This window comes from Candidatus Chlorohelix sp. (assembly GCF_037138995.1).
In the GTDB taxonomy this organism is placed as follows: Bacteria; Chloroflexota; Chloroflexia; order Chloroheliales; family Chloroheliaceae; genus Chlorohelix.
In genome coordinates this window covers 1-230,686 of sequence record NZ_JBAXHI010000002.1, presented here as the reverse complement: position 1 = coordinate 230,686, position 230,686 = coordinate 1, and the positions used below count along the sequence as shown (strand labels likewise).

The following is a 230,686-nucleotide window of genomic DNA, read 5'->3' as shown; positions in this document are numbered from 1 at the left end:
CCCCCGATGGCAAAACCCTCGCTTCCGGTTCAAAAGACTTCAGCGTGCGCTTGTGGAGCGCGGATGGCAAGCCCATAGCAACTATGCAAGGACATACCAATACGGTGGTGCTGGTCACATGGTCGCCCAATGGCAAAACCCTTGCTTCCGGTTCATGGGATAAAACTGTCCGTTTGTGGAGCAGCGATGCCAAGCCGATAGCCACCCTGAGCGGACATACCAGCGAGGTAAGTATGGTAGCGTGGTCTCCAGATGGTAAAGTGGTAGCGTCCGCCTCAAAAGACAAAACTGTGCGTCTGTGGAGCGCCGAAGGAAAAGCTATTGCTACCCTCACCGGGCATAGCGATGAGGTTTATACGTTGGCATGGTCGCCCGATAGCAAATATCTTGCTTCCAGTTCAGGCGATAAGTCAATCCGGTTGTGGAATGAGGACGGAAAATATTTGCTCAGCTTTAGCGGGCATCAAGGACCGGTCTATACGTTGGCGTGGTCGCCCGATAGCAAATATCTTGCTTCCGGTTCTGGCGATAAAACCGCCCGTATCTGGAATCTCGAAGGCAAAGAACTGGCGGTTTTAAGCGGACATACCGATTTGATTAGTACCGTTGTCTGGTCGCCCGATGGCAAATCTTTGGTTACATGTTCTTACGATAAAACCGCCCGTATCTGGAAAATTTAATCGCCCAAACTTTTGAAACATATTGACGTAATATTAATCTAAAGGCGTGGCAGACTTTGAAGCTGAAAGTAGAAAATAGGAAGTAAACTGAGGCAAGTAGTATGTCAGCAGGGGAAATAAAGCAAATCGGGCAATATGAGATAAAAGGAGCGTTGGGCAAAGGCGGTATGGCTACGGTTTATCGCGCCTATCAGCCTAGCCTTGCTCGTGAAGTAGCCATTAAAGTTATGTCAAGTCAATTTTCCAGCGATACCACCTTTCAGGAACGCTTTCGCCGGGAAGCACGCGCCATCGGTATGCTACACCATCCCAATATTCTAGCGGTATATGATTTTGGGCAAGAAGGCGCAACCCTTTATCTCGTCACTGAACTGATGGAAGGCAAAACCCTACGCGAACGCATGGGGAATCCAATTGACCTAAAAGTAACCAACCGCATTATTACCCAAATCGCCGATGCGCTGGATTATGCTCACTCACACGGTTTTGTACATCGCGATGTGAAGCCCTCCAACATTCTGCTAGGGGATAACAACCGCGCAGTGCTAAGCGATTTTGGCATCGTTAAACTGATGGAAGATACTTCTACCCTGACCGGAACGGGCATGAGCATCGGTACGCCCGATTATATGAGTCCTGAGCAGGGTTCGGGAGAACCGCTAGATGGGCGCAGCGACCAATATTCGTTGGGTGTTATCCTATATGAAATGCTGACCGGCAAACCGCCCTTTCACGGTGATACGCCGCTCAACGTTTTGATGGCGCATATCAACCGCCCCATCCCAGACCCGCGCCAACTAAACCCGAACCTATCGCCCCAAATAGTGGAAATATTGGGCAAAGCGCTTGCCAAAAAGAAGGAAGGGCGTTTTCAAACTACCCTAGACTTTGCCAGAGCCTTTGAACAAGCGATAAATGCGCCCGTAGTAAGCACAGGGATGCCCACTATAGTATCTCCGCAGATGTATATACCACCGACGACTCCGGCTATCCCGCAATCGGCGCAAACCGAAATCGCGCCATTTGCGCTTCCAACCCAACAAGGCGGCTATTACCATCCCAACATTCCCCCTGCCTCTACCGAGATGCGCCCCTTTAACGCCCCTCCGGTAAATTACCCAACGCTGCCGATAAACATTACCGGACAGCAACCAGCCGCCCCTCCTAAAAAATCAAATGGCTTGTTGGTGATGCTGGGAATTATCGGCACTCTGGCAGTGGCGGCAGTAATAGCGCTGGTAGCACTGGTAGCAATAGGCGGTAATAAACCAAGCCCTACGCCCGTTGCCAATATTACTACCACCGCTACTGCTACGGCAGCAACCACAACAGCGAATGTTACGACAGTCGTAACCACTAGCACTTCAACTACGACAGCAGTCACTACTCCCATCACTTCTGCCGATGCTGCTACTGTGCAAGTGCAGAATCTCATCGGGAAACTTTACGCAGGGCAAGCAGATTTTAAGACTACTGCCGATGGTTTACGCAAAGTAATTACCCAATATCCAAATAGTTGGCTGGCTTACCGTGAACTGGGCATTACGCTCTACTTGTGGAACATCGAAGGGGGCGAGGTGGATGCCCTGCAAAAAGCCATCAGCTTGAATGAAAAAGATGCTCGCAGCCATGCTTATCTGGCAATGGTTTATCACGATGGCTACACCTACGATAAATCTCTGGCAGAAGCTACCCGCGCCCTTGAGCTTGCCCCCAATGATGGGGATGTACGCGCTGCCTATTCTATGACCCTTTCGGCAGCAGGGAGTGACGACCAGCGCGTTAAAACTGAGGCGCAAAAAGCTCTCGATTTAGATAAAGAGGGATTATGGCCCCGCTGGGCTTCCTTTCTGGCTAATCAAGGCACTATAGAAGCGTTGTCACATATTGATTTCCTGATAAAAAAATTCCCCAATATGGCAACCTTCTACAGCGCCAAAGGCGGCAGTTATTCTGACCAGAACGACTATGTAAATGCCGAGAAATGGTATCAACAAGCGTTGGCGATTGAACCCCGCTATCCTTACGCCCTCACCGGGTTAGGCTGGATTTATTATGACCAAAATAAACTGGATGATGCAGTCAAATATTTCAAGTCTGCGCTAGATACTAACGATAGCTACGATAGCAGCCACACCGGACTTGCCTATATCTTCAACGCTAAAGGCGATTACAATCAAGCGATTGACCATCTCAAACGCGCTATCCAGATAAATTCACGTTCGGCTACCGCATATAACGGAATGGCTTATTCCTATCTGCTCAAGGGGGATAGCTCGACTGATACTACTATCCGCACCCAATATTACAATCTCGCAATTGATAATACCGATAACGCTTTGAAATACCTGCCTACCTATACCGATGCTTTTTACAACAAGGGACGCGCCTATTATTCGCTGGCGCGTTACAAGGATGCGGAACCTTTGTTGCTAAAAGCGGTGGAAAATGCGCCGAATAGCACGCTATACCGCATTACATTGGCTTACAACTATTTTGCACAGGCTAAATATGCCGAATCAAAGGTACAAGCGCAGGAAATACTCAAGAATAATCCCAATTACACCAAAGCTACCCAGCTTCTGGATGATATTAAAAAAGCAACCGGTTCTTAGTAAAGGAGCTAAAATGTCAACCAGTTTTTTAATTGTACAACGTGGAGAAGAAATCGGGCAGCGCATAAACCTAGATGAGGCGCGAATCACTTTCGGGCGCAATAATGACAATGCCATTATTCTGAATGACCCGCTGGTATCGCGTTACCATGCTATGATTTCTATCAGTGTGAATGGGCAACTTACTATCGCCGACTTGGGAAGCACCAATGGGGTTATGGTTAATGATAAGCTGATAGAAGCGGGGATATCTGTAACCCTCAAGCATCGCGACCTTATAATAATCGGCAAAAGTATCTTCTGCCTACAAATCAGACCGGAAGGCTATCGCGCCAGCCCTCCCCCCAGTCGCAAGGATGCTCAGGCTACCCTATATTTGCAGCAGATAGCGTTGTTTTCTTAAACGGCTAATTCCCCTCTAGCTCCTGTAGGAGGGGGATTTTTTACAGGTGTAGTGCTTGCCTCAAAGCCTCCATAAATGCCTCTACATCTTCCGGGGTGTTATAAGCCTGTACTGAAATCCTGAAAAATGCTTCTTTCCAACTCTGCTAAAGATACCTTTTGAAAGCTTCACACGCAAATCTTTCTGCTACAAATTTGACAGGTAGTAAGTGTGTAGCTATACTCAAGCCATGAGGAGGATACTCAAAGCTTGAGTTTATTTTTGGAGGAAAATCTATGCGCCTTTCGTTTAAGTTTGTTCAAAAAACAAGTGGTATTCTCGTTTTAATACTGCTTTCTATCCTGATAGCAGCATGCGGAGATAGCTCCGCCACTCCTATAGCAACAACTGTACCAGCAACAACGAAAACCGCCCTTACTACTGCCGCCGCGACAACTACAGTAGCTAATAGTACCACTACGACTGCTGCCGGAGAAATAATAGTATTTGCCGCTTCCAGCCTAACAGACCCGTATAACGAGATTAAAACCGAACTGGAAAATTCCAATCCCGGTTTGAAAATTACTTACAACTTTGGCGCATCCAACACGCTACGTACTCAGTTGGAACAAGGCGCAAAAGCGGATATTTTCGCCTCTGCCAATCAAGCTGAAGTAGATAAAGCCTTTGATTCAGGGTTAACGCTTAACAAAGGGACTATCTTTGCGAAAAACAGGCTGGTAGTTATACTCCCAAAGGGCAATCCCGGTAAGGTTGAGAAGTTGCAAGATTTGAGCAAGGCAGGCTTGAAATTCGTGACGGCTCAGAAAGATGTGCCGGTGGGCAGCTATACGCTTCAGGCATTGGCAACAATGAGTAAAGACCCCTCTTTCGGTAGCGATTTTTCCGCTAAGGTGCTGGCAAACACCGTATCGCAAGAAGCGAACGTCAAGCAAGTGCTGGCGAAAGTGCAATTGGGCGAAGCCGATGCCGGGGTGGTGTATATCTCCGATGTGTCGCCCAAAGTTTATTCTGAAATTGTGACGTTGGATATACCCGACCAGTTCAACACTATCGCCACCTACCCTATCACTACCCTGAAAGCGGCGCAAAATCCTAACGGCGCAAAGCTTTTCATTGACTATTTGTTAGGGCAGAAAGGGCAAGCCATTCTGAAGAAAAATAACTTTGTACCCGCCGTTTAAGCTTTAATAGGCAGAGATTACATGAATAAGAGCCAGCCAATAGAATCGCTTGCACCAGCTAACAATCACGCTCTTTTGTTTGAAAAGGGGCGGACTAAGCGGCTGAATCCTAATATAGTCTGGCTGGCTCTATCCGGCGCAACAATGTTGTTATTCCTCAGTTTACCGTTGGTGGCTTTATTGATACGCTCGGTGATAGGCGGTACGCTGGGCGACTATTTTTCCAAGCCTTCGGTAATCAATGCGCTCCAGTTAAGCCTAGTTACCACCGTACTAACCCTCTCTCTCTCCGTAGCTTTCGGCACACCGCTGGCATATCTAATGGCGCGTTATCGTTTTCCCGGTTATCGCTGGCTGGATACTTTACTAGATTTGCCGATGGTATTACCTCCAGCAGTGGCGGGTGTGGCATTATTAATTACGCTCGGTAGGCGCGGCTGGCTAGGGCAATGGCTTGACCAGCAATTCAACCTCACCATCGGCTTTACCACTACGGCGGTGGTATTAGCGCAAACCTTTGTAGCCGCCCCTTTCTACATAAAAGCGGCAAAAGCCGGCTTCGAGTCGGTTGACCGTAACCTCGAAACGGTAGCGGCGAGCCTCGGCACAGGCTGGCTCCAAATCTTCTTACGCATTACTGTACCGCTGGCGTTACCCTCATTGCTTGGCGGAATGGTAATGACATGGGCAAGAGCGTTGGGCGAGTTCGGCGCAACCATTATGTTTGCCGGTAACTTTTCAGGACGCACCCAGACCATGCCGTTGGCGATATACGCCGCCTTTGATGGGTCAGGCGGGTTGGATGAAGCAGTAACCCTCTCGGTTATATTAGTAGTGGTATCCTTCGCGGTTTTGCTTACTTTCAAATGGCTATCCCGCTCCGGTTGGTCAAATGATTCACACACGGTAGAAGAGCGTGGCTTACTAGAGTTTGTGCAAAAATAGAAGAGTAGCAACCCAATAAACTCAGGGCGATTCAGAGAATAATTCTTTTAGCCATTTGCAAACCTAACTTTTTTGATACTTGTAAAATTAGAGGTATTGCAGCAAGCTCAAAGTGTTAGAAACGCCCTGCCCCTTTCATGAAAGATAGTGTAAAATAGTTGGGAAATAGGCAAATTAACTGGTAAGATAGCGGAAACTGGTACTGTACAACCCTATGGACATACCCGATAAATTATGTTTGACTGGCTGAGCGAACCCTTCACCACTGCTTTTACCCAAAACGCCCTGAAAGAATTGGCGATGGTTAGCGTACTTTCTGGGGTGGTGGGAGTGTACGTAGTGTTGCGCGGCATCGCCTTTATCGTGGATGGGCTGTCGCATGCCATCTTGCCGGGAATCGCGGTGGCGTTGCTGGTAGGCGGCAACACCTTTGTAGGCGCGTTCGTGGCAGCGTTGGTGGTGACAGCGCTAGTCAGCTTTACCAGTCGCCATGAGCAGGTTAGCGAAGATTCGGCTACGGGCATTTTCTTCACGGGCGCATTTGCGCTAGGCGTAATCCTCACTACGCTGGCAGTATCGAACAAAAGCAGCCGAGGTACATCGGTGGACATCTTGTTCGGGCAACTTTTCGGCGTAACCGAGCAAGATATTACCAATACCTTGTTGGTGGGCGGTCTGGTGACACTGCTATTTGTGACGCTGCGTAAGGAATTGCTGTTGAGCAGTTTCGACCCTTCTATGTCACGGGCGATGGGTTATTCCGGCTGGTGGCTCGATCTGGTATTGTATCTGGGGGTTGCGCTCACGGTGGTGGTAGCGTTACCCGCCGTTGGCAATATTCTGGTACTGGCATTTCTCATCACACCTGCTGCCACTGCGCGTCTGCTCACAGACCGCATATACCGATTGATAATTCTCAGCGCGGTTTTCGCCTTCCTCGCCAGCATCATTGGCATCTATCTCTCCTATTATATGCGTTTGGCGGGTGGCGCTTCTATCGTAACGGTTTCAAGCTTGCTTTTCCTGTTATCGCTGGCATTTTCCCCACGATATGGCTGGCTGAGTCGCTTCCGGCGAAAGGAGTCTCCCGCCAATGTGGGATGATGTAACCCGCTTCCTACTAGAGCCGCTCTCCGCGCCCTATGTACAACGCGCCCTGCTGGAAATCGCCATTCTGAGCGTATCGGTAGCAATAGTCGGCACATACGTGGTGTTGCGTAGCTTGAGCTTCCTCACGCTTGCGCTCTCGCATGCAATCTTTCCGGGGGTGGTACTTGCCGCACTACTAGGCTGGAATATGCTACTAACCAGCATGGTAGTAGCAGTAGGCATCAGCCTGTTAATCGGTTTGAGCAGTCGCAACTCACGGGTCGGTCATGCTTCCGCCATCGGCACGATTTACACCGGGGCGTTCGCGGCTGGCATCATGCTCATCAGTAGCGCCGGGCTATTCCGCCGCCTGAGCGAATTCCTGTTCGGTCGACTCTTTGCGGTAGGCGATGATGATATTGTGATTGCGGCTGTTGTCACCTTGCTGGCGTTGCTGGCATATGGACTGGCGCGTAAGGAGATTTTGCTGGTGTCGTTCGACCGAGCGATGGCACAAGCACAGGGTTTGCCCGTCGCCTTTCTGGAATTGGGCTTTCTGGCGTTGCTCTCGTTGGTGGTGGTGGCAGCGCTTCCGGCGGTTGGCAACATCCAGACAGTGGCGCTGTTGGTTACGCCCCCCGCTACGGCGCGGCTGCTCACCGACCGTTTGCGCGTAGTGATGTTGCTGTCGGGGCTGATTTCGCTGCTGGGCGGGGTAATGGGCGTGTATCTTGCATGGCACCTGAATCTGGTATCAGGCGCAATGGTGGTTCTGACGCTGACCATTTTCTTCCTGCTGGCGTATTTTTTCTCCCCCCGTTACGGACTACTCACCCGCCGATTGCGCCCCGCCCGCGCTTGAGTTCGCTTGTCTCCTTCACACATTCCCGTTATAATGCCCCTCAAGTTCAGCAGCGATTTAATTTTTGTTTCAAATAAACGGGGTAACGCCATGAGCAACAACCGCAAAACTCTCCAAAAGCCGCTTGGTATTTTGCATTAATTAGAGTAAAAGATTCATCAAAAAAGGACTTTAGCCGATAATTTGCTAGAGTCCTTTTATCCAAAACAACCGTCGGATTGCGTGGTATCGCGCAACAATAAAGATATGCTCAGGTGGTAAGTTTAATCAAGCAAAGGCGCAGGCTTGATTCCTTCCGGCATGTCAATAGATGACGCGCCCGACTCGAATTGCCAACTGCTTTTCTCCACATAATCTCGAACCTCGCCAATCACTTTCTTGTAGGCAACTTTGCGAATTTCGAGGGAAACATCCATCGGCTGCGCGTTGAAAAAATGCATGTCGGTGATGCCAACGAACCCAAAAATGGTACGCAAATAGCTTTCCACAAAATCAAAAGCTTGGAGCGGTCCACTTGAATAATCCCCGCCACGCGAAGTAACGCAAATCATTTTCTTGCCTTTGACCATTCCTTCGGGGCGACCCTCTTCATTGTATCTGAACAAGTAGCCCGGTTGCACAATAGCATCAATGTAATACTTTAGGGCATAGGGAATCCCAAAATTCCACATTGGCACGGTCAAAAGGTAAACATCGGCATCCAAAAACTGCTCGATGCTTTTTTCGATTTGGTGCCATGAGGTTTGAGCAGACTCGTCAAGATGCTGTCCAGTCATGAGCATATATTTGGATTCGATATTGCTACCTGACACGGAAGGCAGGTTGGTTTTGAACAAATCCAACGTTCTGACCGTCAAGTCATCATACTTTTCAAGAAGCGATTCCAATAGTACGCTAGAAACACGCACGGTATTAGAAGTAAGCCCACGAGGGGTGGCTACAATGTGAAGTAATTTCATTTTTATTTATCCTATACTACGACAAGGTCGCGTTAAAATAGTTGTTGCTGGTGAACTGCATTTTAGCTTGGAAATATCACAAAGAGGCTAGTAATTGGGGTCTCTGAAATCTGTAAACTTGTCGAGCTTTGGGAAAGCAATAGCAGGCTTAGCAGATTCTAGAATTCTTGGTACTAGTACAATATGCTGTTCACAACTCAATAACATTACAAACAAAGGAGTGCTGCCAATCTATATATATAACCGAAGCAATCTCTAAATTTTATCTGCAATTTATATTGCTAAGTATAAGATGTTACCAGATGGGAGTCAATTAAAAAAGTTGCGTCTGAACCGATTTTCTGTCCCCATTATACTTGCAAGAAGTGTACCCTTGAACTCCCACTCCCGCGGGTGCCGTAAGTTACTACCCTAAAAACGTTTCTTGCAAACCCCTATATTGCAATCAAGAATTGTTTATAAACGTATCATGGTAAAATAGAGCTAGAGTAATGTTTGGAAATGGACTGGAATAATGAAAAAACCGCGACTACGCAATAATCAGAAACAAGTTAGTGAAGAAACCCGCAATCTGCTGGACACCGCAATAACAAACCTAGTACAAGCGCTAGGCAGCAAAGCCAGCGTGCTGGTTTTTTGGGATGCTTACGGTGAAGCGCCTAGCCGTTATTCCACCTATGGATTATCCCCAACTGCCCTAAAGGAAATTCAACCCACCCTTGAAGATTTGACCAAACGATTGGCGGAACGCAGCAGCAATGGCGCCGAAGAACCGGGCGCATTACAGGCTGAGATAATTTTGCAACAGCGTAATACCCGAATAGTGGCTTTACCAATCCAAGCGGAAGGTCGTTTTATAGCCGCCCTGTGCCTTTTACAACCCGCCATCGGTCATCTTGAAACTACCGATTTGCCGGATTACCCGATGGCAAACCCTACCAATCAATTGGTCAGACCGGAAGAAGAATTTAATCCGCTCGAAACTGAACCCGATTTTCCCATCGAACCGGCTGAACTGGTAACGCGCAACGCCCGCTTGGTTAAGCGATTGGTGGAGGAAAACCAGTGGTTGCAAACCATCTTCAGTTATAGCCCTGACGGTATCCTAATTGTCAACGCCGATTGCAATATTATTGGGTTTAACCCCGCCTTTTCGCGCCTCACCGGATGGTCGGTAGATGAGTTGCGAGGACACAATTGTGATGAGGCTTTGCGGTTGAGTCCAAAGAGCCTTGGAGAACATTGCCGGGTATTATGCCCGCTCAAGATGGGCTTGATGACGGCTTCAGGTGCGGCGCAACAGCATGCCGAAGTGGTGTTGATTACCAAAGACACCGAGGAACGCGCTGTAGAGTTAAGCTACTCGATAATACTTTCACCGCGAGGCGATGTATTGGGAGGAGTAATTGGGGCGCGAGATATAACCGCCCGTAAAGAAGCAGAGGAGTTGCAAAACACCTTTCTTTCGGTGGTAAGCCACGAATTGCAAACCCCTATAGCCATTATCAAGGGCTATGCCGGGCTTTATGCCGATGAAACTACCGAAATCAAGCCCGCGCAGGTACGCGAAAAGATGAAAATTATCCAAGAAGAGAGCGAGCGTCTGAGCAAGTTGGTGGATAATTTGCTGTACGCCTCGCGCATTCAAGCTGGCGGCATCGAACTAGAGCGTAACCCGATTGACCTAGAAGGGCTTAGTCGAAGGATAGCGCAGAAAATGAAGACTGTCAGTAACCAGCATTTGATAGGAACGGATTTGCCGGAGGATATTCCGGCAGTGTTAGGCGATTACGACAAAATTCAGGAAGTGCTGGTGAATTTGGTTGAGAACGCTATCAAGTACAGCCCTCACGGTGGCAATATTATTATTAGCGCAGAGCCAACCAATACCGAAGTAATAATGCGGGTCTCGGATCAAGGCATTGGCGTTCCAGCCGCCGATCGTGAGCGTATTTTTGAGCGTTTCAGTCGTTTGGACAGTCGCTATGTGCGCGAGCGCAAAGGCGCGGGTCTAGGGCTGTACATTTGCAAGGCAATTGTTGAAGCGCATGGTGGGCGTATATGGGTTGAAGCGGGAGAGTCAGGTACGCTCGGCTCACGTTTCTGTTTTTCATTGCCGCGTGAGGTTCCGGCGCAACTGCCGGTATTATTCGGTAAGATATAGATTGGATTTATAATTATGAATCAAACTGTTCTTGTAGTGGATGACGAACAAAAGTTAGTTGAACTGTTGCGAACTATCCTTGAGAAAGAGAATTATCTTGTTCTGGAAGCGCATAACGGCTACGAGGCAATTGAAAAAGTGCGCTCCGATTTGCCCGATTTGGTTTTGCTGGATGTGATGATGCCGGAAATGGACGGTTTTGAAGCCCTGAAAGAAATCAGGCAAGCCAGCAATACGCCCGTTATCATGCTTACGGTTCAGGCTACTGAAGCGGACAAGGTGCGCGGTTTGGAACTGGGCGCGGACGATTACGTGGCAAAACCCTTCGACCATCGCGAACTGCTCAGCCGGGTTAAAGCAGTGATGCGCCGTGCCGCTATGCCGCCTAGCATCAGCCGCAGTGATGGGCTTATCAAGGTTGATGACATACTCAGCATAGACTTTGACAAACGCGAGGTGATTGTACGCGGAGAAAGCCAGAAATTGCGCCCTACCGAATACCGCTTGCTTTACCATATGGTCAGTAACGCGGGACGATTGCTGAGCCATGAGAGTCTGCTTACCAAAGTGTGGGGACGCGAGTACCGTGACGATGAGCAACTCTTACGGCTTTATATTACCTACCTGCGCCAAAAAATCGAGCAAGAACCAGCGCATCCAAAATATATTCTAAACGAACGTGGATTAGGGTATCGTTTCATTGATTTTGGAGAGACAAAATAAAAGACGGCGCATTTCGCGCCGCCTTGGCAGTAGTAAAGTTGGGTATTAGATAGCATCTGGGTAGTATTCCGTAGAAAGTAAATTGCCAGATAGGCTATAGCGACCGGGCTTTACACCGCCAGAAAAATAAAATAATAACTGAGTTGCGTCCTGTTAACCTTTGTCTTAGCTCGAAATGGTTTATGCTCTAACCTGAATTAATTATAGTTCTGGGTAAATTTTAGCGAAATGAGTTATTAGTACCTATCTTGACATGGTATTTTTAGCAATTTTCTCATAGGACTTGTGGAGGGATATGAAGTATATGCTCTCCGAAGATGCTAAAATAGTTTATCAACAACGAGAAGGTGATGCGGTATGACAATTGCCCGGAGAGATAGCGAAAAATACAGCGCCGAAAAATACGAGAGACCTTCTGTAACAGTGGACGTGCTTGTTTTCACGATTGTAGGAGATGAACTGAAAATCTTGCTGGTCAAGCGGGCGGCATGGCCCTATGAAAATTTCTGGGCGTTGCCCGGAGGCTTTGTACAGATGAACGAATCGCTGGAGCAAGCCGCCATTCGTGAGTTGCGAGAGGAAACCGGCGTTTCCGATGTCTATCTAGAGCAGCTTTATACTTTTGGCGACCCCGGACGTGACCCCCGTACCCGCGTTATCACCGTTGCATATATCGTACTGATTACCGCCGACGCGCTAGAACTGAAAGCCGGTTCGGATGCGGGCGAAGCGCAATGGTTTCCGGTTAAGAAGATACCCGCGCTCGCTTTTGACCACCAGAAAATTGTGGAATACGGGCTGAATCGCCTTCGCAGCAAGCTTGAATATAGCAATATCTCTTACGGATTGCTCTCTACCGAGTTTCGCCTGAGCGAATTGCAGAAGGTGTACGAGGTGATTCTGGATCGGCAACTGGACAAGCGCAACTTCCGCAAGAAAATCCTCTCGTTGGGCTTGTTGGAAGCCACCGGCGAAAAGGAGATTTCGGGCGCACACCGTCCCGCCATGCTTTACCGCTTCAACAAAAAAGAAATCGTTTTCTTTGACTGATACTGGTATTTCAAGCTCTCTATAAAGCCAAAGGATTTTTATGTCTTCCTATGAACTTATAACTGATTTGCCGGATAAAGGGTTGCGCGTGTATTGGCATCGCTCGTCATGATTCGCGCTAATCTATTTCCGGTAATTATCTATCGTGAACAACGAAGTGAATATATAGATGCCTTAGAAGAGGCTGATAATGGTGATCTGGTAAAGTTTATAGGATTGCTCAGCCAGAATCAAATGAAGGCGGCGAGGCAAGCTATTAAATTTGTGGAAACTTCTGTCCCAGAGCCTATCCTTCTGGAAAAAGATGGGATTGAAGTCATAATTAAATCAGGAGTGGAAGCTCGCAGAAGAAAAAAACGAATAGTCCAGAAAGAACTATTAGAATCTTCTTCACGATTATCCCATTTGCTGGAAGATATTACTTATCAACGACTAGTCGAAATAGCTGATACTCTGAACCGGGAATTTAAAGAATTCGATAAAGTTAAATGGGAGAATGAGACTTATGCGGAAGTAAAAAAGATTGAAGAGCGTGACGGGTTGTATTATGGAATAATACTCGACTTTTTAATGATGGGAACCGATTTTTCAACGGCAACTGAAGCTTATTATAAGTGCATATTTTTGAGCATTGATGATGTTGAAAAAACCGAAATAGGCTTCTTCTTCCAAGCGCTTGGTCCTGAATTTACTGGAGGTATGTGCGTTTTAGGTGGAATATGGGATCCCGAATTTGAACCGTACGATAAATTTGGCAAACCAAAAACAATATTTGCAGATGGACATTTATACCAAGAAACTAATGAATACTTTAATGTGGACTTTATTGGTAGTGAGTTTCAATTTTCAGATTTAGATTCTGATGAGGAGCTTGAGCTAATTAGCAATTACAAGATATGGCTTGAAGAAAACCTTAAACAAGGCTTGCGTAGCTGGCACGACCATATCTAAAAATTCTGTAAGACTTGTACTTTACAAATCCTTTAATTCAGCCTCGATTTTTTTGGCGCGTTCTCGGAGGCTAAGAGCGGAGTGCGAGTATCCTATCTAAAAATAGCATTCGCCTACAGTTCGACACTGCCATTACACTGCCATTAGGGCAGCCTCCCCTCTATAAAAGAGGGATAAGCAACCGAAGCGCAAAAATCATTCTAGCTGAGGTGGGTTTCAGCTTTGCGACTCGTTTATTTTTCCCTGCGAAAATGTTATATTACTCATCAGACTGAATTCTCCTTTGCTTTAAGCTTGTTATGATAAACCCACTGTAGCATACTGGAGTTTTTCATTCTCTTATTTTCTCCCTTTCATTCGCTTAGAGAAGGATACATTATCAACCCCTATAGGACTGGAAAAACAATGAGACCTTCGACCTATGCCATTATTGAACCGGAAGAAGCCTCAAGATTGATATATGAAAATGTCGCTCAAATCGGCTTAGAAGAAATTTCTTTGCTGGATGGAAACGGGCGCATTCTGGCTGAAGATATATATGCCGTAGGGGAGATGCCACCCTTCGATGCTACTGCCGTAGATGGTTATGCCCTGCGATGGGAAGACGGTACGGAAACCCGTGAGATTATTGGAGAGCGCACCGCCGGAAAAGTTTCAGATATTAGCGTTGTAGCGGGTACAGCAGTGCGCATTATGACCGGAGCGGCGATGCCTCCCGGCGCAAACAGCGTAATTATGGTTGAAGATACGGGCGAGGATAATCAAAAGCTGATTGTTCGCAAACTACCACAAGTGGGCGATAATATCCGTCCAACTGGGCAGGACTTACAAGCAGGACAGTTGGCGTTGAAGGCTGGCACAAAACTAAGTGCTGCCGAACTCGGCTTGATTGCTACCGTTAATCGCCCTCGTTTTCAGGCGATACGCCGCCCTCGTATTGCAATTATTTCTACCGGAGATGAAATTGTCGAACCCGGCGAAATTGCCGCCTATGGACAAATTTATGACAGTAACCGTTTTTCACTGGTAGCAGCGGTACGAAATGCAGGCGCAGAGGCAGTTTCGCTTGGAATTGCCCCCGATACCCGCGAAGGCTTGAAAAACCTGATAGAACAAGCGTTGGCGGAATACGATGGAGTAGTAACCAGCGGAGGGGTATCGGTTGGCAAGCTCGATTTGGTAAAAGATTTGCTAGAAGAAATGGGTACAATCCATTTTGGGCGGGTAAACCTCAAGCCCGGAAAGCCGTTGACCTTTGTAACAGTGGAGGTTGACGGTACGCGCAAACCCGTATTTGGCTTGCCGGGTTTCCCGGTGTCAAGCCTTGTATCGTTTGAATTATTCGTGCGTCCGGCTTTGCTTAAAATGGGTGGATTTGCCGAACTATCCCGCCCAGTATTACAGGTACGCACCGAACATTTCATAAAACATAGCCCTGAACGCAACGAATTTGTACGGGCGATTGTCACCAGCCATTACGACCCAGAAACCAGCCATTATTGGTATTCGGCGCGAACAACCGGAGCGCAAAATAGCAGCCGTTTGCTATCTATGTTGGGTGCAAACGCTTTGTTGAAGCTTGTTCCCGGCAGCAGCGAAATAGCAGAAGGCTCGATTGTACCCGCTATTTTGCTTGAGCAAATTTGACGAACAAGTATAGATTCTGTACAAGCTATCCAACAAATTTGTAGTCTCAATAACACTTACAGGTTTCACTCGCCCCTTATAGTATATAGTGATGGAATTATTGTAGAAATCTTGTAAAGAATTGATATAGTTTTCTGCCAATGTGCAGTATTAAATACATCTAGCAAGGACGGTTAAATTTATGGCTTTCACACAGCGCACCCCTCGCCTAAGTACACGGGTGGAGGATTTGCAAGCAGTACCGCATGGCGGTGTGGATTATGCCGAACTCTCCCGCAATATGGTAAAGCCGGAGGGAGTTATAGACCTGAGCGCAAATATCAATCCCTATGGGCAGCCTCCTTCAGTTCAGGAAACCCTTGCTAGGGTGCGTCTTGAGCAATACCCTGACCCGCGTGCAGCAGGCTTGCGAGAAGCAATTGCCAGCCAATTAAAGCTGATGCCGGATAACCTGATTGCCGGAAATGGCGCGGTAGAGTTAATTTACCTGCTGGCGCAAGCCTATCTTGACCCCGGCGACAGAGCGCTAGTAATCGGTCCCACTTTTGGAGAATATAGCGCAGCGGCGCGGGTGTGTGGCGCGGAAGTGCTAGAATATTGTGCGCGAGCGGAGAAAGGCTTCAAGCCCGATTTGGGCGAAGTGATTAGCCTTATCGAGGAAAAACGCCCAAAACTTGTTTTCGCCTGTAATCCTAACAACCCCACCGGGCAAGCTCTTAGCGAAAATGAAGTAACTTCCATAATGGAAGCTGCCGGGGATGTAGGCGCAATGCTGGTGCTGGATGAAGCTTATAGGTCACTTAGTGACGAAGGAACATTAGACTGGAACTCGATTGACCTTCTCTGGGGTGATAATATTACGCTGTTGCGTTCACTGACCAAAGAATTTGCCTTGCCGGGCTTGCGGTTGGGTTACGCAATTGCGCCAAAGGAAGTGGGTAGGGCGCTCAACAACATTCGCATCCCGTGGAGTGTGAACGCTTTCGCGCAGGAAATCGGGCGATACCTGCTGACTGAAACCCAATATATTCAGGAATGCAAACTACACTTACAGGAAAATAAGGCATATTTACTGGACAAACTGCGTTCGATTGAAGCTGAGTTTGTGCCGAGCGTAGCTAACTTCTTACTAATCAAGGTTGGGAATGCCTCCGAATGTCGCCTTCAGATGTTAAAACACAAGCTGATAGTGCGAGATTGTACCAGTTTCGGCTTGCCCGAATATATACGAGTAGCCGTAGGTATGCGTGAGGCTACGGATAAACTGGTGACAGAATTGCAAAGCTGGAATTCGACACATGCGGTCAAATTGGTAGCCCCAGCACAACTAAGCGGCAAACGTACAAAACTTGCCAAAACCTTGATGATACAAGGCACAGCTTCTTCAGTAGGCAAAAGCACGCTAGTAACCGGGCTTTGTCGTATTTTCGCGCAGGAAGGCTTGAGCGTAGCTCCCTTCAAAGCGCAGAACATGGCGAATAATAGCTATGTTACCAAAGAGGGCGGGGAAATCGGGCGAGCGCAAGCGGTACAGGCACAAGCAAGCGGAGTTGAACCAAGCATCTATATGAATCCCATCTTGCTTAAGCCAGAGGGTGATACGCTTGCACAGCTTGTTTTACTTGGCAAAGCGCGAGAAAGTCTCTCACCTCGCGAATATTACAGAAACAAGCAAGAACTTGAAGCGATTGTGCGGGATTCGCTGGAAAAATTGCGGGCAGAACATGATTTGGTAATAATCGAGGGTGCGGGCAGCCCCGTTGAAATGAACCTGAAAGATTCGGACATAGTAAACATGCATGTAGCCAAGATTGCAAAATCCCCGGTCTTGTTGGTCTCAGATATTGATCGTGGGGGCGTTTTCGCTAGCATTGTGGGTACGCTTGAATTGCTGGAAGAAGATGAGCGTGAACTAGTCGCCGGGTTGCTTATAAACAAGTTCAGGGGCGACCCGACTTTGTTTGAAGAAGGGGTGCAGTTCCTTCAAAAGAAAACAGGCAAAGCGGTTTTAGGAGTAGTACCATTTTTCCGTGATATAAAAATCGCCGAAGAGGATAGCGTGGCGTTGGAAGATAAGCCCAGTATGCCCGCTAACCAACTTCACAATAACGAGGCGAATAAACAAATTGATCGCGATGGTGTGAATCGCCAGTTAGATATATGCGTTATTCTTCTGCCGCATATTGCCAACTTCGATGATTTTGACGCGCTGGAAATGGAAGAAGGCGTTGAAGTGCGGTATGTGCGTGAACTCTTTGACCTTGGTAGCCCCGATGTAGTAATTTTACCCGGAACAAAAACCAGCATCGCCGACCTTCAATTCTTAGAACAAAGTGGGCTTAGCAACGCTATCCGAAATCTTGCCAAGAACGGCACAAATATAATCGGTATCTGCGGTGGTTATCAGATGCTAGGGGTTAAAATTGAAGACCCCGACCACATTGAAGGGCGAGTGAGCAGCGTACCGGGTTTGGGACTCTTGCCCGTTACCACCATTTTTGCCGCAGAAAAAACCACTAAAAAGGTTTCAGGACGTATTGAGGTTGCACACGGCTTATTTGAAGGTCTTAACGGTAGTACAGTGTCCGGTTATGAAATACACATTGGGCAAACTTACCCGTTGGACAGTGACCTAGAGAGTGTGCAGCTAAACCACATTATACGCCTAAACCGCCGGGAAAGTGATGAGATTGACCAACCGGAAGGTTACATTAATCAGAGTGGGAATGTATGGGGTACATACCTACACGGTATATTCTCTAACGACAACTTGCGTCACGCAATCCTGAGCAACCTGCTTAAACGCAAAGGAATCACCAATAGCACAGTTCAACTAAAGCGCTTCAAAACCGTAAGCTATGATGTGGAGTATGATAAGCTCGCTGCTTTATTACGCCAAAATATAGACGTTAAAGTTTTAAAACAGATAATTGGTTTGTAAAATATTATCGCAAAGGGACTTTAATAGCTTGCTTCCTGGCAGATAAAGAAGAGGAGCAAGCTATTATAATATCCGAAATTTCGGATTTGATATTAGAAATGTGAATGAATCGCTAATCTTTTCGAGCATGTGTCTAAATCATTCAGCAAGAAATTTAGCGATTATGGTATAATTTTGGAAGTATGGGAAATACTTGATATATGATAAGAATTGACCTAGCCGGAATATTTGCACTATTAACGCTTGGGCTGGTAGCCGCCTTTGGTTATTACCGGGGCTTTATGGCGTTAATTACACGCCGCGCTTCGCTGACCGATACCCACATAGTAAAGGGATTATCTGCACTAGCTCTGGCTTTAGTGTATTTAATCGGGGCAATTATGGTCAGTGGGGTAGTAATACTATTCTATTTAAGCAATTAAATTTAAAGTCGGTGGCTATAAAGAAAGAGTAGATTTATGCCTGTATTAGTAAATCATAACAAATGCAACTGTGCGCCAACTTGTTTCGCTGCAAATGCTTGCCCAAATGATGCTTTACATGTTGATAAAACCGCCTTACGAGTGTGGGTAGAACCTGAGAAATGCGGCACTTGTCCGGGGCGTTGCCTTAATTTTTGTGATGCAGTAGCTCTCAAATTTGCGCCATCGTTGGTTGAATTAGAAATAATGCAAAAAGAACTTGCTGGTGAATTGAATGCAGATCAGGCATTGGAAGCTCGAAACAAGCTTATGGAGGAAATGAAAGAAAAAGCCGAAGCAGAGCGCCGCCTTGAAGAAGATGAATCCCTGAAACCCATTGCTGTAACAGTCAATAACTTTAAAGCGGAAGTGGTAGATAGCGCTATCCCGGTATTTATAGATTTCTGGGCTGAATGGTGTGCGCCTTGCAAACAGATTGCTCCCATTATTGATGTCTTCGCAAAAGAATATCAGGGACGCATGAAGTTTGTGAAAATAAATGTGGATGAAGAACAGATGATTGCCTCCCAATTCAGTATTCAGAGCATCCCAACCATGATAATTATGTATCGTGGGCAGCTTGCCGATATGATAGTGGGCGCTGTAGATCGAGCCGCCTTAAAAAACAGGCTGGATCGGGTCTTGCAAGCGGTAGCGCAATTCGAAGCGCAGCAGGCTACACCCGCTGAAGCGTCAACTGAACAACAGCAACCAAAGCCTCAACCGGCTAAAATACGACCTGAGTTGATGCGGCCTAATATTAATTTACGCAACAAACCGCCACGTCGTTAAAAGCAAAAAAGAGAGGGATGCTTTAAAAGCGTCCCCTTTTTAAAATATTATGTCATGTAGGTTGTGATTCACTATCCAAAGCGGTATAATCACATGACAACCGGGACTTTTCGGAGGTAGTTAGTCCGTAGTAGAGCGACAGGTCAGTTAATGGCAGGAGATCGACAACCCGACAGACAGAGCCGAGTCCCAAATAACCAACAACCAACAGGAAATGGTACCGATAAAGAGGGAAACCAGCAGAATCCGAATCGAAAACCTTATCAACCGTTTCCAGAATATGAGTATCGCAATGTTCCGCGAAATTACCAGCGTTCAGCAGGGCGTGCGCCGATTCGCGAAGAACCGCACCCAGAACCTAAAACACAACGCCCTTCTCGTTTTTTCGTGGAACCAGAACCTGAGACAAATATGCCCTCCAGTAGGCTACAGCCGAAATCAGCGCCGCCACGCCGTCCAAAAACTAAAAGCAGCGGTTCAATAAAGAATTTTCTTTTCTATTGTATTCTGATACTAGTAGCAACTACACTACTGGGTGGGCTATATTTTTTCAGCCGTGTTACCAATATTTTCAATGGAATCTCGGTGCCACGTATAGATAACAAGGGAAACGTTGTGCAAGGCAGCAATGTAAATGGCAACGGCTTGGTAAATATTCTGCTGCTTGGTTTGGATAGCCGCAATGACCCTACCGAAGGTATCCGTAGTGACACCTTGATTTTGGTAAGCATTAATCAAGGCACTAAAAAAGCCAGTATGCTATCAATTCCACGCGACCTGTGGGTTGATATTCCCGGATACGGTAAAGATCGGATAAATTCCGCATACTTTTTCGGCGACCAGAATAAACCCGGGCAGGGTGGACCTCCTTTGATTAAAGAGACTATAGCCCGTAATTTTGGCATACAGATAGATTATTTCGCGCAGGTTGATTTTGAGGGATTCCGCGAAATAATTGATGCAATCGGTGGTATAACCATAGATATTAAGAAACCCTTGATAGATGCCCAATATCCCACTGAAGCCTATGGCTACAAGCGCGTTTTTATACCGGCTGGATTGCAATTTTTAAACGGTGAAACCGCGCTAGAATATGCCCGCAGCCGTCACAGTGATAGCGATTTAGGGCGAAACCAACGCCAGCAAGACGTATTGTTAGCAGTTCGTGAAAAAGGTGTAAATCTAGGCTTGATAACAAACGATAAACTTATTGCTGCCCTTCAACACGCTATAAAAACTGATTTGCAGTGGAATGATATTCTTAGTCTTGCTCAAACGGCAATCGGAATGGATAAAGCTAATATCCGTTCTTATGCTATTGATGCAAATATGACTAAGCCCACCAATATCAATAAAATGGATGTACTGGTACCCGATTGGACTAGTATTCATGAGCTAGTAAAGAAATTTAATAACGCCTGATAACACTCTCTAAGGTTGAAGAGACCGTTATGAATACTCCAAGACCGCAACAAAATGTGCCTCTTCTAGTATCTCAAATAAGCGTTGCTACGCTAGGGCTATTGGTAATTCTGCTTACAAGTATTGCAAATCCTTCTGCCTACGATACATTTACACTTACCAATTTTAGTATTAATTCCGATATTGTTTATGCACTCATGCTGGTTGTTACCGGAGGCTTGTGCAACCGCTGGCTTATAAAAATGCCAAGCGGTTTGTATGCTAGTTTTTCTATGCTTCCTATTCAAGCAACTTTTCTGATTTACCCGTCTGCGCCTGCTGCCATTATAGTCGCGATACCTTGCATATTACTGGAATTATTTCAGTTAAAACGTGGCTTATTTATGGCGATATATACTGTTGGAATATTCGTACTGGCAACCGTTGCCGCCCGTGTTACCTACGAAGGATTCGGAGGTAATACACTATCAGGAGATCTTAAACTCAACAATATTCTGGCGATATTAAGCGCTTTTGTGGCATTTGGATTCATAAACGAACTGCTCATGAGTGTAACCACTATCATACAGGGCAATCAGCTATGGAAAAGCCTTTCAGAGCGTGTTCCATATAACACTTTATATTTTGGCGGTATGTTGCTTGGCTCAATTTTGCTGGCAATCCTTAAATTTGAAACGGGTATAATAGCATTTGGGATAGGGTGTAGTGTTTCTGTTGTGATAGAAGCGATTTTAAGGCGTTATACAGACACAAAAAATCTTAGCCAAAAAGGGATGGAAGAAACTCGCCTTTTAAATCAAGAGTTAGAACGTATTAATAATACACGGCAGTCTGCCGTTACCCAGATTAATAATACCCTGCATACCTTATTACAACTGGTTCAGGATTATTCCGAAACATCTCAAGACCAACAAACAGCAATGGTACAGATTACCGCAACTATTGAAGAACTTAGCCGTACTGCTACCCTGATTGCCAACAGTTCCGATCAAGTTGCACAAGCCGCCAGCGTTGCCATCAAAACTACCCAAACGGGGCAAATAGCCGTAAGAGATACAATTACGGCAATTCAAGAAGCGCAAGTGAAAATGCTGGAAATCAACTCCCGTATTCTGGATTTGAACCAGAAATCCGAACTTATCGGTGATATTCTTGCCACTATTAATACCCTTGCCAATGAGATTCGGTTGTTGGCTTTAAATGCCACTATCGAAGCCAGTGGCGCAGGTCCCTACGGTAAGCGTTTCGCCGTAGTGGCTGGAGAAGTGAATGAATTGGCGGATCGGAGTAAACATGCAGCACAGGAAATCCGCCGTATAATCAGCGATATTCAGCACGCTACCACCTCATCGGTGCGGGTGACTGCTGAAGGACTTGAGAAGATGGAACGAAGTGTCATTACAGCAAAACTTTCGGAAAAAGCCAACCTTGAGATTATCAAGCAAGTAGAACTTACCGCCGCATCAGCAGAATCAATCTCCATCGCCACCCAGCAACAAAGATATGCCAGTGAGCAAGTAGTTTCAAGTGTATATAATGTAACTTCAATGTTAAAGCAAAACAATGAAAAAATGGAGACCGTTTCGGCTTCATCATCTGAACTCCAACAAGCAATGGACGAAATTACTCAAGGAGAAATAAAATAGGGTCGAATCACGACCCTTGTAGTTTTACTGTTTGCTTGTTTTGGAATTAGTTAAGCAGCTTTGGTGTAAGCGCCTTCGTTAATCTTGTTAGCACTTTCCCAAGCATCAATAATCGCGACGGGCCAGAGTAGTATAAAAAACCATGTTAAGAAAAATAACAAAGCTTTTCCATACTGACCGTTATAAGCCTGACCAAGACCCGGAATAAAAGCGGATAGCAGCAATGCGTATTTGGCTTCTTTTTTTGGTTTCATGTGTGTCTCAGCTCCTTGTATAAAACATCCACTCTGCTTGCATACAACAAAATTATAGCAAGTCGTAATCGGAAAGGTGGTAAATATTTGGTTACTAATAGGTTTAATTTTTTTAATCTTTTCCAATAAAACGTTCTTGCTCAGCACCCTTCCGATATTTATTATAATCCATATCTCGAAAATTCAAAAATTATTAGCCGAAACGCTAGAAGTAGTGTAAAATTTAGATAGGTATCGGTGGGATTTTTTCAATTAGCTTAGGAAGACACGATAAAGTGGATCTTAACCTGCTGCAACTGATTCTGGATTACGCCGCTGTTGATATTCTAACGATAGATTCACAGCTTAATATAGTAGAGTGGTCGGAAGGAGCAAACCAGTGTGCTTCTTATCCACTAAATAAAGGTAGTAAAATTACCGAATGTTTTCCAGAACTGAGCGGACTAGAGCCAAAACTCGACTTAGTAAGGCTTGGAGCCACTAAAGCTTACGAACTCGATTACAGGCGTACCACTGAAGAAGGTGCCAACCTTCACTATTCAATTGAGATACAAGCATATCTGCTGCCGGGTACGCTAGAAAAAGGGCTTGTATGCCTGTTGCAAAATCACGATGACGAAGCCATTTTAGTGAAAAAGCAGCAACATCAGATTGCTGAACTAAAACAAATCAAATCAACTTTTCTGGCAATTGCTTCTCATGAATTGCGTGCGCCTCTAACTAACGCCATCAGCTTTATGGAAATGATACTTGATAGCAGTCTCGGTGAAATGAATGAGCAGCAACGGAAATTTCTTAATACCGCAGATCGCAATCTCAAAAATATGCTCTCGATGATTAATAACTTGTTGGAAATTGAGCGGCTGGAAAATGGGGCGATTCAGTTTGATCCAACAACTTTCGACCTATTACGGTACATACGCAATCTGGTAGATTTTTTCGCGGTTGATTTGCAAAAGCGTAGCCTGACTATAAAAGTTGAGTCCGATAGCGCACCTAGCTATTTGATAACAGCGGATATGGGGCGAGTGGAACAGGTAATGAACAACCTTATTTCCAATGCAATAAAATACAGCCGAGTAGGAGGTTCTCCTATTGTGATACGGCTGGAAAAGCAAGAGGGACATATAATCACGCATGTTATAGATTGCGGTATAGGCATACCGGAAGTCGATCAACAGATGTTATTCCAGAGATTCTACCGCGCCTCTAACGCCACCCAAGAAGGAGCGCGGGGAAGTGGACTCGGACTCTCAGTTGTAAGAGCAGTAGTTGAGCAACTAAATGGGAAAGTGTGGGTTACTAGCAAAGTAGGGGAAGGTAGCACCTTCAGTTTGAGCTTACCAAGCGCTGAAAGTAATAGCTGAAAGTGGGATACTTGGCGCAAGCGGGCGAAGAAACCGCGTCTCGAGCTAAAGTAAGGGTGTTGTTGGTAGATGACCATACAATCCTGCGGCAAGGCATTAGGATTTTGCTGGAAGCACAAGATGATTTTGAAGTGGTTGGGGAAGCCACGAACGGGCGTGAAGCCTTAGAACTGGCACGACAATATAATCCAGATGTGGTTCTAATGGATATTTCTATGCCTGAAATGAACGGGCTAGAAGCTACACGCCGAATCAAAAAAGAATTGTCCCAAATTCGAGTGGTGATTTTGACAATGCATGAGACAGAAGAATATTTGGTACAAATCTTGCAAGCGGGCGCTAACGGGTATGTCCTCAAACAAGCTGCCGATTATGAACTGATTGAAGCAGTCCGAATAGCTAATCGAGGGGATACCTATCTTTATCCGCGCATTGCTGCTCTATTGGTAACTGATTATTTGAAACGCTTACAGGGTAAACCTGCCGAAGAACTCGACCCTGCCTTTGAAAGCTTGACCGCACGCGAGCGTGAGATACTGGTATTAATTGCTGAAGGGCGTACCAATCGCGAAATTGCAGAGGCTCTAACCCTTAGCATCAAAACGGTGGAGAATCACCGCTATAGTTTGATGAACAAATTAAATGCTCATGACCGGGGCGAATTAGTAAGATACGCTATACGGGTGGGCTTAATCCAACCATAGAGGAGTAAATTCCCGTGACAGTGGCAATTATAGGCGCAGGAGTAGCCGGACTTACCTGCGCTAAAATTTTGGAAGAACGCGGCAAAGAGGTGGCAGTTTTTGAAGCCTCTAACGCAATAGGGGGACGGGTACGTACCGATTATAAAAATGGGTATCGCCTTGACCGAGGTTTCCAAGTTCTTTTCACCGCGTATCCGGCAGTAAAACGTCAACTAAATTTGAATGCGCTTGATTTGCGGCGTTTAGATCCCGGCGCAATTATCTGCGTAGATGGAAAGCGCGAGATATTAACCGACCCTCTCCGTGACCTAAACTCAACCCTTCCAGCCGCATTGAGCCGCGTTGTAACCCTTTCTGATAAACTCCGTACTTTGGCGTTGACGTTCCGCCTGCGAACGAGTTCGATTCGTGAGGTGGTGCAAGGCGAAGACATGAGCAGCGAGGGGTTTTTACGCAGTTTTGGCTTCAGCAATAAATATATTGATAATTTTATGCGCCCCTTCTTTGGAGGGGTCTTTCTGGATCGTTCCCTGCATACCAGCGCTAAAGCTCTTAAGTTTGATTTGAAAATGCTAGGTGAGGGCGATATAGCTTTGCCAGTTCTTGGAATGCAAGCTATCCCTGAACAACTAGCCTATATATTGAACCACAAAAATATCATCAGGTTAAATACACCGATACTTGAACTGCTAAAACAAGAGGGTGAAGTTTGCGGTATAAGGTTTGAAGGGGGAAAGTTTGAAGCTGAAGCAGTAGTGATAGCCACACCTGCCCCCGAAGCAGAGCGGCTTGCCGGAGAAATTCCGGGATTGCCCCATAAAAAACGGAGCGTTGTTACCCTCTATTTTGAAGGTAATACTCGGCTGTACCGGACAAAGAAGTTATTGCTGAATGCTTCTTCAGATGCCTTTATTAACAATGCAATTCTGCTAACAAATGTTGTGCCAGAATATGCCCCAGAAGGTAAGCACTTACTTTCTGTCACGCTACTGGGTAATCCAGAAATGAGCGATGAAGATTTGTTTAGCCATGCATTAGTTGATTTGCAGAAAATGTTTGCCGGAGATACTGCGGCGTTGGCTGCGTTAAATTCGTATGAACCTTTGGAGGTAGTGCGAATACCCTATGCCCAATTTGACCAACCGCCCGGCATCCACCCAACTTTACCGAAAAATACAGCACCTACTCCCGGTCTCTATTTCGCTGCCGAATTTACCGAAGCCAGCAGTATCAATGCTGCTATGATTAGTGGGGAGAAAGCAGCCAAAGAAATTTTGAAAAGAACATGAAAAATAGCGCGGGAAACGAACAACAAGACGGTGAAAATAACCAACCGTCTCTATATCGCAACACACCGCGCCTTCCAGACCCCGAATTTATATCGGTGGGGTTTGGCGGACAGGTCGCGATGAATAGAGTATTAGTGCTGTTAACACCGGATACTGCGCCGGTACGACGGCTTTTGCATGACGCTCGTGACAAGGGATTGCTCATTGATGCCACCTACGGGCGCAAGACTAGAGCGGTATTGGTGCTAGACACCGGGCATATATTGGCAGCCGCGCTCACGCCCGATACTATCATCGGGCGCTACCAGCAAAAACAGAGTCGGTAACAGAGAGGTGATTTGATTTGCTGAACCGTATTGGGAAAGCCGTAGCTTTCTTGCGGATAAGCAGCATTAGATATTACTTTAAGACCCCAGCTTGGTCGTTAACCAAGCTTGTTTTTTATTCCTCTCTCTTTTTCCTTCTCACAGTCATCTTGCTAATATACGGTGGTATCGCCATCAGCAGCATTCGACGTTTGCGAAGACGCTATAAATTCCCGCATCGCCCGCTTAAACCAGTTCAATTAGATGAAAAGCATACCTTAAAAATCTTCAATTATGGCGGTTATGCCTTTAAGGATATGCTCAAGGCAATAGACAACGCCCAAGAATCCATTTTTCTGGAAACCTATATCTTCAAAGGTGATGAAATCGGGCGTGAGTTTAAACGCCGCTTACGCGCTAAAGCGCAACAAGGGGTTAAGGTATGCTTGGCATTTGACGGGTATGGAAGCCTCTTGATGCCTTTTGGTTTCCGCCGTTTTCCTAAAGAATGTCTTGTTAACTGGTATGGACCGCTTTACAGCTATCTTAACTTGCTCTGGCTCGGTACTTATGTTCGTTACCATCGCAAAATTCTGGTAATTGACAATAAGATTGCATATATAGGTGGTATGAACATTGGGCGCGAATACGCTACCTCATGGCGTGATACACATCTGCGTATTGATGGACCAACCGCTGAAGAATTAGCGTTGGCTTTCGCCGAGATGTGGAACAGGCATAATCCCAATCCGCGCCGGCAGTTAAACTTGCCATTCAAGCCTAACCCTGATGATGACCATATATTGTGGTTACGCCAAAGCCGGGCTAATGTGCTTTTCGGAGAACATACCATTCGAGATACTTATATGGATGCTTTCAAAAGCGCGAAAAAACGCATTCTGATAACTAATCCTTATTTCCTGCCCGATGACAACATGGAAAACTATTTGTTAGAAGCGGCAAAACGCGGGGTACAAGTTGAAATAATAGTGCCAGAACGCTCTAATCATCTTATCGTAGATGTTTTGGCTCGTCCGGTGCTTTGCCGTTTACTAAAAGCGGGCGGTAAGGTTTGGCTTTATCGTAATACGGTGATTCATTCCAAAACCGCGATTGTGGATGAACACTGGAGTACGGTAGGTAGCGCAAATTTGGACGGGCGAAGTCTTATCAATCATGAAATTAACCTATTCGTGAATAACAAGGACTTTGCAGCAGAAATGTATAAGATGTGGCAAGACGATTTATTGAATTGTCGCCCTGCCAGGTTTGAAGATTTTAACAAACCCCCAGTTCGCAAACGTATAGCAGAGATTTTGCTTAGACCTTTTAAGTCCTTCGTGTAATTCCAAAAATCAGGCACACTTAGTAATTGTAAGGTTCTTTATACAGTTGCGCTTCAGGGTCGAGCGATTTTACCCCCAACCGCCTGTGCCAACTCCTGATTTGAGCTTCAAATTCGCGGTTTTCAAGGCTATAGGCTTTTTCGGATATTACTTTGGCTGCTCCGAAAAATTCCTGTCGCGCTTTCAAAGCCTCAAAGCCTCGCTCGGAAGCGGGGCAATCAATAATTTCAGAGTTTGGAACAAGCCATTCATTGCCAACCGGAAGAACAGGCAGTTCTTTTGCAGCTTTTAGAAGGGCGCGTTGTCGTTCTTCCGGTACAAAAGTGCCTTTAGCCAATTGTTCTAGCCACAGCGCAAAACAGGTGCAAATATCAGAAACAGTCACTATGCCATCGGTAAGATTTTTAAAAGCCTGTGGTAGCAACTCCGGCAATTCATCCGGTCTGATAGGGCGCACCCCCATTTCTTGCAAAAATCGGCGCACCCTACGATATTCAAAGCCTTCCTCCTCGGCAATATAGGCTTCTTCAAGCTGCAATACCGGATAATTCAGCCCGCTAGGTGGCTGTGGAAACACTTTAAGGAACAGCAAGACCCCTGCCCCTGATTGGGGAGTCCAGACCACCTCACGCGGTCTGCGATATTCCCCTGCGCCCACCGGCACAAAAGGAGTTGCCATCAAACGGTCATCCAGTATTTTTCTGAATGCCAACCCAAAAGTGCCGTTATGGTAGGCGACATCTGCCAGTAAATCGAGCAGGTTAGCTTCATCTGGAAAGCGTTCTTGCATTTCGGGCAAGACAAAATGGCACAGAAAATCCGCTATTTTGCCCGACAACCAACGGTTATAGCTTAAAGAATCCTCAATTTGCTTGCGAGAAGCAGAAAGATAAAAATCAGCGTGAACCGCAAATCCTAACCCGCTCGCCTCTCCTGTTGGGAAATGAGTGAAAAAGGGTAAAGGCTCAAGCCTGCGCTTGAAGTATGAGCCACCACTTTGAAGCACCCTCACCGGGAAAGCCAGCGCAATTCCGGCTGAGCTTACATTCAGCCAAGTGCGGTCATTGAGATTCTCAAGCAAATCTCTTGCGATACTCAAAGGCTCAAGCGGTTTAGCAATTAACCATGCGGTTTGAACGCCATCCGGTTGGAGCAGTAATTTTACATATTCGAGATTAACCAACTTTTCTGTGCCGGGAAGTGTTGCCGAAGGTTCGCTACTTCGAGAGAGGGTTATCTCCGGTTCTTGGAGTAAACGCAGGGATAAGGAGGTAATATAGGGCAGAAAAAGCAGGCTTTGCTCTTGCATGAACTCACGGCAAAGGGCTTTTACTTCATCGTAACAGCCCGGTTTGAGCGGAAGACGAATAATAGTTGCAAACCCACGCGCTTTCAAATCAGCGAGAATAGAGCGTTCAGCAACGGGCAAGCTCTCAGGTTCACACAGGAAAGGCACTGATAGAATCGGCACATCTGTGATTTCAAACGGACTATTAGTTTTCTGAAGCAATGCCAGCGTGTCAGCGCTACTAAACCTGAAATTATAAGTGCCTGAAAATATTTGCGGTTCAGCGGTTATTTCAAGCACCGAGCGAAAACCCAAACCTTTGTAACCGATATAACGCCCCCCACTTTTGCTGCTCTTGCCCATTGCCGTAATACTGCGGACATCATCAGCTTGAAAGGGCTGCCCATCATTGGCAACATATAGCGCGGCATGGGTAAGCTGTATATGACATCGATAAACCGGCAGTGGCGTTTCTTCACCTTCTGACGGTATCATCGGATTATTCTCAGCGTGACGGTGCATAGCATCTACCGCATTTTGTGCCAATTCGGCGAGATAGCGATTACGGTACTGATTAGCGATGGTGGTTTCAAGGTAGGCACGCTCTTCCAAATCACGCAAATATTCTTCAAGGAAAAACTCGCGCTCGGTCGGGTCTGCGTCACTCGCCAAACGTTGCCACATTCCTATAAAGCGTTTTTGCAAATAGCTGATTAGCTCTGAGCCTTGCAACGTTTTATCTGTAGTCATTTTGTTTATACAATTTTCGCTATCAGAGCAGTTCTTTCAAAAGCTCCGGTTCAATATTGCCGCCGCTTAATACCATCACCACTTTTGAAGCCTTTGGTAACTCAGATTGATGGTGCAGGAAAGCGGTATAGGTTAACGCGCCGGAAGGCTCGATGGTGAGCTTAGAATTGAGCGCAAGCCGCCGAACAGCATCCCGAATTTCAGCTTCACTTACGGTAATAATATCATCCACATAATGCCGAATCTGGGCAAAGGTCAGGTCGCCCAAGCTAAGAGTACGAGTGCCATCGGCAATAGTGCGCCCGGCTTGCGTTGCTGTTATCTCCACGATTTTTCCGGTACGGAAAGATTGCTGCGCGTCTGCTGCCAGTTCAGGCTCAATCCCAATTACCTTAATACTCGGCTTAAGGCTCTTAAGGGCAGTAGCTATTCCACTGATTAAGCCGCCTCCACCCACTGGAACCAACGCCAGTTCTACTCCCGGCAAATCCTCGTAGATTTCAAGCCCGATTGTGCCTTGCCCCGCGATTACATAAGGGTCGTTAAATGGCGGAACTAATGTCCAACGCTGACCTTGCATCAAACGCGCCGCTACCTCTTCTCGCTTCTGGGTAGCAGGATTGTAAAATACCACTTCCGCCCCATAACCTTGAGTTGCCTCAACTTTCACTTTTGGCGCATTGCTCGGCATCACGATTACCGCTTTCAAGCCTAACAAACGGGCGGCATACGCTACCCCCTGCGCGTGGTTTCCACTGGAATAGGCAATTACCCCTTGCGCTCTTTGCGCCTCCGGCATTGCCGCTATGCAATTGTAAGCGCCTCTAATTTTAAATGAACCGATAGGCTGTAAACTTTCCGGCTTGAAGTAGGCTTCCAACCCTGCTGCTTTCGGGCAAGGTATCAAGGGAGTATGGAATGTGACCCCTGCAAGCCGTTTCTGTGCTGCTTTAATATCATCAAGCGTAACCATTTATTTCACTTTCCCCGTCTATATTTGATTGCCTGTTTTTTCTAGCCAACCGCTACATTATACATCCGGCATGAAAGGTTGACAGCAAGCGATATTGCTGGTAATTTTGAACCTCGCTAGACGTTTAGCGTTGAAAGGATGATTTATGACAACAACATTTATAAATACTCGCTCAGTGGCGAAAATTATACAAACTATTCGTACATTAGAAGGTGGGGGTTTTGAGGTCAGGCGACCATTCCCAACCCAACTTTTAGAAGATTTCGACCCCTTCTTGCTGCTTGACCATCTTGGACCAACCGACTATGCGCCGGGGAAAGCCATTGGCGCACCCGATCACCCCCATCGAGGCTTTGAAACGGTCACATACATTCTGGAAGGGAAATTACAACATAAAGATTCTGTCGGTAACTCTGGGCTGTTAGGCGCAGAAGATGTGCAGTGGATGACCGCCGGAAGCGGAGTAGTTCATTCCGAGATGCCCGAAGAGGGATTCCGGGAAAAGGGCGGACGGTTGCATGGTTTCCAGTTGTGGGTAAACCTACCGAGCCGCGACAAAATGATGAAGCCCCGCTACCAAGATATTCCCGCCTCTCGCATCCCCGAAGCAGTTAGCGAAGACGGCAAGGTGCGCGTAAGGGTAATTGCTGGTAAGGCAATGGGGCAAAGTGCGGTTATCGAAACGCGAACACCCATTATGTACCTACATTATTTGTTACAACCCGGAGCAAAAATTGCCCAGCCTGTTCCGACTGATTTTAATGTATTCGGATACGTTGTTGAAGGTGAAGGTACTTTCGGTACGGATGGGATTGAAGCGCATGAAGGGCAAATGGTAGTTTTCGGTCAAGATGGAAAATCGGTGGTGATTGAAACAACCAAGCAACCCCTAAGCCTGTTATTAATCGGTGGAGTGCCGTTAAATGAGCCGATAGCCCGCTATGGCCCGTTTGTAATGAACACACCCGAAGAAATCTATCAGGCATTTATAGACTACCAGAACGGCAGAATGGGTTCAATAGATTTCTAAATGCGTATCGGCATTTTTAACCAAAACCTGCCGGTTATGGGCGGGGGCGAACAATATATGGGGGCAGTGGCGGAACACCTGAGCCGTACCCATGAGGTTGAGTTACTTTCTTATAACGAAGTTAACCTTGACCTACTAAAAAAACGGCTTGGAATAGACCTAACTCATCTGCCCTTGAAAATGTTTCCCGCCCTGTCCGGTTATCGGTCTATACAGGACGCTTCCACTAATTACGACCTTTTTATTAACTGTACCTACGAAGGTTTATTCCCCGCTTACGCCCCTCACAACATGTATATGGTGTTTTTTCCGCACAAGTTACCGCCATTTGAGGAAACTATTGAATTGGGGGGAACTGGGAGAGATAGCAAAGTTAGTTTTCGGCTTTTGAGCGGGTTCTTTCCTCCTGAAACAGGGGCAAAAAGCGAAAAATATCGCTGGTGCGGTGAAAGCGCACAGATTTATATAGACAACCTCGAACCGGGCAGAAGTTATAATCTTTCGCTTGAGCTAGGCAGTTTTAGACAAGATAAGTTGCCCCCTGCTATCTTACAATTGCTACTAAACGGTAGAAAGTTAGGCAATAGCGAGAACTTGCCGCCTAATAACTACACCCGACTCACCCGCCAATTTACCGCCCAATCACAACAAGCCACTTTGCGACTGGATTGTAATACTTTTGCGCCGGGGCAATTTGGAATCGAGGATGGGCGCGAGCTTGGCGCAGTTATTCGGGCTATTTCGGTAGTTCCAAATTCGTTAATTTCACGCCTTGCCAAACCTGAGCTTTTGGTAAAGCTCAAGGATAGCCAGTTGCCGGGCATACAAGCGCACTATTCTCTTGATACCTACCAAGATATTATTTCAATTTCCGAGTACACTCGCAAATGGGTACAGAATCGCTGGAGTAGAGAATCGTATTTGTTATATCCACAAGTGCAAATTGATAAGTTTAAGCAAGTGCCTAAGAAACGGCAATTACTGGCAGTAGGGCGGTTTTTTGCAGGGTTCCACAATAAAAAGCATCTCCCCCTGATTCGCGCCTTCCGCCGTATGTGTGATAATGGGCTTTCTGGTTACGAATTTCATCTAGCAGGTGGATACTATCCCAAACGCCCCGAAGATGAGGAATATATGGCGCAAGTATGCGCCGAAGCGAAGGGCTATCCGATTTACGTACACCCCAACATTGATTCAGATAATTTAAACGCCCTTTATGCCGAAAGTATGGTTTTCTGGCACGCTACCGGACTTGATGAAGATGAGGACAATGCGCCTGAATTATTTGAGCATTTTGGCATTACCACTGTAGAGGCGATGGCAAGCGGGTGCGTCCCGGTGGTTATAGATAAAGCCGGGCAACGTGAAGTTGTCAGACATGCAAACAACGGGTATCTCTGGAATTGTCTTGAAGATTGCATAAGCAATACACTCAAAGTTCTTGAAAACGAACCTTTAAGAGAAAAGCTTAGCGCAAAAGCAATTGAAACGAGTAAAAATTTTGGCGCGGATAGATTCAAGCACGATTTGGATGAAATAATGGGCTGGATTTTAAGCAAACCATCTAGCAAGAATATGCAAGATAAGAAATGAGGCAGGCTTCCGATTTGAAAAATCACAAAAACGCTTAAAATAGCCTACTTTCTTAAAGAGTTTTCACATCGTAAAAATGTTTTCCGCTTATTGAAATATATAATCTATATCAATGCTATTTCCTATAGGATTATCCCCGAAAATAATTGCATTCCATAGGTATTTTCTATTATTCTTAGGATAGTATAATGAATAACACTCTAACTGAAAAAGAGCATCGAAAGGACTATGGAGTCATGAGTCAAACAGTAGCTTACCCTGTCGGCGTGGAATTGCGGGGGGAAATTACACCGGAGTACGCTGAAATCCTTACACCCGAAGCAATTGCTTTCGTTACCAAACTCGTCCGAGCCTTTAGCCATAGACGCGAAGAATTGCTGAAACGGCGGGTAGAACGACAGATAGATATTGATAACGGGATTAATCCAGATTTCTTACCTGAAACCGCGCATATCCGCGAAAGTGAATGGTACGTTGCCTCTATCCCTGCCGATTTAATGGATCGCCGCACCGAAATCACCGGACCCGTTGATCGTAAAATGGTGATTAACGCCCTTAATTCCGGCGCAAAAGTATTTATGGCTGACTTCGAAGATGCCAACTCGCCCACTTGGAATAATAACATCGAAGGGCATATAAACTTACGGGATGCGATTAGCGGCACTATTAGCTTTAGCAGCCCGGAAGGCAAGCAATACCGCCTGAACGAAACCATCGCCACTTTAATGGTACGTCCGCGTGGCTGGCATCTGTTTGAGAAGCATTTGCTAGTGGATGGTCAGCCAGTTTCCGGCGGGATTTTTGATTTTGGTTTGTACTTCTTCCACAATGCCCGGAATCTGCTTGCGAAAGGTAGCGGACCTTACTTCTACCTACCGAAAATGGAAAGCCACCTCGAAGCGCGTCTTTGGAATGATATTTTTGTTATGGCACAAAATGAGCTTGGCATTCCACAGGGTTCTATCCGCGCTACCGTATTAATTGAAACTATTCTTGCCGCATTTGAGATGGACGAAATCCTGTACGAGTTGAGGGAGCATTCTGCCGGGTTGAACTGTGGTCGCTGGGATTATATTTTTAGCTGTATCAAGAAGTTCCGCAACCGCAAAGATTTTATCCTGCCTGACCGAGCGTTGGTAACAATGACCACCCATTTCATGCACTCTTACAGCAAGCTTTCAATCAAGACTTGCCATCGGCGCAATGCGAACGCTATGGGCGGTATGGCGGCACAAATCCCGATTAAGAATAATCTCCAAGCAAACGAAGAAGCCATGAACAAAGTTCGCGCCGACAAAATCCGCGAAGCAACCGAGGGACACGATGGCACATGGGTAGCGCATCCCGGTTTGGTGCCGATTGCACTAGAAGCCTTCGATTTGTACATGAAAACCCCCAATCAAATTGACCGCAAACGCGAGGATGTGAACATAACGGCGGCAGATTTGCTGGCGTTCCCCGATGGTCGCGGCGGTATCAGTGAAACGGGTTTGCGTGCCAATATCAGCATCGGTATCCAATATTTGGAAGCGTGGTTGGGCGGAAACGGTTGCGTGCCTATCTACAACCTGATGGAAGATGCCGCAACGGCTGAAATCTCCCGCTCACAGGTATGGCAGTGGATTCGCCACCCTGACGGCAAGTTGGCGGATGGGCGCAAGATTGATGTCGAATTATTCCGCGCTTTGCTGGTAGAAGAATTGGAAAAGATACGACAATTGGTGGGAGACGAGCGCTACAATAGCGGAAATTATACGCTTGCCAGCCAGCTTTTCGACAAGATAACCACAGCCGATGACTTTGTAGAGTTCCTGACTCTGCCCGGTTATGAGTATCTTGACTAATTAGGATAACCTGATTGGAAATTTACCCCCTCTTTACTTAGCACGAGGGGGTATTTTTATTTTATAAAATATCTTGAGATAGTTCAGTGTAGCTACTTTCAGTTTCCCACAAACGTAGTCTGTAAAGTACATTCTTCGGAATCCCTGCAATAACCAATTGCTCCCAAATCCAATGTACCAGATGCTCGGCAGTAGCATAAACCCCTGTTGCCTCGCCCAGTTCTTTGTGGTCGAGCCGTGCTATTACCGCTTCTTTCACTATGCGCGATAGGTCGCTGAAATCCATAACCATGCCGTAATCAGATTGACCGGGCGCTTCTTTAATACTATTACACAATGAAACTTCCAGTTTGTAGGAATGCCCATGAAGCTGAGCGCATTTGCCTTGATGGTATTCCAATTTATGAGCAGATTCAAAACGAAATATCTTGGTTATAATAGCTGTTCTCATGCAATCTCCGGAGTTAAACCAATTCAGAATCGGAAAAGTGTTTAGTAGCGTTACATGATAGCATTTGCAATGAGTGACGGCAACCAAAAGTTTGGCGATTAACCTTCCCTGTGCTAAACTCTTGCAGATAAATTTTAGAAGAATCTATTAAGGAGTGTTAACAGCGATGGAATTTAAAGCACTTGGCAAACCATCTACCCAACCCAACCGCGACCTAGAGTCTTTTCCCAAACCGGAGGGTGTGAAGGTAGTGCGGATGACATCCACAGAATTGAGCAGCCTTTGTCCGATTACGGGACAACCGGATTTTAGCGCTGTAAAAATCGAATATTACCCCGATAAATTATGCCTTGAATCTAAAAGTCTAAAGCTATATCTTTGGAGTTATCGAAATGAAGCGGCATTCTGTGAAGCTCTTTCTGCCGAAATAGCCCATGATATATTCAAAAAACTCGAACCGTTCAAAGTGCATGTTACGCTTACGCAAAGTGTGCGGGGCGGTATCCAGATAGAGGCGGAAGCGGAGGTAGAGCGTGGCTAAAGCGATTGCCATTGTGAGTGGTGGAATGGATAGCGTAACCTTAGCGTATTTGCTACACTCTGAAGGTTATGGGCTACATTTGCTCTCAATTGATTACGGGCAGCGACACCGCAAGGAACTGGAATATGCGAGGCTTTGCGCCCAACGCCTCAACGCTGAATATAATGTTGTAGATTTATCCGGCATAAATGTATTGTTGAAGGGGTCAGCGCTGACAGATAATACGATAGAAGTTCCAGAAGGACATTATGCGGCTCCCAATATGGGGATAACGGTAGTTCCCAACCGCAACGCAATAATGCTGGCAGTAGCATATGCAGCGGCAGTGGCGGAGAATGCCGAAGTGGTAGCATTTGGCGCACATGGGGGTGACCATTTTATCTATCCCGATTGCCGACCTGCCTTTACAGAAGCTTTCGACCAGATGCAAAAGTTGGCAGTGGAAGGCTTTGGAAATCCAAAGCTCAGGTTATACACTCCTTTCATCAATAGCGGCAAGCATGATATAGCGGCAATTGGTACTAGGCTTGGCGTTCCTTTTGCTGAAACTTGGAGTTGCTACAAGGGCGGCGAAAAACACTGTGGAAAGTGCGGAACCTGTGTAGAACGTAAGGAAGCCTTTCAATTAGCAGGAGTCCCAGACCCAACCGAGTACGAGGTTTAAGATGCTATACCGGGTTAATAATCTATATACCTGCGTACAGGGCGAAGGCGCATTGGCGGGTACGGCGATGGTCTTGCTACGCCTTCAGGGATGCGAAGTAGGCTGTGTTTGGTGCGATACTGGCGAGACATGGTTTGTACGCAATGAAAATAAAGTCAATACCCTTGAGCAAGCATTAGGGACAAATGCCCACTATGTTGAAATGAGCGAACAAGATATAGCGCAAAGTATTGTCGAGCGGCACAAAGGTCCTAAATGGGCGCTTATAACAGGCGGAGAACCAACAGAACAGCCCTTAAACCCGCTCGTAACAGAATTACATCGGGTGGGCTATCGAATCGCCCTTGAAACCAGCGGTACGGCTAAGGGGGGGGTCGGTGTAGGCATAGATTGGGTTTGCGTATCTCCCAAAATTGATAACCCCAACAGTAAGGCTTTATTGCCGGAAGTGATTTTCGAAGCAGATGAGCTAAAATTTATAGTGGGCAAAGAAGCGGATTTGGAAAAGGTTGACCAGTTCTTGGCAACTTTTCGCTATAAAGAAAATGCTCAGATATTGTTGCAACCGCTTAGTCTGAACCCCAAAGCCACAAAATTGTGTATTGAAACGGTTCAAAACAGAGGGTGGCGACTGAGCATTCAGACTCACAAGTATCTTGACCTACCTTGATGAAGCTAACGCTCGCCAATAACCAGCAGGTACAAAATTTCTTTGGGTGAAACTTCCTTAAAACCAAGTTGTGCAGCCTCAGTGCCGCTCAAGCTCATTACCGTTGCGATTTTAGTATCTTTCTGATACATAATGGCAAAGGTTTGTAATTGCGACATCAATTGTTTGGTTTCGGCTTCAAATTTTCCCGACTTATCCTCCCAACCGCTATTCTTGAAACTTTCCACGAAGAAATCTTTTATTTTCGTGGTAGGTTCAGCGGTTTTATAAGCCTCATATTTTTTATCCTTAATGCTTTTAAGGCTGGCATCTAACTGTGTTTTGAAGGTATCAGGAAATTCTACAGCAGTTGAATTGCTGTATTGAGGTACATCCTCTAATAGCGTATTCTTGATGTTACCGCAAGCAGCCAGAGTTACGGATAGAAGCAAGGCAAATATACATGTCAGGGCAAGGCGACGCAGCATAATCCACTCCTCAGACGTATTCATAACCTTATATAAATAGCAGGGACATAGCGTACTATGCCCCTGAAATATACTTTAGAACTGGCTAGATGTTCCTAGAAACGGCGATTGCCACCGCCACCACCGCGTGAATCACGACCGCTCGGCGGACGGCTACCGCCACCGTTGGGACGACTATCACGGTCTCGCCCACCACCGGGACCACCTCTATCGCCACCGCGGTCACCGCCACCACTCTTCTGTGGGGTAGGCATTTGCCCGGTAAGGATAGCGCGGCGAGATAATGTAATTTTGCCCATTTTATCAACTTCGGTGACCATTACATTAATTTCATCGCCCAGATTTACCACATCCTCTACCCGCTGCACATGATAATCTGCCAGTTCGCTGATATGTACCAAGCCATCTTTACCGGGCATAATTTCGATGAATGCGCCGTAAGGCATGATTCGTACTACCTTACCGAGATAAATCGCACCAATTTCAGCCTCTTTGGTAAGAGCTTCGATACGGCGAATGGCAGCTTTGGCGCTCTCACCATCAACACTGGCAACAAACACCGAACCATCATCCTCTACATCAATCTTCGCCCCGGTTTCTTCGATAATTGCACGAATATTCTTGCCGCCGGGTCCAATTAACGCGCCGATTTTTTCCGGGTTTATCTGAATCCGTACAATACGTGGCGCAAACGGGGAAAGTTCAGGGCGAGAATTGCTAAGGGCTTCTTGCATTTTCCCTAGAATAAACAAGCGACCTTTAAGCGCTTGCTTGAAGCCTTCCTGCATAATCTCAAAAGTAATGCCAGTGGTTTTGATGTCCATCTGCAAACCGGTAACGCCATTTTCAGTGCCAGCTACCTTGAAATCCATATCGCCAAGCGCATCTTCGATACCCTGAATATCGGTCAGCACTTTCCAGCCACCCTCTGAGTCGGTAACAAGACCCATCGCCACACCAGCAACCTGCGCTTTAATCGGTACGCCAGCATCCATTAGCGATAGAGTACCAGCGCAAACGCTACCCATAGAACTAGAACCGTTGCTGCTGAGTGTTTCAGATACCACCCGAATTGTATAAGGAAAATCGTTCTCATCAGGGATTACAGGAACCAGCGAACGCTCTGCCAACGCCCCATGTCCTATGTCTCGGCGTGAAGGTCCACGTAACCGCTTCACTTCACCTGTGCTGAAAGGAGGGAAGTTATAATGATGAATGAAACGCTTCGACTCTTCTAAGCCCAAGCCATCAAGGATTTGCTCTTCACCGCTAGTACCAAGTGTTGTTACACTCAAAATCTGAGTTTGCCCGCGAGTGAACAAGGCACTACCGTGAGTTCGCGGCAACAGCCCGGTTTCGCAACTGATGGGACGAATTTCATCTACTGCTCTACCATCAGGACGAATACCTTCATTCGTAATCGCGGTTCGTACTTCTTCTTTGAGCAACCCATCAAAATATTTTTCGGCGGCTTTGGTGCGTTCTGCCAATTGTGTTTCGTCTTCAAAACCCTGTGTAAAATTGGCGATAGTTTCCTTTCGCAAATTCTCGGTAGCTTCTACGCGAGCGTTTTTGTCCGCATTACGAACCGCGCCACGCAATCTATCACCCAGCCAACCCTTGATTTCGCTCTTGAGGGATTCGTCAACCACCGGCGCTGCATAGGTCTGTTTAACTACGCCTACGGTTTCAAAAACTTGCTTCTGAAGGCGAATGCCAGCTTGAAGCTCATTGAAGCCAAATTTTACCGCTTCCAGCATTGTTTCTTCGGGCAGTTCCCACGCGCCAGCTTCCACCATCATTACGGCATCTTCGGTTCCGGCTACGGTCAGGTCAAGTTTGCTATCCGCCAGTTCGTGTGCAGTAGGATTGCAAATAAACTCACCGTCAATGTAGCCAACCTTAACGGCGCTCACCGGACCACCAAAAGGTAAGCCAGCAAGACCAATAGCGCAACTAGCGCCTATGATACTCATAGTATCCGGTTCATTTTCCTGATCGGTGCTTAGTACGGTAATTTGTACTAGCACTTCATTAAAATAACCTTTAGGAAACAAAGGGCGAAGGGGGCGGTCGGTCAGACGCGAAATTAGAATCGAGTTTTCGCTTGGGCGACCTTCACGTTTGATAAAACCACCGGGTATTTTACCCGCTGCATACATACGCTCTTCGTATTCAATGGTGAGAGGGAAGAAATCCTGACCTTCACGAGGTTCAGATGAAGCAACTACGGTAGCGAGAACCATTGTATCGCCATAGCGTACAAGGACGGCGCCGTGTGCTTGCTCAGCTACTCGACCGACTTCAATGCTGTAATTTCGACCGCCTATTACGGTTTCAAACTTTTGGATTTGTCTTTCAGACATAATAAATTATTTCCTAACCTCCATAACATAGGAACAGGAATACCAAACCGAGCTTTCCCGGTTGTTTCTGTGGTTCCTGCAATTGTACCTTCTAAGATTATAGGGGGGTTAGGAACTGGAGGTTGCCTCTAACTCTGCAAAATCCACATTCGGGGCAGGTTAGATCCAAGCTCCAATGCCTAACACCCCCGCCTACAAAAAATATCTGTTATCCGACAGCGAGAGTACGCTAGAAAAGCGTCTCCACCACTTTACAACTTCTTTTTAACAATTATATTAACCGAATTATTATACAAAGTAAAGCTATATAACCTCATGCTTTTATTTTATCGCTAATAATTGGCTTAAAAAAGAGCGCACCTAAACAGTGCGCCCTCTTTTATCTATATTTAAATCAAGCTTATTAGGCGTCGATTTTGCCGTTTTCGTACAAAAACTTTGCGAAGCGTAACCGGATAATTTCAGGTGTTACGTCATGCTCGCCTTGCTCAAAGCGACGGCGCAGTTTAAGCAAAAGTTTAAGCTCATCTTCAGAGAAGCCCATCATCAACAAATCAACAAAGTCTGGCGCATTTACTACTTGTCCGCCTTTGAGGTCGAGGTTTTCACCAACTGTGGTAATCTCTTGTATTTCTGTATCTGAACTTTCATTAGTGCCGTAATTCTTGAAATTTTCCATAATATCCACCTTTTTCTTTTACTAAAATTTCTTTTTACTACTTAATTGTTAAAATACTATTACCAGTTTTAAAATATCTGATTTCTATTGTTAACAACTATTATAGGTTCTAAACGCTTGCCGAAAGTCAACGTTCGGTAAACATTTGTGGAATTTTCTTGACTTTATTTCTACTTCAATACTTTTCTCAATATCTACAAATCCCAGAATTTGTGCCATTTTTATCATAATATAAGTATATGCATATAACATTACGAAACAAAGAGACATAGGTTACATTTGAAATATGACTTTTGTACTATTTTTAGTGATTTTTGATGGTTCATTTGGGGTAGGACTCTCTCGTTAATCTAATAAGTGTAATTTCAGGACGAGTTAGGAAGCGCAATGGAGGACCAACAGTGCCATATCCATTATTTATATATAGCTGGAACTCGCCTATGTTATATAAACCCCGGTAGCGCGGGAAAATCGGTTGCATCACCAAATCCATTACACCGGGTAGATATACTTGTCCGCCATGTGTATGACCACTCAACATCAGGCAGTTGTTAGTATCTTTCGCCTGTTCAATAAAATTGGGATTATGAGATAGCAAAATTTTAGGGCGTACATCCTTTTGAGCTTCTTGTACCGTTTGATAGCCAAGCGATTTAATTGTTTTGCCCCAATCAGCGTTATGGGTGGTACTATCGTCTGTTCCAAGCAACCAGAGACTATCCCCGTTTAACCTTAGTTCCGTAGCGCTGTTACGGATTAATGGAATCCCGTTTTTCTTTAAAGCTGGCTCGATTCGTCCCAAATCGCTGTCCGACCAGAAATCGTGATTACCGCTTACCCCGTAAACCCCCATACGCGAGCCTTCCTGTAACTTGCCGAGGGTTTCTGCCGCCATATCGAAATAATAAGTTCCTCTGGAAATGAAATCTCCCGTCACAACCGTAAGGTCAGGCTTGAAGGAATTTACCCTATCCACGAACCTGCTCACATCTACCGGAGTAGAATAAGAATCAATGTGAATATCGGTGATTTGGGCAATGGTAAAACCTTCAAAAGCGGAGGGTAAATCCCGCAATTTGAGTTCAACTCGGTTAACCGTCCAAGCATTTGCTTCGGCAAAAAAGCTATAGCCCGTAAATGCGGTCAAGGCAGAACTTTCCGTTAGAAAGCGACGGCGGCTTATTGGTTTTATTTCCCCAGTATTAACAGTTGAAGTTGAAACGGGGGGCGTTTCAGCTTTTTTAATCGGTATAAATCGGCTATATAGAGTTTTTACAAAGGCACCCACAGCCCGACGCGCCCTGATTGGATGGAAAAGCAGCCAGAAGGTAGCAAAGCCGAATATAAGGGCAATACAAAGCCTTAAACCCCAACTCCACCATTGTAAGCTCTCACCAGTTGCGCCGAAAAGCTCAGGGATACCGCCCAAACCATAAGTAATGCCGACCAACACGAAATAACCCACGCCTAAACACACCACCCATAAGCAAAAATGCAACAGATGTTGCCACAAAGTAAGCTTCTTATCCATCGCCAAGCCTTGCCCCAATAATAGCGCGTTGTCCTTTTACAAATTCTAGCGCAGGTATAGCCTTTTTTCCGGGTAATTGTAACTCACGAGGCGCAAGCCACCCCTTAGCAGTGGCAATCAAAACACGTTCTTTTCCTTCAACTCGTGCCAAAACTACAGTTCCCGGTATAGCGCTTTCCGCTACTTCTTCTGGAAAGACAGTTGCCCCGGTTATCTTCAAGTTTTGCCCTTGCCAAAAAGTATAAGTTCCGGGCCACGGGTAATAAGCGCGAGTCATACACTCAATGCTTGCGGCGGGCTTGTTCCAATCTAGCAAGCCATATTCCTTCTTGATAATACCAGTAATAGTGGCGCGGGTGTCGTCTTGCTTCTCAGGGGTGATTTGCCCCGCTACCCAGCGCGGTAAAGTATCCAACAATAACGCCGCGCCCGATTTAGCCAGCTTATCCATTAAGCTTGGTTGGGTATCTTCAGGCTCAATTGGAATTACTACTTTGCTGAGCATAGGACCGGTATCCAAGCCTTTTTCCATAAGCATTATTGTGATACCTGTTTCGGTTTTTCCATCCAAAATAGCTTGCGCCACCGGAGAAGCTCCCCGATATTCTGGCAGCAAAGAACCGTGTACATTAATACAGCCTAATCGGGGCATATTCAAAACTGCAATCGGCAAAATCAAGCCAAACGCCGCCACCACAAATATTTCAGCCCCTGCGCTAAATTCCAACAACTGTGCCTGAACGGCAGAGTCGCGCAAGCGTTCAACCTGCATTAATGGAAGACCAAGTTCTTGCGCGGCTACTTTAACGGGGGGTGGGCTAAGTTGGTTTTTTCTACCTGCCGGACGGTCAGGTTGCGTAACCACGCCCATAACCTCCAAATGGGGTGCAGTTGCCAACGCATACAGTATCGTTGCCCCAAATTCGGGAGTTCCCATAAAAAGAATTTTTAACTTATTCATAGCGATATTGTACCATTTCGAAAAATACATTACCGTTATAGCGCCACAAAGACATCAAATTACCATTCACAGGCAATTCTATACCATTCACCTGTTATTCTCTTGATTCTATGCGATTTTGTGATTATAGTTATTGATAGGTAATGTTAATCATAAACGTCATTACCATAGATAAAGCTTATGGCACTAATTACAAGAATCAATAGTTTAACAAATGCGATAACTGCTTTTCCGGTTCATTTCCAATCGGAGAAATAAGTTCATTAGACTGTCAAAATTACAGGCATTTTATCCTCAAAGAAATTTTTGGGGTGATAGTATATTTGCAAAGAAGCAAAAGGAGATTTTTCAATGGCTAACAGCAATTCCAACGGTCACAAAAATTACAAACAAGAACAGGCTATCGCTGAGTTAGAGAAAAGCTGGGCAAACGATAGCCGCTGGGCAAGCATCAAACGCCCTTACACCGCCGCGGACGTAGTGCGGTTACGCGGGTCAGTACAGGTAGAGCATACACTGGCGCGATTAGGCGCAGCTAGATTGTGGGAGTTGCTTCACACCGACGATTTCGTACCGGCTTTGGGTGCGCTTACCGGTAATCAGGCAGTTCAACAGGTTAAAGCCGGGCTAAAAGCCATCTATCTGAGCGGTTGGCAAGTTGCGGCAGACGCTAACCTGTCGGGAAACATGTATCCTGACCAAAGCCTTTACCCCGCTAACAGCGTGCCGAGTGTAGTTAAACGCATTAATCAGGCTCTACAACGCGCCGATGAAATCTACACTTCCGAAGGCAGAGACGATATTCACTGGTTCGCCCCCATTATTGCGGATGCCGAAGCGGGTTTCGGCGGACCTCTCAATGTATTTGAACTAGCAAAAGCGATGGTAGAAGCAGGCGCAGCGGGCGTACACCTTGAAGATCAGTTGGCATCTGAGAAAAAATGCGGTCATATGGGCGGCAAAGTGCTGCTTCCTACCCAACAAGCTGTCCGCAACCTCATTTCGGCGCGTTTTGCAATGGACGTGATGGGCGTACCCACCCTTCTGATTGCTCGCACCGATGCTAACGGCGCTTTCCTGATTACCAGCGACATTGACCCTTACGACAAACCGTTCGTAACCGGCGAACGCACTGCTGAAGGCTTCTACCGCATCAAGGGTGGGCTTGGCTCGGCAATTGCACGCGGTCTGGCTTATGCTCCTTACGCCGATTTGGTGTGGTGCGAGACTTCCGAGCCGAACCTTGAAGAAGCGCGTATGTTTGCCGAAGCAATCCACGAACAGTTCCCCGGCAAGTTGCTGGCGTACAACTGCTCACCTTCCTTCAATTGGAAAAAGAAACTGGACGAAGCCACTATTGCCAATTTCCAGAAAGAATTGGGCAAAATGGGCTACAAGTTCCAATTCGTTACCCTTGCCGGTTTCCACGCCCTCAACTACAGCATGTTTGAACTGGCGCGTGGTTACAAAGAAAGTGGCATGGCAGCCTACTCCAAGTTGCAGCAGTCGGAGTTCTCTGCCGAAGAGTATGGCTACACCGCCGTTAAGCACCAACGTGAGGTTGGTACCGGCTACTTCGATGAGGTGGCTCAGGTAATTTCCGGCGGTAATTCCTCAACTACCGCTTTGCACGGCTCTACTGAGGAAGCCCAGTTCACGCGCTAATTATCCTGAAATAAAAAAAGAGGAGGCGCAAAGAAGCGTCTCCTTTTTTATTTGTTAGCGAAGGTGCCAGAGTTGTTCGAGAATTTCCAGCGCGTGGTCAATCGCTTGTTTTTTGATGTCCAGATGTGGACGCAAGCGGATAGAACAAATGCCGCTTTGCAGTAGCAGCAAACCGTTGTCGTAAGCGTCCTTAATCAGCTTATTACGGGCAGCCATATCGGTTAGGTCAAAAGCTAGGAACAACCCCCGCCCCCGTACATTGCCAATCGGCGCGTTTTTCTGCTCAAGCTCCTGCAATTTCTCCAAAAAATATTCGCCCATTATCCGCGCATTTTCGACCAAACGCTCGGCATGGATAATCTCAAGGTAGCGTTGCCCTCGCACCATATCCACCAAATTACCGCCCCATGTGCTGTTGATGCGGCTGTGTTCCACAAAAACGTTGTGTTCCACCTCATCCACCCGACTTGACACGGCAATACCGCAAATTTGCGTTTTCTTGCCAAATATCAGAATATCCGGCTTTGCCCACAATTGCTGATGCGCCCACATTGTGCCGGTAATACCGATTCCGGTTTGCACTTCATCGAAAATGAGCATGGCTTCATGCTCATCCGCTATGTGGCGCAACGCCTTTAAGAACTCCGGGCGAAAATGATTGTCGCCCCCCTCGCCCTGAATCGGCTCAATAATAATAGCGGCAATATCGTCAGGGTTGCGCTCGAAAGCTTCTTTTATTTGCAAAAGCGATTCCGCTTCCCGCGCTTGTGCCAGCGAAGCATCCACCGGAAATTCGAGTTTGGGATTATCTACGCGGGGCCAATCGAAGCGCGGGAAATACATGTATTTGCGCGGGTCGGCGGTATTGGTTAGGCTAATGGTATAGCCCAATCGCCCGTGAAAAGCCTCTTTGAAGTGCAATACCTTATGACCCTTTTCGTAGGCGTACCCTTTGGCAAAATTCTTGCGAACCTTCCAGTCAAAAGCTGTTTTCAGGGCATTTTCCACTGCGGGCGCGCCCCCTGCCACAAAGAAAATATGCGGCAAATAATCGGGAACAGCCAAACGGGTAAAAGTTTCTACGAACTCCGCCATTTCAACTGTGTAAACATCGGAGTTAGCCGGATTTATCAGCGCGGCATCTGCCAAACGTTCGCGGAAAGCAGGGTCTTTCAGACCGGGATGGTTGTGAGAAAGTGGCGAACTGGCGTAAAAGCTGAATAAATCTAGGTAGCGTTTGCCGCTTTTGGCATCTACCAGATAGCTACCCTCGCTCTTGCGATGGTCGTACACGAAACTATAGCCATCCGCCAGCATATGACGGCTTAAAGTAGTATGTACCTCTTCTGGGCTGATATGCACGGACGGGGCGACATTGACCGCTATAGATTCCGCGGCATTGCGTTCGACTGTCTTTGCCATATACAAACCCCTTTTTATCCTAATATTCCTGTAAAATACTCAAGCTTAAAAACGTTCTATAATTATTATAGCGGGATGAGGGAAAGAACCCCACCCCCTAATCGGAAAGATTAGTATTAATGCCTAACGGTTCTTCTATACCTATCTTTCATATTAATTAGCCTTGTTTGTAGCCTAACTCATTGAAATAGTAGCGACTCTGTACTATTCTTTCTATAGATTTGAGAACTTCTTATCAAAAGGAGCAGCCAATGCTTTTTAACTATCTGGATAAATATCTCGGACTGGCTGAAGAAGTGGTAAGTACGGCGCGGTACATGTTCAGAACAGGGCTGGCGCATGGCACAGCCGGAAATGTCAGCGCGAGGCTCTCCGGTGGAGAAGGCTTGCTCATCACCCCCTCCGGGAAGAATTACGGCGCTCTTTCTCCTCAAGAATTATGCTTTGTGGATTGGCAGGGCAAGGTTTTCAGCGGCAACCCCGGTCCCTCCAGCGAATTACCGCTACATCTAGCCGCCTATTTCAGCCGTCCCGATTGCAAGGCAGTGGTACACAACCACAGCACCTATGCCAGCGTCTTGGCAGTTACCCGTACCGATTTGCCCGTGATTATGGACGAACTAACGATGGTTATCGGCGGAGGCGTAAAAGTGGCTAAATACGGCTTTCCCGGTACGCAAGAACTGGCGTTGAATTTTGTAGAAGCGTTGGACGATAGGCAAGCGGCAATTCTGGCTAATCACGGCATGGTGGCAATCGGGGCGAACTTGCGCGAAGCAATGATAGTCTGCGAAACGGTTGAGCGAGTCTCGCGGGTTTTTGTAGAAGCCTCCCGCTTTGGCAAGATAATCACTATTCCTAACGAATCTTACGAACACCAAAGAGAGGATTTTCTGAGGAAAAAAGCCCACGAAAAGGTGCAAGAAGCCGGAGTAACCGCCTGAACGTTCTGTTTTTCAGGCAAGGGGCTTAATTAAATCCGTAAAACGAGGGTTGAGATAAATCCACCAGAATTTACCATCAAACGCGGGCGCATCTTGTGGGAGAGAGCTATTGCTTTCGATAAAATCGGCGGACAGAGCAGCCTCCTACAGAACCCAAACCCCCTGTACGAGCGACCTCCGGGTCGCGATTTTCGGGCGGCGCTACGCGCGTACGGAATTCTCTTTACCCTTACCCCTTTGACCTTACCCTATCCCTAGCTCTTTGGGTTAGTTTAGAGGAAAGAGCGCCAGAGGCTCAGAGTTCAGAGGATTCAGAGTTCAGAGTGGCGCTATAGCGGAACACACCACCACCCGAAAACCGAGCTTGAGGTTATCGTAGTAAGGGACGACGTTGAAGCGGTACGCACAGGACGCAAGAGCTCGATCGTAGCCGTAAGACCCGCCCCGCACCACCCGCGTGTCCCCGCTCTTGTCCACTGCCGCTTTCTCAGGTTCTTCGTACTTGTTCAAGCACCACTCCCATACGTTGCCGCTCATATCCATTGCGCCACATACCGCCAACCCCTGCGGATACATGCCCACTGCCGTTGTTCGTTGCAATCCCACTGCACCGGTGTTGGCGTAGCCCTCTTGCCACGCGCCCCACGGATATGCCCGCTGCTGGCTGCCCCCTTGCGCCGCCCATTGCCATTCCCATTCCGTTGGCAACCGCACCTGCGCGTTATTACCTACTATTAAAGGGTTGCCGCTCCCGCTCGGATTGGGCAACTGCCCACCCCGCATGCGCTTGTTCAGCCAACGCCCGAACGCCACGCTCTGATACCACGATACTTTATCGCGGGGCATGTTCAAACCCTTATGATATTGCTCGTTTAGCTTTTGCGGTTGTTGGTACTCTTTCGGGAAGCCCTGCCACCACTCCGCGTTCTGGTAGCCGTCCGCCGCTTTCACGAAAGCCTCATACTGGGCAAAGGTTACTTGGTATTGGGCGATGTAGAAGGGCGCAACCTCAAAGATCTGCTCTTTGATTGCCAGCGTACCGCCCGGATATACCGGCAGCCACGCTATATCGGGAAGCCCATCCTCGCGCACACTCACCCCGCGCCGGGTGTCGCCGATTTCGCTCAACCTGTCCCCGATTTGCAGACGGCGGGTGTGGCTTATACTGAGGTCGGCAATTTCGCGCAGCATCATTTCCCGCTCGCTTTCGGGCGTGGCAGGTTTTAGCTCTGCCGCCTTTATTACGGGCGGTGGGGTGGGCAGCTTTTGAATAGGGGTAGCATCAAGGGGCGTGGGATTATTTACCGAAACGCCCACTTGCGCGGCGCGTAATTGCAACGATTTCATCAGCCGCTCATGCCCACGCTCATCATAGTAATTCACCCACTGCCATTCCCGCAGTCGGCGAGGTATCTCGCACTCGATCAATTTGAGGGGAATAATAAATATCCGGCTTTCGGGCATGTAGTCCGCATAGGTCAGCGCCACCTTAATTTCGCGCTGCACATAACCCTCTTTGTCAATCGAAACGGGCGAAAGGCACACCAAAATTATATGGCTCTGCTCCACCGCCTTCTCAATTTCATCGCGCCAAGTCTGTCCGGGCAGCAGTTCTTCTTCGTCCAACCACGGCTCAAGCCACGCGCTTTCGGCTTTGAGGCGGTGATACAGTTCGCGCACCACCGTCTTATCCCCGGACGAGTAGCACAGAAAAACTTTCAGTGTGGCAGGTGCAGGCATAGCAGGCATATTCTCAACTTTATCTAAACTTGAAGTATAGCAGTCCCCTACATTTTACACATTTCAAGGTCATTTGAAAAGCAGACCCCCACGCTCACCTTGACATCAGCTAACCTAAAGTTTAAGATAATCAAACAAACCTCACCTGATTTGGTCAGGCAAAACAGCAATTTCGGTTTTCAGGTTAAAATGGAAATAAAAGCTCTGCCCCAAACTACCGCTTAATGTGGCTAATGCAAAGTGATTTCGCTCAGGAGGAACCCTTATGGTAGCTCATCCCACCAAAATCGAATTGGATGAAAAGGAAATGCCTACCGCTTGGTACAACATCCAAGCAGATTTGCCCGTACCGTTGCCGCCGCCCTTGCACCCTGGCACGCACCAACCAATCGGTCCGGCAGACCTCGCCCCGCTTTTTCCGATGGAATTAATCAAGCAAGAAGTTAGTACCGAGCGTTATATTGACATCCCGGAAGAGGTGCAGGAAATTTACAAGCTGTGGCGACCAAGCCCGCTATATCGCGCCCATCGCCTAGAAAAATTGCTGGATACCCCTGCGAAAATCTATTTCAAGTATGAAGGGGTCAGCCCTTCCGGTAGCCACAAATCCAATACCAGCGTTCCCCAAGCTTACTACAACATGAAAGAAGGGGTAAAGCACATCACTACCGAAACAGGCGCTGGGCAATGGGGTACGGCGCTCTCGATGTCCTGTGAAATGTTCGGGATTGAATGCACCGTTTATATGGTGAAGGTAAGCTACCAGCAGAAGCCCTACCGCCGCGCTCTAATGGAAACCTACGGCGCGAAAGTAATCGCCAGCCCTTCCAATACCACCGCTTCCGGGCGCAAAATCTTGGAAACCTCGCCCGACTCTCCGGGCAGCCTTGGCATGGCAATCAGCGAAGCGGTAGAAATCGCGGCGCAACGGGACGACACCCGTTATTCCCTCGGCAGTGTGCTAAACCACGTCTTGATGCACCAAACCATCATCGGACAGGAAGCCAAGCTGCAATTGGAAAAAGTGGGCGAGTATCCCGACATCATCATCGGTTGCACCGGAGGCGGTAGCAATTTCGCTGGTATAACCTTCCCCTTCATCAAAGACAAATTCGCAGGTAAGAATATCCGCATCATCGCGGTTGAGCCTGCCGCATGCCCCTCTCTCACCAAAGGGGTTTACACCTACGACTTTGGAGACACCGGGCAGCTAACCCCGCTGGTCAAGATGCACACGCTCGGTCACGATTTCGTACCGGAAGGCATCCACGCCGGAGGGTTGCGCTATCACGGCATGGCTCCGTTGGTCAGCCACCTGATGGAGTTGGGCGCAATCGAAGCCAGAGCCTACCACCAGAACGCCACCTTTGAAGCAGGTGTCACCTTCGCCCGGACTCAGGGCATCCTGCCGGGTCCCGAACCGACTCACGCCATCAAAGCAGCGATTGATGAGGCGATTCGTTGCCGCGAGGAAGGCGTTTCCAAAACTATCCTGTTCAACCTGAGCGGTCATGGTCACTTCGATTTAGGCTCTTACGATAGATACCTAAAGGGTGATTTGGTTGACATCGAATACTCAAGCGAGCAAGTGCAGGAAGCTCTGTCCCACTTGCCGGTAATCGCATAGGTTAAAAAAATGCCCCGGCGCGTGGTTTTCGCAACCATTTAACCGGGGCATATTTGCAAAGTAGCCGTTGCCAACAATAGTTTTAATTGATAGGGGCGGGGCTTGCTACGCTCCGAATGGGCTGCCTGTTCCAGTCCAACCAACCACGCTCAATTAAAAGCTGATTGCCGAGCAAGCCTAGCAGCACCTCGTAGCGCGTCCAAATGTTCTCAGGATGCCACTCGAACCTATTCCGCTCGAAATATTGCACCACGTAGGTTTTGCCATCGTCCGGGTTCACCTCGATGAACTCCTCACTAATGGGATAGCCATATAGCGAGAGTCCCCCGTTCCCCTCCCAATACGCCTTGAAGCTGTTGCGGAGGTTGTGACCCGTTTCGGGAAAATAAGTTGCGCCCGGATAGCGCTTATCCTCGAAGCGATTGAACGCGCCGTTCCCGTTTGCCTGTTGCTGCTCGGTAAACTGTACCCCCAACAATCCTAGCAACACCTCGTAGGGTGTGCCTTTATTCTCTGGGTGATACTCGAAACGCGCTCGCTCGAAATACTGCACAGTGTAAATCTTGCCATCGTTAGGGTTCACCTCGCGGAAAGGCTCGGTTTTGGCGAAACCGAATTGCGCCGTTCCGCCGTGCGCCTCCCAGTATTGCCGGAAGAAGGGTGAAAGGTTGTGGCGCGTTTCCACAAAATAATAGCCCGTGTTCGGCTGAGTAACGGGGGCGGGATTGGTCATATTGCGACTCGACTGCGCCGGCAAATCCAGCGTGTACAGCCTACCATCGCGCTGACCAAGCAACTTGAAAGGGGCATAGGAAGTTACATCCAGCACCGCCATATTTGCGCCCAACTTCTGCCAACTTGAACCGCTGTCGCCGCTATACCAGAGATTACCGCTCTGATTGGTGAAGCCTATCAGGAAGCTAGAAGGCGCATCCGATAATGCCTGAACCGTCAGACCGGGAGGAGGACCCTTACCATCGCCCGATAATTCTGCTGGTAGCGAAAGTGTCTGCCAAGTAACGCCACCATCCTTGCTACGTTCGAGCGTGCCGCCAACCAGATAGCCAGAACTATAAGGAGAACTGAGGCGTAAGATGCCATCCGCGCTGTAGAAAGTTGAGACACTGCGGGCTATTCCGGTGCTGCCTATCGGCTGGAAAGTGCGCCCGCCGTCGGTTGATAGGTAACTGCTGGTACCGCCGCTCGACCCCGCGCCGCCGTTGCTTATCATCATAGACAGATAATCCACTGGAGGGCGAAAACCGAGCAAAGGCGGAAACCACACTTCCGGCTCAAAATAAATCCCGGAGGCATCGTGTTCTGAGCGTTTCTCCCAAGTTACACCCGCATCAGCCGAAAAATAGACAGTGTATTTCATCTTGTTGGGCGCAACGGCATCTTTCACCTGTGAAATGCCGTAGAGAGAGCGTCCATCCGCTTGTGCAACGGTAATGCTGCGTAGAACCCCGCCAAGTTGCTGAGCGCCTTCCGTCCAATTCAAACCACCGTCGCTGCTGGCAAATAAAGTGCTAGTGTAAACGGGTTTATCGTTCACCAACTGCGATTTTATCTGCAAGCTATAGACATAAAACGAGCCGTCAGTGGCATAATGCGTTACCTGATGGGAAATGGTACGCCCATTCGGAAAAGCTGGGGAGTAAACCACCCCGCTTCCCTCATCCGCAAGTCTGTAAGAATAGCCAGTATAGGGATTGCAGAGGATAAAATAGTTGGCGCTGTGGGCATACGCGCCCGTGTCGAGATTTACGCTTACCGTGCCGAAGTCCGGGTTATCAGAGTACACCCCGCTAAAGTGGTAAACATTGGGGGCTGTGCCGTCAAAGCAACGCGCCGAGGAATAAAACGCATTGGAATAGCGAATGCTAGTGCTTGTATCCCGCCAACCCACTGGAGTTTCCGCCGCATTAGCCGGAATACATACCCACCAGAAGAGGGAAAACAGCGCCGCCATCAGCATTACCGTATAAATAGTCTTGCTTTTTGCCATGGTCTGAATTTGCCTTTCATAGTTAATAGTTTTTCAACTAGTAAACTAAACGCGCAAATCTCAGAAAGGTTACGAATGAGCGGCGGATGACCTTAAAAGTATCGCGGAAAACTAATCGAATTTTCTCACTTTTTCGTAGTTGGTACTTGAGATAGTCAAAAATTGGTTTTCGTTAAAACCTAACTTTTCAAGCAAAGTTGGGTTTAAGCCTGCATATGCCTGTACTTTGACACTTCCATCCTCGGAATCGGATTTCCAAACCATCCCAATTCGAATGGTTCTGCCTTTAAACTTGAAAGCTACCAGCGAATAGCGCGGAATTGGTTCTGAATTTTTCGAATCACTTGATACTCGGATTAAATATTTCACGTTGTTTACCTCAATCAGGCACTTTAAAATCATCAATCGGCAATTCTATTGCCCTATGTGGGGGAACAGGCTAACTACAAAATAACTACTAGAACCGATTGTATAATTGGTAAACCATCCATAACTTGAAAAATGCAGATTACATAAAATTAGAAGTGATTAGTTCAAAGCCTGAAAGGATTCACCGGAAAGGTTCTAAGGCAAATTTTGCTATTCTGAAACAAATATTTATTTTTCCCTGACAGAATAAAGTATATCACCTTCTGCAAACTAGAACAAACCTCCTGACTTTTTGGTTCAAAAGGTTATTGGAAGGTTCATTTCAGGCAAGGAAGTTGGTTATACTCCTTGCCCTGAATCGGAAAGTAACACTAATAATCTTCGGGGTCTTTGGATAATTCAAGTCGTATCGGTAGTGGAAGTACCGCCTGTTCGCGATAGTTCGGGTGGTCGAACGCCAACGCCACTTCTACCAACGGGTCTTTAAGTTGTGCCACCTGTGCAGCCGTAAGCTGAAACCGCACGTAATGTACCGTACTGAGTCTCTCGGCGGTACTGCGCCCTTCCTCAAAACGAGCCGGCACTCGATTCTTACCGATTACCAACGCAAAATGCTCCTCGATGCCTAACAGTGTGCTAAGGCGACGGCGCAACTCTTGCTGGTTATCAATTTCGATGAACATTGTTGCGCTCAACTCTAACGGACCCGGCAGTAACGGGTTATATGTATCCAATTCATCCTGTATCTGAGGGTCGTGTACGATTCGCTCAGCCCGCATCATCTCCTGAACCTGAAATAGCAGAGTATCGCGGTTTTCAAAGACCAAAGTGATAATATCGCCCACACCGATACGGCGCAATTTCTTTAGCTCAATGATACGGCGGCGGAACTCATCGCGCACCTTTTCGTAGGCGGCAATATCTTTCACATCCGCCAATTCCAGCACCCTCATATAATTGGCACATCCTCTCTGGTTATGGTTCAAGTAAGCGTTTTAGCCCCTCGCCGACCTTACTTCTTGTCTTTCAGACCATAGGCTTCCGCTACGATTTCAATCGGATGCGAAGCTGGTTTGCCGGTTCCTTGCTGGATTTGCAAACCGGCTAACTGGCAATCGGTCACTACCCGCGCCTCTTTTTGTTTTTTCACTTCTTCGAATAACCCATTGCCAACCTTCATACCCGCATCATAATTTTCCTTTCGCATGCCCCAACTTCCGCTATGCCCGCAACAGCCTTTATCTATAAAGGTAATATCTGTACCGGGAATGCTCTTGAGCAAGTCAAAAGAACGCTTTCCAATTGCCTGATACTTGAGATGGCAGGGCATATGGTACACCAACTTGCCCGGCGCATTTTTGAAATCGGTGTTGAGTTTACCGGCGCGTTTCATCTTGAACAGGTATTCCAGCGCGTCAAAAGTGTGCGCCGCAACATTTTCGGTTTTCGCGCCCGGTATCTGATCTTTGTATTCCTTACGGAGCATCATACTACAGGTTGGCTCAGGCACAATTACATCGTAGCCCTGCTTCACGTATTTATTCAGTAGGTTAACATTATGCTGCATCATCTGGCGTGCCTCTACCACGTCTCCGGCATCAAGTTGCGGCATGCCACAACAACGCTGCCCTTCCGGCACTACTATCTCAACATTGTTTTTTTCCAGCACAGCCACCAAATCTTTACCTATTTGCGGCGACTGGTAATTAACCATACAGGTGTGAAACAGCGCGACTTTACCGTTGGTAGCGGTTTGCGCGGATGCCTTCTTCTGAGCCAACCGCTTATTCCACCATTTCATAAAAGTCTCGCGCTGGAAAGCTGGTAGGATGGCACGATGGTCTATACCAGCGGTAGCTTCAACCACGATGCGCCCTAGCATGTTAGTGTTGGCGAAATTGGCAACAGGCGCAATCAACGAGCTTACCTTACCCAATAACTCAGGGTTGCTCAATATTTTTTCGGTTAGGGTCAATTTCTTCTTTTTAGCCCGCTGCGCTCGGTCGCGCTGCACCAGTTTGGGCAAATCTATCATAAATTCATGAGGCGGGGTGTAGGGACATTTTACAAAGCATAGCTTGCAATTGAAGCACAAATCCACCACGCGGTCTGTTTCTTGCCGGGTCAGTTGGTGCGCGTCCCCATCGTATTTATCTACAAATTTAAAGAGCGTGGGAAAACTAGGGCAGTAGTTGACACACATGCGGCAGCCGTGACAAACATCAAACTGACGAATCAATTCTCTTCGGAGACTCTTACGATCCCAGAATTCGGGGTCATCGTAATTGACAACAGTTGAATTTAATGCCCCTAACGCTTGCTCAGATTCTCCTGTGCCTTCAAATCCTTCCATTTTGCCATCCTGAAATTAATTAGAGATTTTGCCAGTAAAAGGGACACGGTAAGCCGCGCCCCAATTTTGCTACTCTCCCGGATTATTAATCAACGCCAAGATTCGCCAAACCTTTGGTGAAGCGACCAGCGTGCGACTTTTCGGCTTTGGCGAGGGTTTCAAGCCACTCGGCAACTTCGGCAAAGCCTTCTTCGCGAGCGGTTTTGGCAAAGCCGGGATACATTTCGCTGTATTCGTAGGTTTCTCCGGCGATTGCCGATTTCAGGTTGGCGGCGCTATCGCCTACTGGTTCGCCTGTAACCGGGTCTCCAACTTCTTTCAAGAAATCGAAGTGACCAAAAGCGTGTCCGGTTTCGCCTTCTGCTACCGAACGGAACAACGCAGCAATTTCCGGCTCACCTTCAACATCGGCGGCACGTGCGAAATAAAGATAGCGGCGGTTTGCTTGCGACTCGCCTGCAAAGGCTTCCTTCAAGTTTTCGTGGGTTTTAGATCCATGCAAATTAGCCATTACCAGTAATCTCCTTCTTTTGATTATATCTACTGAGGTTCTTTCAACCGACAAGAGGCTACCATGAAGTATCGGCATCCTCGTTTAAACATTTCACAGAGTTAGCTATTTAAGAACGATTCTTAATTAGGAAGATATACTAAAAGGGTTGGGTTGTCAAGTATATAAAAGGGAAGAATATAGTATGATTTCTATTTATTTTGAGCCTTCACAAAAGGGTATAAAACCCCCTTTCTCTTATGCGCTCTTATAAAGAGTCCAAATTGTAAGCTATTGCCAATTAATCAAAGCTTTTAGGCAATAAGGATTGTGCAAAGCGGCAGCATAGGCTTCCTGATATTCAGCTACCGGGTAGCGATGCGTAAACAGGTATTCGGTCTGGATTTTATTAAGGTGCATTGCGTTTATAACTGCCGGAACATCTTCAACCGCCCATTCGCGGCTGGTGTGGAATGATAATTCTTTGAGGAAGGGCCAAGCAAAATCTAAATCAATGCGGCGGTAGAATCCTAGCATCAACACCCTGCCACGGTCGCGCATTGCGGTGATATTTGTGCCGATAACTTCCATTTTGCCGGTAGCATCTATCATCACATCCACCTTGCCGGGGAGTTTGGATTTCAGAGGCGTGGTAGTGATGTTAACTTTAATATCCCCTGCAATAGCTTTATCGAGTCGGTCTTGAACTGTGTCGCACACAATTAGTTCCGCCCCTTTAAGTTTGGCGGCTTGAGCAGCCAATTGCCCGATTGGACCCTGACCCATAATCAGCACCAATTCGCCCGGTTTGATGTCAATCAACTCAACGCCATGCCATGCTGTAGCTGCCGGAGCTACTGCCACTGCCGCTACCGGGTCAAGCCCATTTAGCAAATACGCCTTACTGTAGTGGGTAGTAATATAGCTGGATTGACCGCCCCATGCAGGCGTTACCCCCTCATAGCCATAACTACCGCCAACAAATGCCAGTTCACCTACATAATTTGGCGAGACTGCCGCGCCAACTTCCACAATTTCGCCCACCGTTTCGTAGCCGGGAATACAGGGGAAAGGCAGATTAGCCATTTCCACAAGACTTCCCGCCATCAAAAGTCGTTCTGTGCCAGCCGAAATCGAGGTGTAGAGAGTACGTACTAACACCTCATCCGGCGCTAGTGCGCGAAGGCGAACGTCTGTGAAAGTCATTCGGTTTGGAGAGGACACTACAATAGCTTGCGCTGTGCGAATTATCATAGCTATTTCTTCTACCTATTTACGAACGTTTGCCGGCAGGTTGCGCTTTAGAAGTATCAAATACAGGTTTGGGAGCAGCAAATACAATATCCAGAATATCGCCGCTGAAAATAGCGTCAACCGCTGTACAACGCGCCAGCGCGGTTGGCAGTACAATAGTGCGCCTGTACCAGCCCACCTCAATTACAAGGTCGTCTCCGGTCTGCATCAACTTAACATCATCTTCAGTAGCAAAGGGTAATTTCAAGCGCATGATATAGTTATCGCCCTCTTTAGTGATTTGCTGTGCTTGACCCTTGAAGAAAAAGAGTGTGGGGTCGCCCTTTGCGCCGAACAACTCTTCACCCAATTGGCGAAGCATTTGCTCACCCACTATTTCATGCTCAAACTGGGGTGCTGGAAACAAAGGCAGGGGCGCAAAGGAGTCAGTAACCTCTTTACGATATTTATCCTGCATTTCCGCAACATGGGCGCGAGCGGGCGAGCGTTCAATCATTTCTGGAGTTAGCACCCGATTAATCATCACCGCATCCACATTGTAACCAAACAGGTTGAGGTAGGTAAGGCTACGCTGTGCCTCACGTATAACCATCCGCTCAAGGTTAACCACAATGCGGGCTGAACTGGTATCAGGGTCGCTGATAATGTCACGTACTTTTTTCAGGCGATCGAGGATGTCTTCAAGACTGCTGAACACATCATCATTAGCAAGTGGCAGATTAGTAACTTTGCTCAAAAGGGGACGCGCCAGTTTCATAACGCTGCGTAGAGTCGGGAAGATTTTTTCAAGCCACCAATGCAGCGCATCGGGCAGGCTTAGCAGACGCAGGGTTTCGCCAGTTGGGGCGGCATCAACGATAATTACATCATACTTACCGCTATCATGATGGCGTTTAATTTGAATCAAGCTAAAAAGCTCTTCGGTACCTGGTATGACTGCCATTTCTTCGGTGGCAATATCGTTATGCCCTTGCCATGCCAGCACTTCCACCAAAAAATCTCGAATAATGCCCCAGTTACGTTCCATTTCGTGCAGCGCATTCACTTCTTGCGCCCACAGATTATCTCTTACTTGTACAGGTTCTGGACCGAGCGGCTTATCTAGGGAATCGGCGAGGCTATGGGCGGCATCGGTACTCATCACAATAGTGCGATAACCCAGATCGGCGCAACGATGAGCAGTAGCAGCGGCAATACTTGTCTTACCCACTCCGCCTTTGCCAGTGTAAACGATGATTCTCAAATGCTTACCCTTAATTTCTAAACTTAAGTAGGCTTGCTAAGTTTTAGCCTGTGATTCCGACAAGCGTATTAGTGATAGCTGAGTGAATTATAACATATGCTTTGGATACTGAAAAACCAATAGGCAAGTATATGCAGGACTGTTGCAAAAAACGATTTTTGGGCAATAACCTGCTGCACCCGCCGGAGAGAAGAGGATGAGTGCAAGGAGACACCCCTTTCTTACCTTGGAACTTGTTGCAATAAAGAAATTGTCCCCTATAAAACGGTTCTCAAAATAGGTTCAATTTGAGGTATTCGTAAAGGCGGTGCGCCTGTGCCACGTAGGGAGATTAATCACTGTGATTTCTTAAGGTGGAAAATCAGTGGTTAATCCTCTCACGCTCACGCCGGCGTTGTGCAGCATATTTAACTGTATAAGAGTTATTGCCGCCTATTAAAAATAATATTATGCCAACCGCCTGAAATAGGTGAAAAATCACAATATTATTGATTGTAGCTAAGCCAAAGTTAATTTTAAAATCGAAGCTATTGAAAAAAGCGCCGATTACATTTAAAGCTAACCCAGCCAAGATTGGTAGTGCATCGGTAGCAAGGTCACGATCTTTCACATAAAGAGGAAAGTAAACCAGTGTAATGATTACGGCGCAAATAATTTCGTAAGCAATGAGCGAAAAGAAAGAAGCAGAAAGCAATTGTGCAGCTACAAAAAGAGCAAAAGCAACCCAAACGAACGGTGCAATAACCCGAGCAATTATATCACCTTGCCAGCGATAGAATGAATTAAGAATAATCCAGTGCAGAGTTAGACCGAGGAATAGGACTGTAATTTGCCCCAATAAGTCGCTACGGCTATAGTCTTTCATTGCAACAACCGAGTCACAAATGCTGGCAACGCTCATTGAAAGAAATACCAAGGGCCAAACCCATGCACGCCAACCGGGTTTTATACGATTTGCAGCGGCTGAAGCTGCCGGTATTACCACCAATAACGCCAGTATTGCACAACCCGCTACCAAAAAGCTTGTTAAATAAGTCGAAGTTCTTTCACTCATATTATCCTAGCGAATCCCCAAAACTGGCGGCTTAACCCTGATTTCAAACTCATGTTTGCTATAGCTCATATCTTTGGCAAGCCGCCCCGGCAAACCGGTAATACGCATAGGTCCAGAAATGGTTAGAGCTTCGCGTCTTCCAAGCGATACTGAAATACCGAGACTTATTGGTTCATAAGGTTCAAATGAAACTGCATCCATTTCAGCTTTGAAGCATCTAGCCAAATAATGACCCTGCCGCTCTGCAAATTGACCGAGTTGTGGTATAGGCTTGCCGGTAGAAGGATTTTTGATAAAAGCCAAGTCACCGATAGCATATATATAAGGGAATTGTTCAGAACATAAATAAGGGTTGGTTCGTATTCTCAAATCATTAGTGGTGTCAAAGCCGCTTTCTTTTAATATGGCGGGACCCTCGATACCACCCGACCAACAAATTACAACCCCCTTTACATGCTTCCCATTTTGAAGGGTCACATTTCCCGGATCAACTTTAGTTACAGGGGAGTTAGTAAGAATTGCCACCCCTTTGCGGCGCAATTCATTTTTGGCATAATCTCCATTGATACGGGGCAACTGTGTGAGCAGGTGGTCTCCTCTATGAATCAGCACAATCCGGTAATAAGGACGAAGCGCAGGATAACGTAACAATAAATCTTCGCAGAAATCCACCATCTCTGCGGCAAGTTCGGTGCCAGTTAAGCCCGCGCCGATAATAACAAAAGTGAGGCGCGGGTCATTTTTTTCAAATTTCTCAGTTTTGACCAACTCCGCCGCTTCACGAAATGCTTTTATCACCAAAGTACGAAAAGTAATAGCATCTTCTAAACGCTTCATAGGAATAGCATTCTCGTGCATGCCGGGAATACCTTTAAAGGATGTTTCTGAACCTAACGCCAGCACCAATCGGTCAAAATCAAATGTACCTTTGGAAGTAGTAACTTTCTTGCCAACCGTGTCAATATTAGTAATAAGCGTTTGGACAAATTTAACATGTCGCGCTTCTAGGAGTTCGGAAATTGGGATTTTTACTCTATCCACAGAAATGCTATTCGCCGCGACCTCATGCACCCGTACCTGCAACAAATGATAATCTCTTTGGTCAATCAAGGTAATTTCCCATTGAGGATGGTTACGTTGCAAATCAGCTAGGTTTTGCGCTAAAGGCAATCCCCCATAGCCACCGCCTAGAATAAGCAGCTTTTTCATCTTAGATTCAACCCTTTAATTATGAAAGCACGAAAGGCATTCTGTAGAAACGATAAGCATTACGTGAAAAATTGGTTACAAATGTTCTTCACACTTTTAATTCACAACCCAACCTGCTATCATTTATTATGCAAACCAATTATAACACAGACTTAAAAAAGGTTGCGTTTACTTGAGATAAGTTTTCGATTTAGCATAAATTGAGCTTCCGGTTAGGCGACCTATAACAATAAAATAAGGGTTTATGGCTTTACAAAGCCAAAAATGCTCGTAGCAAGGGCTACAGACAGTTCAGTTCAAACTTGTTAGAATTTAACAAGGGTGCATTTTAGCCTGTTGTTCATGTGTTCCACTCAACTGCTACAAGCCTGACTCTGGAAAGTTAAGCCCTCAATCAGAAGGATTAGAGATATGGCTTCCAAGAAAAAATACTTCAATCATTATGTAGGAACGGACATCCGATTGCTGGCGTTCGTCCCGAAAAAAACACGGTACACGATTGATGAAAGTAAGTGCATTGGTTGCACAAACTGCATTGATGTCTGCCCAACGCTTCCCAAAGCAATCTCTGAAAGCGAAATTCTGTCGGTTGCGCGTTATCCTGAAGAAGTTTATGTCTATGCAATTGACCAGAATAAATGCACCGGTTGTGGGCGTTGTGCAAGCGGTTGCCCAGCAGAACCGAATACTATCTATCTCTCTCCGGTGAAAACCACCGTAGATGTGGCTGGTAAGTCTAGGGAAGTATTGACCAACCGCCCTGAAGTGTCTATAGCTGGCGCAAAACAGCTTAACCGTGTGCCTATATGGTACACTCGTAAAGAGGGCTATACTGAATAGACTGTTACCACTCTAATCTGTCATCCCGCAAGGGGAAGTTGGGCTATTGACCCTCTTTGAGGATTAAAACCCGCAAATAAATTGGGGCTAACCCATAAATGGTATCACTAGAGTAGAGGAAGTAGTCATGAGCACAAAATTTGAAGTTGCCGCCGGGGATAGTGCCTGGTTAAAGAAAAATATAAACTGCCAGTTTAACTGCCCGGTAGATACCAATGTACCCGAATATATTGATAAAATCTCACAAGGCAAGTATGGCGAAGCTTATGAAATAAATCGGTACAGTAATGTGCTGGTAGGCGTAATGGGTCGTATTTGCACGCACCCCTGCGAAGAGATTTGCCGCCGTTGTCTAATTGATGAACCAATAGGCATTCGTGACCTGAAACGGGTAGCCGCCGATAATGGTTTCAAAGATGCAACAAAACTTACCAAAAAAGCCGGTACTTTACCTACCAAAATTGCTATTGTTGGTGGTGGTCCTACCGGGTTGGTAGCAGCACGAGACCTTGCCGAAGCAGGGCATTCTGTGATGATATACGAGGCGTTGGAGAAGTTGGGCGGTCAAATGTGGGCTGGTATTCCTGACTATCGTATGCCACGCGATATAACCGATGCAGAAATTGAAGCAAACGTGCTGGCTCTTGGCGTAGAATACAAACTCAATACCTATATCGGTAAAGATATTCTTCTAAGTGATTTGCTTGACCAATACGATGCCGTCTTGATGGCTGCCGGTACATATAAGGAAAAACCGCCTGCGACTTGGGATAATAAGCCTGTACCCGGTGCAGACCATCCTAAAGTTATACCCGGTTTGAAATTTATGCTAGATTACAACCGCGGGGTTAAAACTGATGTTGGTACCCGTGTTGGAGTATTGGGCGGTGGGTTTACCGCAGTGGACTGCGTGCGTTCATCGGTACGTCTAGGTGCCAAAAAAGTATCCATGTTGTATCGCCGTACACTTGAAGAAATGAGCGCGACCGATGAAGAAATCAACTTGATGGAACCAGAAGGTATTGAAATAAAAACCTTGGTCTCATCAAAAAATATTGTATCAAATTCAGATGGCTCGTTAAAAGGTATCGAAATGGTTCGCATGAAAATGAGCGAACCCGGCGCAGACGGAAGGCGCAAAGCTGTACCTATAGAGAATAGCGAGTTTATCTATGAGTGCGATACAGTAGTAGTTGCCTTCGGTCAGGATGTAGATCCCTCGTGGGCGGGCGACTTGCGAGGACCTAAGCGCAACACTAAATACCCTGAACTGCTATACGCCAAGGGCGGAGAGTGGTTCGAGCGCGATAGAAATACCTATATGACTAGCGTACCGCGCTTGTTCATTGCCGGTGACTTCTATACCGGCGCAAACGATGTGGTTCACGCCATGGGCGAAGGACACGCCGTTGCTCAAAGAATGGATCAGTTCCTTAAAGCCAACAAGATTTCGATACAGAAAATTGAAGCTTTCCCGACTAAACGTCCACTCTTCAAAACTGGTTATGATGCTTTACCTCGACAGCATATGGACTTGCTAACGATAGCTGCTCGGCGAAAACGCCCATTTGAAGAAGTAGAGTTGGGTCTTACCAAAGAGCAAGGCGCAACGGAAGCTTCACGTTGTTTGTTGTGCCAAAACAATATTAACATCAATCCTGACAGATGCATTCTTTGTGGATTGTGCGTGGAAGCCTGCCCTTACGATGTTCTCTACATGATACCCGCGCAGGATTTAGAAGGCAGTAGTAAGGAAGTGCTACCGCAACTGAAACGAGAAGAACAGGGAGATTACAGCGGGATGCTATTGGATGAAAAACGCTGTATTCGCTGTGGCAACTGTGTGGATGTTTGCCCCACCGAAGCTATTGATTTCCTCAAAGTTGTGGACATTTCAACAGATTACGTACCCTTAGCTCTAAGGAGCGTTATCAAAAAATAACAACTTTCGGAGTTAAGCCTTGTTCTATCACAGGAACAAGGCTTTTCTTTTACCTCAAATCAGCTGAGTGTAAGTTAGGCTAAAATCTTCAAACTTTCTTCATATCTACCTTAATAATTCTTCAAACCTCTTTGATAAAATTACTCCAATGAGTTCCATTTACAAAGCATAAATCAAGGAGATAACCTAATGTTCAAGCTTTTCGGATCAAAGACTTTAGCCTACGAAAATATTACACCACAAGAAGCCGACCAGCGTATTAAAACCCAAAAACCTTTGATAATTGATGTCCGCGAAGGTTACGAATATTCGCAAGGACATATCAAAGGTAGCAAGCTAATACCTTTGAGCCAGATTAGCAGCAAAATTAATGTAATCGGCGCGAAAGACCGTGAAATTATTGTTGTATGCCGCAGTGGAGGTCGTAGCAGCCATGCTGCAAATTTACTTAGCAGTCAAGGGTTTACTCGTATTGGCAATATCAAGGGCGGTATGATTGGCTGGATGCGTGCCGGATTGCCTTTAGAATAAGAATCTGTAATAACACAATCTTTTAACCTGATTTTGAACAAAGCGTGGAATTATCCAAACTCTATTATCTTCGCCAGCTTAAGAGTACACTATTAGTAGTAGAACTGGTCAGTTACAATGTTCCTGTAACTTGAATAGGATAAGCGGGGCAAAGATATGGCAGAGAATACCACACCGAAAATACTCATAATAGAAGACGAAGAGAGCATCTGGAGCTTAGTAAAAGGCTATTTAGAGAGAGAAGACTATAATGTCGCAGTAGCTACCGATGGTCAAAGCGGCTTGGAAATGGCACGGCGCATTAAACCGGACTTGATTGTGCTAGACCTGATGTTGCCCGGAATAGATGGTTTGGAAGTTTGCCGATTGCTACGGACTGAATCAGACGTGTATATTTTGATGCTTACTGCCCGTACCGAAGAAATAGATCGCATCATAGGTCTTACGATGGGAGCGGACGATTATGTAACCAAACCCTTTTCACCTCGTGAACTGGTTGCGCGAATTAAAGCCGCGCTAAGGCGTTATCGCCAAGACTCCGCTACCGTTACAATCCCCCGCAATATACTTGGAACGCTCACACTGGAAAGCAGTTCCCGCAAGGTTTGGGTCAAGGAGCAATTGCTGGATTTAACCCGTACTGAATTTGAGTTGCTCTCAACCCTTACTGACATGCCCGGCAGAGTTTTTAGCCGTGAACAACTGCTCGAAGCAGTCTGGAGTCATGATTATTTCGGTGATGAGCGGGTGGTGGACGTACACATCGGACAACTGCGAAAAAAAATAGAATTGGCAGGAGGGGGGCAACCGATAAAAACAGTATGGGGAGTGGGCTATCGCTTTGAGGCGGAGGCTGGAAAATGAACTCTCTCCGCACCCGCCTATTTATCTCCTATCTATCTATAATCGTGGTAGGGGTATTTACCCTGTTTATTGCCGCCAGTCTGATAGCGAGTACCTTCTTCCGCGCAGATATTCGTAGCATCCTAACCGAGAAAGGCAACAGTAACGCCAGTATTGAAAGCTTGAATAACGCCTTCAATAACGGCATCCGAAATTCCCTAATTATTGCCGCCTTTGCTTCTCTGATTAGCGCGTTAGTAATTTCACTGGTAATGAGTAGCCGCCTTTCGCAACCGCTACGAGCGCTTGGAATTGCCGCTACCCGAATCGCATCAGGAAAATATAGTGAGCGGGTACTAGCGCCGAACATCAAGGAAATGTCGGATTTAGCATATTGCTTTAACCAAATGGCAGAAACTCTGCAAGAAAACGAACGCAGACGGCGGGAACTTATTGCTGATCTTGCTCATGAACTCCGCACGCCGCTCACTGCCATTGAAGGGCATATGGAGGGGTTAATTGATGGCGTGCTTGCGCCTACTCCCGTTACTTTTGGAGTAGTTCAGCGAGAAGCACGCCGCTTACATCGGCTTTCCGAAGAATTAAGCGAATTGTCGCGGGTTGAATCTGGCATGCTAAAGCTTAATCTGGAAAAACTTATTCCTATTGAGGTACTTAACGAAGTAATCGCAAAGGTAAACCCACAGTTTGAATTTAAAGGAGTCAGGTTAGAAATAGACTCGACAGCAACAAAAGCCGTAGCAGTTAAAGCAGATCGTGACCGGGTGGAACAGGTTTTGATAAATCTGCTTTCTAACGCCTTGCGCTATACTGAAAAAGATGGTTATGTCAAGTTATATGCTAACAATATGTCTGATGAAGTCGAGTTCAAAGTAGAGGATAATGGCGGCGGAATTTCACAGGAACACTTAAAGCATGTATTTGAACGCTTTTACCGCGCCGATAAATCCCGCTCACGCGGAGCAAGTAGCGGCAGTGGTATTGGATTAACTATTGCAAAATACCTGATTCAAGCGCAAGGTGGCGACATATGGATTGAAAGTGAACCAGATAAAGGTACTATTGTTCATTTCAGCCTTTTACGCTGGCAATAACTATATAGAAAGCGAGGATTTTATGCAAAATAACGCTTACGGGTTTGGCAAAAAAATTCCCTTACCCTATCTCGAAGCCATAGAAAAAACCAAAGCGGCACTTAAAGAGCAAGGTTTTGGAATATTAACTGAGATTGACATGAAAAAAACTCTTAAAGAAAAAAGAGGAGTTGATTTCCGACCCTATATAATTCTGGGCGCATGTAACCCACCGTTGGCGCATCAAGCGCTTACTGCCGAACTTGATGTAGGTTTGTTACTACCCTGCAACGTAATTGTGTACGAAGATGAGGGAGGCAGTATGGTAAAAGTAATGGATCCTGAAGCCGCCCTTAGCGTGGTTGACGTACCAGAATTAGCAGATATGGCGAAAAACGCCAAATCCTTGCTGCAAAAAGCAATAGACTCTTTACCTGATTAGGAGGCTTGATTATGGCAGATGCAATTGTCTATTCCACCAACACCTGACCGTATTGCCGAACGGTGAAAGAGTTTCTTTCACGGGAGCAAGTTAGTTATATCGAGAAAAACGTGGGGCTTGACCAAGCCGCCGCCCAAGAAATGGTAAATCGCAGTAAGCAAATGGGCGTTCCGGTCACAATAATCGGCAATGAAGTGATTGTTGGTTTTGACCAACCCGCGTTGCGTAAAGCAATTACGCAGTTGCGACAATCAAAGGGAAGTGGGCTGAAACTAGGCGCACATGTGGCGGATGCGGCAAAAGTATTGGAGTCGCAGAGCAAGCCTGCCAGTAAAGGAGCGTTGGTTGGCAAAGTTCAGCCGGGTTCATTGGCTGAAAAATCTGGGTTGCGCGAGGGCGACATCATTACCGGAATGGAAGGGCAAACTATAGAAGGAATCGAAGATTTAGCTGCCTCGTTAAAACGGATAGCCGCCGCTAACTTTAAGCAACCAACTATAACAGTCTTACGTGAAGGTCGCGAAAATATTATTTACCTAATGATTGATTAGATACAGCTAATAGATGTTATGTAAAGTGCAGGTGTGATGCCTGCATTTTTTATTGTGGAAACTTTACATTGATTTTACAAAGCAAAATATTCGAGAAAACGACTTTTGCCTATTGCAATAGTATGAACATACTCTTTTCTAAGAAGGCTGCTATGTAAAATCAAAGTTGGCAACCACAATTTTATGTAGTAACTTTTTACATTCCCCAAATGTAGCGATTACATTGCAAGGCTAAGATAAGAGTGGATACAGCGATTGGCAATCCAAAAAGAAGTTTTCAAAAATACCCGGAGGTCACACGAATTATGAAACACACATCATTAAAACAACGCTTAGGAATAGGAATTGCAACCCTGCTGTTAGTCGGTAGTGTTGCGCTAGGACCTGCTCAGGCATTGGCTGCCCCCACCGACAATGCCTTACAGACTACTGCAACAATGCAAACAATCCAGTTGCAAGCCACCAACGCGCAGAAGCCAGACATCAGCAAAATCAAGGATAGAGTCATTACACGCTTGAACGAGCAATTGGATAAATTAAACAAGCGGATTGCTACAATAACGGATAAGCTTTCCAAAGCCACTAAGGATGTGCAGAAAGCCAAACTTCAGAAGTTACTTACCCAATTGGGGGATAACAAGCAAAAACTCGAAGCCTTACTAGCTAAATTGCAAAAAGGGGATATTACTCTCAAGGAATTGAGGAGTCTTCTCAGCGAATATCGCCAGAGCCACCATCCCAAAGTGGGACAAACTCAGGTAGCGGAATAATAGCTAAACCCCCATCCATTACCCGGACGGGGGTTTTTGATAAGCATTATTAATTCATATCTGCCATTATCTTATCAAGAGCTTCGCGGGGTGGTCGCAATTGCGCCTCGTTAAGATGCGCCAGCGGTGTATCTACGATGTGAAGCGCCTCATGAATACGCTTACGCCCTTCATTGATATAAAGCAGACCGGTAATAAATTCTTGGTTAGCTTGCGACTCTTCCAGCTTGCTAATGGCAGCATTTCGATCTTGCGGGTTGTAATCCTCGCTAAGCTTCCGGAGTACAATGGTAGAACCATCGTGCATACGAACTTCTCGTGCAGTGCCTTCCTCGTAATCCACCACAATTTCACCCTGCGGTTCTATAAAGCTGATGTCGTGTAGCCGTTCTTCATTAGCCTTGCCGTAGCTATAGCTCTTAGTAGATTCTTCATGATTATTGAAGGTAATACAGGGGCTAATAATATCCAGAACCGCTGTACCGCCTTTATAGCTTAGGGCTGCTTTCAATAATTCGCGTACTTGTTTGGCATCACCCGCAAAGGAACGCGCCACGAAACCGCACCCGGAAGCAATCGCTTCAAGGCACAGGTCAATGGGCGGCAATTCGTTGACTCCGGCATATTTCAGCTTTTGCCCTTCATCGGCAGTTGCCGAGAACTGCCCTTTGGTAAGACCATACACGCCGTTATTTTCAATGATATAGACCATAGGCACGTTACGGCGCAATAGGTGTTTGTATTGTCCAAGCCCAATACTACCAGTATCACCATCTCCGCTGACACCGATGGCAAGCAATTCTTTATTCGCCAGAACTGCGCCTGTCGTCAGAGAGGGCATCCGTCCATGTAGGGAGTTAAAACCATGAGAACGATTCAGGAAGTAGGCAGGCGACTTGCTAGAGCAGCCGATACCGCTAGTTTTAATAACCCGATGCGGTTGTAGTGATAGTTCCCAAGCCACCGCAATAATCTGGCTGGCAACCGAGTCGTGACCGCAACCGGAGCAAAGGGTCGAAGGCTTCCCCTTGTATTCGGTACGGTCAAAACCCAGAAGATTTAGTTTGGAGCCGCCTGCGCCCGGTTCTTTTACTGCTGCTGTCATAATCTATGTCCTTTATTTATAGCCTTTGCATACAAATTTAAAATGCCTGATACAGTATTACTGAAAATTGCTCATCACCTTTTCAGTAATAAATTGGGCAGTAAAGGGCAAACCATCGCAATGCGCCACGGATTTCAAACGAGCAGCATGCTCAGGTGAATGGATTTGTAACAATTTGTGCATCTGCCCATCGTAATTCATTTCAACCACAAACACGATTTCATGAGACTCGATAAACTTACTGGTAGTTTCCTCTAGGGGCAACGCCCGCAACCGCAAATAATCGGCAGATACTCCTTGAGTTTGCAGCAAATCGCAGGCTTCTACTACTGCAGGGTCACTTGAACCATAAGCGATAACGCCGATATTTGCGCCTGTTCGCGTTTGGATAACTGGCTTAGGCACTAAAATGCGGGCGGTATCGTGTTTACGGGCAAGGCGATGAAGATTTTCTTCCCAATCATCAGGACGTTCGCTATAAGCAGCCTCAGCATTATGACCTGTGCCTCGCGAAAAATAGGCTGACATTGGATGCGGATTACCGGGTAAAGTCCTCCAACCTACCCCATCTCCTTCAATATCGGCATACCGTTTGAAAGAGCCTAGCCGTTTGAGGTCATCTTCTGATAGCACTTTTCCGCGGTCAAGCGGCTTTTCCGGGTATTGGAACGGTTCGGTCATCCAAAGATTCATACCGAAATCTAGGTCACTCAATACAAATACCGGGGTTTGGAGATGTTCTGCAAGGTCTAAAGAGGTAATGCCGAAATCAAAACATTCCTGCATATTGCCCGGCAACAGGCAAACATGACGAGTATCACCATGACCAAGAAAATAGGCTGTCAATATATCGCCCTGAGAAGTGCGAGTCGGTAAGCCCGTACTGGGACCCATCCGCATAATATCCCAGATAACAAGCGGCACTTCGGCAAAATAAGCCAAACCGGCAAATTCGGTCATGAGGGAAAGACCGGGACCGCTAGTAGCAGTCATAGCCCGACAACCTGCCCAACCTGCCCCTACCAACATACCGATAGCCGCGATTTCGTCCTCCGCCTGTACCACCGCGCAGGTCAATTTTCCAGAAGCGGGGTCGGTACGCAGTTCGCGCAAATATTCGTTTATGGTATCAACAACGCTGGTAGAGGGAGTAATCGGATACCAAGAAACCAACGATACACCCCCGAATAATGCGCCTAAACCGGCAGCGGTATTACCTTCAATCAGGATTTTGCCATTAGTTAGGTCGAGCGGAGCAACCTTGTAGATGTCTTTTTTTGGCAAGTTCTGACGTACATAGTCAGCCGCTTTAGAAACCACCCCATAGTTTAATTCTACCGGCTTTGCTTTCCCGTTAAAGTGCTTAACCAACGCCTCTTTTATTTTGCCTAAATCTATACCTAGAATCTCGGCTAATCCGCCGACATAAACCATATTGGCAATATAATCTTTTAACTTTATATCTGCGCCGGATTCTTTTACCAATTGCTTAACCGGCAAGGGGTAATAGACTACATCATTGCGCGGATTCAAAAATGTATAGTCATCAGGATAGAAACAAGCGCCACCCTCTCGCAACGATTGAAGGTCTGCATCGGCGGTTTGTACGTTGAAAGCAACAAGGATTTCGGTTTCCTGCCGCCGTGCCACATAACCATCTTTGCTAACTCTAACTGTGTACCATGTTGGCAAGCCGGAAATATTAGAGGGGAATATATTCTTACCGTTTACCGGTATTCCCATTTTGAAAATCGAGCGGATAATAGTGTTATTGGCAGTCTGGCTACCGGAACCGTTTACTGTAGCAATCACTATCGAGAAATCGTTTACCACTTCGGGATGACCAGAACTATCGTATTGGCTCCCGACGCGGGTATCTAGCACAGTCATTTTTACCAGCTACCTCCTTGTAGTTTTTTAATATCTAAGATTTTCATTGATTTTTAACCTGTGAAACTTTTCTGTTGTACAAATCACTTGGAGAATGTTTAAACCATTTTCTCATCCCCCATATGGCTTAACAAAGCCATTATTTATATAAATCATAACACAATAGTAGGCTTAATGCCCATCCTTTGGGGTAAGGATAACCCCTTTTATAATGTTTTTTTCTATAGTTTTTATGTCGTATAACGATAAAATAAAACACTTCTAATGTGATGTGCAAATCAAAGGGTAGCTCAAACCCTACTCCCAAACGGGACAAATAACAAACAGACATAGCATCATGCTGAGTAAAAAATAATATGTAAAGTTATAGTTTAAAACCCTTGTCAGGTAAAAACAGTTGTGCTAGTATAGTTATACTATACAAACATTTATTCGGCTCACCCGCTGGCGCGATTTCAACCGCGCCCGGTAATCTGCTATTCAAAACTGCTTACTGCTGGTTGATTTTACGGGAACGGCATGAAATATACCAAAGATGGACGCTTGATTCTCAGCGACTCCATGATGAAAATTTACCAAGACTGTGGGACGCGGTTTTGGTTTAACTATCACGAAAAACCAGAGGAACTACCTCGAGTACCTGCCCTTGAGTTTGGCACCGTGCTGCACAGCATGTTTGAAGAGTTTTTCAAACGCAAAAATCCTGCTGCAAAAATGTATATAAGCGCCTCAAACTTTGCCAATGTTTTCAGGGGCAAATGGTTTAGCATTGATTCACAGCCTAAAACCGAGCGCGGTAAGCGTAAGCCGCCGATGCTATGGCGTAGCCCGGATGAAAAAGAAAAGCTGCTTGGGGCTGGCTATAAAGTTTGTATGGATTTTTTCGAGAGAAACCAAAACGTCCCATTTTCCCATGTAATGGTTGAGCAATTCTTCATGGTAAGCCTTACCAACGAAAAAAACGGGCGGGGCTACGCCTTGCAAGGTTACATTGACCGCTTAGAACTTAAAGATTCCACTGCGCCCGGCAGTTTTAAGCCTGAAGAGTTGGGGAAGGCAATTCGCGAAAGCAAAGACGGCTCATTGCTTATTGTAGATTATAAATCCGGCTACAAACCCACCAGTTCTGCGGCAGTTGCCATTGATACCCAATTCAGTTGCTATGACCTAGCGGTGGAAATGATGTTTCCCTTCCGGGAGCGCCGCTTCGCTATAGAAAATGTACGCGATGGTTCGCATACACCAACCCTACGCGGCGAAGGCGAAAGGCGCGTGCTACGTGAGCGTATTTTCAGTATCGGGCGTGACATCCAGAAAGAACGCTATCCCCTTGCTTCAAATATGTACAAATGCGGTACATGCTCTTTCCTGAAACATTGCTATAGCCTTCAAAAGTTTGCACACCAGAAAGGCATCCATCCTGAAGACTTAATGCGAACTAGCGCCCCTCTTAAAAGCGGTAAGAAAAATTCCCCCATGTTTGAGTGGAAAGACGGAGAAATAATCAAAGTGGATGAAAGCAAACTTCGACAGGCAGAAAAGCTCAGTACCAAGCCGGTACAACTTTCTTTCTTTGTAGATGAAGAAGAAGTTGCTGAAATCGAAGAAGAATTAAGTACCGGAACACCCACCGCGCATGCCGCCAATATAGTGGAGCGCGTCATGGATTGGGAAACCCCCGAAAGTTTTGCGATTTAAGCCATCAAAAAAGCTCCCAAAACCATTGTAACGGTAAGGGAGCTTAAACAAAGGCTCGATATATACTCTTCAAAAGCCGTAGAATCAAGCGCCGCGTGCCTTTACCCAAACCCCGTTGAGAACCGTTTTATAGAGAACAATTCCATTCTTGCAACCGCTCTGTTCTTTCTTCCTTTCAAATAGATTGACGATATTATATGCCATTTCGTTTCAGCAAATTGTAAAACTCTTGATTTTCTACGTTCATAAAGATAAGCCCAATAGACGAGAATTGGAGGATTGGTAGCATGGATACTTGATATAATATGTATAATATTCTGTAAAGGGTTATCGCCTAGTAAGCGAGGAAAAAAACATGAGTGAAATAATTAAAGTGCTGGTTATTGACGACGATCCGATAATACGTGAGCTTGTTTCGACTAACCTGAAATTTATGGATTATGAGCCATTTACTGCATCAAATGGAAAAGCTGCTTTCGAAATTTTCCAGCGAGAACTACCGAAACTTATCTTTGTAGATAAAATATTGCAGGGTCTCAGCGGTGACTCGATTGCTGAACAATTGAGGAAGTTGAATCCGAACGTATATATTGTTACTATGAGCGGGCAAAACTTGCCTGTAAAGGGAAGTAGAGGGATGCTCACAAAGCCCTTTACGATTGAACAGCTTATAGAAGTATTGGAAGATGCTTCCAACTATATTTTCAGCAATTCCTAATTTTAGCTTTACAATGCCCTAAATATCTTGTAAGCTATTTTCGCTATCTCTTATGCTGAAAAGGCGTAATCACTCCGTGGATGTCTTTGGGTACATTTATCTAGGAAGTTTCATCTTTGGTATTGTGCTAACTGTAGCAGATTGGCTAACAGGTGGTACAACCTTACCTCGACCTGCCGAGGGAGGCAATACAAGGATGGAGGCGTTGATTGTCGCCCTAATCTGGTTTGGAGTAGGCGGCTTTGTTGGCGTACTTGCCGGAGCAGAGGACTGGTGGAGCATACCCGGAGCTTTTCTTTCCGGCACTTTAAGTTTTATTATCGCGCTTTTCCTTCTAATGCGCGATGAAGAAAATGATTTAACCCCTCAAACATTACATGGTCAAGTAGCCCGTGTAGCCACCCCAATTTCTGCAACAAACACTGGTAAAGTAGTGTTTTGGCTTAAAGGAACTGCCTATGTCCTTCCCGCGCTATGTCCTAATGGCAATTCTTTTGAATTGAATGACCAGGTTGTAATCGTTAGTGGTAACAAAGAATTAGTCCATGTTGACAGCCTTACCAAACTTTTAAAGGAAGTTGGGGCTGAAAAATGGATGACTTCATAGCCGGCTTAGTGGAGAAACAACCTCATGAAAAAAAAGTTAGCAATTATTTGTAGCTTACTTATGGTCTTAAACCTAATAACAAGTCTCTTTGTTAGAGAAAATTACGCGCTTGCGGCGGAAAGCATGGGTTCACCTGTACCGAATTTTACCATCGGGCAAGGCGCAAACTCTCCTTTTGGTTTAAATGTTCAATCAGCAGCGCGTTACGGCATCTCCGGCAGCTTTGAAAAACCGCTAAATGCTGCCAGTAGTACCGGCGCAAATTGGAATCGGGAAGAATTGCGCTGGGATATGGTTGAGCCCTATTCCGGCAGATGGGATTGGGGCTTCACCGATGAAGCGGTTAATAAATCAACCGAACGTGGTCTGAACGTTTTGGGTTTATTGTCCTATAACGTTGACCGCAGCGGCGGAAAAGCGCAACCTAACTACGCTATGCCTGAAATCAATGCATGGCGAACCTATGTAGCTACTGTAGTCAGCCGTTACAAAGACAAAGTGCGCTATTGGGAAATCTGGAACGAACCCAGCGATACGAAATACTTTAACATTGCTGACCCCTCTCAGCGGGCGCAAAACTACGCACAACTCTTGCAGGTCTCTTATGACACCATAAAAGGCATTGATGGCGGTTTACAGGTAGTAACGGGCGGAGTCAGCGGCTTTGACGTACCATTTATGGAAGAAGTATTAGCGCGGGGCGGCAACGGCAAATTTGATATTTTGGGAGTACATCCCTATGTAAATTTCTCTGCCAGCCCTGAAAGTAAATATTGGTCTGATACCCAATTGGCATACTTTGAAGCTTTTGCCGCTCGTGCAGGCAAGCCGGTATGGGCAACCGAGTTCGGTTGGGATACACGTGGTTCAATCGCGGTAGATGAGAGCAGACAGGCTAATTACATTGCCCGCGCTAGTGTTGAAGGTCTTGCTACCGGTTTGCAAAAAATGTTTATCTATCAGTTCCGGGATGATGGAGTCAATCTTCAGGATGGCTATGGCATTGTGCGAAGCGATTGGGTAACACCCAAACCCTCCTATGTCGTTTACAAAAACCTGATTGCGCGGCTAACTGGCGCAACTTTCAAAGAGCGTTTCGAGCCTTTCGATGCGGGCAAAGTTGCTATTGATAGCTTTAATGGGGCAAATAACTTCAGCAGTTATGCCAACGCTCCCAGCACTATCAGCGCCTACCTGAGCGGCGACCAAGCACATAGCGGCGGCACATCCTTACGCATTGATTACGCTTTCAATGGTGATGCCTCGAACTATATACAAGTGGGAAGGCAAGTGCCAATAGACGGACAACCGACTAAGGTCGGATTTTGGATATATGGAGATAACAAAGGCGCGGATGTGCGAGTCCTGATAAAAGATGCCACCAATACCCTATTCTATTATGATGTAGGTAGCGCGGGTGGTACGGGTTGGCAACGCCGAGAAGCGTGGCTATCAGGCGAAACCGCCCCTAATACACCTCCTTCCAGCCAGATTCGCTATCCCATCAAATTCGACTCGATTCAGCTAATAAGCCGACCAAACGGCGCGAAGTGGAGCGGCTCAGTTTATATTGATGATGTGTATGCCTCCGGGGGTGCGCGAGGCTATGGTTATCGCTTTGAGCGCAACGGCAAAAACATTGATGTAATGTGGGTTGATAACGGTAGCGGAACAGTTACACTCCCTACTAACGATGCAGCCGGTACGCTATATGACCGCTCTGGCAATTCAAGCTCAATTGCGGCTAAAGATGGGAATCTAACAGTCAATATAAATGATGATATGGTATTTCTGGAACATTCCGGCAAAGTTTTACCTGGTTCTAGCGCCGGCACTAACCCCAGTCCGGTACAATGCGGGGCGCGTCCTACCTCCCTATCACCAAATACCGCTTTCCCGAATGATTGGTTCCAGAACTTCTGGAAACGCTACGATTTTTATGCGGTTGGGGCGCGTAGTTATGTTTGGGGCGATAAACCCTTCGCCAGCGGCAGCGAGTATTATTATCAGGCGTTGGACGGAAACGCCCAGAACACCAAACAACGCCAAGTTGTCTATTTTGACAAGAGCCGCATGGAAATTACACGAGCCAGCAGCAACCCGCTTGCGACAGGCTATGTGACCAATGGACTCTTAACCGTAGAACTCATAACCGGGAAGATGCAATTGGGTGACAACCTCGATGACCCGCTTCAATTTTCGCAATGCTCCCCAGCCAGCGTACCGATTGCGGGCGACCCAGACGATACATTTGGACCAAAGTATGCCAGCCTGAATGGGCGACGCGCCGATGCTGCCAAACCAGTGGGCTCAGCAGTGAGCGAAACTATCGACTCCAGCGGCAATCTTGGGCAAGGCGACTCACGCGGGGTAGTGGGCGGGTATTACGAACCGATTACCAAACACACTATTGCAAAGCCCTTCTGGGATTTCCTAAATGACCCAACCCAACGTATTTGGGTAAACGGCAATCCAGTAATCGGAAGGTTGTTTGACCCTTATTATGAAGCGCCGGGCTTGCCTATAACCGAAGCCTATTGGGCAAAGGTAAAAGTGGCGGGGCAAGTCAAGGATGTGTTGGTGCAAGCCTTTGAAAGGCGCGTGCTAACTTACACCCCCACTAACTCAGCAGCGTTCAAGGTGGAATGGGGCAATATCGGAAGGCATTACTTCTTCTGGAGATACGGTATTAGCTACTAGAGAGCCTCTATTGTCTTATCACCATAAACACATGGATGCCACTCTTAGCTAGGGTGGCATCCATTAATCTAAGCGGTTTAGCCTAAACATCCCCGCTAACAACCGTGTTACGTAGAATCCCTAATCTTTCAACTTCAAGCTCAACCACATCGCCCGGTTGCAACCAGCGCTCTCGTTCGTCGCCTTGCTCCAGCAAACAACCTGTACCAACTGTGCCGCTGCCCAAAACATCGCCGGGTTCAATCCAAGCATTTAGAGAAGCTCGCTCTATCATTTGCGAGAAAGTGTAATGTATATCCTTAAAATTACCGAGAGAAACTTCGCGCCCGTTCAAACGCGCTTTCATTACCAAATCAAAGCGTTCTTGCTCGCCCATCCCAACCCGTTTATCTTCAAGCTCATCAGGAGTGACAAGACAAGGACCGAGTGAGGTTGCAAAGTCTTTCCCCTTAGCAGGTCCTAAGCCAACTTTAATTTCTTCAATTTGCAGGTCACGTGCGCTCCAATCGTTCATAATTAAATACCCGCCGATATAACTACCAGCCTGTGAGGCTAGAACATCGCGTCCGGGCTTACCGATAACACAGGCTAATTCTAGCTCAAAATCCAAAGCAGAAGATTCGCGTGGATAAGGCAAGTATTCGTCATGCCCATAAATAGCGCGGTGATTTGAAAAATAGAAAGCAGGAATTTTATACCATTCCGGTATCATTTCCAATCCCCGATTTGCCCGCGCGGTTTTGACGTGATGCTCAAAGGAATAAAAATCCCGCAGGCTTGGCGGTACTTCTAACGGGGCGCGTAGCCTAATTTTTTCCAAATCCAAGCTGTGCATATCAGCTACAGGCAACTCGCGGCAAATTTGGCTGAGAGTACGCTGCTGCTGTATCGGCAGATGCAAAAATTCCAGCACAGTGGTTGCCCGTCTTACCAACTCCATATCCTTGCGGGCTTCAGCCCACGCACAAACTTGGCTGAGGTCATATACGCGATTACCCACTAGCACCCCACCTAACGCTTTTGCTTGACGATGGGCGTACATTTCAACTCTATGATTTATGCCTTCAGTATGAAGCACGTAACTGACAAGTTTCATATTTTTTCCGTTGCCTTTTTACAATTGCTAGTTGACAGACAGCACGAATATTATAGCACGGCTCAAATTGACCGCTATATTAAATCGCCTTATTCAACAGGGATTATGCGTTTAGCTCAAACTTTTCATGAAGACTAAAGCAGCCGTAACTAGGTAGCAAGAGAGACAAGCTCAAAGCAAACGTCTCAAAGCTGGTATCTATTTCCAAACGCATAATCCCTGGAGCTATAGAGAATGAAGTTTGACAAATGAGGTAGAATTAAGGACAATGAATGCTCCATTTGTGCGTATATATTGTTACCTCCGTGAGGTAATTAGCCAATGAGTGCGAGAATGAACCAACCCGATTTTCTAGGCAATTCATACGAAAATCTGTCCGAACCTTTTAGTTCTGAAGCAGATGACGATTTGCTGGATGAGGGTATAGAGCCTCTGCCCGGTATGTTGGATTTTGAGACTTGGGCAGATGCGCGTATAAATGTGTTCGCTTCGCTTGATGCGAAAATGACTCAGCACATTATGGAAGCGGTTTCTGCCCTCAGTGAATTGCGCGTCCGCTCCGAAGAGGATGCACGTCGAGTTGCAATGCAACTTGAGCAACAGCGCTTGTTATTGCACAATGAAGTAAATACTTTGAAGCAAGAGCGTACCCGTTTACAAGCTGAATTAAGGCTTGCCCGGCGGGAGGTTGAAGAAGAACGCGCCCGGAAATACGCCCTTGAAAAAGAAGCTTCGCTTATGCATGGTAGCGTTGAAAGTTCGCCCGGTTTAGCGCGTGAAGTAATTGCACTTACTCGTCGTGTTCAAGAATTGAGCGAGCAATTGCAAGCTTTTATTCAAGGAAAAACTGTTCCTGCCGTGGCAAATCGGCAAAGTTATAACCCAGTTCCATCTACACTATCACTTGAGTTAAATTTTGAATCGGAAACTATTCCGAATGAACTGGACAAGATGATGCATTTGCCCCTTCAAGAGTTCTCGGATGCACCAACACCACAGCTAAAACCGCATGGTCGCATAAAAAGGCTACCACTTGAAGAATCGTCTCTGCCCCTTACCTTGACTGAAACTCCAGAACCGCAAGCGGAAGTTCCAATTCCAACGATAACCTCAAAAATTCCCGCACAAATTCCCTTCGAGCTACCTTTGGTTGAAACTCAAGAAAAGGTTCCAAGCAAGCAATCAAGGGCAGTTGACCAACGCCTGCACCATTTATTGGGACGGGGTTTCTCCCAACCCCGCATTGAAGCATCCGCAGATGCCGGCGAAATGCCTGTTAAGGTCGTTTCTTCTAATAAAAATATTGAGGTAATGGAAACTCGCGCGAAAAGCGACAAAGCTGCGCTGGCGGATTTAGGCTCTAAGCTTGGTGTTCAAGAGGTACAAACCCCTCCTCCTGTAAACTCTATAAAGCTTGGTCCGGGATTTAATTCATCGAGTTATACTTCTGGCAGTAATTTAAGGGACGCGTCCGACTCAGCTTCGAGTTCAGAAATTAAACGCTCCAGTGAATCGATTTCGCCCACTATAGTTAATCCCCGGCAGGGAGAAACCGTTATGGATTTAACGGTGGAATCTGAAAGACCTGTAATACCTGCCCATTTGCTGCCGCGTACCAATCCGGCAGCGGAGACTATAGTGCCTCCGGCGCGTCTCAGACCACCGCCCGGCGCTACTACTGGCAACGAAAACTTCAACCCCACCGACATCGAAACCAAGTTAATCATCTCGAATTTGCAGGGGCTTTCGTTGTTGGTTATGGAAAAAGTGATTCGCAGTTTGCCCGGTGTGCATCAGGTTACTGTAACTGATTTTCGCAAGGGCGAACTGGTTATGGATGTGCGCCACCACCTTTCTTTGGCATTGGATAGAGTGTTACCTCAATTGCCCGACCTGAATTTAAAACTCATCTCACGGGATGACGGGCTAATGTTTGTGCAGGAGCGATAACCGGGATGAGTAGGGTTACACCACTTTTTGAACTTCAACAGATAGATACGAATATTGATCGCCATCATATCAATATTGCGAATATTGAAACGACCTTGTTAGATAAATCAATGCTTGAGGCTGCTCGTCAAGCGGTTTCTGACTCAGATAACGCGCTACGTAAAGAGCGCATAAAGTTAAAAGACCTAGAATTTGAAACACAAACAGCCGAGAAACATGCTACCGATTTAGAAAAAAAATTGTACGATGGTCAGATCAAAGGCGCTAAGGAAATGAAATCGGCTCAGAATGAAATAGATACCTTCCGTAAGCGGCGAGCCGAACTTGAGGATAGCAGCGTTGAAGTGATGCTAGAAGTAGAGGAAGCTGAAAAAACGCTGGAAGTTGTGAGACAAAAGCTTGCGACAGTAGAATCTGAACGTGAAAAGTCGCTAATTCCTTTAACGCAAGAATTGACTAAGCTTAAAAAAGAACTGAGCGTGTTGCAACCTGAACGAGAAAAACAGGTCAAAAAAATAGCGCCCTCCGATCTACCATTATATGAAAAGCTACGCGCTCAGAAACAAGGTGTGGCAGTTGCCGAACTACTGATGGGCAAAATTTGCGGTAAATGCCGGGTTGATATACCACTTTCTAAGCAGCGAGATTTGAAAAGCCCGATTGTTATTATAACCTGCCCAAGCTGCGGGCGGATTCTATATTTGTCGTAAAGGTAATCTGAGATGGTAACTAAAGATAGCTCCGCCAACCTTGAAAAATTAATCTCTCAACTTTCGAGTGAAGCTGATGTGGCGGATGCGTTTGAGCGGTTGGTGCATTTGGGCGACTCGGCTATTCCAGCGCTTGTTAAAGCATTGCGTAACGCCGAACAAGACCGAGAGGTGCTGTATTCAGCGTTAAGCTCAATTGAAACCGATGCCGCTTATGCTGTATTAACCGAGCAACTTTTCAAATCTACCGATAAACAGGAACAAACCACCCTTGCTCTTTTGCTGGCTCAGGATGGGCGCGGCGAAATTTCGTCTTGGCTTATTAAACAACTTCCCGCGCACTGGCAAGAGGGCAAGTGGTGGCAGCAAGCCGGGCATGCACAGTCTGAGTATATTGCCACAATGTTGGCGAGTCTAATTTCACTGGATGTTGACCCGGCATATTTGGACTGGTACGAAAAGATTCTAGATGGTGAAGATGAGAAAAAACAGGATATTGCTATTTTCATTGGTGAGTTGCTGGGCGAAGTAGATATTATCGAGTACGACGAGGACATCTGATTTTGCGGCAAATCCTAGCAATCACAGGTGGCAAAACCATCCTCGAAGTTTTGCGGCTTGCTCGGCGTGGCGGTACGGCACTCCCCGGTCTTGTAGCACACCGCCTTGACCCTCATATCCTGACCGGAATGACGGCGCGATTCCCCGGAGGCTCTGCGCTGGTAACAGGCACAAATGGTAAGACCACTACTACCCGCCTTTTTTCTTCGATTCTATCCAGCGCCGGATTAAAAACTGTCAATAACCGTAGCGGCTCAAACCTGATTCGCGGTTTGACTAGCACGCTTCTTTCCCAAGCCTCCTTCACTGGAAAGCTCGAAGCCGATATGGGTCTTTTCGAGGTAGATGAAGCCGTTTTCCCACAGGCAACTACCGAAATTATGCCGCGTTTGGTGTTGATGAACAATCTTTTCCGTGACCAATTGGATCGGTATGGGGAAATCGAGACTATCAGGCAACGCTGGGTTGCAGCGATAAAAAAATTACAGCCGGGAACTTTTTTAGTACTCAATGCAGATGACCCCTCAGTGGCATATCTTGGCAAGTTTGCGCCTGAAGGCGTGCGCGTTCTTTACTATGGTTTAGATGCACCCGAACAAAGTCGAGAACATTTACAGCATGCGGTAGATGCCTCCAAATGTATTGTGTGCGCTACCCCTCTCCAATATTCGGCAATCTATATTTCACATATGGGGCATTATCGCTGTCCAAACTGCGATTTTGCCCGACCTGTGCCGCATTTTACAGCGCGTGAAGTGCGTTTGGAAGGTACGGATGGCTCGGCTTTCGTGCTGGAATTTGAGGAGCAACGTCTCGATTTGCGGGTGGGCGTTCCGGGCTTGTACAATGTTTATAATGCTATTGGAGCAGCCACCGCTTGTATTGCTCTCGGCATTGCGCCTGAAAATATCCGCCGAGGTTTGGAAAGCTTCAAAGCCGCTTTCGGGCGAATCGAGCGTATTTCACTAACGCAAGGGCGCACGCTGCTGTTGGCGTTGGTCAAGAATCCGGTAGGCTTTAACGAAGTTTTGCGGATGTTGCTCCAGTCTCCCGGCAAATTGCGGCTTATGGCGTTGTTAAATGACTTGATAGCCGATGGTCGCGATGTAAGTTGGATTTGGGATGTGGACTTCGAGATATTGCAAGACCGGGTGGAATGGCTATATACCGGCGGCATCCGCGCCTATGATATGGCGTTGCGCCTGAAATACGCCGGAGTTACGCCTGCTCTAATTTGCGCGGAAGAAGATATTAGCAGGGCGTTGGATGAAGCAATTGACCGTCTCAAACCCAATGAAACACTTTACATAACTCCTACCTATACCGCGATGTTACAACTTCGCGAGATTTTGCAAAAGAAAGGGCTGGTTGTGCCTTTCTGGGAGGAGTAAAAACGGGGTAGCGTTAGTTTCACCCCTAATTGTCAGGAGAAGTAAGTATGTCACAAGAAAATAAACCTGAAGATATAGATTATCCCTTTCCAATAGCCGTTGAGGATACGCCGTATGACCCTCCGACAACTTACACTTATCAGCCGCAACCTGCTGCTCAACCGGTTTATAGCTACCAGCCTCCGCCTGTAACTGCCCCTCAACCCGCTTATTCTTACCAGCCCACGCCCATTGGGGCAGTGGACGCTGCTAATAAGCCTATGCCACCTGTACGTACTGGCGCAAATACCACCGCAGTTGAAGTAACGGTTGGGATTATTACTTTCTTGGTATTATTGGCAATAATTGCTTTGATGATATATCTGGTATGGTGGAAATGAAACTCGAAATCGCTTTTTTGTATCATGATCTGATGAATATTTACGGGGATCGGGGAAATATCATTACGCTGGTACAGCGTTGCCAGATGCGAGGTATTGAAGCGGCGGTTTCTTCTCTAACCATCGGTGATTCGATTGACCCTGAGAAATATGATTTGTACTTTTTCGGGGGCGGGCAAGACCGCGAGCAATATGCTGTAGCTGATGATTTGCAGGGCAAAAAAGGCGAAATGCTGCTAAAAGCCATCGAGTATGGCGCGGTTTCGCTCAATATCTGTGGCGGCTATCAATTGATGGGGCATTATTACCAACCGGACGATGGTCCAAAACTGCCCGGTATCGGTGCGCTCGATGTGCATACTGTTGCAGGAAATCGGCGGTTTATCGGCAATGTGGTAGTGGCTACAGAATGGGGTGAGCTGGTAGGTTTTGAGAATCACAGCGGTTTATCCTATATCGGCGCAAAGGCACGTCCGCTTGGTAAGAGCGTGGTAGGCTATGGCAATAACGGGCAGGATGGCTTTGAAGGGGCGGTGCAGGGTAAAGTGTATGGCTGTTACCTACACGGTTCGTTATTGCCAAAGAACCCCCGCTTTGCTGATTTGTTGATTACTCAGGCGTTGGAACGGCGCTATGGAAAGGTAGAGCTTCCACCGCTGGATGATAAAATAGAGTTGCAGGCACATACAGCCGCTATAAAACGCGCAAAAGAGACTCATTAGAAACTATGGCAGACTCAATTCTTGAAGCGTTTCTGAATAATTGCGAAAAATCCCCCAATAAATTATGCCTTAGTTTTGAAAATCAATCCCTCAGCTATACCGATTTGGCAAATCGCGCCCACCGCTTTGGTGCTGCCTTGCAGGAATGGGGCTTGGAAGAAGGCGAGCGGGTTGCGCTATTTCTCGAAAATAGCCCGGATTTTCTGGCGGCATATCTGGGTATTTTTATGGTAGGTGGCGTGGTAGCGCTGGTAAACACTGCTTACAAACAGGTAGAATTGCGCCATATTCTGAGAGATAGCGGTGCGCGTCTGTGTTTTACCGAGCAAGAGCGGTTGTCCGAACTCGAAAGAGTACAGCCTGATTTGCCAGAACTGGAAAAGATAATAACGCTTGGTTCCGCTCTTGAGGAATTTCTTACCAACGAAGGTAGTTTTACTCCACGCTTACGGCAAGGTGAGGAACTGGCGGTACTTGCCTATACCTCCGGCACAACCGGGCGTAGCAAAGGCGCAATGCTGCTACACCGCAACCTGATTTCCAATATTGAGTCTTTGCGACAGACATGGGGCTGGACTGAAAATGACCATCTTTTGCTAACGCTGCCTCTTTTTCACGCGCATGGTTTGATGGTTGGCGCACACGGCACGCTCACTTCGGGAGCGAGCGCAGAGCTAAAACGTCATTTCAATGCTACTGAAGTTTATGATAGCTTGCTGACCGGGCAATTTTCTATGTTTTTTGGTGTACCAACAATGTACACGCGCTTGCTTTTGGAATCGGTACAACGCGCTGAAAAGCCCTTACCCTTGCGCTTATATGTATCGGGGAGCGCACCGCTGAGCGCACAGACTTTTGAGGAATTTAAACAGGTCTTTGGGCAAGCAATTCTGGAACGCTACGGTATGACCGAAACTATCATGAATATGACCAACCCTTATGAGGGAGAACGTCGCCCCGGTACGGTGGGCTTGCCATTTCCCGGTCAAGAAGCGCGGGTGGTAGATGTGAAAACTCGCCAGCCGCTACTGCCCGGTACGGATGGCGAAATCGAGGTACGCGGTTCGCATGTATTCAAGGGCTATTGGAATCTGCCTGAAGCTACCGCCGAAAGCTTTAGCGCGGATGGCTGGTTTCGCACCGGAGATTTAGGGCAAATGAGTGAAGACGGATATTACACCATCAACGGACGCGCTAAAGAATTGATTATCACGGGGGGCTACAATGTGTATCCGCGTGAAGTGGAAGAGGTTTTGCACAACTGCCCCGGTGTCGCGGAAGTAGCCGTTTATGGCTTACCGGATGCAGATATGGGCGAGAAGGTAGCGGCAGCAATCGTACGAAATGATGTTTCTCTGAGTGAAGAAATAGTGATTGCCTTTTGCAAGGATAACCTTGCCTCATATAAAAAGCCGCGTCAGATTGCCTTTGTGGAAGCCTTGCCACGCAACGCAATGGGCAAAATTCAGAAACATTTGTTGCGCTGACTTTGGTGGTAAAGCACTCGCTGAATAGTGAAAAACCTAAGAATAATTTTACAAAACGGGCTGGAATATAAGTGTGCAGAGTTAGGATAATCGGTTATAAAAATCAGAAAAAAATTAGACCGAGTGAACAGGAATGTCAAAGCCTTTAGCAGGCGTTGGAGTTGTGTGGGCTAAATTCGCTCAAAGCCAGATGGTTTTCAACCTTCTTTACCCTAAATCTGAACACTTACATTTATTGTTTCTGTTTTGGCTTGATTAAAGCCCTGAAATACTGTGTTTAGACGTTGACTTTACTTGACAATAACATGTATAATGGTGCAGAACTTGTCATAATAAAAATTAACTCCAGACTGTTTGTGCGTCTCTTCCTGTGGGGCGGTACATACCGCGTTGAATGCCAAAACCGGGAGTGGCTATGAAACCTGAAACACTTGCCTATCGCGTGCTGGTGGTTTTCACATTATTTGTCGTTTTGTTGAGCGCTGGCGCTTGTAGTGATACTACTCCTCCGAGTCAAACTCAAAATGACTCTGCTTATATACAGGCTCAAGTAACGCCTACAGGCGCAGTTAGGTTGATTGGTACTGCCGGTACAACCGGTACGGTGGCTCGTATCATCAATCCAACTCCAACTGAAATACCGTTAATATTGCCAACTCCAACCGAAGTAGGGGCGGGTACTCCTGTTCCAACCAAAGATTTGGTAGCACCTGCCACCAGCACTCCAATACCGCCTACGCCAACCAATACACCGCCTCCTGCGCCGCCTACCAATACGCCAATACCACCGACTCCTGCGCCACTAATAAATGTAGTAGGTGTGATTCAGCAAGACTTTCCCGGTTTTACCAGTGTGTATAACGGCTTTGAGTACCCTATAACCAACCAGTGCATCCGCAATGCTTTCCTTACTATGCCGACAGCAGGCATTACTAAAACTGCCGTGCCGTATGATTTTGCAGGTCAGGCAACACGCGCCGAAGAAAGAGCTTGGTTTGATGCAACAGTAAATCAATATATCCGAACCCCTGTTGGAACCCATACCCAATTGACGCTAGTAATAACAGACGCTACTTTTTTGGAAACCAGCATGGTGGATTTCCGACCAGATTTGGTGTTATTCTGGAACGTCTTAAATAACCTCACCATCCAAATGATTGACCCCGCTACCGACCCGGCGATTTACCAGCGTGCCTACGAAGAATCGCTCAATCTCTACGTGAACCGCATGCTGAAAGATACCAAAGCGAGGGTTATTATAGGTAATGCGCCGGATGTAACTTCGATGTGGTATTTCAAGCCCTGCTTCGCCCCTGAAGCATTACGCAAGGTGCAGCAAGACTACAATAATATTATTGCTAATGTGGCAAAGAAAAACCCTACCCGTGTATTTGTAGCTGACCTTACGGGAATAGAGTTAGGCAAATACGCATTCTATATTTCAATAGATGATGGTTTCTGGTTTACCGTATCAGGGCATCGGGAAATAGCCAAAGCCTTTGGCGATGTTATCAACAAAAAGTTGGGAATAACTACACCAGTTAAAGTGCCATCGCTCTATTATCCCGGTAGTCCGATAGCAGGTACAACCGCTGCGGGTGGCTCTACCACTGGTACAGTCGCGCCTATTACGGGCGCTGCTACTCCCGCTGCGCCTCGATAAAAGGCTAACACTGGTTTTGGAAATATTCTAACAAAGAACGGTGCGAGTGTAATTCTCTCATCGTTCTTTGTTTTTTAGCCAGAAACTGTAAAATTTCAGATGGGGTAGCAAGTTCAAATTGTTAAATACTGAAACGCCTTAGAAAGGCTAGAGTAATATTGCCCCTATAACTCCAACGTCATGCCATCTCTGGCAGCCACAATCTTAAGCTCATTAAACCCTATCATTTGCCTTCGATGATTAGCTAACTCTAGTAATAAGTCAATAGTATCATCGTCACTAGAGGGGTCATGATGGTATAAAACCAATGTTTTGACACCTGCTCTTGCTGCGGTATCAACTGCAACTTCGGGCGAACTATGACCCCATCCAACTTTATGCTCTAACTGTGCAGAAGTGTACTGGGCATCATGGACTAATATATCGGCGTTGTGGGCGAGTTCTAGCAAATTGACATCAATAACATCGTTGCCCAATAGTTCGTTTGGATTTGGTTGAGAAAAACTTAGTGGTTCATGATCGGTGGCGAAAACAATACTCCGACTATTGAGTTCAAGGCGATAAGCGGCGCTTGGGATAGGATGCTTTAGCAATGTTCCCGTCACTTTCGCGCCATCCAAAAAATAAGCCCCATTTTGCATGGAAAAAAAGTTAAGCTCTGATGGTAGAGAATGTAGGCTAACTGGAAAATAGATTTGCTCCATTTGGCGTGCCAATATGCTCCTTAGAGTTTGTGAACAACTGCTCCAGCCAAGCATATTAAAGCGATTTCCCGGTTTAAAGACCGGGCTAAAGAAAGGAAAGCCTTGAATGTGATCCCAATGAGTGTGGCTCAGAAAAATATAACCAGCAAGCTGTGAGCTTCCTGTTACCTCCAACCAATCATCCGAAATTAAATAATTTCCAAGTTCTCTCGCGCCAGAGCCACAATCAAAAATATACAAATGCCCTGTATCGCTTGTTACACTGATACAACTGGTATTACCGCCGTAACGCTGGTAATCTATTCCTGAAACCGGTATTGAACCTCGCGTACCCCAAAACCGCACTTGCAATTTGGTAGGTGTAGAAAGGGGCTTATCTCGCGGAATTTGCATGGCTTTACGCCTTTCGGCACGCCACTTCTCAATACCTTCGGTATAGCCGCTCCATTCTCGCACCAAATTTAAGGCATACTCAAACTCATCCATTGAGCGTGCATGATTAATTTCAGGCTCTATGCTCATCCACTGTACATAGCCTTCCAAATTAATTAATACTGTAGCTCTTTGATATTGATTATCGGCAGTTAACATACCGTAGGTAGCCGCCAAATTATTGTCAGGGTCACTGATTAAAACGATTTGTTCCAGTCCAACCTGATGTGCAAAAGCGGTATGTGAGGCTACGCTATCCTTACTTATACCAAATGTTTTAAGTTTTATATTCCCGCTGAGCTTAATCATTTCTTCCAATAAGGGCAATTCATCGCTGCAAACGTTACTCCAATCTGCTAGGTAGAAAATGAGTAAGATTGCGGTATTGTTTATATAATTGCCAAGATTGATTTCACCAGAGGTACTTTGCGCTAACCAGATTGGCGATTTTCCACCTATTTTTATTTGGTTTTTATTTGTATGTTTTGATTCCATCAATTAGTTTTCTATAAATGAATATACAATAAATTATTGGCATAAATCATTATACGGCAATATGCCCAATAATAGGCAAGGCTAACCCAGCAGGTTACTCCTATTCACAAGATTAATTAGGGGATTAAGAAATAACAAAACAGCCGGTTGTTCATAATACCGGCTGTAAATATTTATTTTCCCGACAATGCGCGTTCTTTTATACGCTGTTGTTGGTATTTTTTATGCTCACGTCTAATTTCTAGTTGCCACCACAGCGTTAGGAGATTAACTGCGGTTCGCCACAGGCGAGGGAAATTGAAAAATTGGCTTTTACCGTAGGCACGGTGGAAATGGTGAACCGGCACTTCGACAAAGTTAAATCCGGCATCTTGTAGCTTTTTAACTAATTCGAGCGCAATTGTACCGCTATTGCTGGTCAGTTCTATATCTTCAAAACAACTGCGCCGTATCAGGCGGAAATCGCAATCGGTATCGCTAATCTTCAGTCCAAAAAGAAACTTGACCGTCAAGTGATAAATCCGTCCGATAATAAGCCGATGCAAGGGGTCGCTACGAGAAATCTTGAAGCCGTTGACAATATCAACGCCCGGTGTCATCTTTTCAAGCAATAATTCCAGTTCGTGAGGGTCATACTGGGCATCGCCATCGGTATAAAAAACAAGGTCTTTGGTGGCAGAAGCAAAACCGCTCTTTAGAGCGCCGCCGTATCCTCGGTTTTTCTTATGATGAACAATACGCACATGCTCAGGATAAACCCTACCCAATTCATCCAGAATCTCAGGGGTATAATCCTTGCTACCGTCATTAATCACAATGACTTCATAATCATCTGTCAGCCGACGGCAAGTCAGCATCGCTGACAGAGCCATACTGGCAATAGTGCCACCATCATTATAAGCCGGGAAAAATACCGATATGCTGGGACGTTTTGTGGTAGATTCAGAAGACTTAATCTTTTCCATTGTTTCTGTCACGACTTCTCCAAATTCCTGCTAATGAGCAATAATCCTATATCAATTCCAAACTTTTGCACAAATCTTAGTATCTTTATTATAAAAATTTTAGCGCTAAATGGTCAAGTTTTGAAACTTAAGATTTGATGATAAATTTGACCGCAGGTACAGAATCCATCTTCAATAACTTCTGTGTAATTACACCTACTTGCTGAGAGTTTCCACTGGTAAAAATAGTAAGCGTGCCGGAGGTGGCTTTCAAATTGAGCAAACCATTATTTTCTAGTATCCGGCAAGTTTGGCGGGCTACTGCCTCGCCGCTGTCTATTACCAGAAGTTTATCACCATATATCGACTCAATCAGGGGACGCAAAAATGGAAAATGAGTGCAGCCAAGTACCAAAGCATCAACGCCTTGTGCTACAAGAGGGTCGAGATGGGTTTTAAGAATGGCGCATGTCTCGGCTGACTCCGTATTACCAGACTCTACTAGCTCAACCAAACCGGGAGGGGCGCTTATCAACACCTTTTTATCTCCGGCAAAGCGTTCAATCACATCCTGTAAAGCCGGGGCGCGACTGGTTGCTTCGGTGGCAAGCACACCGACAACACCATTGCGTGTATAACCTGCGGCAGGCTTTACAGCCGGAACCATCCCCACAATCGGTATTTGCAACCAAAGTTGCCGCAAGTACGCTACAGAATGGGTACTGGCAGTGTTACAGGCAATTACCAACGCTTTTGCGCCTCTTTCTAGCAGAATAGTTGCTACCCTTTGTGTTAATTTGCGAATCTCTTCTGGGGAGCGAATTCCATAGGGGCAATTGGCGCTATCGGCATAATAGAGGAAATCCTCGTAGGGTAGAAGCTTTCGGATTTCTCGTAGTACAGAAAGACCGCCTACGCCTGAATCCAGTATTCCTATTGGGTCATGCGCTTCCGCCATAGCTAAAAACCTGTTAAACTCCCTGCACGTTGTCGGGCAACGGCTACAAATTCACCTAGCAGTACCGAAGCCCACGCATGTTTTTCCCAGAGTTCTTCCGGGTGTGATTGAACTGAAAATATCCAGTGCGCTTCATTTTCGCTTTCCAATGCTTCCGCCACACCATCCCGCGCAAAACCGACCACTCGCAGCCCTTTACCGGGAGTTTTAACCGCTTGGTGATGTAGAGTATTTACTTCCAAATGGGTAGTTCCACACAATTTGGCAAGACGGCAGCCCTGCTCTAATACAACCGGATGGGCAATGTAATCGCGTTGTTGTTTATTAAAACTCAATCGATGGTCTAGCGGTTCGCCGGGAATTTGAGAGGATATATCCTGATAAAGCGTACCGCCCATAGCAACATTCAAAACCTGCTGCCCTCGGCAAATACCAAGTATCGGCAAACCATCTTCAACTGCGCGTTGGGTAATCCAAAGTTCCGTCTCATCACGCAAATCGTCCATTGCCTCGGTTCCATTTAATTCTTCGCCATAACGAACCGGATTTATATCATCTCCGCCTGATAGTAGCAAGCCATCGAGCTTTCGATAAATTGCATAAATCGCTTTGGTATCTGCGCTGGCAGGGATTAGAACGGGTGAACCGCCGGAGGCTATCACAGCCTCGATATAAGTGTTACTGATAGCATGCCGATATGTGCCGTTCGGTTGTAGCATACGACCGCATGGAATACCGATTAGCGGTGAAATTTCGGTGTTGTGGAAGAGCGACATTAAATCTCACACCTCTCTTTTTCAAAATAAAGTTTGTTTTTGAATAATGGGGCATTTGAGTAAAAGTTACAAACTGTCTTTATTTAATGTTAGGTTATAAACTCTTTTTGCTACCCTCTTCCATTAATTTTAACATGTTTCACAACCCTTTACTTTGCCCATAATACGACCGTAACTAACACAAATAGGCAATATGTCCCGCCAACCTGAAATGCAAAATAGTTTCGCTCTCCCTGAACAATTCGAGCATTTTCCGATTTGCAAAAATGGGCAAAGCCGAGCTTTGTTTAGGCTGAATTGCCGAGCGCGGCTTTGTAGTATAGAATGTGCTGAAACATTAACGTTTGGCATGTTGTTCTCCATATATGTAATGGCATGCTCATCACTGCTAGTTCAAACATTAATCCGACACCTATAGTAAATGAATAACTTCTGGCAAAACAAGCGCAGCGAAATATTGGTCTGGGGTCTCCTGCTTATAATCTTATTGGTGGCGGGCAGTTTCCGCTTTCAAAGTCTAGATTGGGATCAGGGACAGTATTTCCATCCCGATGAACGGGCAATAATTTGGCAATCGAACGGTCAGGGCGTTATGAACCTGATGACAGTTCAAACCAACGGCGGTTATGATAATTTGGGGCAGACCCGCGCTTCGGTGAGTTTCCCTCCCGGTGGGTTGCAGTTTTTTATACCCAATGATGCAGCAAACCTACGCCCCGCTACCGAGCAAGAAACAAAGCTTTATACCGCAGCCAAAATACAAGGCAAACAATACACGTTGCCCGCTAATGTAGTAGTGCCCGACCAACCCGTTCCCGACAAAGCAATTAATTTCTGGAACGCCGCTTTTAGCCCATTAAACCCGCGCTTTTTCGCCTATGGTTCGCTCCCGATGTACCTCATCAAGTTTTCAAGCTGGATAGCCGCTTCTGTTTTTGGTTCACAATGGAACAATTATGCCAACCTGTATTTGGTAGGGCGGTTTCTATCTGTTTTGTTCAGCTTGGGAACGGTGTTGCTGGCTTTTTTCTTAGGCAGACGCGCTTTTTCTCCTAGCTTGGGACGCAAAGCGGGAACAGCAATCGGCTTGAGCGCGTCCGCTTTTCTAGCGGTATCGGTGTTGGACATCCAGCTTGCTCATTACCTGACCTTCGATGTAGCCCTAACATTTTTTGTAACGCTGACTGTTTTCGTAGCTATCGGTCATATGCGTAGCGGTTCACGCTGGAGCGCAATAAGGATGGGGGCGGCTTTCGGGCTGGCTCTAGCATGCAAGGTTAGTGCGTTACCGTTAGGCTTAGCGTTGGTAGTAGCGGCATTGCTCTACGGGCTTTACGGAAAAGCGCAACACAGCGGCGAATTTGCCGGAAAACCAAAGTTAAGCGGTCAACCCGGAGAAGAACGTTTTGGTAGCATTGGCTTAGGTCCGCGCCTTATTCTCAGAACACTGGTAAACCTGATACTGAGCGGCTTAGTTACTCTGGTGGTTTGGTTTATCGCTATGCCCTACGCCTTCCTCGATTTCACCACTTGGTTTGACCGGGTAGTGGCAGAAAACGGGATGGCGCGTGGCATTTCAGACTATCCCTATACTCGCCAATATGTCGGCACTATACCCTTCCTATATCAGTTCGGAAATTGGGTGCAATGGGGCTTGAGTATCCCGCTAGGAGTGTTGGCGGCAGCGGCGTTGGCTTACGGGCTATATCATGCGGTATGGTTCAGGCTCAAAGCGGAAATCCTGCTTTATTGCTGGCTTGTACCCTATATGCTTGTTACCTTTACAGGTGAAGCCAAATTCAACCGTTATTTGCTACCGATTACACCCGTTGCGCTGGTATTGGCAGCGCGTCTGCTGGTTTCCCTATATCTATTGGCGCAGAATAGCAACACGGCTACGCTCTACAAGCTGCGGAAATTTTTGGTGGTTGGGCTTGGTGTATTTATAATAGGTTGGGGCTTGGTATGGGCTATTAGCTTCTCACAGATTTACGGGCAAGAGCATAGCCGGATAACTGCCAGCGAATGGATTTATCAGAATATACCAGAGGGGGCGAGGTTAAGCGGTGAAGCGTGGGACGAGTCGTTGCCGGTCTCATTGCCCAATCAGGCAAAATACCGGGAGCAATACCAATATACCGATTGGAATAGTTACGAAGACCGCCCCAACGATGAGATAGCGCAATACTGGGCAGACAAATTAAGCAACACCGATTATATAATCCTATCCAGCAACCGCCTGTATGCCACCATCCCAAAACTGCCATGGCGTTATCCCGTTACCACGCAGCTTTACGAAATGCTTTTCAACGGGGATTTGGGCTTTCAACTGGCAAAAGAGGTTTCAAATTATCCAACTGTTCCGTTGGTCGGCTGGCAAATTAACGATGATACCGCCGATGAGAGCTTTTCGGTCTATGACCATCCAAAAGTATATATTTTCAAGAAAAAGGTTCAGCTAACTGAAGTAGAGTATCGCAATCTTTTCGCCCCTTCGATTAATGCGCCATGGGTTCCCAAACGTTACCCCGGCAAAGATGACCTCCCTGTTATTCCGGCGCGACAAAACGATGGCGTTTTACAAAGTACGGGTGATGCTCAGCGAGTGGATAATGGCAAGAGCTTGTTGCTGGACAAGCCGGTAGATCGCCAGCCTGAAGTCAATGATAACGGCTGGAATCAGCTTGTCAACGAGCAGCAATGGTTAGCGGTAATTAGCTGGTTCGTAATGGCTCAAGTTTTAGGTTTAATCGGGTTGCCTTTGGCGTTGCGCTCTTTCCGCCGATTGCCCGACAAAGGTTACATTCTGGCAAAACCTATCGGGGCAGCGTTGGTAGCGTTAATTATTTTTTTGGTAGTGGCAACGCGCTTGTATCAATACACCATTTCCACCGTTTACATGTGTCTGGCGGTGTCAGGAGTAGTCAGTGGATGGCTATGGTGGCGTTATCGTAGCGATTTAGCATACTTCTGGAAACACAATCGCGCCCTGATAATAATAGAGGAAGGGGTCTTCCTACTTGGGTTCGTGGCATTTGTACTGATAAGGCTGGGTAATCCTGACCTGTGGCATCCCTACTTTGGCGGTGAGAAACCGATGGAATTCGCGCAACTCAACGCAATTGTTCGCAGCGCGTATCTGCCACCCTACGACCCGTGGTTTAGCGATGGTTATCTGAATTATTACTACTACGGGCAATATGTAGTTTCCACATGGGTTAAACTCACCGGAGTTCAAACCTCCATCGCCTTTAATCTGGCAATCCCCTTGTTATATGCTTTTGTATTATCGGGCGGTTTTTCCATTTCCTTTAATCTTGCGCGTATTTACCAACAATGGCGAGCGCGGAGAGCGAGGTATCTGGGCAATAACTGGGCAAATGCTTCAAAATTACGTGGAAAGCTTGAAATTCATCCGCATGAAATTTCACCGGATGATTTAAGCAAAGCGGGTCCGATGTGGACAGGTATATTTGGGGCATTTGCGTTGGCAATCGCGGCAAATATTGATGGATTGGTACAGCTTTTACAGCATAATCGCGCCTTCGCCGAACTAATCAATGCCCTTAATATCTACCCGGTACGGGCAGAGCAATTACGCGCTTATGATTATTTCCGTAGCACGCGAGTTATTCCCGATACCATCAACGAGTTCCCATATTTCAGCTTCCTGTATGCCGACCTACACGCACACCTGATTGCGCTACCCTTTACCCTTTTGTTGTTGGCATTGGCGTTGAACCTTATTTCGGCGAATTGGACGGGTTATGATGATACTGGCTATTCTCCGCCTATAAGGCTTATAAAACGCCTCTGGTATGCGCTGGACGGCACCCTGCTAATACCCTTACTGTTTGCGGTAGTAATCGGCTTGATTGGCGCTACCAATATTTGGGATTTGCCAACCTATATTATGGTTATCTTCATGTCGCTGGTCTTTGCTTTCTTCCGGCGACCTTACAAACCGACAGTAAGCGAGAATGAAGCGGATGAGCAAACCCCAAGATTCCGTCCTCTGAATCTGCTGGTAGAACTGGCAGCAGCGGGAGTAACCACTGGCTTAATTGTATATTCCGCCTTCCTGATGTATAGCAACTTCTTTAACAAATATCAGGCGTTGTACAGCGAAGTTAAACTAACCAGCCTCTATTCCGATTTCGGGCAAATAATCTTCTTCTGGTTAATGCCTCTCTTTTTCGTTATTTCCTACGCGGTATGGAGTTATTGGCGTTGGTTAAGTTGGAGAAAAGGTTGGAAAACTGCACCCACTAAAGACAGTAAAGCCAGTTATAAATTGGAAGAAGAACTGGACGACCCTTTTGTAGCACAGCCAGCAACGCTAAAACCGGCGCGAGCCGAACTAGCTTTTGCAATAGTAGGCACTGGAAGTAGCCTTGAAACAGAAATGGGCGAAAGTAGTTCCCCCGAAAGACAGCCCGAAACCAACCCAAGCAGTTATAACCGTTATAGCGTCCCATGGATAATTGCGTTGGGATTAGTGGGCGTGGTCATGGTTATCGCATGGTTTTTTCCTGTCACAATGGAATGTAAATTCGAGTCCGTTTTCTGCCAGAAAGCAGGACCCGGCATAACCCACACCGGACCTCGCTGGGCGAGCTTTGCTACTATGGGCTTTCTGGCATTGGCATTCTTATTCCTGATTTTCGGGCGAGCTTATGACCCCGACCCCGAACAGTCGGCGCATGCTCGCAATCCTGCCAACCTTTTCGCAAAGCTGATGATTCTAGCAGCGTTTTGTATAATTGCCGGATTGGAAGTAGTTTATCTGGCGGATGATTTTGCCACCAGTTATCGGGAACGCGCCAACTCAATTTTCAAGTTTTATTATCAAGCTTGGACAATGTTAGCGTTGGCTTCGGCTTTCGCTACATATGTATTATGGACGAACTGGATTGCGCCCCGCTGGTCGGATGTGGAACGCCGTGTTGGCAAGTTGCGCCTTGCAGTACGCTTCCTGTGGATAGGCGCAGCCACGATGCTGGCTATTGCCAGTTCATTGTATGCAATTCTAGTAACGCCGACTCGCATTGCCGAACGTATGGAAAACCCATTGCCTGCTACTACTCTGGACGGACGCGCTTATTTTGATACTTTGCGCCAAGTGATGGGTATGCCCAATATGCCTCTTGGCAAATCTTTTGATATGTTATATGAGGCACAATCCCTGCACGAATTCTACGATAAAATACAGGGTACGCCGGTAGTGCTACAGGCAAGCATTTGGCCCTATCGGGGAAATGGCAGTTGGATTGCTATAAATACGGGCTTGCCAATTGTGCTAGGATACGACCACCATGAATCCCAACAGCATTACGATTTGCAAGTCTGGAAACGTAGCGGCAACGGCGGCGGTTCTGGCGACATTCATGATATATACGATACGGCAGATATTGAATCAGCGCTTAGCTTAATAAATTATTACCACATCACCTATATTCATCTTGGTATTATCGAACGCGAGTCGGATGTATTTCGCTCCTGTTATCCGGGCGAATTGGGTGAGACAATCCGTTCAACCACCCCGACTTGTTACGACCCACTGGTAAGTGATGCAGGGCTTAACAAATTCGACAAGATGGTGAGCATGAGTTTGTTGGAAGTAGCGTACCAGAACCCCGGAGTTACAGTGCTGAAAGTAACGCCACGCGGGCGTTCTGGCATAGTTGACCCCGCCGCCGCTGCCGCTAATCCGGGTCAGACCATTACCACCGACCCAAAACTCGGTAGGCTGCTAGATGCGGTAAAACGCAACCCGCTGGATTATCAGTCCCACTATGATTTAGGCGTTTACTATTTCAAAAGAGGTGATTTACAGGAAGCAGCGCAACAACTGATAGAAGTAATAAGAATTGTACCGAATGAAGTCAATCCGTATCACGTGCTAGGTGATATTTTCTCGGCAATGGGCGAGAGTGAAAAAGCATTGTCTGCTTGGAAAGAACCAACAATACGCGCCCCCCAGAATGTTGCAGGACATAATAAATATGCGATGGGTCTAGCAGCAGCAGAACAAAACGACGAAGCAATAAAAGAATATAATATAGCCTTACAACTTAATCCGAAATTTGTTGAAGCGGCATATCATCTTGGCGAATTTTATGAGAAACTGAATAAACGCCAAGAGGCAATCAACGCTTATAATTACGTTATGCAAAATGCACCTAATACCAATGATTTTTGGGCAAATCGTTCCGCCGATCGCATCCGCGTTTTAAGCGGTCGCTAAAAAAAGAGGAGACAGAAGAATGCCGTTGGAGCCACAATCTAAAGCCTTGATGGACGAGTTACTCGCTTCAGGCGTAACACCGCGCTATCTTATGACCCCCGAAGAAGGTCGCAAATACGCGCTTAGAACCTTTGTTGAGTTGGCAGGACCCCCTGAACCGATTTACAAAACCGAGGATCGTACCATTACAACTCATAGCGGTAATGTAAAGATACGGATATATACCCCCTCCAACAAACCCAAAATGCCCGCGCTGGTTTATTTCCATGGTGGAGGCTGGCGTTTTGGCAGTATCGAGACTCACGAAGCCCCTTGCCGAACTTTGGCTAATTTGGCAGACTGCAAGGTCATTTCGGTGGAATATAGCTTGTCGCCAGAATATCCTTTCCCGGTAGCGATGGAGCAAAGCTATAATGCTACCAAATGGGTTTATGATAATGCTGCCAGTCTGGGAATAGACCCGGACAGGATTGCGGTAGGTGGCGATAGCTCGGGCGGAAACTTGGCAGCCTCTGCCTGTGTAGCAGCGCGTGACCGCGGAAATCTTCCTCCGATTTTTTACCAAGTGCTGATTTATCCGGTGGTAGATTTTTATTATCCCGGCACAAATTCATACAAAGAGCATGGTACAGGCTATTTTCTTACCGCCGAGGCAATGAAAATTTACTGGGATAGTTATCTAGGACGTACCGAAGACTCGCAGAATGCGTATGCCGCGCCTTTAACGGCTGCCGATTTTGAGGATATGCCTCCGGGACTAATAGTGTTGGCGCAATACGACCCGCTTTACGATGAAGGGGTCAAATACGCCGAGAAACTAAAAGTAGAAGGTATTCCCGCAAAAGTGCTGACCTATGAAGGTGTAATGCACGGTTTCTGGGGTATGGCTGCCAAAATTGATTTGGCGCGTAAAGCCCATGCCGATGTTGCAGCCGAGCTACGGAAGGCTTTCGCTCAGTAATAATAGGTACGGGGCAGGTGGCGCAGATGATTCCTATAATGCGCCGCTTGCTCCAAATGCCACAAGTACATAGCCACCAGCCGAAAATGGCTCGTTACCGCCCTTGAACACCCCCAACCCTTTTGGACAAACTGGCGGATGTTTCATATGATGATAAAGTAATTATTGTCAAAATTATGCGCTTTGTTAGAATCCATTTTGGCGAATCAAAGCTTTTGATTGTTTTTGTATTCTCTGAATTGCCCTGATATTTCTAAGCTTTGCTTGTAAGTGTAAGCCACATAGAATAGACTGATTATGCCTATTTCACTCGCATAATGAACTTCATCTCCTGCCAAAAAGATAACAAAGAGCAGCATCTGTAAGAGCATTAAGCCCATTGCTTTCACAGGTTTTTGTTCTAGCAGTCCGGCTAATAGCGCTACTAAACTTAGCATAAACCAAGCGAGCAGCCAGAAGAAATAAGCGTTGGAGTGCATTGGGATTATAAGAGATATGACGGGAACAAGGCTAAACCCACCGAACCTGCCGGGCATTTCAAGCCCTTCCGCTGCTCGTTGGGAGGCGGCGCTGAAAACTGAGCTATCAAGCTTGGCATCAACAGTATCCCATCTAAGGGTACCGCCCACAATGCTATAAACAAAAGTCTCGCCTTGCCATAATAAAAATGGAACAATTACGCCAGCCCCAACAACCCCAAAAATCAAAAAATTCAGTAAGGCTTGCTTCAGCCCTTTCTCGCGCCAGAGAATAAGAAAATAGAAAGGAATAATAGGAAGGCAGGTCTGGCGGGCGCAAATACATAGGGCGAAAAGAATAGTGGCCATAGTCCAACGTTTATTACCAAAGCAGAATAAAGCGGTAGCTAACAGAGCAGTGTAGGGCAATAAATATAAGTCGTGCCGCCAGATGTTATATAAATTTAGGGTAATGGCAAGCAGTATAAGACTCCACCAAATATTAAGCTTCCTTTTAACAAGTTCATAAGTTAAAGTTGAAAGCGCCAGCGTCGCCGGCAACTGCATCCAACGCGGGTCAATATGTACTAAAACTGACGGAACATATAGTAACCAAGTAACAGGCAGATAACCGACAGGTGATACATGGTCTATTACAGTTGGCAAGCGATACATTTGGTAGGGTGGCAAGCCCTTAATGAAAGAATCTGCCGCATTCTGTACCAGCGGTAGCATATCGGCACGACCCGGTAGCAAAGGATAAAAAATAGTTTGCAATACTAATATCAAGGTCAATAGCAAAAGGAATAAAATTATAAAGAAAGGCAACCGGAAGAAGAATAGAGACACCTCATAGCTATACCGATTCCGGTCAAGCCCTAGCTTAAGCATTAATAAGAAGATAAAAAAGCATAGCCCTAAAATCCCCGGCTCAAACCAAAAGAATTGATAGCCAATGTTGTTGAACAGCAATCCCTGAATGGAAAAAACGCCTATAACTGCAAAAAAATGGCACATGAATAAAAACAAAAGAAGCTTTTTATTAGGTTGCTGTGAATCAGGTTTTCCAGATTTAGCAGTTAGTATCCCTGCTATTATTATGAAAAGAAAAATAGTAGGAAAGACATTTAATAGTGGATTTGATTTTAGCCTAGTGTTATGTAATAAATCAGTTAGGAGGAATAAAGCAAATAAAGCTATTACGAAAAATTCCTTGACAAATAACGTTTTGAGGAGAATAACGAATCTATTTTCGAATGATTTATTACCGAACTTCAATTATTTTGCTCAGATATTAAGAGGGTTAAACCTGCTATTACAATAGAGCCAGCTACTAAGAGCCGGCTCTATTATAGAATGCAATTTTTACTACGGTTTTTTTAGCAGTTATGGCAACATATAAAGAACGATTCTACCCGTTATACCGCTGCGTCTTCCGTATCCCGCCACTACATAGGATTCGTCAGCCGTCAGAGGTTTGGTAGAGAAGTGGATAACTAGGGTTCCATCTCGATTAGCCGATTGAGAACCAAGCGATACACTTTGCCCGTTTTTGTCGGTGTACCACAAATCAACTACTTCTGACGGAGCGTAGAAATCGGATGAAATATCTAGGCTGTCACCGCTTTTAACTTGGCTGGTAGGAGGTGAAAATAGCAACACATTGCCATCAGTTTCATTCCTGTCGCCATTAGCAGAAAAGAAAACACGTGCGCCGTTGCTGATTGTATTAACGGGCTGTATTCCGTTGTTCCAGTCAAGGGTAAATCGAGCAAAGATACTGCTACCTATTGTAATATCAGCTTGCTTTACACGAAATACCAGTGTACCTCCTACAGTTGCGCCGGGTCCGAGGTCTGGTAATCCAATCAGAACATAGGGCGCAGGAACATCAAGAACAATCGCTTTTACCCAAGCGTTTGGATTGTTAAAGGTTGCATATCCTGTTTCCAAGGTAGGATCAATCGGAACTCTAACATTAATATGCCGCGCAGTTCCCGAATTACTGATGTTTTTAACCAGCATATTGTAGGTGACTGTGCTACCCAGTACATTGGAAACTTCACGATCAGGAGTGACTCTTAATTGGGCAACCAAATCCCCTGCTTCGGGATACCTGACAATAAGTGTTATAGTGACAAATTGATTGGCGTTCAATATAGGAGGAGTGGTAGGTTCAGAATCTACCGGAATAGTTACCTGATATATACCCGGACGACCAATTACAACGAGCGTGCAACTAACATCAACTGAATTTCCCGGAATTATACTTCCGCTTGTTGCAGCGCAGGATAACCAGTTGCTTAATTCGCCGCTATAAATAAAGGTACCCAGAGACCAATTAAGTGTTCCGGGAGATAGCGCGGTGTTTGCGACAGAAAAATTGACAGCTTTGCTCTGCAAATCAGTGGTTAATGTTTCAATAAGGAAATTTTTAGGCGTTACAATCATACCGGTTTGGTTGATAAAGATATTTCCTAAGGTATTGTCTTGATACTTGTAATGATTGTGGTCCTTAACGTATTGTAATTGCGTCCCAGAAAGGGAATTACCCAGTGCGCCCTCAAATGTAGTAGCGGTTGCATCAATATCATTGGGGTTAAGGACTAATTCCATATATAATTGGCTTCCGCTCTGTCCGCTAAAAGCAGCGTTATTAGGGACGAACACGGCATTGGGGTTTTCAATCCTTACACAATCAAGACCAAAATTGGTAATTGCTGTTGCATTAGTCAATACTAACTTGATAAAGTTAGCAGCAGTTAGGGTATTATCGGTATCACGAATCCAGATGCCATTGTCTCTAGAATTCAGAATTGTAACACCGCTGAGGGTTACTAATCCTCCAAAGGTAAAGACGTTGGGGGGGTTGCGAGTGTCTTGAACTCTACAAAGAGTAGAATTTTGACTACCCACACTATTATTCTCAAGCACTACTCCGGTTTCATTGTTATCTAAAGTACCGCCTGTAATGGTCAAACCTGCTGAACCACTCACACCGCAGATATAAGCCCCAATTAAAGCTCCATCTACATTATTGTTGCTTACACTCAGGCTTGTATTTCCATCTATATGGACAAAAAGCATACCCCTCTGCTTCTGGGTAGTCGCATCCGTTATGGCGGCGGTATGCATATTATTATTGCTAATAGTGTAAGGTACAGGGGTGTTTAATAATTCACGAAAATATATGCCAGTATCTCTTGAGGTTATGGTGTTTCCGGTAATCAACATTGGGGTAGTGCCGGTTCCGGCGGTAGCATATTCAGAGGAAATTCCGATATAAGAATCAGTAATGATATTGGTTTGAACCGTAGCGTAGAAATTATTATACATTTCAATCGCTCGACCCTGCCCATAAATACCGCTTATCGTGTTATTGCTTATGACATTACCGCCAGACTCAGTTGCATCATCCGGTCCTGTCAATACGATACCATGGAAGAAATTCTGGACAATATTATGCTGAATATTCAGGTTAGTGGAAGTTTTCGTCGTAAAAACGGCATTGTCTGTAGTAAATGCACCAGCGCCACTTATGGTAAAGCCGTCGATTGTCACGTTACTGGCATTAATGCTGATTAAAACAGCGGCAAATGGACTGACGGTAGCAGGGTCTTTGATTGTGGTAGTTGCAGCGCCAGCTCCCTGCAAAATAACCGGGTAGGTAATGGTAAGGACTTCACTGTAGGTGCCTGCTGCCACATTAATAGTGTCGCAAGTGCCAGCCCCAGCAGTCAGAGCGCTGCTTATAGTAGCGTAACTACCCGACGGTACTGCACAGGATGCGGCAAATAATGTCTTTTTAGGACTCTGTAATAGTACCAAAAGAGCTACGACTAAAAGCGCAAAAGCGAGCAAAATAATTCTTGATTTTCCCCGTACCCTGATAAAGGGAGTTGCCCCAAAGTTTTCTTTACCACTCATCAAATTGCTTTCCTTCCGTAATTCTAAATATGCGATAAATAACCCACATCAAATCGGGTTAAATCTGAAAAGGAACCATAAGTCTGACCATTTTCCGATTCCTTTTATTAATGATGCTTGTTAATTTGAAAATGCTAGAATTAGATTAGAGTTAGATTTTAGCGAAGTTGCATTACAATTGTACATTATATCACCATAGGCACCAATCTACAATATTCTAAATATTGAGTAGGGCGGTTGCAAGAAAGAAATTGTCCTTTATAAAACGGTTCTCAAAGGGATTTGGGCAAGGGCGCGAGGTGATTTTGTAAGGGCGTAGCTCGACACACTCCTTCTTTGGAAGGCACAAATCTCATGGGGTTGGGGCTAACGGGTTAATTTTCCAGGGCTGTTGCATAGGCAGTATTTATATTTTCAACGGTTCCCCAAACCACCAAGAAAATCGTTTTTGTAGGGGCGGTTCGTACCCACTACGGGACACAGGCGAACCGCCCTTCTTTTATTGCCATATCACCAACAAAAAACTCCACCAAACGAGGGCGCATCGCGATGCGCCCCTACCAATCCTGCGAAAACTTGAGGACGCGGCTGCGAATCTCGTTCCAGCTAATAGGCATAGCGTTTTACCTGCAACAATATGATGAACTATGAGTAGTAGTTTTTTGTTATCTCTACTGCATACCTTACTAATATACAAAGCGGGGATATGTCGTTTATATCGTAAACCCGTACATCTCCCCGGTAGGTTCGCGCAACATCAGGTCGGTAATGGCGATGAGCGGATTCTTGCCCTCAAACATAACTTGGTATAACTGCTCGGTGATAGGCATTTCCACACCGTAACGGGCAGCCAATCGCCGCGCCGAAACGGTGGTATAGACCCCTTCTGCCACCTGCGTCATCCCTTTGAGAATCTCATCAAGGCTCTTGCCAGTCGCCAGTTCTTCCCCCACATGACGGTTGCGACTGTAGGGACTGAAACAGGTCGCTACCATATCGCCAAGCCCTGCCAAACCGAGGAATGTGAGCGGATTTGCGCCCGATGCCACCCCCAACCTGCCGATTTCCGCCATGCCACGAGTAAGGAACGCGCCCTTAGCATTGTCGCCCGAATGTAGCCCATCCGCCACCCCTGCGCCAAGCGCGATAATATTCTTGAGCGCACCCGCAAGCTCGACTCCTATTACATCGGGGTTGGTATAGACCCGGAAAGTAGCGGAAGTAATCAACTGCTGGGCGCGTGTGGTGGAAGCAGCGTTGCGTCCGGCAATAACGGTTGCGCCCGGTTTGCCCTCTGCCACTTCCCGCGCCAGATTCGGACCTGAAAGAGCGCAGATTTTACCCGCTTCTTCGCCTTCGGGCCACTCCTGCGCCATAACTTCGGTCATGCGGTAGAGATTATCTTTTTCCAAGCCTTTAGCCGCGCTAAGTACCACCGGCATTTCGGAGAGGCTGTCGAAATAGGGGCGGCACATCTGCATCTCGTTACGCATAAAGCCGGAAGGAGGCGCCATGATAACCATTTCACAACCGGGGGAAATTGCTTTTTCAAGGTCTGCGGTCATTTCAAGCGCGGGGGGAAATTTCGCGCCCGGTAAAAAGCGTTTGTTCTCGCCGTCAGCGCGTAGCAACTCCGCTTCCTCTTGGGTGCGCGTCCACAATACGGTGCGTCTGCCCTTACGCGCCACCAGCCATGCCAGAGTAGTACCCCAACTACCGCTGCCGATAACCGTTACAAAAGAACTATTAGCCATCCTCTTTCTCCTTTTCCCGATTTTACCACAATCAAAAGAAGGTCACTATGAGCAGGTGTTCATCAGGGATTTTCTGAAAGCCGGCATCATTACTAAGCAACGGACAATTGAGGTGACGTGCCGCGATATAGTGAAAAGCGTCGGTGGGGTCTAATTCATGCTCGGCAATCGCTTTCAGAGTTTTGCGATGAAAGGCGAGGTCGGGAGGCTCAAACAGGCGCAAGAGGGGCGAACGTAGCAAAATGTCGTCCAGCCACAGCGACAAATTAGGGACAGCTTCGGGCGAGTCGCTCTCCTTCTCACGCAAGCGCATTAGCTGATAAATCGCCTCGTTCAAAGCCAGCGACGAAAGCGTCAATCCGGTGTTGCGCTCGTTGAAATGCGCCAACAACGCCAGCGCATTGGCATGCCAAATGTGGGCAGGATGCGCCAGCGCGACGATGAAATTAGCGTCAAGGTACACTTTGGAAGCCTTCACCGCTAAGCCCTGTTTCCAGTAAACTAGCTTGGGTTTCTGTTGCGCCATCGTTTAATCCAAGCGAGCGCGTACCCGGCGCAAGCCCTCCGCGTATTTTAGCTGCCATTCCGGCAACTTACCGCGAATTTTGTCCAGCTTGCGGTCGTACACTTCTTCTAGTTCCAGATTGTACGCGCTACAAACCTCGAACAGACTAAACAGCACATCCGCCACTTCATCGCCCATTTTGTGGCGCAATTCGGGGTTATCCACTCCGTAAATCTCGCGCTCCATAACCTCTTTTACCAGTTCGCCCAATTCCTCGACCAGCCCAAGCACCGCTCCTACTCTGGGATGCTTTAAATCGTCGCCCAACAGTTGGGCTGCTTCGCGCTGTCGTTCCGCGATGGTTTTCATAGCGCCTCATCCTTCAAAGATTTCTTATTACAGCTTCAAAGCGCGGGGAAATCGCTTACCGCCCCCCACGCAGGGATATTATATAATACGCAAAGAATAAACCGTTATTCTGATTACCTTCATCAGGGAGAAAAATAGATGGGTTACGAATTGATAGTAGAACGCAAGCAGCATCAGAAATGCGATAACTGTATTTTTATCAAAAGCTGCTTCTTGCAAGAGGTGCAGCGTTTGCAGGAGAACAGCGGCATAGGCAACGATTGCCTGATTTATCAGGACGAGCGAGACTTACCCGAAGCGCAGCGCACCGAACGTTACAATGCGGTAGCAGGATTGCCAACCTACACGGTGCGGATGCGTAAACCGCTATAGGCTTTATAAACCCGCCACCAACGCCAGCGGCAAGCCAAAAAACAGAGCTTTGCCCGGTTTTATCTCCGCTCCGGTTTTGTGACGAGTTTCTTCATAAAGCTGTTGCAGGGCTTCGCGGCTCTCGACTACCGAGAACAGCAAACGCCGTTCGCTTCTTTCCAATTCGGTAAGCGCACTCAAACCGGGGAAAAGGGGCAAATCATCACGGGTGAAATTGCGCGGCATCAAAAACTGTTCGCAATCCAGCGCAGTTATCGCCCGCGCATTTTTTTCAGCCCACAGATTAATCACTTCTTCCTCGAAATCCTCATCGTCCAGCACCAGCACAGCCAGATAATAATTACTCATTTATAAATTCTCTCTTTTACGCTAGTTCGCGCCGCTAACTTCGACCTGTTCCGCCGATTTTATGCCCGCATCGGTTCTTTTCTCGCCCCGAAATGCCAGCTTCAAAGCAAAGGGCGTGAAAAGCGTAGTGACGAGAACCATCAAAACCGTCGCCGCATACACTTGCTGATTTAGGATTCCTTCAGAAATACCAACCGAAGCCACTATCAGCCCGACCTCCCCGCGTGATACCATGCCCACTCCCAACCGCAAGCTAGAAAGATTGTTAAAGCCCGTGAGACGCGCCCCCAGTCCACAACCGATTATTTTGCTGACAATAGCAGCCACACACACCAACCCGGCAAAGAACCATGCCTCGCCGTTTATACTGCCCAAATTTACCAACAGCCCTATACTGACGAAGAATACCGGAACGAGCAGCGCGTAAATTATTGTGCGAAATTTTTCTTCCAGTTCGTGCCGGAAACGGGTACGCGCCGCCAGTGCTCCCACCATAAACGCCCCTACAATCAGCGCCACGCCTCCCAAATATTCGGCAGCCCACGCCGTTAGCAGCACCAAAACTACCATTGTAGCTGTTATATTTTCGCTGATTGGCAGTTTTTTAACCCGCGACAACGCCCACGGTAAAACCTTTAAGCCGAGCAGCGCAGTAACAAGGAAGAAAGCCGCCATTTTCAGGATTACCACTATAATTTCAAGCGCCCCACCACCACTACCGCCACCCACCATTGCCAGATAAAAGGAGAGTACCAGCACCACCAGCACATCATCAAAAACCGCTGCGCCAAGCAGCGCAACCCCTTCGCGCTTGCGTAGTACGCCCAGTTCGAGCATTGTTTGCGCCGAAATACTCACACTGGTAGCCGCTAGTATGATGCCGATAAATAGGCTCTTTTCAAAAGTGTAACCAAACGGCATTGCCACCAAAATACCAAAGGCAATCGGGAAGATTACGCCGCTTACCCCAGAAAATACCGCAACCTTGCCCACCTTAAACATTTCGCTTAAGTTGGTTTCAAGACCCGCCATAAACATGAGGAAAATTACGCCCAATTCGGCAATTATCTTGAGGGTGTTCTCCAGATAAGGGCGATTTTCAGGCTGGATAAAGCCCAGATTGTACAGGTTTATCAGGCTGGGACCGAGAACAACACCCGCCAGCAATTCGCCCAACACCGCAGGTTGCCCCAGACGAGCGCTAAGGTAGCCCGCTGCTTTGGCGGCAAAAATAACCAGTGCCAGCACAAGCAGAAATTGTAAAACCGGACTCATGCCTTCGCTTGTAGCTGCCGCCGTTGGCGTGTATAGCAGTTTTCCTAAGGATGGGATAACGAGATTCATCGTGCCAGCCCTCACCTTCTCATCTATACTATGCCGTTATGCACCCGAAACCGCTGCTTTGTCGCCCTTTTTACGCACCGGCGCATCATCTGGATTATCCAGATGTTCGGCGTGGGTCGCTAGATTCTCGGCTTTAAGCGCCTTCACGGTAATGAGTGGTGAATCTTCATAGCCTATACCGAGCGGGAATTTCAAGACTTTTTCTTCGTTGACCCGGTAAAAGCAACGCCGCCCCAAACGGGTTTTCACCACGTAGCCTTCTTCGATTAGGTCGGTTATAGCTCGTGATACCGCACGTTCGGTAAGGTCAAGCGAGTAGCCAATCTCGCGAATGGTTTTACCCGGCGTATTCAACAACGAAATTAGCGCCAGCCCATGCGAGGTAAAAAGCTGCCACTTATTATCTTTAACAGGTTGCGAGGTCATAAATTTTCCTCATATAACTATTAATACCGGAAATATTATTCATGTAATGATATAACATGTTTATTTTTCTGTAAAATGAGATTGTGATTTCTGTCAGGGCTTTTGCAAAGTCAGCCAAAAGAAATAATATTTCATGAGAAGACAAGCCTCACAGCCTCGGCAGATCGATAAGCTAACTCTCTTCTTCTTTCGGCTACATTAGAAACACCTTCCCTAGCCAATAATCCTAAACCTGCATTATTTAAAGCGACCCAAACCTGCGGCACTTGCCCGGTGCGAACCTTGTACCAATCTTCTCCCATTGTTTCACCTCGCCGGTAATGCAGTTTGTGCTCTATACCCTAGGCGGATCGGGCTATTTTTAACAACCGAGTGGCATCTGCTACCCCTACCGCCAAGCTCGTAATACCTTACCGCACCTCATAAGGTGTTTTGCCTGTCCCATCGGTCCTCCATCGTTCCAGTTTGAAAGCCTGTTTCAGGTAAGACCTGAGACTATAGCCTTTCAACAGGCTGCTCACGGTGATTTTTCTCTCTTCTAACCGCCCGTGACTTTTATCCACGCTCCTGACACAACTGAAATCGGTGGGGTAGGGCGAACCTCCCGGAGGGGTCGGCTCAGACCCAAATAACACTTCCAGATCGGTTAGCAAACTCGGCTGGTTCTCTTTGACAATCCACAAGTAGTCACCTCCAACTTTTTTCACCTATAGCGTGCTACCCCTGCATTACTAGGTACTCCCGCAAAAATGGAATTGTCCCCTATAAAAACGGTTCTCAAAAGGGTTTGGATAAGGGCATTGGAAATGGGAATACCGACTTTACAACCGCTCTGAGTTATAAAAACAAAACAAGGGGCAGAAAACCCCTTGTCTCTTGCGCTTTTCTCAAATTATAGCGGCATCAGCTTTCGGACGGCGGTTCGGAGGCGGGCGGATACACCACCGCGACCTTCATCTTCACCAAATCAACAGCAATACGGGTTACGGTCATTACGTCCTGATTCAACTCAGAGGCGAGTTGTGCCATACTAATCGGGGAATTGACAATCTTCGTTAGAACTGCCCAGTGGTAAGGCTCAATCACCACATTAGTACCCGGGTCAGAAGCAATACCGATACGATGCGAAGTTGTTGGTATAATCGGGTTCAGCTTATTCCAGTTATCCAGCCAAAGGGTAGCCCGCACTTGCAATACCGGCAAAGATGCCTGAATGGTGCGACGACCGGGTGGCGGTACGTTTACCTCGAAAGCAAAGTCCCCGATTTTCCAGCCAAAAAGCTGAAACAACGCCAACGCCCCGGTCATATTATCCAATTTGGAATCGTAAACTTCACCTTTTTCAATATAAATGAAGCCGAAAGTATCCTCATTATAGAGATGCAACATCCCGGTTTGCTTCTGGACATTGAGCAAGGAAAGCAAGGCACTAGTGGAAAAAGCAACTAAGCTACCCGACATTACAACTTGAAGACTTTGCACTTGGGCAGGAGCAGGATTTTTGGAGACATAGCGAGCGCGAGGTGTGAGCGGATTGGATAAGGGCTGAGTCAGAGCGCTGCGTTGACCGCGATTAATATGTGAGGGTTGTGACAGAATCTCAGCAGCAGTTTGGCTGGAATCGATTTTGTGCACCACATCACTATGCTTGCCGTTACCGTTCTGGTAGTTGCCCTTTGCAAATATTCCGCTAATATCATCTTTTTTCAGCATAGGATTCCTCACATGCAGCATTAGCTCATATCTTACAGATGCTTTTTATTTCCAACTATTATTATCTTAATTTTACAATACATATTGCGATATAGCTATAATACTAAGCAAAGTTTAAGGCAGTGCAAGTTCGGAAAGATGGTGCAATAGGTTATTACCCTAAAAACGTTTCTTGCAACTACCCTGAGAAATATGCAGAATTTATTTAGATATGTTTATTATAAAGGTATAACACTAGTTTTTACTATATCAAATTGTTAATATTAAAATAATGAAATGCTGTTGTCAGATAATGAAAGAATAATAATATGAAAAAATATGCTTTAATTCTCGTTGTTTACCTTTCTATACAGTGGCTTTGCTATCTGCCTGTTGCGGGCGTGGCTGCCCCACCTACTAACGCCACCTTGCAAGATTTAATCTCACAAGTTTCTCCTGAAAAGCTGGTAGCCGAAGTGCAAGCAGTCAGCCGTTTCTCGCGTTGTGTAAGCGACACAGGACATGACCTTGCCATCACCTATATAAAGAATCGCTTGCAAGAGTTTGGGCTGACGGTAGAAATCCAAACCTTTAGCGGTTATGTGGAGGGGTTGCGAGAAACGCGCCTGCAAAATATTATCGTCCACAAACCCGGCACAAACCCCACCCAACGCCACTTACTTACTGCCCATCTGGACAGTAGCCCAATACGCATGTTCCCTCCCATCTGCAATGAACAGGCGTATGGCGCAAATGATAACGGTAGCGGAATTGCCGTATTGCTGGAAATCGGGCGACTACTGAAGAATGTACAGTTTAAAGACGACATTGATTTGATATTTTTCGATGGCGAGGAGTTCGGTTATCTGGGCAGTCACTATTATGTAAGCCAATATTTGCAAAATCGTAACACCCAACGCCCTATCGCTACGGTAATCAACCTCGATATGATTGGCTACCCTCGCGATGGCACGACCAACCAAACCCTCTACGCTATTTCAGTTCCGGGCAGTAGCAATGAGCTTGCCCGTGAAGGCAGCGATTTGGTGAAAAACTACCTACCCGCTTTGAAATATCAGGTTTATACCATCGGCGACCTTTTCCCGCTGGCGCGTGACCCGAATCAATATAGTGACCAGCGCAGTTTCTGGGAGTCTCAGGTGGGTAGCGCGATTTTCTTCAATGAGGATGCCAGCGATAGTAGCAGCGGTGACCCGCGTTATCATTCGCCCGGTGATAAGCTTTACCAAGCGGATGGCAATTTACGCTTGGATGCCACGCTTATGGCAGATGTAACCCGTACAGCGTTGCTCATAGGCGGTTATAAGGCAACCCCGTTGTCATATCGCTTCTTTCCAACATTGGCACAACCCTTTGAGAATAACTGGAGTAGAGCAGACCGTCCGCTACTCACCGGAGCGGCTACCGGAAGAAGTTGGCTATGGGGACTCGCGCCAAATCACAGCGTTAGCGAAGCCTATACCGAAGCCACAAGCGGAAGCCGGCAGGTGGTTTATTTTGATAAAGCGCGGATGGAACTAACCAAAGGAACGAGCGGTTCTGTAACCAATGGACTGCTGGTAGTGGAAATGACCAGTGGACGGCAGCAAATGGGCGATAACAGCTTTAGCCAGCGAGAGCCGAGCCGGGTAGCGGTGGCAGGCGACCCTAACGATACACCGGGGTTGAACGATATTGCCCCGACCTACGCCAGTTTCAAAGAGATTGTAGCACGGGGAAAAGTCGCGCCGGATAGCGGGGCGGTAGCAGCAACGCTGGACGCAAAGGGGCGAGAAAATTACAACTACACGCTTGCGCCTCTTGCCCGTAATGTATATTACGTTCCCGAAACCGGACACAATATACCGGACGTGTTCTTTAATTGGTTTCAAATTCAAGGGCGAATCTACGACAGCAGCGCAAATACCTACACGGACGGGAGCATTTTCGATTGGGTAAGCGCGATTGGCTTCCCCATCGGCGAAGCTTACTGGATACGCACCAAAGTAGGCGGGGCAGAACAAGATGTATTGGTGCAGCTATTTGAACGCCGCACCCTTACCTTTACACCCAACAACCCGAACGGCTTCAAAGTGGAGATGGGCAACGTGGGGTTGCATTATTACAAGTGGCGCTATAGCTAATCCCGGCAAAACCTCAAGTCTGCCGGGTACGCCTGAGAAATTGCGTTAACTCTGCGGCGGGTTATCCCCGCTCAAGTCGTTGGCAGCGTTTATCACCGCGCCCGTCTCAACCAGTGCAGTATCCTCCGCGTTTGGCTCGGCTATAGTAGGCTTTACCTGTAGCGGTTCCAGTTGAGTAAGGTTGATGCTGCGTTTAGGACGAGCGGCAGCAGCAGCAGCAGCTTGTTCAGCCGCAAGTCGCTCTCGCTCCTCCACTTCCTGCGGAGTGGGTATAATTTTACGCAAAAAAGGCAAGGTTCGCCACGCCAGCCCAGCCAGCAACATGAACATCAACAATGCCAGCATAAACAACGCCATCCGCAAAACAGTAGCGGTATTACCTTCTTGTGTGGTTGCCAACGGTTCTCCTGCCAGCACTATCGAGAACAATTCTATTCTTAGCATGTTATTTTGCTCCAAATTAAATGAATATTATCTGCTCTCAGGTAAGAGCATCCTAGCCTTAACCATTATAGGGGTCGCTGACAGAAACTACAACTTTTGAGGCATCAAACTTATCCCCATTAAAAAACCTGTTTCGTAAAAAATAACCATAGCCTACTCTTAATAAAAGCTCTCAATAAGCAAGCAGCATAGAAAAACTCCCCGCCAAGATGCAACGGGGAGTTCTTTTTAGTCTTTGCTAACCAGCTTTTGTTACTTTTTGAGGGTAGCGTTCGCTTGGTCGTTGATAGCTTTGACGGTATCGGCAGGAGTACCCTTGCCCTGGAACAGCGCATCCACGTTGTTGTCCACGATGTCACGCACCTGCTGCCACTGACCTAGTTTCGGCTCAGAAGCATTGGCATAATCGTAAACTACGAGCGGGATTTTGTTCTGGGGAGCAGCCGCAAGGAAGGTTTTATAGGTTGGGTCGTCAACGGTGCTTTTGGTAGCAGGTACATAACCGCTGGCAGAAGCCCATTTTGCTTGGAACCCGGAAGAACCCATAAACTTCATCACTTCCCATGTCGCCAAATCTTCATCATCGCTCTTGCCCTTGAAGCCGAGGATAGCGCCACCATAGAGAGTGGTTACCGGCTTCACGCCAGCAGCATGAGGGGGTACGGTTGCATTCCAGTTGAAAGCCTTGATACCCTCGCCACCTTTAGCAATTGCATCAGCCACAAACGAACGGCTGGAGGTACTGGCTAGATAGAAAAGCGATTGCTGCTTGATGAACTTATTCTGGTTGTCATTAGCCACACCGGGGTCAGAAGTGGCGAAATAGCCAGCTTTAACACCATCGTACAGCATGTTGATTTGGTCAAGTGCGGGCTTCTGGTCAAACAGGAACTTGTTATTCTGATAATCAAATATCTGACCGCCTCTGGCGTAAATCGGCATCGCTACCAATTCGGAAACTGATTTAGTGGGGAAAATATAACCTATTGTCTTACCGCCGCTTTTCTCGGTGACGGTTTTGGAGTCGGCTACGAACTGATCCCAAGTATAGTTCTCATCTGGGGTCTTTAGACCGTATTGGGTGATTAGATCTTGATTGTAGTACATAACGGGACCGCTATTGCTGAAAAGCCAGCTATAGGTCTCGTTGTTGTACTGCGGGAAAATACCACGCGCCAACATATTGGGGCGATAGTCTTCTAGGTCTTTTTGGCTCAAGCCGTATTGACCGCTGATGAACTTGTTCAGACCAAGGGCGAGTTTGGAATCCACAAAAGCGGGAACCCAGTTTTCGTAGCCAGTCGCAATATTGGGCATACCGCCGGCAGTTGCCGACTGAGTCAGGGCTTTCAGAATGTCATTATAGGTGAAGGTATCGTTGCGAGTGTCAATCGTTACCTTAATCATAGGATTAGCTGCTTCAAAATCCTTCATGATAGCAGCAAGACGTTCGCCGTTACCTTTGACTTGGCTGCTCCAAATCGTAACAGTGATTTGACTCTTAGGCTGGAATTTCTGACCGCCACCCGGTTTAATCGTAACTTTGGTACCGCCTACATCAACAGTAACGCCCGCGCCGGATGCGGCAGCAGTTGTAGCCGCTGCGGTGGTTGCAGCAGCAGTTGTAGCCGCTGCAGTGGTTGCAGCAGCAGTTGTAGCCGCTGCAGTGGTAGCGGCAGCAGTGGTGGTTGTGGCTGGCACAGGAGTTGCAGTATTATCCCCGCAAGCAACCATCAACGTAGCCAGCAAAACAAGCATACCGAGCAGCGCAGAAAATTTTCGGTTAATTGTTTTCATTAAGAATCTCCTCCTTTAAGAGACTCGATTACACAATAAGCCAAGCGAACGTAAAGTACGTCTGCCAGAACAAGCCTACTTGATTCCAGTGCGCGAAACGCCCTCAATAAAGCGGCGTTGCACCAGAAAATACAGTAACACCATCGGTATAATACCAATAGTAGCGGCAGCCATCAATAAATCCCACTCGGTGCCAACCTCAGAATTGCCGAGGAAGGTACGCAACCCGGTTTGGATAACCGGAATAGTAGGGGCTGCGATTAGGGGCCACAAGAAAGCGTTCCAACTTCCTTGGAAAGCAAACAAGGCTACGGTTAGAATCGCGGGCATAGATAGAGGAACCGCAATTCTCCAGAGATAGCCTACATCGGTAAGACCATCCAGTTGCCCGGCTTCGTATAATTCTTGCGGTAAACTCATAAAAAACTGCCGTAGCAAGAAGATATAGAAAGCCGAAGAAATCCAGGGTAAAAACAGGGCGGTATAGGTATTCGTTCCCAAACCGCTTGTCACATTCCCCAATTGAGTCACAATTACCAGATTGGGTATATAGCTGGCTTCATGGGGAATAGCCATCGTCGCCAGAATAAAACCAAAAAGAATACCCGAACCCCAAAACTTCATGCGAGCAAAAGCATAGGCAGCCAGCGTGGAGGTAATCAGAACCCCAATCGTCTGTGCTACTCCAACGATAATAGAGTTAGTAAAATAGCGGGTGAAAGGGGCATCGAAAAAGTCTTTTGGAACTTTTGCGCTCGCCCCATAATGCCCGTTCCAAGCATCGCCGTAATTCTCAAAATGTAGCCCATTGGGTAAGAAAAAGCCCAAAAAGCGAGCAATGCTTTTATCCTCGCCGTTCAAGCTCTGGGGAGTGGCATCGGTTGCCGGCTTTAGCGAAGTTGCAACCATCCAGAAGAAAGGCATTAACATCAAAAGCAAGGTGGCAATAAGAATTACATGCAGGAAAAATTGTCCAAGCTTGTTGGAGGCGCCGGCAGACATCAAAGACCCGGCTTTAACCTTTTGAGTAGTTCCGGCAGGCTTAATCATAGTTCACCCGCTTGCCAAGTATCCGCTGCTGTACAAAGCTGATACCCATTATTATTACCAGCATCATCATTACTATAGTAGAGGAATAACCGAAACCGGAGGTGTCCGAACCAGAACCGCGCCCGAAGGTTACATCATAATAGAAGATGGAAAGCACCGTTGCGCTGCGATTGGCACTAGAACCGTTGTAAATCGCGAAGAACAGGGTAAAGGATTGGAACGCGCCAATAGTACCGACCACCACCATAAAAAACAGCGTGGGTGAAAGCAAAGGTATGGTCATTTTGGTAAACATTTGCCAGCCACGCGCCCCATCAATCTTTGCCGCATCGTACAGTTCCCGCGAAATATTGGTAAGACCTGCCAATAATAGCACCGTGTTGAAGCCCAGAATATGCCATGTCGAGATTATAACCATCGTGAACATCGCCATGCTAGGTCCGCCCCAGAAACTATCCCAAGTGAAGAAGTGAGCTAGTTCTAAGATTACCGTCCAACCGATTAGCACGGCAGCAGTCGTCAACAAGCCCGTTATCCAATTCCAGATTCCGCCCTCAAAATGGCGATAAACCCACACGGCTATACCTACCGCCACCGCCAGCAATATCAGCTTTATCGCCAACGCGCCAGCATCGGGTCCACGCGCCCCGTTGTCGAACAACAATTTCAAGATGCCTCTATCATCCAATCTCCAACGTTGCATCGGAATGCCAAGCGCGGCAAAAACCCAGTTCGCCAAACCGCCGGGACGGTCTGGATTAGCGCGGGTTAGCGCATTTGAGGAGAAGGGGGCGAAAATGATATTCCAGACTGCGGCAATCGCTATCAGCGAAGTAACATAAGGCAGAAAGAAAAGGGTGCGGTACAAATTCTTGCCTCTGGCAACCTTGTCGAGCATCAACGCTACCCCAAGAGCCGCCGCAATACCCAGAAACACCGAAAGCGTGACGTAGCCGAGCGTATTCCAGAAAGCATTCCACCAATCGGGGTCGTCAAACAACAGCTTTTGGTAATTATCAAAACCGGCGAAATTCTCGGAGGGGGGAACTATACCCTTTACGGCTGAAATTCTTTTATATAGGCTGAGAAAGAAAGCATATATTATCGGCATGAAGTGGAAGAAAAAGAGGATGATTAACGCGGGGGCGATAAAAAGATAAGCTTTTAATGAGCTTCGCAACTTCTTCTTGAACTTGCGCCGCTTAACCTCAGAGGAGTTTTCACCGGGCAACTCGATTTTATTAGCAGTGACAAGCTTTTCTTGTACTGTTGCCATACAACCTCAATCTATTCGCAGAAATTTAATCTTACTACAGGGTTATATTAGAGCTGCTTCCAAACAGATTACAGGCTTGCGATTAAAAGCGCGACTTTATTCCACAACCTACGCTCTTCATAGCTGATATTATAGCGACTCTACGAGAATATATTCAAGCGAAATATGCGAAACGCGAATATCAGTATAAAATAACCCGATTAACGCCCTTTTAAGGAGTCTTTAACATAGTGTTAAGTCACTCAATTTTCGCAAACAGCCCCTGCAAAGCCAGCAAATAACGCGCCGCCTCGCTAAAGTTGCTCTGTAAATCGGTTACTAGAGCGCGATAGGGGCGTAATTTGCCCGCCTCCGGCAAGCCGATGTATCCGAGCATTGGCTGACGACTCACGCCGGGCTTCTCACTACCGAGAATCTGGGTGAAGGCGTAATCCATAAGCAAATCGCTTTCGGTGCGAAGATTGGGGTTGTTAAGCTCGACCACAATCACATTATGTCCGAAACGGTTGGCAGAAGCTACCAAACATAGCCCCGCTTCATCGGTTTCACCCGGTTTCACGCCATTTGCACCGGGGTAACGCCGAATAAAGTTTGAGATGTTGAAAAAGTAGTTGCCTTCTACGGTAATTTCGCTCAGCTTAACGATATTGGTAATCGCGGGATTCTGCATAGCGTACCAACCAGCAATCGCCAAATCTTGGGCGCTGGAATAATGCGAAGGGTTGTCCAGCCCGTGCGGGTTAGCAAACTTTGAGTTTTCCATACCCATCAAAGCGGCTTGGCGGTTCATTTCTTGCACAAATTTAGCCATTGAATCGCCACTGCCGGGCAATTTTGAGCCGGCATAATGCGCGATAGCCGTGGCGGCATCATTCGCGCTGTCCATCAATGCGCCGTAGAGCAAAAACAGCACCCGAATACGCTGCCCTTCCACTAAGCCCATGTTGGCTTCCCCAACCAAATCAGCCTTAGTCACCACCGTATAATCGCTCAGGCTAGTGCCGGGAATGGCGAAAAGGGTCAAAACGGTCATAATTTTGGTGGTGCTTGCCATCGGTAGCGACTGGCGCGGATTTTTGGCATACAAAATTCTCCCGGTATCGGCATCAATCGCGATAGCGGCGCGGGCAGTGAGCGTAGGGGCAACATAGACATTGCGAAGGGGCGTTTCGGGCGTTAGTGAAGGTCGCGGCGCAGTGGTAGGGGGGGTCTGAGCAGACACATCTTGCATCGAATTGCCGAAGCCCAGAACCAGCAACACCAGCATTAGATAATAAAGCGGTTTAATGGTCAACTTACACAAAATATGAAAGCAATCCTCCTAAAAAATATCATGCAACGATACTAGGATATTACCATGCCGAGGGGGCTATGTCCAACTTGCGGTTGGGATTATGTGTTTAGTTCAAATCATGAAGGCTAATGCAAAAGCTCACCCCGATTGCTTCAGATATAGGCTACCCAACTTCTGAAAAAGGGCGCTAACGTTGGGTGGAACCAAAGAAAATTAGCTCAACTCACGTAAAAGACGGGGCGCCGAGTCAAATTCCACTTTAGCATAGATGCGCTCTAGCGGTACTTCGATTTGGAGACTTTCAAAAACTACCACTTCCCCTAAGTCGGTATAAACCCGTTGTACCCATTCATTGAAGCTCAGTTTATGAAAATAGATCACATTTACACCCCGGCTATCTACCAGAACATAATCTACGAGTGAAGCCAATCCTTTGTAAAGGTGAAATTTGGTGGTTTGGTCATAACTTGCGGTAGAAGGGGACAGAACTTCCACAATCAAAATGGGGTTGGTGACTAAGTTTGAATCTTCTGAGGTATGTTCAACCGCCCCGCATACCACTGATACATCTGGATAGGTTACCAGCCCATGCGCTTTAACTAAGATTTGCAAATCGCTGGTGTAAACCCGGCAAGGGCGATCTTCCAGCGCATTTCCCAATACCCGGTTCAAGTTACTGGAAATCAAGCTATGATTAGGGGTTCCACCTGCCATCAGGTAGATGTTACCTTTATAATATTCATGCTTTTCTAAGCTTTGCTTCTCTAGGCTAAGATACTCTTCTAGGGTGTAATATCTATTTTGAAAATTTTGAGCCATCCGGCAAACCCCCTTTCTCATTATAATAATACCATGCCAATTCGATACGAGACCAGCCAAAATGGGGCGTTCGGCAGGGATTATGTAAATAGGCTAATGCAAACGTCTCAAAGCTGGTATCAATTTCCAAGCGCGTAAAATCTCTAAAATTTGGGTAAGGAGAAATGGATGAGCAAAATTTGCCCCCTTCCCTGCAAAAAAGAGGAAAGGGGCGTAAGTTTAACAGGTCTGTGGCTTTGCGCTATCGAACGGCATCAACCGCATCAGCAAAAAGTTGAAGTGCTTCATAGACAGTATCCCTTTCATTCGCCTTGTTTTTCACTCGATCTACTGAGGTGAACTTTGAATAAGTATCGTTAGATCCCGCTACTAAGGCAACGTCAAGGAGGTTTGGTCCTTTTGCTGTTAATTTCCAGCTTAGCTTACGTCCGATTTTGGTTGTAACCTCAAATTCGCCATTAGATGAACAAGTACACTTTATATCTTTGTACCAGAAGGATTCTGCCGCGATTTCATTTAACTGGAAGTTAGAAAACATTTTTATCTTATTATAATAAGCTCCAATCAATATAAACCTAGTTCTAATTGCATATAAACCTAAATTAATATGCGCGAACTTCTCCTTAGAGGGATTTGGAAGGAATTCTAGGATATGAGGATACTTAAGTCTATAAATGTCACTATGCGTAGTATCTACGCCAATCTTCCACATCAAAGGCTCAGTTTTAAGGTCAAAAGCATCAGCTGTAGATTGAAAAGTAGTAAGCAGAGGGTCAGGGGTGCTTAAAATTCGATCAGTTATTCCAAACATGCCAAAACCTTCCTTGAACCAATTTGCCTCCTTCAGACTCAAACCCGGCAGTAACGCAGAAAGGTCACCCCTACAGGCTTTACAGAATTTAGCCGTTATTGGATTCTCTGCCTCGCAGACCAAGCAGTTTTGAATAAGGGAAGCAGCACAGGTCATGCAAAATTTTGCATCAAAAGTGTTAGTCGCATTGCATTTGGGACAGTTAATCATAACTTACCTCCGTTCAGCGTTACTTTTTCTTGTCGAAATACGAACCAAGCTAATTTATAGGAGTTTATTAATGTATAGTAAGTAATTATAAGGGGGGGGGGCGTTAAACTGGCAAGTGAATTAACCCTGAAATAGGACTTATATAGGACTTTTGGTAGGTTTGGTACTAGGACTTCATAAATTTATGGTAGTTTGATAAACTCGCTCTACTAAATAAATTCATTCAGGCAAAGGCGTGGTATTCGCGCAAACAAGGGGCTTAAGCCCCTTGCCTGACCCGCTTTGAGAACCGTTTTATAGGGGCAATTTCTTTCTTGCAACAGCCTTGCTAAAATCGGAAAACTAATTGCCCTAACTAAAAGGCATTGGTATAATCTCCTAATCTGTTGGAGAGAATTAGCAGACTTAAATAAGGAGTATATAAATGACCACCGAAAATGCACAAGCCGCGCTCGGATTTTTCCAAGCCCGCTATGGAATAGATCAAACCATTTTAAATGACCTGCTGGCAGTTGCCATGAGCAGAGGCGGTGATTTTGCCGAGCTTTACAGCGAATATCGCCAAACTAGCCTTCTTAACTACGAAGACCAAGCGGTGCGCCAATCCAGCGGGGGAATAACACAGGGCATGGGAATTCGAGTAGTACAAGGCGACGCTGTTGGTTACGCCTACAGCGAAGATTTCTCGGTGGAAAGCCTGAAACATGCCGCCACTACTGCCGCCCAAATTGCTAATTCATCTCAGGGCAAGGTAAACCCCATTGATGCGACCATCCTTTCAGGCGCAAACCTTTATCCCATTGAAAAACCGACCATTGATGCACGCGCTCTTGAAAAGCTGGAAATTATTCGCCGGGTTGATAAAGCGGCACGCGCCCATGACCCTTCGATTTCAAAAGTATCGGTTATATTTGCAGATGAGCTAAAGCGCGTGCTGATTGCTACCAGCGATGGGCGACTTGCCGCCGATGTGCAACCGCTTTTTACTATACGCGCAAGCGTAATCGCGGAGAAAGACGGAAAGCGGGAAAGGGGTTTTAAAAGCGCGTCGGCGCGGCGAGGGCTGGAATATTTCGACCAGATTATCTCACCGGAAGAAGTGGGCGTATTTGCAGCGAAACAGGCTGTTACCAATCTGGGCGCGATAGATGCGCCTGCCGGGATAATGCCGGTGGTGTTGGGCGCAGGCGAATCGGGCGTGTTGTTGCATGAAGCGGTTGGTCACGGGCTGGAAGGTGATTTTAACTATAAGAAACTCAGCAATTACAGCGATAGGGTAGGCGAAAAGGTCGCATCTGAACTGTGTACGGTGATAGATGATGGAACTGTTCCCCATACTCGCGGCACACTCAATATTGATGATGAAGGCAATCCCACCCAGTACAATGTGCTGATTGAGAACGGCTTGTTGCGCGGCTACATGCAAGACCGCATCAGTAGCGCCCAAATGAGCGTTGCTCCTACCGGCAACGGGCGGCGTGAGAGTTTCCGCAAATACCCGATGACTCGTATGACCAATACCTATATGCTGAACGGTGAAACTCCTTTTGATGATTTAATCAAGGCTGTGCCGCGTGGCTTATATTGCGTTGAATACGGCGGCGGACAAGTTGATATAAATAGCGGGGACTTCGTGTTTATCGTAACCGAAGCATACATGATTGAAGAAGGTAAGATTACAACTCCCGTCAAAGGGGTGAACCTAATCGGCAATGGACCTGAGGTGCTTTCAAAAGTCACAATGGTAGGGAACGACTTCCAGTTAGCCGGAAACGGCGGTATGTGCGGTAAAAATGGACAAAGCGTACCTGTCAGTTTGGGAATGCCCAGCGTATTGGTAAGCAGCATCACGGTTGGCGGCACAGCCGCATAGGGGGATTGGATGGAAAACACAGAACTAGATTTAAATCTGGCTGAGGCGGTGGTTAAAAAGGCGCTGGAAGCCGGAGCAGATGAAGTGGAAGTGTTGTTTTCGCAAGGCTATGAGTCTGGCGTGAAGTTACGCAAAGGCAAAGTTGACTTGCTAAATGAGGCGCAACCAAAAGCCCTTTCGCTACGGCTCTACCGTGAGAAACGTGCCGCGGTAGCCTACACCAGCGATTTCAGCAAAGCTGCGTTAGATGATTTGGTGCTGCGGGCGATGGATATGGCGGTGATTTCTGACCCAGACCCCGCCGCCGGACTACCCGACCCGGAAGATTTGGCTTTCCAGTATAACGAAAATCTCGGCATCTGGGACCCGGCGATTGGCGATATTCCAACCGATGTTAAGGTGGAAATGGTGCGCCGTTGCGAGGATGCCGCTTTCGCCTTTGACCCACGCATTAACAATACCGGCGGCACTACTTTTAGTACCAACCTAAGACAGATAGGTTTGGTAAATAGCTTGGGCTTTGCCGGGACTTACAAAACCAGCCATTGCAGCTTTGGGCTAGATGCCGTAGTGGATGATGCAGAAGGCAAGAAACAAAACGGTTGGTGGTTTACCATCAGTAACAACTTCAAGGAAATGAAATCGCCTGAAGAAGTGGGACGTATCGCCGCACAACGCGCTATAAACAAGATTGGCGGGCGTAAAGTCAAAACCAGAAAAATGCCGGTAATATGGGATCCTATGGTTGCCAGCGATTTGCTTGGCACGTTGGCGGGTAGCCTGAGCGGTGAGGCGCTAGAACGACGCTCTACTTTTTTGATACCTTTCGAGGGGCAAAAAATCGGTTCTGACTTAGTCACGTTGGTAGATGACCCCTTGCGCCCCGGTCTGCGTGGCACTCGACCCTTTGACGGTGAAGGAGTAGCGGTACATCGCAAGAATATTTTTGACAAAGGCGTATTTCAGGGCTTCATCTTCAACAGCTATACTGCTCGCAAAACCGCCCACAAAACCACCGGGAATGCTACCGGCGGTATTGGTAGCCTACCGGGGGTAAGTGTTTCCAATTTCTATATTGAACCGGGCAAAGCATCACCGGAAGAAATTATCGCGGGAGTGGAAGAAGGGCTTTTCCTCACCGAGATGATTGGATTCGGCTACAACCCTGTAACAGGCGATTTCTCACGCGGTGCAGTTGGTTGGTGGATTGAAAACGGCAAACTGGCATATCCGGTGGCGGAAATCAACATCGCGGGTAACATGAAAGAGATGCTGGCAAATGTCACGCAAGTAGGCAACGACCTTGAATTTCTCTTTAGCATCTCCTCTCCCACTATTCGCATAGATAATATGACCGTCAGCGGTCTATAAACCTTCCCAATTTCAGGGCGGCGCGTAGTTTAGCCGCCCCTTCCCTTATCCTGATTGGCAAAAATACACTTGAAAATAAATACAGGGCGTGGTTTTCCACACCCAGTTTAGATTAATCGTTTTTCTCACCCCCTAACCCCCTCAAGGGGAAAGAGAGATAAGGAGTATAGGGGACACCCTTATTTACCCCGGCGGGGAATTTCCCCTGCACCCCTTTTCGTACAGGCTGAGTAGTTACTTTCTGATTAGTAATCTCCACTGAGGGAGTCGCGCAAGAGGTCAATATATTCCAATGCCACGCCCGTACCGATGGCTACACAGTTCATCGGGTTGTCTGCTACGTAGCATGGCACACCCGTAACGTCTGCCAATAATTGGCTAATATTGCGTAATTGGCTACTGCCACCCGTCATAACCATACCGCGATCTATAATGTCGCTGGCTAGTTCCGGTGGCGTATCTTCTAGCACCGTTCGCACCGCGCCGATAATAGATTCGAGCGGGTCTGCCAAAGCTTCGGTTATTTCGTTGCTGCGTACAATGACGGTACGCGGCAAACCGCTCACTTGATCGCGCCCACGTACTTCCATCGAAAGTTCTTCTTCCATTGGGATAGCGCTACCAATGCGAATCTTGATTTCTTCGGCGGTGCGCTCACCAATCATCAGGTTGTACTTGCGCTTGATGTAGTTGGCAATCGAATCATCCATTTTGTTGCCGCCTACCCTGATGCTATTGCTAGTAACGATACCATAGAGGGAAATAACCGCTACTTCAGTTGTGCCGCCGCCAATATCAATTACCATGTTGCCGGTTGGCTCGGCAATAGGGATTTGAGCGCCGATTGCCGCCGCCAGAGGTTCGCGGATAAGCCAAGCGCGTTTTGCGCCAGCTTGAATCGCGGCATCATGCACCGCACGCATCTCCACGTTAGTAACACCGGCGGGAATACATATCATCACATCCGGTTTTACTACAGCGAACCGCCCTGTAGCGCGACTGATAAAGTGCTTGAGCATCGCCTCGGTAACAACGTAGTCCGCGATTACGCCGTTTTGCATTGGGCGAATCACTTCGACTGTTTCAGGAGTACGCCCCATCATCTCATAGGCAGCCATGCCTACCTGTAACACGCGATTATCTTTGGTTGAAATTGCCACCACGCTCGGCTCGCTTAGCACAATTCCTTTGCCTTTTACATATACCAACACATTTGCGGTACCAAGGTCAATTCCGATTTTGGTAGAAGTCCACATTAGGAGTATTTATATTCCTTAAATTTATAATTTATACTAGCTTAACCTTAAAAATTATACCACAAACGCGGTACTTGCTCATCCGCCGTAACGCCAGCGGTAATAGTGCTGCCCGATATTGCCCATCTCCACCTGCCATTCCACCGGATTAGCGGGGTTATAGGTGAGGGTGCGCCGCTCATACAGTTGCACCAATACCCGCGCCGGCTTCCCGCCAATATTCACTTGCACCCAATAAGGCTCACTAATCGGATAGCCTAGCACAAAAACCCAGTTGTCAATGCCGCTTCGAGCGGGGTTATTCATCCAACTCCACAGCGCATCCGGGATATTATGCCCCAATTGCGGGTCATAATTAGCGTATTTCAGCCCGCCAGAGCTACCCTGCGTAATATTGCCCTGCCTATCGAGCGTATCGCTAACAAATTGCCCGGTGCGATTGGTCGCACGCCGCGCCTGTTCAAAACCGGGCAGCGTGGCAAGGTTCTCAAAGGTAGCATAAGTGGGTGCTAGAGGACTATCCGGGTCGCCCGCTACCGGAATATTGGCGGGAGTGCGGTTCTCAAAACGCCCGTTGCCCACCTGCATCTTGCCCGACACCAGTTCTTTGGTCAGCAAGCCGTTAGTTACAAACCACAGCGAGTTGCGGTCTCCTTGCGGACTGGTAACTTCCATCCGGCTTTTGTCAAAATATTGCACCACCCGTTGCCCATCCACCCCTTCATCGTAACTTTCCAACAAAGCCGGAACGCTGGGTCCCGTTCCCCATACCCAACCGCGCCGACTCTTGCCGTTCAGAGTCGCGGCATCGGCATCGCCCCAAAGTTTGCCGATTTCAGGGTAGGCATACTGATTGCCGACATAATCGGGAGAAATCCAGTTGCGCGGGTCTGTCCAGCCGTTGCGAGGATAGAGCAAATAGACCGCCCCACCCGAACCATTCTGCCAAACACGCTCGAAAGCGGCGCGAGGATATACTATACGGACGCTCTGACCTTTGCGTGGGTCGCTGGCGGGGTCGTTCACAATTGGGTTGCCGCTGCCATCGAAGCCGCGAATTACCAGCAAATGCCCATCGGTGGCGCTAATGGGCGAACCGGTCAATTGCCCGGGCGAATATGCCACGCTGGCAATCACGGGTAAGCCTTGCTCAATCCAGCGTTCCACTTGCACCAACGATTGATAGCGCATCACCGCGCCGTTTAGTGCGCCGTTTAGCCCAGTGGTAGCATGCGCCACGTTAAAGAGCCAGTTGCCGTTACCTTTGTAAATCCAATCGTAGGTCGCCTCGGCAGTTTGCGGCACGGGGCGAGTCAAGCCGCTTAAGCCGTATTTGCCATCCAGAAAAGCCATTACCATCGAAAGGGAAGTGGGGCTGCACCAAACTTCCCCACCATCGGGATAAATCATCTGGCTGCGCTCAGGTACAGGCAAATCCTTGCCCCATGCTTTTCTATCAGAGCTAAAAGGGGGAGTTGCGCCGTTTCGCACCGTATTGACCGAAACGTGCCACAGACGGGGCAATGCCTGATTTGGGTTCGCGCTGTACATAGTCACTTTTAGTTGGAAAGCGGCGGCAGACGAGTTCAGCGATAGCGTATCGGTATCTACCCGCCCATCCGCATCATTCTGCCCATCCACACTGTGCCTACGGACGGTGGCAGTATCGGCAGCCCACACCCCCATCGTGTAAAACTTTGTCCAGTGTCCATTCACCAACGCACGCAAACTTACCATTACCCACGAACCGGGGGGCGTATCGGCGTTCCAACTGGCAATCGCATTGTTGAAACCGCCGGGCGAACCGTAGTAAGGGGCAAGCCCTTCTCCATAGTAGTAGCTGCCGCCGTTAAAGTAATTGCCGCCGCTATAGCTACCGGGCGTGTAGGGGTCATTGCCGACTTTAGCATGCGCCGAGTCGAGCGTCAAAGCCTCACCATCAAGACGCAAGCCGTCCAGTTTCCAGCCGCTAAATTCTATTGCGCTGCCTTGATACCACAACACGCTGGCGCGGTTCTCTGCCGCTTGCGCTACTGGAAAGTCAAACGCGCTTAGCAGCATTAACGCCAGTAGCAACATCACAATCGCGCCGCCAAACCTGTATTTCACCATCATAGCCCTTCATCTACTACTATATAAAAAGCCTACCAAGGCACGCGAATATCCAACTCAAGATGAATATCGTGTGGCTCAAGTTCAAATAACTCCGGGTCAACCTCACTTACAAGTTGTGCGCCCAACCCCATATAAAATTGTACCGTATTTCGGGAAGGGGTAGCAGAGATATACAGTTTTGTTGCGCCTATATCCCAAGCTTTTTGGGCAATTCCTTCCACCAACCAACGCCCGATTCCTTGATGGCGATAGGGTTTGCTTACAAATAACGCCAGCAAATTCATTGTGTCTTTATTGCTGCCTCTAAACTTGTTTTCCAATGCAGCGATTCCGGCGATAGTTTGCCCATCAAACATACCTAATACAATGCCGCCCTCATCATAGAGCATATAGATGCGCCGTACCAGTTTGTCCAGTTCGCCCGGAGCAAAGCCGGGCATATCGTAAAATTCTTGCTTCAGTTCGAGCATACCGTCTTGATTGTAGTAAGTTTCCTCGATAACCTCGCTGCGGTCAATCCGATACATTAGCTCAATTTCATCTCTGGACAAAACCCGGTATTCCATCCCAGCCCCGCTTTCTAATTAATCCTAAATAACTAATCCCCAGGCAAGAACTCCACAAAAACATTATTACTGAGCAACCGCCCACGCACGGTAAGGCGTAAAATCGGGTGGTCTGCGGCATTGCGCCCTTCTTCTAGCAAACCCAATTCGAGAAATCTGGCAACCTTGCCGGGATAAAACTCATCCAGCGGCTTGCCAAACTCTGCCTTGAACTCCTGCAAATCCAGCCCCGCGTTGGTGCGCCACGCCAGAATCACGGTATCGGCTCGTTTTAATTCAGGTGTAACTTCTTCCGCTTCAGTCGTATCAATCACGCTCTCACCCGCTTGTATTCGCTGAATATATTCGCGGGGGTCTTTGAGGACGGCAAAGCGATAACCCGCGAAACAAGAATGCGCCCCCGGTCCGAAGCCGATATAAGGACGGTTTAACCAATAGGTCAGGTTGTGGCGTGATGCGTATTTTTCCAAGCTACCCCGCGCCCAATTGCTAATCTCGTACTGCACATAACCCGCCTGTGCCAAGTTTTCCAACGCCAACAAGTACATATCGGCAGCAGTATCGTCCTCCGGTACAGGCAATTTGCCTGCTAACACCCGCTTTCCGAGCGAGGTATTCTCCTCCACAATCAGCCCATAGAGCGAGAGGTGTTCCGCCTCCAGCGCAAGAGCCTTATCCAACGTGTCGCGCCAGCTTTCCAGCGTCTCACCGGGCAAACCGTAGATAAAGTCAAGGCTGATATTATCAAATCCGGATTCTCGCGCTAAAGCAAAGGAACGCCCGATTTCGGCGCTATCGTGGGCGCGTCCAAGCTTTTTCAGTTGCGCGTCATCAAAAGTCTGCGCCCCGTAACTCAAGCGGTTAATGCCCATCACCCGTAACGACTTTAATTTCTCCAGATTGAGCGTGCCGGGGTTTGCTTCCAGCGTGATTTCTGCATCGTCTCGAATTGTCCCAAAACGCCGAATTGAAGCCATGATGCGTCCCAACAACGTAGGAGAGAGCAGCGAAGGTGTGCCACCGCCCAAAAAGACCGTCTCTATATATAACGGTAGAAGCGCATCATCAGTTTCTGGAACGGGCGGCAAAGGCATTAGCGGATGATAAGCGCGGCGTGCAATCGCTGACAAAGTGCGTTCCACTTCGAGACACAACGCTTCGGTGTAAGGTTCGTAGAGGTGGCGCAGGTTGGTATAAATATTGAAATCGCAATAGGTGCAGCGCGTTCGGCAGAATGGAATATGCAGATACAGGCTTAGCCCGTGTTGTGGTGGTAATAGTGTCATATTTCTGCCGGGGCGGGGTAAAAGTTTGGTTATCCGCTAATCCGGCAAACTCAAGTTTAGACAGAGCGAGAGGGAATGTCAAGCAGCCATTTTGAAAATGGTTTTCACCTGTTCATTTCGCAATGGTAAGAGAATTTCGGAGGAATATCAAAACAAAGATTGTAAGGAAAGAAAAGGTGGAGCTGGGGGGAGTTGAACCCCCGTCCAAAAAGGTCAAACCTAAAGACTCATCCACAAGCTTGGTTGACTTCTAATCTCGAACTAAGAAACTAAGCCGACAAAGGTTTCTCGTTCAAATTGAGTGGTCTTTGATCAGGTTACCCAACTCTTGCCTGACCGCATCCCGTTATTGCAACGCCCCTACCAGCTCCACGGGACCGGGATCTGTCGGAACGGCTGCTAACTATTAAGCAGCGAAAGCGAAAGCCGCAGGGGCTTTCTGTGTATTAGTTTTGCCAGTTAATGGCTTGCTTCATTTTTACGAGGGTAAAGCGCCTCGGCTTGCATCTATAGACCCTCACTCCCTGTCGAAACCGGGCAGCCCCATGGTCGTTTGTACATTATATTATACGCTATAGAGTCAAGATTAGTTTCACTCCTTATGCGCTTCTCTTTCTAGGTCACTCACCACCAAATCAAGCTCTCGCAACAAGCTTTCTGGAACACGCCCTCGGAACTGTTCTACCAATTCCCGGAAATACCACAGCATCCCGTCCATGCCGCCGCGAAACCTCTCCCATACAGCGTGCTGGTGCGAACGGAAATCACTCAAAGTTGACCGCGCATTATGCAACTTGTCGGAGGCTGATACCAGCAAAATAGAGGAGGACGCTTCCGCAATATGCGCCAGATATTTTTCCTTGCGTTCTCGCCATGGCGGTTTTGGCATCTCGAAAGAGTCAGAGCAGCCAAGCACAATTTGCGCCACAGCATCGCCGAAATTTTGCCGGATTAGTTCCAGCGTTTCTAGCCCACCTTGATCTTCCACCGCATCGTGTAGTAACGCGGCGATTACCTCATCCTCAGATGTACCGTGTTCCATCACGATACTTGCCACCGCTAGCAAATGCGAGGCATAAGGAATCTCAGTACCTTTGCGAATCTGCTTGTTGTGAAGTTTGGCAGCGAAAACGAGCGCGTCCTCAAACCGCGAAGTTAGCAACATATACCCTCCTTATCAAAAGCGTGAAACTCACCTTTGAGCTTACGTTGTGCGGAATTGCTCCGACCTTGCCCTGAAATGGGACAAATACTCTTAATAGTAGTTTACCAGCATGACCAAGATTTAGCCAACCCAATAGTATTTGTAACTGTGGGGTGTGGCAGAAAATTTTGCAATCACATTCAAACTAAAAATATTTTCGTTCAGGTTCGACCTGATTTTGCAAAAAAACTTGCCACACCCGTAACTGTGCCATTACTTTTGTGATAAACTAAACTTACTAAGATTAACCCTATTAATAAGCGTTCCGCTTAGGCGGTAGATAACTAAAAAACAAAAAATGACTGACAATACTTTTGACCAGAAAATAATTGATAATTGTGTGCGCTGCGGGCTTTGCCTTGCCACTTGCCCCACCTATGTGGTCAAGGGCGTTGAAACCAGTTCCCCACGCGGGCGCATCTCCATACTTAACGCCGTCAACAAAGGCAACCTGAACCTAATGGATGAGGGCGTAGTTTCCCAAATATACGAATGCCTCGATTGTCGCGCTTGTGAAGCAGTGTGTCCTAGCGGGGTGCAATACGGCAAATTGGTGGAAAACGCACGCGAACAAATTGAAGAAAAGCGTGCGCTTCACTACAGCATGCGGGTGCGCTTGATACGCGCCATCGCCTTGCGGGGACTGTTCTTCCGGCGTTGGCTTTTTGTGGCGTTCGCCTTCACAATGCTGCTATACCAGCGTAGTGGCTTGCAATGGCTGGCGCGTAAATCGGGTATTCTCAAACTCTTGCGTCTTGCCGCTATGGAAGAAATGTTGCCGCATATTGATTTTCCCTTTGTGCGCCCCGGTCAAAAAGGCTGGCAAGCGCAAGGCAAGGAAAAACACAAGGTCGCGCTTTTCGCCGGATGTATAATGAGTACCGCTTTCTCCGGCATTGACAGCGCAACCGGGCGAGTTCTAGCAAAAAACGGCGCAACCGTGGAAGTGCCAAAAGAACAATGGTGCTGCGGAGCATTGCACATTCACTCCGGCGATACAAGCGGAGCGCAAGATTTAGCCCGGCGTAATATTGCCGCTTTCGAGCAAAGCGATACAGAATATATAATCATTAATGCAGCAGGTTGTGGAGCAGCCCTAAAAGAATATGACCATTTGCTGCATGACGACCCAGAGTGGAGCGAACGCGCTATTACTTTTTCCCGCAAAGTACGGGATGTGAGCGAATATCTGGCGGAAACCGGCTTCACCCCACCCACCGCAAACCTTGACCTAGAAGTAACCTACCAAGAACCCTGCCACTTGGCGCACGCACAGCGCATTACTAGCCAACCGCGCCGCTTGCTCAAAGCTATTCCCGGTTTGCGCCTCAAGGAAATGGAAGACTCTTCGCTTTGCTGTGGTAGCGCGGGGGTGTATAACCTGCTTAACCCGACTATCGCCAACGAACTAGTAGATCGCAAACTCAATAATGCCCTTGCCACCGGCGCAGAAGCGCTATGCACTGCTAATCCGGGTTGCCATATTCAGCTTGAAGCCGGGCTGAAGCGAAAAAAGAAAAGTATGAAAGTGCGCCATATCGTACAAATTCTGGACGAGGCGTATCGCAAGGAGGAAAGCCAATGATAGAGGAAAAACCCAAAACCTTGCCGCCTGAAGTTATTGTAGCTCTGCAAGCTATCACCGGGCATGAGCGCACCCTCACCTCGCCCGAAGATTTGATAGCTTATTCCTATGATGCCACTTGGATTGAAAGCCCCCCGCAGGTGGTGATATTGCCCAAAAGTGCGGCGGAAATCTCGGAAGTTCTGAAACTGGCGAATCGCTATAAAATCCCGGTTGCGCCTCGCGGGGCAGGCAGTGGCTTGTCCGGCGGTTCGGTGCCGCAACAGGGCGGTATTGCCCTTGCCCTCACTTTGATGGATCGCATTCTGGAGATAGATACCGAAAATAGCGTGGCGGTAGTAGAACCGGGCGTTATAACCTTTGCCCTTCAAAAAGCGGTCGAGAAGGTAGGGTTATTTTACCCGCCTGACCCTTCTAGCCTCAAACAATCGGCTATTGGCGGAAACATCGCAGAAAATGCGGGTGGGGCGCGTTGCCTAAAATACGGCGTTACCAGCGATTACGTGCGAGCATTGGAAGTGGTATTGCCTACTGGAGAAATAATCCATACCGGCGGTAAAATGGTAAAAATCGCTACCGGCTATAACTTGCGACATCTATTTGTAGGGGCGGAAGGCACGCTTGGCATCGTTTCCCGCATTACCCTTAAGCTAATACCCTTGCCCAAGTACAAACGTACTGCCCTTGCCACCTTCCCTAGCGTGGAAAGCGCCAGCGTAGCCGTCACCCAAATTATGGAAAGCGGCTTGTTGCCCGCTTCCATCGAATTGATGGACAACCTTACTATTCGTTGCGTAGAAGAATTTAAACCTGCTGGGTTGCCCCTCGATGCGGGCGCACTTTTGCTGTTTGCAATGGATAGCAATTACGAGCAAATTCTGCTTTCCGAAACCGAAGCGGTAGCGCAAATCTGCCGCGAGTGTGGCGCAACTTCCGTGAGAGTAGCAGCGGATGACAGCGAAAACGATAAGCTGTGGGAAGCGCGGCGAGCAGTTTCTCCTGCATTGGCACGCCGCCGACCTAACAAATTGGGCGAGGATATTTCAGTACCCCGCAGCGCCCTACCTGAATTAGTGCGAGGTATTGCCGAAATCGCCGAGCGTTTTAGCCTACCCATTCCAGTTTTCGGTCATGCCGGAGATGGCAACCTGCATCCCAATATGCTATGCGATAGGCGCAACCCACAAGAGATGGAAAGAGTGCATGCTGCTGCCGCCGAAATCTTCCGACTGGCAGTACGCTTGGGAGGCACACTCTCCGGCGAACACGGCATCGGCTTGCTCAAGAAAGAGTTTATGATGGAAGCGTTGGGCGCAGAGCAAGTCGAGCTTATGCGCCGTATAAAAACGACCTTTGACCCGAACGGCATCTTGAACGGAGGTAAGCTCTTCCCTACCGGGGAAAGTAGCTGGTAATATGTCCTGTCCCAACAAGGGCGTATCGCGAGGCACCCATACCAATCCAAATTAAAACAAGGGGCTTAAGCCCCTTGCCTGAACCCCTTTGAGAACCGTTTTATAGGGGACAATTCCTTTCTTGTAACTGAATTGGCGAGTAAAAAAGCGCATTTGGAAAAAGCTTATTTCCAAGAACTGGCAGCATCGAGTTCTGCTATTGCTTCTTTTTCCAGCTTAAGCGAAACTGCGCCCATCAACTCACGGGTTTGCTCAACAGAGGTCGCGCTGGCAATGGGGGCAGTAATTACAGGACGCGCCAATAGCCACGCCAACGCAATTTGAGAATGAGTGGCATTGTGGCTTTCCGCTATTTTATCCATCTTTTCCAATAAGCCAAAGCCCTTTTCGTTCATATAACGAGCCTGTATGTTGAGGGCGCGAGGAGTTTTGGGCAAATCTTTTGCGGGGCGATATTTCCCGGTCAAGAAGCCGCTTGCTAATGAAGAATAGTTGATAACCCCAATTTGCTGGTCAAGGCAAAGCGGTTCCAATTCGCGCTCAAACTCTGCTCGGTTCATCAGGTGATAAACAGGTTGCAAGCAATCATACCGGACGAACTCATGTTTATCGCTCTCCCAAAGCGCACGGGTTAAACGCCAAGAGGAATAATTGGAAGCCCCGATATAGCGCACCTTACCCTGTGTTACCAAATCATCATAGGCACGCAAGGTTTCATTGAGGGGCGTATCAGCATCATCAATATGCGATTGGTAAAGGTCTATGTAATCGGTTTGGAGGCGTTTTAAAGATTCTTCCACCGCTTCCACAATACGTCTTCTGGAAAGACCGCGCCGGTTAGGGTCTTTACCCATTGGACTGCCAACTTTTGTAGCAATGACGAGCGCATCCCGATTATTGCGGGCTTTCATCCAGTTACCCAGAATAACTTCGGACTCACCTCCGCTATTACCCGGCGCCCACGCCGAATAAACATCAGCAGTATCTATAAAGTTACCACCTTCTTCTAGGTAAGTATCAAGTACCTTGAAGGAAGTTGCTTCATCAATCGTCCAGCCAAAAACATTTCCGCCAAAGCAAATAGGCGCAACCTTTAACCCGGTGCGTCCCAGTTTTCGCATTTCCAAGTCGGTTATCCTTTCATTTATATTAGAATGAGCATTTATGGCAGTTTGTATTCTAGCAGATTTAAGCTGAAAGGATACTCATTTCTTCAGAAGGGAAATAGATCCCATCTCTAATGACCTTACAGTAAACCTAGCATTACTTTAAATTTACACACTTGCTGTATCTCTTTGCGAGAAGTTTGAGCTAACCGCATTTTCCCTGCCGAAATCCCCATTTCACTTTACATTTACCTTGTGAAGCATTATTATCATGCTTTGAAGTAATAAAAAAGGAGACTTAATAAAGTCCGTGATAAGAGGATAACTTGGACGTAGAAAGTGAAGAGATGATAGCGCAATTTCGGAAGCGTTATCCTTTCCCCCTTGACCCATTTCAGGAAGAGGCGATTCGGGCGCTGGCAGTAGGCGAATCGGTAATGGTAACTGCCCCTACTGGTACTGGAAAAACAGTTGTTGCCGAGTTTGGTATTTTTCGGGCATACACTCAACGTAAACGTGTTTTCTATACCACCCCTATAAAAGCCCTCAGCAATCAAAAATTCAAAGACTTGCGTGAACAATATGGAGATGCAGTTGGGCTGCTGACCGGCGATATTATTGAGAATCCCGGTGGTCACATTATTGTAATGACTACTGAAGTGATGCGTAACATGTTATTGCAATCACCTTCGGAATTTACTCATACTACTTGCGTGGTATTTGATGAAATACATTATCTTGCAGATAGCGAACGTGGTACAACTTGGGAAGAGTCTATTATCCTCTGTCCTAAAAATATTCAATTGGTTTGTTTATCCGCCACAATTAGCAATGCTCAGGAAGTAGCAAGCTGGATAAGCCAAACTCACCGACCCACTCGGTTGATAAGTCATACCAAACGGAGTATTCCGCTTGCACTGTATTACTTTCTCGATGGCAAGCTAAATCAAATCATTAATAATGAAGGCAAAAAGGTTGTTGACTTCAAAGGTGTAGGTGGAGAAGCCAAACGCGGATTCCGCAACCGACTCCGTGAATTGCGAGACCCAGAAACGGATGAGCGCAAACGTGAGCGCCCAGAACCTACCCAACGTGACATAGTTGAAGCCCTAGAACAGGGCGGAATGTTGCCCGCAATTTATTTCATGTTCAGTCGTAACGATTGCGAAGTAGCTGCCGAATTGGTAGCGTTAAATCGGCATAGCTCCTCCCGTGACCCCAAAACTCTAGCGCAAATTGATGAAGTATGTACACGTTATCTCAATTATTTGGATGAAGAAGACCGAAAAATCCAACAGGTTAAAACTATCATAACGCTGGTAAGGCGTGGTTTTGGTTTTCATCATGCGGGGTTGTTGCCGATTTTAAAGCAATTGGTAGAGGAATTATTCAGCAAAGGCTTGATGAATGTGGTATTTGCTACCGATACGCTGGCATTAGGGGTTAATATGCCCGCAAAAACGGTAGTTATTGGCAGGTTAACAAAATTTGACGGGCAAACTAGACGACCGCTTATTCCTAACGAATTTCAGCAAATGGCAGGTCGCGCCGGTAGGCGTGGACTCGATGTGCAGGGACATGTGGTAGTACCATACAGCCCATGGATTACATTTGAAGAAACGATTCTAATCGCCACCGGACCGCTATTACCGGTGGAAAGCGCCTTTTCTGTACGCTACAACTCGGTATTAAATCTGTATGACCCCCCCTCCGGTGAGCGCATTTTGCAAATTCTACGCAATAGCCTGATGGAATTTCAGCAGAGCAGACGTTTACGGGAATTAGCGTTGGAAGTGCAACATACTCAAAAAACTTATGATTTGGCAAAGGTCGGCTGCCTTAGTGGTTTACCCGAAGGCGAAGAACTATTGCATGAATATGACAGCCTTGGACACAAAATTCAGGAAAACCGTAATGAGGAAAGAAGGGCGATAGAAGAAGAAATCCGGTTAAGGAAAAAGCTAGATGAAACTCCATGGCATCGCCCAATGCGGGAAACACTGCGCCAAATTTTCCGCACTCTCCCACCGGGTACATTGATTCATTGTGAGCAAAATGGTTGGGGCATCTACATAGGGCGAAGCAGCGAAGGCGGGATTGGATTATTCATATTCGGGGATAAAACCGTCAAACTGGACGAATACCGCACAATTGATTATTTGCCGCCAGAACGTTTCCAAATTACCTTACCAGATTCTCTTTTGAAAATCGAACGTTCGGATTTTAGTATAACCGAATGTGCGACTGCTGAGGAACTGAACGCTATTAGCGAGCAATTGCGCCAAATCGCCCTGCCCGATTTAGCAACATGGTTACGAGAAGCACGACAGGAAGCCTCAAATAAATACACCCCCACCCTTATAAAAGTTCAGAATCGCGCTCAGCAAACTAAAGAGTTAAGCCTAGAATTAAAAGAGCAAGAACAAAAACACCCTTGCCATAGTTGCGATGTGCGAAAAAAACACCGCTCACTGCAAAAAGATTCGGCGCGGTTATTGCTAGCACGCGATGAAGCGCAAAAACTTTACGATGAGCGCAAGCATTATGAGGAAGGTAGGCTGCGGGGAACGCTTAATGGGTTAATTTCAGTTCTCAAACGCTTTAATTTTATAGATAAGGAAGGCTATCCCTCAGAGAAAAGTTTGTGGCTAAGGGATGTATTTGATACCAATGGCTTAATAATAATCGAGATGGTTAGTCGAGGTTGGCTGGAAGGGCTACAGCCGCAAGATTTGGCTGAAGTTTTTAGCTGGTTCGCCTACGACCGGGATTTTGAATTTCTTAATCGCTTTGTACTTTCGAGACCTTTAAATGAATTGCGTAAAAAACTCGATGAGCTTGAACGAGAAATCTTTGCCGTTGAGCGTCAGAATGAACTGCAAATCACGAATGGTTATAATATTTACTACTTTGGGGCAGCAAGAGCTTGGTGCAGAGGCGTTAGCCTTTCCAGCATTTTGGAAAAAATGCAATTGGCAGAAGGCGATATTATCATCACCTTTAACAAAACTCTTGACTTGATGCGGCAGGTACAGGATATGCTGCGGATGCACGATCCGAACAACAATCTAATACCAGTGCTTTCAGAAGCACGGCATATGATGAGAAGGGGTGTAGTTGAGCAAATCTATAATGTCGGCTTTGGAGTGGTAAAAGAGGAACTAGAAACTCTAACTGAAGAGCAACAACCTAAACAAGATAATAGCGTTGAAGCTCAAACCAAGCTTATGCAACTTCTTGATGAGGAGGACGAAGAAACCGATGAAGTACCGGTTGATAATAGCGCCCGCCGTCGCTTTTCCCGCAAGCGTAACCGCCGGACTTAGTGGAGCGATGGTAACATTATAAAAAAGGTGGAGCCAACACAGGGCTTACTGTTAACCCATAAATGCCCGTTATGCAGTTCAATCAATTTCTTGGTAAGAGCTAAGCCCAAGCCGCTGCCTCGCTGAACAATTTCGGGGGGATTTTTAGTTCGGTAAAAGGGCTCAAAAATACCAGGCAAATCTTCTTCATCAATACCGATTCCGAAGTCGCGGATAGCCACCATAAACCATGCGCTTTGAGTAACAGATGATAGAGAAGGTTTGGGTAAATTGGCTGAATTCTCAAAATAGTCGCCTAACAAACAAGATACACTTATTTCTACCGACTTGCTTTTGTCGCTGAATTTAAGAGCATTACTAATCAATCTATTTAGGGCATCCCCAAGTTTTTCTTTATCGGCATGGATATTGGTTTCAGACGCTTTGATATTATTCAGATTAACTTTAATTTCACGCCCATCATGTGAAGATAAAACAAGCTCAATAACGCTCTGTAGCAATGAATAAAGATTAAATTGGTTTCGGTTAAGTTCAAGCGCCCCTGCCTCAATTTTTGAGATATTCAGCATGCTGTCAATAATTTTGCTTACCCGCATACTTTCCTGATATATATTGCCAATCCATTTACTACGTAATTCAGGTTTAACATCACGATTTAAAAGCAACTCGGCGAAACCAACTATCCCGGTCATAGGAGTTCGTAATTCGTGACTAGCAGTAGCTACAAACTGGCTTCTAAGGTTTTGCGCTCGCTTTTGCGCGGTAATGTTTTCAATAAGCAAGCCCCAAGCCATCACTTCTTGGCGAGCATCATAAATCGGGAAGGTAATAAGTTTCAACTCTACCCCAAATGGCTCACGCATACTGATTTCAAATTCATGATTCTTCTCAGGCGCTGACATTACTTTTTTGACCCACAGCCTGAAGCTTTCGACATTATTTATTAATGCCTCGTATTCGTCCACAATCCTTTCAAAAGACTTGCCAACAAAATCTATGCTACTACGGCTTATTCGATTGGCTAAACGCCTACTTATCAAAATGATATTGCCGTCAATCCTTATTACCAGTATCCCTTCCCTAATATCGTTTACGATAGCATCCAATCGGCTGCGTTCCATCTCAAGATTTTGAAGTAATTCTTTTTGAATTCGTTCAGCCTCAATACGAGGACCAATATCCCGAAAGACACTAACCACCATTGATACTTGACCATCATTGTTTATTATCGGTACGGAAACCATATTCAGAGCTACCTTAGAACCATCGGAACGTTGCCAGATAAGCGCACCCTCAACTGTGCGTTTTTCTAGCCGCGCACGAGGGGCAGGTAGGTCATAGTGGTCAAGATATTGTCCATCCAGCCCATAAGGGATAAGTCTTCTGTCATCGAGACCGGGGTCTCTGGCAATGTAATCTCTATCCACACCCATCAAACGGTAAGCTTCAGGATTCATCCAAATAATATTGCGGTTCAAATCCGATAACATTACACCGTCTTTGATATTGTTAAAAATAATTTCAAATTCTCGCGCTCTTTCATAATCCGCTGAAGCAGTATCCTGACTGTGTTTTCGGCTTTGAACTTCATTGGTAGTATCAAAAAAATAAAGCGTTAACCCGGCAATCTGCTCCAAATTATCGGGAGAGGCATATGGAAAGATATGTATAGATAAATAAAGAGGGTTGGGGTCTTGACTATGTTGAGGAATATTATAAGAAAGGTCGCGAAATACCAACGGTTCTTTAGTTTGATAAACGTAATCCAATGCTTCAACAATAGATTCAGTACCAGAATGATAATCATATATTTCAGCAATAGTATGCCCGATAATCTGCTCTGGCGTTCTCCAATAGATTATATTGAAGTATCTTTCGTTTCCAACCAAAACCTTATGACTGGAACCGCCAGTTGCAATCATTCCGATAGGAGCATGCATTACGAGTGCTTGCAAAGACAGGAAATCTAATTGTGTAGTAGGTTTGGACGAATTAATCATCTAGTTGTGTTTTAATGTGTTAAATTCAAATATACATCTTCAAGGGTTGCCGTCTGTTCTTCTACATACTGAATTTCTGCGCCAAGTTCAACAAGGCGTTTTACCAGTTGTGGATTCTGGTTATCAGGGTCATCGAGCGATATATATATATTATAAACGTTTTCTGGATTAATATTATTAGATTCCAGTTCTACCTGCTGAACAAATGGCAATTTGCTAATTTCTGACTGTAGTTCGGTAACTTCTGAGCGCAATTGTACCCGAACTCTTCGAGAATTGACCCCAAAGCGACGACGCAGGTTTCTGGGAGAATCGACTTGAATCAAACGGTTCTTGAAAATGCCAATACGTTCGCAAAGCTTGTCCGCCTCATCCATGTTATGGGTAGATAGAAAAATCGTCCGCTTTGTATTCTTTAAAGTAACAATCGCATCACGTACAGTTCTGGCGGATTCGGCATCCAACCCGGCAGTTGGCTCATCCAGAAACAAAATTTGCGGACGATGCAGCAATGCCCTACCAATAGCCAGTTTTTGCTTCATTCCCTTACTAAAGGTAATAACTTGGTCATTCCGCCTGTTCCATAAGGATAGCCATTCAAGCGCTTCCTGTACACGTTGTCGCGCTTCAGATTTCGATAGGGTGTACAATTCGGCATAGAAAAGCATATTATCTAAGGCAGATAATTGCTCGTACAAACCGGGCGTTTCGGTAAGCAACCCTATAGAAGCGCGTACTTTATCGTTTTGTTTGCCTAGTTCAAATCCGTTAACCCATGCTTTACCGCCACTTGGAGCGATTAAACCGGAAAGCAACCGAATAGTAGTAGTTTTTCCAGCACCGTTAGGTCCTAGAAAACCAAATATTTCACCAGATGCTACCTCAATCGTCAGGTTTTCGACAGCATTTACGCTGCCGAATCGCTTGGAAAGTCGTTCGGTCTTAATCATAGAGTTTTAGGAATTAGCGGACTATAAACAGAACAAGTTACAACCCGCCGATCAAGTTATCAGGTTCTTATATATCTAGCCCAAGTCTCATTACCTTTTGCCTGACCCAACAAAACTACTGTAATATATGCCGGTTTTGCTGGAGCAACCCTAGGAAACATTTTTGCTTCAGCCGGTAACTTGTTACCCTTTTTCCGATTGCAGTTTACACAGGCAGCCACAACATTTGTCCACTCGGTTTTACCACCACGCGACTTGGGTAAAACATGATCAATTGTAAGCTGATTATCCACAATCCCACAGTATTGGCAAGTATAGTTATCACGAGAGAGAAGGCTGCGTCTGGAAAGAGGAAGGTTAAAAAAACGAGGAACGGGGACATACGTCACGAGACGAATTACCAGAGGATAAGGGAAAGAGGCTCTTTCCGCTCTTAGCTTCTGCTCTACACTCGCCTCAATTACTTCGGCTTTTTCCTTTAGAAGCAGTACGACCGCTCGCCTTAAAGAGACAAAACTGATAGGCTCATAGGTAGCATTCAGGACCAAAACCTTGCTCATTGGCTATCCTTCTTGACTCAGCGCGCCTACAAGTGGCAGTTGCATCGCGTTGTAATCACTATACCGGCAAGCCTTACAATGACTGCCGGCTTTCTAATGAAGTATCCCATTTTTTAAGAGCTGTAGATTGGGCAATTCATTTGAGTTGCCCCTATATATTGTATGAGTCCAAGTAGTTATTGTCAATATCAAGTTGCGCGGAGAGCTTACCCATTTGCTTTCGTTTTTTCAACTGCACTACTTTATTCTTTGCTTAGTTCCCATTTTAAAACAGATTCTTACACTGTGATTCTACTCCAGCAGACTCCTTGCCTAACAAACCAAGCTGGACGCTATACAGAGGGTTAGGGTTGAGAGTTGTGACGGGCGTAGTTTCAAAACGCGCTCGCTCAAAATACTGCACGGTTTTTATCAAGCCTGTTTCGGAGTCGGTTTCTTGTAATTCTCCACTGATGGGATAGCCAAATACTACCAACCCTCCGTACTTTTGGTAAAAATCCCGAAATAGTTCGCTTGCGATTTCACTCTCCGATAATCTTTCAACTTCTGTGAGCCTGTATTTTTCTTTGTAAACCTGAGTTCCAAGTTGTGTACCGATTACCCGGAAGGGCCAGTTTGTAGTAGGCTGTAGTTCCAAACGTTGCCGTTCGGTATAAAGCACATAGGTATATTGGCTGCAATCTCCGGATAGCTCACGCTTTATATTACTCAATGGTAAACCTAGTATAGCTACCGACTCCTGTAATGAGCGAGTGTAAGCATTACCTAAAGTGGTATAGTAACGGTAAAAATCCCCGCCAATAGTGTTGTCTGGTATTTCAGGGAAAGAAAGTGTAGGACACACTTCTAACCTATTGGGAAGCGGGAAGTCCGGGAATTGACGCAAGCCGGTTGGGTCACGCAGTAACTCCCGAACATGAGCAGCGCTTCGTTGGTCGCTCTCCGCCAGAAATGGAGCGGTGCGCGTTTCCCCATCGGTCATCTTAATCGGCAAATAACGGTAGCCAGTAAGTTGTACCTTGCCATCATTGTGGCGCACAAAACCCACATAAAGAATTACCGAAGTGTTGGTAAATTTTTCCTGTTGGTTCCAGCTTTGCGCTGCCAGAAAATTCGCCAGTGAATAAATTACCAATGTGTTGCGATTGCCAGTTTCAATAATATCAAGCGGTTGTAGGGTGTGTGGTTGCGAACCCAGAATAACATCTGCGCCTGCCGCTGCCATTTGCTTTGCGCCTTCTATCTGATATTCTTCAGGATAAAAGTTATACTCCTGACCCCAGTGTGCGGCAACTACTACAAAATCAGTTTCATTTCGGGCTTGTGCAATAGCTTCCAACGCCTGTTGGCGAATCTTACCTTGCTGACCGTATTCATTCGTTTCCCACAACAGATTCACTTGATTATACGGATCAGGTATCCCATTTGTACCCCATGTAAAAGAGAGAAAGGCGATTTTTACTTTAACGCCGTTGTGGGAAAGAGTTATAGGTAGGTAAGGTTGGCGCGGTTTTGAGGCATCCTCACCGGAGACAGCACCATGTTGCAAAATCCCGCTGTTTTCAAGCACTTTCAAGGTGGCATCTAATCCACGCAAGCCTTTGTCTAGGATATGGTTATTAGCGGCGCTAACTACTCCAATTCCTGCTCTTTTCAAAGCCGGAGCAATCTGAGGGCTGAAATTAAAGTTTGGGTACTCAGAAAGGGGCGCATCTTCTAGCAACGCCCCATCAAAATTAGTGTAACCTAAATCGGCATTTGCGAGAAAAGGGCGCACCTTATCGAAAAGATAATCATAGCCCAAGGATTCCCCGGCGTGCTGTATTATAAGATGAGGGAAAAAATCACCGGTAGCCGCAATTGTAAAATGAGTGTCGGTAGCGTCACCGCTGCCGCAATTATTGAATGAAGATAACGACATCTGGAAAGGCAAGGCAACCTGCTCAGCGTGGGCATAGCTAAAACAAGGCAATAACAGCAAAAGAAAGGACATTAGAAAGGTATAAAAACAAACAGCTTTCAATTCTGTACGCATTTGTCTAAATATCCTCCATTTTGCATAATGAAATTCTAATATTAATTTAATTTATCACATTGACAGGTTTTTTTCAAAGGGAAATAATTTATACTATATTTTGACCATTCTTTTACATATTTTTACAACTAGTTTTACCTAATAGGTTTATGATACATCTATATTAGATGCTGCCTGAGTGTTTTCGGATTTTGTTCATAGTGTCTCAATCCCCCCATAAGGAGACAATATTTGTTGGGTTGCATAATAGGAAGGGAAGTGACCGATGCCTGAAGATTTATTAAGGGCAATCTGTCAGACACATCCTCTTGTCTATCAAAAATGGGTTATAGCGTTTAAGCGGAATTTGGGCGATTCACTCAACGATTCAGCCACCACAAATCGTCACAATGAGATATGTAAAGAACTACTAATCGCTTTCAGAACGGGAGATGATGAAGCTTTTCTGCGCTTAATCACTCTTGAAGGCAGAGTTTTGGCACGAGCGGGAATTGCTCTACCCGCATTGCTACAATCTTTATCCGAGTTTTTTAACTTGTCTTGGGAAATTCTAAGCGCTACTCCGATATTTGAGAGGAGACCGAGTCTGCTATTGCCTCTGACGGAAAGACTTAACTCACTGCGCAGCCGTGCGCAAACTATATTACTCGATTCCTTTACCGATGAAGAACATGCGATACAGCGCGAACGCACTGCTGAATACGAGCGTACTTTGCGGCACAAGTTGGAAAGCATGACCGTAGAGGAATTAATCAGATCAATTCCATCTTTTAGAGTGGTAAAACATCGTAAAGGACACTTGGTGCTAGAACCGGGAGATTACCAACCGGGTTTGTTCTTCGTGTTAAACGGTAGTGTACGAATTTATGAAATCTTGCAGGATGGGCGTGCTATAAGTCTTTCTATTCTGGGCAAAGGTGATGTATTTGCCAGAACCCAAACCGCCAACACTTATTTTAGAGATGTTTATGCCGAAGCAATGCAGGATTCGGTTGTAGCTTTTATTAAAGAAAAGTCGTTGGAAAACTTAATGGAAACTTCGCCATTATTGGCTTCCTGTGTCATTTCAAGCTTTTCCAACCAATTATCACAATCTCAAAGCCTTATTGAAGGCATACTGGGACGCAGCGTTGCTTTGAGACTAGGCAGGTTATTGTTAAAGCTTGCCGATGGGTTTGGAGTAGAACAGGAAACCGGAAATATTACCATCAATTTAAACCTAACACATCAAGAACTCGCCGATATGCTGGGCAGTAACCGCGTAACGGTAACACGCAAGCTTCTGGAATTGCAGAAGATGTCACTTATCAGTATTGATAACCATACAATATCTATCTTAGACCGCTGTGGTTTGGAAAAACTAGCAGCATAAATTCAGTCTTGAGATAAACAGCCATATATTGAACAAGGGCGCATAAAGCTATGCGCCTTTTTTACGCCTCACACTCTTTTAACCTACATTCTAATTCTTCAAGATTCAGGTTTTGTCCAATGAATACCAAGCGCGGTTGAATTTCATCGCTATCTTCAAGACGTGTTAGCACACGCTGCCCCAAAACATACTGAAGCAGGTACAAATCAACCTCACCGGAAAATTTTACAAAGCCTTTGGCGCGTATGATTTGCAAAGGCATTTGTGATAAAAAAGCTTCAAAGCGTAGTTGGTCTAATGGGCTAGATAGTATGTGTTCCCAAGCATGAAAAGTTAAATGATTATGAGTGGCTTGCTCTTGAGGAACAAAGTTACGGGCAACCCGCTCAAAAATGAGGGCTGGGTCTATTTTGGCGTAGATAGCAGGATAAATGGCAGCATGTGGGTTTAATTTCTTGAGTTCTACCAATGCTTTATCATAAATGTCGCCTTCCAGCAGGTCACATTTGTTAAATATCAAAAGGTCGGCGTACTGAACTTGCCTTTGTACCAGTGGCATGGTTTTGGCATAGTCGTAAAAGCGCAAACCGTCCACTACCGAAACCACCGCGGCAGGGTAAATTCTCCGTAATAAGCCGGGCATTGTAAGCTGATCCAACAAATCCAACACATCTGCCACCCCGCTCGCCTCGATGATAATCAAGTCAAGCTCATAAGCCATTGTCATTTCCAGAATATCAACCACTAACTCTCGGCTTACGGTACAACATGCACACCCGCCGCTGAGTTGCATCATGGTTATCTTATTATTTCCACGCTGGGTTGAGTTTATCAGCAGCGCATCTACATTGACCGCCCCGAAATCGTTTACCAATAAGCCAACTTTCAAGCGCTGCTCGCGACAATATACTAGCAGGTTTTGCAGCAAGGTAGTTTTGCCGCTACCAAGAAATCCTGTTAGCAAATACACTGGTAAACGCTTCATTTTAGTTAATGACCTAACAAGCGCACGCTGTTAGAGCGGTCGTGCCAGTTTAGGGAGGTTGCCTTGAATCGTTTTGATAGTTCCAAAGCTCTGCGATAAAGAGGCTCAAGTTTGGGGTCTTTGACTCTCCACGCGCCCTTTAGCTGTTGAATAACTAGGTTGCTATCTCCCCAAACTCGCAAGCTATAAGCGGAGGGTTGTTTGCCGGCACGCTCAATAGTTTCTACCAAATCGGCTAAGCCACTGATAAGCGCGGTATATTCAGCCTGATTGTTGGTCATATTATCGCCAAACTGAATCCGGCTTTCCAGTCTTTCTTTGCCCTTGCGGGTCTTAAGGTGATAACTACCATAACCCCGACCGGGGTTTGGGTCTGCCCCACCATCGAAGGTGAGAATATAATCATATTCATTTATTTCAGGTATGTTATTGCTCATTAAACTCCAATTTAGTATCTTGCATTACATAACAGAAATCAAAGCGCATGGCACTCAATCCCAATTCTATCGTGCCATTGCCGGATGGGAAAATTACTGCGATTTATTCCATTATAACTTGATTTTCAAAAACTGGCGGTTACCTCGCTGAATTACCATACCATCACAAAGGAGAATACGCGCTTTAGCATCGGTCACTTTTTCGCCGTCTATACGAATACCACCTTCGCTTGCTGTACGCTGTGCGTCCTTATTGCTGGTGGCTAAGCCGTTTTTCACCAACAGTTCTTGCAATACTACTTCGGTAACTCCGGCTTCAGGCGTAAAAATCGGCATATCTTCAGGTAATTCGCGCCGTTGATGCACCTGCTCAAAATCACGTTCCGCTGCTGTGGCTGCCTGAGCGCCATGATATTGCTCGGTCAGAGTGTATGCCAGCTTTTTCTTGAGCAGCATAGGATTTGCGCCCGAATCAAGTTGCTGCTTCAGCGCTTCAAGCTCTTCTAGCGGTACTCTGGTTAGAACCTCAAAGTATTCTAGAATTAGCTCGTCTATAGTGCGAAGCATTTTTGCGTACATATCTTTGGGCGGTTCGCTAATATAAACCCCATTGCCCTGACTGGTACTCATTTTGCGACCATCAGTACCATTTATCATGGCATTGCACATAACGCTCTGTGGTGATTGCCCATAACGCTCTTGCAAGAGCCGTCCCGCCATCATATTAAACAGTTGGTCGGTGCCGCCAATTTCTACATCGGAGTGTATCATTACCGAATCATAGCCCTGTAATACGGGATAAACGATTTCTTGCAAGCTAATAGGCTTTCCAGCATCCCAGCGTTCGCGGAAATTATCACGCTCAATCATTTGGGCAACGGTAAAATTGGTCATGAGGATGATGCCCTCTTTAAAAGGCATATTGCCAAACCAATCGAGATTATTGCGCCATTCTACCTTGCTCTCATCAAGAATCTTGCTAATTTGCTGGCGGTAGGTGCGAGTGTTTTCTGCCACTTGATCGGGTGTAAGCATGGGGCGGGTGCTGGTTTTATCACTGGCATCCCCGATTTGTCCGGTAAATTGCCCTATTATAAGCACAATCTGGTGTCCTAAATCTTGAAACTGGCGCAATTTTTGCAGCGTTACGCTACGCCCGATATGAATAAGCGGGCCAGTAGGGTCAATACCCAACTTAACGCGCAATTGTTTGCCGCTGCGTAACTTGGCTTCCAATTCCTCGCGAGTTACAATTTGCGCCACTCCACGGGTCAGCAACTCATCTATTTTATCGCGTTCTCGTTTAAGTCCGCTAATAATAGTAGGACTACTCATTTTATCGCTCCTGCTCTCGGTGTGAATTTCCCAAAGATAAGATGGCTGCTGCCGATTTACTACAAAAGTTTGGCATTGCGCCCCCAAATGCTCAGACAATAGCTTTGCCAATTCTTCGGCAGCATGGCGCACCTCATCACCGTTCAAACTTTCAAAGCCATCTATCGGAAAGAAAATGTTCTGGCTATTTTCATCAACGCGGGCTTTACGACCCTGCCGCCAAACCCAACGGCGGGTACGTACTTCGGCATCATCCACATATGCGATTTCTCCGGCGGGCAATTTCTCAATCTGCCCTTCATCACCATCCGGCGGGGAAAAAACATCATCACTATGGGAAAGCCTTACCGCCAAATCACCCACCAAACGGTCAATGTCATGCCCACCCATCGGTATAGCGTAACGTAACGAAACCGCATTTGCTATATTGATAGCAGAATTAATCGATGGTAAATCCTGTCCTTTCACCACTCGCCGCAACAACGCTTCTGAGGATGATTGGAAATCACCGGGTTTTATGCCCGCTAACCGAAAAGCTTCTCGCCACCGCGCAATATAGGGATGACTGGCAAGATTAGAAGCATCCTCGTTAAAATGGCTGCGTGCCTCCTGCATAGCTACGAGAAGGAATCGGTAAGATAATTCTTGCACACGTTTATTATCAAGCCCTGCCGCAATTACCCCACCAACAATATAATCAGGAAATTTTTCAAAAACCTGTGCCGCAACGCTGAATCGCATATTTTGCTTACCCTTGTACAAATAAAATTGACCGTAACATATAGAGCTACGGTCTTTAGAAATACTTTTCAAGTTTCATAACAGCAAAAAAACCGTTGAACCTGCCGAAACAAAAGTATATCCTGTTATCGGCAAATACGTCAACCCAATTTATCTGGTGATTGTTGAAACAACCCAGTCGGAACAGCCGAGGGTTACTTCCAAAGGCTAGAATTTTCTGAAATGGGAGTAAAGGCAAATACCGAAGTTGCCGATAAGATAAAGAACCTAACATAAAAAAACGCGGGCATTATACCCGCGCTTCTTAATTTTCTTATTCTTCCATAGTCATGCGTGGAACGCCACCGCGCCCACCATGCCGCCTTGCAACTTCGATACGGACTAATGCTCTACGTAAGGAAATCTCAGCACGCAAGGCATCCTCCATGCTAATTTTTCCTCTATCTTGGAGAAGATATTCGGCACGTTTGCGAGCTTCTTCGGCACGCGATAAATCAATTTCATCGCTACGCTCAGCACTATCCGCCAACACTATGACCTTATTATTGATTATTTCAATAAAGCCGCCACCAATAGCCAGTGCAGTCTGATCAGCACCACGTTTATAGCGCAGTTCGCCAGCCTGCAACCCGCTCAATAGAGGGGCATGCTTAGGTAAAATACCCAGCACACCTTCCTCACCGGGGGCAGTGACATAATCAACATCTTCATCAAACACCACCCGCTCGGCGGTGACAATTTGCAATCTAAGTGGCATTCCTAAATCTCCTGATTAGAGATTCTCGGCGTTCTTGAGAACGTCCTCGATAGCTCCGGCCATAAAGAACGCCTGCTCTGGTACGGCATCATACTTGCCTTCCAGAATTTCCTTGACACCACGCACTGTTTCTCCGACCTTTACGAACACGCCGGGGCGACCAGTAAACTGTTCTGCCACGTGCATCGGCTGGCTGAAGAAACGTTCAATCTTACGGGCGCGAGTTACGGTGAGCTTATCATCTTCGCTCAATTCGTCCACACCCAAAATGGCGATAATATCTTGCAAGTCGCGATATTTCTGCAATGTGCGTTGAGCGGCACGCGCTACATCGTAATGCTCCTGACCAACAATCAGCGGGTCGAGAATGCGGCTGGTGCTAGAGAGCGGATCTACCGCCGGGTAAATACCCTGCTCAGAAATGCGGCGTTCCAGCGAAATAGTTGCATCCAAGTGGGCGAAAGTAGTAGCCGGAGCAGGATCGGTATAGTCGTCAGCAGGCACGTACACTGCTTGCACCGAGGTAATCGAACCGCGCTTGGTGGTAGTAATGCGCTCTTGCAACTGACCCATTTCAGTAGCCAGAGTTGGCTGGTACCCTACTGCACTAGGCATGCGTCCCAACAACGCTGACACTTCAGAACCAGCTTGTACAAAGCGGAAGATGTTGTCAATGAACAACAGCACGTCTGCCCCTTTGCTATCGCGGAAGTATTCCGCCATAGTCAGACCGGTCAAACCTACGCGCAAACGAGCGCCGGGCGGTTCGTTCATCTGTCCAAAGACCATCACGGTCTTGTCCATAACGCCTGCATCAGTCATTTCATGGTAGAGGTCATTACCTTCGCGGGTTCTTTCGCCCACACCGGCAAATACCGAGTAACCACCGTGCGCTTTGGCAACGTTGTTAATCAGTTCTTGGATAATTACGGTTTTGCCTACACCTGCACCACCGAACACACCGATTTTACCACCGCGAGTAAATGGAGCAATCAAATCGATTACTTTCATACCGGTTTCAAACATTTGGGCTTCGGTTGATTGGTCGGCGAAAGAAGGCGCAGAAGCGTGGATTGGGCGGGTTTCGGTGGTAGCCGAAGGTCCTTTGAGGTCCACGGTGCGACCAAGCACGTTAAAGATACGACCAAGCGTACCTTCACCTACCGGGACTGCAATAGCCTTGCCAGTATCGAAGGCTTTGTCACCGCGGCGCAGACCATCAGTACTGGACATTGCTACGCAGCGTACCCAATCGTTACCAAGGTGTTGCTGTACTTCGACAACCAGAGAATCTTGCTGTCCTTCGATAGGAACTTCAACAGCATTATAAATATCAGGTAGGCAATCCGGCGGAAACTCCACGTCAACCACGGGACCCATCACCTGCACTACATGTCCTTCGGTTTTATAAGTTGCGGTCATTATAATCCTACTTCCTTCCTCTTCACAGATATAAGGTGTTAGGCATTAGGTATCAATAATCGGCGTTAAGTATCCTAAAACCTAAAGCCTAAAGCCTACTTCTGTTTTTCCAGAGCCACCGCCGCGCTGGCGATTTCCAATATTTCACCTGTAATCTGAGCTTGGCGCGTTTTATTCATCAACAGCGTCAGGTCAGCCTTCAGTTCTTTAGCTTTATCGGTTGCATTACGCATCGCCACCATTTTGCTGCTCTGTTCGCTGGCGATATTTTCAAGGATAGCCTGATATATTTCAACCTCGACATAGCGAGGAAGGAGCGAAAGCAACACACCATTCGGGTCTGGCTCGAAGATAAAATCTATTTTCTTGAAGCCTGCTTCCTCTACGCTCATATCAGGTTCAATTGGAAGCAATTTTATAAGTTTGGGACGCACCGTCAGGGTATTGATAAAATCGGTGTACAGAAGATAAACTACATCAACCGTACCTTTGGTAAATTCATCAATAACCACCCGCGCGATAGGCAAAATATCCAGCAGATCGGGGTTCGCTCTTATATTATCGAACTCTGCTATTATATCTTTACCTACTCTGACCATAAAATCGCGACCTTTGCGCCCGATTGTGATTATTTTAACAGGCTTACCCCCCGTTTCGGAGGCAAGAAAGCGAGTTGCACGACGAAGAGCATTGGTATTAAGGCTACCAGCTAAACCTTTGTCGGTTGTAATCAGCACTAGACCAACGGTTTTAAGCTCTCGCTGCTGGAGCAAGGGGCTAATATTTCGAAAGTCTTTATCGCTGATACCTGCAATGTCCGCAATTACCTCCAGCACCTTCTTTGAAAAAGGGCGGCTGGAGAGTACGTTCATCTGGGCACGGCGCATGCGGCTGGCTGCCACCAGTTCCATCGCTTTGGTAATCTGCCCGGTATTACTTACGCTGCGAATGCGTCTTTTAATTACACGTACGCTCGGCATTTTTTCCTCTGTTTTCAAACGTGAACCGGATAATTCTTAGAACTCCGGTTCACGTCACCTCAAATTTACCCTAGCCAGCCCTGTTTGAACTCACCAATTATAGTACGAAGCTGTTTAAGCTGGTCATCGCTCATTTTCTTGCGTGGGCTATTGTGAACATCCGAAACGAATTTCGGATATACGTCTTCAATGAATTTGAGCAAACCGTTCTCAAATGCCTTAACCTTGTCGAGCGGTACATCATCCAGATAACCATTGTTAACTGCAAAGATGGAAATAACTTGCTTTTCAAACGCAAGCGGTTGATACTGAGGCTGTTTCAAACCTTCGGTAATACGCTGACCGCGTTCCAACTGGGCTTTGGTAGCTTTATCCAAGTCGCTAGCAAATTGTGCAAAAGCGGCAAGGTCACGGAACTGTGCCAATGCCAGTTTCATACCACCTGCTACCTGCTTCATAGGAGCGGTTTGCGCGGAACTACCTACGCGAGATACAGAGATACCGGGGTTAACCGCCGGGCGAATACCGGAGTTAAATAGGTCGGTTTCAAGGAAGATTTGACCATCGGTAATCGAGATTACGTTGGTTGGGATATAAGCCGACACGTCGTTCGCTTGGGTTTCAATAACCGGCAACGCGGTCAAACTACCGCCACCATTATCTTCATTCAAACGAGCGGCGCGTTCTAGTAAGCGACTGTGCAGGTAGAATACGTCACCGGGATACGCTTCACGACCAGCAGGGCGACGCAACAACAGCGACACTTCGCGATAAGCATTGGCATGTTTGGAAAGGTCATCATAGATAATCAAAGCATCTTTGATAACACGACCATCCGGCAGGGTAACACCGCTTTCCATTATCTCCTCGCCCATAGCGCAACCGGAGTAAGGAGCGATATAACGTAACGGCGAGGGGTCAGCAGCAGAAGCCGACACCACAATGGTGTGTTCCATTGCGCCAGCTTTTTCCAGAATACCGACCACCTGCGCTACTTGTGCCTGTTTCTGACCAATAGCAACATAGATACAAACCATGTCGCCGCCCTTTTGGTTAATGATGGTGTCAATGGCGATGGCGGTTTTACCGGTCTGGCGGTCACCGATGATTAATTCGCGCTGACCACGACCAATCGGAATCAGTGCGTCCAATACTTTGATACCAGTTTGAACGGGCGTATCTACAGATTTACGAGTAATTACTCCGGGGGCAACGCGCTCAATATAGCGTGTTTTAGTAGTGGCAATTTCGCCTTTTCCATCAATGGGCTGTCCTAGCGCGTTCACTACGCGACCGACTAGAGCAGCTCCAACCGGCACCTGAATAATTTTGCCGGTGGTGCGAACAGTATCGCCTTCCTGAATATGGGTGTAAGGACCCATAATTATAACACCGACGGTATCTTCTTCGAGGTTCAGCGCCATACCCACCACATCAGAGCCGTCGGAACCCCTGCCGGGGAATTCAACTAGTTCGCTCGATTTCACGCCCGACAACCCGTACACGCGGGCAATACCGTCGCCCACTTCAACTACCGTACCGACTTCTACTTGTTTGGCGGTAGTATCGAGACCTTCCAGTTGTTTGCGAATTATTGCGCTAATTTCGTCAGCACGTACTGCCATTCTTTATAATCCTCCTGAGGGGCGTTCATATTTTAGTTCCGGGCGCGAACCCGCGACTAGCTTAATCAGGCTAAAGCTTTCCTCAGCGCCTGTAGGCGGTTTTTTATGCTACCATCAATGAGCATATCGCCAAAACGCGCTACCACACCGCCTATTATGGTGGGGTCAACCTTTTTGTTCATTGTAATTTGCTTGCCACTAATTTTGATAAGCTGCTGGCGGATTCGCTCTTCCTGCTCACTATCAATCGGGACGGCTGTAGTCACTTCTGCAACTACGATACCACGCAAATCGTCAAGCAAGGCTTGATACAATTCGGCAATCGTACCTGCAAAAGTTTGCCGTTCACGCTCCACCAATAAAGTTGCCAGATTGAAGGCGGACAAGCTTATCTGATCCTTGAGAATTGAACTGGCAAGCGCAAGTTTTTTATCTTTGGTAATCTTCGGGTTTTCAAGACGTGCCGCTATAGTCTGGTCTTCAAACACTTGCTTGATAACAACAAGGTCAGCTGCCCACTCATCAAGCGTGTTGGTGGAGCGAGCCAGTTCAAAAACTGCCTGGGCGTAACGTCTTCCGGCGCTTCCTGATGGCATCGTGACTCCTTAATTCCTAGTACCGTAGCTGGATAGCACGTCGTTAATAACCTTGCTGTGCAATTCTTTACGTGTATTTAGTTCTTCGCCGATTACCTTACCGGCAGCAGCAATTGCCAAGTCACTAAACTCACGACGCAACTGAGCGATAGCTAGGTCACGTTCAGAGGCAATCTCGACTCTTGCTTTAGTAATTATAGCTTCAGCTGCAATACGAGCTTCACCTTCGGCTTCTGCCCGTTTCTTATCAGCTACAGCTTGCGCCTGTGCAATAATTTCTTGAGCCTGACGACGAGCCTCTTCAAATAATTGCTTCTGTCGAGCTTCGGTTTCAGCTACTTCTCGTTTAATCCGATCGCTGCTTTCCACGATTTCCGCCGCCCGCAACTTACGTTCATCGAGGGTTTTCAAAATCGGGCGATATACAAAACGCCACAATAGGAAGAGCATCAAAAGGAAGGCTACAAGCTGGAATATAAAGTTCCAGAGGTTAATACCTAATGCGCCAATACCTTCATCTGTAGCTTGCTCAGAAGCAATTATAGAAAATAATCTGTTAATGTTAACAAAGTGCATGGTTTATTTTCCCTCATCTTATTATTTAGCAAACAGAAATCAGTTGTCGGTTGTCGATACCGATTCATAACACCGACAACTGACACTGATTGCCGAATTTTAGATGCCTCTTTGGGCAACGAAGATGAGCAGCAGAGCGATGAGCAGGGCGTAAATCGCGACCGCTTCAGCGAAGGCAACACCGATGATCATGTTGATTCGGATGATGCCTGCTGCTTCAGGATTTCGACCGATGGCCTGCATTGCACCAGAGACCGCGATACCAATACCGATACCTGGGCCGATTGCACCAGCGCCCATCGCGATACCTGCAGCAAGTTCCTTCATTCTGTTTGACCTCCTTAAATATTCTCTGTGTTGTGAACTAGTTACTACTTTTTACAGATTTAGATACAAACCAAGTTTAGTTATGCAGCTTTTGCATGTTCCTCATGCTCTTTGTCGTGATGACTTTCCTCATGACCTCCTGCTGTTACCAGCGAGAGATAAGTCAGGGTAAGTATCGCAAAGACCAGTGCCTGGATAAAGCCCACAAATATTTCAAGCCCCAGAAAAACTATCAAACTGGGTGCAGCGATTTTCAGCATAACCGCCAGCAACACTTCCCCGGCAAATACATTGCCGAAGAGACGAAAAGCCAGCGAAAGAATACGAGTAAACTGACCAATTATTTCAAGTGGAGTTAAAAGAGGGTCCATCCAATGAGGTTCAGGAATGAACTCTTTTAACCAACCTTTGACCCCATGCGATACAATTGCTGCTATCTGCACGATTATTACTGCTAACAGCGCCATTGCGAAAGTCATATTGAGGTCAGCATTTGGTCCGCGCAATAATGGAACCATTTCTTTTAGAACTTTGCCATCCTCAGTCACATCACGTACAAAACCGATTGAGCCTACCCCAGGTATCAGGGAAAGCCAGTTAGCAAACAAAATCCAAGTGAAATAGGTTGCCACTAGAGGAAAGATAACCTTTGCTACACGTTTGCTGGTAGATTCAACCACCATATTGTGCAAGCTCTCCACCAATATTTCAACTACAGACTGCCATCGACCGGGTATAAGCTTGGCTTTACGTGCGCCTGACCATAGCAGAAAAAAGGTGATGAGCATGAAAAGTACGGTAGCTATTGTGGAATTGGTTACAATAAAGAAAGTGTCTTTGGAGCAAACTGCCGGAGCATCCATTTTCCCACCGATACACATAATCGGTTCCGGCTTCAGGCTAACTACCAGTTTAAATTCTTCCATTTTCCGGTTAATTACCTCATCCCAAGCTAGGAGCGTTAAATTGGCATTTAGAATGTTAGTTACGCTTGTTTCCAGGCTCGCTTGCTACGATTAGCCGCCAAAAAAAGTAACCTGCACTAAACAACCCAAGAAAGATGCCAATCAATACAAATAAAGGGGTTGTATTAAGTAATCCATCCAGCCATACCCCAGACACAATAAACAGGGCTAGTGGTACCGCTATCCCAAATCCGAGGCTCAAGGCAAAAGCCATAGCGCTTTTTTCTTCATTGCTGCCAGTGCCATCGTTTCTGTTACTCATAAATACTTACAGAAACCCTTTAGAGCCTTCATTAATCAGAATATTTACTTGAAAACGTGTGCTACTGTTTGTTTTTAGAAATCTACCCACAACAGTTAACCCTTACAACTACAAATAAAGCTTGTTTCATTATGGCTATTATAAATTGTAGCTGTTTGCGAGCAAATTAACTGAGCTAAGACAGTGGGAAGTATAACATAGTAATTCTAATGGCGCAAGTGTGAAATTTGGCACAATCATAATTTGGCATTAGGATTCAAGCAGGGAAATTGGGGAATTTAGAACAAGTTGCACTGGGTCAAGGATACAGTTTTTGGTGAGAATGCCAGTCTCATTCACAAAGGGTCAGCCCCTCATGTAATGGCTGCTTTAAGCAATACTGCCTTAAATAAGCCGGTCACAATAAGATTTCTTCCCGTTTGCAGTTTAATTCTGGTCATCCTGCTCCTACTTTGGCTTTGCTTGGCTTAAACGCATTTTCCCTAGAGTTAGGCTTGCGTCTCCTTGACATTAAGCATACTCAAGTCGTAAACTTAGACAAAAGTATAAACTCATAAATGATACTAGCTAGTCGTTTGTGGCTAGTTGGATAATTTGATGCCTAGAATAGGAGACACTATGGGCTTCCCAGATTACGTTAAAAACACGAAGTTACGTGAGTGGGTTCAGGCAATGGCTGAACTTTGCAAGCCGGACAGCGTACATTGGTGCGACGGCTCGCAGGAAGAATATGACGGGCTTTGTAATGAAATGGTTGAATCTGGTATGTTTATCCGACTCAATCAGGAGAAACGACCTAACAGTTTTCTTTCTCGGTCAGACCCTAGCGATGTTGCGAGAGTCGAAGATCGTACCTACATTTGTACCAACAATCGCAATGATGCGGGTCCAACTAACAATTGGATGCAGCCCAAAGAAATGAAAGCGACCCTAACTAAGCTATTTGACGGTAGTATGCGGGGTCGCACAATGTATGTAATCCCCTTTAGCATGGGTCCGCTTGGCTCTCCTATTGCCCACATTGGTGTGGAATTGTCCGACTCTCCTTATGTAGCGGTCAATATGAAAATTATGACCCGAATGGGTCGCAAAGTGGTGGATATATTAGGTGATGGCGATTTTGTACCATGCCTCCACTCCGTTGGTGCGCCTTTGTTACCCGGTCAGCAAGATTCAACATGGCCCTGCAATAAAGATAACAAATACATTGTTCATTTCCCAGAAGAACGCGCAATTTGGTCTTATGGTAGCGGTTACGGTGGAAATGCTTTGTTGGCAAAGAAATGCTTTGCTCTTCGTATTGCTTCGGTGCTTGCCCGTGATGAGGGTTGGTTGGCAGAGCATATGCTCATACTCGGTGTAGAATCTCCCACCGGTGAAAAAACCTACGTAGGAGCAGCTTTCCCAAGTGCCTGTGGTAAAACTAACTTCGCTATGTTAATACCACCTACTACACTGGATGGTTGGAAAGTATCTACTATTGGCGATGATATTGCTTGGGTCAAACCGGATGCTAACGGCATATTGCATGCCATTAATCCTGAAGCTGGTATGTTTGGGGTAGCTCCGGGTACATCCTATAAATCCAATCCAAACGCGATGGATGCAGTCAGCAAAAACACCATCTATACCAACGTAGCTTTAACCCCTGATGGTGATGTATGGTGGGAAGGTATGTCCGATACGCCCCCCGCTATTGCAATTGACTGGCAAGGTCAGGAATGGACACCCGGTTGTGGACGGAAGGCAGCGCATCCAAATGCACGCTTCACCGCTCCTATCAGCCAAGTACCCTCAATTGACCCAGAGTATGAAAACCCTAAAGGTGTGCCGATTTCTGCCTTCATATTTGGCGGAAGACGTAGTACAACAGTGCCGTTGGTTTATCAATCCTTCAACTGGGCATTTGGTGTTTATTCTGCCGCTACTATGGGTTCGGAAACTACTGCCGCAGCCGCCGGAAAAATCGGTGAGGTCAGGCGCGACCCCTTTGCCATGTTGCCTTTCTGTGGCTACCACATGGGAGATTACATCAACCATTGGTTGCAATTTGGGCGTTCCATTCCGAACCCGCCACGTATTTTTAACGTGAACTGGTTCAGAAAAGATGATAATGGCAACTTCGTATGGCCCGGTTTTGGCGATAATATGCGTATCTTGAAATGGATTGTGGAACGCTCACATGGGCAAGCTGCCAGTATCGAAAGCCCATTAGGTTGGGTTCCACGTTACCAAGACCTTGATTGGCGTGGATTGGATAGCTTTACCCCTGAAATGTTTGAGAAGGTGATGTCCATTGACCGCGATAACTGGAAAGCGGAATTGCTCTCACACGAGGAATTGCTCGACAAGATGTACGATCGCCTTCCCAAAGAAATGCACTATATTAGGGAATTGGTGCTTTCAGGTTTGTGGCGCTCACCTGAGCAGTGGAATCTTCCACGTGATGACCAAGGTATGCTGGTCGACGCATAATAGAGGTGTTTTTACAGGTGCGGGGCGAACCCCCGCGCCTTTTTATTTACATTGCAGTAAGACCACCATCAACCGGTAAGGTTGCGCCGGTTATAAAACTGCTTTCCTCACTGGCAAGGAACAAAATTGCGTTAGCTATTTCTTCAGGATGTCCAAGCCTGCCTAAAGGAATAGCGTTTGCCATGCCCTGCTCGGTAGCCTGTGGATTTGGGGTTGAATTTGTAAATAAATCCACCATATTGGTTTTAGTCCAAGACGGGCAAACCGCATTTACTCTAATGCCATAACGCGCACATTCTAGTGCAGCGGTTTTTGATAGCTGAATTACTCCTGCTTTGCTTGCGCCGTAAGCGGAAAGCTTTGGTGTTCCCACAATACCTGCGACACTGGCAAGATTTATAATACTACCACCCTCCTGTTTCATCGCCGGGATGGCATATTTCATGCCAAGAAAAACCCCTTTGAGGTTTACGTTGAGGGTAATATCCCAATCTTCTTCGCTCAGTTCGGTGATTCGGGCAGGGTTTCGCCCGATTCCAGCATTGTTAACCAGTATATTCAATTTACCGTATGTTTCCAACGCCAGATTAACGCTGGCTTGCACCTGTGCCGCATTGGTAACATCACACACAATCGCAGTTACACTACCACCATCGCTTGCTATTAATCGCTCGGTTTCTCTTAAATCTGCATCAAGCCGGTCTGAAATTACTACGCTTGCACCTTCAGAAGCAAATAACCGCGCAGTAATACGCCCGATTCCGTTACCTGCGCCCGTTATCAAGGCTACTTTCCCTTCTAATCTATCACCCATATAGCTATCCTTTCAAAGTGAAATCGTATTGGGGAAATAATTTTGACGAGATTTTACACCATCCAATCAGATTTAGCTTAGGATAAGGAAGATTTACGAACTGGTTAAACTCAATTGTCAAAAAGCTTGATTCAGTCACATTATCACATTTTGCAGTTACAGAAATCTTGGCTGATTTAGAGTAAAATAGTACCTTATAATGGTCTGTAATTATAGGGTCGAAAAAACATAATCTCTTTACGGTTTTGTTTCATCCAATTGGATCAGTTATGGGTAGTGCAAAGAGTGTGTCTATCAAACGATACAGTCAAAATAAATCTGACTGTATATGGCAGTTCTCAGATTTACTTCAGGCGAAAACGCTTATAACCTTATAACAATGAAAGAAGCTAAAACCTGTTAAGTGAGATTGCACCTAGGGAAAATAATAACTTGAGCAAAAAATCAAACCAAAGTTGGTTTCACCCCGCCTATGCCATTGATTTGGCACGCGAAGTGCTGGATCCGCTTGCTAAATATTACTTCAGACTTCAGCAAGTTGGGTTAGAAGATTTACCCGATCCCAATCAAGGACGTTCGATAATATTTGCAGCTAATCATGCGGGACGTTCTTTTCCTTGGGATGGTATTTTGCTTGATTACGCCGTGAGTATGTACTGGCACGAGCAATTGGGGTTTCCTGTGGAGGAAAAACCTCGCGCTCTGGTTGACCGTCAGGTTACTCTGTTAAAAAGGAATTTTCTTTTCCGCATAGTTAAATGGTGGTATAGAGTAGGCTGTGTAGATGCAACTGCTCGAAACTTTGTAAATCTGTTAAAACAAGGCAAACACGTAATTATTTTTCCAGAGGGCGTACCGGGCATAGCGCGTGATTTCAAGGATCGCTACAAGCTCATGCCGTTTAAAACGCCTATGTTGCGCCTTGCTACCAAACATAATGCTTATATTATACCGGTAACTATTGTTGGCTCTGAATATTTTCACCCATACGCAAATAGGAATCGTTTGTTTGATATAATTGCTCGCTTGCTTAAATTACCCTACCTGCATTTAAGCCCTATAATTTTCTTTCTTTTGGTTTTCCCTTTTATGTATTATGGGGTGTTGCCTGCTCCCGTTACAATACATTTCGGCAAACCAATCGAACCTTCCGAACTAATTGATGAAGGAATGGATTGGGATACTGCTACCGAAAGATTCCGAGCAATTGTACAGAAGCAGCTCGAAGAGGATAGAAAAAAATATGACAGGGGGAATGATTTTAAGGGTTTAATTTCTTCACTGAAGCGTGCGCCTGAGCCATTTTGGAAATTGCTTCCATTATATTGGCCTCACCGCTTTATCAAGCATGCCCGTAAATATACACCTGAAATCTTCCAGACCCTGCCTAACCCTTGGTGGTTCTGGATTCCGATACTCGGTTTGTATGACCCATCGGTGTTGCGAAAGAAAAAGCATTCTGAAAGTGAACAGGAAAAAAGCTAGAAAGCCTGTTGCGGGCTTTCGCAATCTTCAACTAGAAATTAATTAGAATCGACTCGCCAAAAGTATGAACTATAGATATAATAGATAAACCCAATGTGCTATTTGCTAATGACATTACTAAAATATAATATATAGATAATTTTGTCATTCCTCATTTTGCAACGAAGCAAGAGTTTCCTGGCTGCTCAGGGTTTAGTTCATAGCCGATGCTTTTCAAGATCGACCATACTACTTTGCTCATCGATAAGAGCCTATTCCATATGTAAGTAAATATTTTATATTTTGCAACTATTTGAACCGCGCTAATTCGGAACATTTCCTCTTAGGAAGGTTCTGTATGCAGTTCATTGTTTATTGCTCTTATATAGGAAATTGCCGTTCTAAGAGCAACGAATTGGGTCATCAGTTCATTTTTCAGGAGGGGGTAACTATGTCAGAGACTGCAATTGTTTTGAATGATAATTCCGCAGTAGTAAAAAGTGCCGAAAGTAAAGGATTTAAAGCTGGTCTGGAAGGAATTGTTGCGGCTACTACCACACTAAGCAAAGTTGATGGAACAGCAGGACGACTGATTTATCGAGGTTATGACGTTCAAGACCTTGCACGTAATGCCATATATGAAGAAGTGGTTTATTTACTTTGGTATGGTCGTTTGCCAAATCCTACAGAATTGGAGGAGCTTCAGGAAAAGTTGGCTGCCGAACGAACTTTACCAGCATCGGTATTGACAACCCTGCGGGGCTTACCTGCAACCACTCAACCAATGGATGCGTTACGCACTGCTGTATCTGCTTGGTCGGCTTCCTCAATTGAAGGTGCGCCAAGTCTGGATCAAGCTTTTGCGCTGGTTAGTAGAATGCCCGTTTTCTTGGCGGCATTTCACCGTTTGCGGCAAGGACTTGAACCACTCGAATCGATTCCTGAACTCAGCCATGCTGCAAATTATCTTTACCTATTAACCGGAAATATCCCTTCTGCAAATCATGTAAAGGCAATGAACGCTTATTTAGTGCTATTGTCGGATCATGGGATGAACGCTTCTACTTTTGCTGCGCGAGTAGTTTCCAGCACAGAGTCGGATATGGGTTCGGCTCTGGTAGCAGCAATCGGGGCGTTAAAGGGACCCTTGCATGGAGGTGCGCCCTCAAAAGTTAAGGATATGCTACTGGCAATCGGTTCGCCAGATAATGCCGAAGCTTGGCTACGAGATGCACTTTCGCATAATGTCCGCCTTATGGGCTTTGGTCATCGCATATACAAAACCGAAGACCCGCGTTCTTTACCATTGCAAGAACTTGCAAAACTTGCTAACCCTGAAGTATATGAACTGGCTCATCATGTGGAGGAAACAGCGCTTTTACTGCTGGAAGAATATAAACCCGGTCATAACCTTTATACCAATGTAGAATTCTATTCGGCAGTTCTTTTAGATTCTTTGAACTTACCGGGTGATTTATTTACCCCTACTTTTGCGGTAGGACGCTCAGCCGGATGGTCTGCACATGTGCTGGAGCAGATGGTTAACAACCGACTTATCCGTCCGGCAGCCGAATATAAGGGTCAAATAGATCTTGTTTTTGTTTCAATTGACCAGCGTTAAATCAGTTGATGTAGCAAGTAACTATGAAATTTGGGGGGATTTTAGGTCAGTAAATTACTGATAATCACACATAAAGGAGCAGAAATTGAGCTATAACGTAACCCTAATACCCGGAGATGGTATTGGTCCAGAGGTTACCGAAGCAACTCGCAGAGTGCTGGATGCTACCGGGCTGGAATTTAACTGGGAAGTAAAAAATGCTGGGGGCGAGGAACTAGAGCGTAGTGGTAGTTTATTGCCGGAAGGAACTCTTGAGTCGGTTCGTAGAAACAAAGTAGCTATAAAAGGACCAATAACTACGCCAATCGGTAAAGGTTTCAGAAGTATAAATGTAGCTTTGCGCCAAAGCCTTGATTTATACTCCTGCGTTCGCCCTTGCAAGTTTTATAAGGGTGTAAACAGCCGTTATGATTCTGTTGACCTCGTGTTTGTGCGCGAAAATATGGAGGATCTCTACGCTGGAGTAGAATATAGGGAAAATCAGCCTGAAACAAAAAGGTTGATTACCGAGATGAAAAAGGATTTTGGAAGCAAACTCAGAGACGATATGGCGCTCAGCATAAAAACTGCAAGCGCGTATGGCACTCGGCGTATTGTTAAGTACGCTTTTGAATACGCCCGCGACAACAACCGCCGCAAGGTCACGGTGGTGCATAAAGCCAATATCATGAAGTTCACCGATGGCTTGTTTCTGGATACTGCCCGTGAAATTTCAAAAGAGTATCCCGACATTGAATTCTCAGAAGTGATTGTAGATGCAATTACTATGCATTTGGTGCAATACCCAGAGGATTACGATGTGCTGGTGCTGCCTAACCTATACGGTGATATTTTATCGGATTTGGGGGCAGGTTTGATTGGCGGCCCGGGTATGGCTCCCGGTGGTAATATTGGCGATGAATTTGCCGTTTTTGAAGCTACTCACGGTAGCGCACCTCAGATAGCAGGTCAAAACATAGCCAACCCTCTGGCAATGATTCTTTCCGGTTTGATGATGTTGCGCCATCTTAGAGAGTTTGACGCTGCCAAAAGATTGGAAAAAGCTATCGCGGCAGTAATCGAAGAAGGCAATAAAGTAACAATTGATATGAAGCACGATCGCAATGCCCATGACGCTGTAGGCACGCAAGAAGCAGCAGATGCCATCATAGGTAAGTTGCAAACGCTTTAGTTATTTTCTCAAGATTCTTGGATTTCAGGCAAGGGGCATACACCCCTTAGGGCTGTTGCATAGTCAGTATTTATATATTCAACGGCTCCCCAAACCACCAGAAAATCGTTTTTGTAGGGGCGGTTCGTACCCACTACGGGGCACAGGCGAACCGCCCTCCTTTTATTGCCACATCACCCACAAAAAACACCACCAAACGAGGGCGCATCGCGATACGCCCCTACCAATTCGAACCTATTTCTTTGTCAAACCCCCTATAAAAAAGGTTTTATAGGGGACAATTCCTTTCTTGCAACAGCCCTGATACACCCCTTGTCTTTATTGACAATTCCATTTTCCAATGTTACATTTCTGCTTCGGGAAACTGCTATTCCAACTCCTGTTTCTCCCATTGTACTTTATAGTATTCTCAAAAAAACATACAAGAAAACGGATGAAATTATGAGTGAGATTAATTTTTTACCGGGTATTAATTATCAATGTATTAGCACCGATAGACTCGAAGTTGCCTATCTTGAGGCTGGCAAGGCTAATAAAACACCGGTTGTTCTGATTCATGGAAATGTTTCATGCAACCTGTTTTTTGAGCATTTGATGCTCGCTCTGGCAAATACCGGGGAGTATCATGTTTATGCCCCCGATTTGCGGGGTTACGGTAAGACCCAGACTTTGCCGGTGGATGCTACTAGAGGTATGAAAGATTACGCGGACGATGTGTATAGCTTTGTCACCGCTCTTAACCTTCCTCCTTTCCATTTGCTTGGTTGGTCATTAGGTGGCAACGTAGTGATGGAATACGCCATAGACCATTCAGATACCTTGCGTTCTTTAATATTGGAAGCTGCAAGCTCACCTTTTGGGTTTGGCGGTTGTCAGGGGCTTGACGGTAAACCTCATTTTGCCGATTTCGCCGGTTCGGGGGGTGGCACTGCCAACCCTGATTTTGTAACACGCCTTAAGAATCAGGATAGAGGCGATGCTGCGCCCAATTCACCCCGCAACGTTATGAATGCCTTTTATTTCAAGCCCCCTTTTAAAGTTGCATCGGATATAGAAGAAAAATATGTCACTGCTATGCTTTCCACCTATGTGTCGGATGGCAATTATCCCGGTGACCTAACTAATTCCGAGAATTGGCCTACTGTTGCGCCCGGTATGCTTGGGGTGAATAATGCCCTTTCCCCCAAATATATGAACCAGTCTAGTTTTACCAATATAAGCGTCAAACCCGGTATCTTATGGATACGGGGAGATAGTGACCAGATTGTTGCCGATAATTCTTTGTTTGATTTTGGCACTTTAGGAATGTTGGGTGCAGTTCCGGGATGGCCCGGTATGGAGGTTTACCCTCCTCAGCCAATGGTTTCACAACTTCGTAGTATGCTAGATACTTACAAGGCTAACGGTGGTAGCTATGAGGAAATTGTGCTGGCAGATTGCGGGCATAGCCCACATATAGAGAAATCCGAAGAATTTAGTACCAAACTTCTTGATTTTCTACGCCTTCATTAAAAGTAGGTCTAGGAGAGGCAAATTTGCGCTTCTCCTCTTTAATTGGTTGTACAAACGTTTATCAAGCCGCTTACCGCTTTATCATAGGAGATATAAAATGAAGCGAGACCTGTTCAATGCGGAACATGAGATGTTTCGAGCCTCTGTCCGACGTTTTGTCGAGAAAGAAATGGTTCCCAATTTTGAGCAATGGGAGAAAGACGGCATTGTTTCAAGGGAGCTATGGTTGAAAGCTGGTCAGCAAGGATTTCTTGGCATGGAAGTACCGGAAGAATACGGTGGAGTCGGACTTCACGATTTCTGCTATAACGCCATTCTTAGCGAAGAAACCATTTACGGTGGAGTATTGAGCGCAGGTGCTGGCTTTACTTTACATAATGACGTTGTATTGCCCTATTTCCTGAAATATACTACTCCAGAACAAAAACACCGCTGGCTTCCTAAAATATGCACTGGGGAGTATATCACTGCTATTGCTATGACCGAACCTAATACCGGGAGTGATTTAAGCGCAATTCGCAGTGCTGCTATTCGGCAAGGTGACTATTATCTACTCAACGGGCAAAAGACCTTTATTACCAATGGAATTATGAGTGATTTGGTAGTAGTGGCAGCAAAGACAGACCCCAAAGAACGCCACAAAGGTATCAGTTTGCTGGTGGTGGAGCGCGGGATGGAAGGCTTCTCTCGTGGGCGCAAACTGGAAAAGATGGGCTTGAAAGCGCAAGATACCGCCGAGCTAATCTTTGAGGATGTGAAAGTGCCGGTTGCCAATTTGCTCGGAGATGAGGGCAAAGGGTTCTATTATCTGATGCAAATGTTGGCGCAGGAACGCCTGAGTGTGGCAGTTTCCGCGATGGCAGCCAGTGAGAAAGCTTTGGAAATAACAGTCGAGTATTGCAAGGAACGCACCGCTTTTGGGCAGCCCATCGGCAATTTTCAAAATTCACGCTTTAAATTGGCGGAGATGAAAACAGAAATCGAAATTGGGCGTGTTTTCGTTGATCGCTGTATTACTGAACTGAACTCCGGTAGCCTGACTCCCGAAACGGCGGCAATGGCGAAATGGTGGGCAAGCGATTTGCAAAAGCGAGTAGCCGACCAATGCGTACAACTTCACGGTGGTTATGGTTATATGCTGGAATATCCGATTACGCGCTTGTACTTGGATGCGCGGGTGCAGAGCATTTACGCCGGAACTAATGAAATTATGAAGGAAATAATCGGACGCTCGATGGGATTTTAGTAACTTTTTACAAAGAAGGGCGCTACTTGTACAAGCGTCCTTCTTGCTTTGCCCAATAGCTTTGGATAGCTACACAAGCTTTCGCCTACCTCTACGCTTGTTTTAGGCAGATCCCAAAAATGCAGAGTTATTACATATAAAAGCTCTTGCGCTTTAAAGTTAGTAGAGTATTCCTCTTGGGATTCACCCCCCCCAAAATAGGCACTCCCTAAATCCATAATAATAGCTGGATTTTAGTGTTTGTAGCTTATCATACAGTAAAACGTAGTATTTAATCTAAACTACTTAATTAATATTTAATGAATCCTTTATGTAATATGTAAGGATTTGCTCCGCTCAATCGATTCCAGTTGCTATAGATTCCAAATTAGATTGAAACGATCCATGAAGGAGGAGATTAAGTTGAGGAGTAAAAATGTTTTCGCTAAGAAATCGCGCCATCTAAGGCTAGGCGCAACAATATTTCTGTTAGCAGGGTTACTTTTATCGGCTTGCGGGGATAACACTGCTACGCCTGTTCCCGCTACTACTACCGCCGCTGCCACTACCGCTGCCACCCTTGCGCCAAACCAGACGGTAGGACCCGCGGTTGTGAATACTGCTGCTACTACAACTGCCGCCGCTACTACGGCTGCTGCTACTTCTGCTGCTGCTGCTACTACGGCTGCTGCTACTTCTGCGAAAAGCGACCACCCCGGTTTATTGCGGGAAGCAAACATGTATGCGAATCCGGCAAGTTTAGACCCGGTCGGTTCCGGCACTACCCGTCAGATTATGGTAAATATTTTTGGCGGCTTGGTGACAAATAATTCCAAAGGCGAAATTCTGGCGCTGGCTGCTGAGAAATGGCAGATTTCAACTGATGGGAAGGTTTACACCTTTACCCTACGTAAAGACTTGAAATTTCAGAATGGAAACCCGGTGAAAGCCTCAGATGTAGTCTGGAGTCTTACCCGCAGTCTTGACCCCAAACTCAAAGCTGCCGCTGCGGTAAATCTAACTGATATTGCCGGAGCAGAGGACTATTATACTGCTAAAGCTACCGAGATTAGCGGTCTTAAGGCGTTGGATGACAGCAATGTTCAGATTACCCTGAACAAGGTTGCACCCTATTTCCTTTCCAAGCTGGCGTTACCGATTGCTTCAATTATTGATCGTACTGAAGTCGAAAAGAACGAACGCTGGTGGGAAAAACATACCGCCTCAATTGGTCCTTTCATTCTGAAAGAATGGAAGAAAAGCCAAAGCATCTATCTGTCGGCTAATCCTAATTACGTTTTTGGAAAGCCTAAAACTGATGTCGAAATGCTCTATGTCACTGATGCTCAAGCCCGTTTAGCGATGTTTGCCAAAGGCGATGTGGATATTGTGTGGAGCGTAGGCGATACGATTTTTGATCAAATCAAGGAAGACCCAGAACTTTCTAAGTTCCTGATTCAACCCAAAGAATTGACCTATACTGCATATCCGTTGATACTCAACCCGAAGGCTTATCCACCGTTTCAGGATGTCCGAGTACGACAAGCGGTAGCAATGTCCATTGATCGCAAGACCTTGATTGACAAGGTTTTTACCAGTTGCAAATTACCGGATAGTATTATCCCACCCGGCACAATACCGGGTTACCCGACAACCGTAAAGGCGCTGGAATATAACCCGACAAAAGCCAAGCAATTGCTGGCAGATGCTGGTTTCCCCGGTGGTCAAAACTTGCCGGAGTTCTCAATTGTACAGGCTGGTACGGGTAGTAGTTCGGCTTATATGGAGTTTTTCCAGAGCCAGATTAATACAAATCTAGGTATGAAAGTTAAATTGGAGGTAATGGAGCGCAGCAAGTTTGTTGCCGAAGAACGAAAGAAGACTAGCCTAGCCTCTTTCTATGACCGGGTGGTAGCGGATTACCTTGATCCGCAAAGTCTGCTGACCATCCCGCTACATTCAAAATCATCTTCTAACATCTTTGGTTATGAGAGCGCTACATTCGACAAACTGGTTGAAGCAGCCGATGCAGAATTGAATGCCACCAAACGGTATGAGCTATATGCTCAGGCTGAACAAGTGGCGGTTAACGATGCGGTGTTTGTGCCAATCTGCCAGATTTATACCCGGTTGGTAGCCAAGCCCTATGTTAGCGGCTATCAGTTTAGCCCAATAGGTATTTTGCCCTACGATCAGGTCGAAGTAAAGTAATTTAATTGCGGCAAGTCTTTTAATAGGTTTGCCGCCTTTTCACATCAGGCTTAAACAGATGCGAATGATTTTACGGCGAGCGATTGGCGCACTCCCTCTAGCTTTAGTAGCAGTGATTATTACTTTTGTGCTGGGGCGGATTGCGCCGGGCGACCCTGTGAGCGCGATGTTGGAAAACGGAGCCAGCCAGACTGTGGTAGATAGTATTCTTATCCACTACGGGCTTGACAAGCCTATACTTGAGCAACTCTGGATATACTTCGGCGAGCTTTTACATGGCAATCTGGGGTATAGCTACAGCCGCGGTGGGATTCCGGTTATCGAGATTATCGGCGATAGTTGGCTGGTAAGCTTGCAACTGGGTGCGCTTTCGATGCTCCTTATGCTAGGTTTGGGTATTCCCCTTGGTATAATCGCTGCCGCTTATCGCAGTCGTACACTCGATTGGGTGGTACGCGGTTTTGTGGTTTTGGGAACCAGTGTCCCTTCTTTTGTAATTGCTTATGTTGGAATCTGGTGGCTAGGGGTTCAGCTTAAGGCATTACCGATAGGGGGATGGGGTTCGTGGGAGCAAGCTATCCTACCCACGATTGTACTAGGTTTACCCGGCGCTGCCTATCTTACCCGGCAAACACGTTCTGCCCTTCTGGATGCACTTTCGCAAGATTATATACGCACCGCTAAAGCCAAAGGTTTGAGCCAAATAACAATAATGACCCGTCACGCCCTCCGTAACTCACTACTGCCGGTGGTAACTATGGTTGGACCTGTTCTGGGAACTGCGGTTGGTGGATTCTTTATTGTAGAAAATATCTTTTCAATTCCGGGGATGGGTCGTCTTTCGGTGCAAGCGGTTTACAGCCGAGACTATCCTTTATTGCAAGCGATTGTACTTTTATTGGTTTTCAGTTTTGTTTGTGCCAATTTACTGGTTGATATTGCTTATCTTTGGATTGACCCGCGTATTCATCACCGGAAAGCAAGTCGGGCGCATTAAATATGGATACATTAAATCAGGTGGATTTTGAAAACGAACCGTTAATTGACACCTTTGTACATGAAGAAGCCCGCGTAAGTGCCTCAACTTCCAATGTTATGGCAGGTTCGTGTCCGGTAATTCGTGAGGAGAAAACCCGTCCGCGTGGTCGTCCCGGCGTTCTAAAGCGTTTGTTACGCGACAAAGTAGCACTGGTATGTATCACATATTTGGGCTTACTGGGTATATTGGCGTTGCTTGCTCCGTTACTTGCACCCTATGACTACAAGTTCCAAGACCTTGCCCATGTGCGTGAAACACCTTCTTCGCTGCATTGGTTTGGCACCGACCAATTAGGACGTGATATTTTCTCCCGAATACTGTACGGCGCTCGTATTTCCCTAGCAATCGGTATTTCAGTCATGCTGGTGGAAACCGCTGTCGGTGTACTTCTGGGTTTGCTTTCCGGTTATCTGGGGGGTTGGGTTGAAACTGGAGTAATGCGCCTAGCCGATTTGACCTACGCTTTCCCCGGTCTGTTGTTGGCTATTTTGTTGGTTGGCATGCTCGGTCGTGATTTGTTCTGGCTTTTTGCGGCGTTTGTGATACTGGGCTGGCCTAATATCGCTCGAATGGTACGTTCGCAGGTATTGACTTTGCGTGAGCGTGATTATGTACATGCTAGTATTGTTTCGGGGGCGGGCTTTGGATGGATTGTCAGGCATCACATATTGCCGAACTGTGCCAGCGTGATAATTATATCAGCCTCAACCAGTGTAGGTGGTATCATGCTGGCGGAAGCGGGTTTATCATTTGTGGGTTTGGGGGTACAACCGCCATACCCAAGTTTGGGTAGTATGATTAGTGAACTGGCGCAATTGATTAAATCTAGACCACTTTTGATGTTTTTCCCCAGCCTGACTCTCTCACTGGCAATTATGTCATTAAACCTGTTGGGAGATGCGCTACGTGATGCTTTTGACCCAACCCTATCAAGGTAATAGATTCGGGTTTTAACTTTTCAATTCCGATTCCACAACTTCGCTTTTGAACATACAGGCGCGTTTTGCAAATTTGCAACGCCTTTTTGGCAGGAATAAAACCACTTGGTATAATCCTCTGGTATTATGGAGAAATCATTTTTGAATCCCGCAAAATTATAGGAAAATAGGAGCGTACTCAGTGTCGGAACTTGCCACGAAACGAGCTATTGAAAAAAAACCTAATGTTCTAGCTACGTGGTCATGGGCAACTTATGACCTTGCAAATACAATCTACAGCGCGTCAATTATCAGCATTTATTTTCCTGCTTGGGTAAAAAATGAGCTAAAAATAGAAGATATTTGGTATGCCTTGCCAATGTCTATCTCAATGTTGATTGTCGGCATCTTTAGCCCATTATTGGGCGCACTTTCAGATCGAGGCGGCAATCGCATGAAATGGTTGGGGGGCGCGACTATTTTAAGTATCGGCGCTCTTTTTCTTATGGGCGTAGCGCCCGCATTAGGGGCTGGTGTGGCGGTGTCACTTGGTTCAGGCATACTCTTTTTCATTATCGCCAACGTGGGCTATCAATCCGCTCTGATGTTTTACGACTCGCTTTTACCATCGGTTAGCTCTATCAGTAATTGGGGTAAAGTATCGGGTTTGGGCGTAGGCTTGGGATATTTTGGCGGGATTATCGGCTTTCTAGGCGTGGGTTATCTGGGAGATATGCTTTACGGCACTGGCGCGTTGTCCGGCGACAATCCCAAAAACTCCTATTCATTTTTTATAGCGGCAGTTCTCTATCTGTTATTCTCTATCCCCTGCTTTATCTTTGTACGCGAAAAGCATTATAAGGTTGAGCATAAAGCAACAAAACTAACTTTTACTTCTACCATTACGCAAACGCTGCGAACCTTAAAGCAATCTATGCTTTATCCGGGACTATTTGTATTTCTAGTTGCCAATTTCTTTTATTCCGATGCGCTCAATACGGTTATTACTGCAATGGGTATTTATTCAACCGAGGTGATTGGGTTCAGCCCTAGCCAGCGAAACGGCTTTCTGGCTTTTGCCACTATTTTTGCGGTGGTAGGCTCAATAATATTTGGCTTTCTGTCGGATAAAATCGGCTCCAAACAAGCCTTGAATATATCGTTGTCAATCTGGGTAGTAGTTTTAATCATCGCAATAGCTACACCACCGCGAGATTTTTTCTTCTGGATTGGCGGACCCTTGGCGGGGATTGCGCTAGGTAGCACATGGGTTTCGGCGCGTACCCTGATGATAGAGCTAACACCTCCGGAGAGATTGGGCGAATTTATGGGTCTTTACAACCTTACCGGAAAATTTGCAGCGGTGCTTGGTCCGGCGTTATGGGGCAGCACCTTACTTCTATTCAATCCTAATGATCCAAAAGTAGGTAATCTTGGATACCAACTTGCGGTTGGCACGCTGCTGGCAGTAGTGATAATTGGCTTTATAATACACCAATTTGTGCCTGTCCCAAGCAAAGAGGCTCGAAAATCATATAGCCGGGCAGAAGTGGAACAGGGATAAGAGAGCAACCCAAAAAGACCTAGTGCAAAGCATAAACTATGTTACAGCTTTTCAGAGTCTATTCCCAACTCCCGCAGCTTTGCCCAGCCGTTCTCTCTCGGCGTGTTGCAAAGCTGCTTCAGCGCGTTGGTACTTCGCCTTCTGCCCGTCTCGCTTCATTTGCTTTTCGGCTTCCTCCGATTCCCCTACGAAGAGGGGTTAAGTTGGCACACCCGGTTGAGCTTAAATACCGGGGCAGCCATTTTTACACTCGATTGCCCTATACAGAAACGTTAAGACGTAATAGCTTACAGTTGCCGCAATGCTAGGATCAAGTATAAAAAGCATCAGAATGAAGGCGAGTATGAGAGAAATCAAACAGCCGGAAGATGGGCGGGATTCATTTCTCTCCATTCTCCCCATGTTACGATCCTGCATTTTTTTGCATCCTTTCTGCTAAGGCAAGCCTAATAAACCGGTAAAAAGATTAGCCCGGATAGTAAGAAAATTAAGTTGGCTAGTGGTGAAAATTCCCAGTTAAGGCTAGTTCAGGAAATTGTGCTAACTTCCCCGTTTATATATCTTCAACTTGAAAACTTTGTGCCAAAATTGCTTAAAATTGCCTGCAAAATCCTAATACCGTTGGTATTCAGACGCAAAGCAACACAAAGCATGCGCTTGAAACAAAGCACAATTAGCCAATTATTAGATTAAAGTTCTCGTTAAAATTAAAATTTCTGGGTTAATTACCGGATGTAATAGGCTGAACGGAAACAGGTAAAGTCAACCAATTTGACCGGCTTTTCGATATAACCCCACAATCGCATTGCTAAAAGCGATTCAAGATATTTGTTTGTATTACCGAAATGGGTCAAAGTAGTTTCCTTCCTGCCTAAAGAGGTGTTGGAAAATACAAAAAGGCATACATTTTTAGCCGACTAACCTCGTTTGATTAGCCGAGTGTAGTATATAATAGCCCCGGCATTCTGTCAAGCCCTTTTAAAGCTTTTTCAAGATACCGGAGCTTTAGTTAAATCTTTAGTAAAATTCTTGTCAGGGCGCGGGTTGTATCGCTACACCAGGCGCAATATAACTCTTCTTCCAATCCTCAAGAGCAGGAGCTTTCCCTTCATTTAGGCGTTGCTGCCATGCTGCATCAGTTAAACGTTCGTTAGGTTTAACTGTAAACTCGTATTGGCTATACACTGCCCCTTTGGTCAATATGACTTTACCGTTTATCGGCACAACCACATAAATAAGATTTACACGCCCTGTAGCTTCGGTCAATACCTCCTGCAACCCGGTAGCAACATCGGCTACTAATGCCGCATCCTGCTTGTCAATATACTTGCGTCCGGTAGCATCGGCATCGGCGGCTTCCAGTGTATAACTCTCAATAGTAGCGCCCCAATACGCGATAAAGATAACTTCATCATTGGTAAGCTTCTGGTTGGTTAGCTCTTTCTCGGCAATAGTCTTGAGAGTCAGGGCAGTTTTTTCCAACCGCTGCAACACATCCGCATTGGACTTATCAATCAGGTTGCGTTGCTCAAGCCCGGTGCGGGTGAGTTGTGCCAACGCCGCCATACGCGCATAGAAAGCTGGTTCAGTCTCTACAAAGCCAGTTGGTAAATCTTCCGGACCGCCCCCACGTTCCGCATAAACTTGCTTTGCGTAGAGGATAGTATCGTGCTTTAATTCCGTCCAACTTGCCAACCCCGTAACAAGCTGCTTGCGCTGCCACAACTCGTTTTGCATATATTTTGGATAGCCAGTCCCGCGCTTTTCGACCAAAGGCTTGAGATTATACAGCCAACCCCAATAAAGATTCTGAGTCCATGTATCGTTGCTGATAGCGGCAACTTGCGTTTTTACCTTGTCCAACTGGGTAGAGAAATTGGCAAAATTGGTTTCGCCTGCTTGCTGCAAAAGCTTCTGCGCTTGCTCGCTACCGAAAGCGGCGAACACATCCAAGCCCTTTGGCAAATCACGCGGTTTTTCCAAAGTGCCTACCCTTCGCCAAATAAGGTTCTGGAAAATATAAGCATCCAGCGTAAAGCGTTGCCCCATCAAACGCATACCCTTAATCTGGGTTTCCTGCGATTCGGTTATCAGCGTGTACATCGAATTAATCTTGGGAGGCGGCAGCGTATCCGCCGATTTTTTGAACTGCGCGAACTTTGTAGCATCGGCAAACGTCTTTAAGTCTTTTAAACTGCTCTCACTCCAAATTGCAGTTGCCAGATTGGCATAATCCAAATAGGTTAGGTCATCCGAAGAACCCACAAAAAAAGCGGTTGGCTCATAAATCAGTAGCCAAAGGTCTCTCGCCTTCTGATTACCAAACTTACCGTTTAGAATTGCCTGTGATAGCAGCAAAGCGGATTGAGTTTCACTGTCATTCTTGAGCCTGAAATTCATGCGCCCAATCCACATCATCCCCCTGAAATAATTCTTCAACTCCTCCGAAATAGTGTAATGTCCACGAGGGATATACTGGCTGTAATCTTCTTGATAGTCACTACCCATAATAGGGCTGAGCGCAAACCCGCCTGTCCCGTCAATCAGCTTCATTTCGGCATCCACCAATTTAGCGGCAGAATCAGGAAGCGAATTCAAAGCCGCTTTGGGTTCTGCCAGTTTACGAGCTACCGCCGTAAAAGCCACGTTGCGAGTTACCGCCCCTTCCAACGCCGTACCCTTGAGGTCATTGTACTGCGCCAGCGAGGCATCATATAGCGCGGTGGTAAGCCCGATTAGGTCTTTAATCAAAAAGTTTCGCTCGGTATCGCGCAACAGCTTATCAAACAGCAAATGATAAACATGCGCCACGCTGTCGGTAGAGATATAAGTTGGAATCTGGTCATAGCGGAAACTTTCGTATGCTTGGAAAAATTGCTTGAATTGAGCCGGTTCCACTGCAAAATAATTCTGCTCAATCAGCTTCTTCTGAGCATCACTCAGCTTAAAGTCCGCAATGTTAGTCACATTCGATAACCCGGAACTTACACTATACGCAGGAAAGTTCGGTTTAATGGTCGAGGGTTGTTCTTTGTAAGCGGCAAAATTCGGGTTATAGCGTTGAACCACAACCGGAGTAGCCGCAGCGGTGGTGGTAGTTGCAACGGTTGTGAGTTGACTTGGAGTTGTAGCTTGCGTTGTGGCAGCAGCAGTCGTCTCAGTGGTAACCGCCGCAGTGGTAGGAGTGGGCGTTTTGTTAAATAGAAACGAAAGACCCGCCCCGGTTTGGCTTGCACCCGCTGAGGTAGGGGTAGCATCACCGCAAGCCGCCAGCAGCAAATTCAGCAGCAAAGCTACCAACCCAAATAAACCGTAAAGTTTTAGCAATCTGTTTCGGTCACTCATAAGCATCTGTTCCTTTCAATTATGCCTGTAATACACATAAGGCTGACCCAGAAGCGTAGATAAAGCCGTAAAGTTACCGACTTCACTTCGATATAGCAACTCATAACCCCAACCCATCCAACGCCAAATTGTAAGATAACGCGCCGGAGTAGTGCGTTCATCCGAATAATTCCCCTCAAGCGCTACCAGTTCGTTTCCGCCATCGTCGGCAAGGTCAGCCAGCGCAAATTCCCTGATAGGGTCTGCCAACGCGGAGCCTGCCCAAACAGGGCGAAAAGCATCCCTTCTCCAGCCGTAAACAAACGGGTGGCTGCGATATTGCCCTACATCATCCCATCCATCGTTTTTCCACATGCTGAACATCAATTCAGGTCTGCCATCCTCGTCCGCATCTCCAAAATCAAAATGTTCAACTTGCCAGCCCGCTTTGCTTTCCCAAATCAATTTCCAGCCTGAGATATTCAAACCAAACCGCCACACCCGTAGCGTGCCATTCTTCAACTCAAGCCGTTCGTCCGTTTGCAATTCCTTGCTGAAATCCTCAACGGCGCGTCCGGTGGTATAACCGCCCTTGTCTGCCACAATATCCCTGACTTGAACGGTTCTTGAAACGGGCAAACTCGCCTTATCGGCTGTAGAATCACGCATATAGGCAAGCGCGGGAGCAGTTCGCCACTCGCTGCCATTCCAGAACGCCACTTCGGTAAGCGGCAAGTTAAGCGAATGTGCCGAAAAAGCCGTAAAAGTTGGTTCAAGCTCACTCGGTTTATAGTAATCCGGGCGGTTTGCTTCTATCTTAAGTGGAACAGCAGACACAGCGGATACTCCCCGCTTATCCAACTTTATGTAAAGTCCTGCGCTTTGGCGGGTTTCGGGCGGAAAACGACTGTCAAACACAAAGTTGCCGAGACTATATGCCACAAAAGTATGCGTAATAACCTCAAAATCGCCAACCACATGCGAATGTGCGCCTATAATAAGGTCTGCCCCTGCTTCAGAAGCCTGTGCAGCAAAATCGCGTTGGGTTGTAGAAGCCGACGAATTATACTCATCGCCCCAATGCAAAGCTACAATTACCACGTCAGCCTGTGTACGCGCTTCTTTAATAGCACCAAGTATCTTTTGCGGTTCAAGCAATGCCACCGGAGAATTAGATGCTTGTAGCCCATCCAGCCCGGTAGGATAAACCGAAGTAGCAGCAATAAACGCCAGCCTCAAACCGTTCCGCTCCATATACACAGTCTGATTTGCCGTTGCGGCATCCTCACCTGCTCCAACATACGCCACCCCCGCAGACTTTAAGCTGTTAATAGTATCTTGCAGACCCGCCCTTCCATAATCAAGGCTGTGATTATTGGCAAGCGTGACAATATCAAAGCCGTTTCGTTTTAATGCGCCCGCAGATTCAGAATCAGCCGGGAAAAGATAGCCACCTGAACTAGCATTTGAACGGTTCTCAGGCGCAACTATAGGCGACTCAAGGTTGCCAAAAACCAAATCAACGCCCTTCCTCAGCTTTGGCATAACCGCAAAGGGATAGTCGCTTTTCTCAGGCGATATTGCAGAAGATAATGCCACATCCCTGCCCAACATCACATCCCCCACCGCTAACAAAGTGACTTGAGCATCAGGCTGAGGTAATAGCGGTTCAGCATGGGCTTTTGGATGGTACGCGCTAAACCATAAAGCAATCCCTGCCAACAAGTACAACAGCAGCGATGCAAAACCTATTCCTGCTTTTTTCAGAATATCATTACGCATAATACTCATAAATCCCGGCGTAGTTGTTAATTCACGCTCTTATGTCTATCTTACATCAATAAAAACGAAATCTTCAATTATCCTTGTGCGCCAATCCGGCATTGGTTTTCAACTACACCGTATCGCCTTGAATATACATTCCATCGAACAAACGATTTTTCAAATATTGCTCGGCAACCTTAAAAGGTTCGCGCATACGCTCTTGCTCTTTCGATTCTTCTTTAACCCATAGCCAATAGAAGCTGTATTGTTTGGGAAACGAGAAATTTGTTACGGTGAGTTTCTTTTTATGCACCGAATCAGGACGATTTGAATCAGAGGCTGTGCGGAAGGCTTGATACAAATGTGCCTGAAGTATCAACACTCGCCACAAAATCGGCTTTGTTTCAGGGTGGAAATCTTTAAACATTATTCGGAGCGATTCGAATTTTTGGGAAATGCTCGTTTCCCCGCTGGAGAAATCTGTTACAAATTCACTGTAACTTTTGCGGCGCTCTTTACCCAAATTTGGGTCGTACACAATAAAGGCTTCTACAACTTCATCAATCTTGGTGCGATGGATACCTTCGCCCATTCTTCCCGTTCTCTTCCTTTATCGAGTAGCCGATAATCTTCAATCTTTTGTGGTTGGAGGAACATTTTCTTACTACTTGCGGACGATATTCTTTCTTTTTCACTCCAGCTATTTTAGCAAAGAATGCCCTTTTTAGTTCACCAACGGTATCAGACCTGACCCTAGTCTCAGGACATCAGCCAAACTCTGAGAAAGATTGTATAATTGAAAAAGAGAAGGTTTCACCCAAATATAAGGTAAAGTCTGTCTGGCTACTAATTAACCGTGTGGCAGCAACCCTAAACCTTGTATTTCGATCCAAATCCTTAAGGAGTGCTTTAAGTATGGATATACCTGCCCAATCCCCAGTTTCTACCCTTGGACTGTCGGAAGCTGAAGTTGAAATTCGTCGTAAAAACGGTCTTGGGAACAATGTCAAAATCCAAACCAGCCGCACTTACGATCAAATTATCCGCGAAAATGTTTTTACTTTTATCAATAATATTATTTTCATTATCGGAGCACTCCTGCTTTTTGTAGGGCTTATCAACGATGCCATTGTTTCGGTCAGTGTTATTTTAATTAACGTAATAGTTAACGTAATTCAGGAGATAAATGCCAAACGTAAACTTGACCGTATCAGCCTGCTTACCCGTCCTAAAGCAACCGTATTACGGTCAGGGCAGCAAAAAAATATTGATCCTAGTGAAATAGTAATCGGGGATGTTTTGTTACTGACCCCTGGAGACCAGATTGTGGTAGATGGTAGGATGGTGGGAGAAGGCACGCTAGAAGTAGACGAATCACAACTTACCGGCGAATCAGACTTAATCAAAAAGAGAGCCGGAGATAAGGTTTACTCTGGTAGCTTCTGCGTTACTGGTTCGGCTGCTTACGAGACTGAAAAGGTCGGTGGGGATAGCCTAGCCAATCAGATTACCGCAGGCGCCAAAGCCTTTCGCCGGGTGCTGACCCCTTTGCAGATTGAAGTCAACCTAGTAATAAAAATTCTAATAATTTTGGTAGCCCTTTTTACAATTATCCTGATAGCCCAAACCATTTTATTGGAATTGCCTCTGATGGATAGCGTGCGAGTGGCTGCGGTATTGGCTGGGTTGGTGCCAAACGGCTTATTTATGATGATAGCTTTAGCTTATGCCATCGGGGCTGTTCGAATCGCTGGTAAGGGGGCATTAATTCAGCAAGCCAATGCGGTCGAGTCACTAAGTAATGTAGATATTTTATGCCTAGATAAAACCGGCACTTTAACTTCAAATCAAATCCAGCTACATTCACTTTTTCCTTTGGAAGTAAGTGAAACCGAATTAAAGCGCATTGCAGGGATTTATGCTGCCAGTACTCCGGCAGGTAATAAAACCAACGAAGCCATTAAAACGGGGTGTGGCGGTAGCCCTTATCCCTTTCTTGAACATGTGCCTTTTTCCTCAGAACGCAAGTGGAGCGCTTTAGCATTTGAGCAGTCTGAACTTAGGGGCGTGTATGCGCTTGGCGCCCCCGAAAATCTAACCGCTTCTGTAAGCATAACTACTGAAATCCAGTACCTAATTGACACAGGAACCGAGCAGGGGCTTCGGGTATTGCTGTTGGCATACTCTCCCCATCTCTGCCCCCTCTTTGAGAACGGTTCCCCGGTTTTACCTTCTCTCATTCCCCTAGGTGTACTTTGGTTTCACGATATATTGCGGGCTGAAGCCAAAGAGACCCTAGCTGCTTTTGCTGCTGAGGGCATACAGGTAAAAATTATCTCAGGCGATAACCCTCAGACCGTCGCAGCGCTGGCAATCCAAGCGGGACTACCGACGAGTATTAAAACCATTTCAGGTCCCGAACTGGACAATTTAAGCCAATCGCAGCTAAGCGATATAGCCGAGGAAACCACCATTTTTGGGCGCATTCGCCCTCAACAAAAAGAAATTCTGGTAAGCGCCTTACGAAGCCACGGGCATTATGTGGCAATGATTGGGGATGGCGTAAACGATGTTTTGTCCTTAAAAAAAGCTAACCTAGGAATTGCTATGGAAAGTGGTAGCCAGGCTACCCGAAGCGTAGCTGATGTGGTGCTACTGGGGGATTCTTTTGCGGCTTTGCCTCATGCTTTCCGGGAAGGCAACCGTATCCGCAATGGAATGCAGGATATTTTAAAGCTATTTTTGGTGCGGGTACTGTTTGTAACCCTTTTAATAATCTATACCGGTCTTATTCTGGGAATCGAGTTTTTCCCCTTTACACCAACTCAAAGCTCTATTTTTGTTTTACTCACGGTAGGTATTCCGGTTTTTGGACTAGCTCTCTGGGCGCCTTCAGGAACTTCACAGCGGGGTAGCACTATATTTCCCCTCCTCCACTACGTAATCCCAGCCTGTTTTATGCTTAGCCTAGCATCACTAGCCATTTATATTGGCTATTGTTATTTCCAGCTCGAATCAATAGCCGGTGATTTCCAACTACTTGATGTAATCAAATCTGTGGTTCCAGTTGCCCAGAGCGGTCTGGTGACTTTTACCCTGTATTGTGGCTTGCTGCTGGTGATATTTGCCCAACCGCCCCTTAAAATCTTTGTAGGAGGCGATAGACTTAGCGGCGATTGGCGACCTACAATATTAGCAGGGGCAATTCTCGTCGCTTATTTCGTAATAATTTTAGTTGACCCACTTCGTAAGATTTTTAATCTACAAGTTTTACCGTGGGTGGATTATTTGATGCTAGGAGGGTTGGCGGTTCTGTGGGCGGTGATTATGCAAATTATTTGGCGCTACAAATTACTGGATCGCTTCCTGAAAGTTGACCTTAAAGGTCCAACTAAAACCGACTGGCAATAACGATTGGCAGCATACCCGGAAATAACATAACGAACGTTTGCACTCAGAAAGCCCCCGTCTCGACCAGTAATAAATCCATTTATAGCTCAGTTTCATTTGAAATTGCCAATCGTGACGGGCAAATTACATTTCAGGGTAATATTATTATCAATGCAAATTGGGTTCTCCCGCACTTAATGTAAAAGACAGCTATTGAAAAAGTGCCTTCCTGCCCCTATTTCTATAGAAGATGCCATGGTTTTGTAAGCTAAGTTGTAAGGTTACGGCGTTATAATGGCTTACAAAAGTTACTGTAGAAAAAGACTAGGATAAGACATTATGAACTCGCAAAAAAACCTTGATGTGGAAATGCTGAAACAAATCAGACATTATTATCATGATATTAATCAGCCACTAACCACAATAATTCTGCTCTCTGATATGGGAGCCAGTTCTGACGGGTTGACCATACAAGAAGCTAAGGATTTGTATGAAGCGGCACTCAGCTGCCGGGAATTACTTGCAAGCTTCAATGATTATATCGAAACGCTAGATATTGAATAGAATTGCACAACGTTAATTTCCGTTTTATATAGTCCTTTGGGACTGTTTTTGTGCGAATACAGACTTATTAGTTCCCATTCCTAGGGCTGAGAGTTCAGAGCTTGCGTCCGAAATAACATGCCAAAAATGCTATAATACATGCCATAAAATATAACTGAAGAATTGGTGAGCATATTTCTGTTGGTTTGCTCTTGCGTGGCACTGCTCTACATTTTTAGAGGTTAGCTCTTGGAACAACTTTCGAAGGTTCGTGGCAAGCTTTTTATCTCCATGTTATTGGGAATCCTAGTTTGGGTTCTTATTGCCATCATCGGAGATTTAAACAAAACGCTGGATGCACTGAAGCAATTCCAGTGGTGGGTACTGATTCCAATCCTTTTATGCACCTTTACCAATTATGTGATTCGCTTTCTGCGGCAACACTATTATCTTAAAGTGGTGGGCGGCGGTGCGGAAAAAATAACGCCCCTCGAAAGCGCGATTGTCAGCTTTGGCAGCATGTCAATGGCAGTCACCCCCGGCAAATTGGGCGAAGTGCTTAAGAGCTTTCTGATTCAAAGGCTAAACGGCACACCGATAATGGTTACCGCTCCCATTGTAGTAGCCGAACGGTTTAATGATGGACTGGCTATGCTGGTACTCTCCTGTACTGGCTTTTTTGTGTTCGATAATGACATATTCAGGCTGGCAATATTGCTGGTCTTTCTTGGTTCGTTGACGCTATTTCTTTTGGTGCAATGGCGTTGGCTGGCAAACAAGCTTCTGATGGCGTTAGGGCGTATAGGTTTTTTGAGCAAGCGCATCCATCACCTTCAAACCTTCTATGATAGCAGTTACAGGCTGTTCAAGCCGCAAGTGCTGGTAATAGCATTGCTGATGTCAATTGTGGGCTGGTTTGGGGAGTGCTTTGCCTTCTATCTGGTAATGTTGGGGTTGGGGCAAAAGGCGGATTTCGACCTTTTGCTGGCTTGCGTTTTCATCATGGCAGCGGCAAGTTTGGCAGGAACGCTTTCATTTTTGCCGGGCGGTTTGGGCGTAGCAGATGGCTCAATCGGTGGGTTGCTGGCGTTGCTGGTGAAAGGTGTGACAGGCGGGGTTGCTGCCGCCGCAACCTTCCTGATACGCCTTTGCACACTCTGGTTTGGGGTATTGCTGGGAATTGCCATCCTCTTTATTTTTAGAGAACGTTTCCAGAAGCCTCAGAATAAACAAAATGAGTCGCCCGAAACGCCGAGCGCGTTAGAAGCGTTATAAAACGGGCAGGATTGTTCGCGCCTGTGTAATATAAAGTTGAGGTCTTAAGTCTTAATAATGCAAAAATATGAATCATGGGGTCGCTACCCTTCGGCAAAGCCGGAGACAGTAAAGCCTGTTTTCTGGCAAGAAGAAATAGCCAACCTGAATTTTTCCTCTAAATCGCTCTTGCCTTACGGTTTTGGGCGTAGCTATGGCGATAGTTGCTTGAATGAAGGAGGGGTTTTGCTAGATACCTCCGGGCTAAACCGCTTCCTCTGCTTTGATGAAATAAACGGACTTTTGCGCTGTGAGGCAGGCGTTTCGCTGGCAGAAATCCTCGAAGTAATTGTACCAAGAGGCTGGTTTTTACCCGTCACGCCCGGTACTAAATTCGTATCGGTGGGCGGCGCAATCGCTAACGATATACATGGCAAAAACCATCATCGGGGTGGCACTTTCGGGTGCAACGTTACGCAGTTTGAGCTTTTGCGCTCTAACGGTGAGCGTTTCATCTGTTCGCCCACTTCTAACTTAGAATATTTCCAAGCTACCATAGGCGGGCTGGGATTAACAGGTGTAATCTTGTGGGCTGAATTTAAGCTCAAGCCCATCCAAAACGCCATTATTGATGTGGAAGAAATCCGCTTTGAAAATATCGAGGAGTTCTTTGAGATTTCGGCGCAATCTGACCGGGATTTTGAATATACCGTCTCGTGGGTAGATTGCATTGCCACCGGAAAGAATCTTGGGCGTGGCGTATTCATGCGCGGCAACCACAACCAATCCAAATATCAATCCAAAGAGGCAGTAAACAAGAAACTGCCCGGAACAGTGCCGCTAGATGCCCCTGAGTTCCTGCTAAACGGGCTGACCATGAAGGCTTTTAACACTACCTTCTACCATATCCATCTGCAAAAGCGGCGCAATAAAACCGTACCCTATGACCCTTTCTTTTACCCGCTCGATAAAGTTGACCGCTGGAACAAGCTCTACGGTAAACGCGGTTTCCTGCAATACCAATTTGTAATTCCAAGCAGCGACAATCACCTCGCTATCCGTGAGATTCTAGGACGTATCAGCGATTCGGGCGAAGGCTCGTTTTTGGCAGTTCTGAAAGAGTTTGGGCATATAAAATCACCGGGAATACTTTCTTTCCCGCGTCCGGGCGTGACTCTCGCGCTGGATTTCGCCTTTCACGGAGATAAAACTTTGCGACTTCTGGAAGATTTGGATGGCATAGTAAGGCGCAGTGGTGGCGTGGTCTATCCTGCCAAAGATGCCCGGATGAGCGCGGAAAATTTCCAGCAATATTACCCGAATTGGCGAGAGTTTGAGCAGTACATTGACCCTAAATTCTCATCCAGTTTCTGGCGGAGAGTAACCTCCAACGGACATATCAAAGGATAAAGATGAATAAAGTTCTGATATTAGGCGCAACCTCCGCAATTGCCCACGAAACCGCCAAGCTTTTCGCACGTGAGGGCGCACAGCTATTTCTGGTGGGGCGCAACCCTGAAAAGCTTGAAACAGTTTGCAGCGACTTGAAAGTCAGAGGCGCGAAACAGGTAGAAAGCCTTGTACTCGACCTCTCGGATACTACAAGCCACGCTGCATTGGTGAGCAAAGCCATTGCTACGTTAGACGGTTTGGACGCGGTACTTATCGCGCATGGCACGCTTAGCGACCAAAAGGCGGGCGAAGCAAACGTCCAATTAGCTCTCCAAGAATTTAACAATAACTGTGTAAGCGTTATTTCGTTGCTTACTATCCTTGCCAACCATTTTGAGAAGCAAAAACGAGGTTGCATTGCTGTAATCTCCTCGGTGGCTGGCGACAGAGGGCGACAGAGCAATTATGTTTACGGCGCTGCTAAAGGCGGCGTGAATACCTTCCTGCAAGGGCTACGCAATCGCCTTGCCAAATCCGGCGTAGCGGTACTAACCATCAAGCCCGGTTTCGTGGATACGCCCATGACCGCACACTTGAAAAAGGGCTTGCTCTTTGCCAGCGCGGAAAAGGTAGGCGGCGATATTTTCAGCGCAATGCAAAAGGGTAAGGACGTGCTTTACACCCCGCGCTTCTGGCAACTGATTATGCTGATTATCCGGCATGTACCTGAGCCTATCTTCAAACGTCTCAAACTGTAATTTGATTTTTACTGTTGCTAAATATGGAGTAAAATGCAAGGAGAAGATTTGAATCTTCTCTTTGTTTAGCATGCAAAATTTTTGCGTTTGCCGGATTTGCCGAATTATAAGCAACTTTCCCGCAATGAAAGGAGCATTTAATGGCTAAACGCGCTAAAGTGGCTGTAATCAAAACACGACCAGAAACCGTTCTCGAAGATTACGAGCAGTTAATGAAGTTGGCTGATTTTGAGCAGCATCTCCCCCGTGAGAATACCACCATCTTGAAGGACAATATTAGCTGGCACTTCCCCTTCCCCGGCGCAAACACCACACCGTGGCAAATGGAAGGGGTTACTGTAGCTTTACGCAAAGCAGGTTTTAAAGATATTTCCTGCGTGCAGAACAAAACGGTAGTGACTAACGCCTTCAAAGGTGAAGACCTCAATAACTATGTGCCGATTTTCAGAAAGTACAATATCCCGGTGTTGTACAATTTCAAGCCGGAAGATATAAACTGGGTGCGCTACCAGCCCAAAGCAAAAATGCTGGTACTGGATAAAATCTTCCCGGAAGGAATCCACATCCCCGATTACTTCTTCGGCAAGAACATCATCCATTTGCCAACGGTAAAATGCCACATCTATACCACCACCACCGGAGCAATGAAAAACGCTTTTGGGGGCTTGCTCAGTACCCACCGTCATTATACCCATACATGGATTCATGAAACGCTGGTGGATTTGCTGGCAATCCAAAAAGAGATTCATTCCGGTATCTTCGCCGTAATGGATGGCACTACCGCCGGAAACGGACCGGGACCGCGCACGATGTATCCGGTTATCAAAGATTACATTCTCGCCTCAGACGACCAAGTCGCAATTGACGCGGTTGCCGCCAAAATGATGGGCTTCGACCCTATGAGCCTTAAATACATTCGCTTGGCGCATGAAAGAGGGCTGGGTGTGGGAGAGATGAGCGAAATCGAGATAGTGGGCGCGGACATTTCGCGTGAAAATTGGGGCTTCACGGTAGGAGATAACGGCGCGAGTCGGGTGGGCGACCTCATGTGGTTTGGTCCGATGAAGCGTTTTCAAAAGCTCTTTTTCCACACCCCACTGGTAAATCTATTTATTCTAGGGAGTGAAATGTATCATGATTATTATCGCTGGCCCCGCAAAGATCGCCTAACTTTTGAAAAGTGGAAAAAAGAAACCACATGGGGCAACCTGTTCAATGATTATCTCCAGAAAGGGAGTCTAGCCGAACCATTGGCAGAGGTATAAACGAAACCCTAGTTCGAGAAAATGTATTGAAAAGCGGGTTGGGGGATGCTAAAGTTTACCAAATGGCGAACTAACGATGTTAAAGGGTAGCGAAAGCTTAAAGGTCTGGGTTTTTGGTCCAGCCGATGCCGAATTCATCCATCAGTTAGCCGCTAACGACCCGACGGTTACGTCTTTATTTAAGTCCGGCGATGCCCTGATATTACTAGATTTCTCAACCAAAAGTTAGGAAATAGGGGGTTATGCAACTCCCCCGAAAGGTTTGGATGGTATCTCAAAAGTTGTGTAATGGAAGAGCAACTGAGTTCAATTAGGTCGGTCATTACATAAGAATCGGGATACCATCCAGCTTCTGCAAAGAGTTAGGCGGGGGTTACTTATAACTTACAACCCTGCTTTTATTATTCCATCTAACTTCGACTGATTTTGCATTCGCCATTTAGGGAACTCTCGCGGTAAAGCTAAAGCCATTTCATCTCCAACGCTATTCATCTTGTAGCTCATAACCTTGCTACCCAATTTTGAGAGGGCATTAGTAGGCAGATAGCGCAAAAATTGTGGTACTTCAACTTCCAATCTTATTTGCGCTTTGTAATGTATGTCGCAGCGTTTGCCATTTTGGACGAATTTGGCATAACCGGTAAACTTTCCGGTAAAAAGAGATTCCGAATGTGTGCTGCGGATTTTTTTCATTTCTTCCGAGCTTACAGACACAGGTAGAAATTTTAGCACGTTCCCGTCCAGTTTTTCAGGGCGAATATCAAAAAGAACGTGCATTTTGTAGCCTGCCACTACATCGGCAGAATAGAACATGCGATATTTATCTTCTGAGAGTTGAAGTACCTGTTCGACCTGTGGCATACGGGGCAAGGTATAATCAAAATCACATAGAAAAGCATAAACAACTTCTATTGGAGCTTCTATCTTAAAAATTTTTGAAAACACCCCATCAACGCCCATGATAAATGTCATAAAATAAAACCTAACTCCTATTTTTATCTAAGACGAACCTTCCAACCCTGAACTGAAATAGCTGTTTGAACAAGCGAGATACGGCAGTTCTGATGAATCATAACAGGTAACAAAGTTATTCCAATGAACTATTTTACTCTGATTCTTCCGGTAACACTATTATTTACGAGTTAAAAAAACAAATAGAAGCGACTCAATCGAATCGCTTCTACTACCTGCATTTTATTCCAAATGGTTCAGCAGTTATGCGGTAGCTAAAACATCTCTGTTTATTATCTCATCAACGCGGGTAAACAATTCGCGGGGGATTTTGCGGGTTTCGCCCGTACCTAGGCAGAAACAATATGTACCTTTTCCCGCAAGACGTTCGACTGTCACATGAAAATCGCCGGCAACTTGAACCGAATCCATATAGCTCTGCACCATCACATATTCATGCCCTACAATCTTCATAAATTGCTCGGTTAGGTCGCTTGTAATTCCTTCAACGGGCAAGCCCGGACCAAAAACCCGCATTTTAGCACGCAAACCATAGTTGGTGTAAGACGGAGCAGGTATCAACAATATCAAAGCTGGTGCATGCCCTACCGGAGCGTTAAAGCTGAAATGTGCTACATCATCACCTTCGCCTAAACGTCCGTAAACAGCTTTTGACATTTCCGGTTGTTCTAGTTTGAATGGCTCATCTGGATTTGCGCTACCGTTATCATTAAAAAATGGTACATGCAAACGCAAAGATTCGATTATCCCTGCAAACATAAGTCCAAGAAATACCACAATTCGCCACATAAATTATCCTCCTGATAAAATTTTTATGAATCAACCACCTATAATCGCTTATCCGGTTGTAATTCAGGGCTTTACAGCTATTACATTTATCGGATACATAATTTCGCGGAAGCCACGCTCTGTAGTTTGTGCATATATCTCATTCTTTATCTCATCCATTATCGAATCCGTTTGCTCCTGACTTAGCCCTGCCGACCAATAAGCATTAGTTGAACGGAACATCGTGACAATTAATTCGGGTGGGATGTACTGGTAGCTTTGCCTTGCCCACACATCATTTATTTGAAATCCGGCTTCTTCAACCAAATTTTCAACCGCTGTGACAGTATTCCAAGCTTCCGCACTATCATGCCCGTATGCGGTTCCATAGCCAATCGGTGGAGTTAAATTGTATTTAGATAGTACGCGGCGGCGCACACTCATTTGGTTTTCACGCGCTCCTGCCCCCTCGAAAAGCAAAGCGATACGCCCACCGGAAACTAGCACTCGGTTTAGTTCTTGCAAAACCTTTGCCCGGTCTGTCATCCAATGGAAGGCATTATGACTGATAACAAGGTTAAAAGAATTATCTTCAAGCGGTAATTTATGCCCGTCACCTTCTAACCAAGTTATAGGGTGATCAATTTGAGCCGCTTCAGCCCGCGCATTCTCCAACATTTGAGGAGATAAATCTAAACCTACTATCTTTCCAATCTGAGGGTATAGTTCCAAAAGCATAAATATACCAATTCCAGTGCCACAACCCAAATCCAGCACTGAGTCTCCGACATTCGGAACCGGATCAAGGTCAACCAGCAAATGTCTTACACTGGAACGTTGGAAATCTCCTCCCGGTGTACGGTGATACATATTGGAAGCGCCTTTGTAAGCCGCCTGTATCCGGTCTTTCTCAGATGAGTGTGTGTGCATTATTAATATCCAATCAGCAATCTAAAGATTTTCTGGCAATTAAAAGCAATAAACATTAAGGAGTTGCTTTCAGTAACTTAGCGCTTGAATTAATAATCGGAAGTATCTAATGCTACAAGCTAGTCAGGCAAGGTCAAATTGGCGGGATAGCAGAGCAAGCAAAGAGGTAGGAAGCATAATAATTTATACAAACGGTTTGTGAGCTACCAGTAAATCAGATTGTTCTGGATAAGGCAAAGAGACGGTTTCAAAGGAGCGAAACCCGACAGTTTGTAACCAGTCAATTAATTCATCGAGAATTTGCGCCCCCCCTGCTTCGGTGGATAACAACATATGCAAATCATAAATAGTAGCTTCAAGTGGGCTTGCCCGGTCAGGACCAAGATAAAAGCCTCGAATTACAACCACACCACCGGGTTTGAGTGCTCTATATACTTTTTGTAAAAGGGCTAGGGCATTAGGTGGGGTTTCACTGACGAGTACCCCGAAAAGCAACGCCATATCAAAACCATTACCAAGCTCATCTTTCCTGAAATCACCTGCCTGTACTTTGACTCTATCGGTAACACTTGCTTGCGTGATAACCTCAAGGGCTACGGCAGCCGCTTCCGGTAATTCAAAAACGAGCGCGTCTAGCTTTGGATATTTTTCTGCCAACGCAATGCTATATCCGCCATGACCTCCGCCTACATCTATAACATTAGCAATTTGTGCGTCCTGATGGGGGAAATAAGGCGCAAGCGCGGCTGCAACCAGCGGACCAACAAAACGAGCGGTATCGAGTAGCGCCATTTCAAAATTACGCACCCATTGAGTATTATTCTCTTCATGCAGATTTATATCTGGACGCTTACCGCTCTTTACTGCTGCCGTTAGGTGAGACCAACGGCGATAAAAAGCTCCTTCACGTTTTAAAACATTGCCCATATAGCGAGGCGCATTTGGCAAAAGGCAATCATGAGCCAAGTCTTCCGCGAAATACAGGTCGCCATTCTTACCGAGCAGTTGCAGCGCGACTGCCGCATTCAAAAGCCGCGCCATAGCAGTAGGGTTAGAACTCGTCAATTGTGCCAAGTCTTCCGCGCTAACGCCTTCTTCTTTTAGATGCTCAAACACGCCCAATTCAGCGCAGCTTATCAAAACCTGAGCAGTGCGATAGCCTTTTAGCAAATCCTGTAAATAGCGGCGATTATCCGGTTGGCGCATAGGGTTTATCCTCAACTAAAGGTTACAATCTATAAGAATTTTAACCGCATTGCCGAAAACTGGCAAATAAAAACCCCTTCCTCAAAAGAAAGGGGTTAACAAGCAAGCAATCTCAGATTCTAAAGACCAATATCAGTAACCTTAAGACGAATTATTTCTACCAATTCGTTTACTGCGGCTGCGCTTTTCTTAAGAGCAGCATCTTCCTCAGCGGTCAATGTAATCTCGATGATTTGCTCAACGCCGTTAATTCCGAGTTTGCAGGGTACGCCTACGAACAAACCGGAGATACCATATTCGCCTTCCAACAAAGTAGCGGTGGGCATAATACGCTTCTTGTCCAACAAGATGCTATCCACCATTGCTGCTGCCGAAGAGGCAGGGGCATAATAGGCGCTGCCGGTTTTGAGCAGGGCTACAACTTCTGCGCCACCGTTGGCGGTGCGGTCGCAAATTGCCTTAACTTTTTCTTCTGGTAGAAGCTCAGTAATCGGGATACCAGCAACGGTGCTATAGCGCGGTAGCGGAACCATTGTATCACCATGCCCGCCCAGTACAAAAGCGTTTACATCTTCAACCGATACGTTCAGAGCTTCGGCTATAAAGTGCTTGAAACGAGCCGAGTCTAGTACCCCTGCCATACCGATTACGCGGTTCTTGGGAAAACCGCTGGCTTTCCAAGCAAGTTGAGTCATGGCATCAAGCGGATTGCTAACTACTATAATAATGCAGTTAGGGGAATATTTAACCACGCTTTCGGTAACTTGTCTTACGATACCGGCGTTGGTATTAATCAGGTCGTCACGGCTCATACCGGGTTTGCGAGCAATACCACTGGTAATAACCACTACATCGCTATTGGCGGTTTCTTCATAACTGTTTGAGCCGATTACAAGGCTGTCGTAACCTTCAACCGGACCGCTTTCGCGCAAATCCAACGCTTTACCTTGCGGCAAGCCGTCTATAATATCCACCATCACTACATCATAGAAATCGCGCTCTGCTAACCGCTGTGCAGTTGTTGCACCCACGTTGCCTGCGCCTATTACCGTAACTTTTTTGCGTGCGCCCATTATTTGCTTCTCCTTTGCCGAAGTATCTTTTCCTATTTTTTCTTCTATAGTTTGCAACAAAGTTCACAATTTCGGTCAATTTTAGCGCAACGCTATTCAGTTTGCAAATTGGGTTTTTGGATTATGCCCATAGTAGCAACGATTAAGGTAAAATAGCAAGGATTTTGAATATATATCTTTTATTTTAAAGGAGTATTTTATGCCGGGTATTTCTTTTGATAGGGCAGCGGATTTTTATGATGACACCAGAGGATTCCCGGATGGTGTGCCGGAAAACATTTGCAAAGCGCTGATTGAATATACATCTGCAAATATTACTACGCGCTTTCTGGAATTGGGTATCGGGACAGGGCGCATCGCTTTGCCCTTTATCAAGGCAGGTTATGATTTTACCGGAGTGGATATTTCACCTGAAATGCTGAAACGACTTGAAAACAAACTGGCAGAAGAACCTGAAATATCCGAATATCGCCACAAACTGCGATTGGGAGACGTAACCGCACTTCCCTTTCCTGATGACAGCTTTGATATTGCAATAGCCGTACATGTAGTACATCTGGTAAGTGACCTAGCAGCGACTCTTAAAGAAGCAAAAAGAGTGTTGCGTAAACCGGGAGGTCGTTTGATAATTGCCCATGAGGAGGCTGTTGAAGAAGCAGGCAAGTTATCACCAGAACAAGCGGTACGACAGAAATGGGGCGGAATTTTGGAGGGCTTAGGTTCTGACCTAAGAAAAAAACGCGAGAGAGCATGGAAAAGCGAAGAGGTTAGTATCTCACATTTGCAAGAGTTGGGCGCAAAAATCGAGAAAACTAATCTGGTGCAGTTTGAGGTGAAACCGCTATCACAGCGTGAAATGGCGAATCGGCTTATAAATCGCATGTACAGCAGCGATTGGGAGCATTCGGATGAAATTCACACGCAAGCGGTAGTCCAGCTTAATAATTGGCTGGCTAACGAGGTGGAACATCCCGACAAACCTTATAGAGGCAAGGTCAATTTCCGCGCAATCATCGCCCGTTGGTAATACGCCTTTCCGCTAGGTTTTAGATATTCAGCAATACCTTAAGGCTAGAATGACCAAAAGCATGTTCAAAAGCTTTCAAGCCTTCCAGCAAGGGAAACTCAAAGCTAACCATCGAATTTAAATCAACTAACTTGCGTTCCATGAGGCGCAATGCCGCGTCAAATGGACCACAGCGCGAACCAAGCAAGGTAATTTCATCCACCACATATAGACTCATCGGCACTGCTGGAGCGCCATGATAGGTGCTTTTCAGGACTATCGTTCCGCGTGGGCGGACTAAAGCTTTAGCGGTTGCCAGACCCACTTCATTGCCGGTACACTCTACCACCAAATCACATTCGCCCCCGACCTGTTCACGAATATCCTTTCCTTCTTCAGGCTTTATATAGCGTACTCCCTGACGAGCCACAACTTGCCCTTTTTCGGGATGGCGACCTAGCACAGTTAAATCAGCCCCACTCAAGCGCAATACCTGAGCTACCAGCAAGCCAAGTTTGCCATCGCCGATTATCGCAACTTTATCGGTGGGGCGTACATGTAGTTGATATAAAATCTGGCAAGCGGCTGCCAACGGTTCGGTAAATACTGCCATTTCATCGGGGATGGAGTCAGCAACCGCAAAGAAATTGGCAACAGGCAAACGCAAATATTCGGCAAAAGCTCCATCGCGACCTACTATTCCAAGAGTAGTTCGATTTGGGCAATGGGTATGCCTACCAGATAGACAGGTTTCGCAACGGTAGCAAGCGGCGTTAATATCGCCAACCACGCGCTTACCAAGCCAATGCTGGTCAGATGACGCGCTAACTTCCTGTACCACCCCCACAAATTCATGCCCCAACACCCCGTGAAAATCCAGATAGCCTCTTGTAATTTCAAGGTCAGTATTACAAATACCCGCCCGAGTCACTTTTATAATTGCCTCACCGGGTGCGAGTTGTGGCTCAGGATAATCAGTTTTTAGTTTTAGAATTCCATCATGGTCAAACAATAAAGCTTTCATCACAAATAATCCTCTCGTTTTAGCTTTAGCCACAAACTGCACTACGTTGTATAATTATAAAACAAACTTGGAGGCGACACCACGAAACCAATGGAAAGTTTCGCAAGAGAGAGGAATTCATCAAGAGTAATGGGTAAAAAACAGGAAATTGACATAGGTTATGCTACCCGAATGCTCCAGCATAGTCCGGTTTGTCTGCTAACGGTTGCCGCAAAAGGGAAAACAGATATTGTGCCGGTAGCATGGCTAACACCGTTAAGCTTACAACCTCCATTAATAGGAGTAGCTATTTCCCCGCGCCGTTATAGCCACGATTTGATTAAACGAGCAGGAGAATTTGTGCTTAACATTGCTCAAGGGGATATGGCACGACAAATCGAGATATGCGGGTCATGCAGCGGGGAAGACACCGATAAATTCCAACGCGCCGGGTTTAACCTTGCCGAGCCTAAACGAGTCAGCACGCCCTTAATTGAGGAGTGCTTTGCCGCAATCGAATGTGGTTTGATGGAAATGATAGTCCTCGGTGACCATACTCTCTTTGTAGGGCAGGTCTTAACAGCTTGGGCAGACCCAAAAGCATTCGATACTTTCTGGAAACCGGAACAACCTGAAGGGCAGACTCTACAACATTTCGGCGGCAGTTATTATAGTATAGTCAAAGAAAAATTCGTGGTATAATACCGTTCCATATAGCTTGGGAGATACCTACGCAGAGAGGAGATTCTTCAATAATGGCGGACGCACTACATGATTTTGGTGCTATAGATGAATTAAAACCGGAAGCAATTGGGATACCGGGTAATCGTCGCTTCAGAGTTCTATTCCGAGAAGGAAAACGCGCAGCCTGCTGCTGGATGGAAAAGGAGCAACTCGGCGCTCTTGCTGACGCAATAAAGGAATTGCTGGAACAATACGAAGGCGGAAAGAACTATAAAGACCCGTTAGCTACAGGAATATATCCTGAACCATTTCAAGTTGAAGCGCAAACCGGGCGATTAGCGCTTGGCTATAATGATGAATCAGAGCTATTCATTATTTACCTCTACGACCTTGAATCGGAACAACAAGCAATTGACAAAGCCACCACGCAAGAAGAAGCCGAAGAGTTGGCGAACAATATTCTACCAATTATCCGGGTAGAGGCTTCACGTTCTCAACTAGAAAAGTTTTATCGGGAAGCAGCGCAAGTAATTAGCTCTGGACGAGTACAGCACAGCAAGAACGGGCATATTCCCTACCAGAATTAGTAACAAATCTGAGTAAAGCAAAGCTCCCCTTTTAGGGGGGTTTTCTTTTTGAGCGAAATGCGGGCAAGCAGCAAATATAGGTAGCCTAGTAGATGCTTACTTTCCCCTTCATTGCTATAATGTTAAACGTACTGGCAATAAATCTTATGAGGAATTGGCGGCGCAAGGGTTTGACCAACGCCGGGCAGACTCAAAATTGTTAAACAACAGGAGGATGGCAATGAGCATCGAAGAAGTAACAGCTTCAATGTCAACAGACGAAATTTTACAGGCTTGCCGGGAGTACACCTTGTATGATTGGGCAGCGCAAGCCTCAGTCAAACCGCTGGCAATCTCCCATGCTAAAGGCGTTTATCTCTGGGATACAGATGGCAAACGTTATCTTGATTTCAATTCACAGCTAATGAATGTCAATATTGGGCATTGCGATGAGCGAGTGATACGCGCTGTTTCAGAACAAGTTGCAAAATTGCCCTATGTGATTCCGGGACATGCGACCGAACCCCGCGCCGTATTGGGAAAACTACTTAATGAATTAACCCCTGCCAGCCTCAGTAAAGCCTTCTTTACCAACGGTGGAACGGAAGCGGTGGAAGCAGCAATTCGCATCGCCCGCACCTATACCGGACGACACAAGATTATTGCACGTTACCGCAGTTATCACGGCGCAACATTTGGGGCAATGTCCCTGACAGGCGAACCGCGCCGTTGGTCTTCCGAACCGGGTATGCAGGGTGTAGTGCGCGTGCTTGACCCATACGAATATCGCTGTAATTTCTGCAAAGGTGAAGGCGCATGTAATATGACCTGCCTCAACCATGTGGAAGAAGTTATCCAGTTTGAAGGTCCACAAAATGTAGCGGCAATAATAATGGAAAGCGTAACCGGAACAAACGGAATTATCATCCCACCAGACGGCTATTGGCAGGGTTTGCGCCAGCTTTGCGACAAATACGGAATCTTGCTTATTGCAGACGAAGTAATGGCAGGGTTCGGACGCACCGGAAAATGGTTTGCCATCGAGCATTGGGGCGTACAACCGGATATGATGACAATGGCAAAGGGCATAACATCGGGATATGTACCGTTGGGCGCATTGATGGTATCACCCGCTATAGCCGAAAGATTTGAAAACTCGCCAATACCCTTTGGTCTTACCTACAACTCCCATACATTAGCATTAGCTACCGCCATTGCCACAATCAAAGTTTACAAGGAAGATAACCTGATTGAGAATGCTGCAACGGTGGGGAAATTCCTGAAAGCCGAGTTGGAGAAACTGCGCGACAAACACCCTAGCGTGGGAGATGTGCGTGCAATTGGGCTTTTCTCGGTTCTGGAACTGGTAAAGGACAGAAAAACCCGCGAGCCATTGGTGCCGTTTAATCCCAAACCAGCGGAAATGGTAGTAATGAACCAGATTAATGGTTTCTTGCGCCAGAACGGAGTGCTTGCTCTAGTTCGCTGGAATAGCATTTTCTGTAACCCCCCGCTATGTATCACCGAGGAGCAATTGCAGGAAGGTTTGATATTATTGGATCAGGCGTTAGACATTGCCGACAAATCGCTCGAAAATTAGATTTTTCTCTACAAAGAGTTGCAAACCGGACGCAGTTCGCTGCGTCCCTCTTTTTTATTGGATTATCTTTTAAAATTTAATTTGGAGTCAGCATGCCGGATATTCCTTTTATTATAGATAGTCACCTAGATATTGGCTGGAACGCCAGTTTTGGACGAGATTTTTATGAAGAAATCAAGTCCTCGCGTGAACGAGTGAACGATGGCGCAATTTATGGCGAGCGGTTGGTATCGCTGCCGGATTTGCTGGATAGTCCGGTACGTCTTGTAATCGGTACTATCTTCACGCTACCTAAAAGAGCCATCAGTGTTGTTGGAGAGGGACACTCTTTCTCAAACGCTGAGGAAGCCCATACACAAGGTATGTGGCAGATTGATTTCTATAATAGGGTAGCGAGGGAACAACCCCATGTCAATCTTATTCGTAACCGCATCGAATTGAACGCACATTTGAAAGAAATCAATGAGGGCACTCAAAAACTCGGCATTATGATATCAATTGAGGGAGCAGACCCGATTCGACAGCCGGATGAATTGCAACAATGGGTTGATAAAGGCTTGAGGCTTATCGGACCAGCTTGGAAATCGAATCGCTATTGTGGCGGAACGGGCGAACCGGGAACGCTAACCCCGCTGGGAGTCGAACTTCTCGCCGAAATGCAAAGGTTGGGAGTTATCCTAGATGTAAGCCATATGGCGGAAGAAAGTTTCTATAATGCCCTAGATGCTTATAGTGGCGTAACCATTGCGAGCCATTCCAACTGCCGACACATAATAAACACAGACCGACAATTATCAGATGATATGATTCGCTGTTTGCTCGAACGCGATACGGTTATAGGAGTTGTATTGTATGATAGTTTCCTTGTAGCTAAAGAGGAAGGGCGTAAAGCCACGCTGGAAGATGTGGTGCGCCATATCAGCCATATTTGTGAACTCGCCGGACACACTCGCGCTATTGGACTTGGCACCGATTGGGACGGAGGGTTTGGGGCTGAATCGATTCCCGAACCTCTAAAAAGTTTGAATGACCTGCCTTTGGTTGGTGAAGAGTTGCTCAAGCATGGTTTTAATGACAATGATATAAGAAACTTTTATCATGCCAATTGGTTAAGAGTGTTTGAAAAAGGGTTAGCGCAATTCGATTAACCTGCCACGCTTATGAGAAAAAGAAAAGCCCTCACAGATTGGAGGGCTTGTTATGATCAGGTTATGATAAGAACTATAATTAGGCACTTTCTTCCAAAGGCGGTTCGATGGTTAGTTCGGTACGATTTGCTCCTTGCAAAATCGGACGAGCGCGTCCTTCGATAACATCGGCATTTACGATACAGCGTCTTACATTTTCCATTGAAGGCACTTCGTACATTATGTCGGTAAGCGCTTCTTCTATGGTAGTACGTAAGCCGCGTGCGCCGGTTTTTTGCGCCATCGCTTTTTCAGCCGTAACCTCTAACGCATCATCGGTAAAGACTAATTCTACTTTATCCGCGCCCAGCAATTTCTGGTATTGCTTGATAATAGCATTTTTAGGCTCACTGAGAATGCGGATGAGCGAACTTTTATCCAATGAATCAAGCGTTACAATCACCGGAACACGCCCGATAAATTCAGGAATTAGACCGAATTTAAGTAAATCATCTGGGGCTGGCTGCAACTGCATTTTTGTAGTTTGTGCATCATCTGTGCTGGCACGTTTGAAGCCAATACTGCTATGCCCTACACGTCTGCCGATAATTTCTTCCATACCCTCGAACGCGCCACCGCAGATAAACAGAATGTTGGTAGTATCAATCTGTACAAAATCCTGATGTGGGTGCTTACGACCACCCTGTGGCGGAACGTTTGCCATCGTACCTTCAAGGATTTTCAACAACGCTTGTTGCACACCTTCACCGGAAACATCGCGAGTGATGGAGGGGTTATCGCTCTTGCGGGCAATTTTATCAATTTCATCTATGTAGATGATGCCCTTTTCAGCACGGGCAATATCATGATCTGCCGCTTGTATCAGGCGCAACAATATGTTTTCAACATCCTCGCCTACATAACCGGCTTCAGTAAGAGCAGTAGCATCGGCAATAGAGAATGGCACGTCAAGAATTTTAGCAAGGGTTTGTGCCAACAAGGTTTTGCCTGTTCCGGTAGGTCCGATTAGCAGGATATTGCTCTTCTGTAATTCTACTTCATCAGATTGGGCATTCATACTAATACGCTTGTAGTGGTTATAGACCGCAACCGACAAAACTCGTTTTGCCCGATCTTGTCCAACTACATATTGATTTAGTAATTCGACCATGCGCTTCGGAGCGGGGACACGACCAAGGTTAACATCTGCCTTGGGACCGCTCATTTCCTCATCAATAATTTCCCGGCAAAGATCCACACATTCATCGCAGATATAAACAGCGCCCGGTCCTGCGATCAAGCGTCTTACATCTTCCTGACCTTTTCCGCAAAAAGAACAGCGATACTGTACTCTACCGCTTCTGGTATTTGCCATTTGTATAGGACTCCCCTTGTACTTTATTGGTCTTAACTAGTGTTATTATAACATATATCACAATAGGTTCTGCAAATATTAAGGCGGTTTACCCACAAAAAACCGATAAGCTCAATTCTTATCAATTGGGAACTAATTGCATCTAATTTATTCAGGATTTTCGCTTAGCACAGTAAAAATGAACCTAGAAATAGAAACAAGGGGCTTAGCTCTCTGACTGAAGCGAAAGCTCTAAGAATTAAGAAAGCTTTTTTATGGAAGATAAAGTATTCCTACACCTGAACTTTACCTTAACAGTTTGTATTGATTTGTGAATAAACAAAGTCGCTATAATATTCACAAAATAGCTGAAGCATCTACACAAGTTGTCCGATTTTTTCTAAGAAATGTATCCAGTATTTGCGTTTTACCATAAAGACCACAAACCGTTCCATATATAGCGGAAGCTGCGCTGGTATCCTAGAGGGAGTTACGGTTGAAATTATATAAATATCTGCTTATGTCATCCTTTGGTTTCTATTGCTTAGTTTATCCGGGATCAATCTTTCAGCTTGTAACAAATCAAGTTTCGGCAGATCAGGAATGGATGGCAACAGCAATGCTAGTGGATGTAGGCATAGCTGCTTTATTATGGTTAGTGGTAAACTACGATTTCAAGAAAGCGGTTTTATCCGCAATAGCCTTGCTGGGTTTAGGCTTTGCAGTTGAAACATTGGGAGAAACTACCGGATTTCCCTTCGGTTCATATGTTTATACTGCCGCTCTTTATCCCAAACTCTGGAGTGTTCCGATTGCTATTCTCTTTGCGTGGTTGATGATAATTGTTTCTTCTTATTTTACCGCTCGCCTTATTTTGTCTTGGGCGAAGCCCGGAGCCAATATCCATACTCTTGTTATTTTCTCTACCTTGCTGACCGTTTCAAGCGACTTATTAATGGAGCCGGTAGCCTTCCATGTGCATAGTTATTGGTTATGGATAGGCGACCAGAATTCCGGCTACTATGGAGTACCTTTATCAAATTTCATAGCTTGGACGGTTATAAGCTATATAATGGTTTGGGTTTTGATATATATTATAAAAGATAAAAAAACCGTATTTCCACTTGAAATTTCCCCCCTCCGTTATCACTTCGTACCGCCTATGCTTTACCTGATGAATCTAATGATGTTTGCTTCGCTCAATATTAGTAATCAATTTTATCTGGCAGGGGTAATCGGCATAGTGGTAGGTGTTCCATGCGTGTTTTTGCTGCTGCGGGGAGTAGCTTTACGACTTCCGCTCAAGCCTCGTAACATTACCTAACGCAGGCTCAGAAGTTTATTCGTTCACGGGTTTTGCGCCCGCCTTTTTGAAAGCCCAACCCAAATTATTGCCGTTTTGTACCAAATTGAAGTTAGCCACGATTCAGGCTAAAATATTATGATATGGTGAGTAATCTAAGCAAATAGAGGGAGTCTACATTTCAGTTAAAATACCTCTGGTTGAAAGGTGGTAAAAAATGGGCAGTAAGGGAGTGGCTTTGGTAACAGGTGCATCCAGCGGAATTGGTGAAGAATTCGCGCGACGGTTGGCAAAGGATGGCTATGATTTAATTCTGGTGGCGCGGCGACAACAAAAACTTGAAGCTCTCGCCAACCAACTAGAGAATAATAATAAAATCAAAGCTGAGGTTCAGGTCATAGACCTCGCCTCTCCGGTTGAGCTTGAAAAACTCGAAAAACGTGTTTCCGAAGTACCAGACCTTACCCTATTGGTTAACAACGCCGGGTTTGCCACAATGGGTAATTTTGCCGATATGACACCTTCGAGCCAGAAGGGGATGGTACACACCCATATTATGGCTACCGTGGGGCTTACTCGCGCGGCACTACCGGGTATGATAGCCCGCCGCCGAGGTGGTGTTATCAATGTTGCTTCAGTTGCCGCCTATGCGCCTTACCCCGGTAATATTGTTTATTCTGCCACCAAGTTATTTCTGATTAATTTCACCAGAGGCTTAAGAGTTGAACTGGAGGGAACTGGCGTAAAAGCGGAAGCACTGTGTCCGGGGTTTACACGCTCTGGCATACATGATAGCGAAGAATTAAAGGCATTTCGTAAACTCCCAGATTTCTTGTGGTTGGATGCCGGAAAAGTGGTGGATGAAGCTTTGCAGAGGTTGGGCGGCAACCGTACAGTGGTGACAGTGGGCTTAAAGTATCAATTGCTGGCAGCCGTCAGTAATAGCCCACTTACTCCCTTTAGCCTGTGGATGATGACCCGAATGAAAAAAAAATAAGCAACCCACAACTTTCAATCGAACTCAACTTTATCGTATATTGCTGACAACGCTAACACTGACTCAATTGATTTTATTTTTTCAGCATCTGGCAGTTCTTCCTATGTTTCTATTTTAGGCTTGGTGCAAATTATCAAGTTCTGGCAAGAGGATAATAAGTTGGATTCAAAGGGCGAAATAATATTATCGCTAGTGGCAGAATCAGTATCTATTATTCGTGATACCGTTTGGGGAGATATTCAGCTTGACCGTAAAGTGTTGCAAATTCTTGACACCGCGCATTACCAACGCTTGCGTGGCGTGCAGCAATTGGGTTTTACAAGCTGGACATGGCCCGGCGCACATCACACGCGCTTTGAGCATAGTCTGGGAGTATTTCATTTAACCAGACAAGCGGTACTACACCTCCTGCGCCGCACAGAGTATCAGTTCACCCAAGCGGAAGTAAATACGGCACTTGCGGCTGCGCTATTACACGACATCGGTCATTTTCCATTTAGCCACGCCGTGGAAGAACTGGATTTGAATATTATACGTAGCCATGAAGCTATCGGGCGTGAAATTGTAATGGGCGCAGAGATTGGAGCAATTCTTCGAAATAGTTGGGGAGTTGAACCGGAGAAAGTCGCGGCATTCATCACCGGAGATAAAGAATTACCACTAGCTCCCAATGAGATGGTTTTAAGCAACCTTATCAGCGGTCCTTTGGATGCCGATAAGCTGGATTATCTAACCCGCGATTCGCGTTACTGTAACGTACCTTATGGTATGGTGGATGTGCAGCGTCTGCTCGACTCTATGCGAATCTACCCCGAAACCCCTATATCGGGACAGCCTGCTCAGTTAGTGATAGATGAAAAAGGGGTTGGAGCTTTGCAATCGCTCATCTTTGCTCGCTATCTAATGTTCTATAATGTGTATTGGCACCATACCACCCGAATTGCCACCGTAATGTTCCTGCGAGCTTTGCAAGAAGCCCTTCTGGAAAACGCATTTAGTGCGGCAGAGCTAGAGCGTAGCAATGATGCCAGCATTATCACGCTTATTCAAAATAACACTCAACCCGGCTCAATTGCCCATGAACTAATAACAGACCTGAATCTGCGACGTTTCTATAAGCGAGCAATAGCTCTTAGTGAAGAAAACCCATTTTACAATCAGCTTGCAACCCTTAAATTTGCGCCAAATCGCCGCAAACGCCTTGAAGAAATGTGGTGCGCTAAAATTTCAGAGTTAACCGGACGAAAGTTGAGAGGCTATGAAATTCTGCTAGATATACCTGAGCCTAAAGGTTTTGATATTTCATTGGGGGTACTATGTGAGCAACCCCCGCGTGATTGGCATAACCCTGTCCCTTGGGGAGAAGTAAGCGGATTAAACAGCGATGATATGCGGAAATTCCATCGCCATGTCAGACGTGTATTAGTAATAGTGAAAGATAATGAGTTAGCAGAAATATTCAGACAATACGCCGATGTATTGCTTGAGCAATTTATAAATGATGGTATTGAAATCTTTCCTGCCTAACCATAACCATCATTTTTCTACTTCCTCGCACAATCTGCTAGTCGCTCAAACGTATTTTTCTGCCACCTCACGTAACAGGTCGGGGAAGCCGCCGCTGACGTAATCTACCCCCATTTGTACCAGTTTGCCCAGTTCATCTTCTTCATTGTAGGGGTCTTCGCCGGGTCCGCCCCAAGCAAAAACAGTGCGCTCGTGTGCATGGTATATATCTACCAGTTCGCGCGTGACCCAGATACTGCCAATTGCCACGCCATCCGCCAGCGCATCATCCAGCAAACTCAGGGGGTTTACCATAATTGCGCCATAAAAGCTGATAGTGGTGCTGATATTTGGGTTAAGCTCCTTGACTCGGCGCATCAAGCGGTGGTCAAAGCTGTGCATTTGGGTATTTTCTTCATCACCGTAACGGGCTACGATTTCAAGAGTGCGCTCGATAATTTCGTAGTCGGCAAACGTGCCGCTATAAAATGGGAACGGCACTTTAATTTCAATCGAAGTTCCGATTCCCACCGCTTTAGCCCATTCCAACGCATCTTCCAGCAAAGGCAAGCGAGTTCCGGCAAAGCTCTGAGTCGGAATAGGCGGGGAAATGTATTTGAGGTCGGCAAACTTGCCCTCTTTTTTTGCTAAAGCTTCCAAAGTGGCTTGATTCTTGCGGTCAAACCAACTTCCGGCATCCAGCTTGGATAATTCCGCCCAAGTATGCTCACGCACCAACCCATGCCCATCGGTAGTACGTTCCAATTCTTCGTCATGGATTATGACGCAATATTTATCTTTAGTGAGATGAACATCAAATTCGATGGTATCCGCGCCGCATTCGTGCGCCTTGATAAAAGATGGCATAGTATTTTCGGGCGCATAGCCACGCGCCCCACGATGCCCCGCCACCATTAAGCAACCCGTTCTGGGTCGCAACAGGTCTAGCACTTGTCAATCTAACCTTTCTGTGTCAAACCCACACTACCGCCAAAAAACTCCACGCTCAATCCGGTACGTTGCCGGATAAGCCCGGCTATTTCCGCCAATTCCGCCTCATTTAAGCTGCTAACATAAGCCTGCGCGGGTGGACGTGCCACCGTGTATAGCTGTACAGTGTTAAGTTTTGCCCCATTTTCCAGAAAATAAGCCAATCTTTGGATATACGCCTCAATCTCAGTAAGTGAAGGCGATTCGCCGTTTACCCGCATCATACAGGTTTGGATGTTAAGCGGCAACTCGCCTGAAAGGCTGAGAATATTTTCCAACACTCGCCCGTAATCAATATTAGTCTTATCAATCTTGCGGAAATATTCGGGCGTTCCGGCATCGAGTTTCGCCCAAATCTCGCCTTGCGCCCCCACGATTGCGCGTAAGCCCTCCCGCACATTGGGGCGATGAAAGCGGGTAGCGTTGGTTATCAGTACCAATTTTACAGTTTGCGAGGTAAAGCCCGCCAAAGTACGCGCTTCTATAACCGCCTGAACCGCCCCACTAAATTGCGGACAAGCGGTCGGCTCGCCATCTCCGCTAAAAGCAATATCATTCAATCGCTTGAGGTTCTCCGGTGTCGTTGCAAAGTCAGACTCATTCCAAAGCGTGCCGTCTTTGACCATTGTCAACAACGCTAACAGTTCGCGGCTTATCGTGGCAAGCTCTACTTTAGGGCGCGGCAGGTTTTTGGGAGGCAGCGGTATCAAACCCTTACTAGGGTGAAAATCAGTGCGATTTACCTCACAGTAAATACAATCGAAGTTACATACCCGGTCGGGGTTGAGATTTACACCGATGGATAGTCCCTTACTGCGCCGCGCTATTACCGGATAAACCAGTTTGAAATCGCGCCAACTACGCGGATGCGCTTTGAAATTCAGTGAATTGCTCATTATACGGCTAACCCTGAGCGGCAGGCAGTTCAGGCGATTTTAGCCCCGCCAGATGCGAAACATCGCTGACGGTATGCACCCGGAAGAAGGGCGTTTTTCCTTTCAGGTTGGTTTCGATTACGGTTAAAGAGCAGTTACCGATGGCGAGTCTGTCAATGTTGTCCTGACGACGTTGAATTGCATCCAAAGAATTAAGAGCATAAAGCGTCAGTATCTGAATATTGAGCAGATGCGCTACCACCAGCGCGGTTTTCGGTGTGGGTTTAGGTCTGGTTTCAAGCTCTTCCTCTTGCTCATTGGGCAAAGGCTCTTCGCTGAGGGAAGCGACCCGCTCAAAGAAGGCGAGGGTACGTTCGATAACGCCCTTCACCGACTCCCCATCTTCAAACTTGAAGGAATAGTCCTCACGAAAGAGGCGTTTTTCCTCGCCCGTCCAATCGCTAAAAAGCTCTTTGTGATGCCTGCCCTCACGCCGTGCGCTTATCCGCCCCTCTTTAATATTCTCATCCACTTCCAGCGCGGTTTCAGGCTCAAGACCTTGCACTTTAACGATGGTAGCGGCGGTATCATAGCAGCGCAAAATCGGACTGGTATAGCGATAGTCGAATTGCATGTTGCTCAAACGTTGGGCAATGCGCTGCGCCTGCAATTCACCTAACGGGGAGAGCGGCACATTTTGCCAGCCCTGATGGCGGTTTTCCGCATTCCAGACCGATTGACCGTGCCGAACCAGATATAAAAACATGCTTTTTCCTTCATCAAATTCATAAAACAAAAATCGCTTACCAGCCTGATAGATTTTACCTTAAAGGCAGATTAAAGGCTAATTTCTTTTTAGTGATTCGGGAAGAACGTATTCAAATATGCTGCTCTGAACAATATAAACGCATCTTGACTTAGTGTATTTGTTCTGATATTATGTTCTGTAGAACTTGTGTTTCAAACCGGATTACGGCTATCCAAACTATCCCTTGAACTACAGGACTGCTCAAATGCGTTCTCTTTTAGATCACCAAGCTGATGGCATCGAATATACCCTGCACTCCCACAATATCGAGGGGAGCGTGGTAGGGGGAAATATCTCGCCGCGCTTAATCCAATTCCACGTGAAATTGGCAAGCGGGGTCAAATATAGCCGTGTGACGAATCTAGCGGATGAAATTGCGCTGGCGCTAGGGGTGCATAGTTGCCGTATCACCAGAGATGGCTATTTCGTCAAAGTAGAAATACCACGACCTGACCCGGTAGCGGTACAGCTTTTCCCATTGATGCGTACTTTGCCTGCCGATTTGCCGACACATTCACCCATACTGGGGCTAGATGAAAACGGAGTGCCTTTGCTGGTGCGGCTTACCTCACCTGATATTGCACACGTCCTAATTAGCGGCACTACTGGAAGCGGTAAAACCGCGCTGGCACGCAGCATGATTGCCAGCCTTGCTTTGCAAAACCCTCCAGAACAATTGCGTATGTTGCTGATTGACCCCAAGAGTCGGGGCTACAAGTATTTCAACGGTTTGCCAAATCTGGTCTGTCCGGTAATCACCGACCCCACCGATGGTTTACATAGGTTGAAGTGGGCAGTTCGACACATGGAAAAGCGCGATGAAACGGGCGTTAGTAGCCCGGTACTGGCAATTTTCATTGATGAACTGGCTGACTTGCTGATGGTAAATGGGCGCGAGATGGAACAACTGGTAACGCGCATTACCCAAAGGGGACGTGAAGCTGGAATCCACCTGATAGCCAGTACCCAAAAGCCTGCCGCCAGCGTAATCGGCGGTATTGCTAAAAGCAATTTCCCGACCCGGATTGTGGGTAAGGTTGTGTCACCGGAAGATGCGCGGGTTGCCAGTGGTGTTGCCGGCAGTGGCGCAGAAAAATTAATGGGTCGCGGTGATTTTTTGCTGTTTTCGGGCAGTATCTCTACCCGCTTGCAAGGAGCGTACATTTCAAACGCCGAGATGGAGCAAACGGTGGTACATTTGGGTGGAACAGCAGTACAACCGCGCCCGTCCCGCAACAAGCATGAAACAGTGGCGCAAGAGGAATACGAGACTCCTTATGTTGCTACACCAAATTACCTAATTCGCCAAGAAACCAGAGCCGAAACTCAACCCACGCCATCATACCAAGATTATGGATATGATGAGCAAGCGATGGGCGTTTCCGAACGCTTTGAAAAATATCAGCAGGACATCAACAAAAGAAGGCGCGTAGCTGAGCTACATGCTGAATATCCCCGCATAGAGAGTGATTATGATTACCGAGAACAGGATGAGGAAGTTCGACCTGTAGCTAAACCGAAGCCGTCTAAGCAAGTGGATTTATGGGACGAGGAAAAGCAGCAGCCTAAAACGGCGGCACAACCGCCAAGACCCTTACCACCTGTCGCGCCGTCACGTCCTACTACACCCAGAAATTATGAAACAATCCGGCGCACTAATTCGCAATAGGAACAGAGCAGCCTTTGGATAGCAAAATTGCATACGGAATGTTCGAGTGGGGCAGTATGCCCTTAGAAAAAATAGCGAGAGTAAAAAAATGGTTAAAAAGAGCTTTGTCAGTCTGATGATGGGTTTCGGCATTACGTTGGCGGTGTTAGTGATAGTAACAATGCCTCCGGGTAGTTGGGCTGTAATCGTGGGGGTGCTGCTAGGGCTAATGGCAGTTATTCCGGTGATATTGGTGATGTTAGTTTTCCTGAACCGGACTCATCCAGCCCAACCGATAGAGCGGCAGAACCCGGTGCAACCGATTATTTTTATGCAAACTCCGGGCTATGGTATGTCCTACCAGCAACCGGAATATTTGCCCGATTACCAGCAATATCACAATCCTCTACCTTATCCCGATACAAGACCCCCCCGCTCTAACCCGGCACAGCGCAGTTTGCCAAGTCGCCGCAAAGCGCAACAGCCACAGGCATATTACGAATACGATTCGAGTTATTTATACGATTACCCGGTAGCAGACCCGGCAGCATATGAAGCATATTATGGCGAAGAAGTTATGGATTATGCACCCCGGAACAATCGCAAGCGTGGCAGACGCAGCGATTCGGGTGTAGTAGAGGCGGAATACCGCACACTAGGTGACTCAGGGAGGTGAAACAATGTATTTCGTATGGTTTGATAATAACCCGAAAAAGCCAGTAGGCACAAAAATTGATGAAGCGGTGCTGCGCTATCGGCAAAAGTATGGCAAAAAACCGGGCATTTGTATGTTGAGCGAGAAAGTACAAGTGGGAGATTTTACAGCTTTAGCAAGTAACCTTGAGATAGAGGTTAAAACTGCAAAGAATGTGCCTCAGAATTATTTCTGGATAGGTCGAGATGAATGAAAAGATTGAGGGACGTATGGGCTACGTCCCTTTTTTTATTCGCCCATAATTTGTAATACAATTTCTCGTTGTCGCGAGCGATTATCAAAATCTATTATTATTATTTGTTGCCACGTTCCCAAAGTCATAAAACCTTCGGTAAATGGGATTGTTAGAGAAGGACCTAACAAAGCAGCCCTGATATGGGAAAAACCGTTGCCATCGTGCCAGCGTTCTTCGTGTTTGTAACGCGCGTCATGCGGGGCTAGTTTTTCAAATAATTCTGATAAATCCTGAACTAGACCCGGTTCAAATTCCATAGTAGTAAGCGCCGCAGTAGAACCTTGAATAAACAGAGTTACAGTGCCATTTTGAAGCCCTGTTTCACTGATTCGCTCTTGAGCCTGTTTGGTAATATCCAAAATATCTCCATCACCATGGGTTTGGATTCGGATGTTTTTGGTTAAAACTCTAAATCCGTTCCTAGACCATATTGGAAATGGTGTAGGATTTTTATCAGGCTGCAATTTATTCATTTTTAGCCTCATTGGTAATTGCTAAACGGAACTCCATTACTCATAGCATTCTCGAACGACGCACTGGTATGTTGGCTACCAGCTTATCGTGTTTATCGCCCCACGTAATTTCCATCGCTTCCCGATCAATATCAAAATGACGACTAATAACAGATACGATTTCTTCTTTCAGAAGTTCCATCTGTTCTGGCGTTACTTTGATTCTGTCCGAGATTAGAGCAAGTTGGAGGCGGTCTTTAGCAACGATAGAGCTTTTGGCAGGTGTGCCGCCTGCGCTTCTACCAAGCAATTTATCTAAAAGCCCCATTGAATACCTCCCGGTAATATTTTCGGGCAACGTTAGGAAATTTTTTGATAGGGATAATTTTAAATCGTTCTCTCAACGTTCTCAGCAAATTTTACTTAGTATAAACTCAATCTAATTTTAAAACAAGTGATTACTCCTCACGGGGTGCGCGTCAAATTTTCGTGTGAGATATTACCAAGGAAGAATTCGTTCTCGTTTTGCTAGAGCTAAAGTTCTGTGTGATGTATAGGAGGGATGAACAGTAAAAGTGTTGAGGAGAGCAACCAACAAGGCTTCATCTTGCTTTTTCATGGTGGGGCGGGGAATTTGAGGAAATCCCGAGGTACTCCCGGATGATGGAGACGTGCCAACTCGATGGTACTAATCAGGTCAAGTTGGAAGATTAATATATAATGTGTGAATTTTAAAAATTGAGAGAATTTGCCCGCGACTTTTGCTCTTTTATAGCGTTTAGGGTCTCGAAGAAAACAAATCGAGTCCCCTATCATTGAAAGGAGCATCTGGTGAAACTGAAAACATTATTACCCGGATTGATATTAGGAATAGCTTTTGTAGGAGCTTTTGCGTTTGGCGTGAATGCGTCGGGCATAGGGGTTAGCACTCCTGACACCAAAGCTACAACCCAAGTCGCAGCGAAAGCTCCTACTACCGTAGCTAAGGCTGTCAAGACTGCTACTGTTGCGAAAAATACTGCTGCTACACAGCCCGGCGCTGGAGCTACTACCGAACTACCCATAGTTACTGTCAACCCTGATCCGATAGTTGCGGATGTTTATTATAATGCACAACCTGAACATCAGTTCAGCACCCCTGAGGCTCAGACTGTGGTTAGTAATCCGGTTGTTGTTGCCAATACAGTGGTGGTAGTCGCCGAAAAAGTAGAAGAACAGCATACGCCAGTGCCGACAGCAACAGCAACACCTGAACCGACAGCAACAGCAACACCCGAACCGACTGCAACAACGCCAGTGCCGACTGCAACAGCAACACCCGAACCGACTGCGGCTTCCACTCCAACAGTAAAGCCAACCGAGAAGAGAGAGACAGAGACGAAGAAGCCTGAGACAAAGGAACCTGAACATAAAGACAATAAGGGTCCTGAGACAAAGGAACCTGAACATAAAGACAATAAGGGCGGCGAAAAGGAACACGATTAAGATTACAAGCGACACCGAAGCTGGAGCCGATTGCAACACCAAAGTTGGCTCCAACGCAGACATCTAAGACTAAAGCTTCCTAGTTGTGATAGAATCTATGCTCGTCAAAAAACGAGCATAGAACCGGATTACCGGATTGGATATTTAGATAAAGATTGGTTAAACAGGGTATGGGCGAGGTTTTTTCCACATTTAGGGCAATGAATACAGATGTGCAAGCGCTTATATATTTGAGTAGTGAGTCCAAAGCCACCAAATTACGGGCGCGTGATTTGGTCAGCGTTGCACAACTGATATTTCGGCACGCTGAATTAACTCTGAGTCGTTTTTTACCTGATAGCGAGCTATCAAGGTTAAATCAAAAGAGTTATATTGAACAAGCCTCCCCTCTGTTTTTTGAGTGTGTCATTGCTGCCCTAAAAATGGCAGAAGTAACTGGCGGTATATTTGATTTAACCATTTTGGATGCGCTGGAACACGCCGGGTATGACCGCAGTTTTGAGCAAATTGGAACTCTTACTCCCGGTCTGGCAACCAAAATAAATACATTTCGCCCACCTTCGCACCGATATGTCGAATTAAACCACGCTCGGCGAAGTATTAAGCTTGAGAAGGGCGCTAGAATTGATTTGGGCGGTATCGCTAAAGGTATGACTGTTGACCGGGTTGCAGCAGTTATTCAGGCACAGGGATTCAAGGATTTTATGGTGAGCGCTGGCGGAGATATGCGCCTTGGCGGTAATCAGCCCGGAAAAAGCGGTTGGGAAGTTGAAATGCAAAATCCAATTGCCCTAGAAGGCACTTTAACTACTTTGCCAGTTATAGAAGGAGCAGTAGCAACCTCCTCCACTACCCGCCGCCGTTGGCTGAAAGGCAACCAACTACAGCATCACTTGATTGACCCACGCACCTCCGAGCCGGTTGATAATGGGTTGGCGGCTGTAACGATAGTTGCGCCCACCGCGATGTTGGCGGACGTGTTCGCTAAAACCGTTTTAATATTGGGTATTGAAAAAGGTAGAGAATTTATCAATCGGCAAGAAAATTGCCGAGTTTATATGATAGATGTAGAAGGTCGCTTAGTATGAAACCGAAAGGCAAAATATTGAGCATTCGTATTATAAGCCGATTGTTTACATCGAAGATTGATTAACACTTACAAATGAATGACATTGAACTGGTAGCACAACTTCAAAGGTTCGAGCCTGCCGCAGTGGATGAATTAATGTCCCGTTTTGCAGACAGGTTATATAACTATGCGTACTACCATAGCAGCGATCATCATTTGGCTGAAGATATAGTTAGTGAAACACTTACTCGTATTGTCGAGAAAATTGGGGATTACCAGCAACGCGATGTGCCTTTCAAAGCATGGGTCTTCCGCATAGCTCGTAATCTTCTGGCAGATCATTATCGCTATCGCAGCCGACATCCCTCTGTTTCATTGGAGGCGGCAAGCGATGAAAGTAGTTCGCTTTATGAGACGCTTAGCAGTGACTACGGAGCAGCAGACGGGGGCGAGATAGCCACGCAAGTGGCACAGCGTGAAGACTTGAGGCAAGCTTTGAATTTATTGCCGGAAGACCAGCGCACAGTATTTATTTTAAGGTTTATTGAGGGTAACGACCTTGAACAGGTCGCCGCTATTATAAATAAAAGTATGCCATCAATCAAAAGCTTGCAATTTCGGGCAACCCGTAACTTGCGGCAAATACTAGATGATAATAACGGCATGGGGAAACGGCGGTAAGGGTATGAAAACAGATAAGCACATCCAAGAGCTTTTTGAAAATAGAGTCGATTACTTGCAGCAGGGCAAAAGCCTTGAGCCGGATATAGTTATTACCTTTGAGCAAGAAATGGCACTAGAAAATATGCTGGAACTGGTGGTACAGAGCCGGCAGGCTCCAAGCTTTGCTTTAAATGCGGAGAAACGACAAATGCTAACGGCTGACCTTAAGGCTCGTTTGCAAGCGAAATCACGCCTTACTATTGTGCCGCCTCTTCCCGGCAATATTCTTGCGCTGGAACCTCGCAGAACCGTTACCAATAACCAACCGCGCCGATTAAATCGGTTGCATGGTTTACAACTTGTTATGGTAGCGGCTTCAGTGGTGTTGGCGCTGGGCTTGTTGATAGGGCTGGCGCTTTCTGAACAACCGGGTAATAATAATATTGCCGCGCCCAATACCAGCATACCTGCGGCTACCTTTGAAACTACTAATATCGAAATCACTACTACGGCACCGGAAACCGCCGTAACTGAAGATGCAACCGCTACCGTAGAGACTACGCAGCAGACTACTAGTGTGTCAACCACTACGAACTTGTCCACTACTGTTGTACAGCTAACTACTTTGGCGCCACGCACTACGCAAGCTCCGGCTAACATGCAAACTACAACACAGGCTCCGGTTGTTGCAACAAACCCTTCTGCTACAACTGAATCCGAGAAACAAACTTTAATAGCAACAGTAGCGCCTACCACAACCACAACACCTGCTATTGCAAAAACTGTTACTACAGTTGTGACTACCATCAAAACTCCTAATACAACTCCGAATGCAACGCCTACTCCTACCTCTAATCATGAGGATAATCATGAGGATGAGAAAAAATCGAATATGACTCCGACACCTTCTGCCACTCATGATAACAATGAAGAATCGGATAAAAATAAAGACTCAAAAGATTAGTTGATAAAAGATAATATATGTGTGGTTCTGAACTTAAACAGCCCTTCACGGGCTGTTTCCTCATATATTTTTCATTGATATTAAAAATGCTTGCAAACATTCTTTAATTTTAACTGTAATAAAATCCAACAATTCCTTGTGGTTATTTAACACAACTTACTGTGAAAAGCCCTTTACATTTACCTAAAGATTTGGTATTATCTTACTATTAGATTCAGGTTTTGGGTATTCCCCGATAATGTTCATATTGTTTTTCTTGCTCTTAGAAGTTAAAAAGAAATATCCCTTTTGGAGGGGGAGTTTTGATGAGTGAAAAATCAAAGGACTCTCAAGAGTTGTCCCATCTTTATCAATGTGCTTTCCAACAGTTAAATGTGGCTGCTACTCCGGATTGGCTTCAACTTGACCTCACCTTCCAGCAAATGAAAGTATTATATATTATTCGTCAATTCGGATCGCTAACTATGAGTGAATTGCACGAGCATCTTCAGGTAAGTATGCCAACAATTACCGGTATTGTAAACCGCCTGATTGAACGCCGAAATGGCATTCCTTTGTTGGTTCGTGAAACTAGCCCGGAAGATCGCCGTGAAGTACGTGCTAGTCTAACGGATGCCGGACTAGAAGTTACTAACATGGTTGGAGCTTTAAAAACCGAGGTGTTACAAGAAGTGTTTAGTCTCATGAATGAGGAAGAGTTAAGGATTGCTCACAAAGTGTTTAATCGCTTCTGCGAACTTTCCGAGCAGCAACGGCATAATGTTAAAGCCCTTGACGGCAATAATGCTGAAACCGTAGAAGGCGCTAACGGCAATCGCCGAAAACGCCGTCGCTTGATTGGTATTAGTGAAACTGCGAACTCTAACGCAAGCGCTATCCCTAGCAATAACTTGCGTTTTGACTCTTACAGCACTCGCCCTATCTTAACTTCATAGCTTAAGGCACTATAGTAAGAATAGAATTAGAACTCTACCTGCGATGAGGGCTTTGCAAAGTTATATTAAGCAAAGCCCCTTTTTAATTTCCAATGTTTTTGCCGGAAACAACAGATAAATAGATAGTTGCAGCAATAATAATAACCAAGGCACGTGACCTCGGCTATTACTGTTACGGAGATTCGTTTTTGTTCTATTACGGAAGTGGTTGGACAATATCACCGTACACGGCAGGTCGGCGGTCGCGGTAGAATTGCCAAGCATCGCGCACCTCTCAATAACTAGGGGTAAACGCAGTGGAAATCCCCACAATCGAACCTAAAATGACCGTAATTTCGCGAGTTCTACCCGAACTATTGAAAGGATACCAACTTTTTATATGCGTTAATCTTTCCCTTAAGTTTGTGTGGTTATTATTAGCAGCAAGTTATCAACTATATAGCAATTCAGTTTGGTTTTAGACTTGATGAGCGAGCTATCGCAATAGCCAAACTAGGGTTTAAAGCCGAAGCCCACTCTATTTTGCTCAAAATGGCTCAACCTAACGCCAGTGATATAAACCTGCTTTTATGGCTAGCTTATACCGCCGGTGATTTTCCCATTTCCACCCGCCCCGCCAAACTGGACGAAATTGACCGCTTGATTGCCTAATTTGTGAAATTTGTCCCTAGCTTCGCTTTCACCCGAAATCTTGTAACTACCCCTATATGCACCTTTCCTTAACTTACCTCTTCTTATCGCCGAACTAAAAAACCCTCCCCGAAATTGGGAAGGGCTACTTAATTCTCAATTCAACAAGTTATCTTTTTTCAATCACGCCAATCTGATACACTTTTTCGCCAAGTTCCGCAAATAAGGCGCTAATTGCGGCGGCATCGGCAGCAGGTACAACTGCCGCAAAGCCAATACCCATGTTAAAGGTTTTGAACATTTCGGCTTGTTCCACATTTCCAGACGCTTGAATTAACTTGAAGATTGGCGGTATATGCCAACTATCGAAATCTATTTTGGCAGATAGCTCTTTCGGTATTATTTTATAAAGCTTGCGAAAGCCGCTGCCTGTGATATGTGCCAACCCGTTTATAACTGCGGCTGTTCTTAAAACAGCCAATACTGATTTGACATAAATTCGGGTTGGCTCAAGTAACGCATCTGCCAAAGACTGGCCGTTTAATTCAGGAGGAGTGTCTTTCAGCGCGTAGTGCGGTAAAATTGCGCGGCGTGCCAACGAGTAGCCGTTGCTATGCAAGCCGCTGCTGGCTAAACCGAGAATAATATCGCCGGATTGAATGGCTTCTCCGGTAATGATTCCGGCATTCTCAACAACACCGAAACAACTTCCAGCCATATCGTATTCACCCGGTGCATAGAAGCCCGGCATTTCGGCTGTTTCGCCGCCAACTATGCTGCAATTAGCCCGGCGACAGCCTTCCGCGACCCCTTCAGAAACCTGTTCCGCTATGTCTGTATTCAGTTTTCCGGTGGCAAAATAGGGTAAAAAGACCAAAGGTTCAGCGCCGCGCCGTATGAGGTCATTTACACACATTGCCACAAGGTCAATGCCAACCGTATTGTGGCGGTCTGTCATGAAGGCTATTTTGAGTTTTGTACCAACGCCATCACTACCGCCAATGAGCATAGGGTGGCGATAGTTTTGGAAACGAGCATCAAATAATACTACCCCGCTTTTTTCAATTATTTCGGAACGATAGGTGCTACGTGCTGCCATAAATGCGTTTGAGCTGGCTTCATCGCCGGCTTCTATATCTACTCCTGCGCCTTTGTAGGAGAGGGATGTGGGATTTTCCATAGTTATTAGTGTGCGCTGGTAAGCAAAACACTTACCATTTGCAGCAATTCCTCCTCTTGATAAGGTTTTACCAAAAAGCCATCTGCGCCCATATCTTCGGCTTTTTGCCGATGCTTGATACCGCCACGGCTGGTTAGCATTACAACCGGGATATTGCGATATAGTGGGCTTGATTTTAATAATCGTGTGAGTTCGTATCCATCCATACGGGGCATTTCGATGTCCATTATTATCAGGTCGGGCGCAGCAAGTTGTTGAAGGGCTTCCAACGCTTCCTGTCCGTCCTTACTGGTGCGTACTCTGAAACCGGATTTTTCCAGCATGCCTGATAACACTTTTCGGACACTGAGTGAGTCATCAACAATTTGAATCATCGGTGAACGCTTTTGTCTAAACACGGTTTGGGGCTGTACTCCCGGCAGAAGTAGCCGCCCTGTTGTACCTCGCCTCATTTCGCGTGCAGCAATAGCTCTTTCCTGCGGTTTTGCTTTAGGAACGCTGACAAAACTGGAAACATAACTACCACCCCGCAAGCCTGCCATCACCAAAAGTTCAAAAATATTCAAAATTAGCACCACTTGCCCGTTACCGAGTATAGTAGAGCCGAGGATACCCTGAATCGTTTTGAGGTGAGTACCGAGATCTTTAATTACTACTTCTTGCTGTCGGACTAATTCATCTACTTCTAAAGCATATCTATCTAAACCTGCCAATATCAGCAACGGTCTGTCCGTGCGCGGAGTATTGCTGTCCTCATCAAAATTATGGTTTCGCAAGCGGTTTGGCAGGCGTAACAAGTCCCGCAAATTTATTAAAGGTAGGCTAGAATTTTCGTTTTCAGGATGAAAATAAGGTCTGTTCGCCATAAATTCGATTGTGCCGGCATCAATCCGGGTAGTACGTTCGATAATACCAACCGGAATAGCATAGGTGTACCCACCACTTTTCACAAGAATTGCACGGGTAATAGTGAGAGTGCTTGGCAAGCGTATGGTGAAAACAGTGCCTACACCGAGTTCCGATTCAACCTCAATGATGCCTTTCAGCGCAGCTACGTTAGCCTGAACTACATCAAGACCTATACCACGTCCTGAAATTTCGCTGATTGTGGCTGAGGTACTGAAACCGGGTAGGAACATGAGGTTATAAATTTCCGAAAGAGTCGGGTTTGAATTGGCGCGTATCAAACCTTTTTCTATGCCTCGGAGAAGGAACAATTCAGTGTCAATACCTGCGCCATCATCGCGTATTTCAATTACTACCTGAGAACCTTCAGTGCGTGCCGTAAAAGTCACCGTACCTTGACGCGGTTTATCCACCGCTTCCCGCACCTCCGGCATTTCAATCCCATGATCTAAGGCGTTTCGTATCAAGTGTAAAAGCGGGTCCCCTATTTCTTCAAAGATTGTTTTATCAACCATTGTATTATCACCTGAAACTAGAAATTGCACTTCTTTGCCCTCTCTCGCTGCTACCGTTCGGGCGGTTCGGTATAGACGTGGCGTAAGAGTGGAGAGGGGAACGAGGCGAATTTTCACCAATTTATCCTGCAAATCATCGGTGATGCGCCCTTGTTGCATAGTCAAGTTTTCTAAGTCGTTACGAAGCGTTTCAAGGTCTCTTTGCATTGTGGAAAGGTCAGAGACAGTTTCAGTCATTTCGCGAGAAACCTGATGGAACTCAGTATAACGATCCATTTCTAGCTCATCAAATTCCCCGTCATAGGAATCGGGCGTAAAGCGGTTGCCGAAGCTAGAAAATTGGGGTATAGCGGTTGCACTTCCGTTTGGAACGCCTGAATTTTTAAGAAGTTCTACCTCATAGCGGGTTTCAAGCTCACGGGTAAGTCGCTGCAAGCGTCTAAGTGCCAGACTTAATTCTTCTACTACCCGGTTATATGCTTGAGAGTTTTGTTCTAAAACAGTGCGGTTGATAACCAGTTCGCCTACTTGGTTTAACATTTCGTTTAGACGTTTAATCGGTACGCGCACCTCAATTTCCACATCTAACGGGCTAGAAACAGGAAATTGAGTTGTTTCTCCTTGCTGAACGTTTTGTTCAACCTCCAGTGCGGCTATTTCTTCTTCTCTTACGGCATGTAGCGTTGGTATATCAAGCTCTGCCGCTTGTGCCTGCGCCTCTTTAAATATAAATGCGCCACCCTTAGACTCTTCTTCTTCTTCCTCGCAAATGATAGCAGCATAGCGTGAGCGTAATTCATTAAGAGTAGCAGGATTTTCCGGGCTACCGCGTTCGAGACCACGCGCGGTGTTATCAATATAGTTAAAGGTAACGAATAAAAGCTCAATCGTTCCTTTATTGACCTCCATTAAGCCTTCATAAAGGCGATCCAGCAAATCTTCCATTAGATGGGAGGTTTGGCTGATTACAGTAAACCCAACCATTGCTGCCGAACCTTTAAGGGTGTGGGCAGTACGCCGAATCTCTCGAATGATTTCCCGGTTGGTAGGCTCTTTTTCCAACCGTCCTAAGTAAAGATCGAGGTTATGAATATGCTCACGCGCTTCTCCGGCAAAAACCTCTGCTAGTGCGGTATCTACTTCAACTCCAGAAAGCGGCATTGCCTTTGTGGTGCTTCGTTCATTGCCAAAATGGGCAAGGTGCTGGCTAGTTATTTCTGATTTAAGCTGAGGATTCGCTACGACTGCCTCCGCTTCAAAGGCAACTATTTCTTCATCGTTTTGTGGAATAGGCGAAAGAGTCAAAGCTGAAGCAGCATTCTGGTGTGGCTCAAGCAAGAAATCGAGATCGGCTACGGCGCTACGCAACATTTCGCCCACTTCAAAGCTTGCCGGTAAATTATTATTCTCAACTGCGCCACTAATTTCTTCTATGATAGTTATCTGGTCGGCAATTTTCGCTAAACCCATCATCTCCGCCACTTTACGCAGCATCGCAGAAATTTGGTTCAATTGGGAGGCAGCGCCATCAGTGTAACTTTGCACCCCAAAATTTTGCGCTAATTTGGTGATTTTATCAATGTCAGCCTGCGCTTCTGCTAGGAATAACGGAGCAGGTTCAAAACCGAAGCCGGTAGTATCCATAGCTTCCAGCATGGCTATATCCTCTTCGCTTAAATCGCCTAATTCTCCGGTTTGTCCCTGTCGTAATTGTTGAATGGCAGTTTCTACTTCATCAAACCTCATGCCCGTGAACTTTTCTTCAGGGGCTAATTCGATGTCGGCGGCTTCCAAATCAGTGAATAGCTGTGAGGCTTCGTGGAACTCTGCGGTTTTTTCTTCACTCTCCACTTGCGAAACTGCATTAATCTCAACGATGTGGCTAATATCAATGAATTCGCGTGCTGTCAATTCGTCATCAATCGAGTCTAATAGTTCACCATCAATACTTAGTATGTCAGAGGGCAAAATAGCTTCAACAATCTCGTATGGATTACCGCCAAGATGCGGCAAAATTTGTGCTTGTAGCTGATTGACATGCTCTTCTACATGGGTGGAACTTAGAATTTCTTCAATTTCGTGGAAATCATCAATTGAGACGCTTTCATCTTCTCCGCTTTCGGGAAAAGATGTCATCCAAGCTGGCAGGGTCGAATCGAGTTTATGGTCATAGCCAGTGGAGGCTATTTCTTGAATCCTCTTATCCCTTTCATCCTGTAATTCATCAAGTTCCATGGGTATTTGATTTGGCTCAAAGATTATTGCAGGAGATGGGTCGGAAGTAATATATATAGGCATAGGATAAGGCAATTTACTGGATGGTACGATAGTGGGTTCTGCTAATACAGGTGGAACAGGAATTTCTTCTTCAAAATCGTTGAATATTACATCATAGAGCGGTGAATTTGTCCAATCAATTGAAGTAGGCTGCAAAACAGGGTCAGGCTTGCTTTGGCTTTTGGGGGGTTCTGTATTAAAACCAAAGCCTAGCGCAATATTCGATAAATTCGGCAGCGATTCTAAATTATCCCCTTTCCGCGTATCTTGTATTTGGCTGAACTCCAGAATCAAATCGTCCAAAGTTTTAGGCTGTCCCGTTCGAGGGAAATTTGTTAAGGGCAGAGAAGGGGCAGTGGGTGTTTCCCATATTGGAGAGAAGGTTGGCATCTCATCAAAAGCGTCCCATTCTTCTTCTGCCTGTACGTCTGCTTCGCTACTAAGTTCTTGGCGTTTGCTGTCTATCAGCTTTGTTAGGTTATTCACACGGCTCAGCATTTGCTGACTCAATTGTGGTTGGTAACGAGCTTTTTTTTCAATAAAGGGTAGCAAAATTTGTTCTAATTCCCAACCTAACTGCCTCATTTCTTCCATTTCCAGCATTGAGGCTGACCCTTTAATGCTGTGGGCAAGGCGATAAGCTTCCTCCAAACTTTCCTTGTCATTTGGATTGTTGCCTAACGTTTTGAAGTGGCGCTCCAACTGCGGAATGTATTCACTTACCTCATCCAAAAAGGATAAGACGATTTCTGTTTCAAATTCCATATGCTTTATTATCCCAGCGCCTGTGGGGGTTCAACAGGAGTTTTGTTTGTACCCACCTCATCAAATATAGAGTCGAAGAAGTCGGATTCATCGGTAAACAAAGAAGAAAGATCAATATCACCGTTATCGTTGAGATGAGAGAATCCATCGAGGTTGGAAGTTTCGAGCGGTTTTCCGTTAGTTTGCGCTATTATTACTAACGGCGGAGCGAAAGTAGGTGAGGATACTTCAACCTGAGTTTGCGCCTTTTGTTCGTAAAAATCCCCCACGTTAAAGGTAGACGTATCTTCGGCAACTTTAAAGGCGGCAACAGAAGAACGTAATTCCTGCGCGGTTTTTTCTACCATTTTCACTACTTCCCCGGATTGTCGACGCAAAGAAACTGCTTCTTGGGTAAGGCTGGAAATTTCATTCATGCTACGCGCAATATCATTGGAAGTTTCGGCTTGTTGCACCGAGCTTTCCGAAATAGCAAAGCTTAAGTTTGCCAATTTACCCACAACTTCTTCAATCACGATTAATGCTTTGCCCGCTTCGTCCGCAATTCTAGAACCTTCCACTACTTCTGAAGTACCATCTTCCATTGCGACCACTGCGGAAGCGGTATCATCCTGAATGGATTTGACCAAATGTGCAATTTCGCGGACGGCGTTTGAACTACGCTGTGCCAGCCGTCGTACTTCTTCAGTGACCATAGAGAAGCCTTTCCCCTGCTCACCGGCGGTAGCAGCTTGGATAGCAGCGTTCAAAGCCAGCATATTTGTTTGGTCGGCAATGTCGTCAATTAGTTTTACTATTTCACCGATTTGCTGAGAGCTTTCACCCAAACGTTTGATTTTCTTGGCGGTTTCCTGAACATTATTCCGAATCCGGTTCATACTGCTAATGGTGCGTGTAACCGCTTCTTCGCCATATCTGGCATTAGCGAGGGCTTCTTGCGCTACTTTCGCAGCATCATTAGCGGATGCTGACACATGCTGAATGGCGATGTTCATTTCATTGACGTTGCCGGAAACGCGCATAACCCGGTTTGCTTGTCGGTCTGATACTCCATCGAGCATTTGGGCATTATCTACCATTAGGTTAACATAACTGTTGGTTTGGCTGTTAGCGCGTTGGATATTGATAATGGTTTTACGCAATTCTTCAATCATCAGGTTGAAGGAGTCGGCAATTGCCCCGGTCATATCGGCGGTTACTTCCGCCTGAACCGTCAAGTCACCTTCTGCTACTGTGCTGATTTCTTCCAATAGACGGGTAATTTGCGATTGGAGTTGTTCTTTTTCCTCGCGGTTTTGTATCTCCGTCAAGGTGTTATCAAACATTGCGTTGAGGGTAATACTCAATTGCCCCAATTCGTCTTGGTTTGTTACCGGCACACGAACTTCAAAATCGCCCATGCCGATACGCCCTAAAACTCTTGTAATGCGACGGATTGGTTGGATTAGCGTATTTGCCAACACAAAAGCGACGATAAGCAGCAAAACCACCGCAATGATACTGAGAATAATAGAAGTGTTGGTAATATTATTGGCAGCAGCGGCGAAAGTGGAGTTTGGCACGAGTATATAATAACTCCACTGTTTTGAGCCGGTGCGTCCGTATGCGCCTTGATAATCGGCATTATTAAGCTTTATTTCAAAGAAGCGATTATTGGTATCAAAATTTTGGCTTTGTGACCTACCGAAAATCCCCTGAATAGCGTCTTGTTTATTGGCAAAATTGAAATCTTTGGGAAACCGGTTAGTTGCGAGAAGTTCCTGTGCGCTACCAGCACCACTGGCAGGGATAGAATAAAGCACAGAAAAGAGATACTTGGAATTGCCTAAAACATCATCGGTTGAACGACTATCCGCAATACGTACTCCGCTGCTATCAACCAACATTGCAAAGCTACCCTCACCGGCAGCTTCTTTATCGGCATTTACAATTTGCCAGATACCGTTAAGTGGTATGCGGGCAACTGCTATTCCAATTATTTGGGATGAGGCATCGCGGACTGGCGCAGCAAAGAAAATGACCGCTTCAACTGTACCGCTTTTCTCATTGAAGCGTACAAGCTGAGGGTCAGTAATTACTGATGATTTCTTCTTGACTATAATATCTTGAAAGTAAGTCTGGTCGGAGAGGTTGTTTGACTCCCCAGCACGCAACCCGCCTTCGGGTTCGGAGGTAATTTCGATTTGTCCGGTGGGGTTCGCCAATACTAGATAAGTATCTTGACCCATCAAAGGAGCGCGAGTTTTAAGCAGGGTTAAGGTATCATGCTGGTCACGGTTGTTTGGCCCTAGCGCACTGCGGTCGGTTTGGGCAGTTTTCATAAAGTTAACGAGTGCTTCGTTGAGGGCGATTTGCGCCATATCCTGCTCACGGGTGAGTAAATAAGCACTGACGGCATTAGTAGTATTACGACTAAGGTTTGCAAGGTTTCTTTGCGCTTCCTGTAAAAGACCTTGCCTTGCTTGTTGTTGGTTAATAATTGAAACCGGAATGAGGGCAGCGAGTGCAATAATGATGAAGGCAGCTAATAGCTTGTAGAAAATAGACCAATCTTGAACACGGAGTAACTTTTGCATTAATCTATATCTCCTTTGAGTCTGCCTAGAAAGGGAAACTAAGTTGCTGCACTCACTTGTTGTAAGGCTGGAGTAATAATCAGGTTTTGGGCGTTTATCAGGGCTATTGCTGTATCGGTTTCTTGCTCAGTATAGAACCCACTTAAGAAATCACCGATTTTCCCATAGCTATCTTTTATTACTTGGGTTACAGATAGGATAAGTTCTGGCTGTACAAACAGAATCCCGTTTATATCTTCTACCAGTAATGCGATTGACAGGTTATTGGCATAAACCACTAGCAAGCGGGGGACAGCGCTGCCCATAACAAAATCAGCGGAAGAACGGTTTGAAGAATACTCAGCCTCAAGTTTGAAATATATTTTGAGATTTATCACTGAGGTTATAGCGCCACGTAAGCTGATAATACCTTCCAGCCAATCTGCTGTATTGGGGACGGGTGCAAGCGCATCAGGATTAAATCTCAATACTTCCTGAAGCTGATTTATAGGCACACCATATTTATTACCAGCAAGGGTAAACAGTAAATATTGCACCGGCGCAGGGTCGGTTTCTTTGTGTGAGAAACTTTCAGGGGAAGTGATACTGGTATCACTCATCTGGAAAGGATTTGTCATAGAACAAAACCCATATGTATATTTAAGATAATCAGTAAAGGCAAAATTTACAGCAACCGTTTAACTATTGCCACCAGTTCGTCACCTTTAAATGGTTTGGTTATGTATTCGTTCGCGCCCTGTTTCATACCCCAGAATTTATCACTAGCTTCACTTTTGGTAGTTAGCAATATAATCGGCAACTTTTCTTTTCCGAGGCGAGTACGAATCTCACGACATACCTGATAGCCGTTTTTTTTTGGCATTACTACGTCCAGCACTACTAGGTCGGGATTCTCTTTGACAATCTTATCAAGCGCATCATCTCCGTCCACAGCAGTAACAATATAATAACCCGCTTGTTGAAGCGGCAAACTCATCAAAGTTCGCTCTGTGGGACTATCATCTACTACTAATATTTTATGCGACATTCCGTTATTTCCTCGCTAATGTTATATGCGCCTAACAACATCTTGTAGGAAAATTTCGTACATCTCTTGGGATTCAAAACGAACTGTTTCCCGCCGAACGAAACCTACATAAGACTGAAAGCAACTGCGTATTACGGTACGCAAGGCTTTTGCCGATTCTCGGTAGAACTCTGACGAGGCTCTTTCGCCTTCTCTTGAATAAACTTCATATCCTCGCAATAATTTTACAAGATTAATACGTCCATTAGGAATGTCTATACTCATCATGAAATTGATGTAAGGCGCAAACTCCTTTTGAAGACCGTGATTAATCATTTCTAATACAAATTGCCGCCCATCAGCGTTTTCACACAACGATAATACATCATTGACGAAGCCTGCCAATAGTAAAAGGGCGGTGTGCATTTCCACCCGTTCTTTCTTTTGCGCTTGCGTCCAAGTTGCTTCCATCCGCGATATAGCAGTAATCAATCGCAATTGCCGCTCGTCATCGTCTAAAGGCAAAACCTGTTCGTGTATCGGTACATTAGCAGCCAAAGGTTCAAAAACTGGCTGTAGCGGAGGTTGGGGAATCGGTGTGTATTGAGAATGTTCAGACAGAGTCATAGCAGGCGCTTGCGGTATATTGATGGCAAATTTCTCAGTATGATTAGTAGGAGAACGCAATACAGTTTCAAGCGTAAGACCGGGCTCGCTAGTCGGTACAGTAGTATGCAAATCAAGATAGGCTTGTGGCTCGTTCAAAAACCGCTGAAGCAATTGCCCATCATTAGAAATTCGCGGGAAATTATCAGTCCAAAGCCCCATAATCGAGCCTTCATAGAGCGGAATATAGGCGGTGTCTCCGGCTAATAGGCTTGCCTTGCTATTAGCTCCTACTGATTTAGACGCTACATTGATTCTTACACACCCGGTATGATTCTCCTCGCCAAGCATTCGCAATAATTCTTTGAAGCGGACTATACGAACTTCAAGGTGTGAATAGCGGGTGGAAGGAGTCAATAGTGCAATCGAGGCAAGCATTATTTCCATGCTTATTTCATAGAACCAATAAAAGCGGGCTGTCCCGCTGCCCTTTTGCTCAATAACCGCCCGGAAAGCTTTCTCCCCGTCATGCATAATCGGTCCGGTCTGTCCCTTCGCGTGGTAAAAGGCGTGGATAAAACGCCCATGATACATAGCGATACCCACTGCCGGAAATCCGTCAACTTCAGGACCACCTAACACATATCCGGTGAAGCCAATGTTGGCAAGGCTCAGCAACTCGTCTTCCAATTGAGGACCGGTAGCTACCAACGAATTGGACATTTGCTCGCCAAGGGGTAGGCAAATATAGCGGGTACGGTAGAATCCGTTTGAGGGGGGTTTCTGGTCAAGTTGATTATCATCGGTAAGAGTAGGAGGCAATTCAAATAATTCAGGGCTATTTTGGTTTATACCGTTACCAGAAGGGGGGGTTTGAAACTCTCTGTTTGCTGAAATCTTGGGAGCTTGTTCGTCAGATATTCCTAAATCTTTCAGGTCGAATGGAACCAAATCAGCCATGTAGTTACCAGTTTCTAAATTAGGTAACGCGACTGAAATAGGCGCTGCCTGGGGCATTGGCGGTAATGACCCGGTTTGAGGTCGTCCACCTCGATTTGGAGCTTTGGCAAGGATTAAATCTATATCATCGTTGATGCTGGCTTGGGCAGGGATTATTCCTTCAGTAAAGATATATGTACCATTTCTCCAGTTCAAAAGCTCGCGGACAGCATCAATACCAGTAATATCAGCCCATTTGGCATGGTACAACTGCCCAAAGAGATAATATAGGTTAATTTTCTCATTTTGCCGCTGGAAACCTAACTCACCGCTGAGTTTTTCTTTCTCAGCGGTACGTAGCAGCGTTGTCAAGTCTGTTTTATCAATACGCCCGTTTAATATGGTAGTTGAAGACATCCAGTGTTTTTAACCTCCCGTTCTAACTGCCGCCGGTGTGTTTCCGAACAACCGCCAGTAGTTCTTTGGGTTCGAAAGGTTTGGTAATATACTGGGTTGACCCAGCCATTTTACCACGAATTTTGTCAAAGAAACCGTCTTTGCTAGTTAGCATAATAATCGGCAGATTCCGATATCGGCTCTTGATTATTTTGCAAACCTGATAACCGTCCATTATCGGTAATATCACATCCAGCAGCACCAGATCGGGCTGCTCATCGGTGATACAGGCAAGAGCTTTCATTGCGCTTTCACAGGTATTTACCCGGTAGCCTTCTCTCTTGAGTGTAATTTCAACAATTTTGCGTATAGTGGGGCTATCATCAACCACCAGCACCAGTTTGTTTTTGATCACTCAACTCACTCTTTCAGAAACCTGTCTATTCCATTCTCTCGCCAGACTCGCAAGGTTTCTTTATCCTTAGGGTCAATGCGTACTCCTATAGCATTTACCGGGTACGAATGCCGTTTCTGAATATCTTCCCAGTTGCGCTTGATTCTTGGGTCAAGGTCTTTCTTGTTGTTGCCATCATTTGCCATTTCAACCACTCCGCATTACAGAGCAAAACTTATTTTGGTTATTTTATTACTTGAAATTGCTGAATTCTAAATTTATCAAAAAAACCATAAGAAAGTTTTACCAACCGGAATGTAAATATTTCATTATATTTTAACACATAAGACAAGCTGATTGCATTTACAATCTTTACAAATAGGGCGGTTATAATATCGCTACCTCCCTACTGACCGTCTCGCGGAATAAAAGTTGCAAAGTTTCAACTATAGCGGGTGATACCCCGATAACAACGCATGCATTTTTTGATTTACTATATTTTCTTTGCCACCAGTTCCAACACCTTATCAAGAATAAGCTCTGCTACTTCCCGTTTGGGCTTGCGCTCATACTCGGTAATACCCCCGCCGCGTTCAATTAACGTCACCTGATTTTCGCTGTGTCCGATGCTGCTCACCGCTTCATTCGCTACAATCATATCCAGATTCTTATTATTCAACTTCTTCTCGGCATTGGCATGTAAATCATCCGTTTCGGCAGCAAAACCCACTCGTAACAGTTTCTCCAGACCGGGCGCGTCTTTCAAACCGCCCAGAATATCGGGATTAAGGGTTAGCTCAATCGTAGGCGCGGTTTTATCCTTCTTTATTTTGTGGTCACTGGAAGTCACCGGGCGAAAATCCGCCACTGCCGCCGCCATCACCAGCACATCGGCAGGCAATTCGTCCTCAAAAAGAGCGCGTTTCACCGCTGCTTCCATCTCACAAGCGGTTTTTATGCTAACAAACTTGCATCCCACCGGGGGGTTCAGATTCACAGGTCCGCTTATGAGCGTGACATCTGCGCCACGTTCCAGAGCCGACTGCGCCAGTGCATAACCCATTTGTCCACTGCTACGATTGCCCAAATAACGCACCGGGTCTAGCGGTTCTTGCGTCCCGCCCGCCGTAATAACAAAGCGTTTGCCTATCAAATCGCCATAGTATTTCCCCAGCACCAACTTGATATAGCCTAGAATCTCCTCTGGTTCTGGCATCCGCCCGACCCCACTTGCCCCACTCGCCAGCATCCCAACCCCCGGTTCGAGGATAATCGCGCCACGCGCCCTAAGAGTGGCAAGATTCTGCTGAGTGGCAGGGTGCTGATACATATTGCTCTCCATTGCAGGAACAATTATCAACGGGGCGGGACAACCCAATAGGGTAGTGGTGAGCATATCGTTCGCCAGCCCTTGCGCTATCCGAGCAATAATATCGGCAGTAGCAGGAGCAATAACCGCCAGTTCCGCCCGATGCGCCAGCGTCACATGCCCCTTCTCCTCCTCCGTCCACTCCTGCCACAGGTCGGTATAAACCTTGCGATGAGTCAACGCTTGGAAGGTAAGAGGGGTAACAAAACGGGTGGCGGCTTCGGTCATCGCCACATCCACCTTTGCCCCCTCTTTGGTTAGGTCGCGGGCGAGTTGCGCCACCTTATAAGCCGCAATGCCGCCGGAAACGCCCAGCAAAATGTTTCTGTCTTTTAGGGTCATAACGATTAACCTGTTCCATTGAGATTTTTAGGATTTGCGATTTCAGTCTGCTCATATTCTATACTCAAACGCGCCAATTAGACAACAAAAAAAGAACAGACAGGGCTGTTATCATACACCCATCTGTCCTTTCACCTGAGAAAAAGGTTATTTCAAACCTAACGGAAGGCAGAACGCCGCTCCGCGCCGAAGCGCAAGTCGGTTAGCAACCAGCGCATCTTGATGGCGCAGACTAAGGTGTTCTTCCAACACCTTATCAAGCGTTTCGAATTTAACCACACTAGTAGCTGCCACCAACGCCCCCAACAAAACCAGATTGGCAATTTGGTCAAAGCCTAACTCGGCAGCAATAGCTTGAGCCGGAATCACCACCTCATGAATATCATCACGAGTAGAACGCTCAGAAATCATGCCCTCATCCAGCAGCAGCAAACCACCCGACTTGACCAGCGACATGTAACGCTGAAACGAAGGCGGGTTCATTAGTATTACCGCAGAAGGATGGCGTACCAACGGCGAGCCTATCTCCTCATCCGATATACAAACGGTGCAATGCGCCGTTCCGCCGCGCATTTCAGGTCCGTAGGACGGAATCCAAGTAACATGCCTCGCTTCCGCCAACACGGCATACGCCAGCAACTGACCGGCAAAGAGAACGCCTTGCCCCCCGAAACCTGAAATAATAATCTCTTCGTGCATGGCAAAGCCTCCTTACTCCAGCGCCTTTAACTCGACATCCACCTTGAAATCGCCGAGCGGGAAATAGGGAATCATCTTTTCCTTGATAAACTTGAGCGCCTCCGGCGGTTCAATGCCCCAGTTCACCGGGCATGACGAAAGAATTTCTACCAGCGCCAACCCTTTACCAATCAACTGCGCCCTGAAAGCGGTCTTAATCGCCTTTTTGGTCTTGTTGATGTTGCCGGGGTCATGCACCGAACGGCGCACCACATAGCTAACACCCTCCAGATTTGCCAGTAATTCCGAAACCCGCAATGGATAGCCCATCGTTGCCACATTTCTACCCAAAGTAGAGGAGGTAGTACACATACCCGGCAGAGTAGTAGGAGCCATTTGTCCGCCAGTCATACCATACACCGCATTGTTCACGAAAATAACGGTTATGTTCTCGCCCCGCGCCGCCGCATGAATAATTTCGGCAATGCCGATAGAAGCAAGGTCGCCATCGCCCTGATAGGTAAAAACTACGCTATTGGGATGTACTCTTTTAATGCCCGTTGCCATTGCCGGAGCGCGTCCATGTGGAGCTTGCGCGAAATCGGTATTGAAATAGTTGTAGGCAAAAACCGAACAACCCACCGAAGCCACCCCAATAGTTTTGTCCCTAATATCCAACTCATCCAGCACTTCCGCCACCAAACGATGAATCACGCCATGGGTGCAGCCGGGGCAATAATGGGTCACGGCTTGCGTTAGCGCGTCCGGTCTTTGGTACACAACCTGTAAAGTATCTGCTGTCATATTCCAGCATCCTTTCCCACTATGCCATTAATGCCAGTTCTGGCATTTCGGGTTGAGCCGTCACACGGTAAGCCGAAGTCGTTTCATAAGTTATTATCTCGGTCAGAATTTCATCGGGCAGCGGCACAATTCCGCCAAGCCTACCGTAGAATTTAACCATCGCCTGTGAACCTACCGCCAAACGCACATCCTCGACCATCTGCCCGGCGTTACACTCCACCACCAGTATTTCTTTGACATGCTGCGACAGTTCTTCCAGCCGTAAGTAAGGGAAAGGAGACAGGCTAATCGGGCGGAAGAAGCCCGCCATTATCCCACGCTCTCGCGCTTCCTTGACCGCCGACCACGCGCCCCGCGCCACCGAACCAAACGCTACCACTAATAGCTCGGCTTGTTCAGTCCACCGTTCCTCATAGCGCCCTTCATTTTGTCGAATCAGGGCTTCCTTTTCGCGCAACCGTAGGTTTTGTGCCTCCAATTCTTCAACTTGCAGATAGAGCGAAGTATTAAAGCGGCGCGTTCGCCCCTTAGAGCCGGTCAATTCCCAGCCTCTATCCACCTTATCCAGCGTTTTCATCGGAGGCATCTCGGCAGGTTCCATAATCTGCCCGATATTGCCATCTCCGGCGATAATTACGATAGTGCGATATTTCTCGGCAATTTCAAAAGCTTTATAAGTTATGTCAACTGCTTCTTGCACCGAGTTGGGCGCGTACACAATCGGACGATAATCGCCATGCCCACCCCCTTTGGTAAGCTGAAAATAATCGGCTTGCGCTGCGCCCAAATTGCCAAGACCGGGACCACCCCGCATCATATCCACTATCACGCAAGGTACATTTGAAGCCGCTATATAGGATAAACCTTCCTGCATCAAGGACATTCCGGGGCTAGAGGAGGAAGTCATGGTATATGCGCCAGCTACCGCCGCCCCGTACACCATATTAATGGCTGCCAATTCGCTTTCCGCCTGAATAAAAACCCGCCCCAATTCGGGCATACGACGCGATAAATACTCCAGCAATTCGGTTTGGGGAGTGATGGGATAGCCAAAATAAGCTTCCATCCCGGCACGTACCGCCGCTTCCGCGATTGCCTCATTTCCCTTCCAGAGTTCCTTAACCATAGCATCCTCCCCTTCAGGAAACTAAAGCCGACGCGCTCTGTTTTCGGGCGCATTCGCGATAAACGGTTATTGCAGTATCAGGGCATATAGTGGAACAAAGCAGACATCCGGTGCAAAGATTCTTGGGATCTACCAGATGAGCGGGGTGATAACCGCGTGGGGAAATGTAATCCGCCATGTGGATTATCTCTTTGGGACAGACGGTAGAGCAAAGCGTACAGCCTTTGCATCTGTTTTCGTCAATGACGATTGTCCCGCGCATTCCGACACCTCCTTGTGTAAGAACGAAATTATGTTGTACGGAACGTTATATATTGCGATAGTTAAAGGCAAATTTTGTCCGTACTATAAAAGTTGGTACAGTTTCAGCATATCCGACTAAGGTTAATATAATCATTAAATTGGGTAAATATGGGGGGAATTATCGGACAGGAGGTTAAAAAAGAGGGGAGCGAGTAACCATATTAGGTCACTCGCCCCCTTGAAAAGGGCTAAATTTTTGGTTGCAAAGGATTGTCTCGCGCCAACAAACGCGCCACCGTTCTCAAATTCAACCACCACTGGTCTTTAGGTCTGCGATTGACCGGGTCAACCATACGCGGCATTTCCTCAATATCAAGTATCTCCACTTTGCCGCCCTTAAAACCAATGAAAGAGCCATCAACTTTGCCGTTTTCGAGTTGTTCGGTCAGGTATTTCACGCAACGTGCAGCCAACCTTGTAGCCTGAATCCGGTCAAACGGGCTTGGGTTGCCACCCTCCTGCAAATGTCCCAGAATGGCTTGCCGCACATCAAAAATCCCTCGCCCTTCTTCCTCGAAAAGCGAACATAAGAAACTGGTCGTGTACAAAGAGTTGGCGTTTTCGTTGCGAATCATCAGGCTCAAGCGTTTCCCATGCTTGAAACCTTCGCTCATATCTTGTAGGTCATTTTGTAGGTCTTGCAGGCGAATCCCCTCTTCATGAATATAAACCCGCTCCGCGCCGGTTGCAAGCCCACTCATCAGGGCGAGATAGCCGCAAAAGCGCCCCATCACTTCAACCACGAAGCAACGACGCGCTGCTACCGCCGATTGTTTTATTTTATCTACCACCTCGACAATATTATTCAGGGCAGTATCAGCGCCGATACTGAGTTCAGAACCGGGCAAATTATTATCAATGCTGGCAGGTAAGCAAATCATCGGAATATTGAAAGCCGGGAAATTAGGCTGCTCGGTGTGCATCTTGTATGCGGTTTCGTAACTCTCCCAACCGCCCACTATCAGCAACGCATTAATATTGTAAGTCTCAAGATTACGGGCAATAGCATAAATAGCTTGACCGCTTGGAATCAGACGGCTTGTGCCGAGTTCCGCCCCGCCCATCGAAGTCCAACCGTCAACCGCGCCCCATTCCAGTTCTCTAATATCGCCGTTAATCAAGCCTTCAAAGCCGTTATGGATACCCAATACCGAATGTCCACGATCCAGCACCAACCTGACAGCCGCCCGTACCGCCGTATTCATACCGGGAGCAGGCGCACCCGCGTTCAATATTCCAAAACGGAAAACCTTATCCGGGTGAGTAACAGATGGTAAAGCCTGTGCCAGAGCTTGAAAAGTATTGTACATTTCGCGGAAGCTACCGCCACGCAATTCCATTGCTTTAGCATATTCTTTTTCGGCGATATGCTTTGTAAGAATGCGGGTTTGCTCCACATCCTGCATCAAAGGAGTATGCGTAATACGGTTGTAGCGAATACCGATAAGCTGTGGTTCGCTCTCAGGCGTGCTGTTGAGCAACTCCTCAACCGCCGTATAACCCACTAAGGTACTCATCCAGCGATCAAACGCGCTCGGAGAACCGCCGCGCTGCACATGACCCAGAATGGTAACGCGAGTATCCTCTCCTAAACGCTCTTGCAACACTTTGCGAATATAATCACTGGAAATCGGACTACCGTTCTTGTCACGTGCGCCCTCTGCCACTACCACGATACTTTCGCGCCTACCCGCTTTTCTTCCGGCGCGAATCAGGTCGCACATATATTGTTCCCAGTTATCAACATCCGGTGGGTTTTCCGGTATCAAAACCCAGTCTGCGCCCCCCGCAACTGCGCTCATCAAAGCGAGATAACCACAATTACGACCCATCACCTCCACTACAAAAGTACGCTGATGACTTGCGGCAGTGCTGGTCAATGCGTCTAAAGCCTCGGTGATGCGGTGCAGAGCCGTATCTGCACCGATAGTCATATCGGTTCCGTACATATCGTTGTCAATAGAGCCAACCAAACCTACAATTCCAAGAAAAGGGTGTTTGTCTGCCTCCTCTTTGGTGATTCTTCCGGTTCCAACCAATTCTGCTATCAGAGATGACCATTCTTGGCGGAATATATTAGCTCCGGTGAGGCTGCCATCGCCTCCGATAATTACCAACCTGTCAATGCCTCGTTCAACCAAATGGAAAGCCGCTTCTAGGCGACCCTCTCTGGAGCGAAACTCAGTGCAACGAGCAGTGCCGATTACGGTCCCGCCGCGCTGCAGGATACCGCCGACATCGTTCCAATTCATCTTACGGATAAGGTCGCCACCTTGCACCATACCCTTATAGCCTTCGTAAATGGCATAAACTGTAGCGTCCCTGATAATGGCTGAACGCACAATTGCCCGTAAAGCAGCGTTCATACCCTGCGCATCCCCGCCACTTGTCAGAACTCCAATTGCAATTTCCCGTGCAGTGGTCATGAAAAAACCTTTCCAGCGCGTAAGTCACATTTTGAAAACATGCAAATGCTAAAAATCATCAAGCCTTTAATATTATAGCACTTGCCCGATTGCTTCGAAGCAATTGCTATACCCCAAGACAATACTTTATCCATATTTAAGATCTTTTTCTTAGTCATTATAGGTGTAGCTTTAAACCAATTTGCGTTTAGTAGTTCAGGTTACAGCGACTCTCCGTATTTAGTGGTACTTTCTATTATAGTAGTCTGAATCGGGAACTACTTTTTTTCCACGTCTAACCAATCCGATTTAGCCCATAGGGTTTTATCAACCCGTTGTTCTATCAGTCAGACTTTATGAAATAGGAGGAGCGAGAATTGAGAAACAGACACTATTCCCGCATGTCGGTAGTAGCAGTATTTTTGATGGTAGTTACTGCCATCCTTGGAGCTTGCGGTGACAATACTGCAACCCCCGTCGCTACTACGGCAGCGGCTACCACGGCTGCGGCTACCACTAAAGCCGCTACTACGACTACTGGTGCCACTACTGCTGCTGCAGGCACTACGAC

Annotated in this window: 194 protein-coding genes, 1 other RNA gene and 1 pseudogene (1 of these 196 cut by a window edge); 98 read left to right on the top strand and 98 right to left on the bottom strand. The window is 46.3% G+C overall.

What is annotated here, in order from left to right:
- The 7 genes from WCK19_RS02145 to WCK19_RS02115 all read left to right on the top strand — a co-directional run.
- Window positions 1–680, top strand: partial view of a protein kinase gene (locus WCK19_RS02145; RefSeq protein WP_342395704.1) — the end only. Its footprint begins 1,846 nt before the window's first position; 680 of the gene's 2,526 nt are visible here — the last part of the coding sequence; its start codon lies off the left edge, out of view; the stop codon is at window positions 678–680.
- Between the two features lie 101 nt (window positions 681–781).
- Complete coding sequence (locus tag WCK19_RS02140; protein ID WP_342395703.1) at window positions 782–3,295, top strand: protein kinase; 2,514 nt, start codon at window positions 782–784, stop codon at window positions 3,293–3,295.
- A 13-nt stretch (window positions 3,296–3,308) separates the two neighbouring features.
- Window positions 3,309–3,698 (top strand): FHA domain-containing protein, encoded by a 390-nt coding sequence (locus WCK19_RS02135; protein ID WP_342395702.1) that lies wholly within the window; start codon window positions 3,309–3,311, stop codon window positions 3,696–3,698.
- 275 nt (window positions 3,699–3,973) lie between these two features.
- Window positions 3,974–4,882, top strand: coding sequence for a molybdate ABC transporter substrate-binding protein (gene modA / locus WCK19_RS02130; RefSeq protein WP_342395701.1), 909 nt, complete (start codon window positions 3,974–3,976; stop codon window positions 4,880–4,882).
- A gap of 21 nt (window positions 4,883–4,903) precedes the next feature.
- On the top strand, window positions 4,904–5,827 hold the full coding sequence (locus WCK19_RS02125) for an ABC transporter permease (protein ID WP_342395700.1): 924 nt from the start codon (window positions 4,904–4,906) through the stop codon (window positions 5,825–5,827).
- 234 nt (window positions 5,828–6,061) lie between these two features.
- Window positions 6,062–6,931: a metal ABC transporter permease gene (locus WCK19_RS02120; RefSeq protein ID WP_342395699.1), complete on the top strand. Its 870-nt coding sequence runs from the start codon at window positions 6,062–6,064 to the stop codon at window positions 6,929–6,931.
- Complete coding sequence (locus WCK19_RS02115; RefSeq protein ID WP_342395698.1) at window positions 6,921–7,778, top strand: metal ABC transporter permease; 858 nt, start codon at window positions 6,921–6,923, stop codon at window positions 7,776–7,778. Before WCK19_RS02120 ends, WCK19_RS02115 begins: the two co-directional genes overlap by 11 nt.
- Window positions 7,779–8,041: 263 nt before the next feature.
- Here WCK19_RS02115 and WCK19_RS02110 read toward each other — a convergent pair whose 3' ends face one another.
- The gene (locus tag WCK19_RS02110; protein ID WP_342395697.1) at window positions 8,042–8,737 is read right to left on the bottom strand and encodes an NAD(P)H-dependent oxidoreductase; all 696 of its coding nucleotides are present in this window, start codon (window positions 8,735–8,737) and stop codon (window positions 8,042–8,044) included.
- Window positions 8,738–9,251: 514 nt separating this feature from the next.
- Here WCK19_RS02110 and WCK19_RS02105 point away from each other — a divergent pair.
- The 10 genes from WCK19_RS02105 (at window position 9,252) to WCK19_RS02060 (ending at window position 22,534) form a co-directional block, all read left to right on the top strand.
- Entirely contained in the window at window positions 9,252–10,901 is a 1,650-nt protein-coding gene (locus WCK19_RS02105) for an ATP-binding protein (RefSeq protein WP_342395696.1), read from the top strand.
- Window positions 10,902–10,916: 15 nt separating this feature from the next.
- Window positions 10,917–11,624, top strand: coding sequence for a response regulator transcription factor (locus WCK19_RS02100; RefSeq protein ID WP_342395695.1), 708 nt, complete (start codon window positions 10,917–10,919; stop codon window positions 11,622–11,624).
- A gap of 357 nt (window positions 11,625–11,981) precedes the next feature.
- Complete coding sequence (locus tag WCK19_RS02095; RefSeq protein WP_342395694.1) at window positions 11,982–12,674, top strand: NUDIX domain-containing protein; 693 nt, start codon at window positions 11,982–11,984, stop codon at window positions 12,672–12,674.
- A gap of 93 nt (window positions 12,675–12,767) precedes the next feature.
- Window positions 12,768–13,625: a hypothetical protein gene (locus WCK19_RS02090; protein WP_342395693.1), complete on the top strand. Its 858-nt coding sequence runs from the start codon at window positions 12,768–12,770 to the stop codon at window positions 13,623–13,625.
- 405 nt (window positions 13,626–14,030) lie between these two features.
- Complete coding sequence (glp, locus tag WCK19_RS02085) at window positions 14,031–15,272, top strand: gephyrin-like molybdotransferase Glp (RefSeq protein WP_342395692.1); 1,242 nt, start codon at window positions 14,031–14,033, stop codon at window positions 15,270–15,272.
- Window positions 15,273–15,453: 181 nt separating this feature from the next.
- A complete protein-coding gene (locus WCK19_RS02080; protein ID WP_342395691.1) occupies window positions 15,454–18,213 on the top strand; it encodes a cobyric acid synthase in 2,760 nt (919 codons plus the stop codon).
- A gap of 200 nt (window positions 18,214–18,413) precedes the next feature.
- Window positions 18,414–18,635, top strand: a complete 222-nt coding sequence (locus WCK19_RS02075; RefSeq protein ID WP_342395690.1) for a hypothetical protein — start codon at window positions 18,414–18,416, stop codon at window positions 18,633–18,635.
- A 36-nt stretch (window positions 18,636–18,671) separates the two neighbouring features.
- Complete coding sequence (gene trxA / locus WCK19_RS02070; protein WP_342395689.1) at window positions 18,672–19,466, top strand: thioredoxin; 795 nt, start codon at window positions 18,672–18,674, stop codon at window positions 19,464–19,466.
- A gap of 150 nt (window positions 19,467–19,616) precedes the next feature.
- Window positions 19,617–20,888, top strand: a complete 1,272-nt coding sequence (locus WCK19_RS02065; protein ID WP_342395688.1) for an LCP family protein — start codon at window positions 19,617–19,619, stop codon at window positions 20,886–20,888.
- A gap of 29 nt (window positions 20,889–20,917) precedes the next feature.
- Window positions 20,918–22,534, top strand: a complete 1,617-nt coding sequence (locus tag WCK19_RS02060; protein WP_342395687.1) for a methyl-accepting chemotaxis protein — start codon at window positions 20,918–20,920, stop codon at window positions 22,532–22,534.
- Window positions 22,535–22,584: 50 nt separating this feature from the next.
- On the opposite strand, the gene WCK19_RS02055 is transcribed toward WCK19_RS02060, so the two are convergent.
- On the bottom strand, window positions 22,585–22,788 hold the full coding sequence (locus WCK19_RS02055) for a hypothetical protein (protein WP_342395686.1): 204 nt from the start codon (window positions 22,786–22,788) through the stop codon (window positions 22,585–22,587).
- A gap of 275 nt (window positions 22,789–23,063) precedes the next feature.
- On the opposite strand from WCK19_RS02055, the gene WCK19_RS02050 reads away from it, so the two are divergent.
- From WCK19_RS02050 to WCK19_RS02030, 5 genes are read left to right on the top strand one after another with little or no spacing between them, the layout of a single operon-like run.
- Entirely contained in the window at window positions 23,064–24,155 is a 1,092-nt protein-coding gene (locus tag WCK19_RS02050) for a HAMP domain-containing sensor histidine kinase (RefSeq protein ID WP_342395685.1), read from the top strand.
- Window positions 24,156–24,157: 2 nt separating this feature from the next.
- A complete protein-coding gene (locus WCK19_RS02045; RefSeq protein WP_342395684.1) occupies window positions 24,158–24,859 on the top strand; it encodes a response regulator transcription factor in 702 nt (233 codons plus the stop codon).
- A gap of 14 nt (window positions 24,860–24,873) precedes the next feature.
- Window positions 24,874–26,148 carry an NAD(P)/FAD-dependent oxidoreductase gene (locus WCK19_RS02040; protein WP_342395683.1) on the top strand — a complete coding sequence of 425 codons (1,275 nt, stop codon included), beginning with the start codon at window positions 24,874–24,876 and terminating at the stop codon, window positions 26,146–26,148.
- Window positions 26,145–26,474: an extracellular matrix/biofilm biosynthesis regulator RemA family protein gene (locus WCK19_RS02035; protein WP_342395682.1), complete on the top strand. Its 330-nt coding sequence runs from the start codon at window positions 26,145–26,147 to the stop codon at window positions 26,472–26,474. Before WCK19_RS02040 ends, WCK19_RS02035 begins: the two co-directional genes overlap by 4 nt.
- A 17-nt stretch (window positions 26,475–26,491) precedes the next feature.
- Window positions 26,492–27,799, top strand: a complete 1,308-nt coding sequence (locus WCK19_RS02030) for a phospholipase D-like domain-containing protein (protein ID WP_342395681.1) — start codon at window positions 26,492–26,494, stop codon at window positions 27,797–27,799.
- Between the two features lie 19 nt (window positions 27,800–27,818).
- On the opposite strand, the gene WCK19_RS02025 is transcribed toward WCK19_RS02030, so the two are convergent.
- Both WCK19_RS02025 and WCK19_RS02020 read right to left on the bottom strand, forming a co-directional pair.
- The gene (locus tag WCK19_RS02025; protein ID WP_342395680.1) at window positions 27,819–29,837 is read right to left on the bottom strand and encodes a hypothetical protein; all 2,019 of its coding nucleotides are present in this window, start codon (window positions 29,835–29,837) and stop codon (window positions 27,819–27,821) included.
- A gap of 22 nt (window positions 29,838–29,859) precedes the next feature.
- Entirely contained in the window at window positions 29,860–30,810 is a 951-nt protein-coding gene (locus tag WCK19_RS02020) for a threonine/serine dehydratase (protein WP_342395679.1), read from the bottom strand.
- Between the two features lie 145 nt (window positions 30,811–30,955).
- Between WCK19_RS02020 and WCK19_RS02015 the strand changes: the two genes are divergently transcribed.
- The 3 genes from WCK19_RS02015 (at window position 30,956) to aceB (ending at window position 35,277) form a co-directional block, all read left to right on the top strand.
- On the top strand, window positions 30,956–31,840 hold the full coding sequence (locus tag WCK19_RS02015) for a pirin family protein (RefSeq protein WP_342395678.1): 885 nt from the start codon (window positions 30,956–30,958) through the stop codon (window positions 31,838–31,840).
- A complete protein-coding gene (locus WCK19_RS02010) occupies window positions 31,841–33,433 on the top strand; it encodes a glycosyltransferase family 4 protein (RefSeq protein ID WP_342395677.1) in 1,593 nt (530 codons plus the stop codon).
- A 188-nt stretch (window positions 33,434–33,621) separates the two neighbouring features.
- On the top strand, window positions 33,622–35,277 hold the full coding sequence (aceB, locus tag WCK19_RS02005) for a malate synthase A (protein ID WP_342395676.1): 1,656 nt from the start codon (window positions 33,622–33,624) through the stop codon (window positions 35,275–35,277).
- A gap of 61 nt (window positions 35,278–35,338) precedes the next feature.
- Here the strand turns inward: aceB and WCK19_RS02000 are convergent, their stop codons facing one another.
- On the bottom strand, window positions 35,339–35,728 hold the full coding sequence (locus WCK19_RS02000) for a 6-carboxytetrahydropterin synthase (RefSeq protein ID WP_342395675.1): 390 nt from the start codon (window positions 35,726–35,728) through the stop codon (window positions 35,339–35,341).
- Window positions 35,729–35,894: 166 nt separating this feature from the next.
- Between WCK19_RS02000 and queF the strand changes: the two genes are divergently transcribed.
- From queF to queE, 3 genes are read left to right on the top strand one after another with little or no spacing between them, the layout of a single operon-like run.
- Window positions 35,895–36,269: a preQ(1) synthase gene (gene queF / locus WCK19_RS01995; protein WP_342395674.1), complete on the top strand. Its 375-nt coding sequence runs from the start codon at window positions 35,895–35,897 to the stop codon at window positions 36,267–36,269.
- The gene (gene queC, locus WCK19_RS01990) at window positions 36,262–36,933 is read left to right on the top strand and encodes a 7-cyano-7-deazaguanine synthase QueC (RefSeq protein ID WP_342395673.1); all 672 of its coding nucleotides are present in this window, start codon (window positions 36,262–36,264) and stop codon (window positions 36,931–36,933) included. The genes queF and queC overlap by 8 nt, the downstream gene beginning before the upstream one ends.
- A 1-nt stretch (window position 36,934) precedes the next feature.
- The gene (queE, locus tag WCK19_RS01985; RefSeq protein ID WP_342395672.1) at window positions 36,935–37,603 is read left to right on the top strand and encodes a 7-carboxy-7-deazaguanine synthase QueE; all 669 of its coding nucleotides are present in this window, start codon (window positions 36,935–36,937) and stop codon (window positions 37,601–37,603) included.
- Window positions 37,604–37,608: 5 nt separating this feature from the next.
- Here queE and WCK19_RS01980 read toward each other — a convergent pair whose 3' ends face one another.
- The 5 genes from WCK19_RS01980 to fmt all read right to left on the bottom strand — a co-directional run bounded on the left by WCK19_RS01980 (window position 37,609) and on the right by fmt (window position 43,607).
- Window positions 37,609–38,070 carry a hypothetical protein gene (locus tag WCK19_RS01980; protein WP_342395671.1) on the bottom strand — a complete coding sequence of 154 codons (462 nt, stop codon included), beginning with the start codon at window positions 38,068–38,070 and terminating at the stop codon, window positions 37,609–37,611.
- 95 nt (window positions 38,071–38,165) lie between these two features.
- Complete coding sequence (pnp, locus tag WCK19_RS01975) at window positions 38,166–40,436, bottom strand: polyribonucleotide nucleotidyltransferase (RefSeq protein WP_342395670.1); 2,271 nt, start codon at window positions 40,434–40,436, stop codon at window positions 38,166–38,168.
- Between the two features lie 403 nt (window positions 40,437–40,839).
- Window positions 40,840–41,115 carry a hypothetical protein gene (locus tag WCK19_RS01970; protein ID WP_342395669.1) on the bottom strand — a complete coding sequence of 92 codons (276 nt, stop codon included), beginning with the start codon at window positions 41,113–41,115 and terminating at the stop codon, window positions 40,840–40,842.
- Window positions 41,116–41,437: 322 nt separating this feature from the next.
- Entirely contained in the window at window positions 41,438–42,646 is a 1,209-nt protein-coding gene (locus WCK19_RS01965; RefSeq protein WP_342395668.1) for a metallophosphoesterase, read from the bottom strand.
- Entirely contained in the window at window positions 42,639–43,607 is a 969-nt protein-coding gene (fmt, locus tag WCK19_RS01960; protein WP_342395667.1) for a methionyl-tRNA formyltransferase, read from the bottom strand. Before fmt ends, WCK19_RS01965 begins: the two co-directional genes overlap by 8 nt.
- A 351-nt stretch (window positions 43,608–43,958) precedes the next feature.
- Between fmt and aceA the strand changes: the two genes are divergently transcribed.
- Window positions 43,959–45,272: an isocitrate lyase gene (gene aceA / locus WCK19_RS01955; RefSeq protein ID WP_342395666.1), complete on the top strand. Its 1,314-nt coding sequence runs from the start codon at window positions 43,959–43,961 to the stop codon at window positions 45,270–45,272.
- 54 nt (window positions 45,273–45,326) lie between these two features.
- Here aceA and lat read toward each other — a convergent pair whose 3' ends face one another.
- On the bottom strand, window positions 45,327–46,694 hold the full coding sequence (lat, locus tag WCK19_RS01950) for an L-lysine 6-transaminase (protein WP_342395665.1): 1,368 nt from the start codon (window positions 46,692–46,694) through the stop codon (window positions 45,327–45,329).
- Window positions 46,695–46,945: 251 nt separating this feature from the next.
- Here lat and WCK19_RS01945 point away from each other — a divergent pair, with 251 nt between their 5' ends.
- Window positions 46,946–47,638, top strand: a complete 693-nt coding sequence (locus tag WCK19_RS01945) for a class II aldolase/adducin family protein (protein WP_342395664.1) — start codon at window positions 46,946–46,948, stop codon at window positions 47,636–47,638.
- 318 nt (window positions 47,639–47,956) lie between these two features.
- Here the strand turns inward: WCK19_RS01945 and WCK19_RS01940 are convergent, their stop codons facing one another.
- Complete coding sequence (locus WCK19_RS01940) at window positions 47,957–49,378, bottom strand: SUMF1/EgtB/PvdO family nonheme iron enzyme (RefSeq protein WP_342395663.1); 1,422 nt, start codon at window positions 49,376–49,378, stop codon at window positions 47,957–47,959.
- 265 nt (window positions 49,379–49,643) lie between these two features.
- On the opposite strand from WCK19_RS01940, the gene WCK19_RS01935 reads away from it, so the two are divergent.
- Window positions 49,644–51,005, top strand: coding sequence for a TrpB-like pyridoxal phosphate-dependent enzyme (locus WCK19_RS01935; RefSeq protein WP_342395662.1), 1,362 nt, complete (start codon window positions 49,644–49,646; stop codon window positions 51,003–51,005).
- Window positions 51,006–51,087: 82 nt separating this feature from the next.
- Here the strand turns inward: WCK19_RS01935 and WCK19_RS01930 are convergent, their stop codons facing one another.
- The 9 genes from WCK19_RS01930 to WCK19_RS01890 form a co-directional block, all read right to left on the bottom strand.
- Window positions 51,088–53,013, bottom strand: a complete 1,926-nt coding sequence (locus WCK19_RS01930; protein WP_342395661.1) for a hypothetical protein — start codon at window positions 53,011–53,013, stop codon at window positions 51,088–51,090.
- Window positions 53,014–53,124: 111 nt separating this feature from the next.
- On the bottom strand, window positions 53,125–53,415 hold the full coding sequence (locus tag WCK19_RS01925) for a hypothetical protein (protein WP_342395660.1): 291 nt from the start codon (window positions 53,413–53,415) through the stop codon (window positions 53,125–53,127).
- A 338-nt stretch (window positions 53,416–53,753) separates the two neighbouring features.
- Window positions 53,754–54,335 (bottom strand): DUF3501 family protein, encoded by a 582-nt coding sequence (locus WCK19_RS01920; RefSeq protein ID WP_342395659.1) that lies wholly within the window; start codon window positions 54,333–54,335, stop codon window positions 53,754–53,756.
- Window positions 54,336–54,394: 59 nt separating this feature from the next.
- Window positions 54,395–55,735 carry an anaerobic glycerol-3-phosphate dehydrogenase subunit C gene (locus tag WCK19_RS01915; protein WP_342395658.1) on the bottom strand — a complete coding sequence of 447 codons (1,341 nt, stop codon included), beginning with the start codon at window positions 55,733–55,735 and terminating at the stop codon, window positions 54,395–54,397.
- Between the two features lie 85 nt (window positions 55,736–55,820).
- Entirely contained in the window at window positions 55,821–56,246 is a 426-nt protein-coding gene (locus WCK19_RS01910) for a rubrerythrin family protein (RefSeq protein WP_342395657.1), read from the bottom strand.
- A 270-nt stretch (window positions 56,247–56,516) separates the two neighbouring features.
- Window positions 56,517–57,479, bottom strand: a complete 963-nt coding sequence (locus WCK19_RS01905) for a zinc-binding dehydrogenase (protein ID WP_342395656.1) — start codon at window positions 57,477–57,479, stop codon at window positions 56,517–56,519.
- Between the two features lie 19 nt (window positions 57,480–57,498).
- Entirely contained in the window at window positions 57,499–58,722 is a 1,224-nt protein-coding gene (locus WCK19_RS01900; RefSeq protein ID WP_342395655.1) for a TRC40/GET3/ArsA family transport-energizing ATPase, read from the bottom strand.
- A gap of 361 nt (window positions 58,723–59,083) precedes the next feature.
- The gene (locus tag WCK19_RS01895) at window positions 59,084–59,776 is read right to left on the bottom strand and encodes a hypothetical protein (RefSeq protein WP_342395654.1); all 693 of its coding nucleotides are present in this window, start codon (window positions 59,774–59,776) and stop codon (window positions 59,084–59,086) included.
- A 6-nt stretch (window positions 59,777–59,782) separates the two neighbouring features.
- Complete coding sequence (locus WCK19_RS01890; RefSeq protein WP_342395653.1) at window positions 59,783–60,985, bottom strand: NAD(P)/FAD-dependent oxidoreductase; 1,203 nt, start codon at window positions 60,983–60,985, stop codon at window positions 59,783–59,785.
- A gap of 411 nt (window positions 60,986–61,396) precedes the next feature.
- On the opposite strand from WCK19_RS01890, the gene WCK19_RS01885 reads away from it, so the two are divergent.
- The 9 genes and pseudogenes from WCK19_RS01885 (at window position 61,397) to WCK19_RS01845 (ending at window position 67,998) form a co-directional block, all read left to right on the top strand.
- Window positions 61,397–61,825, top strand: a complete 429-nt coding sequence (locus WCK19_RS01885; protein ID WP_342395652.1) for a 4Fe-4S binding protein — start codon at window positions 61,397–61,399, stop codon at window positions 61,823–61,825.
- Window positions 61,826–61,952: 127 nt separating this feature from the next.
- Entirely contained in the window at window positions 61,953–63,767 is a 1,815-nt protein-coding gene (locus WCK19_RS01880; protein WP_342395651.1) for an FAD-dependent oxidoreductase, read from the top strand.
- A gap of 189 nt (window positions 63,768–63,956) precedes the next feature.
- Window positions 63,957–64,298, top strand: a complete 342-nt coding sequence (locus WCK19_RS01875; RefSeq protein WP_342395650.1) for a rhodanese-like domain-containing protein — start codon at window positions 63,957–63,959, stop codon at window positions 64,296–64,298.
- A 156-nt stretch (window positions 64,299–64,454) separates the two neighbouring features.
- On the top strand, window positions 64,455–65,162 hold the full coding sequence (locus WCK19_RS01870; RefSeq protein ID WP_342395649.1) for a response regulator transcription factor: 708 nt from the start codon (window positions 64,455–64,457) through the stop codon (window positions 65,160–65,162).
- The gene (locus WCK19_RS01865; RefSeq protein WP_342395648.1) at window positions 65,159–66,256 is read left to right on the top strand and encodes an ATP-binding protein; all 1,098 of its coding nucleotides are present in this window, start codon (window positions 65,159–65,161) and stop codon (window positions 66,254–66,256) included. The genes WCK19_RS01870 and WCK19_RS01865 overlap by 4 nt, the downstream gene beginning before the upstream one ends.
- 22 nt (window positions 66,257–66,278) lie before the next feature.
- Window positions 66,279–66,677: a DUF302 domain-containing protein gene (locus WCK19_RS01860; RefSeq protein WP_342395647.1), complete on the top strand. Its 399-nt coding sequence runs from the start codon at window positions 66,279–66,281 to the stop codon at window positions 66,675–66,677.
- Between the two features lie 59 nt (window positions 66,678–66,736).
- Window positions 66,737–66,865: pseudogene (locus WCK19_RS01855) on the top strand (glutaredoxin domain-containing protein); the annotation flags it as partial.
- Window positions 66,839–67,228: a PDZ domain-containing protein gene (locus WCK19_RS01850; protein ID WP_342395714.1), complete on the top strand. Its 390-nt coding sequence runs from the start codon at window positions 66,839–66,841 to the stop codon at window positions 67,226–67,228. The pseudogene WCK19_RS01855 and the gene WCK19_RS01850, both read left to right, overlap by 27 nt.
- Before the next feature lie 305 nt (window positions 67,229–67,533).
- Window positions 67,534–67,998, top strand: coding sequence for a hypothetical protein (locus WCK19_RS01845; protein WP_342395646.1), 465 nt, complete (start codon window positions 67,534–67,536; stop codon window positions 67,996–67,998).
- A 49-nt stretch (window positions 67,999–68,047) separates the two neighbouring features.
- Here WCK19_RS01845 and WCK19_RS01840 read toward each other — a convergent pair whose 3' ends face one another.
- Window positions 68,048–69,103 carry a 2-oxoacid:ferredoxin oxidoreductase subunit beta gene (locus WCK19_RS01840; RefSeq protein WP_342395645.1) on the bottom strand — a complete coding sequence of 352 codons (1,056 nt, stop codon included), beginning with the start codon at window positions 69,101–69,103 and terminating at the stop codon, window positions 68,048–68,050.
- Between the two features lie 57 nt (window positions 69,104–69,160).
- The gene (locus tag WCK19_RS01835; protein WP_342395644.1) at window positions 69,161–70,993 is read right to left on the bottom strand and encodes a 2-oxoacid:acceptor oxidoreductase subunit alpha; all 1,833 of its coding nucleotides are present in this window, start codon (window positions 70,991–70,993) and stop codon (window positions 69,161–69,163) included.
- Between the two features lie 519 nt (window positions 70,994–71,512).
- Between WCK19_RS01835 and WCK19_RS01830 the strand changes: the two genes are divergently transcribed.
- The 4 genes from WCK19_RS01830 (at window position 71,513) to WCK19_RS01815 (ending at window position 76,716) form a co-directional block, all read left to right on the top strand.
- Window positions 71,513–72,691, top strand: coding sequence for a PD-(D/E)XK nuclease family protein (locus tag WCK19_RS01830; protein WP_342395643.1), 1,179 nt, complete (start codon window positions 71,513–71,515; stop codon window positions 72,689–72,691).
- Between the two features lie 355 nt (window positions 72,692–73,046).
- On the top strand, window positions 73,047–73,409 hold the full coding sequence (locus WCK19_RS01825; protein ID WP_342395642.1) for a response regulator: 363 nt from the start codon (window positions 73,047–73,049) through the stop codon (window positions 73,407–73,409).
- Between the two features lie 76 nt (window positions 73,410–73,485).
- Window positions 73,486–74,016 carry a hypothetical protein gene (locus WCK19_RS01820; protein ID WP_342395641.1) on the top strand — a complete coding sequence of 177 codons (531 nt, stop codon included), beginning with the start codon at window positions 73,486–73,488 and terminating at the stop codon, window positions 74,014–74,016.
- Between the two features lie 24 nt (window positions 74,017–74,040).
- On the top strand, window positions 74,041–76,716 hold the full coding sequence (locus WCK19_RS01815) for a glycosyl hydrolase (protein ID WP_342395640.1): 2,676 nt from the start codon (window positions 74,041–74,043) through the stop codon (window positions 76,714–76,716).
- An 82-nt stretch (window positions 76,717–76,798) separates the two neighbouring features.
- Here WCK19_RS01815 and WCK19_RS01810 read toward each other — a convergent pair whose 3' ends face one another.
- Window positions 76,799–77,812: a fumarylacetoacetate hydrolase family protein gene (locus WCK19_RS01810; RefSeq protein ID WP_342395639.1), complete on the bottom strand. Its 1,014-nt coding sequence runs from the start codon at window positions 77,810–77,812 to the stop codon at window positions 76,799–76,801.
- Window positions 77,813–78,133: 321 nt separating this feature from the next.
- Between WCK19_RS01810 and WCK19_RS01805 the strand changes: the two genes are divergently transcribed.
- The 8 genes from WCK19_RS01805 to WCK19_RS01770 all read left to right on the top strand — a co-directional run bounded on the left by WCK19_RS01805 (window position 78,134) and on the right by WCK19_RS01770 (window position 86,676).
- A complete protein-coding gene (locus WCK19_RS01805) occupies window positions 78,134–79,762 on the top strand; it encodes a hypothetical protein (RefSeq protein WP_342395638.1) in 1,629 nt (542 codons plus the stop codon).
- A 5-nt stretch (window positions 79,763–79,767) separates the two neighbouring features.
- A complete protein-coding gene (locus WCK19_RS01800; RefSeq protein ID WP_342395637.1) occupies window positions 79,768–80,472 on the top strand; it encodes a hypothetical protein in 705 nt (234 codons plus the stop codon).
- 12 nt (window positions 80,473–80,484) lie between these two features.
- Window positions 80,485–81,033, top strand: a complete 549-nt coding sequence (locus WCK19_RS01795; RefSeq protein WP_342395636.1) for a hypothetical protein — start codon at window positions 80,485–80,487, stop codon at window positions 81,031–81,033.
- A gap of 2 nt (window positions 81,034–81,035) precedes the next feature.
- On the top strand, window positions 81,036–82,424 hold the full coding sequence (locus WCK19_RS01790; protein WP_342395635.1) for a MurT ligase domain-containing protein: 1,389 nt from the start codon (window positions 81,036–81,038) through the stop codon (window positions 82,422–82,424).
- Window positions 82,425–82,471: 47 nt separating this feature from the next.
- Complete coding sequence (locus WCK19_RS01785; RefSeq protein ID WP_342395634.1) at window positions 82,472–82,804, top strand: hypothetical protein; 333 nt, start codon at window positions 82,472–82,474, stop codon at window positions 82,802–82,804.
- A complete protein-coding gene (locus WCK19_RS01780) occupies window positions 82,801–83,526 on the top strand; it encodes a hypothetical protein (RefSeq protein ID WP_342395633.1) in 726 nt (241 codons plus the stop codon). The genes WCK19_RS01785 and WCK19_RS01780 overlap by 4 nt, the downstream gene beginning before the upstream one ends.
- A 5-nt stretch (window positions 83,527–83,531) precedes the next feature.
- Window positions 83,532–85,013, top strand: a complete 1,482-nt coding sequence (locus tag WCK19_RS01775) for an AMP-binding protein (protein ID WP_342395632.1) — start codon at window positions 83,532–83,534, stop codon at window positions 85,011–85,013.
- Window positions 85,014–85,428: 415 nt separating this feature from the next.
- Window positions 85,429–86,676 carry a hypothetical protein gene (locus WCK19_RS01770; RefSeq protein ID WP_342395631.1) on the top strand — a complete coding sequence of 416 codons (1,248 nt, stop codon included), beginning with the start codon at window positions 85,429–85,431 and terminating at the stop codon, window positions 86,674–86,676.
- Between the two features lie 164 nt (window positions 86,677–86,840).
- On the opposite strand, the gene WCK19_RS01765 is transcribed toward WCK19_RS01770, so the two are convergent.
- From WCK19_RS01765 to WCK19_RS01750, 4 genes are all read right to left on the bottom strand, one after another.
- The gene (locus WCK19_RS01765) at window positions 86,841–88,307 is read right to left on the bottom strand and encodes a redoxin domain-containing protein (protein ID WP_342395630.1); all 1,467 of its coding nucleotides are present in this window, start codon (window positions 88,305–88,307) and stop codon (window positions 86,841–86,843) included.
- 173 nt (window positions 88,308–88,480) lie between these two features.
- Window positions 88,481–89,284, bottom strand: coding sequence for a glycosyltransferase family 2 protein (locus WCK19_RS01760; protein ID WP_342395629.1), 804 nt, complete (start codon window positions 89,282–89,284; stop codon window positions 88,481–88,483).
- Window positions 89,285–89,399: 115 nt separating this feature from the next.
- On the bottom strand, window positions 89,400–90,209 hold the full coding sequence (gene murI, locus WCK19_RS01755) for a glutamate racemase (RefSeq protein ID WP_342395628.1): 810 nt from the start codon (window positions 90,207–90,209) through the stop codon (window positions 89,400–89,402).
- A 2-nt stretch (window positions 90,210–90,211) separates the two neighbouring features.
- Window positions 90,212–90,985, bottom strand: coding sequence for a gamma-glutamyl-gamma-aminobutyrate hydrolase family protein (locus WCK19_RS01750; protein WP_342395627.1), 774 nt, complete (start codon window positions 90,983–90,985; stop codon window positions 90,212–90,214).
- A 421-nt stretch (window positions 90,986–91,406) separates the two neighbouring features.
- Between WCK19_RS01750 and WCK19_RS01745 the strand changes: the two genes are divergently transcribed.
- Window positions 91,407–97,232 (top strand): DUF2298 domain-containing protein, encoded by a 5,826-nt coding sequence (locus WCK19_RS01745; RefSeq protein ID WP_342395626.1) that lies wholly within the window; start codon window positions 91,407–91,409, stop codon window positions 97,230–97,232.
- A gap of 19 nt (window positions 97,233–97,251) precedes the next feature.
- Window positions 97,252–98,193 (top strand): alpha/beta hydrolase, encoded by a 942-nt coding sequence (locus tag WCK19_RS01740; RefSeq protein WP_342395625.1) that lies wholly within the window; start codon window positions 97,252–97,254, stop codon window positions 98,191–98,193.
- A gap of 206 nt (window positions 98,194–98,399) precedes the next feature.
- Here WCK19_RS01740 and WCK19_RS01735 read toward each other — a convergent pair whose 3' ends face one another.
- The gene (locus WCK19_RS01735) at window positions 98,400–99,428 is read right to left on the bottom strand and encodes a hypothetical protein (protein ID WP_342395624.1); all 1,029 of its coding nucleotides are present in this window, start codon (window positions 99,426–99,428) and stop codon (window positions 98,400–98,402) included.
- Between the two features lie 202 nt (window positions 99,429–99,630).
- On the opposite strand from WCK19_RS01735, the gene WCK19_RS01730 reads away from it, so the two are divergent.
- Window positions 99,631–99,975, top strand: a complete 345-nt coding sequence (locus WCK19_RS01730; protein WP_342395623.1) for a hypothetical protein — start codon at window positions 99,631–99,633, stop codon at window positions 99,973–99,975.
- Window positions 99,976–100,037: 62 nt separating this feature from the next.
- Here the strand turns inward: WCK19_RS01730 and WCK19_RS01725 are convergent, their stop codons facing one another.
- The 4 genes from WCK19_RS01725 to WCK19_RS01710 form a co-directional block, all read right to left on the bottom strand.
- Window positions 100,038–102,578, bottom strand: a complete 2,541-nt coding sequence (locus WCK19_RS01725) for a DUF1565 domain-containing protein (protein WP_342395622.1) — start codon at window positions 102,576–102,578, stop codon at window positions 100,038–100,040.
- A 713-nt stretch (window positions 102,579–103,291) separates the two neighbouring features.
- On the bottom strand, window positions 103,292–104,332 hold the full coding sequence (locus WCK19_RS01720) for an NAD(P)H-dependent glycerol-3-phosphate dehydrogenase (protein ID WP_342395621.1): 1,041 nt from the start codon (window positions 104,330–104,332) through the stop codon (window positions 103,292–103,294).
- Window positions 104,333–104,363: 31 nt separating this feature from the next.
- Window positions 104,364–104,858 (bottom strand): type II toxin-antitoxin system VapC family toxin, encoded by a 495-nt coding sequence (locus tag WCK19_RS01715; protein WP_342395620.1) that lies wholly within the window; start codon window positions 104,856–104,858, stop codon window positions 104,364–104,366.
- Window positions 104,859–104,861: 3 nt separating this feature from the next.
- Window positions 104,862–105,206 (bottom strand): MazG nucleotide pyrophosphohydrolase domain-containing protein, encoded by a 345-nt coding sequence (locus tag WCK19_RS01710; protein WP_342395619.1) that lies wholly within the window; start codon window positions 105,204–105,206, stop codon window positions 104,862–104,864.
- A 138-nt stretch (window positions 105,207–105,344) separates the two neighbouring features.
- Between WCK19_RS01710 and WCK19_RS01705 the strand changes: the two genes are divergently transcribed.
- Window positions 105,345–105,578, top strand: coding sequence for a hypothetical protein (locus WCK19_RS01705; protein WP_342395618.1), 234 nt, complete (start codon window positions 105,345–105,347; stop codon window positions 105,576–105,578).
- Window positions 105,579–105,581: 3 nt separating this feature from the next.
- On the opposite strand, the gene WCK19_RS01700 is transcribed toward WCK19_RS01705, so the two are convergent.
- The 5 genes from WCK19_RS01700 to WCK19_RS01680 form a co-directional block, all read right to left on the bottom strand.
- Complete coding sequence (locus tag WCK19_RS01700; RefSeq protein ID WP_342395617.1) at window positions 105,582–105,926, bottom strand: hypothetical protein; 345 nt, start codon at window positions 105,924–105,926, stop codon at window positions 105,582–105,584.
- Window positions 105,927–105,947: 21 nt separating this feature from the next.
- The gene (locus WCK19_RS01695; protein WP_342395616.1) at window positions 105,948–107,270 is read right to left on the bottom strand and encodes a cation:proton antiporter; all 1,323 of its coding nucleotides are present in this window, start codon (window positions 107,268–107,270) and stop codon (window positions 105,948–105,950) included.
- A gap of 36 nt (window positions 107,271–107,306) precedes the next feature.
- Window positions 107,307–107,696: a helix-turn-helix domain-containing protein gene (locus tag WCK19_RS01690; RefSeq protein WP_342395615.1), complete on the bottom strand. Its 390-nt coding sequence runs from the start codon at window positions 107,694–107,696 to the stop codon at window positions 107,307–107,309.
- Between the two features lie 410 nt (window positions 107,697–108,106).
- On the bottom strand, window positions 108,107–108,403 hold the full coding sequence (locus WCK19_RS01685; RefSeq protein ID WP_342395614.1) for a hypothetical protein: 297 nt from the start codon (window positions 108,401–108,403) through the stop codon (window positions 108,107–108,109).
- Window positions 108,404–108,599: 196 nt separating this feature from the next.
- Window positions 108,600–109,409, bottom strand: a complete 810-nt coding sequence (locus WCK19_RS01680) for a DUF4388 domain-containing protein (protein WP_342395613.1) — start codon at window positions 109,407–109,409, stop codon at window positions 108,600–108,602.
- 308 nt (window positions 109,410–109,717) lie between these two features.
- Between WCK19_RS01680 and WCK19_RS01675 the strand changes: the two genes are divergently transcribed.
- Window positions 109,718–111,532 carry a M28 family peptidase gene (locus WCK19_RS01675; RefSeq protein WP_342395612.1) on the top strand — a complete coding sequence of 605 codons (1,815 nt, stop codon included), beginning with the start codon at window positions 109,718–109,720 and terminating at the stop codon, window positions 111,530–111,532.
- 45 nt (window positions 111,533–111,577) lie between these two features.
- Here the strand turns inward: WCK19_RS01675 and WCK19_RS01670 are convergent, their stop codons facing one another.
- From WCK19_RS01670 to WCK19_RS01640, 7 genes are all read right to left on the bottom strand, one after another.
- A complete protein-coding gene (locus WCK19_RS01670) occupies window positions 111,578–111,976 on the bottom strand; it encodes a hypothetical protein (protein ID WP_342395611.1) in 399 nt (132 codons plus the stop codon).
- A 252-nt stretch (window positions 111,977–112,228) separates the two neighbouring features.
- Window positions 112,229–113,773, bottom strand: coding sequence for an extracellular solute-binding protein (locus tag WCK19_RS01665; protein ID WP_342395610.1), 1,545 nt, complete (start codon window positions 113,771–113,773; stop codon window positions 112,229–112,231).
- 75 nt (window positions 113,774–113,848) lie between these two features.
- Window positions 113,849–114,823, bottom strand: coding sequence for a carbohydrate ABC transporter permease (locus tag WCK19_RS01660; protein WP_342395609.1), 975 nt, complete (start codon window positions 114,821–114,823; stop codon window positions 113,849–113,851).
- Window positions 114,816–116,099, bottom strand: coding sequence for a sugar ABC transporter permease (locus tag WCK19_RS01655; RefSeq protein WP_342395608.1), 1,284 nt, complete (start codon window positions 116,097–116,099; stop codon window positions 114,816–114,818). Before WCK19_RS01655 ends, WCK19_RS01660 begins: the two co-directional genes overlap by 8 nt.
- A 238-nt stretch (window positions 116,100–116,337) precedes the next feature.
- A complete protein-coding gene (locus WCK19_RS01650; protein ID WP_342395607.1) occupies window positions 116,338–117,402 on the bottom strand; it encodes a hypothetical protein in 1,065 nt (354 codons plus the stop codon).
- A 204-nt stretch (window positions 117,403–117,606) separates the two neighbouring features.
- Window positions 117,607–118,212 carry a Uma2 family endonuclease gene (locus WCK19_RS01645; protein WP_342395606.1) on the bottom strand — a complete coding sequence of 202 codons (606 nt, stop codon included), beginning with the start codon at window positions 118,210–118,212 and terminating at the stop codon, window positions 117,607–117,609.
- A 241-nt stretch (window positions 118,213–118,453) separates the two neighbouring features.
- On the bottom strand, window positions 118,454–119,233 hold the full coding sequence (locus WCK19_RS01640; protein ID WP_342395605.1) for a zinc ribbon domain-containing protein: 780 nt from the start codon (window positions 119,231–119,233) through the stop codon (window positions 118,454–118,456).
- Between the two features lie 424 nt (window positions 119,234–119,657).
- Here WCK19_RS01640 and WCK19_RS01635 point away from each other — a divergent pair, with 424 nt between their 5' ends.
- Together WCK19_RS01635 and WCK19_RS01630 are read left to right on the top strand one after the other, a co-directional pair.
- A complete protein-coding gene (locus tag WCK19_RS01635) occupies window positions 119,658–121,106 on the top strand; it encodes a metallopeptidase TldD-related protein (RefSeq protein ID WP_342395604.1) in 1,449 nt (482 codons plus the stop codon).
- A gap of 9 nt (window positions 121,107–121,115) precedes the next feature.
- Entirely contained in the window at window positions 121,116–122,477 is a 1,362-nt protein-coding gene (locus tag WCK19_RS01630; protein ID WP_342395603.1) for a TldD/PmbA family protein, read from the top strand.
- 245 nt (window positions 122,478–122,722) lie between these two features.
- Here WCK19_RS01630 and WCK19_RS01625 read toward each other — a convergent pair whose 3' ends face one another.
- The 6 genes from WCK19_RS01625 to WCK19_RS01600 form a co-directional block, all read right to left on the bottom strand.
- A complete protein-coding gene (locus WCK19_RS01625; protein WP_342395602.1) occupies window positions 122,723–123,733 on the bottom strand; it encodes a rod shape-determining protein in 1,011 nt (336 codons plus the stop codon).
- Window positions 123,734–123,811: 78 nt separating this feature from the next.
- Window positions 123,812–125,848, bottom strand: coding sequence for a C39 family peptidase (locus WCK19_RS01620; RefSeq protein ID WP_342395601.1), 2,037 nt, complete (start codon window positions 125,846–125,848; stop codon window positions 123,812–123,814).
- A gap of 29 nt (window positions 125,849–125,877) precedes the next feature.
- On the bottom strand, window positions 125,878–126,414 hold the full coding sequence (locus WCK19_RS01615; protein WP_342395600.1) for a GNAT family N-acetyltransferase: 537 nt from the start codon (window positions 126,412–126,414) through the stop codon (window positions 125,878–125,880).
- A 32-nt stretch (window positions 126,415–126,446) separates the two neighbouring features.
- Window positions 126,447–127,700: a radical SAM family heme chaperone HemW gene (gene hemW / locus WCK19_RS01610; RefSeq protein ID WP_342395599.1), complete on the bottom strand. Its 1,254-nt coding sequence runs from the start codon at window positions 127,698–127,700 to the stop codon at window positions 126,447–126,449.
- Window positions 127,701–127,874: 174 nt separating this feature from the next.
- Window positions 127,875–128,245, bottom strand: a transfer-messenger RNA (tmRNA) gene (ssrA, locus tag WCK19_RS01605).
- Between the two features lie 47 nt (window positions 128,246–128,292).
- Window positions 128,293–128,865 (bottom strand): HD domain-containing protein, encoded by a 573-nt coding sequence (locus tag WCK19_RS01600; RefSeq protein ID WP_342395598.1) that lies wholly within the window; start codon window positions 128,863–128,865, stop codon window positions 128,293–128,295.
- A gap of 337 nt (window positions 128,866–129,202) precedes the next feature.
- Here WCK19_RS01600 and WCK19_RS01595 point away from each other — a divergent pair, with 337 nt between their 5' ends.
- Together WCK19_RS01595 and WCK19_RS01590 are read left to right on the top strand one after the other, a co-directional pair.
- Window positions 129,203–130,489, top strand: a complete 1,287-nt coding sequence (locus WCK19_RS01595) for a (Fe-S)-binding protein (RefSeq protein WP_342395597.1) — start codon at window positions 129,203–129,205, stop codon at window positions 130,487–130,489.
- Window positions 130,486–131,904 carry an FAD-linked oxidase C-terminal domain-containing protein gene (locus WCK19_RS01590; protein WP_342395596.1) on the top strand — a complete coding sequence of 473 codons (1,419 nt, stop codon included), beginning with the start codon at window positions 130,486–130,488 and terminating at the stop codon, window positions 131,902–131,904. Before WCK19_RS01595 ends, WCK19_RS01590 begins: the two co-directional genes overlap by 4 nt.
- Window positions 131,905–132,068: 164 nt before the next feature.
- Here WCK19_RS01590 and WCK19_RS01585 read toward each other — a convergent pair whose 3' ends face one another.
- Window positions 132,069–133,025 carry an aldo/keto reductase gene (locus WCK19_RS01585; RefSeq protein WP_342395595.1) on the bottom strand — a complete coding sequence of 319 codons (957 nt, stop codon included), beginning with the start codon at window positions 133,023–133,025 and terminating at the stop codon, window positions 132,069–132,071.
- Between the two features lie 311 nt (window positions 133,026–133,336).
- On the opposite strand from WCK19_RS01585, the gene WCK19_RS01580 reads away from it, so the two are divergent.
- On the top strand, window positions 133,337–136,336 hold the full coding sequence (locus WCK19_RS01580) for a DEAD/DEAH box helicase (RefSeq protein ID WP_342395594.1): 3,000 nt from the start codon (window positions 133,337–133,339) through the stop codon (window positions 136,334–136,336).
- Here the strand turns inward: WCK19_RS01580 and WCK19_RS01575 are convergent.
- The 4 genes from WCK19_RS01575 to WCK19_RS01560 form a co-directional block, all read right to left on the bottom strand.
- Window positions 136,333–138,336, bottom strand: a complete 2,004-nt coding sequence (locus WCK19_RS01575) for an ATP-binding protein (protein ID WP_342395593.1) — start codon at window positions 138,334–138,336, stop codon at window positions 136,333–136,335. The genes WCK19_RS01580 and WCK19_RS01575 overlap by 4 nt on opposite strands.
- 11 nt (window positions 138,337–138,347) lie before the next feature.
- The gene (locus WCK19_RS01570) at window positions 138,348–139,286 is read right to left on the bottom strand and encodes an ABC transporter ATP-binding protein (RefSeq protein ID WP_342395592.1); all 939 of its coding nucleotides are present in this window, start codon (window positions 139,284–139,286) and stop codon (window positions 138,348–138,350) included.
- A gap of 59 nt (window positions 139,287–139,345) precedes the next feature.
- Window positions 139,346–139,846, bottom strand: coding sequence for an HNH endonuclease (locus WCK19_RS01565; protein ID WP_342395591.1), 501 nt, complete (start codon window positions 139,844–139,846; stop codon window positions 139,346–139,348).
- Between the two features lie 265 nt (window positions 139,847–140,111).
- The gene (locus WCK19_RS01560) at window positions 140,112–141,881 is read right to left on the bottom strand and encodes a CapA family protein (protein ID WP_342395590.1); all 1,770 of its coding nucleotides are present in this window, start codon (window positions 141,879–141,881) and stop codon (window positions 140,112–140,114) included.
- 265 nt (window positions 141,882–142,146) lie between these two features.
- Between WCK19_RS01560 and WCK19_RS01555 the strand changes: the two genes are divergently transcribed.
- A complete protein-coding gene (locus WCK19_RS01555; RefSeq protein ID WP_342395589.1) occupies window positions 142,147–143,253 on the top strand; it encodes a Crp/Fnr family transcriptional regulator in 1,107 nt (368 codons plus the stop codon).
- Window positions 143,254–143,314: 61 nt separating this feature from the next.
- On the opposite strand, the gene WCK19_RS01550 is transcribed toward WCK19_RS01555, so the two are convergent.
- The 12 genes from WCK19_RS01550 to WCK19_RS01495 form a co-directional block, all read right to left on the bottom strand.
- The gene (locus tag WCK19_RS01550; RefSeq protein WP_342395588.1) at window positions 143,315–144,238 is read right to left on the bottom strand and encodes a CobW family GTP-binding protein; all 924 of its coding nucleotides are present in this window, start codon (window positions 144,236–144,238) and stop codon (window positions 143,315–143,317) included.
- A gap of 5 nt (window positions 144,239–144,243) precedes the next feature.
- On the bottom strand, window positions 144,244–144,675 hold the full coding sequence (locus tag WCK19_RS01545) for a ribonuclease HI family protein (RefSeq protein WP_342395587.1): 432 nt from the start codon (window positions 144,673–144,675) through the stop codon (window positions 144,244–144,246).
- 111 nt (window positions 144,676–144,786) lie between these two features.
- Entirely contained in the window at window positions 144,787–146,751 is a 1,965-nt protein-coding gene (tyrS, locus tag WCK19_RS01540) for a tyrosine--tRNA ligase (protein WP_342395586.1), read from the bottom strand.
- 313 nt (window positions 146,752–147,064) lie between these two features.
- Window positions 147,065–147,508, bottom strand: coding sequence for a F0F1 ATP synthase subunit epsilon (locus WCK19_RS01535; protein ID WP_342395585.1), 444 nt, complete (start codon window positions 147,506–147,508; stop codon window positions 147,065–147,067).
- A 15-nt stretch (window positions 147,509–147,523) separates the two neighbouring features.
- The gene (gene atpD, locus WCK19_RS01530) at window positions 147,524–148,930 is read right to left on the bottom strand and encodes a F0F1 ATP synthase subunit beta (RefSeq protein WP_342395584.1); all 1,407 of its coding nucleotides are present in this window, start codon (window positions 148,928–148,930) and stop codon (window positions 147,524–147,526) included.
- Window positions 148,931–149,025: 95 nt separating this feature from the next.
- Window positions 149,026–149,910: an ATP synthase F1 subunit gamma gene (gene atpG / locus WCK19_RS01525; protein ID WP_342395583.1), complete on the bottom strand. Its 885-nt coding sequence runs from the start codon at window positions 149,908–149,910 to the stop codon at window positions 149,026–149,028.
- 65 nt (window positions 149,911–149,975) lie between these two features.
- Window positions 149,976–151,535, bottom strand: a complete 1,560-nt coding sequence (atpA, locus tag WCK19_RS01520; RefSeq protein ID WP_342395582.1) for a F0F1 ATP synthase subunit alpha — start codon at window positions 151,533–151,535, stop codon at window positions 149,976–149,978.
- Between the two features lie 65 nt (window positions 151,536–151,600).
- The gene (atpH, locus tag WCK19_RS01515) at window positions 151,601–152,131 is read right to left on the bottom strand and encodes an ATP synthase F1 subunit delta (RefSeq protein ID WP_342395581.1); all 531 of its coding nucleotides are present in this window, start codon (window positions 152,129–152,131) and stop codon (window positions 151,601–151,603) included.
- Between the two features lie 9 nt (window positions 152,132–152,140).
- The gene (gene atpF, locus WCK19_RS01510) at window positions 152,141–152,707 is read right to left on the bottom strand and encodes a F0F1 ATP synthase subunit B (RefSeq protein WP_342395580.1); all 567 of its coding nucleotides are present in this window, start codon (window positions 152,705–152,707) and stop codon (window positions 152,141–152,143) included.
- Window positions 152,708–152,806: 99 nt separating this feature from the next.
- Window positions 152,807–153,034 carry an ATP synthase F0 subunit C gene (atpE, locus tag WCK19_RS01505; RefSeq protein ID WP_342395579.1) on the bottom strand — a complete coding sequence of 76 codons (228 nt, stop codon included), beginning with the start codon at window positions 153,032–153,034 and terminating at the stop codon, window positions 152,807–152,809.
- 80 nt (window positions 153,035–153,114) lie between these two features.
- Window positions 153,115–153,960 (bottom strand): F0F1 ATP synthase subunit A, encoded by an 846-nt coding sequence (atpB, locus tag WCK19_RS01500; RefSeq protein WP_342395578.1) that lies wholly within the window; start codon window positions 153,958–153,960, stop codon window positions 153,115–153,117.
- Window positions 153,961–154,015: 55 nt separating this feature from the next.
- Complete coding sequence (locus WCK19_RS01495) at window positions 154,016–154,261, bottom strand: AtpZ/AtpI family protein (RefSeq protein WP_342395577.1); 246 nt, start codon at window positions 154,259–154,261, stop codon at window positions 154,016–154,018.
- A gap of 618 nt (window positions 154,262–154,879) precedes the next feature.
- Here WCK19_RS01495 and WCK19_RS01490 point away from each other — a divergent pair.
- On the top strand, window positions 154,880–156,736 hold the full coding sequence (locus tag WCK19_RS01490) for a phosphoenolpyruvate carboxykinase (GTP) (protein WP_342395576.1): 1,857 nt from the start codon (window positions 154,880–154,882) through the stop codon (window positions 156,734–156,736).
- A 46-nt stretch (window positions 156,737–156,782) separates the two neighbouring features.
- Here WCK19_RS01490 and WCK19_RS01485 read toward each other — a convergent pair whose 3' ends face one another.
- The gene (locus tag WCK19_RS01485) at window positions 156,783–157,550 is read right to left on the bottom strand and encodes an SDR family NAD(P)-dependent oxidoreductase (protein ID WP_342395575.1); all 768 of its coding nucleotides are present in this window, start codon (window positions 157,548–157,550) and stop codon (window positions 156,783–156,785) included.
- Between the two features lie 432 nt (window positions 157,551–157,982).
- Here WCK19_RS01485 and WCK19_RS01480 point away from each other — a divergent pair, with 432 nt between their 5' ends.
- The 9 genes from WCK19_RS01480 to WCK19_RS01440 all read left to right on the top strand — a co-directional run bounded on the left by WCK19_RS01480 (window position 157,983) and on the right by WCK19_RS01440 (window position 170,274).
- Window positions 157,983–159,035 (top strand): 1-acyl-sn-glycerol-3-phosphate acyltransferase, encoded by a 1,053-nt coding sequence (locus WCK19_RS01480; RefSeq protein WP_342395574.1) that lies wholly within the window; start codon window positions 157,983–157,985, stop codon window positions 159,033–159,035.
- Between the two features lie 430 nt (window positions 159,036–159,465).
- Window positions 159,466–160,635 (top strand): citrate synthase, encoded by a 1,170-nt coding sequence (locus tag WCK19_RS01475; protein ID WP_342395573.1) that lies wholly within the window; start codon window positions 159,466–159,468, stop codon window positions 160,633–160,635.
- A gap of 85 nt (window positions 160,636–160,720) precedes the next feature.
- Window positions 160,721–161,806 carry an isocitrate/isopropylmalate dehydrogenase family protein gene (locus WCK19_RS01470; protein WP_342395572.1) on the top strand — a complete coding sequence of 362 codons (1,086 nt, stop codon included), beginning with the start codon at window positions 160,721–160,723 and terminating at the stop codon, window positions 161,804–161,806.
- A gap of 441 nt (window positions 161,807–162,247) precedes the next feature.
- Window positions 162,248–163,318 (top strand): alpha/beta hydrolase, encoded by a 1,071-nt coding sequence (locus tag WCK19_RS01465; protein ID WP_342395571.1) that lies wholly within the window; start codon window positions 162,248–162,250, stop codon window positions 163,316–163,318.
- A 97-nt stretch (window positions 163,319–163,415) separates the two neighbouring features.
- On the top strand, window positions 163,416–164,564 hold the full coding sequence (locus tag WCK19_RS01460) for an acyl-CoA dehydrogenase family protein (RefSeq protein WP_342395570.1): 1,149 nt from the start codon (window positions 163,416–163,418) through the stop codon (window positions 164,562–164,564).
- A 402-nt stretch (window positions 164,565–164,966) separates the two neighbouring features.
- Window positions 164,967–166,754, top strand: coding sequence for a peptide ABC transporter substrate-binding protein (locus tag WCK19_RS01455; RefSeq protein ID WP_342395569.1), 1,788 nt, complete (start codon window positions 164,967–164,969; stop codon window positions 166,752–166,754).
- A gap of 64 nt (window positions 166,755–166,818) precedes the next feature.
- Entirely contained in the window at window positions 166,819–167,751 is a 933-nt protein-coding gene (locus tag WCK19_RS01450) for an ABC transporter permease (RefSeq protein ID WP_342395568.1), read from the top strand.
- 2 nt (window positions 167,752–167,753) lie between these two features.
- Window positions 167,754–168,731, top strand: a complete 978-nt coding sequence (locus tag WCK19_RS01445) for an ABC transporter permease (RefSeq protein WP_342395567.1) — start codon at window positions 167,754–167,756, stop codon at window positions 168,729–168,731.
- 181 nt (window positions 168,732–168,912) lie between these two features.
- A complete protein-coding gene (locus WCK19_RS01440) occupies window positions 168,913–170,274 on the top strand; it encodes an MFS transporter (protein ID WP_342395566.1) in 1,362 nt (453 codons plus the stop codon).
- 1,032 nt (window positions 170,275–171,306) lie between these two features.
- Here the strand turns inward: WCK19_RS01440 and WCK19_RS01435 are convergent.
- From WCK19_RS01435 to WCK19_RS01425, 3 genes are all read right to left on the bottom strand, one after another.
- On the bottom strand, window positions 171,307–173,619 hold the full coding sequence (locus WCK19_RS01435) for a DUF3160 domain-containing protein (protein ID WP_342395565.1): 2,313 nt from the start codon (window positions 173,617–173,619) through the stop codon (window positions 171,307–171,309).
- Window positions 173,620–173,634: 15 nt separating this feature from the next.
- Window positions 173,635–175,380 (bottom strand): CapA family protein, encoded by a 1,746-nt coding sequence (locus tag WCK19_RS01430; RefSeq protein ID WP_342395564.1) that lies wholly within the window; start codon window positions 175,378–175,380, stop codon window positions 173,635–173,637.
- Window positions 175,381–175,492: 112 nt separating this feature from the next.
- Window positions 175,493–175,954, bottom strand: a complete 462-nt coding sequence (locus tag WCK19_RS01425; protein WP_342395563.1) for a hypothetical protein — start codon at window positions 175,952–175,954, stop codon at window positions 175,493–175,495.
- A 323-nt stretch (window positions 175,955–176,277) separates the two neighbouring features.
- On the opposite strand from WCK19_RS01425, the gene WCK19_RS01420 reads away from it, so the two are divergent.
- The 7 genes from WCK19_RS01420 to WCK19_RS01390 all read left to right on the top strand — a co-directional run bounded on the left by WCK19_RS01420 (window position 176,278) and on the right by WCK19_RS01390 (window position 184,193).
- Window positions 176,278–178,773, top strand: a complete 2,496-nt coding sequence (locus WCK19_RS01420) for an HAD-IC family P-type ATPase (protein WP_342395562.1) — start codon at window positions 176,278–176,280, stop codon at window positions 178,771–178,773.
- Between the two features lie 318 nt (window positions 178,774–179,091).
- The gene (locus WCK19_RS01415) at window positions 179,092–179,316 is read left to right on the top strand and encodes a hypothetical protein (RefSeq protein ID WP_342395561.1); all 225 of its coding nucleotides are present in this window, start codon (window positions 179,092–179,094) and stop codon (window positions 179,314–179,316) included.
- 228 nt (window positions 179,317–179,544) lie between these two features.
- On the top strand, window positions 179,545–180,570 hold the full coding sequence (locus WCK19_RS01410) for a lysylphosphatidylglycerol synthase transmembrane domain-containing protein (protein ID WP_342395560.1): 1,026 nt from the start codon (window positions 179,545–179,547) through the stop codon (window positions 180,568–180,570).
- Between the two features lie 57 nt (window positions 180,571–180,627).
- Entirely contained in the window at window positions 180,628–181,959 is a 1,332-nt protein-coding gene (locus tag WCK19_RS01405) for an FAD-binding oxidoreductase (protein WP_342395559.1), read from the top strand.
- 2 nt (window positions 181,960–181,961) lie between these two features.
- Entirely contained in the window at window positions 181,962–182,699 is a 738-nt protein-coding gene (locus WCK19_RS01400) for an SDR family oxidoreductase (protein WP_342395558.1), read from the top strand.
- Window positions 182,700–182,839: 140 nt separating this feature from the next.
- Window positions 182,840–183,964, top strand: a complete 1,125-nt coding sequence (locus tag WCK19_RS01395) for a DUF362 domain-containing protein (protein WP_342395557.1) — start codon at window positions 182,840–182,842, stop codon at window positions 183,962–183,964.
- Between the two features lie 76 nt (window positions 183,965–184,040).
- Window positions 184,041–184,193, top strand: a complete 153-nt coding sequence (locus WCK19_RS01390) for a hypothetical protein (protein ID WP_342395556.1) — start codon at window positions 184,041–184,043, stop codon at window positions 184,191–184,193.
- A 155-nt stretch (window positions 184,194–184,348) separates the two neighbouring features.
- On the opposite strand, the gene WCK19_RS01385 is transcribed toward WCK19_RS01390, so the two are convergent.
- The 5 genes from WCK19_RS01385 to mdh all read right to left on the bottom strand — a co-directional run bounded on the left by WCK19_RS01385 (window position 184,349) and on the right by mdh (window position 188,913).
- Window positions 184,349–184,936: a DUF1997 domain-containing protein gene (locus WCK19_RS01385; protein ID WP_342395555.1), complete on the bottom strand. Its 588-nt coding sequence runs from the start codon at window positions 184,934–184,936 to the stop codon at window positions 184,349–184,351.
- Window positions 184,937–185,179: 243 nt separating this feature from the next.
- Window positions 185,180–185,725, bottom strand: a complete 546-nt coding sequence (locus WCK19_RS01380) for a hypothetical protein (RefSeq protein WP_342395554.1) — start codon at window positions 185,723–185,725, stop codon at window positions 185,180–185,182.
- A gap of 63 nt (window positions 185,726–185,788) precedes the next feature.
- Window positions 185,789–186,634 carry a methyltransferase domain-containing protein gene (locus WCK19_RS01375; protein ID WP_342395553.1) on the bottom strand — a complete coding sequence of 282 codons (846 nt, stop codon included), beginning with the start codon at window positions 186,632–186,634 and terminating at the stop codon, window positions 185,789–185,791.
- A 183-nt stretch (window positions 186,635–186,817) separates the two neighbouring features.
- Window positions 186,818–187,840 (bottom strand): methyltransferase, encoded by a 1,023-nt coding sequence (locus WCK19_RS01370; protein ID WP_342395552.1) that lies wholly within the window; start codon window positions 187,838–187,840, stop codon window positions 186,818–186,820.
- 119 nt (window positions 187,841–187,959) lie between these two features.
- Window positions 187,960–188,913, bottom strand: coding sequence for a malate dehydrogenase (gene mdh / locus WCK19_RS01365; protein ID WP_342395551.1), 954 nt, complete (start codon window positions 188,911–188,913; stop codon window positions 187,960–187,962).
- A gap of 199 nt (window positions 188,914–189,112) precedes the next feature.
- On the opposite strand from mdh, the gene WCK19_RS01360 reads away from it, so the two are divergent.
- Window positions 189,113–189,940, top strand: coding sequence for a class I SAM-dependent methyltransferase (locus tag WCK19_RS01360; protein ID WP_342395550.1), 828 nt, complete (start codon window positions 189,113–189,115; stop codon window positions 189,938–189,940).
- Between the two features lie 19 nt (window positions 189,941–189,959).
- On the opposite strand, the gene WCK19_RS01355 is transcribed toward WCK19_RS01360, so the two are convergent.
- Window positions 189,960–190,943: an alcohol dehydrogenase catalytic domain-containing protein gene (locus tag WCK19_RS01355; protein ID WP_342395549.1), complete on the bottom strand. Its 984-nt coding sequence runs from the start codon at window positions 190,941–190,943 to the stop codon at window positions 189,960–189,962.
- A gap of 129 nt (window positions 190,944–191,072) precedes the next feature.
- Here WCK19_RS01355 and WCK19_RS01350 point away from each other — a divergent pair, with 129 nt between their 5' ends.
- From WCK19_RS01350 to WCK19_RS01335, 4 genes are all read left to right on the top strand, one after another.
- Complete coding sequence (locus tag WCK19_RS01350) at window positions 191,073–191,624, top strand: flavin reductase family protein (RefSeq protein ID WP_342395548.1); 552 nt, start codon at window positions 191,073–191,075, stop codon at window positions 191,622–191,624.
- A gap of 53 nt (window positions 191,625–191,677) precedes the next feature.
- Complete coding sequence (locus WCK19_RS01345) at window positions 191,678–192,193, top strand: DUF3090 family protein (RefSeq protein ID WP_342395547.1); 516 nt, start codon at window positions 191,678–191,680, stop codon at window positions 192,191–192,193.
- Between the two features lie 220 nt (window positions 192,194–192,413).
- A complete protein-coding gene (locus tag WCK19_RS01340; protein ID WP_342395546.1) occupies window positions 192,414–193,772 on the top strand; it encodes an aminotransferase class III-fold pyridoxal phosphate-dependent enzyme in 1,359 nt (452 codons plus the stop codon).
- 92 nt (window positions 193,773–193,864) lie between these two features.
- Window positions 193,865–194,920 (top strand): membrane dipeptidase, encoded by a 1,056-nt coding sequence (locus tag WCK19_RS01335; protein ID WP_342395545.1) that lies wholly within the window; start codon window positions 193,865–193,867, stop codon window positions 194,918–194,920.
- Window positions 194,921–194,999: 79 nt separating this feature from the next.
- Here WCK19_RS01335 and clpX read toward each other — a convergent pair whose 3' ends face one another.
- The gene (clpX, locus tag WCK19_RS01330; RefSeq protein WP_342395544.1) at window positions 195,000–196,274 is read right to left on the bottom strand and encodes an ATP-dependent Clp protease ATP-binding subunit ClpX; all 1,275 of its coding nucleotides are present in this window, start codon (window positions 196,272–196,274) and stop codon (window positions 195,000–195,002) included.
- Window positions 196,275–196,860: 586 nt separating this feature from the next.
- Here clpX and WCK19_RS01325 point away from each other — a divergent pair.
- From WCK19_RS01325 to WCK19_RS01315, 3 genes are all read left to right on the top strand, one after another.
- Window positions 196,861–197,577, top strand: a complete 717-nt coding sequence (locus tag WCK19_RS01325) for a carotenoid biosynthesis protein (protein WP_342395543.1) — start codon at window positions 196,861–196,863, stop codon at window positions 197,575–197,577.
- Window positions 197,578–197,773: 196 nt separating this feature from the next.
- Window positions 197,774–198,553 (top strand): SDR family oxidoreductase, encoded by a 780-nt coding sequence (locus WCK19_RS01320; RefSeq protein WP_342395542.1) that lies wholly within the window; start codon window positions 197,774–197,776, stop codon window positions 198,551–198,553.
- A 159-nt stretch (window positions 198,554–198,712) separates the two neighbouring features.
- Window positions 198,713–200,080 carry an HD domain-containing protein gene (locus WCK19_RS01315; RefSeq protein WP_342395541.1) on the top strand — a complete coding sequence of 456 codons (1,368 nt, stop codon included), beginning with the start codon at window positions 198,713–198,715 and terminating at the stop codon, window positions 200,078–200,080.
- Window positions 200,081–200,125: 45 nt separating this feature from the next.
- On the opposite strand, the gene WCK19_RS01310 is transcribed toward WCK19_RS01315, so the two are convergent.
- From WCK19_RS01310 to WCK19_RS01300, 3 genes are read right to left on the bottom strand one after another with little or no spacing between them, the layout of a single operon-like run.
- Window positions 200,126–201,010, bottom strand: a complete 885-nt coding sequence (locus WCK19_RS01310; protein ID WP_342395540.1) for a glycerophosphodiester phosphodiesterase family protein — start codon at window positions 201,008–201,010, stop codon at window positions 200,126–200,128.
- Between the two features lie 8 nt (window positions 201,011–201,018).
- Window positions 201,019–201,945 (bottom strand): hypothetical protein, encoded by a 927-nt coding sequence (locus tag WCK19_RS01305; RefSeq protein ID WP_342395539.1) that lies wholly within the window; start codon window positions 201,943–201,945, stop codon window positions 201,019–201,021.
- A 7-nt stretch (window positions 201,946–201,952) separates the two neighbouring features.
- On the bottom strand, window positions 201,953–202,690 hold the full coding sequence (locus WCK19_RS01300) for a histidine phosphatase family protein (protein ID WP_342395538.1): 738 nt from the start codon (window positions 202,688–202,690) through the stop codon (window positions 201,953–201,955).
- A 247-nt stretch (window positions 202,691–202,937) separates the two neighbouring features.
- Here WCK19_RS01300 and WCK19_RS01295 point away from each other — a divergent pair, with 247 nt between their 5' ends.
- The 3 genes from WCK19_RS01295 to WCK19_RS01285 all read left to right on the top strand — a co-directional run bounded on the left by WCK19_RS01295 (window position 202,938) and on the right by WCK19_RS01285 (window position 205,288).
- On the top strand, window positions 202,938–204,401 hold the full coding sequence (locus WCK19_RS01295; protein WP_342395537.1) for a DNA translocase FtsK: 1,464 nt from the start codon (window positions 202,938–202,940) through the stop codon (window positions 204,399–204,401).
- A gap of 88 nt (window positions 204,402–204,489) precedes the next feature.
- Window positions 204,490–205,056, top strand: coding sequence for a hypothetical protein (locus WCK19_RS01290; RefSeq protein WP_342395536.1), 567 nt, complete (start codon window positions 204,490–204,492; stop codon window positions 205,054–205,056).
- 4 nt (window positions 205,057–205,060) lie between these two features.
- Window positions 205,061–205,288: a hypothetical protein gene (locus WCK19_RS01285; protein WP_342395535.1), complete on the top strand. Its 228-nt coding sequence runs from the start codon at window positions 205,061–205,063 to the stop codon at window positions 205,286–205,288.
- Between the two features lie 35 nt (window positions 205,289–205,323).
- On the opposite strand, the gene WCK19_RS01280 is transcribed toward WCK19_RS01285, so the two are convergent.
- Both WCK19_RS01280 and minE read right to left on the bottom strand, forming a co-directional pair.
- The gene (locus tag WCK19_RS01280; RefSeq protein WP_342395534.1) at window positions 205,324–205,803 is read right to left on the bottom strand and encodes a secondary thiamine-phosphate synthase enzyme YjbQ; all 480 of its coding nucleotides are present in this window, start codon (window positions 205,801–205,803) and stop codon (window positions 205,324–205,326) included.
- A 40-nt stretch (window positions 205,804–205,843) separates the two neighbouring features.
- Entirely contained in the window at window positions 205,844–206,110 is a 267-nt protein-coding gene (minE, locus tag WCK19_RS01275) for a cell division topological specificity factor MinE (protein WP_342395533.1), read from the bottom strand.
- A gap of 503 nt (window positions 206,111–206,613) precedes the next feature.
- Between minE and WCK19_RS01270 the strand changes: the two genes are divergently transcribed.
- From WCK19_RS01270 to WCK19_RS01245, 6 genes are all read left to right on the top strand, one after another.
- Window positions 206,614–207,267 carry a hypothetical protein gene (locus WCK19_RS01270; protein ID WP_342395532.1) on the top strand — a complete coding sequence of 218 codons (654 nt, stop codon included), beginning with the start codon at window positions 206,614–206,616 and terminating at the stop codon, window positions 207,265–207,267.
- Window positions 207,268–207,422: 155 nt separating this feature from the next.
- Window positions 207,423–208,355 (top strand): FAD:protein FMN transferase, encoded by a 933-nt coding sequence (locus WCK19_RS01265; RefSeq protein WP_342395531.1) that lies wholly within the window; start codon window positions 207,423–207,425, stop codon window positions 208,353–208,355.
- Window positions 208,356–208,429: 74 nt separating this feature from the next.
- Window positions 208,430–209,017, top strand: coding sequence for an RNA polymerase sigma factor (locus WCK19_RS01260; protein ID WP_342395530.1), 588 nt, complete (start codon window positions 208,430–208,432; stop codon window positions 209,015–209,017).
- 4 nt (window positions 209,018–209,021) lie between these two features.
- Window positions 209,022–209,963: a hypothetical protein gene (locus WCK19_RS01255; protein ID WP_342395529.1), complete on the top strand. Its 942-nt coding sequence runs from the start codon at window positions 209,022–209,024 to the stop codon at window positions 209,961–209,963.
- Between the two features lie 305 nt (window positions 209,964–210,268).
- Window positions 210,269–210,898 (top strand): MarR family transcriptional regulator, encoded by a 630-nt coding sequence (locus WCK19_RS01250; protein ID WP_342395528.1) that lies wholly within the window; start codon window positions 210,269–210,271, stop codon window positions 210,896–210,898.
- A 522-nt stretch (window positions 210,899–211,420) separates the two neighbouring features.
- Window positions 211,421–211,549, top strand: coding sequence for a hypothetical protein (locus WCK19_RS01245; protein WP_342395527.1), 129 nt, complete (start codon window positions 211,421–211,423; stop codon window positions 211,547–211,549).
- A gap of 148 nt (window positions 211,550–211,697) precedes the next feature.
- Here WCK19_RS01245 and purM read toward each other — a convergent pair whose 3' ends face one another.
- The 14 genes from purM to WCK19_RS01175 form a co-directional block, all read right to left on the bottom strand.
- Entirely contained in the window at window positions 211,698–212,708 is a 1,011-nt protein-coding gene (purM, locus tag WCK19_RS01240; protein ID WP_342395526.1) for a phosphoribosylformylglycinamidine cyclo-ligase, read from the bottom strand.
- A 5-nt stretch (window positions 212,709–212,713) separates the two neighbouring features.
- The gene (locus tag WCK19_RS01235) at window positions 212,714–217,171 is read right to left on the bottom strand and encodes a response regulator (protein WP_342395525.1); all 4,458 of its coding nucleotides are present in this window, start codon (window positions 217,169–217,171) and stop codon (window positions 212,714–212,716) included.
- 8 nt (window positions 217,172–217,179) lie between these two features.
- A complete protein-coding gene (locus tag WCK19_RS01230; protein WP_342395524.1) occupies window positions 217,180–219,747 on the bottom strand; it encodes a methyl-accepting chemotaxis protein in 2,568 nt (855 codons plus the stop codon).
- Between the two features lie 38 nt (window positions 219,748–219,785).
- Window positions 219,786–220,364, bottom strand: coding sequence for a chemotaxis protein CheW (locus WCK19_RS01225; protein WP_342395523.1), 579 nt, complete (start codon window positions 220,362–220,364; stop codon window positions 219,786–219,788).
- A gap of 47 nt (window positions 220,365–220,411) precedes the next feature.
- Window positions 220,412–220,774: a response regulator gene (locus WCK19_RS01220; protein ID WP_342395522.1), complete on the bottom strand. Its 363-nt coding sequence runs from the start codon at window positions 220,772–220,774 to the stop codon at window positions 220,412–220,414.
- Between the two features lie 21 nt (window positions 220,775–220,795).
- Window positions 220,796–222,715: a DUF4388 domain-containing protein gene (locus WCK19_RS01215; protein WP_342395521.1), complete on the bottom strand. Its 1,920-nt coding sequence runs from the start codon at window positions 222,713–222,715 to the stop codon at window positions 220,796–220,798.
- A gap of 22 nt (window positions 222,716–222,737) precedes the next feature.
- The gene (locus tag WCK19_RS01210; protein WP_342395520.1) at window positions 222,738–223,109 is read right to left on the bottom strand and encodes a response regulator; all 372 of its coding nucleotides are present in this window, start codon (window positions 223,107–223,109) and stop codon (window positions 222,738–222,740) included.
- A gap of 5 nt (window positions 223,110–223,114) precedes the next feature.
- Window positions 223,115–223,294 carry a hypothetical protein gene (locus WCK19_RS01205; RefSeq protein ID WP_342395519.1) on the bottom strand — a complete coding sequence of 60 codons (180 nt, stop codon included), beginning with the start codon at window positions 223,292–223,294 and terminating at the stop codon, window positions 223,115–223,117.
- A 287-nt stretch (window positions 223,295–223,581) separates the two neighbouring features.
- Complete coding sequence (gene coaBC, locus WCK19_RS01200) at window positions 223,582–224,799, bottom strand: bifunctional phosphopantothenoylcysteine decarboxylase/phosphopantothenate--cysteine ligase CoaBC (protein WP_342395518.1); 1,218 nt, start codon at window positions 224,797–224,799, stop codon at window positions 223,582–223,584.
- 147 nt (window positions 224,800–224,946) lie between these two features.
- The gene (locus tag WCK19_RS01195) at window positions 224,947–225,498 is read right to left on the bottom strand and encodes a 2-oxoacid:acceptor oxidoreductase family protein (RefSeq protein ID WP_342395517.1); all 552 of its coding nucleotides are present in this window, start codon (window positions 225,496–225,498) and stop codon (window positions 224,947–224,949) included.
- A 12-nt stretch (window positions 225,499–225,510) separates the two neighbouring features.
- Window positions 225,511–226,281 (bottom strand): thiamine pyrophosphate-dependent enzyme, encoded by a 771-nt coding sequence (locus WCK19_RS01190; RefSeq protein WP_342395516.1) that lies wholly within the window; start codon window positions 226,279–226,281, stop codon window positions 225,511–225,513.
- Between the two features lie 19 nt (window positions 226,282–226,300).
- Window positions 226,301–227,407: a 3-methyl-2-oxobutanoate dehydrogenase subunit VorB gene (vorB, locus tag WCK19_RS01185; protein WP_342395515.1), complete on the bottom strand. Its 1,107-nt coding sequence runs from the start codon at window positions 227,405–227,407 to the stop codon at window positions 226,301–226,303.
- A 13-nt stretch (window positions 227,408–227,420) separates the two neighbouring features.
- Window positions 227,421–227,669, bottom strand: coding sequence for a 4Fe-4S dicluster domain-containing protein (locus tag WCK19_RS01180; protein WP_342395514.1), 249 nt, complete (start codon window positions 227,667–227,669; stop codon window positions 227,421–227,423).
- A 229-nt stretch (window positions 227,670–227,898) separates the two neighbouring features.
- Window positions 227,899–230,136: a 6-phosphofructokinase gene (locus WCK19_RS01175; RefSeq protein ID WP_342395513.1), complete on the bottom strand. Its 2,238-nt coding sequence runs from the start codon at window positions 230,134–230,136 to the stop codon at window positions 227,899–227,901.
- A 356-nt stretch (window positions 230,137–230,492) separates the two neighbouring features.
- Here WCK19_RS01175 and WCK19_RS01170 point away from each other — a divergent pair.
- Window positions 230,493–230,686: hypothetical protein (locus WCK19_RS01170; RefSeq protein WP_342395512.1), on the top strand; the 194-nt coding region annotated here is incomplete at its 3' end.

What these genes read in the sequence shown, in the direction of transcription:
- WCK19_RS01350 (WP_342395548.1), top strand. Translation starts at nt 191,073, where the DNA reads ATGGGTAAAAAACAGGAAATTGACATAGGTTATGCTACCCGAATGCTC.
- WCK19_RS02100 (WP_342395695.1), top strand. Translation starts at nt 10,917, where the DNA reads ATGAATCAAACTGTTCTTGTAGTGGATGACGAACAAAAGTTAGTTGAA.
- hemW (WP_342395599.1), bottom strand. Translation starts at nt 127,700, where the DNA reads ATGACACTATTACCACCACAACACGGGCTAAGCCTGTATCTGCATATT.
- WCK19_RS01230 (WP_342395524.1), bottom strand. Translation starts at nt 219,747, where the DNA reads ATGCAAAAGTTACTCCGTGTTCAAGATTGGTCTATTTTCTACAAGCTA.
- WCK19_RS02060 (WP_342395687.1), top strand. Translation starts at nt 20,918, where the DNA reads ATGAATACTCCAAGACCGCAACAAAATGTGCCTCTTCTAGTATCTCAA.
- atpA (WP_342395582.1), bottom strand. Translation starts at nt 151,535, where the DNA reads ATGGCAGTACGTGCTGACGAAATTAGCGCAATAATTCGCAAACAACTG.
- WCK19_RS01450 (WP_342395568.1), top strand. Translation starts at nt 166,819, where the DNA reads ATGATTTTACGGCGAGCGATTGGCGCACTCCCTCTAGCTTTAGTAGCA.
- WCK19_RS01305 (WP_342395539.1), bottom strand. Translation starts at nt 201,945, where the DNA reads ATGAGCAATTCACTGAATTTCAAAGCGCATCCGCGTAGTTGGCGCGAT.
- pnp (WP_342395670.1), bottom strand. Translation starts at nt 40,436, where the DNA reads ATGTCTGAAAGACAAATCCAAAAGTTTGAAACCGTAATAGGCGGTCGA.
- WCK19_RS01600 (WP_342395598.1), bottom strand. Translation starts at nt 128,865, where the DNA reads ATGTTGCTAACTTCGCGGTTTGAGGACGCGCTCGTTTTCGCTGCCAAA.
- atpG (WP_342395583.1), bottom strand. Translation starts at nt 149,910, where the DNA reads ATGCCGAGCGTACGTGTAATTAAAAGACGCATTCGCAGCGTAAGTAAT.
- WCK19_RS02075 (WP_342395690.1), top strand. Translation starts at nt 18,414, where the DNA reads ATGATAAGAATTGACCTAGCCGGAATATTTGCACTATTAACGCTTGGG.
- WCK19_RS01870 (WP_342395649.1), top strand. Translation starts at nt 64,455, where the DNA reads ATGGCAGAGAATACCACACCGAAAATACTCATAATAGAAGACGAAGAG.
- WCK19_RS01765 (WP_342395630.1), bottom strand. Translation starts at nt 88,307, where the DNA reads ATGGAATCAAAACATACAAATAAAAACCAAATAAAAATAGGTGGAAAA.
- WCK19_RS01630 (WP_342395603.1), top strand. Translation starts at nt 121,116, where the DNA reads ATGGAAAACACAGAACTAGATTTAAATCTGGCTGAGGCGGTGGTTAAA.
- WCK19_RS01370 (WP_342395552.1), bottom strand. Translation starts at nt 187,840, where the DNA reads ATGCGCCAACCGGATAATCGCCGCTATTTACAGGATTTGCTAAAAGGC.
- WCK19_RS01795 (WP_342395636.1), top strand. Translation starts at nt 80,485, where the DNA reads ATGGTAACTAAAGATAGCTCCGCCAACCTTGAAAAATTAATCTCTCAA.
- WCK19_RS02010 (WP_342395677.1), top strand. Translation starts at nt 31,841, where the DNA reads ATGCGTATCGGCATTTTTAACCAAAACCTGCCGGTTATGGGCGGGGGC.
- WCK19_RS01665 (WP_342395610.1), bottom strand. Translation starts at nt 113,773, where the DNA reads ATGAAAACAATTAACCGAAAATTTTCTGCGCTGCTCGGTATGCTTGTT.
- purM (WP_342395526.1), bottom strand. Translation starts at nt 212,708, where the DNA reads ATGGAAAATCCCACATCCCTCTCCTACAAAGGCGCAGGAGTAGATATA.
- clpX (WP_342395544.1), bottom strand. Translation starts at nt 196,274, where the DNA reads ATGGCAAATACCAGAAGCGGTAGAGTACAGTATCGCTGTTCTTTTTGC.
- WCK19_RS01385 (WP_342395555.1), bottom strand. Translation starts at nt 184,936, where the DNA reads ATGACATTTATCATGGGCGTTGATGGGGTGTTTTCAAAAATTTTTAAG.
- WCK19_RS01905 (WP_342395656.1), bottom strand. Translation starts at nt 57,479, where the DNA reads ATGATAATTCGCACAGCGCAAGCTATTGTAGTGTCCTCTCCAAACCGA.
- WCK19_RS02095 (WP_342395694.1), top strand. Translation starts at nt 11,982, where the DNA reads ATGACAATTGCCCGGAGAGATAGCGAAAAATACAGCGCCGAAAAATAC.
- WCK19_RS01215 (WP_342395521.1), bottom strand. Translation starts at nt 222,715, where the DNA reads ATGTCTTCAACTACCATATTAAACGGGCGTATTGATAAAACAGACTTG.
- WCK19_RS01380 (WP_342395554.1), bottom strand. Translation starts at nt 185,725, where the DNA reads ATGTGGCGAATTGTGGTATTTCTTGGACTTATGTTTGCAGGGATAATC.
- WCK19_RS01425 (WP_342395563.1), bottom strand. Translation starts at nt 175,954, where the DNA reads ATGGGCGAAGGTATCCATCGCACCAAGATTGATGAAGTTGTAGAAGCC.
- WCK19_RS01545 (WP_342395587.1), bottom strand. Translation starts at nt 144,675, where the DNA reads ATGAGCAATAACATACCTGAAATAAATGAATATGATTATATTCTCACC.
- atpH (WP_342395581.1), bottom strand. Translation starts at nt 152,131, where the DNA reads ATGCCATCAGGAAGCGCCGGAAGACGTTACGCCCAGGCAGTTTTTGAA.
- WCK19_RS01320 (WP_342395542.1), top strand. Translation starts at nt 197,774, where the DNA reads ATGGGCAGTAAGGGAGTGGCTTTGGTAACAGGTGCATCCAGCGGAATT.
- WCK19_RS01615 (WP_342395600.1), bottom strand. Translation starts at nt 126,414, where the DNA reads ATGGAATACCGGGTTTTGTCCAGAGATGAAATTGAGCTAATGTATCGG.
- WCK19_RS01700 (WP_342395617.1), bottom strand. Translation starts at nt 105,926, where the DNA reads ATGAGTAATTATTATCTGGCTGTGCTGGTGCTGGACGATGAGGATTTC.
- WCK19_RS01785 (WP_342395634.1), top strand. Translation starts at nt 82,472, where the DNA reads ATGTCACAAGAAAATAAACCTGAAGATATAGATTATCCCTTTCCAATA.
- WCK19_RS01190 (WP_342395516.1), bottom strand. Translation starts at nt 226,281, where the DNA reads ATGACAGCAGATACTTTACAGGTTGTGTACCAAAGACCGGACGCGCTA.
- WCK19_RS01780 (WP_342395633.1), top strand. Translation starts at nt 82,801, where the DNA reads ATGAAACTCGAAATCGCTTTTTTGTATCATGATCTGATGAATATTTAC.
- WCK19_RS02025 (WP_342395680.1), bottom strand. Translation starts at nt 29,837, where the DNA reads ATGACTACAGATAAAACGTTGCAAGGCTCAGAGCTAATCAGCTATTTG.
- WCK19_RS01970 (WP_342395669.1), bottom strand. Translation starts at nt 41,115, where the DNA reads ATGGAAAATTTCAAGAATTACGGCACTAATGAAAGTTCAGATACAGAA.
- WCK19_RS01175 (WP_342395513.1), bottom strand. Translation starts at nt 230,136, where the DNA reads ATGACCACTGCACGGGAAATTGCAATTGGAGTTCTGACAAGTGGCGGG.
- WCK19_RS02080 (WP_342395691.1), top strand. Translation starts at nt 15,454, where the DNA reads ATGGCTTTCACACAGCGCACCCCTCGCCTAAGTACACGGGTGGAGGAT.
- WCK19_RS01690 (WP_342395615.1), bottom strand. Translation starts at nt 107,696, where the DNA reads ATGACCTCGCAACCTGTTAAAGATAATAAGTGGCAGCTTTTTACCTCG.
- WCK19_RS01815 (WP_342395640.1), top strand. Translation starts at nt 74,041, where the DNA reads ATGAAAAAAAAGTTAGCAATTATTTGTAGCTTACTTATGGTCTTAAAC.
- WCK19_RS01725 (WP_342395622.1), bottom strand. Translation starts at nt 102,578, where the DNA reads ATGAGTGGTAAAGAAAACTTTGGGGCAACTCCCTTTATCAGGGTACGG.
- WCK19_RS01890 (WP_342395653.1), bottom strand. Translation starts at nt 60,985, where the DNA reads ATGAAAAAGCTGCTTATTCTAGGCGGTGGCTATGGGGGATTGCCTTTA.
- WCK19_RS01465 (WP_342395571.1), top strand. Translation starts at nt 162,248, where the DNA reads ATGAGTGAGATTAATTTTTTACCGGGTATTAATTATCAATGTATTAGC.
- WCK19_RS01360 (WP_342395550.1), top strand. Translation starts at nt 189,113, where the DNA reads ATGCCGGGTATTTCTTTTGATAGGGCAGCGGATTTTTATGATGACACC.
- WCK19_RS01770 (WP_342395631.1), top strand. Translation starts at nt 85,429, where the DNA reads ATGAAACCTGAAACACTTGCCTATCGCGTGCTGGTGGTTTTCACATTA.
- WCK19_RS01810 (WP_342395639.1), bottom strand. Translation starts at nt 77,812, where the DNA reads ATGAAACTTGTCAGTTACGTGCTTCATACTGAAGGCATAAATCATAGA.
- WCK19_RS01535 (WP_342395585.1), bottom strand. Translation starts at nt 147,508, where the DNA reads ATGCCACTTAGATTGCAAATTGTCACCGCCGAGCGGGTGGTGTTTGAT.
- WCK19_RS01445 (WP_342395567.1), top strand. Translation starts at nt 167,754, where the DNA reads ATGGATACATTAAATCAGGTGGATTTTGAAAACGAACCGTTAATTGAC.
- WCK19_RS01680 (WP_342395613.1), bottom strand. Translation starts at nt 109,409, where the DNA reads ATGCTGAAAAAAGATGATATTAGCGGAATATTTGCAAAGGGCAACTAC.
- modA (WP_342395701.1), top strand. Translation starts at nt 3,974, where the DNA reads ATGCGCCTTTCGTTTAAGTTTGTTCAAAAAACAAGTGGTATTCTCGTT.
- WCK19_RS02000 (WP_342395675.1), bottom strand. Translation starts at nt 35,728, where the DNA reads ATGAGAACAGCTATTATAACCAAGATATTTCGTTTTGAATCTGCTCAT.
- WCK19_RS01300 (WP_342395538.1), bottom strand. Translation starts at nt 202,690, where the DNA reads ATGTTTTTATATCTGGTTCGGCACGGTCAATCGGTCTGGAATGCGGAA.
- WCK19_RS02015 (WP_342395678.1), top strand. Translation starts at nt 30,956, where the DNA reads ATGACAACAACATTTATAAATACTCGCTCAGTGGCGAAAATTATACAA.
- WCK19_RS01645 (WP_342395606.1), bottom strand. Translation starts at nt 118,212, where the DNA reads ATGGCTCAAAATTTTCAAAATAGATATTACACCCTAGAAGAGTATCTT.
- WCK19_RS02065 (WP_342395688.1), top strand. Translation starts at nt 19,617, where the DNA reads ATGGCAGGAGATCGACAACCCGACAGACAGAGCCGAGTCCCAAATAAC.
- WCK19_RS01720 (WP_342395621.1), bottom strand. Translation starts at nt 104,332, where the DNA reads ATGGCTAATAGTTCTTTTGTAACGGTTATCGGCAGCGGTAGTTGGGGT.
- WCK19_RS01340 (WP_342395546.1), top strand. Translation starts at nt 192,414, where the DNA reads ATGAGCATCGAAGAAGTAACAGCTTCAATGTCAACAGACGAAATTTTA.
- glp (WP_342395692.1), top strand. Translation starts at nt 14,031, where the DNA reads ATGAGACCTTCGACCTATGCCATTATTGAACCGGAAGAAGCCTCAAGA.
- WCK19_RS01435 (WP_342395565.1), bottom strand. Translation starts at nt 173,619, where the DNA reads ATGAGTGACCGAAACAGATTGCTAAAACTTTACGGTTTATTTGGGTTG.
- WCK19_RS01915 (WP_342395658.1), bottom strand. Translation starts at nt 55,735, where the DNA reads ATGGAAGGATTTGAAGGCACAGGAGAATCTGAGCAAGCGTTAGGGGCA.
- WCK19_RS01660 (WP_342395609.1), bottom strand. Translation starts at nt 114,823, where the DNA reads ATGATTAAGCCTGCCGGAACTACTCAAAAGGTTAAAGCCGGGTCTTTG.
- tyrS (WP_342395586.1), bottom strand. Translation starts at nt 146,751, where the DNA reads ATGCGATTCAGCGTTGCGGCACAGGTTTTTGAAAAATTTCCTGATTAT.
- WCK19_RS01295 (WP_342395537.1), top strand. Translation starts at nt 202,938, where the DNA reads ATGCGTTCTCTTTTAGATCACCAAGCTGATGGCATCGAATATACCCTG.
- WCK19_RS01860 (WP_342395647.1), top strand. Translation starts at nt 66,279, where the DNA reads ATGCAAAATAACGCTTACGGGTTTGGCAAAAAAATTCCCTTACCCTAT.
- WCK19_RS01830 (WP_342395643.1), top strand. Translation starts at nt 71,513, where the DNA reads ATGAAATATACCAAAGATGGACGCTTGATTCTCAGCGACTCCATGATG.
- WCK19_RS01195 (WP_342395517.1), bottom strand. Translation starts at nt 225,498, where the DNA reads ATGCACGAAGAGATTATTATTTCAGGTTTCGGGGGGCAAGGCGTTCTC.
- WCK19_RS01695 (WP_342395616.1), bottom strand. Translation starts at nt 107,270, where the DNA reads ATGAATCTCGTTATCCCATCCTTAGGAAAACTGCTATACACGCCAACG.
- WCK19_RS01585 (WP_342395595.1), bottom strand. Translation starts at nt 133,025, where the DNA reads ATGCGAAAACTGGGACGCACCGGGTTAAAGGTTGCGCCTATTTGCTTT.
- WCK19_RS01555 (WP_342395589.1), top strand. Translation starts at nt 142,147, where the DNA reads ATGCCTGAAGATTTATTAAGGGCAATCTGTCAGACACATCCTCTTGTC.
- WCK19_RS01885 (WP_342395652.1), top strand. Translation starts at nt 61,397, where the DNA reads ATGGCTTCCAAGAAAAAATACTTCAATCATTATGTAGGAACGGACATC.
- WCK19_RS01560 (WP_342395590.1), bottom strand. Translation starts at nt 141,881, where the DNA reads ATGCGTACAGAATTGAAAGCTGTTTGTTTTTATACCTTTCTAATGTCC.
- fmt (WP_342395667.1), bottom strand. Translation starts at nt 43,607, where the DNA reads ATGAATAAGTTAAAAATTCTTTTTATGGGAACTCCCGAATTTGGGGCA.
- WCK19_RS01235 (WP_342395525.1), bottom strand. Translation starts at nt 217,171, where the DNA reads ATGGAATTTGAAACAGAAATCGTCTTATCCTTTTTGGATGAGGTAAGT.
- atpD (WP_342395584.1), bottom strand. Translation starts at nt 148,930, where the DNA reads ATGACCGCAACTTATAAAACCGAAGGACATGTAGTGCAGGTGATGGGT.
- WCK19_RS01180 (WP_342395514.1), bottom strand. Translation starts at nt 227,669, where the DNA reads ATGCGCGGGACAATCGTCATTGACGAAAACAGATGCAAAGGCTGTACG.
- WCK19_RS01635 (WP_342395604.1), top strand. Translation starts at nt 119,658, where the DNA reads ATGACCACCGAAAATGCACAAGCCGCGCTCGGATTTTTCCAAGCCCGC.
- WCK19_RS01850 (WP_342395714.1), top strand. Translation starts at nt 66,839, where the DNA reads ATGGGCGTTCCGGTCACAATAATCGGCAATGAAGTGATTGTTGGTTTT.
- queF (WP_342395674.1), top strand. Translation starts at nt 35,895, where the DNA reads ATGGAATTTAAAGCACTTGGCAAACCATCTACCCAACCCAACCGCGAC.
- minE (WP_342395533.1), bottom strand. Translation starts at nt 206,110, where the DNA reads ATGGGGCTTTTAGATAAATTGCTTGGTAGAAGCGCAGGCGGCACACCT.
- WCK19_RS02020 (WP_342395679.1), bottom strand. Translation starts at nt 30,810, where the DNA reads ATGGTTACGCTTGATGATATTAAAGCAGCACAGAAACGGCTTGCAGGG.
- WCK19_RS01290 (WP_342395536.1), top strand. Translation starts at nt 204,490, where the DNA reads ATGGTTAAAAAGAGCTTTGTCAGTCTGATGATGGGTTTCGGCATTACG.
- WCK19_RS01325 (WP_342395543.1), top strand. Translation starts at nt 196,861, where the DNA reads ATGGCAACAGCAATGCTAGTGGATGTAGGCATAGCTGCTTTATTATGG.
- WCK19_RS02140 (WP_342395703.1), top strand. Translation starts at nt 782, where the DNA reads ATGTCAGCAGGGGAAATAAAGCAAATCGGGCAATATGAGATAAAAGGA.
- WCK19_RS01895 (WP_342395654.1), bottom strand. Translation starts at nt 59,776, where the DNA reads ATGAGTGAAAGAACTTCGACTTATTTAACAAGCTTTTTGGTAGCGGGT.
- WCK19_RS01335 (WP_342395545.1), top strand. Translation starts at nt 193,865, where the DNA reads ATGCCGGATATTCCTTTTATTATAGATAGTCACCTAGATATTGGCTGG.
- queE (WP_342395672.1), top strand. Translation starts at nt 36,935, where the DNA reads ATGCTATACCGGGTTAATAATCTATATACCTGCGTACAGGGCGAAGGC.
- WCK19_RS01595 (WP_342395597.1), top strand. Translation starts at nt 129,203, where the DNA reads ATGACTGACAATACTTTTGACCAGAAAATAATTGATAATTGTGTGCGC.
- WCK19_RS01840 (WP_342395645.1), bottom strand. Translation starts at nt 69,103, where the DNA reads ATGACAGCAGCAGTAAAAGAACCGGGCGCAGGCGGCTCCAAACTAAAT.
- WCK19_RS01550 (WP_342395588.1), bottom strand. Translation starts at nt 144,238, where the DNA reads ATGAAGCGTTTACCAGTGTATTTGCTAACAGGATTTCTTGGTAGCGGC.
- WCK19_RS01280 (WP_342395534.1), bottom strand. Translation starts at nt 205,803, where the DNA reads ATGAATAAATTGCAGCCTGATAAAAATCCTACACCATTTCCAATATGG.
- WCK19_RS01880 (WP_342395651.1), top strand. Translation starts at nt 61,953, where the DNA reads ATGAGCACAAAATTTGAAGTTGCCGCCGGGGATAGTGCCTGGTTAAAG.
- aceB (WP_342395676.1), top strand. Translation starts at nt 33,622, where the DNA reads ATGAATAACACTCTAACTGAAAAAGAGCATCGAAAGGACTATGGAGTC.
- WCK19_RS01345 (WP_342395547.1), top strand. Translation starts at nt 191,678, where the DNA reads ATGGCGGACGCACTACATGATTTTGGTGCTATAGATGAATTAAAACCG.
- mdh (WP_342395551.1), bottom strand. Translation starts at nt 188,913, where the DNA reads ATGGGCGCACGCAAAAAAGTTACGGTAATAGGCGCAGGCAACGTGGGT.
- WCK19_RS02110 (WP_342395697.1), bottom strand. Translation starts at nt 8,737, where the DNA reads ATGAAATTACTTCACATTGTAGCCACCCCTCGTGGGCTTACTTCTAAT.
- WCK19_RS01805 (WP_342395638.1), top strand. Translation starts at nt 78,134, where the DNA reads ATGAGTGCGAGAATGAACCAACCCGATTTTCTAGGCAATTCATACGAA.
- WCK19_RS02135 (WP_342395702.1), top strand. Translation starts at nt 3,309, where the DNA reads ATGTCAACCAGTTTTTTAATTGTACAACGTGGAGAAGAAATCGGGCAG.
- WCK19_RS01730 (WP_342395623.1), top strand. Translation starts at nt 99,631, where the DNA reads ATGGAAAAAACGCCTATAACTGCAAAAAAATGGCACATGAATAAAAAC.
- WCK19_RS02125 (WP_342395700.1), top strand. Translation starts at nt 4,904, where the DNA reads ATGAATAAGAGCCAGCCAATAGAATCGCTTGCACCAGCTAACAATCAC.
- lat (WP_342395665.1), bottom strand. Translation starts at nt 46,694, where the DNA reads ATGGCAAAGACAGTCGAACGCAATGCCGCGGAATCTATAGCGGTCAAT.
- WCK19_RS01980 (WP_342395671.1), bottom strand. Translation starts at nt 38,070, where the DNA reads ATGCTGCGTCGCCTTGCCCTGACATGTATATTTGCCTTGCTTCTATCC.
- WCK19_RS01945 (WP_342395664.1), top strand. Translation starts at nt 46,946, where the DNA reads ATGCTTTTTAACTATCTGGATAAATATCTCGGACTGGCTGAAGAAGTG.
- WCK19_RS01420 (WP_342395562.1), top strand. Translation starts at nt 176,278, where the DNA reads ATGGATATACCTGCCCAATCCCCAGTTTCTACCCTTGGACTGTCGGAA.
- WCK19_RS01620 (WP_342395601.1), bottom strand. Translation starts at nt 125,848, where the DNA reads ATGATGGTGAAATACAGGTTTGGCGGCGCGATTGTGATGTTGCTACTG.
- WCK19_RS02120 (WP_342395699.1), top strand. Translation starts at nt 6,062, where the DNA reads ATGTTTGACTGGCTGAGCGAACCCTTCACCACTGCTTTTACCCAAAAC.
- WCK19_RS02055 (WP_342395686.1), bottom strand. Translation starts at nt 22,788, where the DNA reads ATGAAACCAAAAAAAGAAGCCAAATACGCATTGCTGCTATCCGCTTTT.
- WCK19_RS01285 (WP_342395535.1), top strand. Translation starts at nt 205,061, where the DNA reads ATGTATTTCGTATGGTTTGATAATAACCCGAAAAAGCCAGTAGGCACA.
- WCK19_RS01675 (WP_342395612.1), top strand. Translation starts at nt 109,718, where the DNA reads ATGAAAAAATATGCTTTAATTCTCGTTGTTTACCTTTCTATACAGTGG.
- WCK19_RS01460 (WP_342395570.1), top strand. Translation starts at nt 163,416, where the DNA reads ATGAAGCGAGACCTGTTCAATGCGGAACATGAGATGTTTCGAGCCTCT.
- WCK19_RS01590 (WP_342395596.1), top strand. Translation starts at nt 130,486, where the DNA reads ATGATAGAGGAAAAACCCAAAACCTTGCCGCCTGAAGTTATTGTAGCT.
- WCK19_RS01655 (WP_342395608.1), bottom strand. Translation starts at nt 116,099, where the DNA reads ATGGCAACAGTACAAGAAAAGCTTGTCACTGCTAATAAAATCGAGTTG.
- WCK19_RS01710 (WP_342395619.1), bottom strand. Translation starts at nt 105,206, where the DNA reads ATGAAAACCATCGCGGAACGACAGCGCGAAGCAGCCCAACTGTTGGGC.
- WCK19_RS01625 (WP_342395602.1), bottom strand. Translation starts at nt 123,733, where the DNA reads ATGTGGACTTCTACCAAAATCGGAATTGACCTTGGTACCGCAAATGTG.
- WCK19_RS01415 (WP_342395561.1), top strand. Translation starts at nt 179,092, where the DNA reads ATGAACTCGCAAAAAAACCTTGATGTGGAAATGCTGAAACAAATCAGA.
- WCK19_RS01400 (WP_342395558.1), top strand. Translation starts at nt 181,962, where the DNA reads ATGAATAAAGTTCTGATATTAGGCGCAACCTCCGCAATTGCCCACGAA.
- WCK19_RS01355 (WP_342395549.1), bottom strand. Translation starts at nt 190,943, where the DNA reads ATGAAAGCTTTATTGTTTGACCATGATGGAATTCTAAAACTAAAAACT.
- WCK19_RS01845 (WP_342395646.1), top strand. Translation starts at nt 67,534, where the DNA reads ATGAAACACACATCATTAAAACAACGCTTAGGAATAGGAATTGCAACC.
- WCK19_RS01835 (WP_342395644.1), bottom strand. Translation starts at nt 70,993, where the DNA reads ATGACTGTGCTAGATACCCGCGTCGGGAGCCAATACGATAGTTCTGGT.
- WCK19_RS01250 (WP_342395528.1), top strand. Translation starts at nt 210,269, where the DNA reads ATGAGTGAAAAATCAAAGGACTCTCAAGAGTTGTCCCATCTTTATCAA.
- WCK19_RS01390 (WP_342395556.1), top strand. Translation starts at nt 184,041, where the DNA reads ATGTTAAAGGGTAGCGAAAGCTTAAAGGTCTGGGTTTTTGGTCCAGCC.
- WCK19_RS01865 (WP_342395648.1), top strand. Translation starts at nt 65,159, where the DNA reads ATGAACTCTCTCCGCACCCGCCTATTTATCTCCTATCTATCTATAATC.
- WCK19_RS01375 (WP_342395553.1), bottom strand. Translation starts at nt 186,634, where the DNA reads ATGCACACACACTCATCTGAGAAAGACCGGATACAGGCGGCTTACAAA.
- WCK19_RS01825 (WP_342395642.1), top strand. Translation starts at nt 73,047, where the DNA reads ATGAGTGAAATAATTAAAGTGCTGGTTATTGACGACGATCCGATAATA.
- atpB (WP_342395578.1), bottom strand. Translation starts at nt 153,960, where the DNA reads ATGGAAGAATTTAAACTGGTAGTTAGCCTGAAGCCGGAACCGATTATG.
- WCK19_RS01800 (WP_342395637.1), top strand. Translation starts at nt 79,768, where the DNA reads ATGAGTAGGGTTACACCACTTTTTGAACTTCAACAGATAGATACGAAT.
- WCK19_RS01715 (WP_342395620.1), bottom strand. Translation starts at nt 104,858, where the DNA reads ATGGCGCAACAGAAACCCAAGCTAGTTTACTGGAAACAGGGCTTAGCG.
- WCK19_RS01775 (WP_342395632.1), top strand. Translation starts at nt 83,532, where the DNA reads ATGGCAGACTCAATTCTTGAAGCGTTTCTGAATAATTGCGAAAAATCC.
- trxA (WP_342395689.1), top strand. Translation starts at nt 18,672, where the DNA reads ATGCCTGTATTAGTAAATCATAACAAATGCAACTGTGCGCCAACTTGT.
- murI (WP_342395628.1), bottom strand. Translation starts at nt 90,209, where the DNA reads ATGGCGGAAGCGCATGACCCAATAGGAATACTGGATTCAGGCGTAGGC.
- WCK19_RS01395 (WP_342395557.1), top strand. Translation starts at nt 182,840, where the DNA reads ATGGCTAAACGCGCTAAAGTGGCTGTAATCAAAACACGACCAGAAACC.
- WCK19_RS01225 (WP_342395523.1), bottom strand. Translation starts at nt 220,364, where the DNA reads ATGACAAATCCTTTCCAGATGAGTGATACCAGTATCACTTCCCCTGAA.
- WCK19_RS01925 (WP_342395660.1), bottom strand. Translation starts at nt 53,415, where the DNA reads ATGATTTTAAAGTGCCTGATTGAGGTAAACAACGTGAAATATTTAATC.
- WCK19_RS01920 (WP_342395659.1), bottom strand. Translation starts at nt 54,335, where the DNA reads ATGAGGGTGCTGGAATTGGCGGATGTGAAAGATATTGCCGCCTACGAA.
- WCK19_RS01485 (WP_342395575.1), bottom strand. Translation starts at nt 157,550, where the DNA reads ATGGGTGATAGATTAGAAGGGAAAGTAGCCTTGATAACGGGCGCAGGT.
- WCK19_RS01405 (WP_342395559.1), top strand. Translation starts at nt 180,628, where the DNA reads ATGCAAAAATATGAATCATGGGGTCGCTACCCTTCGGCAAAGCCGGAG.
- WCK19_RS02105 (WP_342395696.1), top strand. Translation starts at nt 9,252, where the DNA reads ATGAAAAAACCGCGACTACGCAATAATCAGAAACAAGTTAGTGAAGAA.
- atpE (WP_342395579.1), bottom strand. Translation starts at nt 153,034, where the DNA reads ATGAAGGAACTTGCTGCAGGTATCGCGATGGGCGCTGGTGCAATCGGC.
- WCK19_RS01570 (WP_342395592.1), bottom strand. Translation starts at nt 139,286, where the DNA reads ATGATTAAGACCGAACGACTTTCCAAGCGATTCGGCAGCGTAAATGCT.
- WCK19_RS01640 (WP_342395605.1), bottom strand. Translation starts at nt 119,233, where the DNA reads ATGATTAACTGTCCCAAATGCAATGCGACTAACACTTTTGATGCAAAA.
- WCK19_RS01490 (WP_342395576.1), top strand. Translation starts at nt 154,880, where the DNA reads ATGGGCTTCCCAGATTACGTTAAAAACACGAAGTTACGTGAGTGGGTT.
- WCK19_RS01495 (WP_342395577.1), bottom strand. Translation starts at nt 154,261, where the DNA reads ATGAGTAACAGAAACGATGGCACTGGCAGCAATGAAGAAAAAAGCGCT.
- vorB (WP_342395515.1), bottom strand. Translation starts at nt 227,407, where the DNA reads ATGGTTAAGGAACTCTGGAAGGGAAATGAGGCAATCGCGGAAGCGGCG.
- WCK19_RS01565 (WP_342395591.1), bottom strand. Translation starts at nt 139,846, where the DNA reads ATGAGCAAGGTTTTGGTCCTGAATGCTACCTATGAGCCTATCAGTTTT.
- WCK19_RS01205 (WP_342395519.1), bottom strand. Translation starts at nt 223,294, where the DNA reads ATGGCAAATGATGGCAACAACAAGAAAGACCTTGACCCAAGAATCAAG.
- WCK19_RS01575 (WP_342395593.1), bottom strand. Translation starts at nt 138,336, where the DNA reads ATGATTAATTCGTCCAAACCTACTACACAATTAGATTTCCTGTCTTTG.
- WCK19_RS02035 (WP_342395682.1), top strand. Translation starts at nt 26,145, where the DNA reads ATGAAAAATAGCGCGGGAAACGAACAACAAGACGGTGAAAATAACCAA.
- WCK19_RS01910 (WP_342395657.1), bottom strand. Translation starts at nt 56,246, where the DNA reads ATGGCTAATTTGCATGGATCTAAAACCCACGAAAACTTGAAGGAAGCC.
- WCK19_RS01740 (WP_342395625.1), top strand. Translation starts at nt 97,252, where the DNA reads ATGCCGTTGGAGCCACAATCTAAAGCCTTGATGGACGAGTTACTCGCT.
- WCK19_RS01940 (WP_342395663.1), bottom strand. Translation starts at nt 49,378, where the DNA reads ATGCCTGCACCTGCCACACTGAAAGTTTTTCTGTGCTACTCGTCCGGG.
- WCK19_RS01430 (WP_342395564.1), bottom strand. Translation starts at nt 175,380, where the DNA reads ATGCGTAATGATATTCTGAAAAAAGCAGGAATAGGTTTTGCATCGCTG.
- WCK19_RS01745 (WP_342395626.1), top strand. Translation starts at nt 91,407, where the DNA reads ATGAATAACTTCTGGCAAAACAAGCGCAGCGAAATATTGGTCTGGGGT.
- WCK19_RS01930 (WP_342395661.1), bottom strand. Translation starts at nt 53,013, where the DNA reads ATGGCAAAAAGCAAGACTATTTATACGGTAATGCTGATGGCGGCGCTG.
- WCK19_RS01255 (WP_342395529.1), top strand. Translation starts at nt 209,022, where the DNA reads ATGAAAACAGATAAGCACATCCAAGAGCTTTTTGAAAATAGAGTCGAT.
- WCK19_RS01875 (WP_342395650.1), top strand. Translation starts at nt 63,957, where the DNA reads ATGTTCAAGCTTTTCGGATCAAAGACTTTAGCCTACGAAAATATTACA.
- WCK19_RS01220 (WP_342395522.1), bottom strand. Translation starts at nt 220,774, where the DNA reads ATGTCGCATAAAATATTAGTAGTAGATGATAGTCCCACAGAGCGAACT.
- atpF (WP_342395580.1), bottom strand. Translation starts at nt 152,707, where the DNA reads ATGCACTTTGTTAACATTAACAGATTATTTTCTATAATTGCTTCTGAG.
- WCK19_RS01965 (WP_342395668.1), bottom strand. Translation starts at nt 42,646, where the DNA reads ATGGATAAGAAGCTTACTTTGTGGCAACATCTGTTGCATTTTTGCTTA.
- WCK19_RS01260 (WP_342395530.1), top strand. Translation starts at nt 208,430, where the DNA reads ATGAATGACATTGAACTGGTAGCACAACTTCAAAGGTTCGAGCCTGCC.
- coaBC (WP_342395518.1), bottom strand. Translation starts at nt 224,799, where the DNA reads ATGACCCTAAAAGACAGAAACATTTTGCTGGGCGTTTCCGGCGGCATT.
- WCK19_RS01475 (WP_342395573.1), top strand. Translation starts at nt 159,466, where the DNA reads ATGTCAGAGACTGCAATTGTTTTGAATGATAATTCCGCAGTAGTAAAA.
- WCK19_RS01705 (WP_342395618.1), top strand. Translation starts at nt 105,345, where the DNA reads ATGGGTTACGAATTGATAGTAGAACGCAAGCAGCATCAGAAATGCGAT.
- WCK19_RS01670 (WP_342395611.1), bottom strand. Translation starts at nt 111,976, where the DNA reads ATGCTAAGAATAGAATTGTTCTCGATAGTGCTGGCAGGAGAACCGTTG.
- aceA (WP_342395666.1), top strand. Translation starts at nt 43,959, where the DNA reads ATGGCTAACAGCAATTCCAACGGTCACAAAAATTACAAACAAGAACAG.
- WCK19_RS02115 (WP_342395698.1), top strand. Translation starts at nt 6,921, where the DNA reads ATGTGGGATGATGTAACCCGCTTCCTACTAGAGCCGCTCTCCGCGCCC.
- WCK19_RS01750 (WP_342395627.1), bottom strand. Translation starts at nt 90,985, where the DNA reads ATGTCGCTCTTCCACAACACCGAAATTTCACCGCTAATCGGTATTCCA.
- WCK19_RS01935 (WP_342395662.1), top strand. Translation starts at nt 49,644, where the DNA reads ATGGTAGCTCATCCCACCAAAATCGAATTGGATGAAAAGGAAATGCCT.